Source organism: Erythrobacter sp. JB1-4 (assembly GCF_057365025.1).
On the sequence record NZ_CP200292.1, the window covers coordinates 1 to 227,321 of the forward strand.

At 56.8% G+C, this 227,321-nt stretch carries 227 protein-coding genes, 2 tRNA genes and 4 pseudogenes (1 of these 233 running past the window's edge); 99 read left to right on the top strand and 134 right to left on the bottom strand.

What is annotated here, in order from left to right; genetic code table 11:
* Positions 1-367 (top strand): annotated as a pseudogene (locus tag AC0V61_RS00005) (hydroxyacylglutathione hydrolase C-terminal domain-containing protein); the annotation flags it as partial.
* 6 nt (positions 368-373) lie between these two features.
* On the top strand, positions 374-1,348 hold the full coding sequence (locus AC0V61_RS00010; protein WP_486155198.1) for an NADPH:quinone oxidoreductase family protein: 975 nt from the start codon (positions 374-376) through the stop codon (positions 1,346-1,348).
* Positions 1,349-1,421: 73 nt separating this feature from the next.
* Here AC0V61_RS00010 and AC0V61_RS00015 read toward each other — a convergent pair whose 3' ends face one another.
* The 9 genes from AC0V61_RS00015 to AC0V61_RS00055 all read right to left on the bottom strand — a co-directional run bounded on the left by AC0V61_RS00015 (position 1,422) and on the right by AC0V61_RS00055 (position 8,177).
* Positions 1,422-1,937, bottom strand: coding sequence for a F0F1 ATP synthase subunit B family protein (locus tag AC0V61_RS00015; protein ID WP_486155199.1), 516 nt, complete (start codon positions 1,935-1,937; stop codon positions 1,422-1,424).
* Positions 1,930-2,424: a F0F1 ATP synthase subunit B family protein gene (locus AC0V61_RS00020; RefSeq protein WP_486155200.1), complete on the bottom strand. Its 495-nt coding sequence runs from the start codon at positions 2,422-2,424 to the stop codon at positions 1,930-1,932. The genes AC0V61_RS00015 and AC0V61_RS00020 overlap by 8 nt, the downstream gene beginning before the upstream one ends.
* Positions 2,425-2,507: 83 nt before the next feature.
* A complete protein-coding gene (locus AC0V61_RS00025; RefSeq protein WP_486155201.1) occupies positions 2,508-2,744 on the bottom strand; it encodes a F0F1 ATP synthase subunit C in 237 nt (78 codons plus the stop codon).
* 66 nt (positions 2,745-2,810) lie between these two features.
* Positions 2,811-3,599 (bottom strand): F0F1 ATP synthase subunit A, encoded by a 789-nt coding sequence (locus tag AC0V61_RS00030; protein WP_486155202.1) that lies wholly within the window; start codon positions 3,597-3,599, stop codon positions 2,811-2,813.
* Positions 3,600-3,641: 42 nt separating this feature from the next.
* The gene (locus AC0V61_RS00035; protein ID WP_486155203.1) at positions 3,642-3,980 is read right to left on the bottom strand and encodes an AtpZ/AtpI family protein; all 339 of its coding nucleotides are present in this window, start codon (positions 3,978-3,980) and stop codon (positions 3,642-3,644) included.
* A 246-nt stretch (positions 3,981-4,226) separates the two neighbouring features.
* Positions 4,227-4,619 carry a YdbL family probable chaperone protein gene (locus tag AC0V61_RS00040; RefSeq protein ID WP_486155204.1) on the bottom strand — a complete coding sequence of 131 codons (393 nt, stop codon included), beginning with the start codon at positions 4,617-4,619 and terminating at the stop codon, positions 4,227-4,229.
* A gap of 41 nt (positions 4,620-4,660) precedes the next feature.
* The gene (locus AC0V61_RS00045; RefSeq protein WP_486159405.1) at positions 4,661-4,840 is read right to left on the bottom strand and encodes a YnbE family lipoprotein; all 180 of its coding nucleotides are present in this window, start codon (positions 4,838-4,840) and stop codon (positions 4,661-4,663) included.
* A 77-nt stretch (positions 4,841-4,917) separates the two neighbouring features.
* Positions 4,918-6,495, bottom strand: a complete 1,578-nt coding sequence (locus tag AC0V61_RS00050) for an intermembrane phospholipid transport protein YdbH family protein (RefSeq protein WP_486155205.1) — start codon at positions 6,493-6,495, stop codon at positions 4,918-4,920.
* Positions 6,429-8,177 carry an intermembrane phospholipid transport protein YdbH family protein gene (locus AC0V61_RS00055; protein ID WP_486155206.1) on the bottom strand — a complete coding sequence of 583 codons (1,749 nt, stop codon included), beginning with the start codon at positions 8,175-8,177 and terminating at the stop codon, positions 6,429-6,431. The genes AC0V61_RS00050 and AC0V61_RS00055 overlap by 67 nt, the downstream gene beginning before the upstream one ends.
* A 63-nt stretch (positions 8,178-8,240) precedes the next feature.
* Between AC0V61_RS00055 and radC the strand changes: the two genes are divergently transcribed.
* A complete protein-coding gene (radC, locus tag AC0V61_RS00060; RefSeq protein WP_486155207.1) occupies positions 8,241-9,017 on the top strand; it encodes a RadC family protein in 777 nt (258 codons plus the stop codon).
* Positions 9,018-9,076: 59 nt separating this feature from the next.
* On the opposite strand, the gene AC0V61_RS00065 is transcribed toward radC, so the two are convergent.
* Together AC0V61_RS00065 and AC0V61_RS00070 are read right to left on the bottom strand one after the other, a co-directional pair.
* A complete protein-coding gene (locus AC0V61_RS00065) occupies positions 9,077-11,854 on the bottom strand; it encodes a DUF3857 domain-containing protein (RefSeq protein WP_486155208.1) in 2,778 nt (925 codons plus the stop codon).
* Positions 11,855-11,946: 92 nt separating this feature from the next.
* The gene (locus AC0V61_RS00070; RefSeq protein ID WP_486155209.1) at positions 11,947-14,136 is read right to left on the bottom strand and encodes an FAD-dependent oxidoreductase; all 2,190 of its coding nucleotides are present in this window, start codon (positions 14,134-14,136) and stop codon (positions 11,947-11,949) included.
* A gap of 143 nt (positions 14,137-14,279) precedes the next feature.
* On the opposite strand from AC0V61_RS00070, the gene purB reads away from it, so the two are divergent.
* The 10 genes from purB to AC0V61_RS00120 all read left to right on the top strand — a co-directional run bounded on the left by purB (position 14,280) and on the right by AC0V61_RS00120 (position 22,384).
* A complete protein-coding gene (gene purB / locus AC0V61_RS00075; protein WP_486155211.1) occupies positions 14,280-15,605 on the top strand; it encodes an adenylosuccinate lyase in 1,326 nt (441 codons plus the stop codon).
* Positions 15,606-15,695: 90 nt separating this feature from the next.
* On the top strand, positions 15,696-16,040 hold the full coding sequence (locus AC0V61_RS00080; RefSeq protein ID WP_486155212.1) for a hypothetical protein: 345 nt from the start codon (positions 15,696-15,698) through the stop codon (positions 16,038-16,040).
* Entirely contained in the window at positions 16,037-16,711 is a 675-nt protein-coding gene (pyrF, locus tag AC0V61_RS00085; protein WP_486155213.1) for an orotidine-5'-phosphate decarboxylase, read from the top strand. Before AC0V61_RS00080 ends, pyrF begins: the two co-directional genes overlap by 4 nt.
* Before the next feature lie 15 nt (positions 16,712-16,726).
* Entirely contained in the window at positions 16,727-17,086 is a 360-nt protein-coding gene (locus AC0V61_RS00090; RefSeq protein ID WP_486155214.1) for a bleomycin resistance protein, read from the top strand.
* Between the two features lie 3 nt (positions 17,087-17,089).
* Positions 17,090-17,731, top strand: coding sequence for a phosphoribosylanthranilate isomerase (locus AC0V61_RS00095; RefSeq protein WP_486155215.1), 642 nt, complete (start codon positions 17,090-17,092; stop codon positions 17,729-17,731).
* 106 nt (positions 17,732-17,837) lie between these two features.
* On the top strand, positions 17,838-19,073 hold the full coding sequence (gene trpB, locus AC0V61_RS00100) for a tryptophan synthase subunit beta (RefSeq protein WP_486155216.1): 1,236 nt from the start codon (positions 17,838-17,840) through the stop codon (positions 19,071-19,073).
* Complete coding sequence (locus tag AC0V61_RS00105; RefSeq protein WP_486155217.1) at positions 19,070-19,426, top strand: hypothetical protein; 357 nt, start codon at positions 19,070-19,072, stop codon at positions 19,424-19,426. Before trpB ends, AC0V61_RS00105 begins: the two co-directional genes overlap by 4 nt.
* Positions 19,423-20,199, top strand: coding sequence for a tryptophan synthase subunit alpha (gene trpA, locus AC0V61_RS00110; RefSeq protein ID WP_486155218.1), 777 nt, complete (start codon positions 19,423-19,425; stop codon positions 20,197-20,199). The genes AC0V61_RS00105 and trpA overlap by 4 nt, the downstream gene beginning before the upstream one ends.
* Before the next feature lie 11 nt (positions 20,200-20,210).
* Positions 20,211-21,065 carry an acetyl-CoA carboxylase, carboxyltransferase subunit beta gene (accD, locus tag AC0V61_RS00115; protein ID WP_486155220.1) on the top strand — a complete coding sequence of 285 codons (855 nt, stop codon included), beginning with the start codon at positions 20,211-20,213 and terminating at the stop codon, positions 21,063-21,065.
* A 5-nt stretch (positions 21,066-21,070) separates the two neighbouring features.
* Positions 21,071-22,384 carry a bifunctional folylpolyglutamate synthase/dihydrofolate synthase gene (locus tag AC0V61_RS00120; protein WP_486155221.1) on the top strand — a complete coding sequence of 438 codons (1,314 nt, stop codon included), beginning with the start codon at positions 21,071-21,073 and terminating at the stop codon, positions 22,382-22,384.
* An 89-nt stretch (positions 22,385-22,473) separates the two neighbouring features.
* Here AC0V61_RS00120 and AC0V61_RS00125 read toward each other — a convergent pair whose 3' ends face one another.
* Positions 22,474-23,763 carry an AmpG family muropeptide MFS transporter gene (locus tag AC0V61_RS00125; RefSeq protein WP_486155222.1) on the bottom strand — a complete coding sequence of 430 codons (1,290 nt, stop codon included), beginning with the start codon at positions 23,761-23,763 and terminating at the stop codon, positions 22,474-22,476.
* Between the two features lie 84 nt (positions 23,764-23,847).
* Complete coding sequence (locus AC0V61_RS00130) at positions 23,848-25,638, bottom strand: AmpG family muropeptide MFS transporter (RefSeq protein WP_486155223.1); 1,791 nt, start codon at positions 25,636-25,638, stop codon at positions 23,848-23,850.
* A gap of 73 nt (positions 25,639-25,711) precedes the next feature.
* On the opposite strand from AC0V61_RS00130, the gene AC0V61_RS00135 reads away from it, so the two are divergent.
* The 3 genes from AC0V61_RS00135 to rsmD are packed head-to-tail and all read left to right on the top strand — an operon-like array spanning position 25,712 to position 28,249.
* Positions 25,712-26,872, top strand: a complete 1,161-nt coding sequence (locus AC0V61_RS00135; protein WP_486155224.1) for an aromatic ring-hydroxylating oxygenase subunit alpha — start codon at positions 25,712-25,714, stop codon at positions 26,870-26,872.
* Between the two features lie 10 nt (positions 26,873-26,882).
* Complete coding sequence (locus tag AC0V61_RS00140) at positions 26,883-27,671, top strand: pseudouridine synthase (protein ID WP_486155225.1); 789 nt, start codon at positions 26,883-26,885, stop codon at positions 27,669-27,671.
* Positions 27,671-28,249, top strand: a complete 579-nt coding sequence (gene rsmD, locus AC0V61_RS00145) for a 16S rRNA (guanine(966)-N(2))-methyltransferase RsmD (protein WP_486155226.1) — start codon at positions 27,671-27,673, stop codon at positions 28,247-28,249. The genes AC0V61_RS00140 and rsmD overlap by 1 nt, the downstream gene beginning before the upstream one ends.
* 71 nt (positions 28,250-28,320) lie before the next feature.
* Here rsmD and AC0V61_RS00150 read toward each other — a convergent pair whose 3' ends face one another.
* Positions 28,321-28,674 (bottom strand): hypothetical protein, encoded by a 354-nt coding sequence (locus AC0V61_RS00150; protein WP_486155227.1) that lies wholly within the window; start codon positions 28,672-28,674, stop codon positions 28,321-28,323.
* A 245-nt stretch (positions 28,675-28,919) separates the two neighbouring features.
* Here AC0V61_RS00150 and AC0V61_RS00155 point away from each other — a divergent pair.
* Together AC0V61_RS00155 and AC0V61_RS00160 are read left to right on the top strand one after the other, a co-directional pair.
* A pseudogene (locus tag AC0V61_RS00155) lies at positions 28,920-31,234 on the top strand (ATP-dependent helicase).
* Positions 31,235-31,297: 63 nt separating this feature from the next.
* A complete protein-coding gene (locus AC0V61_RS00160) occupies positions 31,298-31,804 on the top strand; it encodes a DUF7282 domain-containing protein (RefSeq protein ID WP_486155228.1) in 507 nt (168 codons plus the stop codon).
* On the opposite strand, the gene trhA is transcribed toward AC0V61_RS00160, so the two are convergent.
* The 3 genes from trhA to AC0V61_RS00175 all read right to left on the bottom strand — a co-directional run bounded on the left by trhA (position 31,801) and on the right by AC0V61_RS00175 (position 34,757).
* On the bottom strand, positions 31,801-32,445 hold the full coding sequence (gene trhA / locus AC0V61_RS00165; RefSeq protein WP_486155229.1) for a PAQR family membrane homeostasis protein TrhA: 645 nt from the start codon (positions 32,443-32,445) through the stop codon (positions 31,801-31,803). The two genes, AC0V61_RS00160 and trhA, sit on opposite strands and share 4 nt — an antisense overlap.
* A gap of 71 nt (positions 32,446-32,516) precedes the next feature.
* Positions 32,517-33,914: a DEAD/DEAH box helicase gene (locus AC0V61_RS00170; protein WP_486155230.1), complete on the bottom strand. Its 1,398-nt coding sequence runs from the start codon at positions 33,912-33,914 to the stop codon at positions 32,517-32,519.
* A 192-nt stretch (positions 33,915-34,106) separates the two neighbouring features.
* Positions 34,107-34,757 (bottom strand): hypothetical protein, encoded by a 651-nt coding sequence (locus tag AC0V61_RS00175; RefSeq protein WP_486155231.1) that lies wholly within the window; start codon positions 34,755-34,757, stop codon positions 34,107-34,109.
* 164 nt (positions 34,758-34,921) lie between these two features.
* Between AC0V61_RS00175 and AC0V61_RS00180 the strand changes: the two genes are divergently transcribed.
* Both AC0V61_RS00180 and AC0V61_RS00185 read left to right on the top strand, forming a co-directional pair.
* Complete coding sequence (locus AC0V61_RS00180; protein ID WP_486155232.1) at positions 34,922-36,370, top strand: FAD-binding oxidoreductase; 1,449 nt, start codon at positions 34,922-34,924, stop codon at positions 36,368-36,370.
* A 125-nt stretch (positions 36,371-36,495) separates the two neighbouring features.
* On the top strand, positions 36,496-37,278 hold the full coding sequence (locus tag AC0V61_RS00185; protein ID WP_486155233.1) for a SapC family protein: 783 nt from the start codon (positions 36,496-36,498) through the stop codon (positions 37,276-37,278).
* Positions 37,279-37,613: 335 nt separating this feature from the next.
* On the opposite strand, the gene AC0V61_RS00190 is transcribed toward AC0V61_RS00185, so the two are convergent.
* Positions 37,614-38,495: an N-formylglutamate amidohydrolase gene (locus AC0V61_RS00190; protein ID WP_486155234.1), complete on the bottom strand. Its 882-nt coding sequence runs from the start codon at positions 38,493-38,495 to the stop codon at positions 37,614-37,616.
* Between the two features lie 421 nt (positions 38,496-38,916).
* Here AC0V61_RS00190 and cpdR point away from each other — a divergent pair, with 421 nt between their 5' ends.
* From cpdR to AC0V61_RS00215, 5 genes are all read left to right on the top strand, one after another.
* Positions 38,917-39,306, top strand: coding sequence for a cell cycle two-component system response regulator CpdR (cpdR, locus tag AC0V61_RS00195; protein ID WP_486155235.1), 390 nt, complete (start codon positions 38,917-38,919; stop codon positions 39,304-39,306).
* A gap of 102 nt (positions 39,307-39,408) precedes the next feature.
* A tRNA-Val gene (locus AC0V61_RS00200) sits at positions 39,409-39,483 on the top strand.
* A 101-nt stretch (positions 39,484-39,584) separates the two neighbouring features.
* Entirely contained in the window at positions 39,585-40,145 is a 561-nt protein-coding gene (locus AC0V61_RS00205; protein ID WP_486155236.1) for a DUF924 family protein, read from the top strand.
* A gap of 136 nt (positions 40,146-40,281) precedes the next feature.
* Positions 40,282-41,502 carry an NADP-dependent isocitrate dehydrogenase gene (locus AC0V61_RS00210; RefSeq protein WP_486155237.1) on the top strand — a complete coding sequence of 407 codons (1,221 nt, stop codon included), beginning with the start codon at positions 40,282-40,284 and terminating at the stop codon, positions 41,500-41,502.
* 165 nt (positions 41,503-41,667) lie between these two features.
* Positions 41,668-43,431 carry a cation:proton antiporter domain-containing protein gene (locus AC0V61_RS00215; protein WP_486155238.1) on the top strand — a complete coding sequence of 588 codons (1,764 nt, stop codon included), beginning with the start codon at positions 41,668-41,670 and terminating at the stop codon, positions 43,429-43,431.
* On the opposite strand, the gene alaS is transcribed toward AC0V61_RS00215, so the two are convergent.
* From alaS to dapA, 6 genes are all read right to left on the bottom strand, one after another.
* The gene (alaS, locus tag AC0V61_RS00220; protein ID WP_486155239.1) at positions 43,428-46,097 is read right to left on the bottom strand and encodes an alanine--tRNA ligase; all 2,670 of its coding nucleotides are present in this window, start codon (positions 46,095-46,097) and stop codon (positions 43,428-43,430) included. The genes AC0V61_RS00215 and alaS overlap by 4 nt on opposite strands.
* A gap of 303 nt (positions 46,098-46,400) precedes the next feature.
* Positions 46,401-47,456 carry a recombinase RecA gene (gene recA, locus AC0V61_RS00225; RefSeq protein ID WP_486155240.1) on the bottom strand — a complete coding sequence of 352 codons (1,056 nt, stop codon included), beginning with the start codon at positions 47,454-47,456 and terminating at the stop codon, positions 46,401-46,403.
* 158 nt (positions 47,457-47,614) lie between these two features.
* The gene (locus AC0V61_RS00230; protein WP_486159407.1) at positions 47,615-50,092 is read right to left on the bottom strand and encodes a response regulator; all 2,478 of its coding nucleotides are present in this window, start codon (positions 50,090-50,092) and stop codon (positions 47,615-47,617) included.
* A 151-nt stretch (positions 50,093-50,243) separates the two neighbouring features.
* The gene (locus AC0V61_RS00235) at positions 50,244-50,813 is read right to left on the bottom strand and encodes a DUF2062 domain-containing protein (protein WP_486155241.1); all 570 of its coding nucleotides are present in this window, start codon (positions 50,811-50,813) and stop codon (positions 50,244-50,246) included.
* A 236-nt stretch (positions 50,814-51,049) separates the two neighbouring features.
* Positions 51,050-51,532 carry an SsrA-binding protein SmpB gene (smpB, locus tag AC0V61_RS00240; RefSeq protein WP_486155242.1) on the bottom strand — a complete coding sequence of 161 codons (483 nt, stop codon included), beginning with the start codon at positions 51,530-51,532 and terminating at the stop codon, positions 51,050-51,052.
* 50 nt (positions 51,533-51,582) lie between these two features.
* Positions 51,583-52,464 (bottom strand): 4-hydroxy-tetrahydrodipicolinate synthase, encoded by an 882-nt coding sequence (gene dapA, locus AC0V61_RS00245; RefSeq protein ID WP_486155243.1) that lies wholly within the window; start codon positions 52,462-52,464, stop codon positions 51,583-51,585.
* A 96-nt stretch (positions 52,465-52,560) separates the two neighbouring features.
* Here dapA and AC0V61_RS00250 point away from each other — a divergent pair, with 96 nt between their 5' ends.
* From AC0V61_RS00250 to AC0V61_RS00270, 5 genes are all read left to right on the top strand, one after another.
* Complete coding sequence (locus tag AC0V61_RS00250; RefSeq protein ID WP_486155244.1) at positions 52,561-54,525, top strand: lytic transglycosylase domain-containing protein; 1,965 nt, start codon at positions 52,561-52,563, stop codon at positions 54,523-54,525.
* Positions 54,525-55,007, top strand: a complete 483-nt coding sequence (gene greB / locus AC0V61_RS00255) for a transcription elongation factor GreB (RefSeq protein ID WP_486155245.1) — start codon at positions 54,525-54,527, stop codon at positions 55,005-55,007. Before AC0V61_RS00250 ends, greB begins: the two co-directional genes overlap by 1 nt.
* Entirely contained in the window at positions 55,000-55,482 is a 483-nt protein-coding gene (locus AC0V61_RS00260) for an invasion associated locus B family protein (RefSeq protein WP_486155246.1), read from the top strand. Before greB ends, AC0V61_RS00260 begins: the two co-directional genes overlap by 8 nt.
* 43 nt (positions 55,483-55,525) lie before the next feature.
* Positions 55,526-56,779, top strand: coding sequence for a dual-specificity RNA methyltransferase RlmN (gene rlmN / locus AC0V61_RS00265; RefSeq protein WP_486155247.1), 1,254 nt, complete (start codon positions 55,526-55,528; stop codon positions 56,777-56,779).
* 61 nt (positions 56,780-56,840) lie between these two features.
* On the top strand, positions 56,841-57,809 hold the full coding sequence (locus AC0V61_RS00270) for an alpha/beta hydrolase family protein (RefSeq protein ID WP_486155248.1): 969 nt from the start codon (positions 56,841-56,843) through the stop codon (positions 57,807-57,809).
* A 23-nt stretch (positions 57,810-57,832) separates the two neighbouring features.
* Here the strand turns inward: AC0V61_RS00270 and AC0V61_RS00275 are convergent, their stop codons facing one another.
* The gene (locus AC0V61_RS00275; protein ID WP_486155249.1) at positions 57,833-58,312 is read right to left on the bottom strand and encodes a hypothetical protein; all 480 of its coding nucleotides are present in this window, start codon (positions 58,310-58,312) and stop codon (positions 57,833-57,835) included.
* 102 nt (positions 58,313-58,414) lie between these two features.
* Here AC0V61_RS00275 and AC0V61_RS00280 point away from each other — a divergent pair, with 102 nt between their 5' ends.
* A complete protein-coding gene (locus AC0V61_RS00280) occupies positions 58,415-59,026 on the top strand; it encodes a class I SAM-dependent methyltransferase (RefSeq protein WP_486155250.1) in 612 nt (203 codons plus the stop codon).
* 8 nt (positions 59,027-59,034) lie between these two features.
* A complete protein-coding gene (locus AC0V61_RS00285; RefSeq protein WP_486155251.1) occupies positions 59,035-59,685 on the top strand; it encodes an MOSC domain-containing protein in 651 nt (216 codons plus the stop codon).
* On the opposite strand, the gene AC0V61_RS00290 is transcribed toward AC0V61_RS00285, so the two are convergent.
* A complete protein-coding gene (locus AC0V61_RS00290) occupies positions 59,677-60,516 on the bottom strand; it encodes a PhzF family phenazine biosynthesis protein (protein ID WP_486155252.1) in 840 nt (279 codons plus the stop codon). The two genes, AC0V61_RS00285 and AC0V61_RS00290, sit on opposite strands and share 9 nt — an antisense overlap.
* A gap of 74 nt (positions 60,517-60,590) precedes the next feature.
* Here AC0V61_RS00290 and AC0V61_RS00295 point away from each other — a divergent pair, with 74 nt between their 5' ends.
* From AC0V61_RS00295 to AC0V61_RS00305, 3 genes are read left to right on the top strand one after another with little or no spacing between them, the layout of a single operon-like run.
* A complete protein-coding gene (locus tag AC0V61_RS00295) occupies positions 60,591-61,355 on the top strand; it encodes an SDR family oxidoreductase (protein WP_486155253.1) in 765 nt (254 codons plus the stop codon).
* Entirely contained in the window at positions 61,355-62,047 is a 693-nt protein-coding gene (locus AC0V61_RS00300; protein ID WP_486155254.1) for a cytochrome b/b6 domain-containing protein, read from the top strand. Before AC0V61_RS00295 ends, AC0V61_RS00300 begins: the two co-directional genes overlap by 1 nt.
* Positions 62,040-62,789: a molybdopterin-dependent oxidoreductase gene (locus AC0V61_RS00305; protein WP_486155255.1), complete on the top strand. Its 750-nt coding sequence runs from the start codon at positions 62,040-62,042 to the stop codon at positions 62,787-62,789. Before AC0V61_RS00300 ends, AC0V61_RS00305 begins: the two co-directional genes overlap by 8 nt.
* On the opposite strand, the gene AC0V61_RS00310 is transcribed toward AC0V61_RS00305, so the two are convergent.
* Positions 62,786-63,223, bottom strand: coding sequence for a DUF1801 domain-containing protein (locus AC0V61_RS00310; protein WP_486155256.1), 438 nt, complete (start codon positions 63,221-63,223; stop codon positions 62,786-62,788). The two genes, AC0V61_RS00305 and AC0V61_RS00310, sit on opposite strands and share 4 nt — an antisense overlap.
* Before the next feature lie 98 nt (positions 63,224-63,321).
* Here AC0V61_RS00310 and AC0V61_RS00315 point away from each other — a divergent pair, with 98 nt between their 5' ends.
* Positions 63,322-64,656, top strand: coding sequence for a class I SAM-dependent methyltransferase (locus AC0V61_RS00315; RefSeq protein ID WP_486155257.1), 1,335 nt, complete (start codon positions 63,322-63,324; stop codon positions 64,654-64,656).
* Positions 64,657-64,661: 5 nt separating this feature from the next.
* Here the strand turns inward: AC0V61_RS00315 and AC0V61_RS00320 are convergent, their stop codons facing one another.
* Positions 64,662-66,023, bottom strand: a complete 1,362-nt coding sequence (locus AC0V61_RS00320; protein ID WP_486159409.1) for an acyltransferase family protein — start codon at positions 66,021-66,023, stop codon at positions 64,662-64,664.
* Positions 66,024-66,174: 151 nt separating this feature from the next.
* Here AC0V61_RS00320 and AC0V61_RS00325 point away from each other — a divergent pair, with 151 nt between their 5' ends.
* On the top strand, positions 66,175-67,389 hold the full coding sequence (locus tag AC0V61_RS00325) for an argininosuccinate synthase (protein WP_486155258.1): 1,215 nt from the start codon (positions 66,175-66,177) through the stop codon (positions 67,387-67,389).
* A gap of 982 nt (positions 67,390-68,371) precedes the next feature.
* Positions 68,372-68,995, top strand: coding sequence for a septal ring lytic transglycosylase RlpA family protein (locus AC0V61_RS00330; protein WP_486155259.1), 624 nt, complete (start codon positions 68,372-68,374; stop codon positions 68,993-68,995).
* 58 nt (positions 68,996-69,053) lie between these two features.
* Here AC0V61_RS00330 and AC0V61_RS00335 read toward each other — a convergent pair whose 3' ends face one another.
* On the bottom strand, positions 69,054-69,440 hold the full coding sequence (locus AC0V61_RS00335) for a hypothetical protein (protein ID WP_486155260.1): 387 nt from the start codon (positions 69,438-69,440) through the stop codon (positions 69,054-69,056).
* Positions 69,441-69,556: 116 nt separating this feature from the next.
* On the opposite strand from AC0V61_RS00335, the gene AC0V61_RS00340 reads away from it, so the two are divergent.
* A complete protein-coding gene (locus AC0V61_RS00340) occupies positions 69,557-70,252 on the top strand; it encodes a hypothetical protein (RefSeq protein ID WP_486155261.1) in 696 nt (231 codons plus the stop codon).
* A 38-nt stretch (positions 70,253-70,290) separates the two neighbouring features.
* Here AC0V61_RS00340 and AC0V61_RS00345 read toward each other — a convergent pair whose 3' ends face one another.
* The 5 genes from AC0V61_RS00345 to AC0V61_RS00365 all read right to left on the bottom strand — a co-directional run bounded on the left by AC0V61_RS00345 (position 70,291) and on the right by AC0V61_RS00365 (position 74,721).
* A complete protein-coding gene (locus tag AC0V61_RS00345; RefSeq protein WP_486155262.1) occupies positions 70,291-70,869 on the bottom strand; it encodes a hypothetical protein in 579 nt (192 codons plus the stop codon).
* A 422-nt stretch (positions 70,870-71,291) separates the two neighbouring features.
* On the bottom strand, positions 71,292-71,984 hold the full coding sequence (locus tag AC0V61_RS00350; RefSeq protein ID WP_486155263.1) for a DarT1-associated NADAR antitoxin family protein: 693 nt from the start codon (positions 71,982-71,984) through the stop codon (positions 71,292-71,294).
* Positions 71,985-71,989: 5 nt separating this feature from the next.
* On the bottom strand, positions 71,990-72,622 hold the full coding sequence (locus AC0V61_RS00355; protein WP_486155264.1) for a DarT ssDNA thymidine ADP-ribosyltransferase family protein: 633 nt from the start codon (positions 72,620-72,622) through the stop codon (positions 71,990-71,992).
* A 120-nt stretch (positions 72,623-72,742) separates the two neighbouring features.
* The gene (locus tag AC0V61_RS00360) at positions 72,743-74,218 is read right to left on the bottom strand and encodes a carotenoid oxygenase family protein (protein ID WP_486155265.1); all 1,476 of its coding nucleotides are present in this window, start codon (positions 74,216-74,218) and stop codon (positions 72,743-72,745) included.
* Between the two features lie 29 nt (positions 74,219-74,247).
* Positions 74,248-74,721, bottom strand: a complete 474-nt coding sequence (locus AC0V61_RS00365) for a DUF2141 domain-containing protein (protein WP_486155266.1) — start codon at positions 74,719-74,721, stop codon at positions 74,248-74,250.
* A 1,227-nt stretch (positions 74,722-75,948) separates the two neighbouring features.
* On the opposite strand from AC0V61_RS00365, the gene AC0V61_RS00370 reads away from it, so the two are divergent.
* From AC0V61_RS00370 to AC0V61_RS00380, 3 genes are read left to right on the top strand one after another with little or no spacing between them, the layout of a single operon-like run.
* Positions 75,949-76,275: a hypothetical protein gene (locus AC0V61_RS00370; RefSeq protein ID WP_486155267.1), complete on the top strand. Its 327-nt coding sequence runs from the start codon at positions 75,949-75,951 to the stop codon at positions 76,273-76,275.
* Positions 76,275-76,715 carry a helix-turn-helix domain-containing protein gene (locus AC0V61_RS00375; RefSeq protein ID WP_486155268.1) on the top strand — a complete coding sequence of 147 codons (441 nt, stop codon included), beginning with the start codon at positions 76,275-76,277 and terminating at the stop codon, positions 76,713-76,715. Before AC0V61_RS00370 ends, AC0V61_RS00375 begins: the two co-directional genes overlap by 1 nt.
* 25 nt (positions 76,716-76,740) lie before the next feature.
* Positions 76,741-77,220 carry a hypothetical protein gene (locus AC0V61_RS00380; RefSeq protein ID WP_486155269.1) on the top strand — a complete coding sequence of 160 codons (480 nt, stop codon included), beginning with the start codon at positions 76,741-76,743 and terminating at the stop codon, positions 77,218-77,220.
* 3 nt (positions 77,221-77,223) lie between these two features.
* Here the strand turns inward: AC0V61_RS00380 and uvrA are convergent, their stop codons facing one another.
* Positions 77,224-80,163, bottom strand: coding sequence for an excinuclease ABC subunit UvrA (gene uvrA, locus AC0V61_RS00385; RefSeq protein WP_486155270.1), 2,940 nt, complete (start codon positions 80,161-80,163; stop codon positions 77,224-77,226).
* A 256-nt stretch (positions 80,164-80,419) separates the two neighbouring features.
* Between uvrA and AC0V61_RS00390 the strand changes: the two genes are divergently transcribed.
* A complete protein-coding gene (locus tag AC0V61_RS00390) occupies positions 80,420-81,646 on the top strand; it encodes a hypothetical protein (RefSeq protein ID WP_486155271.1) in 1,227 nt (408 codons plus the stop codon).
* Positions 81,647-82,042: 396 nt separating this feature from the next.
* On the opposite strand, the gene AC0V61_RS00395 is transcribed toward AC0V61_RS00390, so the two are convergent.
* Entirely contained in the window at positions 82,043-83,806 is a 1,764-nt protein-coding gene (locus AC0V61_RS00395; protein ID WP_486155272.1) for a TIR domain-containing protein, read from the bottom strand.
* A 923-nt stretch (positions 83,807-84,729) separates the two neighbouring features.
* On the opposite strand from AC0V61_RS00395, the gene AC0V61_RS00400 reads away from it, so the two are divergent.
* The 15 genes and pseudogenes from AC0V61_RS00400 (at position 84,730) to AC0V61_RS00470 (ending at position 102,527) form a co-directional block, all read left to right on the top strand.
* On the top strand, positions 84,730-86,502 hold the full coding sequence (locus AC0V61_RS00400; protein ID WP_486155273.1) for a cell wall hydrolase: 1,773 nt from the start codon (positions 84,730-84,732) through the stop codon (positions 86,500-86,502).
* Between the two features lie 193 nt (positions 86,503-86,695).
* Complete coding sequence (locus AC0V61_RS00405; protein WP_486155274.1) at positions 86,696-87,016, top strand: hypothetical protein; 321 nt, start codon at positions 86,696-86,698, stop codon at positions 87,014-87,016.
* Positions 87,017-87,143: 127 nt separating this feature from the next.
* Positions 87,144-88,067, top strand: a complete 924-nt coding sequence (locus AC0V61_RS00410) for a Coq4 family protein (RefSeq protein ID WP_486155275.1) — start codon at positions 87,144-87,146, stop codon at positions 88,065-88,067.
* Positions 88,068-88,249: 182 nt separating this feature from the next.
* Positions 88,250-90,172: a putative bifunctional diguanylate cyclase/phosphodiesterase gene (locus tag AC0V61_RS00415; RefSeq protein ID WP_486155276.1), complete on the top strand. Its 1,923-nt coding sequence runs from the start codon at positions 88,250-88,252 to the stop codon at positions 90,170-90,172.
* A 241-nt stretch (positions 90,173-90,413) separates the two neighbouring features.
* Positions 90,414-91,376 carry a malate dehydrogenase gene (gene mdh, locus AC0V61_RS00420; RefSeq protein ID WP_486155277.1) on the top strand — a complete coding sequence of 321 codons (963 nt, stop codon included), beginning with the start codon at positions 90,414-90,416 and terminating at the stop codon, positions 91,374-91,376.
* A gap of 100 nt (positions 91,377-91,476) precedes the next feature.
* Entirely contained in the window at positions 91,477-91,767 is a 291-nt protein-coding gene (locus tag AC0V61_RS00425) for a GIY-YIG nuclease family protein (RefSeq protein WP_486155278.1), read from the top strand.
* 114 nt (positions 91,768-91,881) lie between these two features.
* Positions 91,882-92,772 carry a succinate--CoA ligase subunit alpha gene (sucD, locus tag AC0V61_RS00430; RefSeq protein ID WP_486155280.1) on the top strand — a complete coding sequence of 297 codons (891 nt, stop codon included), beginning with the start codon at positions 91,882-91,884 and terminating at the stop codon, positions 92,770-92,772.
* Positions 92,773-92,842: 70 nt separating this feature from the next.
* Positions 92,843-95,659: a 2-oxoglutarate dehydrogenase E1 component gene (locus AC0V61_RS00435; protein ID WP_486155281.1), complete on the top strand. Its 2,817-nt coding sequence runs from the start codon at positions 92,843-92,845 to the stop codon at positions 95,657-95,659.
* A gap of 33 nt (positions 95,660-95,692) precedes the next feature.
* A complete protein-coding gene (odhB, locus tag AC0V61_RS00440) occupies positions 95,693-96,934 on the top strand; it encodes a 2-oxoglutarate dehydrogenase complex dihydrolipoyllysine-residue succinyltransferase (protein WP_486155282.1) in 1,242 nt (413 codons plus the stop codon).
* A 92-nt stretch (positions 96,935-97,026) separates the two neighbouring features.
* Positions 97,027-97,317 (top strand): GIY-YIG nuclease family protein, encoded by a 291-nt coding sequence (locus AC0V61_RS00445; RefSeq protein WP_486155283.1) that lies wholly within the window; start codon positions 97,027-97,029, stop codon positions 97,315-97,317.
* An 88-nt stretch (positions 97,318-97,405) separates the two neighbouring features.
* Entirely contained in the window at positions 97,406-98,158 is a 753-nt protein-coding gene (locus tag AC0V61_RS00450; protein ID WP_486159410.1) for a class I SAM-dependent methyltransferase, read from the top strand.
* Positions 98,159-98,257: 99 nt separating this feature from the next.
* Positions 98,258-99,675: pseudogene (lpdA, locus tag AC0V61_RS00455) on the top strand (dihydrolipoyl dehydrogenase).
* Between the two features lie 81 nt (positions 99,676-99,756).
* Positions 99,757-101,139 (top strand): amidase family protein, encoded by a 1,383-nt coding sequence (locus AC0V61_RS00460; protein WP_486155284.1) that lies wholly within the window; start codon positions 99,757-99,759, stop codon positions 101,137-101,139.
* Positions 101,140-101,163: 24 nt separating this feature from the next.
* The gene (locus tag AC0V61_RS00465; RefSeq protein ID WP_486155285.1) at positions 101,164-101,862 is read left to right on the top strand and encodes a PepSY domain-containing protein; all 699 of its coding nucleotides are present in this window, start codon (positions 101,164-101,166) and stop codon (positions 101,860-101,862) included.
* On the top strand, positions 101,859-102,527 hold the full coding sequence (locus tag AC0V61_RS00470) for a trimeric intracellular cation channel family protein (RefSeq protein ID WP_486155286.1): 669 nt from the start codon (positions 101,859-101,861) through the stop codon (positions 102,525-102,527). The genes AC0V61_RS00465 and AC0V61_RS00470 overlap by 4 nt, the downstream gene beginning before the upstream one ends.
* Positions 102,528-102,529: 2 nt before the next feature.
* On the opposite strand, the gene AC0V61_RS00475 is transcribed toward AC0V61_RS00470, so the two are convergent.
* The 11 genes from AC0V61_RS00475 to rplO form a co-directional block, all read right to left on the bottom strand.
* Entirely contained in the window at positions 102,530-103,414 is an 885-nt protein-coding gene (locus AC0V61_RS00475) for a hypothetical protein (RefSeq protein WP_486155287.1), read from the bottom strand.
* 139 nt (positions 103,415-103,553) lie between these two features.
* Entirely contained in the window at positions 103,554-104,090 is a 537-nt protein-coding gene (locus AC0V61_RS00480; protein ID WP_486155289.1) for a hypothetical protein, read from the bottom strand.
* 144 nt (positions 104,091-104,234) lie between these two features.
* Positions 104,235-105,599 (bottom strand): serine hydrolase domain-containing protein, encoded by a 1,365-nt coding sequence (locus tag AC0V61_RS00485; protein ID WP_486155290.1) that lies wholly within the window; start codon positions 105,597-105,599, stop codon positions 104,235-104,237.
* Positions 105,600-105,686: 87 nt separating this feature from the next.
* Positions 105,687-106,121 carry a 50S ribosomal protein L17 gene (gene rplQ, locus AC0V61_RS00490; protein ID WP_486155291.1) on the bottom strand — a complete coding sequence of 145 codons (435 nt, stop codon included), beginning with the start codon at positions 106,119-106,121 and terminating at the stop codon, positions 105,687-105,689.
* A 106-nt stretch (positions 106,122-106,227) separates the two neighbouring features.
* Entirely contained in the window at positions 106,228-107,283 is a 1,056-nt protein-coding gene (locus tag AC0V61_RS00495) for a DNA-directed RNA polymerase subunit alpha (RefSeq protein ID WP_486155293.1), read from the bottom strand.
* A 129-nt stretch (positions 107,284-107,412) separates the two neighbouring features.
* Positions 107,413-107,802: a 30S ribosomal protein S11 gene (rpsK, locus tag AC0V61_RS00500; RefSeq protein ID WP_348156238.1), complete on the bottom strand. Its 390-nt coding sequence runs from the start codon at positions 107,800-107,802 to the stop codon at positions 107,413-107,415.
* Positions 107,803-107,865: 63 nt separating this feature from the next.
* Positions 107,866-108,234, bottom strand: a complete 369-nt coding sequence (gene rpsM, locus AC0V61_RS00505) for a 30S ribosomal protein S13 (RefSeq protein ID WP_486155294.1) — start codon at positions 108,232-108,234, stop codon at positions 107,866-107,868.
* Between the two features lie 483 nt (positions 108,235-108,717).
* A complete protein-coding gene (locus AC0V61_RS00510; protein WP_486155295.1) occupies positions 108,718-109,545 on the bottom strand; it encodes an SRPBCC family protein in 828 nt (275 codons plus the stop codon).
* A 160-nt stretch (positions 109,546-109,705) separates the two neighbouring features.
* Entirely contained in the window at positions 109,706-110,353 is a 648-nt protein-coding gene (locus tag AC0V61_RS00515) for an adenylate kinase (protein WP_486155296.1), read from the bottom strand.
* Between the two features lie 90 nt (positions 110,354-110,443).
* On the bottom strand, positions 110,444-111,808 hold the full coding sequence (gene secY / locus AC0V61_RS00520; RefSeq protein ID WP_486155297.1) for a preprotein translocase subunit SecY: 1,365 nt from the start codon (positions 111,806-111,808) through the stop codon (positions 110,444-110,446).
* A gap of 160 nt (positions 111,809-111,968) precedes the next feature.
* The gene (rplO, locus tag AC0V61_RS00525; RefSeq protein ID WP_486155298.1) at positions 111,969-112,454 is read right to left on the bottom strand and encodes a 50S ribosomal protein L15; all 486 of its coding nucleotides are present in this window, start codon (positions 112,452-112,454) and stop codon (positions 111,969-111,971) included.
* A gap of 743 nt (positions 112,455-113,197) precedes the next feature.
* Here rplO and AC0V61_RS00530 point away from each other — a divergent pair.
* Positions 113,198-113,932 (top strand): hypothetical protein, encoded by a 735-nt coding sequence (locus tag AC0V61_RS00530; protein ID WP_486155299.1) that lies wholly within the window; start codon positions 113,198-113,200, stop codon positions 113,930-113,932.
* 30 nt (positions 113,933-113,962) lie between these two features.
* Here AC0V61_RS00530 and AC0V61_RS00535 read toward each other — a convergent pair whose 3' ends face one another.
* The 26 genes from AC0V61_RS00535 to AC0V61_RS00660 all read right to left on the bottom strand — a co-directional run bounded on the left by AC0V61_RS00535 (position 113,963) and on the right by AC0V61_RS00660 (position 130,845).
* Positions 113,963-114,331, bottom strand: coding sequence for a hypothetical protein (locus AC0V61_RS00535; protein WP_486155300.1), 369 nt, complete (start codon positions 114,329-114,331; stop codon positions 113,963-113,965).
* 363 nt (positions 114,332-114,694) lie between these two features.
* The gene (gene rpmD, locus AC0V61_RS00540; RefSeq protein ID WP_298304244.1) at positions 114,695-114,871 is read right to left on the bottom strand and encodes a 50S ribosomal protein L30; all 177 of its coding nucleotides are present in this window, start codon (positions 114,869-114,871) and stop codon (positions 114,695-114,697) included.
* Positions 114,872-114,877: 6 nt separating this feature from the next.
* Positions 114,878-115,687, bottom strand: coding sequence for a 30S ribosomal protein S5 (gene rpsE / locus AC0V61_RS00545; RefSeq protein ID WP_486155302.1), 810 nt, complete (start codon positions 115,685-115,687; stop codon positions 114,878-114,880).
* Entirely contained in the window at positions 115,687-116,031 is a 345-nt protein-coding gene (gene rplR, locus AC0V61_RS00550; RefSeq protein ID WP_486155303.1) for a 50S ribosomal protein L18, read from the bottom strand. Before rplR ends, rpsE begins: the two co-directional genes overlap by 1 nt.
* Before the next feature lies 1 nt (position 116,032).
* Positions 116,033-116,566, bottom strand: a complete 534-nt coding sequence (rplF, locus tag AC0V61_RS00555) for a 50S ribosomal protein L6 (RefSeq protein WP_486155304.1) — start codon at positions 116,564-116,566, stop codon at positions 116,033-116,035.
* Entirely contained in the window at positions 116,566-116,961 is a 396-nt protein-coding gene (gene rpsH, locus AC0V61_RS00560; protein ID WP_486155305.1) for a 30S ribosomal protein S8, read from the bottom strand. Before rpsH ends, rplF begins: the two co-directional genes overlap by 1 nt.
* Before the next feature lie 11 nt (positions 116,962-116,972).
* A complete protein-coding gene (rpsN, locus tag AC0V61_RS00565; protein ID WP_486155306.1) occupies positions 116,973-117,278 on the bottom strand; it encodes a 30S ribosomal protein S14 in 306 nt (101 codons plus the stop codon).
* A 47-nt stretch (positions 117,279-117,325) separates the two neighbouring features.
* Entirely contained in the window at positions 117,326-117,904 is a 579-nt protein-coding gene (rplE, locus tag AC0V61_RS00570) for a 50S ribosomal protein L5 (RefSeq protein ID WP_486155307.1), read from the bottom strand.
* On the bottom strand, positions 117,897-118,217 hold the full coding sequence (gene rplX / locus AC0V61_RS00575) for a 50S ribosomal protein L24 (protein ID WP_486155308.1): 321 nt from the start codon (positions 118,215-118,217) through the stop codon (positions 117,897-117,899). Before rplX ends, rplE begins: the two co-directional genes overlap by 8 nt.
* A gap of 1 nt (position 118,218) precedes the next feature.
* Entirely contained in the window at positions 118,219-118,587 is a 369-nt protein-coding gene (gene rplN, locus AC0V61_RS00580; protein WP_486155309.1) for a 50S ribosomal protein L14, read from the bottom strand.
* Between the two features lie 69 nt (positions 118,588-118,656).
* A complete protein-coding gene (gene rpsQ, locus AC0V61_RS00585) occupies positions 118,657-118,947 on the bottom strand; it encodes a 30S ribosomal protein S17 (protein ID WP_486155310.1) in 291 nt (96 codons plus the stop codon).
* Between the two features lie 9 nt (positions 118,948-118,956).
* The gene (gene rpmC / locus AC0V61_RS00590; RefSeq protein ID WP_486155311.1) at positions 118,957-119,163 is read right to left on the bottom strand and encodes a 50S ribosomal protein L29; all 207 of its coding nucleotides are present in this window, start codon (positions 119,161-119,163) and stop codon (positions 118,957-118,959) included.
* Positions 119,164-119,165: 2 nt separating this feature from the next.
* Positions 119,166-119,600, bottom strand: coding sequence for a 50S ribosomal protein L16 (gene rplP, locus AC0V61_RS00595; protein WP_486155312.1), 435 nt, complete (start codon positions 119,598-119,600; stop codon positions 119,166-119,168).
* 12 nt (positions 119,601-119,612) lie between these two features.
* Positions 119,613-120,308, bottom strand: a complete 696-nt coding sequence (rpsC, locus tag AC0V61_RS00600; RefSeq protein ID WP_486155313.1) for a 30S ribosomal protein S3 — start codon at positions 120,306-120,308, stop codon at positions 119,613-119,615.
* 3 nt (positions 120,309-120,311) lie between these two features.
* Positions 120,312-120,689, bottom strand: a complete 378-nt coding sequence (rplV, locus tag AC0V61_RS00605) for a 50S ribosomal protein L22 (protein ID WP_486155314.1) — start codon at positions 120,687-120,689, stop codon at positions 120,312-120,314.
* Entirely contained in the window at positions 120,689-120,964 is a 276-nt protein-coding gene (rpsS, locus tag AC0V61_RS00610; protein WP_486155315.1) for a 30S ribosomal protein S19, read from the bottom strand. The genes rplV and rpsS overlap by 1 nt, the downstream gene beginning before the upstream one ends.
* Before the next feature lie 6 nt (positions 120,965-120,970).
* Positions 120,971-121,807 carry a 50S ribosomal protein L2 gene (gene rplB / locus AC0V61_RS00615; protein WP_486155316.1) on the bottom strand — a complete coding sequence of 279 codons (837 nt, stop codon included), beginning with the start codon at positions 121,805-121,807 and terminating at the stop codon, positions 120,971-120,973.
* The gene (locus tag AC0V61_RS00620; protein ID WP_486155317.1) at positions 121,807-122,118 is read right to left on the bottom strand and encodes a 50S ribosomal protein L23; all 312 of its coding nucleotides are present in this window, start codon (positions 122,116-122,118) and stop codon (positions 121,807-121,809) included. Before AC0V61_RS00620 ends, rplB begins: the two co-directional genes overlap by 1 nt.
* A complete protein-coding gene (gene rplD, locus AC0V61_RS00625; protein WP_486155318.1) occupies positions 122,111-122,734 on the bottom strand; it encodes a 50S ribosomal protein L4 in 624 nt (207 codons plus the stop codon). The genes AC0V61_RS00620 and rplD overlap by 8 nt, the downstream gene beginning before the upstream one ends.
* 3 nt (positions 122,735-122,737) lie before the next feature.
* Positions 122,738-123,508, bottom strand: coding sequence for a 50S ribosomal protein L3 (gene rplC, locus AC0V61_RS00630; protein WP_486155319.1), 771 nt, complete (start codon positions 123,506-123,508; stop codon positions 122,738-122,740).
* 272 nt (positions 123,509-123,780) lie between these two features.
* Positions 123,781-124,092 carry a 30S ribosomal protein S10 gene (gene rpsJ / locus AC0V61_RS00635; RefSeq protein WP_006831877.1) on the bottom strand — a complete coding sequence of 104 codons (312 nt, stop codon included), beginning with the start codon at positions 124,090-124,092 and terminating at the stop codon, positions 123,781-123,783.
* A 342-nt stretch (positions 124,093-124,434) separates the two neighbouring features.
* A complete protein-coding gene (tuf, locus tag AC0V61_RS00640) occupies positions 124,435-125,610 on the bottom strand; it encodes an elongation factor Tu (protein ID WP_486155321.1) in 1,176 nt (391 codons plus the stop codon).
* A gap of 94 nt (positions 125,611-125,704) precedes the next feature.
* Positions 125,705-127,837 (bottom strand): elongation factor G, encoded by a 2,133-nt coding sequence (gene fusA, locus AC0V61_RS00645; RefSeq protein ID WP_486155322.1) that lies wholly within the window; start codon positions 127,835-127,837, stop codon positions 125,705-125,707.
* A 108-nt stretch (positions 127,838-127,945) separates the two neighbouring features.
* Complete coding sequence (gene rpsG, locus AC0V61_RS00650) at positions 127,946-128,416, bottom strand: 30S ribosomal protein S7 (protein WP_486155323.1); 471 nt, start codon at positions 128,414-128,416, stop codon at positions 127,946-127,948.
* Positions 128,417-128,538: 122 nt separating this feature from the next.
* A complete protein-coding gene (gene rpsL, locus AC0V61_RS00655; RefSeq protein ID WP_034954477.1) occupies positions 128,539-128,910 on the bottom strand; it encodes a 30S ribosomal protein S12 in 372 nt (123 codons plus the stop codon).
* 309 nt (positions 128,911-129,219) lie between these two features.
* Positions 129,220-130,845 (bottom strand): RNA-directed DNA polymerase, encoded by a 1,626-nt coding sequence (locus AC0V61_RS00660; RefSeq protein WP_486155324.1) that lies wholly within the window; start codon positions 130,843-130,845, stop codon positions 129,220-129,222.
* Positions 130,846-131,544: 699 nt separating this feature from the next.
* Between AC0V61_RS00660 and AC0V61_RS00665 the strand changes: the two genes are divergently transcribed.
* Entirely contained in the window at positions 131,545-132,198 is a 654-nt protein-coding gene (locus AC0V61_RS00665; protein WP_486155326.1) for a hypothetical protein, read from the top strand.
* Between the two features lie 21 nt (positions 132,199-132,219).
* On the opposite strand, the gene AC0V61_RS00670 is transcribed toward AC0V61_RS00665, so the two are convergent.
* The 13 genes from AC0V61_RS00670 to AC0V61_RS00730 all read right to left on the bottom strand — a co-directional run bounded on the left by AC0V61_RS00670 (position 132,220) and on the right by AC0V61_RS00730 (position 144,217).
* Positions 132,220-132,687 (bottom strand): acyltransferase, encoded by a 468-nt coding sequence (locus AC0V61_RS00670; protein ID WP_486155327.1) that lies wholly within the window; start codon positions 132,685-132,687, stop codon positions 132,220-132,222.
* A gap of 28 nt (positions 132,688-132,715) precedes the next feature.
* On the bottom strand, positions 132,716-133,243 hold the full coding sequence (locus AC0V61_RS00675; RefSeq protein WP_486155328.1) for a GNAT family N-acetyltransferase: 528 nt from the start codon (positions 133,241-133,243) through the stop codon (positions 132,716-132,718).
* Positions 133,236-134,027: a LysR family transcriptional regulator gene (locus AC0V61_RS00680; protein ID WP_486155329.1), complete on the bottom strand. Its 792-nt coding sequence runs from the start codon at positions 134,025-134,027 to the stop codon at positions 133,236-133,238. The genes AC0V61_RS00675 and AC0V61_RS00680 overlap by 8 nt, the downstream gene beginning before the upstream one ends.
* Positions 134,028-134,126: 99 nt before the next feature.
* A complete protein-coding gene (apaG, locus tag AC0V61_RS00685) occupies positions 134,127-134,528 on the bottom strand; it encodes a Co2+/Mg2+ efflux protein ApaG (RefSeq protein ID WP_486155330.1) in 402 nt (133 codons plus the stop codon).
* Between the two features lie 273 nt (positions 134,529-134,801).
* Positions 134,802-136,769: a hypothetical protein gene (locus tag AC0V61_RS00690; protein WP_486155331.1), complete on the bottom strand. Its 1,968-nt coding sequence runs from the start codon at positions 136,767-136,769 to the stop codon at positions 134,802-134,804.
* A gap of 167 nt (positions 136,770-136,936) precedes the next feature.
* Positions 136,937-138,034 carry an Rv3169 family protein gene (locus AC0V61_RS00695; RefSeq protein ID WP_486155332.1) on the bottom strand — a complete coding sequence of 366 codons (1,098 nt, stop codon included), beginning with the start codon at positions 138,032-138,034 and terminating at the stop codon, positions 136,937-136,939.
* Positions 138,031-139,110: a phosphotransferase family protein gene (locus AC0V61_RS00700; RefSeq protein ID WP_486155333.1), complete on the bottom strand. Its 1,080-nt coding sequence runs from the start codon at positions 139,108-139,110 to the stop codon at positions 138,031-138,033. Before AC0V61_RS00700 ends, AC0V61_RS00695 begins: the two co-directional genes overlap by 4 nt.
* 11 nt (positions 139,111-139,121) lie before the next feature.
* Positions 139,122-139,742 (bottom strand): DsbA family protein, encoded by a 621-nt coding sequence (locus tag AC0V61_RS00705; protein ID WP_486155334.1) that lies wholly within the window; start codon positions 139,740-139,742, stop codon positions 139,122-139,124.
* A gap of 319 nt (positions 139,743-140,061) precedes the next feature.
* The gene (locus tag AC0V61_RS00710) at positions 140,062-141,576 is read right to left on the bottom strand and encodes a SulP family inorganic anion transporter (RefSeq protein ID WP_486155336.1); all 1,515 of its coding nucleotides are present in this window, start codon (positions 141,574-141,576) and stop codon (positions 140,062-140,064) included.
* Between the two features lie 189 nt (positions 141,577-141,765).
* Positions 141,766-142,434: a TylF/MycF/NovP-related O-methyltransferase gene (locus tag AC0V61_RS00715; RefSeq protein ID WP_486155337.1), complete on the bottom strand. Its 669-nt coding sequence runs from the start codon at positions 142,432-142,434 to the stop codon at positions 141,766-141,768.
* 150 nt (positions 142,435-142,584) lie between these two features.
* Complete coding sequence (locus AC0V61_RS00720; protein WP_486155338.1) at positions 142,585-143,151, bottom strand: hypothetical protein; 567 nt, start codon at positions 143,149-143,151, stop codon at positions 142,585-142,587.
* The gene (locus AC0V61_RS00725; RefSeq protein WP_486155339.1) at positions 143,148-143,651 is read right to left on the bottom strand and encodes a hypothetical protein; all 504 of its coding nucleotides are present in this window, start codon (positions 143,649-143,651) and stop codon (positions 143,148-143,150) included. Before AC0V61_RS00725 ends, AC0V61_RS00720 begins: the two co-directional genes overlap by 4 nt.
* Before the next feature lie 38 nt (positions 143,652-143,689).
* Positions 143,690-144,217, bottom strand: coding sequence for a hypothetical protein (locus AC0V61_RS00730; RefSeq protein ID WP_486155340.1), 528 nt, complete (start codon positions 144,215-144,217; stop codon positions 143,690-143,692).
* A 64-nt stretch (positions 144,218-144,281) separates the two neighbouring features.
* Between AC0V61_RS00730 and AC0V61_RS00735 the strand changes: the two genes are divergently transcribed.
* On the top strand, positions 144,282-145,163 hold the full coding sequence (locus tag AC0V61_RS00735) for a LysR family transcriptional regulator (protein ID WP_486155341.1): 882 nt from the start codon (positions 144,282-144,284) through the stop codon (positions 145,161-145,163).
* A gap of 2 nt (positions 145,164-145,165) precedes the next feature.
* Here AC0V61_RS00735 and AC0V61_RS00740 read toward each other — a convergent pair whose 3' ends face one another.
* Positions 145,166-146,383 carry a trans-sulfuration enzyme family protein gene (locus tag AC0V61_RS00740; RefSeq protein WP_486155343.1) on the bottom strand — a complete coding sequence of 406 codons (1,218 nt, stop codon included), beginning with the start codon at positions 146,381-146,383 and terminating at the stop codon, positions 145,166-145,168.
* A 12-nt stretch (positions 146,384-146,395) separates the two neighbouring features.
* On the bottom strand, positions 146,396-146,956 hold the full coding sequence (locus AC0V61_RS00745; RefSeq protein WP_486155344.1) for a TetR/AcrR family transcriptional regulator: 561 nt from the start codon (positions 146,954-146,956) through the stop codon (positions 146,396-146,398).
* Positions 146,957-147,044: 88 nt separating this feature from the next.
* On the opposite strand from AC0V61_RS00745, the gene AC0V61_RS00750 reads away from it, so the two are divergent.
* Positions 147,045-147,476, top strand: a complete 432-nt coding sequence (locus tag AC0V61_RS00750) for a hypothetical protein (protein WP_486155345.1) — start codon at positions 147,045-147,047, stop codon at positions 147,474-147,476.
* 54 nt (positions 147,477-147,530) lie between these two features.
* Complete coding sequence (locus AC0V61_RS00755) at positions 147,531-148,907, top strand: glycosyltransferase family 39 protein (RefSeq protein ID WP_486155346.1); 1,377 nt, start codon at positions 147,531-147,533, stop codon at positions 148,905-148,907.
* 29 nt (positions 148,908-148,936) lie between these two features.
* On the opposite strand, the gene AC0V61_RS00760 is transcribed toward AC0V61_RS00755, so the two are convergent.
* The 6 genes from AC0V61_RS00760 to AC0V61_RS00785 form a co-directional block, all read right to left on the bottom strand.
* Positions 148,937-150,082 carry a glycosyltransferase family 2 protein gene (locus AC0V61_RS00760; RefSeq protein ID WP_486155347.1) on the bottom strand — a complete coding sequence of 382 codons (1,146 nt, stop codon included), beginning with the start codon at positions 150,080-150,082 and terminating at the stop codon, positions 148,937-148,939.
* A 15-nt stretch (positions 150,083-150,097) separates the two neighbouring features.
* On the bottom strand, positions 150,098-151,162 hold the full coding sequence (leuB, locus tag AC0V61_RS00765) for a 3-isopropylmalate dehydrogenase (protein ID WP_486155348.1): 1,065 nt from the start codon (positions 151,160-151,162) through the stop codon (positions 150,098-150,100).
* An 11-nt stretch (positions 151,163-151,173) separates the two neighbouring features.
* Complete coding sequence (recO, locus tag AC0V61_RS00770; protein ID WP_486155349.1) at positions 151,174-151,776, bottom strand: DNA repair protein RecO; 603 nt, start codon at positions 151,774-151,776, stop codon at positions 151,174-151,176.
* Positions 151,773-153,770 (bottom strand): alpha/beta fold hydrolase, encoded by a 1,998-nt coding sequence (locus tag AC0V61_RS00775; protein ID WP_486155350.1) that lies wholly within the window; start codon positions 153,768-153,770, stop codon positions 151,773-151,775. Before AC0V61_RS00775 ends, recO begins: the two co-directional genes overlap by 4 nt.
* Positions 153,771-153,876: 106 nt before the next feature.
* Positions 153,877-154,128: an accessory factor UbiK family protein gene (locus AC0V61_RS00780; RefSeq protein ID WP_486155351.1), complete on the bottom strand. Its 252-nt coding sequence runs from the start codon at positions 154,126-154,128 to the stop codon at positions 153,877-153,879.
* Between the two features lie 119 nt (positions 154,129-154,247).
* The gene (locus AC0V61_RS00785) at positions 154,248-154,799 is read right to left on the bottom strand and encodes a TspO/MBR family protein (RefSeq protein WP_486155352.1); all 552 of its coding nucleotides are present in this window, start codon (positions 154,797-154,799) and stop codon (positions 154,248-154,250) included.
* A 424-nt stretch (positions 154,800-155,223) separates the two neighbouring features.
* On the opposite strand from AC0V61_RS00785, the gene AC0V61_RS00790 reads away from it, so the two are divergent.
* Entirely contained in the window at positions 155,224-155,436 is a 213-nt protein-coding gene (locus AC0V61_RS00790; RefSeq protein ID WP_486155353.1) for a hypothetical protein, read from the top strand.
* 73 nt (positions 155,437-155,509) lie between these two features.
* Positions 155,510-156,196 carry a DUF6969 family protein gene (locus tag AC0V61_RS00795; RefSeq protein WP_486155354.1) on the top strand — a complete coding sequence of 229 codons (687 nt, stop codon included), beginning with the start codon at positions 155,510-155,512 and terminating at the stop codon, positions 156,194-156,196.
* Positions 156,197-156,199: 3 nt separating this feature from the next.
* Here AC0V61_RS00795 and AC0V61_RS00800 read toward each other — a convergent pair whose 3' ends face one another.
* A complete protein-coding gene (locus AC0V61_RS00800; RefSeq protein WP_486155355.1) occupies positions 156,200-156,952 on the bottom strand; it encodes a TlyA family RNA methyltransferase in 753 nt (250 codons plus the stop codon).
* Between the two features lie 34 nt (positions 156,953-156,986).
* On the opposite strand from AC0V61_RS00800, the gene AC0V61_RS00805 reads away from it, so the two are divergent.
* The 7 genes from AC0V61_RS00805 (at position 156,987) to AC0V61_RS00835 (ending at position 162,068) form a co-directional block, all read left to right on the top strand.
* Positions 156,987-157,565 (top strand): hypothetical protein, encoded by a 579-nt coding sequence (locus AC0V61_RS00805; RefSeq protein WP_486155356.1) that lies wholly within the window; start codon positions 156,987-156,989, stop codon positions 157,563-157,565.
* A 628-nt stretch (positions 157,566-158,193) separates the two neighbouring features.
* The gene (locus AC0V61_RS00810) at positions 158,194-159,273 is read left to right on the top strand and encodes a branched-chain amino acid aminotransferase (RefSeq protein WP_486155357.1); all 1,080 of its coding nucleotides are present in this window, start codon (positions 158,194-158,196) and stop codon (positions 159,271-159,273) included.
* A gap of 13 nt (positions 159,274-159,286) precedes the next feature.
* The gene (locus AC0V61_RS00815) at positions 159,287-159,517 is read left to right on the top strand and encodes a hypothetical protein (RefSeq protein WP_486155358.1); all 231 of its coding nucleotides are present in this window, start codon (positions 159,287-159,289) and stop codon (positions 159,515-159,517) included.
* 78 nt (positions 159,518-159,595) lie between these two features.
* Entirely contained in the window at positions 159,596-160,513 is a 918-nt protein-coding gene (gene trhO / locus AC0V61_RS00820) for an oxygen-dependent tRNA uridine(34) hydroxylase TrhO (RefSeq protein WP_486155359.1), read from the top strand.
* On the top strand, positions 160,510-161,151 hold the full coding sequence (locus AC0V61_RS00825; RefSeq protein ID WP_486159411.1) for a glutathione S-transferase: 642 nt from the start codon (positions 160,510-160,512) through the stop codon (positions 161,149-161,151). Before trhO ends, AC0V61_RS00825 begins: the two co-directional genes overlap by 4 nt.
* Before the next feature lie 54 nt (positions 161,152-161,205).
* Entirely contained in the window at positions 161,206-161,583 is a 378-nt protein-coding gene (locus AC0V61_RS00830) for an STAS/SEC14 domain-containing protein (protein WP_486155360.1), read from the top strand.
* Between the two features lie 89 nt (positions 161,584-161,672).
* Positions 161,673-162,068, top strand: coding sequence for a SpoIIAA family protein (locus AC0V61_RS00835; RefSeq protein WP_486155361.1), 396 nt, complete (start codon positions 161,673-161,675; stop codon positions 162,066-162,068).
* Here AC0V61_RS00835 and AC0V61_RS00840 read toward each other — a convergent pair.
* The gene (locus AC0V61_RS00840; RefSeq protein ID WP_486155362.1) at positions 162,050-162,958 is read right to left on the bottom strand and encodes a LysR family transcriptional regulator; all 909 of its coding nucleotides are present in this window, start codon (positions 162,956-162,958) and stop codon (positions 162,050-162,052) included. The two genes, AC0V61_RS00835 and AC0V61_RS00840, sit on opposite strands and share 19 nt — an antisense overlap.
* Before the next feature lie 164 nt (positions 162,959-163,122).
* Between AC0V61_RS00840 and AC0V61_RS00845 the strand changes: the two genes are divergently transcribed.
* From AC0V61_RS00845 to AC0V61_RS00855, 3 genes are all read left to right on the top strand, one after another.
* On the top strand, positions 163,123-163,842 hold the full coding sequence (locus AC0V61_RS00845) for a pirin family protein (protein ID WP_486159413.1): 720 nt from the start codon (positions 163,123-163,125) through the stop codon (positions 163,840-163,842).
* 102 nt (positions 163,843-163,944) lie between these two features.
* On the top strand, positions 163,945-164,538 hold the full coding sequence (locus AC0V61_RS00850) for an FMN-dependent NADH-azoreductase (RefSeq protein ID WP_486155363.1): 594 nt from the start codon (positions 163,945-163,947) through the stop codon (positions 164,536-164,538).
* Positions 164,539-164,565: 27 nt separating this feature from the next.
* The gene (locus AC0V61_RS00855) at positions 164,566-164,979 is read left to right on the top strand and encodes a DoxX family protein (RefSeq protein ID WP_486155364.1); all 414 of its coding nucleotides are present in this window, start codon (positions 164,566-164,568) and stop codon (positions 164,977-164,979) included.
* Positions 164,980-165,042: 63 nt separating this feature from the next.
* Here AC0V61_RS00855 and AC0V61_RS00860 read toward each other — a convergent pair whose 3' ends face one another.
* Positions 165,043-167,163, bottom strand: coding sequence for an NAD(+) synthase (locus AC0V61_RS00860; protein WP_486155365.1), 2,121 nt, complete (start codon positions 167,161-167,163; stop codon positions 165,043-165,045).
* A gap of 174 nt (positions 167,164-167,337) precedes the next feature.
* Here AC0V61_RS00860 and yghU point away from each other — a divergent pair, with 174 nt between their 5' ends.
* From yghU to AC0V61_RS00875, 3 genes are all read left to right on the top strand, one after another.
* Entirely contained in the window at positions 167,338-168,207 is an 870-nt protein-coding gene (yghU, locus tag AC0V61_RS00865; RefSeq protein WP_486155366.1) for a glutathione-dependent disulfide-bond oxidoreductase, read from the top strand.
* A 113-nt stretch (positions 168,208-168,320) separates the two neighbouring features.
* Positions 168,321-169,709 carry an MFS transporter gene (locus AC0V61_RS00870; protein WP_486155367.1) on the top strand — a complete coding sequence of 463 codons (1,389 nt, stop codon included), beginning with the start codon at positions 168,321-168,323 and terminating at the stop codon, positions 169,707-169,709.
* Between the two features lie 69 nt (positions 169,710-169,778).
* Positions 169,779-169,853 (top strand) — tRNA-Gln (locus tag AC0V61_RS00875).
* A gap of 7 nt (positions 169,854-169,860) precedes the next feature.
* On the opposite strand, the gene AC0V61_RS00880 is transcribed toward AC0V61_RS00875, so the two are convergent.
* The 6 genes from AC0V61_RS00880 to AC0V61_RS00905 all read right to left on the bottom strand — a co-directional run bounded on the left by AC0V61_RS00880 (position 169,861) and on the right by AC0V61_RS00905 (position 178,682).
* Positions 169,861-170,820 (bottom strand): NAD(P)/FAD-dependent oxidoreductase, encoded by a 960-nt coding sequence (locus AC0V61_RS00880; protein ID WP_486155368.1) that lies wholly within the window; start codon positions 170,818-170,820, stop codon positions 169,861-169,863.
* A gap of 53 nt (positions 170,821-170,873) precedes the next feature.
* A complete protein-coding gene (egtD, locus tag AC0V61_RS00885) occupies positions 170,874-171,860 on the bottom strand; it encodes an L-histidine N(alpha)-methyltransferase (protein WP_486155369.1) in 987 nt (328 codons plus the stop codon).
* A gap of 4 nt (positions 171,861-171,864) precedes the next feature.
* Positions 171,865-173,130, bottom strand: a complete 1,266-nt coding sequence (gene egtB, locus AC0V61_RS00890; protein ID WP_486155370.1) for an ergothioneine biosynthesis protein EgtB — start codon at positions 173,128-173,130, stop codon at positions 171,865-171,867.
* A gap of 332 nt (positions 173,131-173,462) precedes the next feature.
* Positions 173,463-174,068, bottom strand: a complete 606-nt coding sequence (locus AC0V61_RS00895; protein WP_486155371.1) for a hypothetical protein — start codon at positions 174,066-174,068, stop codon at positions 173,463-173,465.
* Positions 174,069-174,141: 73 nt separating this feature from the next.
* On the bottom strand, positions 174,142-175,518 hold the full coding sequence (locus AC0V61_RS00900) for a class II 3-deoxy-7-phosphoheptulonate synthase (RefSeq protein WP_486155372.1): 1,377 nt from the start codon (positions 175,516-175,518) through the stop codon (positions 174,142-174,144).
* 149 nt (positions 175,519-175,667) lie between these two features.
* Positions 175,668-178,682 carry a M16 family metallopeptidase gene (locus tag AC0V61_RS00905; RefSeq protein WP_486155373.1) on the bottom strand — a complete coding sequence of 1,005 codons (3,015 nt, stop codon included), beginning with the start codon at positions 178,680-178,682 and terminating at the stop codon, positions 175,668-175,670.
* Between the two features lie 98 nt (positions 178,683-178,780).
* On the opposite strand from AC0V61_RS00905, the gene AC0V61_RS00910 reads away from it, so the two are divergent.
* The 6 genes from AC0V61_RS00910 (at position 178,781) to AC0V61_RS00935 (ending at position 182,819) form a co-directional block, all read left to right on the top strand.
* On the top strand, positions 178,781-179,362 hold the full coding sequence (locus AC0V61_RS00910) for a NifU family protein (protein ID WP_486155374.1): 582 nt from the start codon (positions 178,781-178,783) through the stop codon (positions 179,360-179,362).
* Positions 179,363-179,430: 68 nt separating this feature from the next.
* Positions 179,431-180,081 (top strand): tRNA (adenosine(37)-N6)-threonylcarbamoyltransferase complex dimerization subunit type 1 TsaB, encoded by a 651-nt coding sequence (gene tsaB / locus AC0V61_RS00915; RefSeq protein ID WP_486155375.1) that lies wholly within the window; start codon positions 179,431-179,433, stop codon positions 180,079-180,081.
* The gene (locus tag AC0V61_RS00920) at positions 180,078-180,584 is read left to right on the top strand and encodes a GNAT family N-acetyltransferase (protein WP_486155376.1); all 507 of its coding nucleotides are present in this window, start codon (positions 180,078-180,080) and stop codon (positions 180,582-180,584) included. Before tsaB ends, AC0V61_RS00920 begins: the two co-directional genes overlap by 4 nt.
* 136 nt (positions 180,585-180,720) lie before the next feature.
* On the top strand, positions 180,721-181,158 hold the full coding sequence (locus AC0V61_RS00925; protein WP_486155377.1) for a Ros/MucR family transcriptional regulator: 438 nt from the start codon (positions 180,721-180,723) through the stop codon (positions 181,156-181,158).
* A 276-nt stretch (positions 181,159-181,434) separates the two neighbouring features.
* Positions 181,435-181,857, top strand: coding sequence for a Fur family transcriptional regulator (locus tag AC0V61_RS00930; protein ID WP_486155378.1), 423 nt, complete (start codon positions 181,435-181,437; stop codon positions 181,855-181,857).
* 38 nt (positions 181,858-181,895) lie between these two features.
* Positions 181,896-182,819 (top strand): lysophospholipid acyltransferase family protein, encoded by a 924-nt coding sequence (locus AC0V61_RS00935; RefSeq protein ID WP_486155379.1) that lies wholly within the window; start codon positions 181,896-181,898, stop codon positions 182,817-182,819.
* A 16-nt stretch (positions 182,820-182,835) separates the two neighbouring features.
* Here AC0V61_RS00935 and AC0V61_RS00940 read toward each other — a convergent pair whose 3' ends face one another.
* From AC0V61_RS00940 to AC0V61_RS00955, 4 genes are all read right to left on the bottom strand, one after another.
* The gene (locus AC0V61_RS00940; protein WP_486155380.1) at positions 182,836-183,720 is read right to left on the bottom strand and encodes a LysR family transcriptional regulator; all 885 of its coding nucleotides are present in this window, start codon (positions 183,718-183,720) and stop codon (positions 182,836-182,838) included.
* Positions 183,721-183,815: 95 nt separating this feature from the next.
* The gene (locus AC0V61_RS00945) at positions 183,816-184,769 is read right to left on the bottom strand and encodes a hemolysin family protein (protein ID WP_486155381.1); all 954 of its coding nucleotides are present in this window, start codon (positions 184,767-184,769) and stop codon (positions 183,816-183,818) included.
* A 17-nt stretch (positions 184,770-184,786) separates the two neighbouring features.
* Positions 184,787-185,320, bottom strand: coding sequence for an rRNA maturation RNase YbeY (ybeY, locus tag AC0V61_RS00950; protein ID WP_486155382.1), 534 nt, complete (start codon positions 185,318-185,320; stop codon positions 184,787-184,789).
* Between the two features lie 229 nt (positions 185,321-185,549).
* Positions 185,550-187,175 (bottom strand): tetratricopeptide repeat protein, encoded by a 1,626-nt coding sequence (locus AC0V61_RS00955; RefSeq protein ID WP_486155383.1) that lies wholly within the window; start codon positions 187,173-187,175, stop codon positions 185,550-185,552.
* Positions 187,176-187,405: 230 nt separating this feature from the next.
* Between AC0V61_RS00955 and AC0V61_RS00960 the strand changes: the two genes are divergently transcribed.
* Complete coding sequence (locus AC0V61_RS00960; protein WP_486155384.1) at positions 187,406-189,370, top strand: pilus assembly protein TadG-related protein; 1,965 nt, start codon at positions 187,406-187,408, stop codon at positions 189,368-189,370.
* 43 nt (positions 189,371-189,413) lie between these two features.
* Here the strand turns inward: AC0V61_RS00960 and AC0V61_RS00965 are convergent, their stop codons facing one another.
* A complete protein-coding gene (locus tag AC0V61_RS00965; RefSeq protein WP_486155385.1) occupies positions 189,414-190,460 on the bottom strand; it encodes a PhoH family protein in 1,047 nt (348 codons plus the stop codon).
* Between the two features lie 173 nt (positions 190,461-190,633).
* Between AC0V61_RS00965 and AC0V61_RS00970 the strand changes: the two genes are divergently transcribed.
* Both AC0V61_RS00970 and AC0V61_RS00975 read left to right on the top strand, forming a co-directional pair.
* Positions 190,634-191,608, top strand: coding sequence for a hypothetical protein (locus AC0V61_RS00970; protein ID WP_486155386.1), 975 nt, complete (start codon positions 190,634-190,636; stop codon positions 191,606-191,608).
* Positions 191,609-191,761: 153 nt separating this feature from the next.
* Positions 191,762-192,694, top strand: coding sequence for a hypothetical protein (locus AC0V61_RS00975; protein ID WP_486155388.1), 933 nt, complete (start codon positions 191,762-191,764; stop codon positions 192,692-192,694).
* On the opposite strand, the gene miaB is transcribed toward AC0V61_RS00975, so the two are convergent.
* The 3 genes from miaB to AC0V61_RS00990 all read right to left on the bottom strand — a co-directional run bounded on the left by miaB (position 192,691) and on the right by AC0V61_RS00990 (position 195,616).
* Complete coding sequence (gene miaB, locus AC0V61_RS00980) at positions 192,691-194,028, bottom strand: tRNA (N6-isopentenyl adenosine(37)-C2)-methylthiotransferase MiaB (protein WP_486155389.1); 1,338 nt, start codon at positions 194,026-194,028, stop codon at positions 192,691-192,693. The genes AC0V61_RS00975 and miaB overlap by 4 nt on opposite strands.
* 111 nt (positions 194,029-194,139) lie before the next feature.
* Positions 194,140-195,066: a hypothetical protein gene (locus AC0V61_RS00985; protein ID WP_486155390.1), complete on the bottom strand. Its 927-nt coding sequence runs from the start codon at positions 195,064-195,066 to the stop codon at positions 194,140-194,142.
* An 88-nt stretch (positions 195,067-195,154) separates the two neighbouring features.
* Complete coding sequence (locus AC0V61_RS00990) at positions 195,155-195,616, bottom strand: peptidylprolyl isomerase (RefSeq protein ID WP_486155391.1); 462 nt, start codon at positions 195,614-195,616, stop codon at positions 195,155-195,157.
* Positions 195,617-195,843: 227 nt separating this feature from the next.
* Between AC0V61_RS00990 and mgtE the strand changes: the two genes are divergently transcribed.
* Positions 195,844-197,289, top strand: a complete 1,446-nt coding sequence (mgtE, locus tag AC0V61_RS00995; protein ID WP_486155392.1) for a magnesium transporter — start codon at positions 195,844-195,846, stop codon at positions 197,287-197,289.
* Positions 197,290-197,364: 75 nt separating this feature from the next.
* On the top strand, positions 197,365-197,757 hold the full coding sequence (locus tag AC0V61_RS01000; protein ID WP_486155393.1) for a DUF1489 family protein: 393 nt from the start codon (positions 197,365-197,367) through the stop codon (positions 197,755-197,757).
* Positions 197,758-197,761: 4 nt separating this feature from the next.
* On the opposite strand, the gene AC0V61_RS01005 is transcribed toward AC0V61_RS01000, so the two are convergent.
* From AC0V61_RS01005 to AC0V61_RS01040, 8 genes are all read right to left on the bottom strand, one after another.
* Positions 197,762-198,280: a YdeI/OmpD-associated family protein gene (locus AC0V61_RS01005; protein WP_486155395.1), complete on the bottom strand. Its 519-nt coding sequence runs from the start codon at positions 198,278-198,280 to the stop codon at positions 197,762-197,764.
* Entirely contained in the window at positions 198,281-199,048 is a 768-nt protein-coding gene (locus AC0V61_RS01010) for a cytochrome b/b6 domain-containing protein (protein WP_486155396.1), read from the bottom strand.
* Positions 199,020-199,529 carry a c-type cytochrome gene (locus AC0V61_RS01015; protein WP_486155397.1) on the bottom strand — a complete coding sequence of 170 codons (510 nt, stop codon included), beginning with the start codon at positions 199,527-199,529 and terminating at the stop codon, positions 199,020-199,022. The genes AC0V61_RS01010 and AC0V61_RS01015 overlap by 29 nt, the downstream gene beginning before the upstream one ends.
* A gap of 74 nt (positions 199,530-199,603) precedes the next feature.
* Positions 199,604-200,503, bottom strand: coding sequence for a DUF1295 domain-containing protein (locus tag AC0V61_RS01020; protein WP_486155398.1), 900 nt, complete (start codon positions 200,501-200,503; stop codon positions 199,604-199,606).
* A 12-nt stretch (positions 200,504-200,515) separates the two neighbouring features.
* Positions 200,516-201,328 (bottom strand): SDR family NAD(P)-dependent oxidoreductase, encoded by an 813-nt coding sequence (locus AC0V61_RS01025; protein ID WP_486155399.1) that lies wholly within the window; start codon positions 201,326-201,328, stop codon positions 200,516-200,518.
* 31 nt (positions 201,329-201,359) lie between these two features.
* Entirely contained in the window at positions 201,360-202,061 is a 702-nt protein-coding gene (locus AC0V61_RS01030) for a DsbA family oxidoreductase (RefSeq protein WP_486155400.1), read from the bottom strand.
* Positions 202,058-202,978: an NAD(+) diphosphatase gene (gene nudC / locus AC0V61_RS01035; RefSeq protein ID WP_486155401.1), complete on the bottom strand. Its 921-nt coding sequence runs from the start codon at positions 202,976-202,978 to the stop codon at positions 202,058-202,060. Before nudC ends, AC0V61_RS01030 begins: the two co-directional genes overlap by 4 nt.
* The gene (locus AC0V61_RS01040; RefSeq protein WP_486155402.1) at positions 202,978-204,300 is read right to left on the bottom strand and encodes a serine hydrolase domain-containing protein; all 1,323 of its coding nucleotides are present in this window, start codon (positions 204,298-204,300) and stop codon (positions 202,978-202,980) included. Before AC0V61_RS01040 ends, nudC begins: the two co-directional genes overlap by 1 nt.
* Before the next feature lie 178 nt (positions 204,301-204,478).
* Between AC0V61_RS01040 and AC0V61_RS01045 the strand changes: the two genes are divergently transcribed.
* Entirely contained in the window at positions 204,479-204,700 is a 222-nt protein-coding gene (locus AC0V61_RS01045) for a hypothetical protein (protein ID WP_486155403.1), read from the top strand.
* 9 nt (positions 204,701-204,709) lie between these two features.
* Here AC0V61_RS01045 and AC0V61_RS01050 read toward each other — a convergent pair whose 3' ends face one another.
* Positions 204,710-205,747: an A/G-specific adenine glycosylase gene (locus AC0V61_RS01050; RefSeq protein WP_486155404.1), complete on the bottom strand. Its 1,038-nt coding sequence runs from the start codon at positions 205,745-205,747 to the stop codon at positions 204,710-204,712.
* 14 nt (positions 205,748-205,761) lie between these two features.
* Here AC0V61_RS01050 and AC0V61_RS01055 point away from each other — a divergent pair, with 14 nt between their 5' ends.
* The 4 genes and pseudogenes from AC0V61_RS01055 (at position 205,762) to AC0V61_RS01070 (ending at position 211,497) form a co-directional block, all read left to right on the top strand.
* Positions 205,762-206,340: a DUF721 domain-containing protein gene (locus tag AC0V61_RS01055; protein ID WP_486155405.1), complete on the top strand. Its 579-nt coding sequence runs from the start codon at positions 205,762-205,764 to the stop codon at positions 206,338-206,340.
* Positions 206,341-206,343: 3 nt separating this feature from the next.
* Entirely contained in the window at positions 206,344-207,114 is a 771-nt protein-coding gene (locus AC0V61_RS01060; protein WP_486155406.1) for a DsbA family protein, read from the top strand.
* Positions 207,115-207,284: 170 nt separating this feature from the next.
* The gene (locus tag AC0V61_RS01065) at positions 207,285-208,037 is read left to right on the top strand and encodes a thioredoxin domain-containing protein (protein WP_486155408.1); all 753 of its coding nucleotides are present in this window, start codon (positions 207,285-207,287) and stop codon (positions 208,035-208,037) included.
* A 35-nt stretch (positions 208,038-208,072) separates the two neighbouring features.
* Positions 208,073-211,497 (top strand): annotated as a pseudogene (locus tag AC0V61_RS01070) (AAA family ATPase).
* 26 nt (positions 211,498-211,523) lie between these two features.
* On the opposite strand, the gene AC0V61_RS01075 reads toward AC0V61_RS01070, so the two are convergent.
* The 6 genes from AC0V61_RS01075 to rpmF all read right to left on the bottom strand — a co-directional run bounded on the left by AC0V61_RS01075 (position 211,524) and on the right by rpmF (position 215,626).
* Complete coding sequence (locus tag AC0V61_RS01075; protein ID WP_486155409.1) at positions 211,524-212,381, bottom strand: hypothetical protein; 858 nt, start codon at positions 212,379-212,381, stop codon at positions 211,524-211,526.
* Positions 212,382-212,390: 9 nt separating this feature from the next.
* A complete protein-coding gene (locus AC0V61_RS01080; RefSeq protein ID WP_486155410.1) occupies positions 212,391-212,843 on the bottom strand; it encodes a MerR family transcriptional regulator in 453 nt (150 codons plus the stop codon).
* Between the two features lie 37 nt (positions 212,844-212,880).
* The gene (locus AC0V61_RS01085; protein WP_486155411.1) at positions 212,881-213,180 is read right to left on the bottom strand and encodes an integration host factor subunit alpha; all 300 of its coding nucleotides are present in this window, start codon (positions 213,178-213,180) and stop codon (positions 212,881-212,883) included.
* A 121-nt stretch (positions 213,181-213,301) separates the two neighbouring features.
* Positions 213,302-214,294, bottom strand: coding sequence for a beta-ketoacyl-ACP synthase III (locus AC0V61_RS01090; protein WP_486155413.1), 993 nt, complete (start codon positions 214,292-214,294; stop codon positions 213,302-213,304).
* A gap of 85 nt (positions 214,295-214,379) precedes the next feature.
* Entirely contained in the window at positions 214,380-215,417 is a 1,038-nt protein-coding gene (gene plsX / locus AC0V61_RS01095; RefSeq protein ID WP_486155414.1) for a phosphate acyltransferase PlsX, read from the bottom strand.
* A gap of 26 nt (positions 215,418-215,443) precedes the next feature.
* On the bottom strand, positions 215,444-215,626 hold the full coding sequence (rpmF, locus tag AC0V61_RS01100; RefSeq protein ID WP_486155415.1) for a 50S ribosomal protein L32: 183 nt from the start codon (positions 215,624-215,626) through the stop codon (positions 215,444-215,446).
* 255 nt (positions 215,627-215,881) lie between these two features.
* Between rpmF and AC0V61_RS01105 the strand changes: the two genes are divergently transcribed.
* Positions 215,882-216,280: an MAPEG family protein gene (locus AC0V61_RS01105; RefSeq protein ID WP_486155416.1), complete on the top strand. Its 399-nt coding sequence runs from the start codon at positions 215,882-215,884 to the stop codon at positions 216,278-216,280.
* Positions 216,281-216,313: 33 nt separating this feature from the next.
* Here the strand turns inward: AC0V61_RS01105 and AC0V61_RS01110 are convergent, their stop codons facing one another.
* Positions 216,314-216,955, bottom strand: coding sequence for an MBL fold metallo-hydrolase (locus AC0V61_RS01110; protein WP_486159415.1), 642 nt, complete (start codon positions 216,953-216,955; stop codon positions 216,314-216,316).
* Positions 216,956-217,102: 147 nt separating this feature from the next.
* On the opposite strand from AC0V61_RS01110, the gene AC0V61_RS01115 reads away from it, so the two are divergent.
* Positions 217,103-218,386 carry an NADH:flavin oxidoreductase/NADH oxidase family protein gene (locus AC0V61_RS01115; RefSeq protein ID WP_486155417.1) on the top strand — a complete coding sequence of 428 codons (1,284 nt, stop codon included), beginning with the start codon at positions 217,103-217,105 and terminating at the stop codon, positions 218,384-218,386.
* Positions 218,387-218,473: 87 nt separating this feature from the next.
* Here the strand turns inward: AC0V61_RS01115 and AC0V61_RS01120 are convergent, their stop codons facing one another.
* A complete protein-coding gene (locus AC0V61_RS01120) occupies positions 218,474-218,812 on the bottom strand; it encodes a hypothetical protein (RefSeq protein WP_486155418.1) in 339 nt (112 codons plus the stop codon).
* Positions 218,809-219,471 (bottom strand): LexA family transcriptional regulator, encoded by a 663-nt coding sequence (locus AC0V61_RS01125; RefSeq protein ID WP_486155419.1) that lies wholly within the window; start codon positions 219,469-219,471, stop codon positions 218,809-218,811. The genes AC0V61_RS01120 and AC0V61_RS01125 overlap by 4 nt, the downstream gene beginning before the upstream one ends.
* A gap of 187 nt (positions 219,472-219,658) precedes the next feature.
* Between AC0V61_RS01125 and AC0V61_RS01130 the strand changes: the two genes are divergently transcribed.
* Together AC0V61_RS01130 and AC0V61_RS01135 are read left to right on the top strand one after the other, a co-directional pair.
* The gene (locus AC0V61_RS01130; protein WP_486155420.1) at positions 219,659-219,922 is read left to right on the top strand and encodes a hypothetical protein; all 264 of its coding nucleotides are present in this window, start codon (positions 219,659-219,661) and stop codon (positions 219,920-219,922) included.
* Positions 219,912-220,358 carry a hypothetical protein gene (locus tag AC0V61_RS01135; RefSeq protein ID WP_486155421.1) on the top strand — a complete coding sequence of 149 codons (447 nt, stop codon included), beginning with the start codon at positions 219,912-219,914 and terminating at the stop codon, positions 220,356-220,358. Before AC0V61_RS01130 ends, AC0V61_RS01135 begins: the two co-directional genes overlap by 11 nt.
* A gap of 17 nt (positions 220,359-220,375) precedes the next feature.
* On the opposite strand, the gene AC0V61_RS01140 is transcribed toward AC0V61_RS01135, so the two are convergent.
* The 5 genes from AC0V61_RS01140 to AC0V61_RS01160 form a co-directional block, all read right to left on the bottom strand.
* Complete coding sequence (locus tag AC0V61_RS01140; protein ID WP_486155422.1) at positions 220,376-221,752, bottom strand: aldehyde dehydrogenase family protein; 1,377 nt, start codon at positions 221,750-221,752, stop codon at positions 220,376-220,378.
* Between the two features lie 30 nt (positions 221,753-221,782).
* Positions 221,783-223,441: an acetolactate synthase large subunit gene (locus tag AC0V61_RS01145; protein ID WP_486155423.1), complete on the bottom strand. Its 1,659-nt coding sequence runs from the start codon at positions 223,439-223,441 to the stop codon at positions 221,783-221,785.
* 228 nt (positions 223,442-223,669) lie between these two features.
* Positions 223,670-224,608 carry a D-2-hydroxyacid dehydrogenase gene (locus AC0V61_RS01150; RefSeq protein ID WP_486155424.1) on the bottom strand — a complete coding sequence of 313 codons (939 nt, stop codon included), beginning with the start codon at positions 224,606-224,608 and terminating at the stop codon, positions 223,670-223,672.
* Between the two features lie 105 nt (positions 224,609-224,713).
* Entirely contained in the window at positions 224,714-226,165 is a 1,452-nt protein-coding gene (gene cysS, locus AC0V61_RS01155) for a cysteine--tRNA ligase (RefSeq protein WP_486155425.1), read from the bottom strand.
* Between the two features lie 37 nt (positions 226,166-226,202).
* Positions 226,203-226,865 carry a nitroreductase gene (locus AC0V61_RS01160; RefSeq protein ID WP_486155426.1) on the bottom strand — a complete coding sequence of 221 codons (663 nt, stop codon included), beginning with the start codon at positions 226,863-226,865 and terminating at the stop codon, positions 226,203-226,205.
* Positions 226,866-226,966: 101 nt separating this feature from the next.
* Here AC0V61_RS01160 and AC0V61_RS01165 point away from each other — a divergent pair, with 101 nt between their 5' ends.
* Positions 226,967-227,321, top strand: the beginning of a protein-coding gene (locus AC0V61_RS01165; protein ID WP_486155427.1) for a toll/interleukin-1 receptor domain-containing protein. The gene runs 683 nt beyond the window's last position; the window shows 355 of its 1,038 coding nt (coding positions 1-355); its start codon is at positions 226,967-226,969; the stop codon falls past the right edge of the window.

Genomic DNA, 227,321 nt, shown 5'->3' on the forward strand with positions numbered 1-227,321 from the left:
GATAGCGTCTTCGCGCTTGGATGCGGGCGGATGTTTGAAGGTGAGCCTAAACAGTTCTGGGACAGCCTCTCTCGAGATCAAGGCGCTTCCTCCAGAAACCTTGCTGTATTGCGCGCATGAATACACGCAATCAAACGCCGAGTTCGCGGTGCACGCGGACCCAGACAATGAGCAACTCCGGGCCTATGCGTCATGGGTTGTGGATATGCGCAAACAAGGTGAACCGACAGTTCCCGCACAGCTCGAGCGCGAGCTTGCCACAAACCCGTTCCTTCGCGCCGATGACCCTGCTCTGCAAGCACGCTGGGGCGGTGACGCGCCGCATGAGACCTTCGCCGCGATCCGAGCGGGTAAGGACAACTTCTAAGCCATCATGCAGGCTCTACGCGTCGAGGAACTGACACCGGACCTTTCGGGCGTCCATCTGGTCGACATGCCAGAACCCACTCATGCGCCCGGCGAGGTGCTAGTACGAGTTCATGCAGCCTCGCTCAACTTCCCAGACCTCTTAATGACCAAGGGCGAGTATCAGTTCAAACCCGAGGTGCCCTTCACCAGCGGCCTTGAAATGGCGGGCGAAGTGATCGAGGCAGACCCGGACAGCGGCTTTGCTCCGGGTGACAAGGTCATCGGAGGCAAGAAAACCGATGCCTTTGCGCAGGTTGCCAGCGTGCCGGCGCGAGGCCTCTCTCCCCTGCCCTCGGGCTTGAGCTACGCGCAGGGCGCGGCAATGGGCGCGGCCTATCAGACCGCCTACACCGGGCTTGTCGAGCTGGGCGCTGTAAGAGCGGGACAATGGGTGCTCGTACACGGTGCGAGCGGGGGCGTTGGCCTTGCCGCGTGTGATCTTGCAAAGGCGATGGGGGCCCATGTGATCGCTGCGACCGGGGTCGAGGCCAAGCACGATGCCATCAACGCAGCAGTCGCGCCCGACGCGGTTATCACAGCTGAAGGCCGCTTTCGCGAACAGGTGAAAGACCTCACCGATGGCAGGCTTTGCGACATTGTATTCGACCCAGTAGGCGGCGATGTGTTCGACGAATCCACCCGCTGTGTGAGCTTTAACGGCAAACTTATGGTGGTGGGCTTCACCAGTGGGCGCATCGCTGAGATTGCGACCAATATTCCCCTCATCAAGGGGTTCAGCGTCATGGGCCTTCGCGCTGGCGAATACTCGCGGCGATTCCCTGAGCGGGGTAAGGCCATCACAGAAGCTATCGCCAAGCTAGCGGCGTCTGGGCAAATCACCCCCACAATCGATCGGACCCTTCCCCTATCCCGCTGGCGCGAGGGCTTTGACGCCATGGCGGCACGTGAATTGGTGGGCAAAGTGGTGTTTACGATGTGATTTCCTGCGAAAGCAGGGTCCATCTCCAGAGGCCGGTTGATGGGCTCCTGCCTTCGCAGGAGCGCACAGCAAATTAAAGCGAGCCGATGACCTCGTCCGCCAAGGCCTTGTCCGCCTCTGCGCTGTGCTTATCAGCAATCAACGCACGCGATGCGACAGCGGCTGCATCAACAGCAGCAGTGCGAACGCCGGCAACCGCGTCACGTTCAGCAGCGGCAATCTTGTCTTCCGCCATACGCTTACGGCGGGCAACCATTGCTTCACTGTCAGCTTCCGCCTTCGCGAGGATGGCGTCGGCTTCGCGCTGAGCGCCTTCCATCATGGCTTCGGCGTCTTTTTCAGCGCCAGCGATCTTGGCTGCATACTCATCGCGCAGCTTCTCAGCTTCTGCACGAAGGTCTTTCGCCTCGTCGAGCTGCTTCTTGATCTCTTCGATCTTGCCATCGAGACCGCCGGTGATGAGGCCGGGGACTTTCTTCCAGACAAAGACGCCGATCAGGATAAGCATCGCAAGCGACACCCACTGATATGAATCCACACCGAAAGCCGATGGGCCATCGCCCAAAAGGAGAAGAGGAAGATTAGCCATTGGCAAGAGCCTTCTTCACAGCCGAGCGCGCTGAACGCTTATCGACTTTGGTGCCTGCAAGACGCGAGACGATGTCTTGGGTCGCTTCAAGAGCAACGTCCTCAACCTCAGCCATGGCGCTCGTGCGCGCAGCTTCGATATCGGCTTCAGCCTTTTCAAGCTTGGTATCAAGACGCTTTTGCGCCGCCGCGAGCTTCTTCTCAGACGCCGCTGCCGCCTTTGCTTTCGCCTCAGCGATGAGCGACTGAGCCTGCGCACGGTTTGCGTTCTCACGCTCGCGCCATGCCTCTTCTTGTTCGTCAGCTGCATCACGTGCGCCTTGCGCCGCGGCAAGATCGTCTGCGATCTGCTTGTCACGCATTCCGACGGTTTCCATCACTTTGGGGACCATGCCCCGCCCGATCAGGAAGAATGTGATGCCGAAGAAAATCAGCGCCCAGAAAACTTGGCTGGACCAGATTTCGGCAAGTTGAGCAATTTGAGGCATAGGTGATGGCTCAGAGCGAAAAGAGAATTGGGACGTTTGAGCAGCCCCGCTGAGATATTCTCAGCAGGGCCGCGCAAACAGATTTAGGCAGCTGGGTTGGCGAAGATCAGGATCATCGCAACAACGAACGCCAGAAGGCCGAGAAGTTCAGCTGCGGCGAAGCCGATGAAGAGGCGGCCTTGCTGACCGTCTGCGGCACCTGGGTTACGAAGCGCGCTCTCAAGGAACGAGCCGAAGACGTTACCAACGCCAATCGCTGCCATGCCGGCACCGATAGCTGCGAGACCTGCACCGATAAGGGCTGCTGAAATAGGATCCATTGTGAAAACTCCTTGGAAGATCAAAAAAAGCGTAAAATCAATTCGATTGAAACGGTTGTAAAAACTTTAGTGGAGGTGCTCAGCGTCGTTGATGTAAAGCGACGTAAGCAGAGCAAAGACGTATGCTTGAATACCAGCGACGAGGATCTCAAGCGCGCTGATCGCGACCATGAGAACAAAGCTCGGCATAGCGACCATAAGGCCGGTGCCTACCCCGCCGTTCATCCCATCGATGACAAAGCTGGAGAGCACTTTCAAAAGGACGTGCCCCGCCATCATCGCCACAAACAAACGCAGCGCGAGGCTGAACGGGCGGATGAGGAATGAGAACAGCTCGATCACGAAGATCGCCGGGATCATCACCGCTGGCGTACCGTGCGGCACAAACAGCGTGAAGAACTTGATGCCGTGCTTCCAAAAACCGACGATCAGCACAATCGAGAAGCTGATCGCGGCGAGCACACCGGTGACGGTAAAGTGGCTGGTAAAGGTAAAGGCGTGGACGCCCGGAATAATGCCAACGGGGACGAGGCCCAAAAGGTTGGCGAAGAGGATGAACATGAACAGGCTAAAGACATAAGGCACATATTTGCGCCCCTCTTTGCCAATATTCGCCTCAAGCATATCGTCGATAAAGCCGGTGAAGGTTTCGACTGCCATCTGCCAGCGACCGGGCACAAGCTCACGCTTCATGCCGCCTGCGACAAACACCCAGATAAGGACGACAGTGATGGCCATCCACAATGCGGAGTTGGTGAACGCGATGTTGAAGCCAGAGATTTCCCAGCCAGAGCCGAAGAGAGGCTCAACCTGGAACTGCTTCATCGGATCGACTTTGCCAGTGTCGGCTGCCACGATCTCTTGTATCCCTAAAACTGTCAAAACGCTCAACGCGGGCTAGGTTTGGTCCTCGCCACCGTCATCGCTTTGCGTGTTTGCTGCGCGAATAATGTTCCTGAAGGCAACGCCAATCCCGAAGAACAGCCCAACCAACAGACCCCAAGGCAGCGTATCGAAGACCCAATCAAAGAGCCATCCCATGACACTGCCCCCAAAGACCCCGCCGAGCAGATCAGCCAGTACCCGGTTGCCGCTGCGATAGTTCGCATCGACCCCTTTGACCTTTGGCTGAGTGCGGTCCTCTTCGCGGCTCTTGGCGGCCTTAAGCCGCGCTTCGAGCGCATCAATTCGCGCATCTTCAACGATGGGTTCTCTTAGCGGTTTTTCGTCGCTCATGCTTGCGTCCTTTAAGGGATGCGAATGCGCGAGCTCAGAAAGGTGCCCGCCAAGGGCGTGTGCCCCCTAGAAGAGGGCGATTCTTGAGTCAATGGTAGTGTGATTGGTTTTCCGCGTACCCATCCCGGTACGCGTCCTCGCTTGACGTCCTCCCCCCGGATCAAGTCCGGGGTCCGGACCCGCTGCGGGCGGCCAGTCAGCCTTGCAACGCTAGGCGTTGTCCTAGCTCTTGAAGCTGCCGGTCACCTATTGCGGGCAAATCGGCAGGCGTTCGGGCGGCGCGGCGGTGCGGGTTTTCCACGATCCGTCGGGGGCCTGATACTTTTCGCCTGGCACAGTTCGAGCAATCGCCTGACACCCGGAAGTGGTCGCATACTGCTCAACCGTCGCGTTATTCTGCTGTGCCTTTTGGGTGTAGACCGCTCGGCGTTTGATATTGATATTGTTCACAAGGCTCTGAAGATCAGGCGTCGCTGCGCCCACTACGCCCAAATAGCCATCAATCTGCTCACCCACGCTGCCATTGGCGCGCGCGGCGGCATAGGCTGGGTCGCGCTGCGCTGCTGCTGGGCTGGCAAATCCGGTCAGGACGACAGCGCCTGCAACAGCGGCCAGCATTGTTTTGCGCATAATGGTCATTTCACTTCCTCCTATCTTCGGCAGCGGCTTAATCGCCAGCATCAGAAGATATCTGCATTCTCTTCAATCGTATTCTCGGCATCCTCTGCCAAGCGATACAAAACTTCGGCCTGGATATTGATGTTAAGCTCAATCACTATCGGCTCTTCAGGAGCCGCCACATTAATGCACCCGCAAAGCCCCAAAAGCGCGAGACTCAAAAGCCCAGCATTCAACATCATTCGATCCATTTTCGCTCCCCGACCGACTATGTGCTTGTGTGTGGCACCCCCGGTCAGAGAGGTCAATTTCACATGTGTCATAGCTCGTCATCGCTTTCTGCAGGTTGAACGACAGGTTCATTGCGGCGTTCAGCTTCGCCGGGATTGGGTACTGGAGATGGTGCTGGCGCCGGTCCGTTTAGGGGCTGGAACACCCCGATGCCCAGCTGTTGGCGCGCATCCTCGCGGTCAAAGATACTGGGATCGAAAAAGCCACGAACCACCTGTGTCAGCTGGTAGAAGTTTTCCGAGCGCACATTGATTTTGAACCGGATGGGCAGGTCAGCAAGCTGGCGGGTGATGAAATTCTGGCTCGTTCCCTCGCCTTGCCGCACGCCATCAATATTGAAATTGGTGACGATCTCACCCGCCAGATTGCCGTTCAGCTCAATGCTCATCTGATTGTAATCGAGCGAGCGAAGCGTCTGAAACGCATAATTGGCCATGGTGCCAAGGTCTTCGTAGCTGAGCTCTCCAACGTACGAAACATTGCCACCCGGTGGTCGCGAGATTAGCAAGCCGCCTTGGATCGTACCATTGCCTTGAGCGTCAAAGATGATCGGAATAGTCCCATCAAACTTGCCGCTCGCACCAAGATTGGTGAGCTCCATTTGCGTGACAAATGCCGCCGCATCGAGCCCGACGAGTTCAAAAATATAGCTTTGCCCCTGCCCGCCGCCGTAATCGAGCACCACAGGCCTAAGGATCAACTCCCCGCCCATAAAGGGCCAGCGCCCGTCCTCAAGCGTGATCAAAGTGCCGTCTTTTATCGAGTAGACAATCCTTCCGCCAAGCGCCTCAATCCCTGGATTGACCGAGGCGATGGTGGCGACTTGTGAGGGCGCGGTGGTCATGCCGAGGAGATCGGTGAACTCGATCTCTCCCTTGACCCCCTGCACAGGGCCAAAGGCGGCTGCGAAGTCAAACCGGTCGGTGGCGAATTTGCCCGAGCTTGTGAGCTGATCGCCGTCCCATTCGACGACGCCTTGTCCGGTGATGACGCCATCAGCAAAGGCGATGAGGCTCTGTGTAAGGGGTGTTAGCTCTTCAGGCTGAAACCCTGCGTCAAAGCCGAGGCCCGGTACTGTGATGTCCGCCCTTCCCTTGGCCGCGTTGAGATCGTGACGAATGGCAACTTCAGCAATCCCGCGCGAGGTTAGAGGGTGAAACAGGTCCGCGTTTGCCCTAATAACGCCGTCTTGGAGGATCAGCGACGCATCCTCAGCGCCAAGCGGTTCGATCCGTTTTTGTACGCCCGCTGCGACGCGTTCGGTGAGGATGAAGGCAGCCTGATCGACCAACAGCACACTGTCCGCAAAGCTCCATGTTCCGCTTATCTCCGAAAGATCAAGCGGGACGATGTCTAGAGCAGCACTCGCCCCCTCGAATGTTCCGCTAAGGCTATCCTCGAAGTTTGCATTGAGCGTTCCCGCAGTAAACCGCACGGCATTGTCATCTGCGCCAATCTGCGCGGACAGCGCCTCGAGGCTTGATGCGCCGGGATAGCGCAAAGTAGCGCTGCTCGCCGCCACTTGGACAGGGCTCTCTCCTAGGTTCCCGGCAAGCGCAACATCGCTGAGTCTGGCGGAAATTTGAAGCGTGTCGGTGTAGCGCACAATCGCTCCGCCTTCGGGGCATAGCGCGAAGGTTTGGGGCGCAAGACCGAGATTATATGCCTCGAGCCCTGCAATCTTGGCATCAAGACACTCAGTGCCCAGCGCCAGGCCAGTGCGAGGCGAATATCCCCCTCAATCGGCATCTCGAGGCCCCGCATATTCCCGCCGGGAATAGGACCTTGCGCGCGTGCAATGCCAGTAAAGCGCACCGCACCATCTCGACTTTGCCGCGCCTCAAGCCTGGGAATTGCAATCGCGCTCCCTCCATCGCGGTACTCAGCCATGGTCATCCGCGCAGAGATATCGCCATTCGAGGTCGGCTGAAGCCTTGCGTTGATCCGTGGCAGGTCTGCGCCGCCTGTCAGAATATTGGCGGTGAGCCGCTCAGGTGTGCCCTCGCTCACCGTGTTGTAACTCAACCTCGACAAAGCAATAAGTGTGTCGCCATCGGATCCGCGCAGCCTTGCTTCGGGAACAACAAAACGCACGCTATCCGCATCGGTGCGAAGGGAAACATCACCTGCAAACACGCTACCTTTTGAAGCACTTGCAAAACCTCGCTCCAATCTGCGCAAGAGATTGCCAACAAATGTGCCCGCGGCGGCTTGTCTTGCGCTAGCCAAGCCGCCTTCGCCCATCAACGCATCAACACCAATATCCTTGCCCGAAACCCTCGATGTCCATTCATTGCGGGCAAAGCTTGCGGTGCTGCGCAAAGTGCCCTCAGCGCCAAGGGTTCCAGCATTGCCATAAGGCGTGCGCAAGTTTTCCCCGGTAAGATCGTGGCGAAGGCTGAGTTCCCCATCAAAAGCCCAGGCAATATTCGCATTGCCGCCAAGCTTTGCGAGTTCTATCGCGCCCGATCCAAGCGAGGAAGAGGAGAGCGCCAAATCCCCCTCAACCGACCCAAAATCGCTGGCTAGTGTCAGGTTCGCCCCAATATCGGCGGCCTCCACCCGGCTGCCCTCGCACTCCACACCGCGAAGCCGCACAGGACCATCGAAACCAAGCTGGCCATCGACGCTCGTAAGATCGCCATAAAGCGTCGCCTCCTTCGCACCGCAGCCCTCCACGCCAATCCCCGGAGCGGTTGCAGCAAGCTTGCCCGCAAAGCCATCATCGAGCCTGCCAGCGCCATCGATCTTCGCACCGATGCGGCCATAATCGCTCTCGATAAGAGCGCGGCCATCCACGACCCTCACATCAAGCGCGGGTAGCCCCGCAGGCTCCTCACTTTCGGCAAAAAGCAGCGGGTCAAGACTGCCAAAACTAAGCTCGCCGTCTTTGAAGGTCCCGAAAAGCCTAGGTTTTTCCAAAGAGACCCGGCCGATCTCTGGCGGCCCATAGGTGTAGGCAATATCAAGTATCACCCGTTCGGCAGTAAAATCGGGTGCTTCCGGGTCACCTACCACCAGGTCGGTGATAATCTGCCGCTGCGTTCCGATATTTTCAATTTCATAGGAAGCCTCAAGACCATTCTTGTTGAGAGCATCGTTAATGAAATCGGCCGCAATTTGTTCGCGGTTGAACCATGCTGCTGCTGCCACAAGCGCAAATAGGACGGCAAGCACAAGGCTTACCCGCCAACGCCATCGCTCGGGCCACATTCGCCAAGCTCTGGTCTTCTCGGGACCCAAATCGGGTAAGTCTGTGTCGGGTTTGACCTCGGCCATCACACTCATAACTTGCGCGTCTGGCTCCTAAAGGCAATGATGCAAGGCGTTAAACCAGTGCGAGAAATAAGATTGCCCCAATCTGAAGACGCATTTGACTTTGGTGAAAACGGTGCAGGCAAGCCTGTACCTCCCGCCGATGCGCTTAAAAGCGACACATCGACAAGCGATTCTGGAAAACATGCTGGAGCCGGTCACAGGGAGCGTTTGAGAGAAAGGCTGCTCAAAGGCGGCGCAGAGGCGCTTGCTGACTATGAGGTGCTGGAGTACCTTCTTTTTGCAGCCATTAAACAAGGCGATACGAAGCCGATCGCCAAAGCGCTGCTTGCACAATTTGGCTCACTTGCGGGCGTTCTAAACGCTGATCCTTCAGCGCTTCAGCGGACAAAGGGCGTTGGAAAGACGAGCGCGGCTGCGCTCAAAAGCGTAGCGGTCGCAGCAAGACGAATGGCGAGAAGCGAGGTCAGCGAGAAACCCCTCCTCAGTTCTTGGCAAGCGCTTTTAGACTACCTTTCTATCGATATGGCCCATTTGACAGTCGAGCGAGTGCGCGTGCTCTATCTCGACACAAAAAACCGACTTATCGATGACCATCATGTTGGTGATGGTTCGATCGATGAAGCCTCCATTCACCCACGCGAGGTGATCCGACGGGCCATGGATGTGGGCGCCGCTGCTCTTATACTTGTCCACAACCACCCGTCAGGCAGCCCTGAGCCAAGCCGAGCCGATATACAAATCACTCATAAGATCGCAGAAGCGGGACGGCTGCTTGGCGTAACGCTTCATGATCATGTCATTATTGGGCGCGAAGGACATGTGAGTCTGCGCGCAAAAGGATTGATCTAAGGCTGCCTTGATCGTTTTTCCGACGCACCGATTACAAATCACCGCTTAGAAATCGCCGATCAAAGATCAAAACCCCATTTGCGGTATTGTGCAGCGACATCAGGCGAGCGAGCCAGCGCCTCAGAGATATCAGCTTGCCCCTCTTTATCGCCGAGCTCCAGCTTGATGAAACCGCGCAGCAAAAGGGAGGCAGACAACTCAGGCCTTAATTCGAGCGCGGCTTCGATGTCTTTAAGCGCTTCTTCAAACATACCGAGACGATAATAAGCCATCGCTCGGCTATCCATAGCATTGGCAGTGCCACCGACTTCGACCGCGCGAGTGCACACCTCGGCAGCGTTGCCAAGATCAACCTTCCAAACGCCCATGTACCAGCATTTGTTATTGAGAAGACCGGAGTCGTTAGGATCATCGGCCAAGAGTGAATTGTGCCTATCGAGACCCTCTTGGTCCCTCCCCTGCATGCCGTCAGCGTGCGCCATCCAATACGCAAGACTGCGACGCATCTCTTCATCGCCGTCTTCAAACTCAATCGCAGCGCGCGCGCCTTTTGCATCGCCCATGTCGAGCAAAATGGAAGCTAAATCTATTGCTCGGCCTGGGGTGGGGTCGAGAGCGTAAGCCTCTTCCAAGTCAGCTTTAGCAGAAGGATAATCGAGCAATTGCTTCTTCACAGTTGCTCTTTGTGAGTAATATTCTGCAGTGCCCTCTATCTCGATAACCTTGTCCATGTCGGCAAGAGAACCGGCAAAATCAAACGTGTCATAGCGGAAGGCTGCGCGCGTCAGATAGGGATTTGCTTTCTCCGGATCAAACTCGACCAATCTTGCATAAGCGGCATCAAGCGCTGCCAGCTCTGAGCGATCTTTGCTTTGCGCGAACCGCCACAAACGCGGTGTGTCTTTCGGCGCTACAAGTTTGAGTTCATTACGCGCAAAGCTCATGACCTTGCGGCGTTCGGCAAGCACTTGCGAAGGGGCGATTTCACCCCCTGTTGCCGAGAAAGTTTCGGAGTAGTTGAAGAAATCGCCGTCCAGGTCTGCTGTGCGTTCAACCCGGCGTCCAGCAGCCTGCGCTTCGATCTCTTTCTCACCGATCATCTCATAGCTTCTAGGATCATCGGGCAGGGTCAATTGAAGGGCGACTTGAGCTGCAAATGGCCCATCAACCATGACAGGTACGTCGCGCCAGTCGCGCCGAGAGCGATCAGGTGAAAACTGAAAGTCAGTTATCACACCTTCACCTCCGAATTCTCCGCGACCATTTTCAAAAACAAAAGAAGCAGGCACAATGCCTTCGAAAACCATGAAGGCTTCACTATTGGTTTTGCCCTTGATGAATTCGACATCAATCAAATCCATTTTCGAAGACCCATTACGGGCCATTCGGCGCTTCATATCGTCAGTAAGTTGATCAGCAGCCGCGTTGATTTGAGCAGCCGAGGCACCGAGCAACTTCATTTCAAAAGTTGCAAGGCCCGGCAAATCTGCACCAGCTGACGAATCGACCCGCATTACCATCGTCATTTCTGGCACACGAGGTAGCACTTGAACGATTGGCTCCAGCTCCGCGCCTGCAGCACGGATGGGCAGCGCGAATTGGAAACCCGGTACATTTCCAGCAAGAGCAACGCTTGCCCCCGCAGACGTCCCGTCGAGATAATATAGCTGGCCATCGATAGTTGCTCGTACGAGCACATGGTCAAAAGCCCCTGGAATAGGGAGCGAAACTTGAGCCGCGTCACCTGCATCAATGTCGACCAAAACCGGTTCAGCCTCAATCCCAAGGTGGTCAAGTAATGCCAGCAAGATCAGAGTCTTGGCCTTGCAATCGCCATACTTCTTATCCCAAGTGGTTGCGACGTCTTGGGGAATATAGTTTCCACCATCCAATCCGTTCAGCAGGTAGCGGACTTCGCTTTGAACAAGATCAAGGGCAGCAACGGCTTGCTCAAGCTGCGTGCTTTTTTCAGCGCGGATCGCGTCAGTTCGCGAAATCAGCTCATCTAAGCCTGAAAGGGCATCGTCTACATTGTAGTGAGGATGCATCGTGGCTGAGACCTCAGACCAATCAGCAAACGTGCCCACCTGAAGAAATGCAGGGCGCCGAAAGCGTGAGGGCGCATCGTATGGCATATCCTTCGCCTCTGGCAATGGAAGCGAAACATTGAGCCACTCATAATCTGATCGCGATTGTACAGGGCCCAATTCGGCCTGCGGCCAAGCTTTGTAGGTCACATCTAGAGCTTTGGGCCAAGACACAAGAACGCGCGCAAAATCGGCGCTTTTGTCGGGCTCCCGCCAAAGATAAGACTGACTTTGCACCTCATTCCCGAGCGCCTGATCAGAAAGAGTGGTCGAATAGCTAACGCGTAGCTCATCACCAATTTGCAGGCCGGGTACGAACAACGTTGCGGTCAAAGATCCGTCGATAACAGCCTGTTCTAGCCGGCGTTCACGACGAAGAACTTCAAATTTCTCTCCACCTTCAAGGACATCGATAAACTCTCCATCGCGCAAGACGGCAACATCATGAATAATCAGATCGCCTTTGTCCGGATACCAAACCGCTTGGACGGTACCCGCCTTGGTCAATTGCTGAGCACCTGCGATACGGATGACCTCATCGACATACTGCCAATGACGGCCTTCCTCGATCCGGATTTGGGTATCATCGACCACAACAGTCTTTGAAATATCCCGATCAAGCTGTGAGAGGTCGACCCGTTCCACCCATTCTGGCGCAGGCTGATAAAGAGGGGTATCTCCGGCAAGAACCGCAGAAGACCAGCCCAAAGCGAGAAGTGGCATTGAGCACAAAGCTGTAGAAAGTCGCATTAAGAATCCCTGTGTTGCGGCTATTTATAAATAAACCACCACCGAGTTCTAGACTTTTTCGACTTGGCTTTAAATCAACTCAAAGTCCCTCACTAAGACCCTGCCTTACCTGTTATCAGGCGGACCCCTGAATGCTTGGCAAAAAAGCTCCATGCCCAGTTGACCAAGACTGTCACCTGATTTCTTGCGCCGGTAAGGAAGCCAACGTGGACGACGCCCCATAGCCACCACGCGATCGCCCCAGACAGCTTAAAAGCTCCAAAATCGGCAACGGCGGATTTGCGGCCAATCGTGGCGAGGCTCCCCTGGTGTTTATAGACAAAGGGTCCGGGGCATTCCTTATCGAGCAATTCTGCCTCGATCACGCGGCTGACATAAGCGCCCGCTTGTTTGGCGGCAGGAGCCAAGCCGGGGACAGGTTTGCCATCCCACGCCGTGCTGCCAGCGGTGTCGCCAATGGCAAAGATGTTTGCGAACGGTTCGCCTTCGCTATCCAAAACGCGGCAAAGGTCATTGACTTCAGCGCGCCCGGCCCGGTCGGATTTGGCGCCAAGCCATGTGGCCGCAGGTGATGCCGCAACACCCGCTGCCCAAAGGACGGTTTCGGTGTCTAATCTGGTGTCATCGCCAATGCATACATGTGTCTCAGCAATCTCGGTCACGCGCCCGCCGGTGCGAATTTCCACGCCAAGGTCTTCCAGAGACTGCGCAGCTTTAGCCGATAGTTCTTCTGGAAACGCGGGAAGGATGCGGTCGCCTGATTGCACAAGGATCACGCGGGCCGAGGCCGGGTCGATTGTTCGAAATTCACGTTCAACGCTTACCTTGGCAAGCTCTGCGATTGCGCCTGCAAGCTCTACGCCTGTGGGGCCAGCGCCTACGATCACGAAAGTAAGGAGGCGCTTGATCCGCTCCTCATCGCCGGAGGCTTCTGCTTCTTCGAACGCGTTGAGGATAGAGGCACGCACGGCAACGCCGTCTTCGATAGTTTTGAGGCCCGGTGCAAACGCGCCCCATTCATCTTTGCCAAAGTAACTGTGCGTCGCCCCGGTCGCCAGAACCAGCCGGTCGTATTGAAGCTCGGCGCCATCCCCGTAGGTTAAGGTTCCGGCTTCCGCATCAATCCCGGTGACCTCACCCTTTAGCACCCGCACATTGCCGTCGCCTTTGAATAGGGATCGGATCGGGGCTGCAATATCAGCAGGGTTCAGCGTCGCTGTTGCGATCTGATAAAGCAGCGGTTGGAACAGATGGTAATTGCGCTTGTCGATCAAAGTGATGCGCACGGGCAAACGCTTGAGGCGCGCGACCGCAGCAAGCCCGCCAAAACCTGCCCCTACCACGACCACGTGAGGCCAGCGGTCCGGGATTTCAGAGTAATCGCGGTCAAACAGGATGTTCTTTTCCAGCCAGCTCAGGATTGCCCTGTCGATAGAGAAAAGCCCCGCACCTTTGGTTTCGTAAATCGCAAGAAAGAGAAGCGGGAACAGCGTCACATTGGGGTGCGCCCCTGCGATCATGAAAGCCGCAATGAGGAAGAACAGCCCGTAAGAGACGATCACCGCGCCAAAGCCTGTGAAGAAGAACCCAGCCACAACGATGGCTAGCCAGTCCGGAAAACCTGAAAATATCGTCACTGGAAGCCATGTCCTGACCGCGATAGAGGGCTCAATGACATCGGCATAGGCAAGGAGGCTCACGCCCATCCATATCCGCAAAGCCGCCATGACGATGGGTGCCAAGTGCTCACGCGACCATTCCCCTGCGATTATTGTAGGTCGTGCGAGCGGGAGTGCAGAAGACTTCAAACCCAAAGCCATAACCCGGTCCAATGAGAACGCACCGGGACCATGGAATATATACCAGATCAGCATCGCGCTGATCATCAGATTGGTTGTTGTAGGGGTATACACCGCCTGGGAGACAATCGTGAGCGCCGCCATGGCCAGCGCGGCTGGCCGGGTGAACAGGCCTGCCAACAGAAGAATGGGCCCAATAAGCTCAATGGCAAGGCCCGTCGCCGCCGCATTGGCAGGGCTCATCCAGCTGACGGGATATTCCTGAGTGGCGAGCAAGAGCGCGGTGTCATAGTCCGCCGCTTTCACAAGCCCGGAGCGCAGGAACCACATAGCGACAAAGAAGCGGATCGCGAGATCGCTGAACGGCCAAAAGGTTTCGGTGCCCTCCAAATACCACTTGGTCCACCGCCTGAATGTAACGCGCAAAAATGGGGGGTAACGCTCTTCTTGCAAGCGCTCGCCAGTCATTAAATCGCTGGTCATTGAAATGTCCTCCTGCCCTGCACTTTCGCGAAGGCTCCCTCTCCGGTTACAGGTGATACAGCAGCTTTGCCTCTTGCCAATAGGCGCAGGTCAGAATAGCCGCGCCTCAAACCAACTCATCCACATCAAAGGACGCCCACCCGATGGTCCCTCGTTACGCCCGCCCTGCCATGACCGCTCTGTGGGAGCCGGAAGCCAAGTTTCGCATCTGGTTCGAGATTGAAGCGCATGCGACGCAAAAGCTTGGCGAAATGGGCGTTGTACCGGAAAGTGCGGGCAAGGCGCTGTGGGATTGGTGGGCGACCAACCCCAAAATCGACGTTGAGGCCATCGATGCGATTGAAGCGGTGACCAAGCACGATGTGATCGCCTTCCTTACATGGGTTGCCGAGCAAGTAGACGAAGCAGGCTACACCGGCGAAGCGCGCTTTATGCACCAAGGTATGACGAGCTCGGACGTGCTCGACACGACGCTCGCGGTGCAATTGGCGCGCGCGACTGACTTGCTCCTTGAGGATATGGACGCGCTTCTCGCCGCAATCAAAACGCGCGCTGAGGAACACAAGTTCACTCCCACAATCGGCCGCAGCCACGGTATTCACGCAGAGCCAGTGACCTTTGGTCTCAAACTCGCGCAGGCCTATGCCGAGTTTGACCGGTGTAAGACCCGCCTAATCGCCGCGCGCGCCGAAATCGCGACTTGCGCAGTGTCGGGTGCGGTCGGAACATTTGCCAATATCGATCCAGAGGTTGAGGCCTATGTGGCGGAGCAACTCGGCCTTGAGATCGAGCCGATCAGCACGCAGGTTATCCCACGCGACCGTCATGCGGCATACTTCGCAACGCTGGCCGTGATCGCAGGCTCAATCGAGCGTCTCGCCGTCGAAGTGCGCCATTTGCAACGCACCGAAGTTTTGGAAGCGGAGGAATTCTTCTCCAAGGGCCAAAAGGGCTCGAGCGCTATGCCGCATAAGCGCAACCCGATCCTGACCGAAAACCTCACCGGCCAAGCGCGCATGATCCGCGCCTATGCCCTGCCTGCGCTCGAAAACGTCGCGCTGTGGCATGAGCGCGATATCTCGCACTCTTCGGTTGAGCGTTTCATCGGGCCTGATGCGACGATTACATTGGACTTTGCCCTCGCCCGCCTCACTGGCGTGGTTGAGAAGCTGCTGGTCTATCCAGAGCGGATGATGTCCAACATGGATAGCATGGGCGGCCTTGTGCATTCACAGCGTGTTCTTCTCGCCCTTACTCAAGCGGGTGTGAGCCGCGAAGACGCCTACCGTCTTGTTCAACGCAATGCGATGAAGGTTTGGGAATCGGGCGGCTCGCTGATGCTGCTTGACCTGCTCAAAGGCGATGAAGAGGTCACAGCGGCGCTCTCCCATGAGCAATTGGAAGAAAAGTTCGACCTCGAATACCACTTCAAACATGTCGAGACGATCTTCGAGCGAGTTTTCGGCTAAGCGCGTCTTACTGGACTTGAGCCCCAAAAGGCCTAGTTTGGACGCTCGGGACGATACGCCCCAAAACGATAAAGAGGGACCTTTTGCCCCATGCAGATAGTGCGCACCATTTTGTGGGTCATATTGGCCTGCGCCATCATGCTCTTTTCATTCCTCAACTGGACCCCGGTTGAGGTGACCTTATGGGACGGCTTGCTGGTCGAAACCAAAGTGCCAGCGCTTGTGATCCTCGCTTTCCTCTTGGGTCTTTTCCCGATGTGGCTGTACCACCGCAGCGTCAAATGGGGCCTTGATCGCCGCATCCGCAGCCTTGAAAACTCGATCAAATCCGCTGCCCTTGCACGCCAACGAGAGGAGCCTGTGGGTAAGCCTGTTGAAAAGCTTGAGGATAAGTCTGAGGACGCACTGAAACCGGTTGAGGGGTCCGCGTCGTGAGCAATCCGGTATTCCTCGCTCTCGACGTTCCGCAAATCGACCCTGCCAAAGCGCTGATTGAAAAGGTCAAAGCGCATATTGGCGGGGTAAAACTGGGCCTTGAATTCTTTTGCGCGCATGGCGGGCACGGCGTCCACGAAATCGCCCATATGGGCCTGCCGATCTTCCTTGATCTCAAGTTTCATGACATCCCCAACACCGTCGCATCCGCGATGATGGCGATACATGTCTACGAGCCCAAAATCGTCACCATCCACGCCAGCGGCGGGCGAGCGATGATGGAAGATGCCAAGGCGGCGGCGGCTGAAGGTTGCAAGGTTGTCGCGGTCACAACGCTGACCAGCATGGACGCCTCTGACCTTGCCGCAACCGGGGTTAGCGGAAGCGCCGAAGATCAGGTGATGCGTCTGGCCGAACTCGCCCATGCATCGGGCCTTGATGGCATCGTGTGTTCGGGACAGGAGGTGGGCAAAGTCCACAAGCAATGGAAAGACGGCTTTTTCGTTGTCCCCGGCCTTCGCCCCGCTGGCTCTGGGGCCGGCGACCAAAAACGTGTCGTCACCCCGCGAAAGGCCCGCGATGATGGCGCAAGCGTCCTCGTAATAGGCCGCCCGATCAGCCGCGCCGAAGACCCCATGGCCGCAGCGCGCGCGATTGAGGCAACGCTGTAAGAAAGCGGCTCTTTCATGGATATCGCCAGCCCCAACCTGCCGTCGCGCGACTTTGACGCATCCGAAGCTTTCTACACAAAGCTGGGCTTTGAGCGCACCTATCGTGACGCGGGCTGGATGATCCTTGAACGCGGATCGGTGCTTCTAGAATTCTTCCCCCACCCCGACCTTGACCCGCTCACCAGCTGGTTCAGCTGCTGCCTTCGCCTTGATGATCTGGGTGGTTTTGTCGAAGCGGTGAAGGCCGCCGGTGTGCCGGTTAAAAACAAAGGCTACCCAAGACTGCTTATGCCTCGGGTTGAGCCAAGCGGTATCACCGTGGGCTATCTCAACGAGATTGATAACAGCCTCATCCGGCTGATCCAGAACGATTGATCGATGAGCATCCAAATCAAGATTTGCGGCCTCACCACTCCTGCCAGCATCACCGCTGCGGCTGACGCTGGTGCGACGCATATCGGGCTCAACTTCTACCCGCCCTCCCCGCGCTATGCCGATGCGCACCTTGCTGCGAAATTGGCCGCCGAGGCTCCCAGCACAGTTCAAAACGTCGGCGTGTTCGTGAACCCGGATGACGAATTTCTTAAGGAGAGCATTGCCGCAGGAAAGCTCGATGCGATCCAATTGCATGGCAGCGAGGATGCGGCGCGCGTTACCGAGGTAAAGGCGCGCTTTGGCCTACCGGTTTGGAAAGTGCTCAGCATTGAAACCGCCCAAGACGTTGCGCGTGCGGACGATTTTTCTGATGCTGCCGATTTCCTCTTATTTGACGCCAAGACGCCAAAGGGTTCTGCGCTTCCTGGCGGCATGGGCCACGGCTTTGATTGGAGCCTTTTGAAGGCGTACAAAGGACCGCTCGAATGGGGGCTTGCAGGCGGCCTTAACTCGGACAACGTCGCAGAGGCGATCCGCGCCACCGGCACCGCTCTAGTGGACACCGCATCTGGCGTTGAAAGCGCACCGGGTATCAAGGACGTGGACAAGATTGCCGCGTTCTGTAAAGCGGCGTTAAACCCCTAACCACACCCGTTCGCCCTGAGCTTGTCGAAGGGCGCTCGCAGACCAATTGGCTGGGTCCGAGGCCGAGAGCAGGCTTCGACAAGCTCAGCCCGAACGGAACTTTGTTTTGAACGACCAACCCAACTCCTTCCGCAATGGGCCCGACGACCGAGGCCACTTCGGCGATTTTGGCGGACGCTATGTCGCTGAAACATTGATGCCGCTGATCCTTGATTTGGAGCGTGAATATCGCGCCGCTCAGCAAGACCCCGCGTTTCAGGCCGAGTTTGACGACCTGATGGAGCATTATGTCGGCCGTCCCTCGCCGCTCTATTATGCCGAACGCCTGACCGAGGAACTGCGCAAAGACGCTGGCGAAGGAATGGGCGCGCAAGTTTGGTTTAAGCGCGATGAGCTCAACCACACCGGCGCGCACAAGATCAACAATTGCATCGGTCAGATCCTGCTTGCGAAGCGCATGGGCAAGACCCGCATTATCGCGGAAACCGGCGCTGGCCAGCACGGGGTTGCCACCGCCACCGTATGCGCACGCTTTGGCCTGCCTTGCGTGATTTACATGGGCGCAGAGGACGTGGCGCGCCAATCGCCCAATGTCTTCCGAATGAAGCTCTTAGGAGCCGAGGTCGTCCCCGTCACCAGCGGCGGCGCGACGCTCAAAGACGCGATGAACGAAGGTCTGCGCGATTGGGTCGCCAATGTGCATGACACTTTCTACATCATCGGCACCGCCGCAGGGCCCCACCCCTACCCCGAACTGGTGCGCAATTTCCAAAGCGTCATCGGCACCGAAGCGCGCGCGCAATTGCTTAGCCGTACTGGTCGCCTTCCCGACCTCCTGATCGCGTGTATTGGCGGGGGCTCAAATGCGCTGGGCCTGTTCCACCCGTTTTTGGACGATGCAGACGTAAAGATGCTCGGCGTGGAAGCGGCAGGACACGGCCTTGATGGCGATGAACACGCAGCAAGCCTGCTTGGAGGCGCTCCCGGCGTGCTCCACGGCAATAAGACCTACCTTCTGCAAGATGCAGACGGCCAAATCACCGAAGGCCACTCGATCTCCGCAGGGCTAGACTACCCCGGCATCGGCCCCGAGCACGCCTGGCTCAAAGACACAGGCCGCGTCGAATACACCGCCGTCACCGATGATGAGGCTTTGGAAGGCTTCCAACTGCTCTGCCGCACCGAGGGGATTATCCCTGCGTTGGAGCCCAGCCACGCCCTCGCCGCTGTTGCCAAGCGCGCACCGCAGATGCACGAGGACGAGATCATCTGCATGAACCTGTGCGGGCGCGGCGATAAGGACATTTTCACGGTTGCTGAAAAGCTTGGGGTGGAGATGTGAAGCCACGCAAGATAGTTGGCGGTCTAGCCCTTGCTGCCTTGGCCATTTCGTCGTTTGTCATCGACCTAGAAGCAGAATCAGTCGGCGTGAGGCTAGCGTTCGGTTCGGCCATACTCGTTGCGATGTTTGCCGCTTTTTATGACCAAAAGAACTACGAGGGACTTGAGGTCGGCTTTAGTCCAAAGCGGGGTGCGATGTACTTCCTCCTAGGCTTTCTTGCCTTCCCTCTTTCACTCGGAGTGAAGGCTGCCTCCGGTGCAGACTTCACAATCGAATCTGCGATCATATTCACCGTACTTGCATCGGTTCTCATTGGTGCGATCGGCACATTCACGGACATTCCAGGTATATGACCCGCCTCCAAAACGCCTTTTCCAAACCCCATGCCGCTTTCGTCGCCTTCATCACCGCTGGCGATGGCGACACGGCTGCCAATCTTGATGCACTCGTCGAGGGCGGCGCTGATGTGATTGAGCTGGGGATGCCCTTCACCGATCCGATGGCCGATGGGCCTGCGATCCAAGCGGCAAACCTGCGCTCGCTTGGCAAAGGCACGACCACCGCCAATGTGCTGCAAATCGCCTATGAGTTCCGTGAGCGTCATCCAGACGTGCCGCTGGTCCTTATGGGCTATGCCAACCCGATGATCCGGCGCGGGCCTGAATGGTTTGCCAAGGCTGCCAAAGGTGCAGGCGTCGACGGCGTTATCTGCGTCGATATTCCGCCAGAAGAGGACGATGCACTGGGCCCGGCTTTGCGCGATGCGGGCATATCGCCCATTCGCCTCGCCACCCCGACCACCGATGCAAAGCGCCTGCCGCAAGTGCTCGAAGGGTCGAGCGGCTTTCTCTATTACGTTTCCGTCGCCGGGGTCACCGGGCTGCAACAGGCCGCGGCAGGCTCCATCGAAGAGGCTGTCGCAGCGCTCAAAGCGGCCACCGATATCCCCGTCGCCGTCGGCTTTGGCGTGCGCGAACCGGCACAAGCCGCAGCCATCGCTGCCCATGCAGACGGGGTTGTCGTAGGGTCAGCCTTTGTTGACTTGGTGGGCGAACATGGCGCAAAGGCTCCGGCAAAGCTAAAAGAGCTGACGGCAAGCATGGTTGAAGCCATCAAGTCGGCTTAAGGGATACAAATATGAGCTGGTTAAACCGCGTCCGCAATTCGCTGGGTTTTGGCGATGAGAAGACGAGCACTGAAAAAGACCTTTGGATCAAATGCTCCAATTGTCAGGAGATGCTGTTTGTCTCCGATTATGAGGAAAACCTCCATGTGTGTCCGAAGTGCGATCACCATGGGCGGATTAACGCGAACACGCGCCTGTCTTTGCTGCTGGATGATGGCTTCGAGGTTTTGCCCATCCCACAAGTCACCGAAGACCCGCTCAAATTCAAAGATTCCAAGAAATATATCGACCGCCTGAAAGCCGCGCGCGCAAAGAGCCCGCATGCCGATGCGTTTGTGACAGGCTCAGGCTCGATCAACGGTCAGGCAGCCGTTGTCGGCGTGCAGGATTTCTCGTTTATGGGCGGCTCGATGGGCATGGCCGTGGGCGAAGCGTTTTGTCAGGGCGCGCAAAAAGCGCTGGACCGCAAATGCGCTTACGTCGTGGTGACAGCGGCGGGCGGTGCGCGCATGCAAGAGGGCATTTTGTCCCTCATGCAGATGCCGCGCGCGACCGTGATGACCCGGCGTTTGAAGGCAGCGGGCCTTCCCTACGTTGTCGTCCTTACCGACCCCACCACGGGCGGCGTGACGGCGAGTTATGCGATGCTCGGCGACATCCATATTGCAGAGCCCGGCTGTTTGATCGGCTTTGCAGGCCAGCGGGTGATCCAAGACACCATTCGCGAGCAATTGCCCGAAGGTTTCCAGCGCGCGGAGTACCTGCACAAGCACGGCATGGTCGATATGGTTGTGCCGCGCAGCGAGCTGAAAGAGCGTTTGGCGACTGTCCTCGACTTCCTTCAGCCGGCAGATGAAGCCGCCTAGACCCCATGGATTTTGGCCGCTCGGATGACCCGCGCGTCCAGGCGCAATTGGACCGTCTAAGCGCGCTTAGCGTTCCGCAAGGCCGCTTGGGGCTTGAGACGATACGCGCTCTGATGGAGCGCCTCGGCAATCCGCATCGCAAACTGCCGCCAGTATTCCATGTCGCAGGCACCAATGGCAAAGGCTCGGTCTGCGCGTTTTTGCGAGCGATGCTTGAGGCCGATGGCAAGCGCGTCCACGTCACCACCTCGCCGCATCTGGTACGCTACAATGAGCGGATCAGGGTCGCGGGAAAGTTGATCGAAGATGGACCGCTGGCGGAATTGCTCGAAGAAGTGCTCGATGCAGGCGAGGATCTTGCGCCAAGCTTTTTCGAAGTTACCATCGCGAGCGCTTTCCTAGCCTTCAGCCGCACGCCAGCCGATGCCTGCGTCGTCGAAGTGGGCCTTGGCGGGCGCTTAGATGCGACCAATGTGCTGGAACCAGAGGCGCTTGCAGCTTGCGGGATTGCGGCGCTTGGGATTGATCACGAGCGGTTTTTGCTCGCACCAGAGGAAGGCGTGCCGGAAGAACCGATGGCGCGGATCGCGTTTGAGAAGGCAGGGATTGCGAAGAGGGGCGTGCCGTTGGTGACGTTGGGCGAGGACGACTACTCCAATGACGCGCTTCGAAGCATTGAACGCGTGGCGGAAGAAAGAGGGGCGATCCACTTCGAAAAGTCGCGGCAATGGGGCGCGACAATCGGCATCAGCCGGAGTGATGTCTATCGCGATGAGGTCGGGAACCGTTTAAGGCTTCCTCACCCGGCATTACGAGGTTCGCACCAAGGCGAAAATGCCGGATTGGCGATTGCTATGCTGCGTCACCAGGACAAAGTGACTGTTTCGGATGATACGATTGGGACTGGGCTTCGCTTCGTCACATGGCCTGCGCGAATGCAGCTTTTGTCCAATGGGCCGCTTATTGCTCTTACCTCTGATCGCAAAGTCTGGCTCGATGGTGGTCACAACTCGAGCGCTGGCGATGCAATTGCCCAATCCATTGATGACCCAATCCACCTCGTGATCGGAATGCTCGACAATAAGGACCCGCGGGCATTGCTCGATCGTTTGGGTGAGAAGATCCAAACTTTGCAAGTGGTTCCAGTGCCCGGTCACGACAGCCACCCTGTGAGCGCCTTTGGTGAAGATGCCGTGGCTCGGAAGGACCTAGAGGATGCCCTGCTCAACGTGGCTGATGACGACTATCCGGTCCTTATCGCGGGCTCGCTCTATCTCGCAGGTGAAGCACTGCGATTGAACGACGAAATCCCGGATTGACAAGATGTTCCGTTCGTCCTGAGCTTGTCGAAGGACGCTCGCAAGGGTGGCTGTGCTTCGACAAGCTCAGCACCAACGGTTGTGTTTAGTCAGGTTTCCCGACCAGCACTCCCCATCGCCTCATCGACAAGGCCTGTGCGCATCATCCACCAGAACAGCGCTATCCCCGGCAAGGCAAGCACAGTGGTCAGCAGGTAGAAGTTCACATAGCCAATCCCCTCTATCAGCCTGCCCGCGGTGGTGCCTGTGAGCAAGCGGCCCACCACGCTCGCGCCTGCGGAGATCAGCGCATATTGCGCGGCCGTGAAGCGCAAATCGCAAAGCGCTGAGAAATAGGCGACGACCACCACTCCGCCATATCCGCTGGCGAAGTTTTCAAACCCAATCGCGCCCGCCATCGCCCAGTTGGAGTGCCCGACCACAGCCAGTCCTGCAAAGCTCACATTGGACACCGCCATCAGGATCAACGCGATCATCACCGAGCGCTTGAGGCCCAATTTCGCGTACAATATCCCGCCGAGGAATATGCCCCCCATATAGGCCCAAAAGCCCAGCCCCACATCGTAAAGCGCGATCTCGTCATTGGTGAAACCAAGGTCATCGAACAGCAGGCGGAAGGTGAGATTGGCGAGCGTATCGCCGATCTTGTGAACGAGGATAAAGGCGAGCACCAACCACGCGCCGTGCCTTCCGAGGAACTCCCGAAAGGGCCCTGCGATGGATTGCCACACGTCGGAAACGCCCTTTTTCGCGATGTTGACGGTGCGCCTTGCGGGCTCTCCCATGATGAGAGCCGTTAGCATGGCGGGGAGCGCGAAGGCGGCGCAGGCGAGATAGCCCGCTGACCAACCGTAACGCGCCGCGACTACCAGTGCGAGCGCCCCTGCCCCGGCTGCTCCGATCCGCCAGCCATATTGGCTCATGCCAGAGCCTGTGCCAAGCTGATCGGGCCGCAAAGTCTCGATCCGGTAGGCGTCGATCACGATGTCGAAGGTAGCCCCTGCAACGCCTACGAGGACGGCGGCGATGATGGTTGCGGTAAGGCTGCTCTGAGGGTCGACCAGCGCCAAGTTTACGACGCTTGCGATCACCAAAACGCCGGAAAACAGCATCCACGAGACCCGCTGCCCCATGCGGCTTATGACCGGCAGGCGCACGCCGTCCACCACCCATGCCCAGAACACTTTCAAATTGTAGACGAGAAAGGCGAGCGTAAAGGCCGTCACCGTCGCCTTGTCGATCCCGTCTTGGGCAAGCCGCGTTGTCAGCGTTGCCCCGATCATTGCGTATGGGAAGCCGGAGGATACGCCTACAAAGAAGGCCGCGAGTGCCTCTTTCTCAAGGTAGGGTTTTATCGTGCCTAACACCTTACCACTCACCGTTCGTCCTGAGCCTGTCGAAGGATGAACCGCGTTAGCGAGCGTGCTTCGACAGGCTCAGCACGAACTGGTGTGGTTTAATGGCTAACTTGCAGGCTGCGCCTCAACATCGTCCGTACCCATCTTGGACTGGCGATACCATTCGGCAAGACACAGCAGTACGGCGAAAAGCCCAATAAAGGTCGTCAGCACAAACACGTCGAAATAGCCCTGGGTCTCTATCATCTCACCCAAGGCCCCGCGCCCCAGCGTGCCCACCAACAGCGTGAGCGAGGAGAGAAGCGCGTATTGAACCGCTGCATATTTCTTCGACACGATGGAGGATAGCCACGCGATATAGGCAGCCCCAGCAATGCCAATCGCCAAATTCTCAAACATGATTGTGAAGGTCAGGCGCGGCAAAGCATCAGAGCCGAAGGGCGCGAAAGTGCTGATAAGCCAAGTGAAACCCGTAAGATCACTTGCCCACTGCATATTCGCCCCGCCCACGGCCATATCGGCGTAGAGCAGATTGGTGAGCGCCGCCATGAGAGCGCCTAAGGTGAGCGTAAGCATCCGCCCCAAACCGGTAAGCATGTATCCCCCCAAGGCAAGCCCAGCGATAATCGCGCCAACACCAAAGAACTTGGAGGCAAAGGCGACCTCATCATTGGTGTAATTGAGCTCACCCAGATAAAACGGATAGGCAAACGTCCCCCAGATCGCATCGCAAATCCGGTAGGTCAGAACGAGCGCCAAGATGAGGATCAAAGGCCAGCCGATGCGGCCTACAAACTCCACCAATGGCGCAAGCAATGCCCGGTAGAGATGGTCGACGGCGCCAGAGGCTCTCACTGTTGCGTCGCCAGCGCCAATTACGTCGTGTGCATCGGCTTTGCGGCGGTGCAGGATGCCAGCAATTGCCGCAGGGACGATGATAGTCGCTGCGATAATGAACGGCCCCATCTTAGCGGTGAACTCGGTTGGATCAGGCCGCCCGCTTTCGTTGAGAGCGAACATGCCAAGCAGCCAGTTGGGATCGAGCGTGAGGAACCCCAAATCAACAACGCCCATCATCGGCACAAACCCGCCAAGCGCGCGGACCATGAAAATGCCAAGGATCGTTAGCGCCCAGACCCAAAGGCCCACAACCGCCCAAAGGAACTTGCGGCGCACTTGCGGGCGCACTTCGCCCACTTGGTAAAGCTCTTCGATCTCGTCATCGCTGGCGTTTGCGACCTTCCCGCGCTCGCTATCGGGCGCGAACAGCCCTGCAAAACCGATCAAAAGGACGCTTGCACCAAAGATCATATAGGTCTCAGGCCAGCCGATCCGCGCCGCGATGATAAGCCCCAATGCGCCGCCGAAAAGCGAGGCGAGGCGAAAGCCCATTTGGTAGATCGTCGAGAGCATATCGAGGGTTGCTTCCTCGTCTGCCACATCGATGCGCCAAGCGTTGATGGCAATGTCCTGCGTCGCGCTGGCAAGAGCGCCAATCCCTGCGAGGAGCGAGAACCAGCCGAGCTGCGTCTTGGGCTCCAGAAGGCTGAGCGTCACAAGGATGATCCCGAGGCTCAGCTGCATCGGCGCGATCCACTGCTTGCGTTTGCCCAGCTTGCGAAGTCCCGGCAAATCGACCTTGTCCACCAAGGGCGACCAGATAAATTGGAAGGCGTAGGCAAGACCGATCAGCGAGAAAACGCCCATCGTCTCCAAATCCACCTCAGCCTCTGACAGCCAAGCGTAAAGCGTCCCTAGGAACAGCGCGAAGGGCAGCCCGCTGGTGAAACCGAAGAGCGCCATATAGGCGGACTTCTTGTTCCGCAGCGCGCGCAGGACTTCGCGAATGCCGGGCTTCTTAGGCTTTTCAGGCTCTGCGGCTTCAGCTGTGGTCACGTCTTGCTTTATCCCTTTTGATTTCATCCCAAGTGTGGGGCATAACTCGCCCGAGGGAAATAGGGAGAGGGCGATGAACGCCGCAACAACGCAAGATTTGCCCAACTTAAGCCCAACCGCGGGCCAACTCGCGCTGGCTGAGAGCATTCGTGGAGGCGAAGCGCGCCGCCCGGTGGATACCATCGGCACAGTCCCGGCCAGCCGTTACACCTGCCCCGATCACTTTGCGCGCGAGAAAGCGGGGCTGTTTGATCAGCTCCCACAGGTGCTCGTCCCCTCAGCGCTGCTCCCCGAACCCGGCATGATGGTGCCGCACGATGACACGGGCCGCCCGCTTCTCATCACGCGCGACAATGACGGCAAGGCGCACGTCTTCCTCAATGTCTGCCAACACCGAGGCACGCGGCTGGTTGAAGGCAAAGACGTGGCTTGCGCCAAACGGATGGTGTGCCCCTATCACGCTTGGACATACAAACTGGACGGCAAGCTCCTCGCTCTGCCCCGCCCTGAAACCTTTCCCGGCCTCGATAAATCAGAGCACAGCCTTGTCGAGCTGCCCTCGCTGGAAACTGGCGGCCTCATTTGGTTTGCGCCAGTCGAAGGCGCCAATTTCACAGACGCTAAAGCGATCAGTGCCGATTTCGACGCTTTTGGAATGGCAAACTTGCACCTCTTCCGCCGCAAAACGCACCAGGTGAAGGGCAATTGGAAGCTCATCATGGATGCGTTTTTGGAGAGCTATCATGTGACGCGCCTCCATGCGAACACCATCGGCCCCTTCTTCAAAGACGGCATCACCAGCGGCGATATCGTCGGCCCGCATATGCGCTCTGCCGTGGGGCGTTTGGAAGAAATGGAGGACGTTGACCTCACCGATATGGCCGCCATGCGCCGGGTGATTACCTTTGCTTATCAACTGTTTCCCGCAACCGTCATCGTGCCCAGCCCCGATTACGTGAACATTATGGTCATCATGCCGAGCGCGCATAACCACACCGTGGTCGAGGACTTTATGCTCATCCCAGAAGAGCCGAAAACTGAGAAGGCTCTCAAGCATTGGGAGAAGAGCTGGAACCTGCTTGATGGCGGCGTTTTTGCATCCGAAGACTTCCGCGCAGCAGAGCTTGGCCAACAAGGTTTGGAAAGCGGCGCGATCAAAGAGCTCACCATGGGAACGCTGGAAAGCGGCATCGTGCGCTTTGATGCGATTGTGCAGGAGCACTTGAGCGCCTAAAGGGCGTCTCATGCCCACAAACCCCAAGAAATCCGAAGATCGCCCCGAGGGCGACCGCATCGCCAAATTGCTCGCCCGCGCAGGTGTGGCGAGCCGCCGCGAGATTGAGCGGATGATTGCCGACAAGCGCATCACGCTGAACGGGGATGTGGTGGAAACGCCTGCGACCTTCCTCACTTCGCTTAGGGGCGTGAGCGTCGATGGAAAGCCTGTGGGACCGCCCGAACCCTCTCAGCTTTTCGCCTTTAACAAGCCAACGGGCCTTATCACCGCAGAGCGCGATCCTGCGGGCCGCGCAACGATTTATTCCGCGCTCGTAAACGCCCTTCCCAAGGATACCGGGCGCGTCATGCCCATTGGGCGGCTCGATTTTAACACAGAGGGGCTTTTGCTGCTCACCAATGACGGCGGGCTCAAACGCATGATGGAGCTTCCCTCGTCAGGCATCCCGCGCACTTACCGCGCGCGTGCGTTCGGCGAAATTGCGCAGGAACAGCTGGAGGCGCTAAGTGAAGGCGTTGAGATTGAAGGCATGCGCTATGGCTCTATCGACGCGAACCTAGAGCGCGGTTCGGGGGGTAAGGGTCACAAGAACCACTGGATCGAGATGACCATCACCGAAGGCAAAAACCGCGAAGTTCGCCGTGTGCTCGAATATCTTGGCCTAGAGGTAAACCGTTTGATCCGAGTGGGTTATGGACCGTTTGCGCTGGGCGACCTTCCGCGCGGACAAGCGGTGCGCATCAAAAAGGGCGACCTTGATCGCTTTATCAGCACCCTCAAAGAGGGCAGAAGATAATGCGGATTATCGCAGGCGAGTGGCGCGGGCGCAAGCTTGTTGCGCCCAAGGGAGACGCCACAAGGCCCACCGCTGATCGCACGCGCGAGACGCTTTTCTCAATGCTCACCAGCAGGCTTGGAAGCTTTGAAGACTTGCGCGTCGCCGACCTTTTCGCAGGATCGGGAGCCCTCGGCCTCGAAGCGCTGTCACGCGGCGCTGCGCATTGCCTCTTCGTCGAACAGGACCGTGAGGCTTTGGACACAATCCGCGCCAATGTGACCACGCTCGACGCCCGCGCGCGCAGCACTATCGAAGCTGGCTCGGTCATGGGTCTTCGCCCCGCGCGCGAGCCTTACGATGTGCTGCTGCTCGATCCGCCTTATCGCACGGGCGCAGGTGAAGTTGCGCTAGACCGCCTTCAGCGGCTTGGCTGGATCAACGAAAGCACATGGATAGCGCTAGAAACAGCATTTGATGAGGAGCCCGAGATCAAAGGCCTTAAACTTGAGAAAAGCCGTAAGGTTGGCAAGGGCAGGCTCACACTGCTCACGCGTGAGCCCGCCCCTGCTCCCGACACAGGTGAGACGCCGGACTGAATAGGCGCCACTGCCTGCCAAAGGACCACTTTGGTGTGGGGGAGAGACTTTTCGAGCTATGACGACGCGAATTAAGACGAAGCGGGCGCGCGTGCCTCAATCTTGTTCCACGCCGCATCGCGCTCTGGCCCCGTCATCGCGGTGAGCGCAATCTTGTCCTGATCGGCCAGCTGCCAGAACAGCATCTGGCGTGGTTTGGGCAGCTCCCAATAATAGGCCTGCGTCTCACCAGGCCACAGCTCATATTGCGCCTGCTGCGTCGAGGGCCAGCTGTCGAACTCAGCCTGCTGCTCGGCCGACAGTTCAGGTGATGATGGCGCCGAGGATGATGGCGCATCCTGCGGCTTAGCGCTGATAGGAGCAGCGGCCACAAAGCCAAAAGTCGCAAGCGCGACGCCGAAGAGATAGAGATGTGAAATTCGCACGGGGGTTCTCCTTAAGTGAACATTCCCAAGCGATGACGAACGCCCTCTATCTCGCACCAGTTTGCCCCCTCGCATAGCCCCCCGCCCTGCCCAGATCGCGCGAGGCACACGCATCAGCGAGAGGTGTTTCCCAAACGGGCTGAGACGATTTATCGGGGACGGCGCATCACAGGTGCGTGCGCGCGGGCCCACAATATGCGAAGTTGCATTTCCAACATTTGTTCTATACTTGTTCTGCCGATATCATGAGTGCAAACCTTCCCCAATCTGCTCCCAATAGCGCGCCCGAAACTGGCGTGCCGCCCTATGCTGCGCGTTTGAACCCGCCGCAGCGTGAGGCTGTGCTGACAACGGAAGGGCCTGTGCTCATGCTGGCCGGCGCCGGAACGGGGAAGACGGCGGCGCTGACAGCGCGCATGGCGCATTTGGTGGCGACCAGGCGCGCGTGGCCAAGTCAGATCCTGTGCGTCACCTTCACTAATAAGGCTGCGCGCGAAATGCGTGAGCGAGTGGCGGGTCATTTGGGCGCTCCGGGAGAGGGATTGCCGTGGCTTGGAACCTTCCACTCGATTTGTGCAAAAATGCTCAGGCGGCACGCAGAACTGGTGGACCTGCAAAGCAATTACACTATCATCGACACCGACGATCAGCTGCGGCTCTTGAAGCAGCTTATCAACGATCATGAGCTTGATGAGAAACGCTGGCCTGCGCGGCAATTGGCTGGGTGCATCGACCGTTGGAAGAACCGGGGCTCAATCCTGATGATCTCGATCCGGTCGAAAACGAAGCCTACGCCAATGGCAAGGGCGCACAGATGTATAGGGCCTATCAGGAGCGGCTGAAGGCCCTCAACGCCTGCGACTTTGGCGATCTGATGCTGCATATGCTCAATATCTTTCGCAAGCACACCGATGTGCTCGCCGAGTATCAGAGCCGCTTCAAATACATCATGGTGGACGAATATCAGGACACCAATGCGGTGCAGTATCTCTGGCTGCGTCTGCTCGCCCAATCCCACAAGAACATCTGCGTGGTCGGCGATGATGACCAGTCGATCTATTCATGGCGCGGGGCAGAAGTTGCCAATATCCTGCGGTTTGAAAAGGATTTTCCCGGCACAGCTGTGGTCCGGCTGGAGCAGAATTACCGCTCCACCCCGCAGATTTTGGGTGCGGCCTCGGGCCTCATCCAAGCCAACTCAGAGCGCCATGACAAGACGCTTTGGACACAGGCCAATGGCGGCGACAAGGTCAAAATCATCGGCGTGTGGGATGGTCCCGAAGAAGCGCGGCGGGTCTCCGAAGAGATTGAGCGATTGGAACGCGAAGGCGCACCGCTTGACCAAGTCGCTATCCTTGTGCGCGCGCAATATCAAACCCGCGAATTTGAAGACCGCTTCATCCAAGTGGGGATCAACTACCGAATTATCAGCGGTTTTCGCTTTTACGAGCGCGCCGAAATCCGCGATGCCCTCGCTTACTTGAGGGTGATTGCACAGCCGCAAGATGACCTCGCGTTTGAACGGATATACAACCAACCCAAACGCGGGCTTGGCTCCAAAACGCTGGAGAAGATGCACATTCACGCGCGCCGGGTGAACTTGCCCTTGGCGGCGGCGTCTTTGCAATTGGCCGATAGCGACGAATTGCCGAAGCGCGCGGCAAACACCATTGGCGGATTGCTGCGGCAATTCTTGGCATGGCGTGAGGCGGCTGAGGTTATGTCTCCCGCTGATCTCCTGCGCCTTGTGCTGGATGAGAGCGGCTATAACGATATGCTCGCAAAGGACCGCTCGGCCGAAAGCGCAGGGCGCGCGGAAAACCTCTCTGAACTCGCGCGCGCGATGGAGGAGTACGAGAGCCTCGGCGACTTCTTGGAGCATGTCAGCCTTGTCATGGACAATGACCGCAGCGATGCGGAAGAAACCGTCACCATCATGACGATGCACGCGGCGAAGGGTCTGGAATATGACAACGTCTTTTGCGTCGGCTGGGAAGAGGGCGTCTTCCCCTCTCAGCGCAGCATAGACGAAGGGGGCCTCGCCAGCCTCGAAGAAGAACGCCGCCTCGCTTACGTTGCGATTACGCGGGCGAAGCGCAAATGCATCATCTTGCACGCCGCGAACCGCCGAATTTATGGGCAATGGACAAGCTCCATCCCATCTCGCTTTATCGAAGAGCTGCCGGAAGAATTCATCGACCAAGAGAGCACCATGACCGGCGGCGCATCTTTATGGCGCGCCAATTGGAGCGAGAACGAAGACCCCTTCGCCCATGTAGCTCAGCAAAACCCTTCGCGCGCACAGGCGCGAGGCCCAGGCTGGCAACGCGCGGTCTCGACAGGCTATGAAACGCAGCAAAAGCGCCTTGCCGAACCGGGACGCTCGGCTGCGAGTTTTGCCAGCCAGCCCCGCTCTGACATCGCAATAGGCGCTATGGTCGAACATGCGAAATTCGGCGTTGGATGCGTGATCGATCAGGAAGGCAATAAGCTCACCATCCAATTCGAGGATGCGGGCGAAAAGCGCGTGATCGACAGCTTTGTGACCCCGGTGACCTAAGCAAGCTCCCCTTCCCCATCTCGCAAACACCTGTAATATGCGGCGCTTGAGAGGGGAAAATTTATGCGCACGATACTCGGGATCACACTGGCTCTGGGGCTAGGCTCAGCAGCGCTCGCTCAAGACGCGCCTACGATGACGCTGGGCAATGGCGAGAAAAACTGGATCACGGTTGAAGGCCTCAGCCGTTCAGCCGACGCAACCTACACCGAGCAACGCATCACTTCCGGGAGCAGCGCAGTGCGGCGCGGCGATGGCGCAAAACTAACCTTCAAAGAGGTGCATATCGACGGGGATGGTTGGCTTGTTCTTCACCCCTTTATCGACGGCAAACCCAATGGTGACTGGGTCGCAGGCTATACCTTTGTCGAGAGCGGCACGAACAAAGACGTAAGCATCACGCTTAACCCTGCACCAGAACCCGGCACCATGTTCCTCGTCATGCTGCACTCGGACAGCAATAAGGATGGCGTGTTTGACTTTGTGTTCGTGGAAGACGGCATCAACGTCGAGGACCGCGCCGTGTTCGAGGGCAATCGCATGGTCGCCCACGTATTTGCGGCGCCTTAGGCTGCGCCCAAACTGCCCACAGCCAGCCAGATAGCGCCGAAGAACGAAAGCCCTCCCCCTGTCCCGATGGCATGCCAAAGGGGATAGCGGTAAGGCATTGTCTTACGACTATAAAACAACGTTCCAACGGTATAGAATGCACCGCCCGAGGCAATCAAAGCGAGGCTTATGCTGGGCAGTCCCACCCAGAAGTCAGGCAACGCGACAACCGCAAACCAGCCCATGCCAACGTACGAAATCAGCGACCATTTGGAGTCCGGGTTTGCCCCTCCCAGTTTAAAAACCACTCCGCCAATCGCAAATGCCCACAAAACGCCGAGGATCGCATAGCCGCTCCATGTGTCGCACACGACCAGCAGCGGCCCAAACACGCCCGCGATGACGACATAAATCGCCGCGTGATCCCATTTGCGAAGGCGGGCGCGTAGCTCGTGTCGTGGCAACAAATGGTACGCAAACGAAATGCTGATCGAAAATAGCCCCGCAAAAACGTAGACCACCACCCCAGCCAAAAGCAGAATGTTGCCGGTTTCAAATCCCGCTTTGATCAAGAAAACACTGGCCGGCGCGAGAAAGGCAAGGCCAAGCGCATGGACCCAAAAGTCGGCCTTGCGTTCAGGAGCGGTGGTGCTGGGAAACATCGCCTTTGCGCTTAGCGCGGTGCAAGGGCCTTAGGCTAGCGGTTTTGTCTAATCTGCCAGTTTGAACAGGGTTAGCTGCCAAATCCTTGGTCTAGGAAGCCAGGCTTTGGTCCGTTCCATTCTCCAGGAGCTGTGGGTTCATCATCCCTATCCTGCTTGCGGGCACGGGTTTTGCGCTCTGGCTTTTCAGCAGCGTCTTTCGAGCGTTCGCGGGTTGGATCCTTACGCGGGGCTTTCTTGGATGTGTCTTCCTCGACGTCGGACTTTGCGCGGCGAGCACGCTTTGGTTTTTCTTTTGCCGCTTTTCTTTCGCCGTCATCACCCTTGCCCGGATCCGCCAATTCGACCCGGACGTCCTCTTTGCCAAACACTTTTACCGGGTGGCCGGTTAGCTTTTCGACATTGGCAATCGCCTCTTCGTCTTCGCCCGATACGAGCGTAAACGCGCGTCCCTTTGCCCCGGCGCGGCCGGTGCGGCCGATACGGTGGACGTAGTCATCCGGGTGCCACGGGGTGTCGAAGTTGAAAACATGGCTGACACCTTTGATGTCGAGCCCGCGCGCCGCAACGTCGGAGGCGACGAGGATATTCACATCACCTGATTTGAACCGCTCAAGCTCCTTCAAACGTGAACTTTGGTCCATGTCGCCGTGTATCTCGCTCGACGCAAAGCCGTGGCCTTGAAGGCTCTTGTTAAGCTCACGCACGGTCGTCTTGCGGTTCGCAAAGATGATTGCGGTTTCAACGTGATCGTTTTGGAGGATCCAGCGCAGCGTTTCACGCTTTTTGCGCTTATCAACCGGGATCTTGAACGCGGTGATGTCCTTGTTCGTGGTCGCCGCGCGCGCCGTTTCAATCCTCTTGGGATTGTTGAGGAACTTCTTCGCCAGTTTCTCAATCGGGGGCGGCATTGTCGCTGAGAACAGCATTGTTTGACGCGTATCGGGCAGCTTGTCGCAAATGAACTCGATATCTGGGATAAAGCCCATATCGAGCATCCGGTCGGCTTCATCGATCACCAAAAGCTCACACCCATTGAGCATGATCTTGCCGCGCTCAAAAAGGTCCATCAAGCGGCCCGGCGTCGCAATCAGAACGTCAACGCCCTCGTTCAAAGCCTTGATCTGGTCGCCCATCTGCACGCCGCCAATAAGCAACGCCATTTTCAGGTCGTGGTTCTTGCCGTATTTCTCAAAGTTTTCGGCAACCTGTGCTGCCAATTCGCGGGTCGGCTCCAAAATCAGTGAGCGCGGCATCAAAGCGCGTCTGCGTCCTGCAGCCATCACATCGATCATCGGAAGCACAAAGCTAGCGGTCTTGCCCGTCCCTGTCTGCGCAATGCCGATGAGGTCTTTCATCATCAAGACGGCGGGAATCGCCTCTGCTTGAATAGCGGTAGGCTCTGTGTATCCAGCAGCATCCACTGCTTGGAGCAATTCATCAGAAAGGCCGAGATCGGCAAAAGTCATAGGGTCGCAAAGTTTCCGGATTAAGTGAGGCAAGCCTGCTTGTACGTTAGAGAGCTTTGCACGAAACTGCGTGCTTGCCCTCTATAACAGAGGGCCCGCTTGGCCAAAAAGGCTCTTAGAGTCAAGAAAAGGGGGTGATTGGCGAAGGCAACTGTCTAATCCGAAGACGGTCTGCAGCGCTCAACGAGGTATTTAGTCTTCGGCAAGAACCAAGCGCCGCATGCGCTCGACTTCGCACTTTGCACCGCTGCGCGACTGCAGCAAATCGCGTTTTACGCACAGCCTACCATCGTCATTGCGCTCAACATAAAAGCCTGAATAGAAGTCTCGAGCCTCACAGCCTCGGGCAAGGTTTACGCTGACGATGCGTTCATCGCGAAGAAACAAAAGCAGCCGATTGCCTGTCCCGGTCTGCACTCCGGCAATTCCAGAGACAGCCACACAGCTCGCCATCTCGCGTTCCTCATAGGCACGTGTGACACCGCGCCTTGGAAGCTGTGCGAACAAGCGGTTGCGATTGCTTTGGCGATAGGGCGTTATGCGCACAGTGACGCTGCGCTTGATGCGCACTTGGTTCACGGTCCGCGAGTTATACAATGCATCCAACGCATTCGTTCCGCTCAATTGCGAATTGGGAAGTTCAGACTGCCTTGGTGGTTTTTCGCTGTGGTTTACCGATTGGCCCACACTCGGATCGATTTCGGATGCGGACTGACAGATCGGTGCATGCGAAGAACCCAACGTGTCACTTTCGACCGCCGGAACATCGCTCGCAAAATTTCCCTGCCCCATGAGAGGCAAGATGAGCGTTAGAGACGCAGCAAATGTATAAAGGCTAGACATCGGCGCCCTTAAACCCTCCCAGCGGCATTCCCTTAAGGACGCACTGCGTCCGTCGGGTGGTGAGCGCTCTGGCTAGCATTAGTGATTGAACGCTGCCTTAACTGTTCTTCCATGGCCGCCTCAGCTCTAGTGCATTAACCCGCTTATGTGGCATAGGCGCAACAATGACGACACTCACTGACAGCACAACCGTTTTTTCTAAAGAAACTTCTCGCATTCTTGGCCCTAAGGGCTGGACACGTCTCGATGATGACCTTGAGCCATGGTTGACCGATTGGCGGGGACGCTATTCGGGAGCGGCGCTTGGACTTGCCTCACCGGCTTCAACTAATGAAGTTGCAGAAATCGTCAAACTTTGTGCGCAACACCGCGTCCCTATCGTGCCACAAGGGGGCAATAGCGGCATGGCAGGAGGAGCGACACCGGACAAAAGTGGCGCTGCCATCTTGCTTTCTTTGCGGCGCATGAACGCCATCCGCTCGCTTGATCCGGGCGCTGGCCAAGTGATTTGCGAGGGCGGTGTGATCCTGCAAAACCTGCATGAGGCCGCTGAAGAGACAGATATGCGTTTCCCGCTGACGTTGGGCGGTAAGGGATCTGCGACAATCGGAGGGCTTATCTCCACCAATGCTGGCGGCACGCAGGTGCTGCGTCATGGGACAATGCGCGCACAGGTCCTGGGACTGGAAGCTGTTCTTGCCGATGGAGGCATTTTTGATGCGCTCACTCCTTTGAAGAAAGACAATCGCGGTTTTGATCTCAAGCAGCTTCTGATCGGTTCTGAGGGGACGCTGGGAATTGTGACCGCTGCGACATTGCGCCTGCTCCCCGCTGCACGTGCACGGGCCACGGCTTGGGTCGGTTTAGGGTCGATCACCGATGCTCGCACACTTCTTCGACAGGTGGAGCGAGCACTTGGCGACACTCTTGAGGGATTTGAAGTGGTCCCCGATCACTGTTTGGACAGCGTCCTCGCACACTTTCCCGATGCACGCTCGCCTTTGAATGGACGACACGCTTGGAATGCCTTGATCGAATGCGTAGCGGCCGAAATCGATGACGCGGCCTTGCGCGAAAGGTTGGAGGGCGTGCTAGGCGATGCAGCTGCAACCGGCTTGCTGAGCGATGGCGTGATCGCCTCAAACGAGCGACAGGCAGAAGAATTCTGGACACTTCGCGATTCCATTTCTGCGGCTGAACGCGCACTTGGCCCGGCTATGCAGCATGACATTTCAGTCCCCGTCGACAAGATGCCCGAGTTCATACTCGCAGCTTCGCCCGCAATCGAAGATGAGTTTGCAGGCACGCGAGCGGTTGCTTTTGGCCATCTGGGCGACGGCAATGTGCATTTTCATGTGATAGCTCCGAAAGGAGCAGTTCCGGGCGAATGGGAAGAGAGACAAGGAAAACAGGTCAGCGCGCGCGTCTATGATATGGTCACCGCTTGGGGCGGATCAATTAGTGCAGAGCATGGGATAGGGCAGATGAAAGTGGAAGAACTCAACCGCCTTGGTGACCGGGTATCGTTGGACATAATGCACCGTGTAAAACGGGCGCTAGACCCACACGGCTTACTTAACCCCGGCAAGCTTCTCGTAAATGAGGGCGCGTAACCACCCTCGTGCTTGCACCCTAGCAATTGAACGCCTAAAGCGCCTGCCAACTATGGGTGGGACTGCGTGATTGTGTGCGTCGACTATCCGGGGATGACAACAGATTAGGTTTTAGGAGACTATCCATGGCGAGCGCGCCACAGCCACAACTTCCGCTTTTCTACAAAGACTTGCTTCCACTTAACAGCCGCGATCACGCGGACTGGAAAGTTGCAAGCTTTGACGATGCCTCTTTCATGGCCGACACTCATGCAATTCCACTTACAGTGGACGAGTTCGTTGATGCGCAACGCCACTATCCTATCGTCTTTACCGCGAATGACGCGCCTCTTCCAATTGCGCTGATGGGCCTCAATGAAGGCGTGAACACTTTCATCGAAGAGAACGGTAAACTCGAAGCCGGCGTATATGTCCCGGCATACATCCGTCGCTATCCTTTCATCCTCGCAAAGCTGAACCAGGGCAGCGAAGACATGTCGCTTTGCTTCGATCCAGAAGCGGGCGTTGTTGGCAAAGACAACAAAGAAGGCCAGGCACTTTTTGAAGCCGATGGTGATGGTCACAAGCCAACGAAGTACACCGACGACGTGCTGGAATTCTGCCGCCGTTTTGAGACGTCTGGTCAACGCACCAAGGCGTTCCTCGACCAACTTCAAGAGATGGACCTGCTCATGGATGGCGAAATTGCGATCACACGCAACGATATGCCTGAAAAGCCATTTGTCTATCGCGGTTTTCGTATGGTCAATGAGGAAAAGCTACGCGAACTTCCCACAAAGAAAGTGGAAGAGTTGAACAAAAGCGGCATGCTTATGTTGATCCATGCGCATCTCTTCTCAATGAACCTTATGCGGGTTGTCTTCGAGAAACAGAGTGCGCAAGGCAAAGTCCCTATGCCCGACGCTTAAGCGTCGACTAGAATAAATAGAAGTCGGTTAAAAGACTGTAAGATGAGAACTCAATTGTCTCTTTAACCCTCTGATTTAGGTAAATCGCGTCCATATGCGATGCAATTTGGGCGGCCTACATCTTGAATGTAGGCCGCCCAAATTCTATTTAGCGTGCGGGGGCGGTTACCCCCTCATGAGCCGCTCCGGAACGCGCATTCTCGCGCGATCCTCCCTGAACCTGGCCACCTCGTGCTTCCCCCCTTTCGCACGAGGTGGCTTCTTTTTGTCAGGGCGCGGCATAACTACGCCCAATTGAAACGGGCTGTGAAATCTCCGGATTATTTCAGGAAGCTCTATTCGGCCGCCTGTGCCACCTGGCCGCGTGAACCCAGTCCCGCCGTTTCAGCTCCCAATATGCGAACAAGGCTCGCCAGCATCTGCGCCAATACCTTCGCATTTGGCGTGGGCTTATCGAGTGCTGCATCCAGGTATGTACTGCGACAAACCTCGATCTGAATGCCATGGATGCCTTGCGGGGGACGAGCATGGCGATCCAGGACATATCCACCCGAATAGGGGCGGTTATGTGCGGTCACACAGCCTTGTTGTTCGAGGTGACGAAAAGCACTGCTCGAGAGTGCTTCATGGCAGGATACACCATAACGGTCACCAAGGACGATATGAGGAGCATGTCTTTCCCCTGCTCGGCGGCGCAAAGGAGGCATGGAATGAAGGTCAATCAAAAGCGCCGCCCCCCACGAATCGCGAATCCGAACGAGTTCCGCTTCCAGAAACTCGTGATAGGGTTGATGGATATGCTCAATCCGCCGCTTGACCTCTGCTGGGGCGATCTTTGAGCGCCAGATTTCTCCAAATCCGGGCAATCGGCGCGGAACCAGTCCAAGGCCACTGCGCGCCCTTGAGTTGCTTGAATTCTTAGCCCTGCAACGACGATCTATGGCTTCTATAAACACAGACTTGTCGAAGTCCTTTGGCTTTGCCATCATTCCCCAGTCAATGTCATCAGCCGCACGATTAAGGTCCAACATCGCCCGAGGAGCATGAGCGACCAGCAATCCTGTGCCCGTCGCTTTCGCGATGTCTACGCCAACGGTATCGATGCGCCTGTCCTCTAACCGCAATTGGCTGCGATCAGCGTCGCGCATCTGAGTGATCACTTCAGAAGGATAAGCGCGGCCAGCGTGAGGCACAGCGATCAAAACTGGCAATGGCATATGACGCGGGGCTACATGTACATATGCGGGCGCTGGCTGAACCTTTTTATCCCCTGCGCTCACATACCCCCTTTGGATGTGACGAGATCTCGGCGTTCAGAAGCCTCGACCGCAGTAGCAGAACTGCGCTCGAGAATTGAATGAGATTGGGGCGCTTTGCGTGGCGGGAAACTTGCGAACATTGCGCGTTAGTGCTGCCCGCAATGTTGCCACGAGTCAAAGGCAAAACTCTCTGTTCTGGAAGCAGCACCAATGATCTCAAGCTTCCTTGTGTTTGCGCGCGGGCCGCTCTGCAATCCGGCGGGCTTGAACGGGATAAGAGCATTTGCCGATAAAGATGATCTATTCTGGACGTTTCAAAAAAGGGCACCTCTATGCAAAGCAAAAGATTTCTTAAGCGATTGCTTGTATCAGCGATGCCATGAACACGACGTCATCCCCGCGAATCCTTCTTGCCGAAGATGAAGAGGCCATGCGTGCCTATCTCGAGCGCGCTCTCACCAAGGCTGGTTTTGAAGTAACCAGCGTTGACCGGGGGACAGAGGCCGTCCCGCTGCTTGAGCAAGAACAATTCGATCTGCTTTTGTCAGACATCGTCATGCCGGAAATGGATGGAATCGAGCTCGCACAACGTTGTGCAGAGGTGTCGCCTCGCACCAAAGTGATGTTCATCACAGGCTTCGCAGCGGTAAGCCTTCGTGCAAGCCGGGAACAACCGCATGCAAAGGTTCTTTCTAAACCGTTCCATCTGCGTGACCTTGTGCTCGAGGTTGAACGTACTTTTGAAGAACAACAAGAAGCACGCGTTTAAGCAAAACGAAGGCGCACGCCGCGAATCGCTTGCACTCGAGTGTGAGCTTCGCTAACGCGCCGCTTCCTCTATCGGAAATGATGGGGGTTTGGATGATGGTGCGGGCGTATAGCTCAGGGGTAGAGCACTATGTTGACATCGTAGGGGTCCCAAGTTCAAATCTTGGTACGCCCACCATCTCCTCAATGAAGCATCCTTCATGAAGGCGTCGCAATTGCGGCGCCTTTTGTTTATCCCTTGGTTTTTCGTACCATTAAAGAGGCGATGGAGCTTAACCTTTGACGCAGTCTTCAAAAGCTGACTGGTGCGATATCGTTTACGCATTTTGGTGTGCCGAGCTCGAGCCCAGAGACTGGTTTAGAAAAAGCGCCACGCTCGATAAACAGATCAAAGAGCGTTTTGGTGCGCTCCATGCTCAGCTCTGTGCCAAAACTTCGGCTGATTTTCTCACAACCCCCAAAGAAGCTTTTTGTGCGATCATCTTGTTTGACCAACTTTCTCGCAACCTGTTCAGGGGTGATGCTCGAAGCTTTGCTACTGATCAGCTGGCTCTGGAGATCGCATGCGAAATGGTGGAAAGACGGTGGGATCATGAGATTGACGTGGCTTTTCGCGTTTTTGTCTATTTGCCTTTTGAACATAGCGAGAAGCTTGCGGACCAAAACACTGCCGTTGATTTGATAGCTACAATCGGGGACGAACAGTTTACCCGCTATGCGCATGCCCACCGCGACGTGATTACCCGCTTCGGGAGGTTCCCCCATAGAAATCTCGTCTTAGGACGCACTTCAACACCGGAAGAACTGGCCTATTTGAGCGAGCCCGGAAGCGGTTTTTGACTACGGTCCGCGTAAGGTCAGCGGCCTGACTTGCGCAACGCCGCTCCTCTGCTAAAGCCCCTTGCGGGGATGGGATCAAACATCCGCACAATCAATTTAATGACTTTCCTCTGGACGGAAGGAACAGGCGTTCGCCATGCAAAAAATTCAGGTTAAGAACCCAGTCGTCGAACTCGACGGCGACGAGATGACAAAAATCATCTGGCAATGGATCCGTGAACGGCTGATCCTGCCTTACCTCGATGTGGATCTGAAATATTACGACCTCTCGATTGAAAAACGCGACGAGACAGATGACCAGATCACCGTAGACGCGGCCAATGCGATCAAAGAGCACGGCGTTGGCGTAAAATGTGCAACCATCACTCCTGATGAAGCGCGCGTTGAGGAATTTGACCTAAAGAAGATGTGGCGCTCGCCTAATGGCACGATCCGCAATATCCTTGGCGGAGTTGTCTTCCGCGAACCTATCGTAATCGACAATGTGCCGCGCCTTGTGCCCGGTTGGACGAACCCCATCGTTGTTGGCCGTCATGCATTTGGTGATCAATACCGTGCAACCGACACGCTTATCCCAGGCCCCGGCAAATTGCGTCTGGTGTACGAAGGCGATGATGGCACGAACCTTGACCTTGAGGTTTTCGAATTTGAATCGAGCGGCATTGCCATGGCGATGTACAACCTTGACGATTCCATTCGCGCTTTTGCGCGCGCCTCTATGAACTATGGACTTGACCGTAAGTGGCCGGTCTACCTCTCCACCAAAAACACGATCATGAAAGCCTATGATGGCCGCTTCAAAGACCTGTTCGAAGAGGTGTTTGAAAACGAATTCAAAGACAAGTTTGCCGAAGCTGGCATCACTTATGAGCACCGCCTGATCGATGACATGGTCGCCGCGGCGCTCAAATGGTCAGGCAAATTCGTTTGGGCTTGTAAGAACTATGACGGCGATGTTCAGTCTGACACCGTCGCACAAGGCTTCGGTTCGCTCGGCCTCATGACCTCGGTCTTGATGACACCTGATGGTAAGACCATCGAAGCAGAAGCTGCTCATGGTACGGTCACTCGCCACTATCGTCAGCACGAAGAAGGTAAAGCGACGTCGACCAATCCGATCGCGTCGATCTTTGCTTGGACGCGTGGGCTTATGTACCGCGGCAAATTCGATGAAACCCCTGACGTGGTCCGTTTTGCTGAGACACTTGAACGTGTGTGCATTGAGACGGTCGAAAAGGGACAGATGACCAAGGATTTGGCGCTGCTCATCGGTCCATCACAAAACTGGCTCACCACAGAGCAATTCTTTGAGGCGATCGTGCAAAACCTCGACGACGAAATGAAGAGCTGGGCCTAAGCAGTTTTTCGAAAACGAACTTTTAAGGGGCGGCTGTTGGAACGAACAGCCGCCCCTTCTGGTTCTGACTCTATAGTGCATTGCAAACCGCGGGTTTGACAGCGATGTGATCACACGCGGCACTGCAACCTCCACGCGGTCCCAAAGGAGCTACCAAAGGCATTTATGGCAGGCGAACTCACCCTTTCCCCGGTAATGCAAGACGCCTTGGTGATTTTGGGATCAGCAGGCATTGTCATCCCGGTATTTGCCCGTTTTCGGATCACTCCGATTATCGGGTTCATTCTGATTGGCGTTGCTGTGGGCCCTTTTGGCTTAGGTGCTTTGGTCGCTGAAGCCCCTTGGCTGCAGTACATAACCATTTCAGACCCTGAGCGATTAACGCCCTTTGCTGACTTTGGAATAATTCTGCTGCTCTTCGCCATAGGGTTAGAACTTTCCTTCAACCGACTGTGGCAACTCAGAAAATTGGTCTTTGGTCTTGGGAGCCTTGAGCTTCTCATCATTGGCAGTATTTCTGCTGCGTTCTTTGGTCAGTATTCAGGGATGGACACTACGGCTGCTTTGGCTTTGGGTTTTGCCCTCGCCTTCTCCTCTACTGCGATCGTGCTTCCAATTTCTGGCACTAAGAGCCCGGTGGGTCGGGCGGCTCTTTCCATGTTGTTGTTTGAAGACATCATGATCGTACCAATTATCTTCATCCTGGGTGCACTTGCCCCCAATACCGCGGGAGATGGCGTCGCGGGCCTCACGAGCACTCTCATCTATGGCGGCTTGGTGATTCTGGTTCTTTTGGTCGTTGGGCGTTTGGCTTTACCGCGACTATTCAGTCAGGCGGCGCGTACCAAAAGCCCCGAGCTATTCCTCGCTGCCACAATGCTAGTGGTCATCGGTGCAAGCCTTGCAACCTCCGCAACCGGCCTCTCGCCAATTGTCGGCGCGCTCATCGCAGGGCTACTGATCGCAGAGACAGAGTATCATGGCGAAGTCGAAACCATCATGGAGCCGTTTAAGGGCCTCGCGCTGGGCGTTTTTCTCATCACCATAGGCATGAGCGTCAACCTGTTGGAAATTTGGGCCAATATCGGAGAAATACTAGGCGCCTTGGTCGGACTGCTCGTTTTCAAAGCCATCATCACGGGAACTCTTCTCAAAATGATGGGAGCCCGCAGGAGCACGGCAGCAGAAACCGGCGTCCTGATGGCGAGCCCATCGGAAACCACTCTAATCGTGCTGGCAGCCGCCACGAGCGCGCTGGTTGTTGATAATGAGACGGCACAATTCTGGCAGATCGTGACCGCGCTTGGCCTGACCATAACGCCCGTCTTGGCTCGTTTGGGCCGCGTTATCGCTAGACGAATTGAGGCAACTCCCGAGCTTCCTGAAGAAGACATCGATGAAGCTCGCACGATTATCATTGGCGGAGGCCGGGTTGGACGCCTCATTGCCGAAATGCTGACAACCCACGATCAACCTTATGTCATACTCGATTCCAATCCCGATCTTATCATAGATGCCAAGCGCGCCGGTTACCGCGCGACCTTTGGTGATGCTGCACGCGGAGACGCGCTTAGCAGGCTTGGAGTTGAGACAGCACCTTCCGTGGTTCTTACCATGGATGAACCAATCCTGGCGCAGCGTCTGGTTTCAAAACTGCGCCGGGAATACCCCGACTTGTTGATTGTCTCGCGCGCAAGAGACACCGATCACGCCGCACAGCTCTACCGCGCGGGCGCTAGTCACGCCGTGCCAGAAACCCTTGAAAGCTCACTTCAACTCTCCGAAGCGGTTTTGGTTGATATTGGCGTTGCGATGGGACCGGTCATCGCATCAATCCACGAGAAACGCGACGAGTATCGTGAAAAGCTCGAGATCGATGGGGGACTAAAGGATCGCCCCAAGCTGCGCACATCAACAGCGGACGGTTAAGCGGTCACGCCCGCCAAAACCTGTTTGACCGCAGCGATAGCGTCCGCAGCCTTCGAGCCATCCGGGCCGCCGCCTTGCGCCATATCAGGCCGGCCACCGCCGCCCTTTCCGCCCAAGGCTTCAACACCTGCGCGTACCAAATCGACAGCGCTGAACTTATCGGTGAGATCGTCGGTGACCGCTGCTGCAATGCTGGCCTTGCCGTCATTAACCGCGACAATAGCCGCGACCCCGGTGCCAAGACGCTGCTTGGTTTCGTCGAGGAGCGGGCGCAGTTCCTTGGGGTTTAAGCCTTCCAGAACCTGGCCACTAAAGGATACTCCGCCAACGTCCTCGTCAGCTGCCGAGTTAGCGTCACCGCCCGAACCGCCTCCGCCAAGTGCAAGCGCTTTCTTGGCCTCTGCGAGCTCTTTCTCAAGCCGTTTGCGCTCTTCCATCAAGGCTGTGATACGGTTTGGAACCTCTTCAGGTGTCGCCTTAATCACGCTCGCAGCGGATTTGAGTGCCTCTTCGCGGGCCACCAGCCAATTGCGGGCAGCATCGCCCGTAAGCGCCTCAATCCGGCGGACACCCGATGAGACGGCGCTTTCAGAGATGATACGGAATAGACCGATATCCCCGGTGGCATTGACATGGGTTCCGCCGCAAAGCTCGACTGAGTAGTTACGCCCCTCGCCACCTTTACGGCCCATCGAAAGAACGCGCACTTCGTCGCCATACTTCTCGCCAAACAATGCCAATGCTCCTGCGTCAACGGCATCGTCCGGGCTCATGAGGCGGGTCGCCACTTCCTCATTGGCCAAGATTTCCGCATTCACCTCAGCCTCAATTGCAGAGATATCTTCGGCAGAAAGTGCCTTAGGATGAGAAAAATCAAAGCGCAGCCGGTCATCAGCTACAAGAGAACCTTTCTGTGTGACATGGTTCCCTAGCTGGTTGCGAAGCGCTGCGTGGACGAGGTGAGTGGCCGAGTGGTTTGCGCGAACACGATTGCGGCGCACAACGTCCACCTCGAGCTGTACATTGTCCCCTACTTTGACTTCGCCTGCGGAGATTTTTGTGTGATGCGCGTGAAGTCGGCCTAGAGGCTTGCTCGTGTCTGAAACTTCTGCAGCAAAACCCGCTGAGGTCGTGATCTTGCCAGTGTCGCCGGCCTGACCGCCGCTCTCGCCATAGAACGGTGTCTGGTTGGTAAGGATCACCACATCGTCGCCAGCAACAGCAGCTTCGACCTCGGATCCCTCTTTTATGATGGCAATAACCGTGCCCTCACCCGCTGTTGCGCTATAGCCCGTAAACTCGCTTGCGCCTGCGCGGTCAGCGATATCAAACCATATCTCATCTGAAGCCGCTTCACCCGACCCCTTCCACGCAGCACGCGCTGCTTCTTTTTGGCGAGACATTGCCGCGTCAAAGCCAGTTTTATCGACTGCTATCCCGCGTGCACGAAGGGCATCTTCGGTTAAATCGTAAGGGAAACCGTAGGTGTCATAGAGCTTAAACGCAGTCTCACCATCGAGCTCCCCGCCCTCGCCCATATCACCGGTTGCCTCGTCCAAGAGTTTGAGACCCTTGTCGAGCGTCTTGCGGAACTGTGTTTCTTCGCGAAGCAGCACTTCTTCAATCAGCGCTTGCCCACGCCCAAGTTCCGGGTACGCCTGCCCCATTTCGGTCACAAGCGAAGGCACAAGCCGGTGCATCAAAGGTTCGCTTGCGCCAAGAATATGCGCATGGCGCATGGCGCGGCGCATGATGCGGCGCAGCACATAGCCGCGTCCCTCGTTTGAAGGGAGCACACCGTCAGCCATGAGGAATGAAGTCGAGCGCAAGTGGTCTGCAATCACTCTGTGTGAGGCTTGGCTGTCTCCTGTGGCAGCGACACCTGTTAACCCTTCCGATGCCGCAATCAGCGCTTTAAATGTGTCGGTATCGTAATTGTCGTGCTCGCCTTGCATTACCGCAGCAATCCGCTCGAGACCCATGCCAGTATCGATAGAAGGCCTTGGCAGGTCCTTGCGCGTACCGTCTGCCGCCTGATCAAACTGCATGAACACAAGGTTCCAGATCTCGATGAAGCGGTCCCCATCTTCATCCGGGCTTCCAGGAGGCCCTCCGGGAATGTGATCACCATGATCATAGAATATTTCAGAACATGGACCACATGGCCCAGTCTCGCCCATTGACCAGAAGTTGTCATTGGTAGCGATGCGAACAATACGTTCTTCAGGCAACCCGGCAATCTTGCGCCAGAGATCAAACGCCTCGTCATCGGTGTGATAAACGGTCACCAGCAGTTTATCTGCAGGAAGACCCCATTCACGCGTCAAAAGTGTCCAGGCATTCGTGATGGCCTGCTCTTTAAAATAGTCGCCAAACGAGAAGTTGCCGAGCATCTCAAAAAAGGTGTGGTGCCGCGCGGTGTATCCTACATTGTCGAGATCATTGTGTTTGCCCCCGGCCCTTACGCATTTTTGCGATGAGGTTGCGCATGGTCCAGGAGCCGCCTCAAGCCCGGTGAAGACGTTTTTGAAGGGAACCATACCCGCATTCACAAACATCAAGGTCGGATCATTATAAGGAACAAGCGGGGCGCTAGGCACAGTCACGTGGCCTTGCTTTCCAAAGAAATCGAGAAATGAACGTCGGATATCGTTGGTAGAGGTCATGTGAATTTTCGTGCTTCTTATAAGGCCTTCAAAGGTGTTGCGAGGCAGGTAAGCTAAGCGCGAGGCAGCGACAAGCGAAAGCTAACGGCAAATCTTCGATCAGACTGAACATGTGGCGCTTGCACACAGCTTACCCCATCCAAGAAATCCAATGAAAAACCGGCGCAAAGCGTGCCTTCGCTCAAGAGCGAAAGCGCTTTTGCGCCGGTATTCCATGTCTCCGGAGGCGGAAGCAATCTCCCGCGCTTTGTGCCCAAGCTCAACTTTAGAGCATCATGAGCGCCCGCTTGAGGAGCTAACGCCTCAGTCCGCGTCCGGACCGGTCATCATTTCCTCGGCGACCTCATCGGTTTTACCGCGAATGGCGGCTTCCAATTTGTCGCAAACTTCAGGGTTCTCTTTGAGATACAGCTTCGAGTTTTCACGCCCCTGCCCAATCCGTACGCTGTCGTAAGAATACCAGCTTCCCGATTTCTCAACGATGCCGGCCTTCACGCCAAGATCAAGAATCTCACCAATTTTGGAGATGCCTTCCCCATACATGATGTCGAACTCAACCTGCTTAAACGGCGGCGCCACCTTATTCTTGACCACTTTCACACGGGTCGAGTTGCCGATCACTTCATCGCGGTCCTTGATCTGACCGGTACGACGAATATCGAGGCGAACCGAGGCGTAAAACTTAAGCGCATTACCACCAGTCGTTGTCTCAGGGTTACCATACATCACACCGATTTTCATGCGCAGCTGGTTGATGAAGATCACCATGCACTTTGAACGGTTGATGGAGCCGGTCAGCTTGCGCAGCGACTGTGACATGAGGCGCGCTTGAAGGCCGACGTGGCTGTCGCCCATTTCGCCTTCGATCTCTGCGCGGGGCACAAGCGCCGCAACCGAATCGACCACAAGAATATCAATCGCGTTTGAGCGTACCAGAGTATCGGTGATCTCAAGCGCTTGCTCACCAGTATCAGGCTGTGAAACGATAAGCTCGTCAATATCAACGCCCAGCGCCTTTGCATACACAGGGTCCAGCGCGTGCTCTGCGTCAACAAAGGCCGCTGTCCCACCTGCTTTTTGCGCCTCAGCAATAGCATGCAACGCAAGCGTCGTTTTGCCAGAACTTTCCGGCCCATAGACCTCGATCACGCGCCCTTTCGGAAGACCACCAATCCCAAGCGCAATATCAAGCCCAAGGGAACCGGTTGAAATCGATTCGACCTGCATCGCCTCTTTCGAGCCGAGCTTCATCGCCGAACCCTTACCAAAGGCACGGTCAATCTGTTGGAGTGCCGCGTCCAGCGCTTTTTGACGGTCCACGTCTTTATCCTTGTCTACCAGCTTAAGTTGCGTAGCCATCGCATGCACTCCTTCGCTTGCATAGGCCGGATTAATGACTTTTAACCGACCATTGTGGGAAGACACCTTTGCCGCCCCCTGTAGGAGTTCATGTATCCCATTTGTTCTCATAGAACAAGGGGGGAACAAATATTTTTTTCTAAGCGAACATTATAGGTCTATTCAGATTGCGAACCGGCGCGTGTTTCTCGCATGATCGTTGCTACCTTTTCGGTGATAGCGGAGACACTGAAAGGTTTAGGCAAGAAGTGCATATTGGGGACATCAATATCTTTGCGAAGAGCCTCTTCTGCATATCCGGACATGAAGAGAACTGGGATGTCAGGGTGGTCCTTGCGGATTGCACGCACCATCGCGGGGCCGTCCATCCCGGGCATCACGACATCGCTAACAACTATGTCAAAATCGCTATCCTTTTGCATCGCCTCGAGCCCGTCTTCGCCATCGCTGCACGCTGTGATCTGATAGCCCGCGCGCGACAAAGCGCGTTCTGCTACCGCCCGCACCATATCCTCATCTTCTACCAAGAGCACCCTGCCCCCAGCCGACCAATTGGAAGACGGCTCTGCCGAAGCGGGCTTGCGTCGCTGTGGGGCTTCTCCTGCGTGAACCGGGAAATATATCGTGAAGCGTGCGCCCATAGGACGGCCAGAGGCATTCATCACATTATCGGCAAACACAAAGCCGCCTGACTGTTTGACAATGCCGTAGACCGTCGAGAGGCCAAGACCCGTTCCTTTGCCCAATTCTTTCGTAGTAAAGAATGGCTCGAAGAGCTTGGGCAGGACGTCTGCTGGAATGCCGCCTCCATTGTCCTGAACGATCAGAAGGGTGTAATCATCGGAGGGCAAGACCTCGGCGCCAATCTTGATTGCCTCGGTCGATTTGACACTCCTGGTGAGAAGCGAAATCCGGCCCTGCCCTGCCTCTTTGCGGGTGCGTCCGTGGGCGCCGTTCATGTTGATCGCATCCCGCGCATTCACCGCAAGGTTCATAATCACCTGCTCTAATTGCTGCGGGTCAGCACGCACCGGGCCAAGGTTGCGATCATGTTGTACGTAGTAGTCGATCTTCTCACCCAGAAGACGTTTGATAAGCGGTCCCACTTCACTAACCACATCAGGCAGTTGCAATATCTCAGGGCGAAGAGTCTGCTGCCGCGAGAAGGCGAGCAATTGGCGGGTAAGAGACGCGGCACGGTTGGAGTTTGCTCGGATCTGCTGAATGTCGTCATAGTCGCTGTCGCCTGGCGTGTGGCGCAGCAACATAAGATCGCATGTTCCAATTATAGCGGTCAGCACATTGTTAAAGTCGTGCGCGACCCCGCCCGCAAGTTGGCCGACCGCCTGCATCTTCGTTGCCTGCGCAACCTGCCTTTTAAGCTCAGTTTCTTCAGTGCTGTCAGCAATACTGAGCAAAACCGCTGCCTCTCCCAACCCGCGCACACCTGCAAGGCCCATGGAAACAGGCTCATCACGCCGCGAACTGAGGCGCACCGCCATATCGCCGCGGCTAGCAGGCCCCCTACCATAACGGCGCACTGCATCGGAAAGGGGCGCCTTATCTTCGCGTACAACGAGATCTGTAGGGAACGCTGGCAACTCACCTTCGGGCTTTCCAACGGAGCGCAAAAAGGCCTCATTACCGAAAAGGAACCGCCCATCACGGTCTGTCATTGCAAGGCCCAAAGGTAACTGAGCCAAGAGCCCTTCAAGCTGAGCGACACCGGCCTGAGCGGAGCCGTCCCAACCACTTCCAACACCAACCCCGCTATCGACAAGCAGCATTAAGGTGGTGCCGTCTTCAGGAGCTGGAGGTGCGCCCGCAAGGCCCGGCTCACTAAGAGGCACATCAATAAGCGTTTGCGGCGTACCATTGCGGCCCTCGCGCGCAAAGTAAATGCGCTCACGCTCGTCCGCCCGCAAATAGGAAACGAGGGACTGACCTACCAAGGTTGCTTCGCGATCACCAACTGCACGTTCTGCAAAACCAGAGCCAACACTTCGGATTGTGCCGTCAGCACTGGTTATGGCGGCTTCGATCCCCGCTCTGCTTAATAGAGCGCCAAAGGTCCCAGTGAGATCCATCTGCAGGGTTTCATCAGCTGTCGGGATAATTAGGCGTTCAAACCGCCAAATGAGGTGATCTTCCCCTCGCCCGGCACGTGCGGCATTCACAGCCCACTGACGTAATTTGCTATCATCGAACGCCTCGATCAAAGCATCACCATCGCGCCATGCCGTGCGTGCTGCGCGGTTCAGCGCCTCCAAAGCTGGGCGTTCTGCATCTAGCATAGGTGGTGCGTTGTCGGCACCAAAAGCATGGACATAGGCCTTGTTCGCGCAAACCAGGCGATTGGCGCGGTCGGTTATGGCGATCGCCTCGCCAAAATTCGCATCCTTGCTTTCTATAGCGGCCACAGTGACCGACCAATCAGGCGCGGCAACCTCTGCGTTGATCGGTTGTCTATTGATGCGCTCGGCAGCAACAACACCCAACAACAGAACAATCAGCCCACCGATGTAGGCCCCCGTCATAACGACACTTGAGGTTGCAGCGAACAATAGCCCAGCGCTAACAACAAGCGCCGCGCCCAAGCCAATCAAGAGCATCTGACTTGGCTTTCCAGAAGGCATTGCGGTGTATGCACCAGCTGCTTGGTTCAGCTTCGCGCTACTGTCTGAAGAATTGCCGATGATGCTTTTGTCGGCCAAAGTCCCACTCGCCTAGATTACCGCACGCAAGAGACCCACGCGGGCACTCTTTCGATTGCTTGGGCTTGCAGTCCTACTTCGCGCCGTCCACGTGGTCGAGGGGCTGAGCCAATTGTGCACTGTATTTTGCCCGTTTGCGTGCGACTTTACGAGCGACAATCACGCGCCAGACGGCGCCAGCTGCAAGGTAACCGATGGCAGACGTGACAACGGCCAGCACAAAGAACCCCACAACAGTCACGCCCGCAACTTGGAACGCATCGACGATGTAGACCCACAAGGTACTATCAGCCTGCGTCATGACCATCTCTGTTGCTGTTGCATCAATCCGGAGGATGAAATTGCCAACCCGGTTTGCGACAACGGCCCAAAAAGCAATGGTGAAAGGGTTCGTCACAAACGTCACAGCGGCCGCAAGCGGGACGTTTGCACGCGCTGGCAAAGCCATGAATGCTGCGAGAAAGATCTGACCCACGGGTATGATGAACGCCGCAAAAAGCCCGAGGGCCACTCCGCGAGGAACAGAGCGCCTTGTGAAACGCCAGAGTTCTGGATTGAGAAAACGGTGGGCGATAGGCGCAAGATATTTGTTCTTCGCCATTGCCTCGCGGCTTGGCATTGTGCGGCTAAGGCGGTCTGTCATCCAAGCCCAGGGGTTTGGAAAAAAGCCAGGCGCGGATTGGGGCTTGGCTCCCATCAGGCACACAGCCCTTCTGACGCGCCGCAAACCACGTCAAAAACCGCCTGTGAAAGATCCATTGCCACCTTCATGATCGTTATATGGGTAGCACCCCTTGTCTGACCAATGGGTGAATTACAAATTGCATAAAATTACGTCGCCAAAACGGTGCGGTTCATCAGATTTCGCAGAGCGCGTGCTCAAGACCGCTCGCGCATTAGCCGCGCTTTGTCCCGTTTCCAATCACGCTCTTTGACGCTAGCGCGCTTGTCGTGGGCTTGTTTACCCTTAGCCAGAGCCAGCTCGACCTTCGCGCGGCCCGTGCGGTTGAAGTAGATCGACAATGGCACCAATGTCATGCCCTTACGCTCAACCGCGCCGAACACCTTGTTGATCTCACGCGCGTTAAGCAGCAGTTTGCGCGGGCGTTTGGGTTCGTGGTTTTGGCGGTTGCCGTGGCTGTATTCAGGCAGGTTCGCATTGACGAGCCAAACCTCTCCATCGCGCACCTCGGCATAGCTTTCCGCAATGGTCGCCTGCCCTGCCCGCAGCGCTTTGACCTCGGTCCCTTGCAGCGCAAGCCCTGCCTCAAACTTATCCTCAATATGATAATCAAACCGAGCGCGCCGGTTCTCGGCGACGGTTTTGAGCTTATCAAAGGTTTCGGGTTTCGGGCGTGCCATGATGAGGGGCAGATAGGCCTATCTGCCAATTTATTAAAGCCCCCTCGGGCTTAGACCAATCCAGCATGCTCCAAAGCCGCATCCACCGCTTTGCGCGAGGCCTGTGACGCCTCGACAATAGGCAGACGCACGCTGGGTGAAAACCATTCTTGCACCCGGCTAAGAGCATATTTCACCGGCGCTGGCGAGGCATCAGAGAACATCGCATAATGCAGCGGGAAGAGACGGTCGTTGAGCTCGCGCGCGCGCTTCAGTTCGTTGTTGTTAATCGCCTCTTGGAATTCTGCACAAAGGGCTGGTGCAACATTGGCGGTGACCGAAATCGCTCCCCTGCCCCCTGCTGCATTGTGTGGAAGCCAGAGCTCGTCATTGCCAGAAAGCTGACAAAAATCGCGGCCAATGCCCATGCGGTGATCGGCAACGCGGCTCAGATCACCGCTTGCATCTTTGATCGCGACAATTTGCTCGGGGTATTTGTTGACTAGAGCCACCACGGTCTCGTCCTCAAGGTCCGTTACCGTGCGGCTTGGCACGTTGTAGAGAACTATCGGCAAATCGCAGGTTTCCGCGAGAAATCCGAAGTGCGCCATAAGCCCCGCTTGGCTCGGCCGGTTGTAATAAGGCGCGACACACAGCCCCGCTGCTGCGCCTGCCTTCTTCGCAAAGTTCATATGCAAAGCGGCATTGCGCGTATCGTTCGACCCGCACCCAGCAATCACCGGCACTCGGCCTGCCGCTTGCTCAATGCACACTTCGATGACGCGGTGATGCTCGGCATTGGAGAGAGTTGAGGCCTCGCCGGTTGTCCCGCATGGTACAAGCGCCGATGAACCATTTTCGATTTGCCAATCAACGAGTTTGCGAAAAGCGCTCTCGTCAAACGATCCGTCGCGAAAAGGAGTCGCTAGAGCGGGAATGGAGCCGCTGAACATTGTAAAATTCCAGTATTGATCAATAGACGTTTATTCGGTTGAAGGGGCGTCAACCAGCCCTCTCGTTCAGCGCCTACTAAGGAGCCCATCGGCACTATGTCCAGCATGGTCAGAAATTTGCTTACTTCACCTTTCGTCATAGCAGCCCTTGCGGCAAGCACAGCAGGGGCTTTGGCGACACCTGCCTGCGCGCAGATGGGCGCTTCTGACAGAGGCGGCAATATGGTCGCCTCGCAGCCGCAATTTGCGGGCGCTGCGATCCAGCGGTGGGAGCAATTGCAGGGACAGGGCACTTACACTTTTGCGACTTACGCAGGCTTCGCGCTCAAATATCCAGATTTCCCGCGGATGGAGATTATCCGCCGCAAGGCAGAGGCGCGGCTCGATGAAGAAGCGCCTTCTCAAGGCGAAATTCTCGCATTCTTTGATACGCACGCTCCCCTCTCAAATCCGGCGCGGGCACGCTACGCTTTGGCGCTTGCGGGCGCTCAGCGTGCAGATGCCTTTGACGCGGCCCGCGAGGCATGGCGCGGCGGCGAGATGTCTGGTCCAGCAGAAGCGTATCTGACGGGTCTTTACGGCTCGCGCTTTACGCCAGACGATCACGCGGCACGTGTGGATGCACTCTTGTGGCAAAGCGAGGCAGCGGCGGTAGAGCGTAATCTCATCAATCTTGACCCGTCAAAGCGCGATTTGGCGCTGGCGCGGCTTGCGCTGGTTCGAGGCTCGACACCCTCGGCAGCAGGTCTAAGCGTGCCCAATGGCGCGATGAATGATGCAGGGTACGTCTATAACCTTGCAAGCTTTTACATGAAGCGCGGCGACCGAACGAGCGCTATCAACCTTCTGAAAAACCGCCCCGTTTTTGCCTCCCCTGCATTCAACGCAGAGGAACTTGTGGGCGTAATGCTGTCGGCTGCGAAGGCGGCCAATATCTCTGACACAGTGCGTCTTTCCAGCAAGATCGACGATCTGTTTGCGCCGGGGACCGACATTTCCAAAGGCTCCTTTCGCTTGCGCGATCGCTACACCGACCTGATGTGGAAAGGCGGCACCAACGCGCTTTGGCGTCAAGGCGATGGAGGGGCCGCTGCGCCTTTCTTCTATCGCTACGGCGATGCTGCGCGCACGCCTTTGACTAAGTCGAAAGGGTATTTCTGGGCAGGCCGCGCGGCGCGCGCAGCTGGGCTGACTGCCGATGCGAACCGTTATTTTGAAAAAGCGGCAGAATATCCGCATTACTATTACGGTCAGCTTGCCCTTGGGGCCCTTGGCCGTCCGATGCCGACTTTTGCTGAGCTCCCGCAGGTCCAAATGGACGCTGGCGCACGCGCTGAATTCGAGGCCCGACCTCTGGTGAAAGCAATCCGTTCAATCGCCAGCAACCGCCAGAAATGGCAGACCGAACGCCGGTTCTTCCAAGCCATCGGTGCAAGCGCAAAGACACCTGAAGATGTCGCTGCCTATGCAGAGCTTGCAGCGCAAACGAGCCTTCCGGAAATGGCCGTGGTTCTGGGCATGGAAGCGGGCGCTTCGGGTATTAAAGGGGTCGAGCGCGCTGGCTTCCCCATCGTGCCAACACCGCGCGTCAACGATTGGACCATGGTTCACGCCATTGCGCGCCAAGAAAGCGAATTTGACCGCACCAGGAAAAGCCACGCCAACGCCATCGGCATGATGCAGCTTTTGCGCAGCACTGCGCGCGAGGAAGCAGGCATTCTGGGCATTCAATATATGAGCGCAAGCCTCACCGAAGACCCGCTCTACAACATCACTTTGGGTGATGCGCATTATGCCCGACGGATGAGCCTGTATGGCGGTGCCTATCCGCTCGCCATTGCAAGCTATAACGCTGGGCCCGGACGCGTGCGCCAATGGGTGCGTTTGAATGGTGATCCGCGTAATGGCAGCATCGATTGGGTCGAGTGGATCGAGAAGATCCCCGCCAATTTTGAGACCCGCTATTACGTCATGCGCGTGATCGGCAATGCGGTGACATATTCGCATATGTACCCGCAACAGGCCGGATTGCCTCGCACGGTCGACCGCTTCCTCCCCTGATGAGCAAGCCTTTAGGTCCGCCCATAACGCCGCAGGGAATGGCGGCGCTAAAGACGCGTTATGACCATTTGCTGGGCAAAGAGCGCCCGGAGATTGTCGAGATCGTCTCTTGGGCGGCGGGCAATGGCGACCGCTCGGAGAACGGCGACTATCTTTATGGCCGCAAGCGCATGCGCGAAATTGACCGCGAGCTTGCCTATCTCTCGCGGCGGATGAAGGCGTGCCGTGTGGTGAACCCATCCGAGCAACCCGACAAGGCCCGCGTGTTCTTTGGCGCGAGGGTCGAGCTTGCCGATGAAGATGATGAGCGGATGCATATCCAGATCGTTGGCGATGATGAACAAGACGCTGGCGAAGGCCGCATCGGGTGGTCCTCGCCAATCGCAAGGGCGCTCAAAGGCGCATCTGTCGGGGATTGCCGGACGGTGAAGCTTCCCGGCGGGCTCAAAGAATGGGAAGTGATGACGGTTCACTATGATTAGAGCCTCCCTGCCCTTGCTTGCCCTTTTGGCCCTGGAACCGCCCGCTTCGGCGCGCGATAGCCTTGGCGTATACTCCAATTGGGCAGCTTTCCGCGATGACAGCCCCGCGCGCTGCTATGCCATTGCAAAACCACGCGGGAACAACTCAGCTGGCCCTTATGTCACCGTCGCCACATGGCCGGACAAAGGCCTTCGCGGACAGGTGCATATCCGCCTCTCGCGCGAGGTCGGGGAAGAGGCTGAGGCCAAGCTCACCATTGGCGAGGCTGAGTTTGAACTCGTCGCCAAGGGCCCAAACGCCTGGGCTAAGGACAATACGATGGACGCCGCCATCATCGCCGCCATGCGGTCAGCCCCGCGCATGACTGTCGCGGCGCGGGGCAGCAATGGCGCACGTTTCTCTGACCGCTATTCCCTCGCAGGCGTGGCCACAGCAATGGATGCAAGCGTCGTTGGATGTGCTCAACGCGGCTAAGGGCTGACAAACCGCTCGCGCCGCCTTATATGCGGCCCCAATCATGGCAGATACGAACCTAATGACGATCCCCGGGCAAGTGGACCCGGTACCTGTTGCGCGCGATATTACGCCGCGCGAGGACGGACGTATTGACCTTATGGGTGTTGCGCGCCCGCGTATTCGTCAGATTTTCGAAGAGGCAGGGCTGGACGCGCGCCAAGCCAAATTGCGCTCGAAACAGGTATACCACTGGCTCTATCACCGCGGCGTCACCGATTTTGACGCGATGACCGATATTTCCAAGACCATGCGCCCATGGCTCGCCGAACGGTTCGTGATCGGACGCCCGAATGTGGTCGAGGCTCAGCATTCATCGGACGGAACGCGCAAATGGCTGCTCCAGACCGACGATGGCCATGATTTTGAAATGGTGTTTATTCCCGATGCAGACCGGGGCACGCTTTGTGTGTCCTCTCAGGTCGGCTGCACGCTCAACTGCACCTTCTGCCATACAGGCACCATGCGCCTTGTTCGCAACCTGACGCCGGGCGAGATTGTCGGCCAAGTCATGCTCGCGCGCGATGCCTTGGGTGAGTGGCCTAAGGGGGTGATGGACGGTCTTGAGACGGACGAGGACGCAGGCCACTACACATCTGACGGCCGCCTGCTCACCAATATCGTTATGATGGGCATGGGCGAGCCCTTGTACAATTTCGACTTCGTGCGCGATGCCTTGAAGCTGGTGATGGACGGCGACGGCCTTGCCCTATCCAAGCGCCGCATCACGCTTTCCACCAGCGGCGTAATCCCCGCCATGGAACGGTGCGGCGAGGAAATCGGCGTGAACCTCGCGGTGTCCTTGCACGCGGTTACCAAGGAAGTGCGCGATGAGATCGTGCCGCTCAACAAGAAATACGGCCTCGAAGACCTGCTTCAAGCCTGCGCCGACTATCCCGGAGCCTCCAACGCAAGGCGGATCACATTTGAATATGTGATGCTCAAGGACAAGAACGATTCGGATGAGGACGCGCATGAATTGGTGCGCCTTCTCAAGAAGTTCGACCTGCCTGCTAAAGTGAATTTGATCCCCTTCAACCCATGGCCGGGTGCGGAATATGAGTGCTCCACGCCAGAGCGTATCAAGTCCTTTAGCGATATCGTCTTTGAAGGCGGCATCAGCGCGCCTGTGCGTACCCCGCGCGGCCGCGATATTGATGCAGCGTGCGGCCAGCTAAAAACGGCGGCAGAAAAGAAAAGCCGAGCGCAAAGAGACCGTGAGGCAGCAGCAGCCTCGCAAGAGGCGAACCAAAGCTAACGCGTCTTCGAGAAGGTTTGCTGCGTATCTGACTGGGTGGGATCAGGATGGAGCGAATATTATGCGTGCCAAAGATCTGTTTTCACCCCTTGCCTTAGCAGTCGGCCTGTTGCTGGCCTCCCCCTTATCAGCGCAAGGCAAAGCCCCTTCTCCTGAAGATGTCATCATGGTTGGTGAAAAACTGCCCGGTGCTTTCTTTGTGAAGCCTGAAGGCGACGGCCCCTTCCCCGTGATCATCTATCTGGGAGGAAGCGAAGGAGGGGACACAAGCGCGCGGCGATCAGCACCCTTGTTTCTCGAGCAAGGATACGCAGTCCTTGGACTTCCTTACTATTCTCCTGCTTGGGGTGACCAACCACAGCAATTTCCGGACCTCCCCCGAGCCTTTGCAGAAATCCCGGTGGACAGCGCCGAAACGGCCAAGGCTTGGCTCGCAGGACGCGATGACGTTCGCGCCGACGATATCGGTATCTACGGCGTCTCTAAGGGTGCAGAATTCGCACTTCTCGCAGGCTCTAAGATCGAGGGCTTCGCTGCAATTGCCGCTATCGTCCCTACCGACGTGGTTTGGGAAGGATGGGGCACAATGGATGGCTCGCGGCCAAGCTCGTTTAGCTGGCGCGGCAAAGCGCTCCCGTTTGTACCCTATGAGGGGATGAATGAGGAATTTGCCAATCCGACAGGTGCAAATGGTCGCCCACGCATTCGTCTTCCTCACGATAAGGGCCGCAATGCCAACCCGATGCGCGCAGTGAAAGCTCGCATCGACATCGCCGCAATTGATGAGCCGGTCTTAGTTGCCGGCGGGGATCAGGACATGACCTGGAACTCGGGCGAAATGGCTCAGACTATTGCAGAGCTGCGCGCCGAGAAGGGATTGCCTACCGTTAGCCTAGTCTTCACCGACGCGGGCCACGCGCTCTCGGGAACCGGCAAACCAAACGACCGGCGAGCGACAGCAGATACAGAGGCTCAAAAGGTAATCTGGCCTGCAACCCTCGCGTTCTTCAAAGAACATTTACAGGACTGAAGGGGTGCGGGCCCTAGCTCGCGCTATTCATCAACACCAAATGCATCTTCGAGATCGTCTTTGATTGCGTCTGTAAGGAGCACACCCGCCCCGACAGCGGCCCCAAGTCCAAGAAGAATAGCACCGCCAGTGCCGATCCCGCCGCCGTCTTTTTCCTCGTCTTCGTCGACCGTCAAACGCGGTCCAAAGGTTGCGATCCGCTGATCATTGAGAAGCAACCGTGGATTTTGCTCAAGCGTGAAAGACAGCTTGGAAGCATTAACGGTTAATCTTTCAAAGTTGAGGTCCGTTCGCTTAGGCAAAACGCCTTGGGAGGGGCCCCATCGCTGCGAAGACAAAGTGAAATCGACGCGCGGTTTAGATTGTCTGCTGCCGGCATGCGCTCCGAGAGGAATAACGACAGACGCTGTTGCGCGATGATCGCTTTGCCCGGTCATTTGAAGGTCATGCAAATTCTGCGCGCTTACACCTTGCGCAGCAAGGCCCGCGACTGCCACACTCATGCACAGTCTTAGTAAGAGAGTCATTTCCGTATTCCCCTAAGGTGTTGTGTTGCAGTAGCATTAACCTGCTGATTACGGCTAAAAAACGGCGAGAGGATCACTTTGACCAGCAACATCGATCCAGCAACCTACGAATTTTATCAAAGCCAAGCCCCGCACTTTTCGTTGAGCGCTGGGATCAGTTACTCACGGCATTTGGACAAATTTTTCGACCGCGTTGCCGCCGCAAGCCCAGTGCTTGAGCTTGGCTGCGGCGCGGGCCGCGATGCTGTTCGTATTAGAGAACTTGGTTTTCAACTCGATGCAACAGACGGCGTCCCTGCGATGGTCGCAAAGGCGAATGAACGCCACGATCTCAATGCGCGGGTCATGCGATTTGATGAGCTTGTGGCGGAGGACAAATATGACGCGGTTTGGGCGCATGCCTGCCTATTGCATGTCCCACGCGCACAGCTTCCGGGAATTTTGGAGCGCATCCACCGCTCCTTAATGCACCGCGGGCTTCATTATGCGAGTTACAAGCTTGGCGATGGCGAGGCCAAAGAAGATGGCCGCGACCTGCTTGGCCGCTTGCACAATTTCCCATCGGCTGAATGGCTCGTCGAGACGTATCAAAATGCCGGATTCAAGATACTTGAGAAAGAGATGTATGCTGGCAAAGGTTCAGATGGCACGCAACGCGATTGGCTTGCCCTTACGGTCAGAAAGGCTTGAATTTTCGGATGAAGCATATTGTCGAAGCAATTTGCACTGGCACCGCCCGCCCCTTCAACGGTGCCGAACTCAGCGCCTTTGTAAAGCGACCTCGCGATGGCCTTGTACAAATTCTTGAGGAAGGCCTTGCACCCGATGAGCAAGCCGACCGAAAGAACCATGGCGGCCCTGATATGGCAGTGCATCTGTATCCGTTGGCGCATAACGACTTCTGGCGCCAAAAGCTGGGCGATCTCGACCTGTTGAACGAACCGGGTGCATTCGGATCGAACCTTGCTGTGGCTGACCTAACTGAGAGCCAAGTGCACATTGGCGACAAATTCCGGCTTGGCACGTCGCTTTTAGAGATCAGCCAACCGCGCAAGCCTTGTTGGAAAATAGAGCACCGCTTCGGCTCGCAATGCAATTCCAAAGGCATGGTGGCCGCGATAGTGAAATCGGCTCGGTGTGGCTGGTATTTCCGAGTTCTAGAAATCGGTGAAACTAAGGCTGGCGACACACTGGAACGGGTCGAAATGGGTGACGAGCGTTGGGATATAGCGCGTGCATCTTTCGCGCTACACGCAGGTAAAGGATCACCTGAGGACTATGCAGAGCTTGCGGCAATGGACGCTCTGTCCGCCAAAGAACGCGCTCGCGCGAAAGCGAAGTTAGGGTAACTCCCCGCCGCCGCTGACTATCTGGCACCGCCCACCGATCCAGACACCTCCGGTTTCGTCTTGTTCGCAGTGTACAAGGCCATTTGCGCCGATCTTGCGCCCTTGTCCCGTGCGGTATGAACCCTTGACCAAACCTTCACCGAACAGGTGAATCGCAACACCTGCGTTAAAGCTGCCGGTGACGGGGTCTTCGGTCAAGTTCTCGAAGGTGTCTGCAAAGAATGCCCGCAGTTCCCAATCTCTTTCGAAGCCTGCTGGATGTGGTCCGGCAAGCCCTATGTCGGTTCCCAAAGGTCCTTTGGAGGCGGGCTGCGCGGCGAGCACGTCTTTGGCACTTTTCAAACGCAAGAGTTGCCATTTCGGCCCGTTTACGACGTGTATTGCCTCAACCAAGGCTGCTTCATCAATCCCCGTTATTGCGATGGCAAAAGCGCACTCTTCGTCGCTAAGAGGTTCATATTTCAGCAATTCTGGTGCTTTGAAAGCTAGGTTTTCGCCTTTCCTACGAATTTCGACAAGGCCAATGCCGCATTCCTGGATGATTGCACCCTCGCGTGCTGGCTTACCGCCAGCTTTCATCCACGAATGACACGATCCCAATGTCGGGTGGCCTGCAAAAGGCAACTCGCCGCCGGGATAGAAAATGCGCAACCGGTAATCGGCACCACCTTGCGTTGGTGGCAGCAAGAATGTGGTCTCCGAAAAGCCCAGCCAATTGGTAAAGGCCTGCATTTGCTCTGTCGTAAGGTCATCACCGCCGTGCACCACGCCTAGCGGGTTGCCCGAAAGCGGCTCATCGCAAAAGACATCGACCAGATCACACGTTGGCAACTTTCTCTCCTTCTCAGCGTATTGCCACATGTCGCTGTTTACAGGCGGCATGCAAGATGGAAAGACCTTGAAGTATGAGCGACCCGCAAATACCAGCCGTCCTGATCACTGGAAGTGCAACGCGCATTGGCGCTGAGATCGCGAAAGGCTTTGGCGAGGCGGGTTGGCATGTGGTGATCCACCATTTGACTTCGCATGAGGAGGCCGATGCTTTGGCCGCAACGCTTCCCTCTGCTGAAACGGTGTCATGCGACCTCAGCGACGATGAAGCGGCCACTGCGATGATTGCGCAATTGTGCGGGCGGCTCTCCGGATTTCGGTGCCTGGTGAACTCCGCTTCGATTTTTCACTATGACAGTGCAACCAAAATGGACGCCGATACGAACCGGCAAGCGATGCAAGTGAACGCGCTAACCCCCGCTGTTATGACACAGAACTTCCTCGAACATGCTAATGGGGATACGCCGCTGTGCGCAATACAAGTAACCGATATGAAGCTTGCCAACCCAAACCCGGACTTTTTCAGCTACACCATGTCCAAACACGCTCTCGCCTCGACGATTGAGATGTTTGCGATGGAAGCAGGTAGCAAGGCGCGCATTTACGGGATTGCCCCCGGTGCCATTTTGGCAAGCCATGATCAGACCGAAGATGAGACTGAAACCTCGCACCGCCTAAACCTGCTCGACCGCAAAACGGGAGCGGATGAGATTGTCGAGGCGGCGCTGTTCCTCAGCACTGGCGCGCTTAAGAGCGGCTCCACCTTGTTTATAGACAGCGGCCAGCACCTGCTCAATCAGCCGCGCGATGTGATTTATCTCGCTCGGGAAGAGGCCTGATGAGCGGCAAACCCGTCAAGCGCCACGCTTTGTCCACGCGTGTTTGGCACTGGGTGAATGCGGGGGCTTTTATCGTGCTGTTTATGTCGGGCCTTGGCATCTCAAACGCGCACCGTTTCCTCTATTGGGGCGATTACGGCTTTGACCCCGCCGATGCATGGCTGGTGGTGCAGCGGTTTCCTGCATGGATAACAATACCTCAGCGCTATGACCTTGCTGAAAGCCGCGATTGGCACAATTTAAGCGCTTGGGTGTTCGCGATTGGCCTACTCGTTATGTGGGTGATGAGCCTGATCAATCGCCATTTTGTCCGCGATCTGGCAAGCTCTCTTGGTGATTGGAACCCGCGCGCTTGGCTAGCAGCGATCAAGGAACACGCGAGGCCCGGCACCCATGGCGACCGCGACTATAACGCGCCGCAAAGAATCCTTTACGGCCTCGTCTTGGGCGTTGGGCTCCCCATGATGATTGCAACCGGGCTTGCCATTAGTCCGGGCTTTGAAGCCATCGCCCCTTGGCTTGTTGATGTGCTTGGCGGTCGTCAGAGTGCACGTTCTTTGCACTTCCTTTTTGCATGGAGCCTTGCAGGGTTTATCCTCATCCACCTCATCATGGTTTTGTGGTCCGGCCCGCTCACGCAGATAGGCCGAATGATCACTGGCGGTAAAAGGGAGGATAGCCCCAATGCCTGATATCAAACGTCGCTCCCTGCTTGCCGGGTTAGCCGCACTGCCAGCCGCCGAATGCACGCAGCTTGCCGATACTGAAGCGGTGGGCGACCTGTTCGATGCCGCCGAAGATTGGCACCGAAAGGCGCACCGCACCCTCGCCTCGCGCCAGGCTTTAGCGCCCGAATTTGCACCAGACGAACGCTCTGCGGACATAAGAGGCAATGGCACAGTTCGCATCGATAACGCAGCCTACCGCGAGCAAATGGCCAAGGGTTTTGCCGATTGGAAACTAGAGGTGCGCGGGCTTGTCACAAACCCGCTAAGCCTCTCAATGGCCGACCTCAAAGCCCTGCCCCAGCGCACGCAGATCACCCGCCACGACTGTGTGGAAGGGTGGAGCGCGATTGCGCAGTGGTCTGGCCCGCAATTGTCCGACCTGCTCGACCAAGCAAGGGTAAGTGACAAAGCCAACTTTATCGTCTTTCGCTGCGCCGATGTGCTGTATGGCCGCCATTATTACGAGAGCGTCGATATGGTCGATGCCTATCACCCCCAGACGATCATCGCGCATGAGCTGAACGGTGAGCCCCTGCCAGAGAAAAACGGCGCGCCCTTGCGGGTCCGTATTGAGCGCCAGCTAGGCTACAAACACGCCAAATACCTCACCGCCATCGAGGCAGTGGAGAGCTTTGATGACCTATACGGTGGCAAAGGGGGTTTCTGGGAAGATATCGGCGATTATCAGTGGTATGCAGGGATTTAATCTGGATAAATACGGTTCATTGTCGCCCAATCGGTCGCGATCATCTCTTCCAAAACCTCTAAATCAATATCGGCAAGCTTGTTCACGTAGAGGCACGATGCCCCCGTCTTATGTTTGCCCAACCGCGTTAACGCCTCTTCGCGGTGTTTGGCGGTAATGTCGTCGCAATATCCCCCCATCAGATAGAGGGAATGCTTGGCTTTGCGCGGGCTGAAACCGGCACGGCACATGTCACCCTCGCGCCCGCTTTCATACTTGTAGTGATAGCTGCCATAGCCAATGATCGAGGGGCCCCACATCTTGGGCTCTTCCCCGGTCACTTTGCGAAACAGGGTGTCCAAAACCTTGGCATCCTCGCGCTTCGAGGCAGGTTCAACAGCCTCGATAAAGGCCTCAACCGACACCTGTGTAGGCTTCGTCTTATTCTCAGCCATAGTGATCCCTCCCCATCCAAGTGAATTCACATTATTGACACAATAGCACAATTCCCGGCACACCCTTCAAAAATCAGCAGAAGGGGACTGCGAAGACTATGTGGTTGCTAGACAAATTCTTGAAGCAAGCGATTAAGCTTGGCCAACTGATCGTCACTGATCATGAGGGCAATGAACACACCTATGGGCCCGGCGGCGAATATGATCCGCTGGTTGGAGGACGGCCGGGACCGATCCGGATCAAGCTTACCAACAAGAAGGCGGCCAATCACATCGTGCGCTATCCGCAGATGGGTGCAGGCGAGGCGTTTATGTGGGGCTGGCTCGTTGTCGAAGAGCCGCATGACATCCGCGATATGATCCTGATGGTCACAATGAATGCCAAGCGTTTGGGCGACAATTCGCTCAAAGCCAAAGGTCCTCTTCGCAAAGCCGTCCAGAAGGTGAAAGCCACCGTTGATGGCATCAATTTGCGCAGCTCCGCGCGCTCCAATGCTGAGCACACCTATAACCTCACGCGCGAGCTGTATGAGCGCTTCCTTGATGAAGACCGCCAGTACACCATGGCGTATTACCGCGAGGATGATCCGACTCAAACGAGCCTCGAACAGGCGCAGATGGACAAGAAGGCTCACCTTGCCGCCAAAATGCTTTTGAAGCGGCCCGAGGACAATGGCGGCAAGCCTATGCGGGTGCTCGACATTGGCTGTGGCTGGGGCGGTTTCGCGCTGTATCTCAACAAGATGTACGATTGCGAAGTGCTTGGTGTCGCACTGGCACCAGACCAAGTTGCCTTCTCCAATGAACGCGCCAAAGAGCTTGGCGTTGATGACAAGGTCAAGTTTGAGCTGTGCGATTATCGCGACGTTCAAGGACAATTTGACCGTATCTCCAGCGTCGGTTTGCTGGAGCACGTGGGCACGATCCACTATCCGCAATTCTTTGAACACACCAACCGGCTACTCAAAAGCGATGGCGTGATGATCTCGCACTGTTGCGGACGCAGCGGCGCGCCGGGCTATACCGATGCCTGGACCCGCAAATACATCTTCCCCGGCGGTTATATCCCTGCCCTTTCTGAACTTGTCACCGAGAGCGAGAAAAACGGCTGGCAGGTGATGGATGTGGAAGCCATGCGCTATCATTACTGTCACACGCTGGAGGAATGGTACAATCGCACCGTCATACACCAGAGTGAGATCACCGAGATGTATGATGAGGTGTTTTACCGCATGTGGCTGTTCTATCTTGCGGGAGCTGAGCAATCGTTCCGCAACGGCACTATGGTCAATTGGCAGCTGCAATATGTGAAAGACCGCAGCGCCATTCCGATGACGCGTGAGTACATGGAAGAAGAGAGCGCGAAGCTGCGCGCCCGCGGCGATATTCCGGGCTGGCGCTTTGATCCGGGGCTGAAGGAAGCGGCTGAGTAGGCCGCTCAAGCCGCCTTCCCGCCCGATTTCTCCCGGCGCCGTGACATTAGTTCATAGACCGGCCCAAACCCTAAAAGCGCAGCGCCTACAAAGGGCGCTGCCACCACCCATATGCGTAGCCCTGTGATACCTTGAGGGCTTGCGATGGTGATGCCTGCTGTGCAGCCTAGGCCAACGCAGATCAGCAGCACGCCAGCCACCACCCTCGCCTTCGGGACAGTTCGCCCCCCTCTAATCGGGGTGAAGGTGCGCTCGTGTCGCACGAACAAGCCGATCAATGGCAAGGTCGCTAAGATATAGATCGCCAGCCACAAGGGCCGTGACACCCACCATTCGCTGGTCCCCGGCACGCTATCAAGGCCCAGACCGCCAAGCGCAATCCACACGAAGGTCATGACCAGTACAAACGCGGTCAGATGCCAGAGGAATACTGTCATGATCATGCCATTCATCAAGACGGTCGCTGTCCAAATCCGGACGTTGTCCAGCATTCGCCTGCCCAGCGGCTCTAGCCCCAGCACAAGCCCAACCTGCACGACGCCCAGAGCAAGGAGCGCAAAGGTCGGCGGGAGCGAGTTTGAGAAGCCATCGGGCGCTGAAACCATAGAGACCGGGTAGAAGCCGTAGACTGTAACTGACACCAAAACGGCAAGCCCAATCGCAAACCAAAGCCCGGTAAAGACAGGCGACTTAAACTTGGCATCTCTCCAGGCAAATCCCAATTGATGGATCGCAAGGAAGACCCAGAGGAAGTTGGTGAAGCTGATATACGGCACATTGTGTTCAAATCTCAGCCAATCGACCAGCAACACAAGCGGGACGAAAACCGCAAAGCTCGCCCATCCAAACCGCTTCCAAACTTTCATCGCCAGCGGTGTGCAAGCCGTGACCAGCAGATAGACCGCCAAGAACCACACCGGGATCAAGGCGGCTTCGGTTGCCATACGGATTTGGTCACGTGGGAAGCCCACTTGTGTGAGAACAACGGCTATCACCGCCCAGACTAAGAGCACGGGGAACGTAGGCGCAATCAACCGCTGCACGCGGGCAGCCAGCCAATCGCGGTATACACCCACTTGGCCGGGTTTAGCCTTCTTCAAGGTCCCTTCCCAGCTCACCGAATTGGAATAGCCTCCAACAAGGAAGAACACGGGCATCACTTGGAAGGCCCATGTGAGCCAATGCGTCCACTGTGCGGTCTCTATCAGGTCGCCGCGTTGCAATGCGCCTGCATCGTCCACATAAAGGCCAGCCATCAACCAATGGCCAAAGACCACCGCCATGATGGACACAGCGCGCAGGAAATCGACCCATCGATTGCGCTCTGGCGGCGTCATCTCGGCCATCTCGCGCGCTTTGTTCCACATGGCTGGCACTAGGGTCTCTCCTATCCCTCTTTGCAGAAAATATTGGTGGTCATATGCCCCTTGGCAAGTTTAAGGCGCTTCTCGACTACAGACCGGACGGTCACTTGCACTAGAACCGGCCTCTTGAAATACCATGAATAAGGGCTCCCAAATGTCTGACATCAAGCGTGTTGTTCTTGCCTATTCGGGCGGTCTCGACACTTCTGTTATCGCAAAGTGGCTGAGCGTTGAGCGCGGGCTTGAGGTTGTGACCTTCACCGCGGATCTTGGCCAAGGCGAAGAGATTGAGCCCGCACGCGACAAGGCGCGGGCCATGGGCATTCCTGACGAGCACATCTTCATCGAAGACCTTCGCGAAGAGTTCGTGCGCGATTTCGTCTTCCCCAAGATGCGCGCCAATGCGCGGTATGAAGGTGACTATCTGCTTGGCACCTCGATCGCCCGCCCGCTTATTTCGAAGCGCTTGGTGGAGATCGCCCATGAAACGGGCGCTGATGCCATCGCCCATGGGGCAACGGGCAAGGGCAATGACCAAGTGCGCTTTGAACTCTCCGCCTATGCGCTTGACCCGTCGATCCAAGTGATCGCCCCTTGGCGCGAGTGGGACCTGACCAGCCGCACCGCGCTGATCGCATGGGCCGAGAAGCACCAGATCAAGGTTCCAACCGACAAGCGCGGCGAAAGCCCGTTTTCGACCGATGCCAATCTGCTCCATACATCCTCCGAAGGCAAAGTGCTCGAAGACCCGTGGGAAGAGACCCCCGATTACGTCTATTCGCGCACCGACCACCCCGAAGATGCACCCAACCAACCAGAATACATCGAGATCGGCTTTGAACGCGGCGATGGCGTGTCGCTCAATGGCGAGGCCATGTCGCCTGCCACTTTGCTCACAGCCCTTAATGACCTTGGCCGCACCCACGGTATTGGCCGCTTGGACCTCGTCGAGAACCGCTTTGTCGGCATGAAGTCGCGCGGCATGTATGAGACACCCGGCGGCGAAATCTACGCGGTCGCTCACCGGGGCATTGAACAGATCACCCTTGACCGGGGCGCGGCCCACCTCAAAGACGAGCTGATGCCGAAATACGCCGAGCTCATCTACAACGGCTTCTGGTTCGCCCCCGAACGCGAGATGTTGCAGGCTGCCATCGACCTCTCCCAAGAGAAGGTCACCGGAACCGTGCGCCTCAAACTCTATAAGGGCCTTGCCAGCGTTGTGGGTCGCAAGTCGCCCCACTCGCTCTATTCCGAGGCGCATGTGACCTTTGAAGACGACGCAGGTGCATATGACCAACACGATGCGGAAGGCTTCATCAAGCTGAACGCGCTGCGCCTCAAGCTGCTTGCCCAGCGGGACCGTTAAGGGCCGTCGCGACTCGATATGACCGAGTCGGGTGAGCTCCACAGGGTCACTTCGCAAGATCACGAAAGCAACACTTTGCGAAAAGAACCAAACCTGACTCCCAATCGGGTCAGTTGTTCCCTCGCAAACCAAGTAAATGCGACGAATTGTTGAGTTGTCCACCGCTCTCCACAAGTCATCTTGGGAAAAGTGGATAAGTCGCTCTTGCACACCTTGCGAAAACGCGTGTCAGGGCGCAGTTTCAAATTGTCTTCGGGACAAACAAAGCTTCGAAAGAAGGACCGCAAGGAACTGATTTCAAAGGGTTTTGATTGAAACAAAGACACGGTTGCTGCTGTCCACGCAGCTCTTGAGAGAAGGCATGCATAAGGTTTCGACTAAGTGCAAGTTTGATCGTTTGAGAGAGAAGCGAAGCAATGCAACCGTTGAAGGCCGTAATACTGGCTGGTGATAGCTGTAGGAAAGAGCTTTCGAGCGACAACTGATCAGCGTTTGACTTACCAACCGATAGTATAACGGTCTCGGCTATGCTGAGCGGCAGGCTGGAACAAAGGGGAAGCCTCGACTGAAAAGGAGGGGCAGAACCAGAGGGAAAGCAGGCAATAACGCCAAGCAAAGCCGGATGCCGGCGCGAGCACCGGTGGAAAGCACGCGAAGCAAGGCGGCGATGGACATGGGAAACCCGCAAGGGCAAGAACATGAAAAACGCAGCTGGACGCGAGCAGAACACCGGTTGCCAAGTGTGCAGGCGGGACATGCGAGAGGTAAGGCTTGCCGAACCAAACGCAAGAAACGTGAGCGCCCACGCGCAGGTGAGAGTGGGGTCGGCAGCAATGCCGGCCCCATTTGCTTTTGGGCCTGTCGAACCGAGCGGAGAGAGTGCGTTTCTGACAACTCGGTCTTTTTGCGCGACCACCCGAAATTTCTCAAATTGGCATTCGTCACGCTCCTCGTGTACACCGGTTTCCGGATGGGAGAGAGGTTGAGCATAAGGCCTGCGGCTGCCCGCAAGGGACGCAGCACCATAGCGGGTGGACCCACGCTCCGCCTGTTCCTCTTTTGCGCTTGCATTTTCGGCCTTTCACCGGTTGCATCCTCAGCCCAGACCAACGAACTCGCCGTGCGCTATGATGAGGCCGGTTCTTCTTCATCAACGGCCCGCAAGAACGATTTCAACGCCGAGTTTGCCGATATTCTGGCTCCTTCTGAAAGCAACATCGCCGACATTGATCTGGCTCTTCCCAGCACCGCAGTGGACCTTGGCACATTCGAACCACCCAAAGAGGTCGTTCCCAAAACCAATGTCCTGCGCACGCTTGGAACCGGTGTCGCCTCTTATTACGGACGCCGCTTCCACGGGCGCCTCACCGCCAATGGAGAGCGCTTTAATATGAACGCCATGACAGCGGCTCACAAAACGCTTCCCTTTGGCACCCGTGTGCGCGTCACAAATCCGCGCAATGGCCGCTCAGTCATCGTTCGCATCAATGACCGCGGGCCCTTCATCAGAGGTCGCACCATCGATCTCTCACGCGGCGCCGCTCAAAAGATCGGCATGATTTCAACCGGACACGCACGGGTGAAGCTCGACATAGTCTCGCGTTAGCCAGTAGGAAAGCGGCTGGCCACTGTGGGGCCAGTGTGATGGGCCCAATGTGATTGGGTCAGTTCCCCCAGTCGGAGCTGCCACCGCTTTCGCTACCCCATCCGCCATCGTCATATGATGAACTGTAACTGCCTTGCGCATTCCAGGCAGCGTCTGCCTCAAATTGCGCAACGACTGGCGCCATGCACTGGTCATAAAACGCCTCAGCCTCGCTTTCGCTCAGTTCGAACTCGCCGCGACCTTCCAAAGCCCCGCGTCCTTGTCGGTACATGCATTTGCATCCTGACCGGCTCTTGTGAGCTGGCAAACCGGCCTTCGCCAACTCATTGGTGCAAAAGCTGACATATTCGCTCTCGCTTTTGAAACGGTAGTCGCTACCCCCTGACGCCATCACTCCGACAACGCCCATAACAACCACCCCAATCGCGCCCCAATATCCGTTCATATCGCATGCCCCTTCCGAATGCTCCAACAAACGCTATGAGTACCCCATTGAATTTGCGTTAACTCTCAGCGGGCGCATACCGCGCCGCTAATGAGACGCGACAAGGGGTTGGGCACTTGCAAGGCTTCTATTTTCTCACCGAGGCATTCATCCTCCTTATGGGCCTTGCCATGGCAGAGGTCTTGGGAGGGTTCGCCCGCGTCCTCAAGCTGCGCGCCCGCAAGCGTGCCGGGATCGTACAGGCCGACGCCGTTCGCATCGGCACCCTCACCCCGCTGCTCGGCCTGTTTGTCATCGTCGACCAATCCACCTTCTTCATGCACATGTTCTCCATGCGCGAGACCATGCCGTTTAACGCTGCCACCATCCTTGGCATCCTCGTCACCATCGGCTGGTACTACCTTATCGCTGCCATGACCTTCCCCGATGAGCCCGCCTCCTGGCCCGACTTTGACGAGTGGTTCTGGCAGCAGAAGCGCTTCGTTGTCGGAGGCGTCATCGGGGTCAACCTGCTCAGCCTCATCTCGCAGATCGCCTTTGCAGACCAGGCAGAGGCGGGACGCTCCATGGCCTGCATCGATCCGTTCTGGGGCCTCATCGCCGCCTTCATCGGTTTCAGCGCCTACCCCATGATGATCTGGCTCTTCTTCAGCCGCAATGCGCGCGTGTGCCAGTTCCTCATCCTCGCCAATGTCGTGGTCCTCGTGGTGTTCGCGGCCATCACCTTCACCACGCAGGAGGGCGTCCCCGCCGCTGATGGCGAAGGGTGGGAGTGCACTGTAGCGCAAGATCCGGGCGAAGCGCCCCGCTAAGGCGGCCTCAAAGCGGGCCAAACACCCGCCCCACCACCCTATCCAGCCCCCACATGGCCATTGGCGTTTGGCACACTTGGCACACTGTCCAGAGGGGGAAATTGCGTGTCCTGCGGCCTATCGTGATAAGGCGCATCAAGCGATTGAGAAACCTCATCTATTTCAGGCGCGCCCTCCCATTCCGGAGCCTGCGCCAGCGCTGCCACCTGATGATCAAAGCCCGCCATCGCATCAAGGACATGGCGGTTTTGCTCCAACCGATCGAGCCGCCCCAAATGCGCCAGCAGCAAGCGGCTATCATAGCGCGTGCGCGTCGCGACTTCCTCCCCGTGGTAATAGACGCTCTCCTGCGTCCCATTAAGCGCGCGGTCGGCCAGCACCTCTTCGACTAAGGGGCGCGCATGAAGCAGCGCTGCATCCCAAAGCTCTTGAAACACAAGGCACTCGCGCCGCATCCGATAAGCGGTCGTGCGCGCCACCCCCACAGCATTGCAAGCGCTGCGCACATTGCCCCAAGTGGCAAGGGTTTTGAGAAACTTGGCCTGGAGCGAGCGCGGGAATGCGCGGGTGTCCGTGATGAGGCGGTCAGTTTGCGGGAGGGTGCTGGTGTTGGGCATCGGCTGAAGCTCCGTTGGGGATTGGGAGCCGGAGAGTGTAGGTAATTGTGGGGGAGTAGGAAAATCCGGACGGTCGAGGGGCCACACGACAAACCCCCTCCCGCCTGCGGGAGGGGAGCGAGACTTGGCAGCTTGCTGCCTAGTCGCAGCGGGGTGGGCCAACGCCAACCTAAGCCGCACCCATTGTCCCGAACAGCCGCCCCGTCATCCCGAACTCGTTTCGGGATAACCCTCTCAGTGGGGCACCAAGAGGCAAGGGTTATCCTGAAACAAGTTCAGGATGACGAACCGACACAACACCCGTTCGTCCTGAGCCTGTCGAAGGACGCGCGCCGACCCGAAAGCCAGCCACCAAGCCAAGCCCACCCCCAACCCCTCCCGCAAGCGGGAGGGGAGCGAGTATCAAGAATTTCCAAGCAGGCTTAAATTAGAGATCTCTCTTGTGGCGGATGGTGGGGATCGGAGACCGCACCAGCATACAACGAAACGAAGACCTCACGGGAACTGAGTGCGTGCTCAAGGCGGTCCGTGTGATACAATGCACAATAAAGAGCTGCCGCACGTGCTTGGCAGTTGATGGATTTTTCGGGGTTGAATTCGATGTCGGTAAAGCAGTCAACCTGCCGCACCCTCTCCGAAATCTCAGTGTTCTTGACCAAAGCGTTGATATATATCCAGTCGTAGAACGCGGTTTTTGGCTCTAAACCCCAATCCTCGCCAAAAAAACTGAAGCCCACCAAATCCCCACTCGTCTTGAGGCGATTGTCTCGTTTTGCATCGATTGGCGTCTTGTCAAAGATATCTCTAAACGGCCCTCCAGACTCAAAAACCTTGCTGCCTTGGAATGCATTCTCAACTCGAAGCTCTCTGCCCTTGTGGGTAACAAAGGACAGGTTGAACGACGACAGAGCTACGCCAAGCTCATTCTCCGACTTCGACGAAACTTCGAGAGGATTGCTCAATCCGAGCTCACGTTCGGCCATCCGATGAAGATCGCGGATGCTCTTTTGTTTCTGGGATTTAGCAAAGCCGGGGAACCATTGGAATTCAACATAGCGTTCAAGGACGAGGCGCTTCCCATCAAGCATCGGAATAAAAATTGGTCTCTTGGCCATAACGATCACCGAGAACTGAGATAATACTCTCTAGCGCCATAAATGCCGCGTTTTGTACCAACCTTACTTGGCACGCGCCCGAGCATAGCATGATACGCGTCTTGCGTTGCTTTGTCCGGAAAAAAGACTCCTTGCACGTACCCTTGATGAATTTTGCCCTGAACAAGAACCTCGGCTTGCACGTTTGTGGGGTCACATTTGCGCAGATTCTGTGCGGTTCTAGTCTCGATGCCATCTTGTTCGGCAAACAATTTCTTGAATGCGCCAACTCCTGACAAGCTAGCATCGCTTGCACCGGCAATTTCTGAAGATGCAGCATTCTTTGAACAGAAAAGAGTAGGCGCGAGCGACATTACTTTTGGATCCACAGCAAGAACAATCCACTTCACGCTGGGATCCTTACGTTGAAACTTGTAGAACATTTTTGAATTTGGAAAAGAGATGCTCAAGCATGAATAACCTCTACGACGATCAAACCTATGCTCGTCGTTTGTCAATCCTGTCGCTAACCCAACATCGATCCAAGCTCGCGGCACAAGTCCATTTGTAAAGATGCTAGGCAGGTTCTGTGCTTGGGTGAAATGCCATAAGGATTTTATTTCTCTTTCAAATCTATACTTCTCTATTTTTTCCTGCATTTACCCGCCAATATTATTTGATGCACTATAATTCGCTACTTTGAATTCTACTTGCAAATCAACTATTGGCGCCATTAATTCGATAATTTGGCACAGGAAATATCCATCTACCATCCCCCCTCAAACAAACACCCCATGAAACCCAAGCGGCAGGGCCACCCTACTGCGCCAGCTCGCCGCCGGTCCTGCTTCCACCGCGCCAACGCTCAGCACATGCAGCTCGGTCGCTCGCGCCCCCAGGTTTAGCGTTGTGCCGATAAGCCACCCGTCGCCCTCCGCGCCGCTCGCGCCGGGGACATAGCGGAACTCCTCGACCAATTGGTGCTCGCCGAAATTGTAAGCGCGGCTCACGCCCCGCTCCCAATCATACACCCCTACCCCGTGCGGAAACGGCGTTGCTCCATATCCAGTCACATGCGCGCTGAAACGGCGCTTTGCGGTGACGAGGCGCGGGTCGGATGTGGGAAACTCGGCCTCAATCCCGGTGCCCTCCACACGCCCGCGCCCATCGGCATAAAGCGTGATCTGCGACAACTCAGCTTGAGCCACGTGGAGGTGCTCGCCTTTAAGAAGCGCCTTGGCGGACGATTGACCAAAGCTTGGGTCTTGGCTCAGGCATCCGTCAAAGCGGATCGTGCCGCCCCCTGCGCCATCATCTTCCTCCCAAGCATCGCCATAGTGAAAGGCCGAAAACGCGGGCAGCTCGTAGCGGCGCACTTTGGTGAGATCATCCTTGTCGATCACCAGCACGAGCGTGCCCTGATCCGGCTCCCACTGAAGGCTATCGACAATGGGCATGGTGAACCCGCGCTGGTTCCACGGTTGGAGCACGAGCACCAGATGCCGCTTCGTCATGGTGAAGTCGTGGGTGTAGCTTGCGCGCGGCAACTCAAATGCCTGAGCGGTGCGAAGCGCGCCATCGGGGCCGATATGCCAGATCACCATAGTGCGCCCGGCCCACCCGATGTTCCAAACGCTGCCATCGGCCTCATGGCGCGGTTGCGCGGAAAAGGGGAGGTGTTTTAGAGCGTCGCCCCAATCCTTAAACCCCAGCGTTGCGAGCGTGTCCGCGTCCATGCGTGTCGCCGATCCCCCTTCCCACAGCGCGAGGAGCTCGTCTCCCAACATCATGACGGAGGTGTTGGCGGCGTTGGCATCGTCGGGGTTCTCGAGAATCGCGCCCTCACCTGTGGCGGTGCCAAAGCCGGGGACCATCATGCGGCCCGCGTGGGTTTCTTGGCGGCGCTTGGGCGTATCGGCGAATTTGGCGGAGAGCTGAGCACCGCCCTCCCCGATGTGGAACCTTCGGATCAGGCCATCGCCGTCGAACCAATGCGAGGCGCTCTTACCCCCGCGCCGGAATTTTGCCGGACCATTGCGGTAGAGCGTGCCGGAGAGGCCACTCGGCGCCCGTCCGTGGATCAGCTCCAGAGCATGGGGCGCAACATCGCGCTCCACATCCGCCACGCCCAGCGTCCAGTCCGCAGGGGCAGCCCCCGCCAGCGCCATATCAGGCGTGATCACAGCGGCGGCGGAGAGGCTGGCGAACACCGATTTGAGCGCAGCGCGGCGGTTGAGGTCTAGGGTAGCGGACATGGGGTAGGCTCCTATGCGGGGTGAGGCGATTAACGGAAGGCGATGGTCTGCGTGGTCGGACCTTCCACCGCAAAAGCGACCTTGTCCCACTTCGCTGGCCCCATGCTGGCACGCGCATTGTTGGAGAAGGCAAAGGGCTCGGTCGGCATTCCGAGGAAATTGGTGTCCATTGTCCCGTCGCCATCGACATCGTGGAACATGCGAAAGCCGTATGTGCCTGTCGCGGGCAGCTCGACGAGGAGCGTCTCGGTGTCGGCATCCACAGCCACGATATGGCCTGAGACCGGCTTGCCTGACCCGTTGTAGGCGTTTTCCGAGTTGTAGATCGAGATCATCACCTGGCCTTGGGTTTTCTTAAAGCCGGTGAGTTCAATGGTGAGCAGGATGGTTTGGACGGTGTCTGGCGTGGTGGGCGAAGGCGCCTCAGCGAGGACAGGCGCCGGTGTCATCAGCGCTGCGGCAAGGACTGAGCTAGCGACGAAGAGTGGACCAAAGTTTTGCATATGTGCCTCCAAGAGTTTGTGTGGGCTGACCTGAGGTTTGGATCAGGTTTCCCGCTGGTTGATGACCCTTTTGTGAGGCGGTTCGGGCTGTGCCGCGAGCGGCTTTGCGGCAACGGGCGCGTTTCAGCGTGAACTGGCGTTTTGTGCGGGGTTTGAGGGAGCGTGTACCGTTGGCGATGCGTGAGTTGGCAGGCGCTGCGGATGCCTTCCCCCTTTCAAGGGGGAGATTGAGAGGGGGTGATTGGCGACCCCCTGCCTCCCAATCCGTCATCCTGAACTCGTTTCAGAATACTCCTCTAAGCCATGCACCAAGTGGCAAGGGTTATCCCGGATCAAGTCCGGGATGACGAATACACAGAACCCACGCCCCAAACCGTCATCCCAGCGGAGTCGAAGACGGCCGTAGGCCTACGCTGGGATCTAGGGCCACAAGCGCAGTTCCCAGCCGCCCTAGACCCCAGCCTACGCTGGGGTGACGAGTTTGTGTTTTGTGAAGGCCAAACCATTACCCCCCCGTTCGTCCTGAGCCTGTCGAAGGACGCGCGCGAGCCCGAAGGACGCGCGCGAGCCCGAAGGACAGCCACCAAGCCAAGCCCACCCCCGACCCAGATACCCTCCTATGCAAAAGCAGTAGTCAAGCGGAGGGGGAGAGAGACTTGTTGAGTCGGCGAAAAAGTAGATTGAGTTGAGGTCAGCCCGACGCACTCGGAACACGTTGTCAGATACATCTGACATACTGCAATTTATCTTTAGGCGGACTTCAAAGGCCAAGAGATCGTTACGATGACCGATTTGAGAGTAACCACATCATTATCCAAATTACCCTTCCGATCATCTTAGAATTACCGCTATTGATGAGAGAACGGGATTTCTAAAGTTTATTCTAATAGCGCCTTCATGACGGCACCCCGCATCCAACCTTATCTAAGCGTTCATAAATCTATTTTCCTACGCGACACTAGTTATCTACGCTTTTAACATGTTGCACGAATCGAATTTTCGCTACGCAGACCTTGGGCAAAAATCGCGCACATTCTGGTACGTGTATAATTCAGTGTACACTTTCGTAACTTTACTTCTATATAAAGTTCGAATCATAAGTGAGTATAGGAACACGTGCTTCCAGACGGCTTCACAATCCAGTTTGAAGGCAGGGAGCGCGCGGTCGCGTTTGATGACTCACTGTGGGAGATAATGGGCGAAATCTTGCCCCAGATAAGAGCAAGAATGGAAGCACTGATGCTTGCATACTGTGAACACGGTCCGCAGCATATTCCTCCGTCGGGATTTAAGTTCGAGATACATTATGAAGAAGCGGGTAAGAAAACACGGGTTGAAGCTTTCAAGAGCCGCCATGTTCGATTCTACGGCACCTGTGGCCACCTCGGCGGTCGGCCTGTTTTCCTTGTCACTGGATGCGATACATCAAAGAAATCAAACGCGGCGGATCGAAAGAAGCTAATTGCCGCGGGAAAACGCGGCCATCAGTTAGTTCACGGACAGACAGCCGCCAACAAGTCAAAGACTCAGTCTAAAAGAAAGAGAAGGCGTTAATGGCGAAAACCCATACCGCAGAGAATGCTCAAATTGATGAGACTGCTTATGAAGTGCTCCTAGCGCAAGAGGCACTCGTGCTTGACGCACAAATGGCAATCCAAAGAGTCCTCAACGAAAAGAAAATCAGCCAACGTCAATTGGCGGGGCTTTTGGGCGTTGGAGAATCTTATGTCAGTCAAATGATGGGCGATACAGCCCGGAATCTGACGCTTAAGACCATTGCTAAGGTAATGCACGCCTTGGGTGAAACTGCTTTAGTCACCACTCAGACCTTCGCCAAAGGTTTCATAGAACCTCTGCGGCCATATGATTGTGACGCAGAGTTTGGGCCGTGGGGGAGATTATCTCACTCAGCCCAGGCACAAATTCACGATCGGTTGATTGGTCTTCTGGTGATTGGGCAGCAAACGAAAATCCAGCGTCGGAAACTGCTTTGATCGAAGCTGCATAACGGATCTCGATATGACCGAAAAATCTTCGGACAAACAGAAAGTGAACCCGAGCGACTACAATCGCCTCGTGGCTCATGCAAAGTTGAACACGATCAGACTCATCTCATCAAAGTATGACATGAAACCCTCGGCACTATCTGACGATCGGGAAAACTGGAAGTATCGTGTCAGCCACAAACTCCTAGATTGGAAATGCAGCAATGAGGATAGCATGCTTAGCGGGACTTGGCAGTACACCGCTTCGTGCACCAATGGTCGTAAGCAAATGCTGAAAGTTGTTGCGAACTTTCTAGTGACTTATCGACTCAGCGACGAGTGCGATGAGGTTGCCGGACAAGAGTTTTTTGAACGAGTCGGTAAGTTTGCTGCTTACCCATATTTCCGCTCAACATTTGCGATTCTAACTCAGCAGAGCGGCATCTCTCTGCACCCGTTGCCAATTATTTCTGATGGACCTAGGTGGGTCACTCCACCAGCAGCTAAGAACTGAGCCCTACTCCGCCACCTCCCGCGCCCTCTCCAACATCGGCCGCAAGTACTGCCCTGTAAACGAGCGCTCGACCTCCGCCACCTCCTCAGGCGTCCCACTCGCCACAAGCTCACCGCCACGCACACCGCCATCGGGCCCCAAGTCCAGAATATGATCCGCGGTCTTGATGACGTCCAGATTGTGCTCGATCACCACCACCGAATTGCCTTGCTCGACCAGCCGGTGGAGGACTTCTAGGAGCTTGCGCACATCTTCAAAGTGCAGGCCCGTGGTGGGCTCGTCTAGGATATAGAGCGTCTGGCCCGTTGAACGCTTGGCGAGTTCCTTGGCGAGTTTTACCCGCTGCGCCTCTCCGCCGGACAGCGTGGTCGCTTGTTGGCCTACTTTCACATAGCCCAGCCCCACTTCGCACAGCATCGCCATTTTGTCGCGGATGGGGGGGACGGCTTTGAAAAATTCGGCGGCATCCTCAATCGTCATGTCGAGCACGTCGGCGATGGAGTGGCCCTTGAACTTTACCTCCAAAGTCTCTCGATTGTAGCGCGCGCCGCCGCATTCCTCGCAGGTGACGTAAACGTCGGGGAGGAAGTGCATCTCGATCTTGCGCACGCCGTCGCCTTGGCATGCCTCGCACCGCCCGCCTTTGACGTTGAAGGAGAAGCGCCCCGGTTTGTACCCGCGCGCTTTGGATTCGGGCAGGCCGGCGAACCAGTCGCGGATCTGGGTGAAGGCGCCGGTGTAGGTCGCGGGGTTGGAGCGCGGGGTGCGGCCGATGGGCGATTGGTCGATCTCGATCACCTTGTCGCAGTGTTCGAGGCCGGTGACCTTGTCGTGCTTGCCAGCGATTATGCGCGCGCCGTTGAGCGTGCGCGCGGCGGCGGCATAAAGCGTGTCGATGGTGAAAGACGATTTGCCCGAGCCGGAGACCCCGGTGATGCAGGTGAAGGTGCCAAGCGGGATGGAGCCGGTCACGTTTTGCAGATTGTTCGCCTGCGCCCCGTGGACGGTGAGCTTGTGTCCATTGCCCTTGCGCCGGGTGGTCGGGACCGCAATTTCGCGCCGCCCGGTCAGATAGTCTGCGGTGAGCGACTTCTTGGACTTCATGATCTGTTTAAGCGTGCCTTGTGCAACGATCTCGCCCCCGCGCACCCCTGCGCCCGGGCCAATGTCGACGATATGGTCTGCGGTGCGGATGGCATCTTCGTCATGCTCGACCACGATCACCGTATTGCCAAGATCGCGCAGGCGTTTGAGGGTTTCCAGCAGCCTGTCATTGTCGCGCTGGTGGAGGCCGATGGAGGGCTCGTCCAGCACGTAAAGCACGCCGCTAAGCCCGCTGCCGATTTGCGACGCGAGGCGAATGCGCTGGCTCTCGCCCCCTGAAAGCGTGCCGCTGGTGCGGTCGAGGTTGAGGTAGTCGAGGCCGACATTGTCGAGGAAGCCGAGGCGCTCGTTGATCTCTTTAAGGATTGGCTTTGCGATTTGGCTCTGCTGATCGGACAGGTGATTGTCGAGGTCGAGGAACCACGCCTTGGCATCCGAGACGCTCATCTTCACCGGCTCTGCGATATCGGTGGGGCCGTTGGCGCTTGGGATCTTCACGGCGAGCGATTTTTCGTTGAGGCGTTTGCCCCCGCATGCTTCGCACGGTTGGGACGTTTGGAACTTGGAGAGCTCCTCCTGCATCCACGCACTTTCGGTCTGCGCCAGCCGCCGGTTGAGATTGCCGACAACGCCTTCAAACGCCTTGTTGACGGTGTATTCCTTGCGCCCATCCTTGAAGGTCAGCGGCACCGGCATCCCGCCCGTGCCGTGCAGAATAATGAGCTGCTGATCGGGCTCCAAATCCTTCCACTTGGTGGTGATGGTGAAGTCATACGCCTTAGCCAGCGAGGTCAGCACCTGCATATAATAAGGCGACGGCGGGTTGGATTTCGCCCACGGAGCGACCGCGCCTTGTTTCAGCGTCAGCTCCTCATTTGGGATGACAAGCTGCGGGTCGAATAGCTGTTTTTCGCCAATGCCGTCGCAGGTCGGACACGCGCCTTGGGGGGAGTTAAAGGAGAACAGGCGCGGCTCGATCTCTTCGATGGTAAAGCCGCTCACCGGACAAGCGAATTTCTCGGAGAAGACGATGCGGTTGGCAGGTATCCCCGCCCCCTTCATCGCTCCGCCTGAGTTATCCTCATCCTCGCGCCCCGGCACAACGCCATCAGCAAGATCGAAATAGGCAAGGCCTTCTGCGAGCTTAAGCGCGGTTTCAAACGAGTCCGCCAGTCGCGTTTGCAAACTGCCGTCGCTCGTATGCTTCACCGCGATCCGGTCGACCACGACTTCGATGTCATGCTTGAACTTCTTGTCGAGCGCGGGCGCTTCCTCAATCGGGTAAAGCTCCCCGTCGATGCGCACACGGGTAAAGCCCGCCTTCTGCCACTCGGCGAGCTCCTTGCGATATTCGCCCTTGCGGCCCCGAACCACCGGCGCGAGCAGATATGCGCGGGTTCCCTCTGGCAGCTCCATCACCCGGTCGACCATTTGTGAAACCGACTGCGCGCTGATCGGCTTTCCTGTAGTTGGCGAGTAAGGCACACCCACCCTCGCCCACAACAGCCGCATATAGTCGTAAATCTCAGTCACCGTCGCCACGGTCGAGCGCGGGTTGCGCGACGTGGTCTTCTGCTCAATCGAGATCGCAGGAGAAAGCCCGTCGATATGCTCAACATCGGGCTTTTGCATCATCTCCAAGAACTGGCGCGCATAGGCGCTCAGCGACTCAACATAGCGCCGCTGCCCCTCGGCATAGATGGTGTCGAAGGCGAGCGAAGACTTGCCCGATCCCGACAGCCCCGTGACCACGATCAACGCGTCGCGTGGAAGGTCAATATCGACCCCTTTAAGATTGTGCTCGCGCGCACCACGGACAGAGATTTTTGTAAGAGACATAAGGGCATTTGTTCCGGAAATGTTCGCGCTGGTCAAGGGCAACTGGGTGAGTGCTCCACCACCCACTTATTGCCAACTTCAAGGTCGTCGCGAAATGGCGATGTTTGTTCGCAATTTCAACGGGCGACGCGCGGCGAAGTTCCGGCTTGGACTGCGCTATTCGAGAGAATTTTGCATCGCGTGACGGGGGTCACGCGTGCAAACATAAGCGTGGCCCTAGTTGGAAAGAGCGACTTCAACAGGGGACTTGAACGATATGAAACGCACAATCAAAACGCTCGCCACCGCACTGACCGCACTCGCACTTACTATGCCCGCCCTCGCCCAGGACGATGCGTCGGCCGATGCTGATGACGGTGGGACAAGCACCGAGACAAAAAGCTTGCTCACCTATTTGGGCCTAACTGCCGCAGGCGGAAAGACCACCGTCGCAGACGGAGCAGGTGCAAGTGAAGCCTTTCTCTTGACCACTCTCTTGATGAAAGAACCGGTTGGCCTCATTCTTGATGCCCTTGCCAAAGGTGATGGAGACACCGCAAACGCAAGCAAGACAACGCCGGAGGGCCCGTTTCGCTATTTGATTGTCACCGACAAGGATAAGGTGGACTTGGCGGTACATGGCCGCGTTAAACGAGCGATCGATGCTTTAGCAGACGAGGTTGCAGACTTAGATAAAATCCCAGAAATAGCCAAATGCCGGGCCGACCACTCAATCGATAAATCGAACAAATCAAATGGTATCGAGATCTCGTCAACTGACCCAAAGGTAAAGCCGGGTTTTGCCGATTTCTTCGGAGCCTTGCTAACCGACACAGAAATCAAAGCAGCTTCGGTAAATCTTGAAACGGATCTGCTGGTTACCGCCATGCTTGCCGCCAACGCCAATAATCGCGGGAACAAAGACAAGACGCACCATGACCTGCGGGTCTGGTCTGAGGTAACGAAGCCAGACGAGGCCACACAATTCACTACAAAGCTGATTGAAAGCGAGAGAGCTATAACCCTTTTAGAGACGCTTTGCGTAAAAGGGGACAGCGCAAGTGCGAAAGCCATCACAGCTAAGCTCACGCCTCTGAAAAGTGCCATTACCCTCCTGCGCAATCCGGGAAAAGAAGGCGCGCCCAGTCTGCTCGATCAAGCAGAGCGGATTGACAGCGTCTATCGCGTTGCACCCGATGAAGAGAACAAAGAACTGCGCATCCTGCGGATTTCGAAACACCACTCTGGTGGAACGGTCGTCAACAACAATTCTATCTGGACTTCTATCGGTGTGCCCGGAGTGACGGTGCGCTCCGCTTTGGTGGTCTCTTACCGGGTGATAAAACCTGCCGGAGGCAACGTTGAGAAATTCGGGATTTGGTCCTGCGCCTTTCCCAAGAAAAACCTCGCCACTGTGGCCGCACTCGACAAGACCAAACTCGAAAATGAAGCAACCTGTATCGACCCGCTAACGCTTCAAAAACCGATTATGCCATCTGGTTGAGCGCAGCGCACCTTATGCCGCGTGCTGGTTTGAGTTCCCATTAGCAGCGGCACAAGGCGGCGCGCGTTTGGAGGGGGCGAGACGGGTGCTCGCTCCCTCAATTTGTGGTGCTAAGGGCATCGGAAGACAGAGCCGTATCCTCATGGACAAGATCAAACGGCTTTGTGTGCACAGCAACACCCTTCCCCTCACTTGCACAGTTCCTCTCGGTCCTCTTGCAGATTGAGCGTGCGCGCATTGCACTCAATAAACTCAACCATTCCGAGCGTGTGTGTGATAAAGAATGTCAAACAGGTGTCCGAAGCATTTAAGGACGCGCCTGCATGCGTCATCGTGGAACAATTCGGACTTACGTTGAACCACGGCCGTTACGCCAGCGGCTGGACTACAGCCCTGCTAGGGAAGGCGCAGCCAGACGAAGAACTGATCAATATAACCCTGTAACTGTGCCATGATCCCTATGCCAACATCGTTGCCAGCGATTGAAGCGATGGAACCGGCCGCGGTTAAAAGGCCCATCGCAAATGAGCCAAGCGCCAGCGCTAGCCGTTTGGCAGTGAATTGGCCGTTGCCGGTGTAATTGGGATGCGCCATGCGCGCAGTTAAGTCTTTGATCGAGGTCGAAAGCGTCGCCAAATGCGCGTTCAATTCCTCGCTTGTCTTGGCCTTGGCCTTTACCTCCTGGTAAATGTCCTCAAGATCGCCCGCCAGCATATCGCTCGCCTCTTGGTCGAGTTCGGGTACCGGGATCGATTGGAGGTCGCGCATGCGCTCATCGGCATTCTTGAGCGAGGTGATACAGGCATTGTGCGCACCGATCAGACGTTGGAGTGCATCCATCTGCCCTGCATGAAATTCGCGCGCGTCCATCTCGCCAACGCCGTTGCTAAAGACCTGCATCAACACATCAAGCCCGTTCCAGCTTGCATTGAGGCCCTTCTCCTCAATCTCTGCGCTATACCGGGTGAGTGATGCTTGCATGGTCTGCGAAAGGTTGCCCGTGGTCAGCGACACAACATCAAGCAGCATGACAAGCCGGCTAAAGGCTTCGGCAAGATCGGCTGGGACTTGCGGACTATCAAATTCGGCATTGGCCTCCAGCACAAGTTCATTGTCATTGGCCGGGTCGTTGGAGGGGACGATGTTGGGGCTGATCGTGTCTTTAAGGACGCCCTCGGCCCAGGACTTTGTGGGTGTGGGCGGCGACCAATCGATCCAATCGCGAATGGCCTTTTGGCGGGCCGCTGATTTCAGTCCGATGAGGCTTTTATAGACCACCTGTTTCATCAGCGGCTTTAGGTCGCATGGCTCGAGGAGAAATGGGACAATGCGCCGCTCGGCCGAAGAGGGGTCGAGGTTATAGAAATAGTTCCACTCCGCATTGCAGTGGTCGGACGCCATGTAGGCGTCAGAATACAGCGGAATGATGCGCTTGGCGTTCTTCATCGCCGCGTTCATGGCATTGACGAAGTTTTCCCCCGGGCCAAAGTCGCGGTATTGGACAAGGTGGGATTTGCCCAGCTCATCAAGAATAGATGCAACCTCGCGCGCCTGAGCCTCGTTCGCATTGGCATAGCTGATGAAATAATCGACTTTGGGGTCAGTGGTTGGGGGTTTTTTGCGTTTACGTAAAGAGTCGACGAATTCGGTGATCTCGGCGTTGACCTCGGCGGGTTCGCGGGACCACCAGTCATCGTCTTGCTCAACTATCCAGCGGTAGAATTGTTTGTCTGCTTGAGTATCGAAGTCTGCGAATGCATGGCGCATACCCTCAATGCGACCGTAGTACCATTCGCGCCAGATTTCGAAGCCAGACTTTGAGACAGATAGCCATCGCCGTGCGAGGTCCCAAGAATGGCTCCACCAGTCCGGTTCCTTGGTCCATAACGGGGTATTCAGAAGGTCAGAGGCATCTTCGAGCTGCTCGAGCTTATGGCAATCCTCGGCTAGCCGCTCCCAAGGCAAAAAGCCGGCAGTGACCTCCAGTATTGACTCTTTTGCAGCGTCTGCCGCTTCCCCTACTTTATCAATAACCTCTAGTGGATCTTCCGGGCCGAAGAGGTGGTCATCAACCGCCCAAGCAACTGCCCAAGAAGGATTGCTGTCAGCGATGTCTGTCGCTGCAACATCAGCGTCTTTGATGGCCTGCTCATTACGCAAACTTGGATACAAGGTACTCGCTGCCGAAATCACCAGCGCTCGCAAAACTGGAGAAAGACCTACGTCGTCAGCGACAGTATCCTCGACGGCTGGATGGAATTCTAATGGAAAAACCCTCAGCGCACAGCGGAGTGCCACCAATTGAGACCACTGTTGCGGCTTGTCCTTAAGCCACTTCTCCAGCTCCTCCCGCGATGTTATCTTTACCGCCATTGCGCACCTATCCCCACACCGCTGCGCAATGGCAAGCCCCAAGCGCTGATCCTTAGCAGCGCTTATCCCGACTCACCCCCGTGCTCACCCAATTACAGCCTGTTAACTGGCTCTTTGCGGGCAAGTGTCATATTCAGCTGACACACCTTGCGGAAAAGAACTTTACGGTTAACTCTCTGTAAAACCACAACTTAACCCTCGAAACAGGGGGGCTACAGAAAATATGAAGTGCCGCTCTTTTACAAAGTAAGCCATACATCGAGGCCTCTTTAGCACTCTCTGGCTGAGCGTCCTTCGGGTCGCAAATTTGAAGGCGCCTTGTGAGAAAAAGTTTTAGAGATGCGGCGCTCCTAACCCGCCGCTCCGGGCTGGTGTGTCATCGCTCGCAAGAAGGTTCGTCGCTGCACCCGGCGCCCCATTCTTGCCCTTAAAGCACGATGCATCAGCCCGGAAACCTTCCCCCCAAATGCCCCCATGCAAACACCGGTGCATGAAAACGATGCTCCCTTTTGATCGCCTGTGTTGCTCGCCCCCAATGCTGCTTCCCGATGCTACCCCCAACGCTGGCATCGGCGTATTGCTAACGCGGCGTTCACCATCTTTGCGCCGCGCGCCATTAAGGTCCTCCTGGTAGATGTGCGTAATCGGGACAGCCCCCTTAACGTCCCTCGCAACACACCCTTTTGACCGGTACGCGCACCAAGCGCGCTATGAAAAACGAACGCTTCACCTTTGGCCATAAGCCGATTTTCAAATCACCCCCCGAGGTGATCGAAGGCGCTTGCGCCAACGGCACAGCAGGTCTGAAAGAGCGCTTTAAAGAGCACAGCAGCCTTCGCGATAGGATACAAACGACACAAATCACTGAGCGTGTTAGCACTGCGGTCAATGTGGGCGCTTGTACGAACACCATCGCGGCGCCAACAGCAGCGCCCCCCAAGACCCCGGCTCCAAGCGGCGAGTTACCGTGGCTCGATGATGAACCGGATCTTCCCGCACAGCGCAATGAGAGCTTGGTCGGAAAACTCGCCGCTTTCCTGCGTAAGCCAAGTTCAAAATCGCCGTCTCGGGTGATTGCCCCTGCCCCGCCAGAGGTGAGCAATTGTGCGCCGAGCGACCCTGCGCCAAGCGAAAAGGCGCAAACATCAGGTAAGGATGGCCCAGCCACTGGCTCGATTTTTGGCCCGGTTGTTGGCCCAGCTATTGAACCGCCGTCCAGCGAGGCGCAACCAAGCCATCGCGCCGCCGTCAAACCCGCTCGCCCGCCACGCGACTGGTCGCTGACCAAACGTGTGGCAGCTTTGCTGGGTGTTGTGGCGGTGATTGGCGTGCCTGCTATGGCGGCTCCGCATAATTTTGGTCAGCTGCCCGGCGATGCGCCCACCGAAGCGGAAATGGTGGGCCTTGCCCTGCAAGAGCAATTGAAGCGCAATCCGGCCATGCCGTTTGAAAAACCGGGGCAGAGCTTTCCGGGGTCTGCGTTCTTTTTCCTGGCAGAGCCCCCTCAAGATGCGCTGATCGCTTTGCCTGACCTTGATGCTTTGGCACGCGGTATTGGCGAGTCAGGGCGCGAAGTTGGCGAGATTATCGACGCAGGCGACAGCGCCAACCCTTTCTTTGGCGCAGGCGGCACCGCGCAAACGCGCGCACAAAGCTGCCTTGCGCAAGCCATCTGGTATGAGGCGGCAAGCGAGAGCGAAGCAGGCCAGCGCGCCGTTGCGCAAGTCGTTCTCAACCGTGTGAAGCACCCCAGTTGGCCAAGCAGCGTTTGCGGTGTTGTTTATCAAGGCTCCAATCGCAGCACTGGTTGCCAGTTCACCTTCACCTGTGATGGAAGCCTCAATCGCAAAGCAGGCGGGCGCAGCTGGGCACGCGCTCAGGATATCGCAAGCGAAGCGCTTACCGGCAGCGTTTATCAGCCCATCGGCCTTGCAACACACTATCACACGCTTTGGGTGAACCCATATTGGGCCTCAAGCCTTGATCATGTGGGCACGATTGGCGCGCACCGTTTCTATCGCAATCGCGGGAGCGGCGGTCTTAAAGACGCCTTTACGCAAAGCTATGCCGGGGCAGAGCCGGGCGTGAGTGATCGGATCACCGCTTCGCCAAGCTTTGAAGCGCAAGGTTTGCCGGGCAATGCGGGTCTGGGCGCTGGCGCTGAAGGAGTGTCAGGTGCAGGTTACCTTCCAAGCTTGCCAAACGCATCGTCGGTGCAATCAGGTGGCCTGCCCGTTTCTGGGACGGGCGCTGGAACGGGAACTGGTGTTGCAGCTGGCGCTCCGCCTGCTGCGGCAGTTTCGGGCCCCGGCTCTGTGCGCGCGGGCCAAAACACGGTGGGTGCCGGTCAGGTTCGCGAAGATTACGCGCAGGCCGGACAATGGAAAAGCGATGCAGCACGCTCGGCCTTAGCCGAAGAGCAAAGACGAAGCGCACAAGAGGCCGCAGATGCGGGCGGACAGCTTCCACCACTACCGCGCTGAAACCATTGGGGTTTCGCAAGGGCACCCCTAATCAAGGTTAACGCGCTCTCAACCCTAGCTCCACACAAAGCCTTAGGCGGCCACGGTTAAACACCTAGTCACATTAGCCCCTAGCCCCTTTGGTCCCTCGCAAAAGTGCGTAACAGCGCACTGCTTGCAGACGGGCCCCCTTAAGATTGGACTTAGACACAACATGTCGATCCATTTTGCCGCAGCAAAAACTTCAAACGCCGTCCATGCCTGCTCGCCCAATGCGCGGATGTTGACTGTGCGTGCGCAGGCCAAAGTTGCCAATGACAACACCGATTTCGTCGGAAAGTCGGCCCAAAATGAGCTCGTCTTGCGCGCCGCCTTGAAACACTTTGCCACCCATGGGCTGGGCGCTGCAAAGGTTGCGCGGGCGCAAGCGGAAAAAGCCTTCTTCCAAGGCGACCGCGAGACCTATGATTGGTGGGTGGGCATCACCCGCACTCTCGACAGGCGGATGGCAGCAAGTGTTTCGGGTCAGAAATAGTCGAAAAGAACGCTCTCAAGGTCTTCTAAACGCTCGTATTTCTTAGGTATTTGGGACGCGGAAAAGAGGCTTTACAAAGGGTTAACGCCTGTTGACAATCTTGTAACCTTGGGCCAGCAGTGGACCCATGGCGACAAAGGCACATCAGGATCAATTTGCCGACACTCATCCGAAGGGTTCTGCGGCCACCCCATTCCTTCTGCGCGATACAGGCGCTGAGGAGGGAGGTACCCTTGCCTCCAATACGATTTCTCGTGTGACGAGCAACGGGGTTGAGACGTTACCGATCTGGCATCCTGATAGAGCGAGGCCAAAGCTCGATTTTCCGAAGGCTTTGAGACACTTCAGCGTCATCGTGAAAGACAAAGAGCGCACCGACGAAATCTTCGGCTACTTTGATGCCCTGCCCTGGCGCAGTGTGGGGGAAACGGCGACAGCTTTCCTGAACAGCGAAGAAGGCAAACGGATTTACCAGACCGAGCCGTTTATTCCCGATATTCTGGACGATCATGAAACCTTGAGGAAGATGCCGAAGGGCAGCTTTGCGCAGACGTATTGCGATTTTATGGTTGCAGAAAATCTCACCGCTTATGGCATCGTTGAGGAATCCGAGGTTACCCGAAAGGGGCAGGTGAGGATTGATGATGGTATCGAGTGGTACAATGATCGTCTGCGCGACGTGCACGATATCATTCATGTCCTGACCGGATACGGGCGCGACACTTTGGGTGAACAATGCCTCTTCGTTTGGCAGTCACACCAACGCCCCTGCCCCGGCCGCCTTTCGATTTCTTGGATCGCAATGCTACTTATGAAAGCGAAATTGCGGACCAAAGCCCCGATGTTTGGGGCCTATTTTCAAGCGCGGCGCAATGGGCAGATCACAAAGCGTCTTGCAGAGCAGTCCATTCGCGACTTGCTACCCCTTCCCTTGGAAGAAGCCCGCCGCAGGCTCAATATCCCTGAGCCTACCATCTACCTTGAAGCCATGGACATTTTGCGCCGTGAAGGCGTCGATCCTCATGCCCTTCTGGGTGCGGACGACACGTAAGGCAGGCCGGCACAGCCAGCCAACAAGCCCCACAGGTTAGATGTTTGAGCCGCGATCGAGCGGTTTTCAAAAGCACCTGTGTATGCCCCGTATAGGCGGTGTTAACCACTTTGTGAGCTTTTCCTCCTAGACCGATCCTCGGTAACAGCAGGATAGGGCACATTACAAAGGCAATAAATCACTTGCCAGGTCGCGATGAGGAAGAAGCGATTGATCAGATGGTTCGTAGGACCCTGGTCAACGCTTTGTATTCAAGCCCCGCGAGCCTAGTCAACGGCGCGGTCGCTACCGTCGGCGCTGCTTGTGCTGCCGCGTGGGTTTCGGGAACCCCAGAGCTTTGGTTTGCCGCTATTGCCCTTGCGGTCATTGCATGCGTTAGAATTCTTGCCTCGCTCGGGCTTTCACCCGAGGGCGAAGACAACTCAACCACTGTCCTTGAAGTCACCTACGAAATCGGCGCCTTCAGCTTTGCCTTGGCGCTGGGCCTTACCGCTGCTTACACAATTTTCGTCGATGCGCCCGCTCAGACACAAGTGTTGATGGTCGCAAATGCGCTTGGGTTCGGGATCGGTGTGTCCGCTCGCAATGCTGGACGTCCGATTATCGCGATTGGCCAACTTACGTTCTCGTGCCTGCCGATTGCCGTTTCATCGTTCGTCACAATGAAGCTCGGCTATGTGGCGCTTGGCGTGACCATCCTCCTGCTTATTCCTGCACAATCCGTCATAACCCGCCGCATCTTTAGCGAAATCCGCGACTCCATCTCCTCTGCAAATGCCAATGCGAGGCTCGCTGACAAGATGCAAAGGCTTGCACGCACGGATGTCGTAACAGGCCTTGCCAACCGCGCAGGCCTCAACCACGCCGTGGGGCAGGTCATGGATGACACAACGGCCGATCTTACGCTGGCCCTGATATGGGTTGACCTTGATCGCTTTAAGGAAGTGAATGACCTTCTTGGGCATCCGGTTGGCGATAAAGTTCTCAAAGGCGTTGCCCAAAGGCTGGTGGAAGTATCACCCCAAGGCAGCACCGTTGCCCGGTTTGGCGGCGATGAATTCATCGTCTTTTGTCCGGTCGACAATGTGAAACACGCAGAGCTTATCGCCAGCGAGATTCACTGTGAGATCATGTGCCCCATGCGCATCGAGGGTGAGCTTCTCGAAATCCGCGCATCGCTTGGTGTGGCGCTTTTGCCTGATAATGCTGAAGATGCTGACCAGTTGATGCAGCGTGCGGATTTGGCGCTCTACCACGCGAAAGTTGGGGGACGCGGTCAAACCTGTTTCTACGATCCGTCGATGAGCCGTGATCTTGTGCGCCGCCGCGAGATTGAGGCAGAGCTTCGCACCGCTATTCAACGCGACGAGCTTTCCATTTTCTTCCAGCCGATTGTTGATCTTGAGACGAGCCGGATCAAAAGCTTTGAGGCACTGGTGCGCTGGTTCCACCCGGAGAAGGGTGAGCTTAGACCGGACGAATTTATTCCCGTAGCCGAAGAGACCGGGGTTATCGTAACGCTTGGCAATTGGATCACGGTGCAGGCGGCAAAGATCGCGGCCAGTTGGCCCGATGATGTGACCGTCGCTGTAAACCTATCCCCGCTACAAATCCGCGCCCCTGGTGCGGCTTTGGGTATTAAGAATGCCCTTCGCGAAGCCGGGCTCGCGCCAGAGCGGCTTGAGCTTGAGGTGACAGAGAGCCTCTTTATCGAAGACAACCACTCGACCAGCGCCTTTATCGAAGAGCTGTCGGAGATGGGCGTGCGCTTTGCGCTGGATGACTTTGGCACAGGCTATTCGTCCTTGAGCTACATCAACACCTTCCCCTTCTCCAAGATTAAGGTTGATCGCAGCTTTGTCTCTGGCGCGCAGGCCGGACAAAAGAGCGAGGCGATCATTCAGGCGGTGGCCAAGATGGGCAATACGCTTGGCATGGATATCGTGGCAGAAGGCCTTGAGACCGCCGAGCAAGTGAGCGCTGTTCGCAAGGCGGGCTGTACCTTGGGGCAAGGCTATCACTTTAGCCGCGCTGTTCCGGATTATCTCGCCGCTATGTTGCTTGCACAAGAGCGCGACAACGACGATCTGCGCGCAACAGCGTAGTTTCCCCCTCGAAATGCTCCCAGACTATCGATAGCTACGTGCCTGCGCGTAACCTTATTGCAATTGCGAACTATTTGCGTAAATAACCGTCGTATAAGACCTTTTGCCTGTTGCAATCACCAATTCACAGGCTTAACCCGGCATAAGGACGGGAGCTTGGCGGGTTGGGACGGTCGCCTTTATTGCTTCCCTTGACAAAACATCCGTCTCCGAAAAGTTTTGGGAAGGATCACCCCCTTATATGGCCCGCAAGAAAATCGCGCTTATCGGCTCTGGTATGATCGGCGGCACGCTCGCCCACTTGGCTGCTAAAAAAGAGCTTGGCGATATCGTCCTGTTCGACATCGCTGAGGGCATGCCTCAGGGTAAAGCATTGGATTTGTCGCAATGCGGCCCGGTTGAGGGTTTTGACGCGAAGATCACTGGCTCCAACGACTATGCCGATATCGCAGGCGCAGATGTGGTGATTGTTACCGCTGGTGTTCCGCGCAAACCTGGCATGAGCCGCGATGACCTTTTGGGCATCAATCTGTCCGTCATGAAGTCCGTTGGCGAAGGCATTAAAAACAACTGCCCTGACGCATTCGTTATCTGCATCACCAACCCGCTGGACGCGATGGTTTGGGCTCTGCGCGAATTCTCCGGTCTCCCCCACAACAAAGTCGTCGGCATGGCTGGCGTTCTCGACAGCGCGCGCTTTGCGACCTTCCTTGCTTGGGAGTTTGGTTGCTCGGTCAAAGACGTCAACGCCTTCGTGCTTGGCGGCCACGGCGACACCATGGTTCCAGTGAAAAGCTACACCACTATCAACGGCATTCCGGTAGACGACTACGCGAAGATCAAAGGCGTTTCTGCCGACCGCATCGACGAAATCGTAGACCGCACCCGCAAAGGCGGCGGCGAGATCGTTGGCCTTCTCGGCAATGGTTCAGCTTACTACGCCCCGGCCACCAGCGCGATTGCGATGGCCGAAGCTTATATCGGCGACCAAAAACGCATCCTGCCATGCGCAAGCTTTGTGACAGGCAAATACGGCCTCGACGGGCTTTACGTTGGCGTGCCCACAGTGATCGGCGCAGGCGGCACCGAGGAAGTGGTCGAGATCGAGCTTAGCGACGAAGAGAAAGCCAACCTCAAGGTCTCAACCGACGCAGTCGAAGAGCTGCTTGAGGCGTGCAAGGGTTTGGATAGCTCGCTTGCCTAACCCCAGCCACTATCGTCACCCCGGCGCAGGCCGGGGTCCAGTTGCGAGCGTTGGACTGGATTCCGGCCTTCGCCGGAACGACGCTTGAGGACGGTAAGAAATGGAAAAGGGCGGCCTTGTCTACATCATGGCAAGCCGCAAAAACGGGACGATTTACATTGGTGTGACCTCAGATTTGCCCAAGCGGGCATGGGAACACCGGGAGGCAAGGATTGAAGGCTTCACGAAGAAATATGGCTGCAAGATGCTGGTCTGGTTTGAGCCACATGCCACTATCGAAGCGGCCATCACTCGCGAGAGGCAAATGAAGGAATGGAAGCGTAGCTGGAAGTTGCGCGTGATCGAAGAGAAGAACCCCAATTGGGACGATTTGTTCGAGAGTTTGTTTTGAGTTTCCCGTCACCCCGGCGCCCAGAGATTTTGGGACCGGGGTCCAGTTTGGCTCGGACGGCACTTTGTTTCACTGGATACCGGCCTTCGCCGGTATGACGGATGAGGTTTGATTATGAGTATTCTGATTAATAAAGACACGCGTGTAATCACCCAAGGGATGACCGGCAACACCGGCACCTTCCACACCCAGCAGGCGCTTGATTACGGCACCCAAATGGTGGCTGGCGTTACGCCGGGTAAAGGCGGGACCGAACATATCGGCGTGCCGCAATTCAACACCGTGCGCGAAGCCAAGGCGGCGACGGGTGCGACCGCGAGCTGCATCTACGTCCCCCCACCCTTCGCAGCAGACGCGATTTGCGAGGCGATTGAGGCGGAAGTTGAGCTAATCATCTGCATCACCGAAGGCATTCCTGTGCTCGACATGGTGCGCGCGAAAGCTGCACTCAACGGCTCCAAATCGCGCCTTATCGGCCCGAACTGCCCCGGCGTTCTCACCCCTGATGAGTGCAAAATCGGCATTATGCCGGGCTCCATCTTTAAAAAGGGCAGCGTCGGCGTCGTCTCGCGCTCAGGCACGCTCACTTATGAAGCCGTGCACCAAACGACCGCTGTTGGCCTTGGCCAGACCACGGCTGTTGGCATTGGCGGTGACCCTGTGAACGGCACCAACTTTATCGACGTGCTCGACCTTTATCTCGACGATCCAGAGACCAAGTCGATGATCATGATCGGCGAAATCGGCGGGTCTGCTGAAGAAGAAGCGGCGGAATTCTTGAAGCAAGAAGCTGCCAAGGGCCGCTCCAAGCCTACCGTTGGCTTTATCGCAGGCCGCACGGCGCCTCCGGGTCGCCGTATGGGTCACGCAGGCGCGATTGTGTCGGGCGGTAAAGGCGGCGCAGACGACAAGATTGCCGCGATGGAAGATGCCGGCATCCGCGTATCGCCATCACCATCAGAGCTCGGCACCACGCTCGACGCGATGCTGAAAGAAATGGCCTGATACTTCGGGCGCTTCGGCACACGGCCGGGGCGCCCACTCAACTGTTCAACTCCTCCCCAGGACCACTCCCATGAACAAAGAGACCGCAAACTTCATCCCTGACATGACCGACCAAGAAGGCCCGCAGCCGGGACCATCTTGGGGAAACGCCAAATGGATGGCTGAGGTCGCCGATGCAGGCGCTGATCTCAATGCCGCGATGGACCCCACGCAAATGCGCATGGAGGTCGAAAAGGCGGTGAAGTCTGCGTCGAAAGCGGCTGGCAAGCCCACCGATGAAGAGGCGCTGCGCTACGCATCGGACCTTTCAAACAAGGCGATGACCCTTGTGCGGCTTTACCGTGTGCGTGGTCACTTGGCGGCGGACCTTGACCCGCTGGGCCTGTCGAACAAACAGGGCGATCCCGCTGACCTCACCCTCGCCTTTCACGGGCTTGACGGGAAAGAGAACGAAGAGGTCTATGTCGGCGATGTTCTGGGCATGGAGTGGACCACAATCGGCGCGCTCTACAAGCGTCTGCGCGAGGTGTACTGCGGCAATGTCGGCCTCGAATATATGCACATCGCCGACACTGAAGAGCGGCGCTTCCTGCAAGACAAGTTCGAGAGCCCCGGCGATACCATCCAGTTTACGCCCGAGGGTAAGAAAGCGATCCTGGCCTCCGTCCTTCGCGGTGAGGGGTATGAGGAATTCCTCGGCAAGAAATATGTCGGGACCAAACGCTTTGGCCTCGATGGCGGCGAATCCATGATCCCGGCGCTTGAGGCGGTGATCAAACACGGCGGTTCGGCAGGCGTGCGCGAGATCGTTTACGGCATGGCCCACCGCGGACGTTTGAACGTGCTCGCCAATGTGATGAGCAAGCCGTACAAAGTGATCTTCCACGAATTCTCTGGCGGCACCGCCAACCCAGAGGACGTGGGCGGTTCGGGCGATGTAAAATATCACCTCGGCACAAGCACCGACCGCGAGTTTGACGGGATCAGCGTCCACATGTCGCTCACCCCCAACCCCTCTCACCTTGAGACGGTGAACCCGGTGGTTCTGGGCAAAGTGCGCTCTCAACAGGCGATCCGCGATGATCTGGAGAAGAAGGATCAGGTTCTTCCTGTCCTGATCCACGGCGATGCCGCGTTTGCTGGTCAAGGCGTTGTGTGGGAAAGCCTGAGCCTTTCAGGCGTCAACGGCTATGACACAGGCGGCTGCATCCACTTCATCATTAACAACCAAATCGGCTTTACCACTTCGCCCAAGTTTGCGCGCAACTCGCCTTACCCATCGGATGTGGCGAAAGGCGTGATGGCGCCGATCCTGCACGTGAATGGCGATGACCCCGAAGCGGTGACCTTCGCATGTAAGCTTGCGATTGAATACCGCCAGAAGTTCCACCGCGATGTGGTGATCGATATGTGGTGCTACCGCCGCTTTGGTCACAACGAAGGCGACGAGCCTAAGTTCACGCAGCCGCTCATGTATGACGTGATCAAAAATCACCCCAAGGTGAGCCGCGTTTACGAAGAGCGCCTGATCGCTGAAGGCGTGATTGAACCCGGCCACCGCGAGGCGGTTGCACAGGAATTTGTCGATCTTCTCGAAGAGGAATTTGAGGCCGCCAAAAGCTATTCCGCCAATGAAGCGGACTGGTTTGGCGGGCGCTGGGCAGGCCTCAACAAGCCTGCTGATGATGAGACCGCGCGCCGCAATATCGAAACCGCGATTGAGCCAAAGACCTTCGATGCGCTTGGCCGCACATTGACGCAGGTTCCCGAGGATGTGACTATTCACAAGACCTTGGGCCGCGTGCTTAAAGCCAAATCTCAAATGTTTGAGACAGGCGAAGGCTTCGATTGGGCAACGGCTGAAGCGCTCGCTTTCGGCAGCCTTGTGATGGAAGGTTACGGCGTTCGCTTGTCTGGCCAAGACTCGGGCCGCGGCACTTTCTCACAGCGTCACGCCGTGTGGGTCGACCAGAAAACCGAAGACAAATATATCCCCCTCACCACCCTGCCCCACGGCAAGTTTGAGGTCTATGACAGCACGCTTTCCGAATACGGCGTGCTCGGGTTCGAATACGGCTTTGCGATGGCAGACCCCAAATCGCTCGTGCTTTGGGAAGCGCAATTTGGCGATTTTGCCAACGGCGCTCAGATCATGATCGACCAATATATCGCCAGCGGTGAGGCCAAATGGCTGCGCGCCAATGGTCTGGTGATGCTGCTCCCCCACGGCTTTGAAGGTCAAGGCCCAGAGCACTCCTCGGCACGCCTCGAACGCTTCCTGCAATTGTGTGCGTCGGACAACATTCAGGTGTGCAATATCACGACGCCTGCAAACTACTTCCACGTGCTGCGCCGTCAAATGCTGCGATCTTTCCGCAAGCCGCTCGTCATTATGACGCCAAAGTCGCTTCTGCGTCACCCCATGGCGAAAAGCCCGCGCGAAGAATTCCAAGGCGATTGGCAGTTCAAGCGGATCAAATCCGACACCACCGAAATTGCCGATGAGAAGATCAAGCGGGTTGTCCTGTGTTCGGGCAAGGTAGCCTATGACCTCATCGAAAAGCGCGATGCAGAAGGCATTGATGACATTTCGATTATCCGCATCGAACAGCTCTACCCCTTCCCAGGTGATCCTTTGGGACTGCGCTTTAGCCGCATGAAAAACCTGAAAGAGGTCATCTGGTGTCAGGAAGAGCCTAAGAACAACGGCGCATGGTTCTTCGTCGAAAGCCGCATTGAAAAATCGCTCGAACTGGGCGGCCACTTTGGCATGCGGCCTTTCTATGTCGGGCGCGATGCCTCGGCCTCGCCTGCAACGGGTCTTGCCAAACGTCACGCAGAACAACAAGCGCGGCTTGTCGCCGAAGCGCTTGGTCTTGCTGAATAATTTTACGCCAATTCAAATTTAGGATTTTAAGAAATGGCTACAGAAATCACAGTCCCGGTATTGGGTGAATCGGTCACAGAAGGCTCCATCGGGGAATGGCTCAAACAGCCCGGCGACGCGGTTGCCGTCGATGAACCGATTTGTTCGCTTGAGACCGATAAGGTTGCAGTGGACGTGCCCTCACCCGTCGCTGGCGTGCTGAGCGAGCACCGCGCAGCCGAAGGCGACACCGTCGAGGTGGGCGCTGTCCTTGCGGTGATCGAAGAAGGCGCAACAGGCGCTGCGACGAAGGGCGAAGAGCCAGCGCGCGAGGCACAGGCCCGCGAGGAAATGGAAGAGGCGCCCAAGAGCGCTTCGACCGCGTCGCAAACGCTTTCCCCCGCTGTCCGCCGCGCGGTTCTCGAACACGGCGTTGATCCGTCCACGATCAAAGGCACCGGCAAAGATGGGCGTTTGACCAAGGAAGATGTGATTGCTGCGGCAAAGGCGAAGAGCGATCCGGCTCCGGCTGCTGACACTTCTTCCAAGGCAGTGACGGATGTCGGCAATCCGGGCGACGGTAAAGCCACGGGCGAACGGCGCGAAGAGCGCGTCAAAATGACCCGTATGCGTCAGACCATCGCCAAGCGTCTTAAAGGCGCTCAGGAAGAGGCAGCGCTGCTCACCACATTCAACGATGTGGACATGAGCGCGGTCATCGAAGCGCGTACCAAGTACAAGGACATGTTCGCAAAGAAGCACGATATCCGCCTCGGGTTCATGGGCTTTTTCGCAAAAGCGGCCTGTCTTGCATTGAAAGACGTGCCGAGCGTCAACGCCTATATCGAGGGCGATGAAATCGTTTATCACGACTATGTCGATATCTCGGTCGCGGTGTCTGCGCCCAATGGTCTTGTGGTCCCCGTGATCCGCGATTGTCAGGACAAGGGCTTTGCCCGCATTGAGAAAGACATCGCCGACTTCGGCAAGCGCGCGAAAGACGGCACGCTCACCATGGCGGATATGACCGGCGGGACATTCACCATCTCCAACGGCGGTGTGTTCGGGTCGCTGATGTCGACCCCGATCATCAACCCGCCGCAATCGGCCGTGCTCGGTCTTCACCGCATTGAGGATCGCCCGGTTGCTGTGAATGGCGAAGTTGTGATCCGTCCGATGATGTACATCGCGCTGTCCTATGATCACCGCCTGATCGATGGACGCGAAGCAGTGACCGCGCTTAAGATCATTAAAGAAGCGATCGAAGATCCGACACGGATGCTGATTGATCTGTGATGGCTGTGTGCTCCTGCGAAAGCAGGAGTCTATTTCCTACGGTCCGTGATGAATTCCTGCTTTCGCAGGAAAGCACCTAAGCTGGATATGGTATGAAGGAAGGCTGGCTGTATCTGCTTTGCAACAGGCGCAATGGTACGCTCTACCTAGGCGTCACCAGCGACTTGCGCCAAAGGATCTGGCAACATCGCGAAGGCGTGGTTGAGGGTTTCACAAAGGAACACGGTTGCAAGCGTCTCGTTTGGTTTGAACACTACCCCAACCTCCACGATGCCCGTGCAAGAGAAGCTCAGATGAAAAAGTGGAAGCGTGAGTGGAAGGTCGAATTGATCGAAAAGGATAATCCCGACTGGCGCGACCTATGGTTCGAGATCAACAAGTGACCAATTTCACCCTTATGATCTCCTGCGAAAGCAGGAGTCCAGCTTCTACCGCTGGAGATAGGCTCCTGCGTTCGCAGGAGATCACACCCTGACTGCGGAAACCACCTTCGACGAGCGCCGCTATAATCACTCCGTCACTCAAACCCTGCCCCAATTTTGGGCGCGGTTTGGTGGGGTGCCGGATGTAGCGGGGAAACATGTCCTAGACTTTGGCTGCGCGCGTGGGGGCATGGTTCACACCGTGCTTGAGGCCGGAGCCAAGAGCGCGTGCGGCATCGATATCAATCCGGACTATATCGCCTTTGCAAACGCCAAACACGCAGCGGAATGGGGTGATCGCGCAAAGTTCATCTGCGGCGATATCCGGGAAGAGGCGCTAGAACCTGCCGACATCATCACGTCGTGCAATGTCCTCGAGCACGTGATGGCTCTGGCGGAAACCCTCACCGCGCTGGTCCAGTGCGCCAAGCCCGGCGGTGAGCTCTTCATCGGGTTCTCGCCCCTGTGGCACTCGCCCTATGGTCACCACCGATTGATGGATTCAAAGCTCCCCTGGGCACATTTACCGCGCGGCAATCGCGCTTTTCTCGATCGTCTCGTCGATGACAAAGGCCAATCGCCAGAGAGCATTCAAGAGCTTGGTTTTAACGGAGCGACCCCTGCCGACTTTCGCGCAGCGCTCAAGGGCCTGCCAGTGGAGATCATCTCCGCACGGCGCAATGTAGCAACCTCGCCGCTCAAACAGGCCGCGATGAAGGCGATGCTTATCCCTTCCATCATCGCGCCCCTCGAAAAATATGTGACAATCGGAATTTATTGGCATCTGAGGCGCACAAAATGACAAGTCCTGCGCCAAAAGTAGCAATAGCGCTTTCACCCCGAAGCTCCTAAATAGGACCCGGATCAAAATTCACGCCATCACAACGGGATCATAGGAACCATGGCTGACACTCAATACGACTACGATTGCCTTGTTATCGGCGCAGGCCCAGGCGGCTATGTTGCGGCCATTCGCGCGGCGCAATTGGGCCTCAAGACGGCCTGTGTTGAAAGCCGCGAGACGCTTGGCGGCACCTGCCTCAATGTGGGCTGTATCCCGTCAAAAGCGCTGCTCCACGCCTCTGAATTGTTTGACGAGGCGCAAAACGGCCACTTCGCGACATGGGGCATTGAAGCCAAGGCGACCTTCGACCTGTCAAAGATGATGGGCGAGAAGACCAAGGCTGTCGGCGAGCTCACCGGCGGCATCGAATTCCTGTTCAAGAAGAACAAGGTGACGTGGCTCAAGGGTCTTGGCTCTTTCGAAGACGCTCACACGGTCAAAGTAGGGGACGAAACCGTCACCGCCAAAGACATTGTGATCGCAACGGGCTCCAGCGTCACCCCCTCCCCGGTGTCGAAGTCGACAACGCGGGCGGGCGCATCGTTGATAGCACCGGCGCGCTTGAGCTTTCCGAAGTGCCAGAGCATCTTGTCGTGATCGGCGGCGGCGTGATCGGCCTCGAGCTTGGCAGCGTATGGCGCCGTTTGGGCGCGAAAGTCACTGTGGTGGAGTTCCTGCCGCAAATCCTGCCCGGCATGGACGAGGAAGTGCGCAAGGAAGCGAACAAGATCTTCAAGAAGCAAGGCATTGAATGGATGCTTGGCCACAAGGTCACAGGCGCCGAGGTTAAGGGCAAAGGCGTCAATCTCACCATCGAGAAATCGGATGGCGGAGAGAGCCAAACGCTAGAGGCAAGCCACGTGCTGGTCTCCATCGGCCGCCGCCCCAATACCGATGGCCTGGCGCTTGAAAAAGCGGGCCTTGAAACAAACAATCGCGGCCAGATCGAAATCGACCACGACTTCCGCACCGCAACCTCAAACATCTGGGCAATTGGCGATGTGGTCCCCGGCCCGATGCTCGCTCACAAAGCTGAAGACGAAGGCGTTGCGGTGGCTGAAAACATCGCTGGCGAAACCGGCATTGTGAACCACGATGTGATCCCCAACGTCGTCTATACAACTCCCGAAATCGCTGGCGTTGGCCTTACGCAAGAGCAAGCCATCGAGAAAGCAGGCGGCGACAAGAAGGCCGTCAAAGTCGGCAAATTCCCGATGATGGCGAACTCACGCGGCAAGGCAAACCGCGACACCGACGGCTTTGTGAAAGTCATTGCGGACGCTGAAACCGACCGCGTTCTGGGCGTGTGGATGATCAACAGCCTCGCAGGCACCATGATCGCACAGGCAGCGCAGGCCATGGAGTTCGGCGCAACGTCCGAAGACATCGCCTACACCTGCCACGCGCACCCCACGCATGCCGAGGCCTTCAAAGAGGCCGCGATGGCGGTTCAGGGTAAGCCCATTCATATGTGATGGCCGCGCCCTTCAAACGGGGTGGCATACTCTTCCTCAATCACCTACCCCGGTGGGTGAGAGAGGGAGACGACACCATACATGGCCTATCCAAAACTGACCGATAAGCCGGGCGCTTTAGAAACCGCGGCGGATATTCGTGCTGGCAAATTGTCTGTTGCCGAAGCAGTGGACGCTGCGATTACGCGCATTGAGCATTTGGATGCCGAGATTGACGCGCTGGCTGTGCCGGATTTTGAGCGCGCCGCCGACGCCGCAAAAGCGATGGATCAAGCGGGCCCGCCCAAAGACCAAGGCCGCGACCAGCCGCTTTTCGGTGTGCCGATGACGGTCAAGGAAAGCTTCAATGTCGCCGGCCTTCAAAGCTGTTGGGGGCATGAGAGCCTCACCGATTACGTTCCCACGACCGACAGCGAGCTGGTCCGCCGTATGAAAGCGGCGGGCGCGGTGATTGTCGGCAAGACCAATGTGCCCGTCGATCTCTCCGATTGGCAGAGCTTTAACCCGGTCTATGGCCGCACCAACAACCCGCACAATACAGGCCGCTCTCCGGGTGGTTCGTCTGGCGGTAGCGCGGCGGCGGTTGCCTCTGGCATGGTGCCTTGTGAGTTCGGGACTGACATTGGCGGATCGGTCCGCGTGCCCGCTCACTTCTGCGGGGTTTGGGCGCATAAGCCCACTTGGGGCCTTGTCTCCAAACTCGGCCATGTTCACCCGCAAATGGCGTCGCGCGAAGGCTTTATTGCGGCGCATGATGGAGCGCTGTCGGTCGCAGGGCCGTTTGCGAGGAGTGCACAAGATTTGGCCGTGATGATGCAAATTGCTGCGACTTACGCAATGCCGCGAAGGCCCAAGCCGCTTAAAGACTGCCGCATTCTTGCCGTGACCGAATATCCGGGCTCTCCTGTGGATGCCTCTGTTGCGGGGCCCACTGAGGCGGCGATTGAGGCGTTGATCAAATCCGGGGTTAATGTTGACCGCGCGTCTGGTGTTTCTGGCGAGCTCCTCCCCGATCTTGCCAAGCAGCAGGATGACTACATGCTCATGCTCAATATCGCGATGGCCAGAGGCGCTCCATCTGCGGGCGGCGCGCGGGCCAATGCGACCGATTGGTTCGACCTGCTCGATGCGCAAGGCGCCAATCAAGCGCAATGGGCAGCGCTGTTCGAGACCTATGACTTCGTGCTCGCGCCCCCAGCCCCGGTGCTGGCGATCCCCCACAGCGACAAACGCGCCTTTGACGAACCCATGGTGATCAACGGCGAGGAAGCGCCCGGTCCATCGGGACTTGCATGGGCGGGAATTGCGACATTCCCGTGTTTGCCGGCAACCGTGCTGCCCATCGGCTCTGGCACCTATGAAGGCGCTGAATTGCCATGTGGAATGCAAGTTATAGGACCCCTCATGAGCGACCTTGATTGCATTCACGCCGCCCAAGAGATCGGGATTATCTTGCACGGGTAACAAAGCTCAGCCATGGGCGCGGCTATGGCAAACCCCTCTCCTTTGAAAACTCTCGCCCGCTGGCACGTCTGGCTTGGTTGGCTTGTTGGCGTGCCAATCGTCATGTGGCTCGCAAGCGGGCTCTTCATGGCGATCAAGCCCATCGAAGAGGTGCGCGGTGAGCATTTGCGCATCGCGGCACAGGACGCGCCACTGGTCATCGAAGGCAGCGACTTTGCGCAGGCCGATGCTCGTCTCAAAGACATGCGGCTTGTCATGCAGGAGGGCCGCGCGGTTGCACTGCTCACGACTTTGGACGGCGTCACCACAAGGGTCGATTATGCGAGCGGCGAGACAATCGCGCCCGTGACCGCTCAAAAGGCACGCGCAATCGTGGCAAACCGCATTGTGGGAGGCGATAGGGTCACCTCCGTGCGATCGTACGAAGCCGACGAGGTTCCCTTCGATTTCCGCCGCCCGCGCCCCGTTTGGCAAGTCACTTTGGAAGACGCAACCCACGTCTATGTCGGGCGCGACACTGGCGAAATTGAAGCGGTGCGCACGCAATGGTGGCGCTGGTTTGATTTTATGTGGGGTCTGCACATTATGGATATCTCGGAGCGCGAGGCGACCAGCCACCCGATCCTGATCCTGTTCGCAGCACTCTCGCTGACGGGCGCAGTTCTAGGCTGCATCCTGATGTTCCGCCGCCGCAAAGCTCGGCCCGTGACCGCAAGGCGATGAACGAGGCCATCCTCACCCCAATCCTCGATTGGTTGGACATCGCAGGGATTGCGGTGTTTGCGCTTTCAGGGGCACTCGTTGCCGCGCGCGAGCGGCAGACTTTTGTCACGATGGGATTTTTCGCGCTTGTCACAGGGGTTGGCGGAGGAACGGTGCGCGACCTTTTGATTGATGCGCCGGTATTCTGGATGCAGGACCCATGGGTTGCCGCCGTTTGCCTAGGCATCGCGCTGATTGTCTGGTTCACACCTGTCAGGTGGTGGGATGGCCAATTGCTCGACTATGCCGATGCGCTCGGCCTTGCTGCATACGCTGTGCTCGGAAGTGCAAAGGCGCTTGCCTACGGAATCCCACCATTGCCAGCAGCTCTTATGGGCGTGATCACAGGATGTGTTGGCGGGGTTATCCGGGACGTGGTCGCAGGCCGCCCCTCGATCATCGTCCGGCCAGAACTCTATGTGACCGCAGCCGCTTTGAGCGCAGCAATCACCGTTATCGCGATGCAGTTTTCTGGCGCGGTGGCGATCAACAATTGGGCAATCTGGATTGCCGCTTTTGTCGCAGGGTTCGTACTGCGAGCAGGGGCCATCCGCTTTGAATGGGGCCTGCCAAACTATGGGAGAGGACAAGAGCCCTCCCCCAAAGCATCAGACGATCCCGATTGATATCACTCGGGAAATTCTTCACCCGGAAGCGGGCCACCGGGATAAGCGGGCTGGCGCGCATCATTGGGATCAATCGCCAGATCAGGGCGCGTTGTACCGCCCACATCTGAGCGTGCCCGAGCATAGCGGTCATCTGACAATTGCCCTTCGGCACGCTCGTCATTGAGGGCAAAAGTCTGGTTGTCACCGCGCGACGACACTGCGCGCCCGCGCCCGTAATCGATACCGGAAATCTGACCCGAATTGTCGATCTGACACGAGAAGCCTGAGCCATCGAACAGCGAGCCGGTCACGATCCAGCCTGAGCCGACACGGCTTGCGCCATCAACACTATCAACGCGGATGTCTTGCTCTATTTGATTAAGGCACATGGAAACCGCGTTATCGATGCCAGAGCCGCTATTGGTTGAACGGGTGGTGTTGCGCCGGTTTACGTCGCGTGTTTCAGGACGATAGCGATAGTCACGCTCGCGCTCTCTCTCGACCACCACCACATCGCGATCACGACGGCGGTTGTTGCTGGCAGCGCTGGCGATTGCGGCAATGCCGCCCAGGATCACTGCGCCTGCAAGAATGTCACCGCCGCGAATGCCTCGGCGATAGCCGCGCCACCCTCTGCGACCGCGCCATCCACGGCGCCAGCGGCGGTATTCCTGAACGCTGTGCGTCCCGGTCGCTGCAAGGGGGCCCTGAAAACCTGTGATTGAAGCGGCCATGGTGTTGGGCGACTGTGTTTGCGCGATAAAGCCGGTTGCGTATCCGGCCGTGCCAATGGGTGCCATTCCGGCAGCTTGGGGACTGGCAGCTTGGGCCTGCGCTGGGGTGAATGCGAGTGAGGTGGCGGCTATCAAGCCAGCGACACCTGCGATCCGTGATTGGTGAGCCATATGCTCCCTCCTGTTTGGTATCAGTTACAAGAAAGCGCCCACCAAACGCCCCGTATGATGAATATAGCTAGGCGGCCCAGGCTTACGCAAGCCTGAACCGCCCATGGTGGAGAACTCTAGGAGTTGTTTAGTGCGTGCTTCAAAGGCCGCGAATGCCTCTGAAGTCGATCTGTGGACGGCCACGCCCTTCGACAAAGCAGGTGAACCGGCCGCGATCATAGCCTTGGTTACCATAACCATAGCCTCCGCCGCGCAAACCTTGGACTTCCATCCGGCCCTTGACGCGCCAGCCATATCGGGTGCGGTCAACATCGCGGATCTGGGTCACATCGGCAAAGCGGTAGCCTCCAAAGCGGCGCGCCTGGCGCTCGGCAACCCGGATACAGCGCTCAATCGCTCGCTCGCCGCCGCCGCGGTTGTAGGCGTTGCCATTGTTATAGTGGCGATTGTTGTAATTGCGGTTGTTATAATGCCGATCGCGCTTGCCATCGAAAGCCCCTGCAAGGGCAGCGATGCCACCGATAATCACTGCGCCTGCGATCACGTCGCCTGCATCAATCTTGTCGCGGTGATGGCGATCATTTGCCGCAGCTGGGGTTGCAGACGCCAGGGCCATCGCGCCAGCCGCGACAGTCCCGAGCGTGGCCTTAGTGAGTGTCTTTGTAAGATCAGTCATGTCGGTTCATCCTCGGGTTTTCAGTGGATAGGACCATTCCCGTTCACTGTGAGACCCTTTTAGATGAACAAACCTGAGATGATTCTGAGCAAGGCTTGCAGGTGGTGTTCAGGTAAGGGGCGCTTTATATGAACGCACCCGAACTCACTCCTCCAACGCCGCCAGCACGTCGCGGGTGAATGCAGCGATGTCGAAGCGCTTGCCAGCAGGGTCCTCCCCGCGCCGTACGATCACGACATCGCGCGAGGGCACGACTACGATATATTGCCCCCTGTTGCCCGCCGCGAGGATTGTATCGGCAGGAATGCCCTCTTCCTTATTGAGAAGCCACCACCCAGCACCATAACCCCAACTGCGACCCTCAGGTTGAGGACCGCTAGGCGCAGACACATATTCGAGCCAATTTTCAGGCAGCAATCTGATCCCATCAGGGGTCACCCCATCGTTGAGATAAAGCTGCCCCAAGTCCGCCAGATCAGGGGCGGTGGCCCAAACTTGGCTTGAGAGGATGTAATCCCCGGACCAATCTGTCTCCGCCACCGTGTGCTCCATTCCAGCGGCGGTAAAAAAATCGGCAGGCTCGAAGAACTTGTCGGTGTCTGTAATCGCCTTCACCGCCATCAGCGTGTCATTGTTGGCGTAGCGGTATTTGCTGCCCGGCTTGTAGATCAGTGGCCAGCCGGTGGCGGTCTCCTCAACCGTCGAGCCGCCTGCATAAAGCGGATCGGTGCGATTGCCCGGGGTGTCCGAGTAACGACCCGATGCCATGCGTAAGAGATGATCGATTGTGATAAAGGTCCGCGCGTCATTGCGCCATTCTTTGCGCACGAGGGGCTCGTTCACATCGACTTGACCTTGGTGAACCGCAGCGCCGATGAGCGTCGCTGCAATACTCTTGGCAACCGACCAAGTGCGTTGTGGGGTGAAGTGGCCGAAGCCTTCGGTATAGTGTTCAGCTGAAAGCGCGCCCGACCGAACGATGACAGCCGTTGTTCGCGCTCCCTGCCCGTAGTCCCCGTTAAATGCAGCCCCAAATTGCGGCTCAAGCCGGTCGGCAAACGCACCCTTGCCCCTTCCGGTCTCCAGCTCCGTCAGCTGCGAGGGTGTGTAGCCCCAAAAGTATGGCATCATTGGCTCCATGCCAATCGGCGCCAAACGACATCCGCCGATCCGCGTGGCCGTTGCAAAACGTGCGGGCATATCGTCGGTCCAATCCACCTCAACCCGCGCGACGTTTCCCTCATCTTCCCGCACGATCCGGTAATCGAGATCGCGCACAATCCCATCGATTGCGCTGTAAACCCCGGTGAGCTCCCACTCATGCACGCTTTCGGGCGTGCGCGCGGCGCCATTGCGTTCTGCATTGGCAATCGCGCCGCACATAAACAGCGCCTTATAGCCCGCAGCCATCGCGAGGTTGTAACGCTCCTCGAGGCGTTCTTGAGCGGATTGCGCAGATAAGGGGGTCCCGAGGATGAGCGCTGTGGCAGCGAGGATGAGTTTGTTCATACCCGCGCACAGTAACCCTGCGGCCCCAAAAGAAAAGGGCCCGCAGATTGCTCCGCAGGCCCCTTTTTGTCTTAAAGCTCGCAGCGCTTAAGCAGCGGCTTCTGCTTCCGAGTACTCGTCAACTTGGCTCATGTCTGGGCCTGAATCCAAACCACGAGCGTCTTCGTCGCGGTCAACAAGCTCAATGACAGCCATCTCAGCGGCATCCGATGCACGAGGGCCAGCTTTAATCACGCGGGTGTAGCCACCATCGCGGTCTTTGTAACGCTCAGCCAGAACGTCGAAGAGCTTCTTGAGCTGTGTTTCGTCCTGAAGCTTGCTCATCGCAAGACGACGGTTTGAAAGGCCGCCATGCTTTGCAAGCGTGATCAGCTTCTCGATGTAAGGACGAAGTTCTTTCGCCTTGGCGCGCGTTGTCAGGATCTGCTCATGCTTGATGAGGTTTGCCGACATATTGCGGAAGAGAGCCTTACGGTGGCCCGATTTGCGCGAAAGCTTACGCTGTGAAATTCCGTGACGCATTATTCAATTCCTTGTTCGTAAAGGGCCCGTATCAGGTAGCCCGGTACTGGCGGCGCTTCCCAATCTCTTGGAGGCGCGCCGCCGGAACCCAGTTTAGCCAAAAGGCTTAGCCGAGAAGCTCTTGTTCGAGCTTCTTAGCCATTTCTTCGATGTTCTCAGGCGGCCACCCGGGGATGTCCATTCCGAGGCGCAGACCCATAGATGACAGCACTTCTTTGATCTCGTTCAAAGATTTGCGGCCAAAGTTTGGCGTGCGCAGCATCTCGGCTTCGGTCTTTTGAACCAGATCGCCGATATAGATGATGTTGTCGTTCTTGAGGCAGTTTGCCGAACGAACGGACAGTTCCAGCTCGTCGACCTTCTTGAGAAGGTAACGGTTCAGCTGGTTGGCATCGTCCTCTTGCGGGGTCGCTGCCTGACCGATCATTTGCGACTGTGGCTGCGGAATGCCGTCTTCGAAGTGTACGAAGAGCGTCAACTGATCCTGAAGAATGCGTGCAGCATAAGCCACCGCGTCTTCAGGAGTAACCGTGCCATCGGTCTCAATTGTGAGGCTGAGCTTATCGTAGTCAAGCTCTTGACCAACACGTGCGTTCTCAACCTTGTAGCTCACCTGACGGACAGGCGAATAGAGCGAGTCGACTGGGATAAGGCCAATCGGCGCGTCTGCTGGACGGTTCTGTACCGCAGGCGCGTAGCCTTTACCCACATCAGCGGTCAGCTCCATATTGAGCGTCGCGCCTTCGTCGAGGTGACACAGGACAAGGTCCTTGTTCATCACTTCGATGTCGCCGGTCACAGCAATATCGCCAGCTTTCACAGTCGCAGGCCCCGTTACAGAAAGCTGAAGACGCTTTGGTCCCTCGCCTTCCATTTTGAGCGCGATTTGTTTTACGTTGAGGACCATATCAGTGATATCCTCACGCACGCCTGCAAGGGATGAGAATTCGTGCAGCACGTTCTCAATCTTGATCGAAGTGATTGCCGCGCCCTGAAGCGACGACAAAAGCACACGGCGCAGCGCGTTGCCCAAAGTCAGACCAAAGCCGCGTTCCAGCGGTTCGGCGACGAAAGTGGTCTTGCGCTGTTTGTCGCCACCTTCTTTGATTTCGAGAGCGTTGGGTTTCTTCAGTTCCTGCCAGTTCTTCATATTGACGGACATGGATTTCCCCTAATTCGCTTACGTTAGCGGGTTCGATTTTTAAAATTCGGGTCCAGAGCGCTCGTCAGCAACTAAGAACCCGTTGAAGGGGCGGTCGCGCACCCCTCAATCGGATTGAGCGTCTCTGGGTTAGACCCGGCGACGCTTAGAAGGACGCACACCATTGTGCGGGATTGGCGTCACATCGCGGATAGAGGTGATGTTGAAACCCACAGCTGCAAGACCGCGAAGCGCGCTCTCACGGCCTGAACCTGGGCCCTTAACTTCCACTTCCAGCGTACGTACGCCGTGCTCAGCGGCTTTTTTGCCTGCATCGTCCGCTGCAACCTGTGCTGCATACGGTGTCGATTTACGGCTGCCTTTAAAGCCCATCATACCAGCAGAGGACCAGCTGATCGCATTGCCCTGTGCATCGGTGATGGTGATCATCGTGTTGTTGAAGCTCGCATTGATGTGAGCAACACCGCTACTGATGTTCTTTCTGTCGCGCTTCCTGACTTTTCCGGGTTCGCGTGCCATGATTTTGTATTCCTTTAACTCGTCAGAAGATGCTTTTCAGACGCTAAGCGCGTCGCAAAAGACTTACTTCTTCTTGCCTGCAATCGGCTTGGCCTTACCCTTACGGGTGCGGGCATTGGTGTGAGTGCGCTGTCCGCGAACGGGAAGGCCATTACGGTGACGAAGGCCACGGTAAGAGCGCAGATCCATCAAACGTTTGATGTTCATCGCGGTATCACGGCGAAGGTCGCCTTCCACCTGATGATCAGCATCAATCGTCTCACGAATGCGAAGAACTTCCTCATCGGTAAGATCTTGCACGCGCGCGGTGTGCGGAATGCCAAGCTTGTCAGCGATTTGGACAGCCGTTGTGCGGCCAATCCCGTGAATATATGTCAGCGCGATGATTACACGCTTATTTGTGGGGATATTTACCCCGGCAATACGAGCCACTTAATTCTCCATGCTCCACAAAGGTTTGGGTGAATGGTCACCGACCTTCATCTCGACGCTAAAAACACATCGACAAATCCGCATCCTGCTTCAAACGGCAAAAGCCCGGATGGAGCGCCACATGAAACGGGCTCCTGACCGGACTGGATTCGACTCTGTCGAGTGAGAGGCGCGGATAGGGCGAGATCGCCTGTCGCGTCAACAGGCAAAGCCTCTCAGATAAGCTGTTAGTAAAACGGCCGAAAAAACGAAAACCTAATTCATGGCATCGAAAGTCGATCTCACCCGGCAAGCACGCGATGAGCGCAAAGTTAAGGAACCGACAAACAAAGCCAATGTCTGTGTCTAATTATTTGGCCCCGCTAAAACCCATTTCAAGGTTTTAGCGCGTGATTTCAGAAAGGTTCTTCTGTCTGCATCAAATAGCCGATATGTGATGAGCCACTGCAATCCGATTTTGACTGGTAGGCCCCATTTGGCCCGCTATCTTGTTCCCTCATCTTCAACGTCACCGCCGCTAAGGTCCTCAAAAGCCTCCTCAACGCTCGGCGCTGTTGCTGGCGCCTGCCCCTCAAGCTCAGTGGCCTCATCACCATCGTCAGTGGCGGCAGGCAATTGGCTTGCCAGTGCATCAAGCTCTATCGCAATGGCTTCGGCAGAACCATCAGGGGCATCAGGAGCACCATCAGAGGGCTCCTGCGGGACGTCATCAGCAAGCGTGTCTTCCTGTGCCTCGTCTGACGCCTCCTCTTGCGGCTGTGCACCCTCACCTGTTTCCACCTCGGAACCGGGCAGCTCAACAGGCCCAAGCAATTGCGCAAGCCGGGTCAACTGAATGGTCATCACCCCATCGACCGCGTTAGAGATCACCGGCACCGGGTAACGCATTTTGCCACCGACATTGTATTCCCACACTATCCGTGTGCGAGCCGCCCCATCTTCGCCCGCTTCCGCCTCGCTGATAGCAATCGTGAGAATGCCGGTGACCGGTTCGCTTTGCAAAGGCCCCAATGCGCCCGACATGCGCAAGGCAACCTCAGGATAGGCCTGGATCACCCGCATATGCTCAACGCTTCCTTCGAGCGTAAAGCCGCCATCAGCCTTTTCTGTCTCCGGAATAGTCTCGCAAAAACAGCCTCCCGCCTGAGGGGTAAGCTTGAGATTGGCGCTATTGGCCGACCATGTGTGGCTCTTATCCCACCAGCGCGCCGGGCTTATCAGCGCAAGCCAAGTGGCTTTAGCATCCGCCTCAACAACCGCCTCAGCACGGGTAATGAAATGATCGTCATGCGCCTCGACGACTTTGGCCAAGACTGGCGACGCGCACGCCGCAAATGCTGCGCCGGAAAGGGCCACTAAAGTTTGGTTGAAACGGTGCAATGCAATTTTCCTCCCACGCAGCCCGATATAGACCCACGGTTAGGAGATCAGATGCAAACTGAAAAGCCGCTTGAGGGCTGAACCTTACGATTTACCCCGCAAGGATAGCGTCAATATCGCCAGCAACCGCGTTGATGTCCGCCATGCCGTCGACCCGCTTGACGATACCGCGCGCTTCATAACCCGGCAAAATCGGTGCGGTCTTTTCGGCGTATTCCTTGTTACGCGTGCGCACCGTTTCTTCATTGTCGTCGGGCCGGCGCTTAAACTCGGTCGAACCGCAAGTGTCGCAAACGCCCTCTTTCGAAGGTTGATTGGCGGTATCGTGATAAAGCGTGCCACAATTGGCGCAGGAATACCGGCCCGTGATCCGCTCAACCAAAGCGTCAATGTCAACGCCAAGTTCGATCACATAATCAAGCTTACGCCCATGCTTTTCGAGAAGGCCATCAAGCTGTTCGCCTTGCGCCGCGGTGCGCGGATAGCCATCAAAGATCGCACCTTGATCAGCAGGCATTGCAGCCAAGTTTTCATCGATCAGGTTCGAGACGATTGCATCGGAAACGAGCTCGCCCCGGTCCATCACAGCCTTCGCTTCAAGACCAACAGGGGTCTGCGCTTTGACCGCTGCACGCAGCATATCGCCGGTCGACAATTGCTTCATGCCATGGCGTTCAACAAGCCCAGCACTTTGCGTACCCTTACCAGCCCCTGGAGGACCAAGAAGAATGATGTTCACTGATCAAACGCCCCTTTTAATCTGCGCCTCTCTCATGGGGGCACTCCCCCAACAACGCAGAAGTCTCAATGTTCGTTCCGCACAGATGCCTTAACGCATCCGGCCTTTCAACTTAGCCTTTTTGATTAAGTCGCCATATTGGTGCGCAAGCAGGTGCGATTGCACTTGGCTGATCGTATCGACGGTGACGTTCACCACAATCAGCAGGCTTGTTCCGCCAAGGAAGAGCGGAATACCAGTTTGCGCGATCATATACTCTGGAACAACGCAGACAAAGGTGAGGTAGGCCGCGCCCACAACGGTGATGCGGGTCAGCACATATTCAAGATATTCCGCCGTGCGCTTGCCCGGACGAATGCCCGGGATAAAGCCGCCGTTTTTCTTCAAGTTCTCCGCATGCTCCTCAGGGTCGAAGACAACCGCGGTGTAGAAGAAGCAGAAGAAGATGATGCCAGCTGCATACAGCAGCATATAAATCGGCTGACCGTGCTGGAGATATTGGAGCGTCGATTGCAAGACGCTGCCGGTCGTGGTCGAGGTGTCAAGCGATTGGCCTGCAAATGAGCTGATCGTGAGCGGCAAAAGCAAAAGCGAACTTGCAAAGATCGGCGGGATCACACCAGCGGTGTTGATCTTCATCGGGAAGTGCGAGCGGTCTGCTTGCATCATCCCGCGCTGTGTGGCGCGCTTTGGATATTGGATGAGAAGGCGCCGCTGAGCGCGTTCCACCCAAGAGATCAGAAGGATGAGGCCAATCACCATCACGATAAAGGCAATGATAATTCCAGCAGGGATCGATCCGGTGCGCCCGCCCTCGAACATGTTCATCGCGAACACGGGGAACTGCGCGACGATACCCGCCATAATGATAAGGCTCACCCCGTTACCAATCCCGCGCGAGGTGATTTGTTCACCCAGCCACAAAAGGAACATGGTGCCACCAACAAGGCTGATCACCGCGCCAATGCGGAACATGTAGCCCGGCTCAACCACAGCGGCAATGCCCTGCTGGCCAGCATAGCTTTCAAGACCGGTTGCAAGGAAATACCCTTGAATGGCGCACAGGAACACTGTGCCGTAACGCGTGTACTGGTTCAGCTTCTGACGCCCCGTTGCGCCCTCTTTCTTAAGAGCAGCAAGCGTCGGGTGAAGCGCGGAGGCCATCTGCACCACAATCGAGGCTGTAATATACGGCATCACACCCAGAGCGATCAGGCTCATATTCGCCAAGGCGCCGCCTGTGAACATGTTGAACATGTCAAGGATCGTCCCCTGGTTCTGCTGAGCCAGCTGGTCCAGCGCCAGCGGGTTAACCCCGGGCAGTGGCACAAAGCTCAAGAAACGGAACACGATCAGCGCACCAATGGTGAACCAGATGCGTTGGCGCAATTCGGTCGCCTGAGCAAAGTTGCCCAGGTTCATATTGCTGGCGATATTATCGGCGCGTGAAGCCATGTTTCAGATACGATCCTATGGGTGCCTTTGGGCAAACGCCCAAGGAGAAGCCAAACTGTGAGGGCCTAGATAGGAACCACTGGGCGACTTGTCGAACCCTGCGGCGCACTTTTCATCATCCCGAAGCGCTCTAGAGAGCCTTCGGGACGATAAAAGAGGCTTATTCAGCGTCCGCTGCAGCTTTCGCAGGAGCGGTCACTTCGACGCTGCCGCCGGCTTTCTCAACCGCAGCAATCGCGCCTTTAGTAGCGCCAGTGACGACGAACTTGGCTTTGGCTTTGATTTCGCCCTTGCCCAGAAGACGCACACCGTCTTTGCCACCGCGGGCTAGACCAGTCTCACGAAGAACTTCTTCGGTGATGTCTTTTTTGGCGTCGATTTTCTTTGCATCGATCCATTTTTGAACCATGCCGATGTTCACTTCCGCGTGGTCTTTGCCAAACGGGTTGTTGAACCCGCGCTTTGGCAGACGCATGTGAAGCGGCATCTGACCACCGGCAAAGCCTTTGATGGCTACACCAGAACGGGATTTTTGACCCTTTTGACCGCGAGCCGCAGTTTTGCCTTTGCCAGAACCGATACCACGGCCCACACGCATACGACCCTTGCGGGCACCATCATTGTCACGGATGTCGTTGAGTTTCATCGTTGCACTCGCTTTCGCTTTCAGAACGGCCCCACCATGGGGCAACGCGCTATTTTTCAAGGCGCAGCCGTTAGCGGGAAGTGCGCGGGGGCGCAAGGGGAAATGGGAAAGCTGAAACCTAACAAATCTTCGCTGCCCCACTGCTGACGGGCCCCGAATACACGCTACTGTCGCAAGAAAGTAAAATCTGTCTGGGTTTGGGAGCTTTCAGCAGAGCGTTCTTGCGCTGCTTCAGCCACAGCGAGACCCCCTGCCTCGCGCTGCGCTGCTTTCTCGCGCTCAAACTTGGCCCGGTCCTGTGCCGACTTGCGTCATCGTTCGGCCAACTGCCGCCAGGTTCTCTCAGCCCGAAGGTTGCCGCAAGGCAGCATGCCCTGCGGTCGTCGCGTCAAATCGTGAAATGAAAGGAAGTCGTCGTCAGGTTTACGCCGGGGCCAACAAAGGCAAGCGGCGGTCGTTTAAAAATCGAAGTCGGTCGCAAACCTCGACGTCAGCTCTCGCGCCAAAGCAGCATTCACGCAAATCACCGAATTCTAAATTGAGTTGGATGATTATTGTGTCCGTTTTCGCCCTCAAAAGATCGCACCTTGCGACTGGGCATCTTGGCAGGTTCCGCCATTAGCGCCCACCGCGCATACGTGCGATGAAAAGAGTGAGTGCGCGGTATAGGCTGAACTCCATTGCCCTGGAGAACTGTATTGCCTATGCAATACAGTAATACATCTCAACGAGGGCGGGAATCTATGAAAAAGATGCTATTGTTAACCTTTCTGGCCCTGGCAGTCCTAGGCTCTGCGCTCGCCTCGTGCGCCTATTTTACCGATAGAGGACGATTAACCACCGAGCCACAGTTTGCAGACCTCGCCGTTCAGTATGCTGATGGCATGCTGCGCTCCCCTGCCCATCCGCAGGCCAATTTTCGTGTGAGTTCAGACTATGACTATCTAGGCGGCCAAAAATTCACTTTGTATGGGGCAGCCGATGTCGAACAGCACTTCTTTGTGAAAACCTCGGGCGATGGCATGATTGAGAACGCTCTACTCTTTCAATTTGAAAGCGTTAGAGAAGGCGTGGATTGGCAATATGACTATTCGGACTCTGAACTGCGCTCCACCATCGGCGGGCTCGACTTTTTTACGGACATGGCCCCGCATTCTCTTCACCTTGTTTTTCCGGGTGGCCGGCCAGGTAGCGATTTCTACCTTGAGCAGAATTTCCTGCGATCAAAGGGCTATCGCTACCCAAAGAATTATGTCTGGGCGCGGCTGGTACATTTGCCAACGCAAGATAAGCGTCACGAACTTCTGGTCGTCTTCACTGAAAACCTGAAGCCCAAGGGATTGACCCGCGCTGACTTGGAGCAGTCAGGTGACCACGCTGACAAATGGCCGTCAATTGCGAGAAAGCATCTCGAAAAGCTTGAGAGCGTTTTGAGCATACGGGCACAAGAAGCAGACAGCGCTTCAGATGCGCGATGAGCATCTGAAGCGCTAACACAGCGATCTTCCCTACTCCCGAAAAACCCCAATCGCATACTGACACGGCTCCCTGTCGCAGCGGATCATCTTCACACGGATGATTGTTGTCACTTCCTCGTCTGGGTTGAGCTCGACGATCGGGATTGCATCTTCAGCTGTGTCGCTGGCAATTTCCGTCCCGTCCACTTTATAAACGCCGATATCAATATCAGTGCATTGGGTATCACAAAGCGCGACCACCAGCTGCCTTCGGCCCGGCCCTAGCAGATAAGTAAACCCGGTTGATTTCCCGCTATCAAGTACTCCGCCAGTCGTGGCACGCGTAGTACGAAACCCGCGTCCTTTGGCGATATTGGTGACTTCACTCAGAAGTGCATCAAAATCCCCTTGAGGCCGCATTGGCTCCCGGCACCCCGTAGCAGGGCAAAGAATTGCTGGCTCATTTTCAATCTGAGAAGCGCAGCCCGATAGGCTGATCCCCATTGCCACAAAGGCAACCGCCCCCAACGTCCCAGAATGCTTCAAATTTTCAGTCCCGTACCGTTTGAACGGCAAGACAGGAGCGTAGCACTCTCCCTTCTCAAGAGCCACCCTAGTGATCTCTTGCGAAAGCAGGAGTCCAACTTCAGCCTTCGATGATAGGCTCCTGCTTTCGCAGGAGCGCACAAGGGTTTGCCAGAGAACCACCCCCCAAACGCAAGCGGGCCCGCCATGCGGCAATCGCATGACGGGCCCGTCTTGAATGTCGCTATCGACTAAAACTTAGTCAACAACAGTCACCAGATGCGGGATCTTGGCGATCGCGCCGCGCACTTCAGGGGTGTCCTGACGTGTCACGACTTTGTGCATCTTGTTGAGGCCAAGACCGATAAGGATCTTACGCTGGCTCTCTGGACGACGGATCGGCGAACCGATCTGTTTGATTTTAATGGTAGCCATGATGAATTACTCCACTACTGCCGCAGCGTCGACCGCCGCTTCAGCTTCGCTGGCACCGCCGCGACCCAAAAGATCGGCAACTTTCTTGCCGCGACGCTGAGCCACTGACTTGGGTGAAGTCTGGTCGCTAAGCGCGTCGAAGGTTGCGCGGATCATGTTGTATGGGTTCGACGTACCAACCGACTTGGTCACAACGTCAGCAACGCCAAGGCTCTCAAACACAGCACGCATCGGACCACCGGCGATGATGCCAGTCCCCGGAGGCGCTGTGCGAACGGTGACCTTGCCCGCACCAAAACGGCCATTGCCGTCATGGTGCAGCGTGCGGCCTTCTTTCAAAGGAACGCGGATCATCTTCTTGCGAGCAGCGGCAGTTGCCTTAGTGATCGCCTCAGGAACCTCACGCGCTTTACCGTGACCAAAGCCGACACGGCCCTGACCATCGCCAACCACTACGAGAGCTGCAAAGCCGAAGCGCTTACCACCCTTAACCGTTTTGGAGACACGGTTGATGTGGACGAGCTTCTCGATGATGCCGTCATCTTCCTCTTCGCGCTTGCCACGACGATTGTCACGGCCACCACGACCACGGCCACCGCCACGGTTGTCATTACCGCCGCGACCACGGCCACCGCGTCCGCGCTGTTGCTCTTCAGCAGGCGCTTGCGTTTTGGGCTCTTCGGTTGGTTGAGCAGAAGGCTCTTGCGCTGCCGACTGATCTTCAGCCGCCTGCGAAGGCGTTTCAGCTACAGCTGGCGTTTCGGTTGCAGCGGTTTCGGTCGCTGCCTCTTCTGGTTTCTTGTCGTCAGCCATCATTAGAACTCCAGCCCGCCTTCACGAGCGGCATCGGCCAGCGCTTTCACGCGGCCATGAAACAGGAACCCGCCGCGATCGAACACGACAGTGGTCACGCCAGCCTTTTTGGCAGCCGCTGCGATGTCTTTACCCACTTGGGTAGCGGCATCGACATTGGCGCCTGAAGCCTTCGCACCAAGGGTCGAGGCGCTTGCCACGGTTTTGCCCGCGGCATCGTCGATGACCTGTGCGTAGATGTGGCGACCTGTGCGGTGCACCGAAAGGCGTGGCTTGCCACCTGAGCGAGCCCGCAAAGCGGTCCGCACACGGCGACGGCGACGTTCAAAGAGAGATAGTTTTGCCATCTTACTTCTTCTTCCCTTCCTTGCGGAAGATATACTCGCCGCGATACTTAATACCCTTGCCCTTGTAAGGCTCAGGCTTGCGCCACTTGCGGATTTCAGCAGCAAACTGGCCAACGGCCTGTTTGTCGGTGCCGGAAACCTCAACAGTGGTCTGATCGGGCGTTTTCACTTCGAGACCTTCTGGAACAACCAGATCGACGTCGTGGCTAAAGCCAAGCTCAAGCTTCAAGGTTTTCCCTTGCGCCTTTGCACGGTAACCAACACCGGAGATCTCCAAAGTCTTGGAGAAACCATCAGTCACGCCTTCAACCAGGTTAGAGACCAGCGTGCGCTGCATGCCCCAGAAGGAACGCGCTTGCTTGCTGTCATTAGCCGGTGTCACAGCGATTTCGCCGTCTGCGATCTTATATGTGATCAGGTCAGACAAGCCCATCGAAAGAGTGCCCTTAGGCCCCTTCACGCTAAGCGTGCCTTCCTTGATCTCTGCCGTCACACCCGCAGGGATGCTGACCGCTTTTTTACCAATGCGGCTCATCAGAAGACCTCCGCAAGAACTTCGCCGCCGACCTTGTTTTCGCGTGCTTCAGCATCCGAGAGGACACCGCGCGGGGTCGAGACGATGGTGATACCAAGGCCGTTGCGCACAGTCGGAAGTTCCTGAGAACCCGAATAGACGCGGCGGCCCGGCTTTGAAACGCGAGCGACGTGCTTAATCGCTGGCTCGCCTTCGAAATACTTCAGCTCAATGCGAAGCTGTGGGTGCTTACCCGAAGCATCGTCGGAATAGCCACGGATGTAGCCTTCGCGCTGAAGCACTTCGAGAACGTTTGCACGCAGCTTTGACGCTGGGCTTAGGACGCTGTCCATTTTCGCCCGTTGGCCGTTGCGGATGCGGGTGAGCATATCACCCAGTGGATCGGTCATAGCCATCTGTTAGCTCCTCACCAGCTCGACTTGGTAAGACCAGGGATCATGCCCCGGTTGCCGAGGTTACGAAGCTCGATACGGTTGATGCCGAACTTACGGTAATAGCCGCGTGGGCGGCCGGTGGTGGCGCAGCGATTGCGCACGCGGGTCGGATTCCCGTTGCGGGGAATCTCAGCCATTTTGAGGCGGGCCATCAGGCGCTCACCTTCATCAAGGCTTTCATCGTCCGCGATAGCTTTCAGCTTCGCGTACTTCGCTGCGTACTTCTCAACGAGTTTCTTACGTTTCTCGTTCTTATTGATCGAACTCAGTTTCGCCATTGGACTTAAGCTCTCTTCCTATTGAATTGCTGACATGAAGGAACGGCTTAAGCCGCCTCCTTCGCTTCGCCTGCCTCACCCTGGAAGGGGAAGCCGAACAAACGCAAAAGCTCACGAGCTTCTTCGTCGGTCTTGGCGGTGGTGGTTACGATAATGTCCATACCCCGGACCTTGTCGATCTTGTCGTAGGAGATCTCTGGGAAGATGATCTGCTCTTTGATGCCCATGGCATAGTTGCCACGGCCGTCAAACGACTTGGGGTTGAGGCCACGAAAATCTCGAATACGAGGCATCGCGATTGTGACGAGACGGTCGAGAAATTCGTACATGCGCGCACGGCGAAGGTTCACCTTACAACCAATGGGCATGCCATCGCGCAGCTTAAACTGAGCGATTGATTTCTTAGCCTTAGTGATAACCGGCTTTTGACCAGCAATCAGCGCCATTTCTTCAGCAGCAACCTGGATCTTTTTCTTATCCTGGCTTGCCTCGCCTACACCCATGTTGAGGGTGATCTTCTCAATCTGAGGGACTTGGAGACGGTTGGTATAACCAAACTTCTCAGTCATCGCCTTGACGATCTCGTCCTCATATTTAGACTTAAGACGCGGAGTATACTCAGCCATCGATGACCTCCCCACTCTTTACAGCCACACGAACCTTCTTGCCGTCTTTTTCTTCAAAACGAACGCGGGTTGGTGAGCCATCTTTAGGATCAGCCACAGCAACCTTTGAGATGTCCATCGCAGCGGGGAAACGCTCGATACCACCTTGCGGGTTGGTTTGGCTTGGTTTGCGGTGACGGGTCGCAACGTTCACGCCTTCAACGATGACTTTGCCATCTTTCGGCATGACTTGCTGGACAGTGCCCTTGCGGCCCTTGTCCTTGCCCGACAATACGACGACTTCGTCGCCCTTTTTGATCTTTGCAGCACCCATCTTAGAGCACCTCCGGAGCAAGCGAGATGATTTTCATGAAGCCTGCACCGCGAAGTTCACGAACGACTGGGCCAAAGATACGTGTACCGATGGGTTCGTTCGACTTGTTCACCAGGACAGCTGAATTGCTGTCGAAGCGAATGACGCTGCCGTCTTTACGACGAACGTCCTTCTTGGTGCGCACGATGACGGCGCGGTGTACGTCGCCTTTTTTCACCTTGGTGCGCGGCTGGGCCTCTTTAACCGAGACCACGATCACGTCGCCAACGGAGGCAAACCGGCGCTTAGACCCGCCCAGTACTTTAATGCACTGGACGCGCTTTGCGCCGCTATTATCCGCGACGTCGAGATTGGATTGCATCTGGATCATGGATCCGTTTCCTTCTCTTGGCTTGCTGGGACACCCGACTGTGACCGGGGCTCAGCAGTTCCTCGTCAATTAGTTACCAGCTGCCTCGACATCGAGATCAGCTTCAACCGCTTGAACTCCACCAGCCACAACACGGTCCTTTACGACCCATGTTTTGGTTTTGGAGATCGGCTTGGTTTCTTCAATACGAACGATGTCACCAACAGTGAATTCGTTGGTTTCGTCATGCGCGTGATACTTCTTCGAGCGGCGGATGATCTTCCCGTACAACGGGTGCTTCACCTTACGCTCGACCAGAACGGTCACGGTTTTGTCGGTTTTGTCAGAGCTGACAGTACCGGTAAGAATACGCTTTGGCATCGTCTACTCCTATGCTTTCGCAGCAGCTGCAGCACGCTCATTTTGGAGCGTTTTGATCTGAGCGATCGTGCGGCGCACTTCTTTGATGCGTGACGGCTTCTCAAGCTGGTTCGTGGCAGCTTGGAAACGCAGGTTATACTGCTCGCGCTTAAGCTCGGTCAGGTCAGCAGAAAGCTGATCGTCGGTTTTAGCGCGCAGATCTTCAGTGGAAGCCATGGTCATTCACCTCCCAAGTGCGAGGTGTCGCCAAAACGGGCAACGACCTTGGTTTTGATCGGCAGCTTCATTGCGGCACGCTCAAACGCGAGCGCCGCAACGGGGCCTGGTACGCCATCAAGTTCAAACATGATGCGTCCTGGCTTCACGCGGGCAGCCCAGTATTCAACCGAGCCTTTCCCCTTACCCTGACGAACTTCGGCAGGCTTCTTAGAAACCGGCACATCAGGAAATACGCGGATCCACAGACGACCTTGACGTTTCATCGCACGAGTGATCGCACGGCGAGCCGCCTCGATCTGACGAGCAGTGATACGCTCAGGCTCAAGCGCTTTGAGACCATAAGAGCCAAAGTTCAGCGTAGTGCCGCCCTTTGCATCGCCCTTGATCTTGCCCTTGAAGGCCTTGCGATATTTAGTTTTCTTTGGTTGCAGCATTTTTCAATTACCTCAACGAGCAGGACGCACGCCGGAAGTCTGAGCTTCCATCATGAGACGATCCTGCGCGGTTGGATCGTGAGCGAGGATCTCGCCTTTGAAGATCCAAACCTTGATACCGATGATGCCGTAGGCGGTAAGAGCCTCGGTTTCAGCGTAATCAATGTTTGCACGCAGAGTGTGGAGCGGCACGCGGCCTTCGCGGTACCATTCAACGCGGGCGATTTCAGCACCACCCAGACGGCCACCACATACGATCTTGATGCCTTCAGCACCCAGACGAAGAGCCGACTGAACAGCGCGTTTCATCGCACGGCGGAAAGCCACACGGCGAATAAGCTGATCAGCGATACCTTGAGCGACGAGCTTAGCGTCGATTTCCGGCTTGCGGATCTCAACAATGTTCAGCTTCACTTCGCTGCCGGTCATAGAAGAAAGCTTGGCGCGCAGCTTTTCGATGTCTGCGCCTTTCTTACCGATGATCACACCAGGACGAGCCGCGTAGATCGAAACCCGGCAAAGCTTTGCTGGACGCTCAATCACAACCTTCGAGATCGCTGCCTGTGGCAGGTTCTTGAAGATGTACTTACGGATCGTGATGTCTTCTTTCAGGAGCCCCGCATAGTCACGCCCTTCAGCGTACCAGCGGCTATCCCAAGTGCGGTTGATCTGAAGACGCAGACCAATTGGATTACTCTTCTGACCCATGGTTTATGCCTCTTCTGCTTCACGAACAACGATGCGCAGCTTGCTGAATGGCTTCAGGATGCGCGTCGATTTACCACGACCGCGCGTATGGAAACGCTTCATCGTAATCGACTTGCCAACCGATGCCTCAGCAACGACGAGCGCGTCGACGTCGAGATCGTGGTTGTTTTCCGCATTGGCAATCGCTGATGCGAGAACCTTGCTGGCGTCGCGCGCCATTGCTTTGCGAGAAAACGCGAGGATGTTGAGAGCCTCTTCAGCTTTCTTACCGCGGATGAGCTCGGCAACGAGGTTGAGCTTTTGCGCAGACCCGCGAATTTGCGTGCCTACTGCGAGCGCTTCGTTGTCAGCAACGCGGCGGGGAGACTTTGCCTTACCCATTATCGCTTGCCCTTCTTGTCAGCCGCGTGACCGGGGAAGCTGCGCGTGGGCGCAAATTCACCAAGCTTGTGACCAACCATTTCTTCCGAAACAGCCACAGGGATAAACTTGTGACCGTTATAGACGTTGAATGTGAGCCCAACGAACTGCGGGAGAATTGTCGAACGACGCGACCAAGTTTTGATCGGCTTCGAGTTTCCAGCGTCCTGTGCCTCTTCTGCTTTCTTAAGCAGGCTGAGCTCGACAAACGGACCTTTCCAGACGGAACGTGCCATCGTGTCTTACCTCTTCTTCTTCGCGTGACGCGAACGGATAATCATCTTGTCCGTCTGCTTGTTCTTACGAGTGCGAGCACCCTTGGTCGGCTTGCCCCATGGTGTCACTGGGTGACGACCACCGGAGGTCCGGCCTTCACCACCACCGTGGGGGTGATCAACCGGGTTCTTCGCAACACCGCGTGTCAGTGGCCGGCGGCCCTTCCAACGGGTGCGGCCCGCTTTACCAAAGTTCTGGTTCTGGTTGTCAGGGTTAGAAACCGCGCCAACCGTGCCCATGCAATCGCTGCGAAGGTAACGCTGCTCACCTGAGTTCAGGCGAACGATTACCATGCCGCGGTCACGGCCAACAATCTGGACATAAGCGCCAGCAGAGCGAGCAATTTGACCGCCCTTCATTGGCTTCATTTCCACATTGTGACAGATCGTGCCCACTGGCATCTGACCCAGAAGCATGGCGTTACCAGGCTTCGTGTCGACCTTTTCACCGGCAATCACGCTATCGCCAACGGCGAGGCGTTGTGGTGCAATGATGTAGGCAAGCTCGCCGTCTTCATACTTCAAAAGCGCGATGAAAGCGGTACGGTTAGGATCGTACTCAATCCGCTCAACCGTTGCAGCCATATCCCACTTGCGACGTTTGAAGTCGATGATGCGATACTTTTGCTTGTGACCACCAGCGATACCGCGCGAGGTCACATGGCCTTTGTTGTTACGGCCACCGGTCTTGCGCTTACCTTCTGAGAGCGACTTGACCGGACCACCTTTGTGGAGACCAGTTTTGTCGACCAGAATAAGGCCGCGGCGTGCCGGGCTTGTCGGGTTGTAATTCTTAAGTGCCATTAGCCGACCTGCTCAGTGATATCGATCATTTCGCCTTCGGCGAGACGCACCACTGCTTTCTTGAAATCGGAACGCTTGTAGGGCTTGCCCCGCCAGCGCTTGGTTTTGCCTTTAATAAGGATGGTGTTCACCGAGACGACTTTCGTCGAATAGATGGCTTCCACCGCTTCCTTGATCTGCGGCTTGGTCGCGTCGTTTGCCACTTTGAACACCACGGCGTTAGCCTCAGAAGCCATAGTAGACTTCTCAGTGATGTGAGGGGCAACGATCACGTCATAGTGCCGCGCGTCGATCGCATCTTTTTTAGCCATTGAAGCGCGCCTCCAGCTTAGCGACCGCATCCTTGGTAAGGACGAGCGTGTCGTGGTTGAGAATGTCGTAGACGTTCGCACCAGCAGCCGGCATCACATTGATACCGATGAGGTTGTTTGCAGCGCGGGCAAAACCAGCGTCCACAGCTTCACCGTCGATCACAAGGACTTTGCCAGCAAAGCCGTGCTTGTCGAGGTGACCTTTAAGAGCCTGTGTCTTGGCATCTTTAAGAGCGAGGCTGTCAACAACAACCAGACCGTCTTTCGCTTTGGTCGAAAGAGCCATCTTCAAGCCGAGCGCACGAACTTTCTTGTTCAGCGACTGGTTAAAGTCACGCTTGCGCGCTCCGTGGGCCTTACCACCACCGATAAAGATCGGAGCTTTGCGGTCACCGTGACGGGCGGTACCACCACCCTTTTGGTTGCCGAACTTCTTGCCCGTGCGAGCAACGTCAGAACGCTCACGCGTTGGACGTGCGGTGCCGCGGCGATTTTCAAGCTGCCATGTGACAACACGGTGCAGGATGTCAGCGCGTGGCTCAACACCGAAAACGGCATCGTTGAGCTCAATATCGCCGGACGCCTTGCCGTCGAGTTTTTGGACCTTCACCTTCATGGTTTAGCCCTCCTTATTTTCGTCAGCTGCAGGAGCGTCAGCGGCAGGCGCTTCAGCTTCTGGAGCAGGTGCGGCTTCTTCAACGACTGGAGCAGCAGCTTCGACGACAGCACCCGGGAACGGGAGATCGTCAGAATGCTTAAGCTTCACGGCGTCGCGAACGAGGAGCCAGCCATTCTTCGAACCAGGGACAGAGCCCTTGATGAAGAGAAGACCGCGATCAGCGTCCGTGCGAACCACTTCGAGGTTCTGCTGCGTGCGCTGACGGTCACCCATGTGACCAGCCATCTTCTTGCCTTTAAAGACGCGACCCGGATCCTGACGGTTACCCGTCGAACCGTGTGAACGGTGAGAGATCGAAACACCGTGGGTTGCACGAAGACCGCCGAAACCCCAGCGCTTCATAGCCCCAGCAAAACCCTTACCTTGGGTATGCCCGGTGATGTCGACTTTTTGGCCATCCACAAAGTGCTCTGCGCTGATGAGAGCGCCGACAGGTACGAGACCGTCTTCGCCTTCCACGCGGAACTCAGCCATGCGGGCTTTGAGACCAACGCCGGCTTTCGCGAAATGCTCGCGCTGCGGCTTGTTTACGTTCTTTTGTTTTGCTTCGCCTGCACCAAGCTGAACAGCGAAGTAGCCGTCCGTATCTTGTGTGCGGTGGGAAACGACCTGGCAGTCTTCCAGCGAAAGAACAGTCACGGGCACGTGCTGTCCATCCTCCTGGAAGAGGCGGGTCATCCCAACCTTTTTCGCGATCACGCCAGTGCGCATCGTCGTGTACTCCTTACAGAGGCACCCTTGAGACCATCCCAAAGGTGCGTGCCAACCCAAATTTTTTACCTGAGCCCCGTCTGGGCTGATGCTCTCCAGGTCAAATGACCTTTTGAGCGAGACGGAGGACTCAGCCCGGAATTTCCGGCGGTATCCAATTGTCCGAGAGCCTAGCTCTCTAACTCGTCATCCCGGCGAAGGCCGGGATCCAGAACCCAAAGTGGGACGATGCCACTCTGGACCCCGGCCTTCGCCGGGGTGACGCTCACGTGTTAAGCGAGCTTAATCTCAACGTTCACGCCAGCAGCAAGATCGAGCTTCATAAGCGCGTCGACCGTCTGGGCGTTTGGCTGCACAATGTCCAGCAAACGTTTGTATGTGCGAACTTCGAACTGCTCACGCGACTTTTTGTCGATGTGCGGACCGCGGTTCACAGTGAATTTTTCAATGCGCGTTGGCATGGGAATGGGGCCACGAATAAGAGCACCCGTACGACGAGCTGTATCTGCGATTTCGCCAGTTGCCTGATCGAGAACGCGGTGGTCGAACGCCTTAAGGCGAATACGGATATTCTGTGCTTCCATTACCTACTACCAATGCGAAAGAGCCAAGGAACGTGTCTCGGGGGAAACCCGCTCCCAAAAATAAAAAGACCGCCCTTATCCGGATTGTCCGGCCAGGGGTGGTCCCATGAAATTCGTTACATCAGCAACGGAATCGCTGACGAGTTGGCGCGCGTATATCGGGGACGTTGGATTCTGGCAACCCCAAAAGACCGCCAAAGCATATCTGTCACAAAACACGCATCAACTGGGCCACACCAACGGCATTCGCTGATGGAATGGTCCTTACATAATAAGAGGCCCGGCGCACTTTCGTGAGCCGGGCCTCATTATCTCGTAATCGTTCCGAGGAACGAAGCCGAATTAGGCGGTGATTTTCGCCACAACGCCTGAACCAACGGTACGGCCGCCTTCACGGATAGCGAAGCGCAGACCTTCGTCCATAGCGATCGGTGCGATCAGCTTGACGTTGATGGTCACGTTGTCGCCAGGCATAACCATTTCCGTGCCCTCTGGGAGGATCACTTCACCGGTTACGTCAGTCGTACGGAAGTAGAACTGCGGACGGTAGTTTGCGAAGAATGGCGTGTGACGGCCACCCTCGTCCTTTGAAAGAACGTAAACTTCTGCCGAGAATTCTGTGTGCGGGCTAACCGAACCAGGCTTACAAAGAACCTGACCACGCTCAATTTCGTCACGTGCAACGCCGCGAACCAGAGCACCGATGTTATCGCCAGCTTCACCGCTGTCGAGAAGCTTACGGAACATTTCAACGCCGGTAACGGTCGTTTTCGCAGTGTCTTTGATACCAACGATTTCAACTTCGTCGCCAACGTTCACAACGCCGGTCTCAACGCGGCCGGTCACAACCGTACCACGACCAGAGATCGAGAACACGTCCTCGATTGGCATGAGGAAGTCTTTGTCGACCGGACGGTCAGGCTGCGGAATGTAGGTGTCTACAGCTTCCATCAGTTCCTTGATCGAGTTTTCGCCGATTTCAGGATCACGACCTTCAAGAGCAGCCAAAGCTGAACCCTTAACGATTGGAATCTCGTCGCCGTCAAAGCCGTACTCGCTCAGCAGTTCGCGAACTTCGAGTTCAACCAGCTCGAGGATTTCTTCGTCGTCAACCTGGTCAACTTTGTTCATGTAAACAACGAGCTGTGGAACGCCAACCTGACGCGCAAGCAGGATGTGCTCACGAGTTTGTGGCATAGGACCGTCAGCTGCGTTCACAACGAGGATCGCGCCGTCCATTTGCGCTGCACCAGTGATCATGTTTTTCACATAGTCAGCGTGGCCTGGGCAATCGACGTGTGCGTAGTGACGTGCGTCAGTTTCATACTCAACGTGCGCCGTTGAGATGGTGATGCCGCGCTCACGCTCTTCTGGAGCTTTATCGATGTTACCGAAGTCAACAGCAGAACCCTGAACCTTGGTGATTGCCGCGGTCAGAGTGGTTTTGCCGTGGTCAACGTGACCGATGGTGCCGACGTTTACGTGCGGCTTATTACGCTCAAACTTTTCCTTCGCCATTTCTCTAAAAACCTTCTTGTCTAAATTTCATTGTTAGCGGGGAGAAAACGGCGCCCGCATCAACGTGGCGCCGCCCATAGATTGTGTTGCTCGCTTAAGCAAGCTTCTCCTTGACCTCTTGCGCCACAGCTTGTGGCACTTCTTCGTAGTGGCTGAACTGCATGGTGTATTGCGCGCGCCCTTGGGTGAAGGAACGCAGCTCGTTCACGTAGCCGAACATGTTTGCCAGCGGCACGAATGCTTCGACAGCTTGTGCGTTACCGCGGCTGTCTGTGCCTTGGATTTGACCACGACGAGAGTTCATATCGCCGATCACATCGCCGAGGTAGTCCTCAGGAGTGACAACTTCAACCTTCATCACTGGCTCAAGCAGCTTGATGCCGCCACGTTCTGCAGCTTCGCGCATTGCGCCTTTACCGCAGATTTCGAACGCCACGGTGGACGAGTCGACATCGTGATACGCGCCGTCAAATACGTGGATCGTGAAGTCGATGATCGGGAAGCCGATGAGATAGCCGCTGTCGGCTTGCTCACGGATACCTTTTTCAAGCGACGGGATGTATTCCTTCGGAATGTTACCGCCTTTGATGGAGTCTTCGAACACGATGCCCTGACCACGCTCACCAGGGATGAACTTGGCTTTAGCACGCGCGAACTGACCGGTACCACCAGATTGCTTCTTGTGGGTGTAGTCGACTTCGATCTCACGGCCGAGCGATTCACGGTAAGCCACCTGCGGCGCACCAACGTTCGCTTCCACCTTGAACTCGCGCTTCATACGATCAACGAGAATGTCGAGGTGAAGCTCGCCCATGCCCTTGATGATCGTCTGACCGCTTTCGTGGTCGGTGGTGACGCGGAAGCTGGGGTCTTCAGCCGCAAGGCGGTTGAGGGCAACACCCATCTTCTCTTGGTCAGCCTTGGTCTTAGGCTCAACGGAAAGCTCGATCACGGGATCGGGGAATTCCATACGCTCAAGAATGATCGGCTTGGATGCATCACAAAGCGTATCACCAGTGGTGGTTTCTTTGAGACCTGCAATCGCCACGATATCGCCAGCAAACGCCTCATCAATGTCCTCACGGTCATTGGAGTGCATAAGCAGCATGCGGCCGATTTTCTCTTTCTTGGCCTTCACCGAGTTCAGAACCGAACCCTTGGTGAGGTGCCCGGAATAGATGCGCGTGAAGGTGAGCGAGCCCACGAATGGGTCGTTCATGATCTTAAAAGCAAGTGCGGAGAACGGTTCGTCATCTGATGATGGACGTGTCTCTTCTTCGTCACTATCAGGCAGAACACCTTTAATGGCATCCACGTCGAGAGGCGAAGGCATGTAATCGATGACAGCGTCGAGCAGAGGCTGAACGCCTTTGTTCTTAAACGCCGAACCACACAGAACAGGCACAAACGCTTGCTCAAGCGTACCCTTACGGATGAGCGCTTTGAGTTCCTGCGCAGATGGCTCATTGCCTTCGAGATACGCTTCCATCGCGTCATCGTCTTGCTCAACAGCAAGCTCGATCAGCTTCTCACGATACTCAGCCGCTTCGTCAGCCATATCGTCAGGGATCGGGCCAAACTCATACGAAGCACCCAAGTCTTCGTTGGTCCAAGTGATCGCGCGGTTGTTGACAAGGTCAACCAGACCAATGAGCGAGCTCTCAATGCCGATCGGGAGATACAGCACAGCAGGCGTCGCACCCAGACGATCGATGATCGACTGAACGCAATATTTGAAGTCAGCGCCGGTGCGGTCCAATTTATTGATGAAGCACATCCGAGGCACGGAGTACTTGTCCGCTTGGCGCCAAACTGTTTCGGATTGTGGTTCAACACCAGCAACACCGTCAAAGCAGGCTACCGCGCCGTCGAGCACGCGAAGGCTCCGCTCAACTTCAATGGTGAAGTCAACGTGGCCCGGAGTGTCGATGATGTTGATGCGGTGCTTTGGCGTGTTTGCGCGCAGTTCAGCTGGATCACCCATCACGTCCATCGTGGGATCTTCAGGGTTCCAGAAACAGGTCGTTGCAGCAGACGTGATCGTAATCCCGCGCTCCTGCTCTTGTTCCATCCAGTCCATCGTCGCGCCGCCATCGTGGACTTCGCCGATTTTGTAGGACTTACCAGTGTAGTACAAAATACGCTCGGTAGTCGTAGTCTTACCAGCATCAATGTGCGCCATGATGCCGATATTGCGATAGCGCTCCAGCGGATATTCGCGGGCCATGTGCAATTCCTTAAAAAACGAGGGGGCCGCCGGATAAGCGGTCAGCGCCCCATATAGTTACGAATGTGACAACCCCAAGACGTTCGCCTCGCGGTTTCCACAATCACCTTACCAACGGTAGTGCGAGAAGGCGCGGTTAGCATCCGCCATGCGGTGCGTATCTTCACGCTTCTTCACAGCGTTCCCGCGGTTGTTGGCTGCATCCATCAGCTCACCCGACAAACGAGCGCTCATGGTGGTCTCTGGACGCGAACGCGCCGCACCGATCAGCCAGCGAATAGCCAGCGCCTGAGCCCGCTCATCGCGAACCTCAACCGGCACCTGATATGTAGCACCACCAACACGGCGTGAGCGAACCTCAACCTGCGGCTTTACGTTGTTCAAAGCGTCATGGAACAGCTGCACAGGATCCGCTTTGGCTTTCGCCTCAACCGCATCAAGGGCTGTGTACACGATACCTTCTGCAACGGCTTTCTTACCGTCGAGCATAAGGTTGTTCATGAACTTTGAGAGAACCTGATCACCAAACTTGGGATCGGGAAGGATAACCCGCTTTTCGGGCCTACGACGACGTGACATACATTTAAACTCCTTCGGAGTGCGGCACCGGCCCTCTCCACCCTAATCCGTTTCCGCCCTTCCACCCGGAATTTTACCGTGGTGATGGAAGGGCGCGGGAGAGGCCCGCCGCCGCGTCAAACTTATTTCGGGCGTTTCGCGCCGTACTTCGAGCGGGATTGCTTGCGGTCCTTGACCCCTTGCGTATCGAGCACGCCGCGAAGGACGTGGTAGCGAACGCCGGGAAGGTCGCGCACACGGCCACCGCGGATAAGCACAACGGAGTGCTCTTGCAGGTTGTGACCTTCGCCCGGAATATAAGAGATGACCTCACGGCTGTTGGTGAGGCGAACCTTGGCCACTTTACGCAAAGCGGAGTTCGGTTTCTTCGGGGTCGTCGTATAGACGCGTGTGCAAACGCCGCGCTTTTGCGGGTTCTGCTCCATAGCAGGGACCTTAGACTTGGCCTTCTGCGGAGTGCGGCCCTTGCGGACCAGCTGGTTGATAGTTGGCATAAGTTACTCTTCACCTGTTTGGCGTTCAAAGGCACCGGAGATGAAGAGAAGCAGTATCGTGCGAAAACCGTTCGTCCTGGGCTTGTCGAAGGATGAACCCTTCAGCCAAGGACCGGCTTGCACGAGCCTGAAACGCTCCACCCAGCACAGTCAAAGCACCGGATTACTTTGCCGACCCATTTACCATGGAGATGAATGGAGCCGCCAATGTTCAGCTCAATTGTGAGTTAGGGGAGCGCCAAAGCGAGCCCTGCCCTCAGATGGGAGGGCGCTTAGGGGGTTTCTTTGGTGGGGTCAAGGGTTGAGAACTCACTCGTAATTTTCGGGCGGGATGCCCGGGTCGTACGATCCCATCAAATCTTCGAGGGTCATGATACCGGTTCGCGGTCTAAAGTCGCTATTCTTGAGCTGCCAACCGTCAAACGCTGACACTTTAAAGAACTTCGGATCTGTTCGGTAAAACTCGACATCGCTGTTTGAAAGCTCTTGGTAGAGCCCACCAGGGTCACGGGAAGTGCCAATCTTCTGGAAGGCGGAGTCGCTGTCCCACCCCTTTCGTTCAACCTCATAGATTGGGAGCCACGCAGCGGTTGCCAAAGGTAAACGCCGATAGCGTCTACGCATCGACTGAATCTCGAGAGAGAATAGGCCTTTGCTTCGTCCATGCATAAGCATGAGATCGACTAGCTCATTGGAGATCACGTAGGCAGCCGAGCAGACCTGTTTCCCAACCTTTACGTTCAGGAAAATCGCTGCGTAGAGAAACCACAACAAACTACCCACGTCATTACGACGAGCTGTCGTCTTAATGCCCCAAGATAGTATCCGTCTCACATCAGAGCTTACCGGCTTACGGCGCCAGATACCCAAGAGAAGTGGAAACACCCAACGCGCTTGATGCGGCGCAGCCAACAAGAGCCTCTGCAGATACTCGCGAACAAGGTCTTGTTCAGCATTCTTTGCCAGCGCTTTAGCGAAGCGTTTGAGAGCATAGCCTAAGACGTTGGCGTCGCTTCGCGCGCTGACTTGTTTATAGAGTATCTCGAAGAAATGCTCGACGAAGGATTTGCCGCGTTGATTTCTGACTATGTCGAAGTCCCTTTGGAAATACGCGGGCGCAAACTCCAATCCCTCGCTAATCTGGGTTTTAAAATCATTCAATTGTAGCTCGTAACGCGTAAGAACCCGAACGAAACGGGATTGAGCCTCCTCAGCCTCACCGAGATCCATGACTCCAAACTGATAGTCGTCGATGTTGTGAAAAATCTGATTGGAAGACAGGCCTGAGCTGGCTGAACATAGTTCTGCATCGAGGCGTGAAAGGATTAACTCGGAGATTATGCGTGATGTGTCTGGTCCAATAGGCAAACCGATCGTTTGACGTTGATTGCAATTACGAGCGAACCTATCGAGATGCGCGCTCCAGTGATTGCCAAGCGTGTTATTGCTAAACCGTCGCTTTGCCTCTTTCTTGCCGAGAACCGCCCAAGGAATTGCGTGTGTGTATATCGAACCGTAGAATCGATTGATATCGAGGGAGAGAATAACGGGATAGGCGCTTGCCAAGTGACGTTGCGCGGTGCGTTTTGAGCTTAGACTTACAGCCTCAATTGCCCGCCCATCTGCCGACCGCTTCGGAAACTTTGGACGCGCACCAGACGAAGAACTAAGCCGATTGGTCGCGACGATGTCTGACCAGTTCTGCGCAATATGCCTACTCAATAAGAAGTAATTTACGGGGTTAATGACCCCAAACTTCCTAAGTGTCCCACGAAATGTGGCACCGTCGAAAAATATAGTTTCTCCTGCATAACCATTTCCTGGGCTAAACGTAGTTCGGACCTTAGAAAAATTCGACGTTTGAAAAGGAGGTGGAAGCTCCGTCGCGTAAAAGCCCCTGTCCAACAAACGAATAAGACGACTTGTTTCGGTCATTGTTACCCCTTCAGACCAAACTGATAGACAAGTCTGCGAATAGTTAAAGTCAACACCGCATTTTCCTACACGCAAATAATCTGCAATCTCCCCCGGTCCTTAGTTTGTTTTCGCCCTCAAGCGCCGGGCGCGACGCATCCGCGTCGCTTGGCTACGGCCTAACGTCCGGCGTGCGGTCGCGCTTGCGGTCGGCTCGCAAGGTCACGAAACAGCCCACCCCCAGCCCCTCCCGCACGCGGGAGGGGAGCCATGTTGCGCCCTTCTTCACCCCTCCCGCCTGCGGGAGGGGCAGTGGGACTTGGGAGCTTGCTCCCTAGCCGCAGCGGGGTGGGCCTTCTCACGGTCGATGTAGGGTTTGCCGCGCCTGCAGCGTCTGTCTCGCCCACCGCTAACCGCTGGCCCCACGAGCCTTCTACGACTCCCCGCAAGCGGGAGGGGGATGCTTCAGCGCGCGCCGCCCCTCCCCTAGCCCCTCCCCTAAAGAGGAGGGGCACTTCTTGGCGCTGGTTCAGCGCGGAGCGCCGCAAGGGCGACCGCCCGCAGCAGGGCGGAAGCAAATGCGCAGGCCGTCTAGCGAGGGAGTCGAAGACGGGCGAAGCCCACCCTCGCCCGGATGGGCGAGCATAAAACAAACACTCCCTCCTCCTCCACACAAACAATTTTCCTACACGCCGAGATTGTGTTCAATACCCTCGCGCTATGCCCCGCCCCGAAGACCCATTTGACGAGCCCTTTGACCCCGCAGACCTGCCAGAGCCCTTTGCCGACTACCTAGAAGAACAGCGCGAACGCGATGACCACTCATATGGCCCTTCACACGGCCCATCTCCAGGCGACCCCACCATCTGCACAAGGGCAACAGAGCGCCAAGCGACCTCGGCAGTTGCGCATATCGGCTTGCCGCCGGACCCTGACGATCCGCTGCTTCAGTTTGAGCCCTATCGCCACAAACGCCCGCGCGCGAACTCGATCACTCCGGATTTGCAGCGCGCCTTTGTCGCGCATCTCGCGGCAACAGGCCTCGTGACCTCCGCAGCGCTCGCCATCGGAAAGTCGATGGAGGCGCTGTATAAGCTGCGCAAAATGCCGGGGGCGCAAGGGTTTGCCGAGGCCTGGGATGAGGCGGCGCGGTGGGGTATCTTGCGGTTGGAGGATTGCGCGATTGAACGCGCAATGGCGCAAGGGCTTTACAACACGCGCGCCAATTCGATGCTGGCATTCGTGCTCAGCCATCGCCGCGCCGAATGGGTCGATGTAAGCGACCTTGACGCGGGGCATCCCGTCTATGAAGCTATTCGGCGTGAGGTTTTGGAAGAGTTGGGGCGAGAGCCTGATCCGGCCTCAGGGGATTAAGGCGCGGGATTGCAGCGCGCTTCAGCTTTCCGCATCACCCTCAAAAACCGCCAGTTCATGCGGCTGGAGGTTCCCCATAATGCCGTATCGCGCGGTCTTGATATCGCTTTTGAGGATCTTGCCCGGATTGCCTGCAACAACGCTGCGCGCGGGCACGTCTGCCGTAACCACAGTTCCCGCCGCGATAACGCAATGGTCTCCGATGGTTACTCCGGGCAGGATGATCGCGCCCGCTCCAAGGAAGCAGTTGGAGCCGATGTAGGTGCTGACATGCTCGCGCTTGACGAAATCGTGGGTGAAGATGTGCACACCGGGCGTCACGATGGTGTAGTCGCCGATGTGAACGCCCTTGGGGTGGGTGTAGTCGAGGTTGGCCTTGCGCGAGATGCGCACGCCCTCGCCGATGGTCATGCCCCAGATGCGGCGCAGGTAAGCGCGGGTGATCCCTTGGCGGGCGACGTAAAGCTGGGTGCGGATTTTCGCGAGCATTCTTGTGTGATGACCCCTAAAGCGCGCCCTATTCGCCGCGCAGCTTGCCGTACCAATAGACGTCGCACATGCCAATGTGTGTTGCGTCATGCTCGCGGAAATGCGCCTCGCGGGTAAAGCCAAGGCTTTCGAGAAGGCGCACCGAGGGAGTGTTGCGGGTGTCGACTTCGGCGGTGAGCTTGCGAGCGCCCTCAGACCAAAGCTGAGCGATCAGCGCTTGCGCGCACTCGCCCGCAATCCCCTGCCCTTGCGCGTGCATTGCGACGATATAGCCGATCTCGAACACCGGCCCCTTGCCGTCATTCGTACCGTGACCGGGTACTGCGACAAAGCGGCCAACCACTTCACCATCAGCATCCTCAGCGATCCAAGTGCGGCCATTCCAATCAGGGTCCGCGAACCAGCCCCACAGCTCCTCTTCGCTCTCAAACTTTGGCCGGGTCAGGTACAGAGCCTGCTCTTCATCCGCCATTGTCGGGAACATCGCCGCCTCATCCCCGCGCTTCAATGAGCGCATGGTAAAGCGGTTGGTCTTTAGCGTTGGGACTTCAACCATCGGTCAGGAACTTAACCAGCGCCTTCACCTTTTTGGAGCGCCACTGCGGCACCGGCGCAACCAGCCAATAGGCGCGCTTGCTCTCCACCGGCTCATCCAGCTTTTCCAGCCGGCCATCGGCCAAGGCGCGCTCAACCAATGCGAGCGGCAACACCGTGCGGCCCATGCCGGCCAGCGCCGAACTCATCGCCTGGCCAGCACTGCTGGTCTTCACACAAGCGCTGATTTCCGGGTCGAGCCCAGCCTCAGGCCAATCAATCCATGCATCACGTGCACCGGGAGCTGCCACGCTCACCTGTAAAGCAGGAGCCAATTGCACGCCCTGAAGCTCCCCCGGCCCCGCAATAAAGCGGATCGCCAAATCCAAATTCGCCTCGGTAAAATCGGACGCCTCATCAGGTGCAAGGATGTATTGCACTCCCGGCGTTGACGCCTGAAACGGAGCAATCCGAGGCGCCAACCACGAGGCATAAAATTCGCGCGGGGCAGCAATGGTGTAGCGGTCACTCGACTGCCCCATTTGCATCGCCGACACGCTCTCTTCAAATCGCAAGAACCCCTCACGCAAGGGATCAAGTCCAGCTTCACCCTCAGGTGTCAGCTCTAAGCCTTTGGACGTGCGCCGGAACAGCACAACGCCAAGGTGATCTTCAAGGGCGCGGATCTGCTGACCCACGGCGGCAGGGGTCACGGCAAGTTCGTCAGCGGCCCGCGTAAAGGACAAGTGCCGAGCCGCCGCATCGTATACGCGCAGGGCGTTCAAAGGAAGATGAGTGCGTTTCACAAGACGCGGCTTAAGCCGCCATTGCATCTACTGCAAGATGACTGAACGAAACGCCTTGTTTGGTTTGCCTAGGAAAAGCTTTTCAACGCCCGTCCGCGCTCAGCGTTCTGCGGTTTCTGGCGCAGCGAGTGGAAAGAACGGGATGCGCACTTCCATCGAGGTGCCATCCGCCTTTGAGAAAGTATAAAATCCTTCCATCGACCCATGTGTCGTCGTGAGCGGGCAGCCGGAGACGTAATCATGGGTTTGGCCCGGCGAAAGCAGTGGTTGTTCACCCACAACGCCTTCACCATCGACGTGGTTTACCATGCCGCGCGCATCAGTGATTCGCCAATGCCGGGTCAAAAGCTTCACTTCCTCGTGAGAGCCGTTCTCGATGCGAATATGATAGACCCAGAACCACTTACCCGCCTCCGGATGTGATTGCTCCGGCAGAAAATTGACCGCGACGCGCACGGTAATACCATCAGTGGTGGCTGCGTGTTGGAAGAGTTCTTTCATATCGATTCTCAAGCTAACGTGCGCTTGTCTGCCTCACAAGAGTATCAATGCAGAAAATCCCCTTAGTATCCCATGAATGAGGAAATAGCTGTTGCTGGAAACGGAACGGCTGCAGGATTGGCGGTGTTACTGAGAAAGGAGGAGGCCGGTATGGGCACACATCGAAGCGCCCCGCCACGTTGGCTGGACATCTCGTATAATTCGATCCCCGAAAGCGGACTTTCGGATGGCGGCCCCGAAGACGGCATTGAGCCGCCGCATTCTTTCCCGAGCTTACGTAAGCCTCTTGCTCTTGGGTCTACGGCGCATTGCTAAGCGCTCAATCCGCTGTGAACGAACGGTCTCGGCTAACTTGGCGTGTACCTCCGACAGCTCATCCGAAAGCGCTCCGACCTTCCTGTCAATCAATTCGTTGATCGCAGCTTTTTCTGCCCTTCGCTCCTTAATGATGGTCTTAGCGCGCGCCAGCGGGTCAGAAAGTTCCTTAAGCACAATCCTTTCATCGCGATTGACCAGGCTACCGTCATGACGCGGCGTGACTAGGAGCCATCCGACAACTTCATTGGCATCATCATTGGCTTTCAGCGGCATGCGGAACAAGAAGATCGGATCATTTTTTGCGATAGAGAATCCCTTGGGACCGCTCGTAGGTTCCCAGTTTTCAGCCCAGTCAGCCACTGCCTGCGCATCCACTTCGTGCGTTTTCAGGACCGTGCGCCCATCGCTGTCAAGGATGGCCGCACCCTTGGCATAGACTGCCGGAACAATGCGCTTCAATGCTGCGTCAAGCAGATCATCAAGAGTGGCCGTGTGGCGCATATCGCGCATCGTCTCGGGCAAATCGTCGCGCAGGCTCACCAGCTTCTTCTGAAAGCGCCTGTCCGACCAACGCACCAGCGCGGCGTGCATCGGCCCTAGGCATACAGCGGCGAGCGCCGCCGCGATTCCATAGGAGATAGCCCCCAGATCGTCCCCCAGATATGCGCGCCCTGCAAAGTTGATCGCGCGTTCAACAATGAAAAAGCCGATGCCGAGAAACACAGTGGTCAGCACATAGGTCGTCGTCCGGCCCATCACGACATCAGCGTCGTAAAGGCGATAGCGCAGCAGCGCGATCAATATGCCAATCGGCATGGCAAGCGGCGCACCATTCCCAAGAACCTGGCGCAATATGTAGAGAATGCCGCTGACCCAATTGAGCTGCGCGCCGGGAAATGCGCTGTCCATGAAATAGCCGAGCTGTCGCACAAGTACGGAGAGGATGATCCCGAAGGCCATGACCGAGAAGCCCAGAAACACCCATCGGAATTGCTGACGCGATGCGGGATCCTGCTCACGCCGGTATTTGAGCCCGATCTCGACTGCCACCATCAACAAGATCATCGGAACGGGAAGCGTCAGCCAGCCCGGCCAGTTCATAAGCTGTGCGATCCCACCCAGGGTCGCAGAGAAGACTATGAGTGCCGCAATCACCAGCGATGCAGGGCCGCGGGTTCGCCCGTTCGGAAAAATAAGTAAGCCTAGCAAGACCAAGATCAGCGGCAGCGAATCCCGCAAGACGGCAACAAAAGCCGGCAGATAATCGCGCAAGAAAGCTTCGAACGGAAATAGGGCCATAAACAGGAAGCCTGCGGCCAGAAACTGCGGCACGACCTCCTGTCGTCGGCGGAACATCAGGATCGCCACCACCATGAAGGCTATCTGGGCCAGAAAGTTGAGCGTGATGTTCAACCGGTAGTAGTTGGGTAGGGTGAATATGCCGCCCAGCGTCGTGACACCGTTGGCTTGCGAGCGGGTCAGGGTCGCCGACTGGCTGACACCGTCGGCGCCCTCGAAATCCAAAGTGGCCGTCCCGCCTTCCTCGGTGCGGTCGAATGCCTCCATCATCTCGGCATAGGAAAGGCCGGAAAGCTCCGTGCCATTGATCGCGGTGATGATGTCGTCCTGCTCGATCCCCTGCGCGACAGCCTCATCGGTGCCGACCTGAAAGACGGAAAGTCCATCGCCCGTATCGGACAGGTTTGCGCCAATGCCCGCTTCGACCAGATTGACCCGGTCGACGTCGGCATAGCGGCTCGTTTCGTAATAGATGGCGAGCGGGTAAAGGACGGCGGCCAGCGCGATCCAGATGATCGTGTAGGCCTTCAGCCACTGGCCCTTTAGCGGCTTCAATTGAATACCACGCTTTTCGTCTCGCGGCTTTTGCGGTGCGCCACTGTGCTGGCTTGATTGAGACGTCAATTCGCAGTTCCCCCTAAAGCCGCCAACTTATGTTTAACTGTAAACACCCAAAGAGCAAATGAGCGGCTTGCCAGGTCGTAATGTCTATGTGCGCCCTCACTTCCAAAGCAGAATGCCCGCTATTGACGCACAATCCGCAAACCCGACTTTAGAGCTGCTGGCGGCGTTCAAATCCCCTCAAGTCCAAGAGGTGCGAAAGGTCCAAGGATAAGCTGCTCGAACACGCCCACGCCCCTAGCGTTGCCGCCCGCATCCTCGACGCGGCAGATCAGTTGCACATGGCGATTGTCGAACCCAGCAGGATCGATGGCGGCAAGGTCGTATTCCTCGCGCTCAACTTTGAGCGGACCGTGGTGGATGCCGTGGCCCCACACAGGGTGGGTGTAGCCAAGGCCCTTCATCTGAAAGCGCTCAATGGGCACGAGGGTCAGCTCTTGCGGTGCGCCCTTTGAGCTTTTGAGGAGCGGACTAATCGCGGAGAGCACCCCGCCTGCTGGCCAGCGGCTGCCCGCCTGAGCTTGGCTGGAGAGGGTTGCGGAGCCTTCGATAATGCCGCCGGCGTTGGCTCCATCGGGCGCGAAGGCGGCGCGGGTGTTCCAGGCATTGCCATGGGCGTCTGCGTTGATGTGGAAGAAGAGCGAGCCGTAGTCGAGATTGATCGGCGTCCACTGCCAGAAGAATTGTAGCGCTTCGTGCCCCGGATTGGGCTGTGGATCGCGCGCGCCTACGGGCCGGATGCCCCAGCTGCGGTCGCGTGTGCCCATGGTTCCTTTGGCCATCTCTTCGCGCGCGCCATCCAAGCTGATCCAGCCAGTGAAGTGGCCGTTCTGCGTCATCCGCGTGTAGTCCATAAAAGCGCGCGGGCCGATGCGATGGACGAAACGCGGCTCTTCGATGGGGAAGCTGCGCCCGGTGAACTCAAACTCGCCTGCAATGCCGTCGGTTTCCTCGATGGTCACATGAAGGCGTTGAAGCGGTTCGATAACCTCAATGCTGATTGGCCCCACACGCATCGCCATACGCTCCATCCCAAGCTCGCATGAAGCGTGGAGGCAATATTGCTGGCCATCGCGGATAAAGCTGAAATGCGCGTCGGCCACATCGAGATGCGGATAGACACCGAAAGCGAGCGCAAAAAAGCCGCTGCCATCGGGCGCATAGCCGTTGAAGAAATAGCGGTCGTAGAAATTGCGATCCGTGCCCGCAAAGGCGATCGGGTCGGGGGTTTGGTGGATGGGATATTCATCCCCGAATGAAAGGGTCATTGTCTGCTCGCCTCTTCCAGCGCTTCGAGAGAACCATGTTCCAGCGCGAGCGCGCAGGCCCCGCGCACCATGGATAGGAAATTGGCATCGCCGCGGCTTGTGCGCTCAACAAAGGCAGCGCTGAATACGCCGGTGGCAAGGCCGGTCAACGCGCCGATCCGATAGTCTTGCCAGATATCCTCGCGGGTGAGGGCAACCCCGCGTGCCGCCATTTGCGATAGGTAAAGCTCAAGAAGCTCATCTTCATGCGCGCGCCGCAATGTGTCGCCAATCCCCGTACCCATAAAATAGCCGATGTCGGACATAGCCTTGCCGCTGGTGACGGTTTGCCAATCGAGGATAGCAATAGGCTCGGCCCCGCCCTTCACATCAAACAGCATATTGTCGAGGCGAAAGTCGCCATGGACGAGACATTGCGGGGTTCTGAAATGCGCTCTCAGGGCATCGTAATAGGGGGCAAACCGGGCGCAAAGGTCGAGATATTCGGGCTCAAGAACCCCGCTGTATCGCTCAGCGAATGTCGTTTGCGCCTGAAGGTACATGCCAGCGATCTGATTTGTGATTGCATCGGGCAAATGCAGCCAATTCTTGCCCGTCAAATCCGCGCGGCCCCAGCTTGGCGCGTGGATGGCGGCGGCCTGTTTTATACCTTCACGCGCATCGGAAACATCGCAGCCTGCAATCTGATTGCCGCCGCGCGCTGGGCCTAAATCTTCGAACAGGAGGATGAATTCACTGCCATCGTCGGAAACTTCGCTGGCATAGGTCCGGGGCAGTCTTGCGCTCAAATGCGGCGCGATCTCGCCATAAAAACGCACCTCTTTTTCATAGAGCCGCATCATTGTCGCAGTGCCGCGGCTGGTCTGATCCTCGGCGGCGAATTTGGCCGCAAGGGTGGAGGTTTCCCCGCTGTCATGGGTAAGCGTAAAGCGCACGCTGTCGCCCACTTGGCCTGTGCCGATGGGCTCCCATGAAACGGCGGTAACAGCGCCTTGTTCAAGCGCGTCTGACCCTTCCAGCAGGTCGTTTAGCCAATCAGGGGTGACCTGATCAGGGTGCGTTGGAAATCCTCTCATGGAAAGGGAGGCTAACCCTTCGCGAGCTCTTCTTCAATCTGGCCAAGGCGTTCTTTGCCAAAGAACATTTCGGTATCGCCGCCTTTTGGCCCCACATACATTGTCGGAATACCAAAAGCGCCGCGCTCAACCGCGTCAGAAGTGTTGGCGACAAGACCGTCTTTCACCTCTTGGCTTTGGCTGCGTTCAAACAGGTCTTTTGCATCAAATCCAGCCGCCTGAACCGCTGTGCCAATCGCTGTAGGATCGGTGATATCAACACCCTCTTCCCAGATAGCGGGGAGCATCCCTTCGACAAATTGCACCCCGCGCCCGTCTTGATCGGCTGCATAAAGCATGCGCTGCAAGGTGATGGAATTAAATGGGAATTGGGGGTGAAGCTTATACTTGGTGAGATTGTGCTTAGCGATAAAGCGCTGCATCTCGAGCACGTCGTACTCAACCTTGCCCTTCACATCCTTGTTGCGGATCATCGGCGGGGCATTGCCGGTCAGCTTGTGCATCCCGCCAAGGAACACCGGCGTCACATCAAGCTCCGCTTCAGTGCGCGCGACCACATCACGAAGCGCACCCCAGATCAGATAGGCATTGGGGCTCACAAAATCGAAAATCAGCTCAACGCGGTTTGCCATGGGTTTCCTCTCAAATATCGTCTGTCATCAGGGCTTGCAGACATCGCATCGCTTTTCAAGTCTGATTTACAGACGAATGCGCGCAATCAAGTCCGGCCTCGCGAATGCAGTTAAATCTGCGTTAAGGCCATTCCCTGCGAATTCCTTAGTACGATACTGCAATAGCGAAACCGTACCGCCAGAAGGGGGTACCGGCTAACCGCCTAGAATAGTCGTTCCGACCGCTCTTATGTCCTGTCTTTAAGAGTGGGTGTGCTTAGGAGCCGGGGTGCTGCGCAACGCGCGAGCGCTCCGGCTCTTTGCTTAAGCCTTGCTTGGATCAATGGGGCGCGAGGCCCAGTTCAAGACCCGTGCGATCCTCAAGGGCGAATTTATCGAACAAATCAGCGCTCGCCGCGTTAAGCCCCACAACCCGCGTGTGCCGACCATTGCGGCGCATACGTTCGACTACTTTTTCCAACGCACCGATGGCTGAGATATCCCAGAAGTGCGCTTTGGAGACGTCGATCACCACATGGTGCGCTGCGTCTTCATATTGGCTTTCGGGGCCAAGCAGGCTTTCAAATTTCTCAACGCTGGCAAAGAAAATCTCCCCCGTGACGGCATATACCGCGCTGTTGGGGCGGCGGACACGGTCGACGGTGAAGAGCCCTTTGACCTTATTCGCAAAGAAGATGCCCGAAAGCAGCACACCGATCAGCACACCCATCGCAAGGTCATGCGTCCAAACCACAACGGCAACCGTTGCAACCATGACAATAGAACTGCTTGGCGGGTGGCGGCGAAGGTTGGGGATGGAATTCCAACTGAACGTCCCAATGCTCACCATGATCATGACGGCAACGAGTGCTGGCATTGGCACTTGCCCGACATAGGGCCCAAGAACAGTCAGCAAGAACAAGAGAAACGCACCAGCGGTAAAGGTCGACAAGCGCCCTCGCCCGCCAGAGGCCACGTTGATCACCGATTGCCCGATCATCGCACAGCCGCCCATGCCGCCAAAGAACGCTGCAACGATATTGGCGACACCTTGGCCTGCCCCTTCGCGTTGTTTGTTGCTGTCGGTGTGGGTCATATCGTCGACGATTTGGGCTGTGAGGAAACTCTCAAGCAGGCCTACCGCCGCCATGGTCGCTGAGTAAGGCGCAATGATCCGCAACGTCTCCCATGTCAGCGGCACATCGGGGATTGCGAAGACAGGCAGGCCGCTTGGAAGTTCGCCCTCGCCCGCGACATTGTTGACCGGGAGGCCCCAATACACCGTCGCTGCCGTCAACAAAACAATCGCGACAAGCGGGCTTGGCACAACCTTTGTGAGACGCGGAAAGCCATAAATGATCGCAAGGCCTGCCAAAACCATCGCCCAGGTCCACGGGCCAACGCCTTCATTGCCTGGGATAAGCTGCGGGAGCTGCGCCATGAAAATCAGGATCGCGAGCGCATTGACGAAGCCTGTGATCACACTTCGGCTCACAAATTGCATCAGCAAATTCAGCCGCAAGAGCGCGGCGATGCCTTGAAACACGCCCATCAAAATGGTTGCGGCAAACAGGTATTCGACCCCGTAATCACGCACCAAGGGGATAACCACAACGGCGACCGCCGCCGTGGCCGCTGAGATCATACCGGGACGCCCGCCGGTAAAGGCAATGACCATCGCAATCGCAACGCTGGCATAAAGGCCAACGCTGGGATCAACGCCTGCGATAAGAGCAAAGCCAATCGCCTCCGGGATCAGCGCAAGCGCGACGACGATCCCTGCAAGAATATCGGCGCGGGGCTGTGCCAGCCAATCACGGCGCACGGTTTCCCCAAAGGAGAGGGCTTGGGTCATAAGATGAGTTGTTTCCAATTGATCCCGAGCGACACAACGCCAAGACACGGCCACGCTGCGGGAGAGTTGCGGCTCCTTTAGAGCAATTGTTAGTAAGGACAACCGTGGGAATGGAATTGTGTTCCGCCGATCCCCGGCCCATATGCCATCGCCAGATACTGGGTAAGCTGGTCGGCAACAGGTTCGCCCTTACGGCACCTCAATGAAGGTGGGAACGGCGTAAAAGGGCAGCTTTTGCAGCTTGGCGCCAAGCGCCTTTGCGATGGTGTCTGCCGCGCGCGTTGCCCCTTCGACCGCGCCATAGTCGTCAAAGACCACCAATCCACCGCGAACCATATTTGGCATCAATTGCTGAAGTGCAAAGTCGGTGGGTTCAAGCACATCCATATCGAGGTGCAAGAGCGCTATGCGTGTCTCTGGTCTTTTCTCCATATACACAGGCAAGGTCTCAAATATGTCGCCCTCGATCAGCTCGATATTGCCATAACCCTTCGCTTTTAAGGCCTTTTCGAGGCCCTGCCGGCCAATCCCCGGGCCGCCTGCCCCTTCGAAATCATCGATAAACGCCTTATCACTCGCCCCGTCCACACCGCTTCGCGGAAAATTGCCAAACGCATCAAAACCAATGATTGATCGGCTTGTTTGAGTTTCAAGAAGGCTGCGAAAACAGGCAAATCGCATCAGCGAGGCACCCTTATAGACGCCCGCCTCCACCACGGCTCCGGGTAAGCCAATGATCTTTCGATAAAGCTCATAATGCGCCAACAGCTTGGCCATGCGCGCAGGATCACTGCGCAGATAAAAGGTGTTTTCAACCTCATAGATATCCGATGTCGTATCGATCTGATAACGTCTCATGCCACATGTCGCCCGCTGAATTTTCAGCGTTCACCATAGGCCTTGGCCGCAAAACGTCACTTAAGGGAGATCACTAGAAGGCGAGAGACCGCGTTGCGGCGGGAGGCCGTGTGGAGGAGCCCAGCCCTTGCAAAACCTTGGACGAGCGCATCAACGATCTTGATTGTCCTGTGCCATCCCAAGGATATCGCGCGCACTTTGCTGGGCTGCCTCTTCATCCGGTTCATCCGGAACCTCACACGCTTGCCCTGCCAAATACCCTTTTAGGAAACTGCGCCTTGCAACCCCTGCATAGATCGCAGCTTCCCACCGCTTCTTCTCTGCGCGGGCGCCAGAAATCCGGCGTACAATACCGCGAAAAGGGATCATTCCGCCCAGCACATCGCCACCAACGTTAAGCCCGCGATTGATCAGGCCTTTGCGCTCAGCGGGTTCATTCGCGTCCGGGCCAAGCACGCTATCAAGCCGAGCGATTTCATTTCGCACTGCCTCGCAACCCTCGACCTCGGTGAGGTTATAGGGTTCTTGTTGAGCCAGCGTCAGGATAAGCGGAATATCCTTTGTGCGAAGGTTCAGATCGCTAAGCGGCTGGGTCACAGCATCGACCGCATCCTCCCCGATGCTGTCCCGCTTTGCGCCGCTTTGCGCATGCGCGGTGGTGGCCGCGACCAAGGACACTGCCGCCCCGATCGCGATTAGTCCGATGTGTCGCCTCATGCCGCTTGCTCCTTCCTGTCAACCTGTGCCGCTTCAGCCTGCATCAATCGCAATTCGCGCTTCAATTCAGCCTTATCGATAAGCCTTGCAAGGCCGCTATTGATGAGACCTGCAAGGGCAATCGCGCCGTGTACGATCAATGGGATCATCGCGCCTTGCTGAAGAAGGTTTGCCGCAAGACCGGTCAGTCCGACCAGCATCAGAAACTCCGCTGAAAAGATCGTCAGCACCCGAATTCTGAAAAGACCGCCGATAAAGAGGAGGCCGCCAAAGATTGCCCACTGCATGGCGACAATTTGAGCTGCGACACCGCTTTCAAACCCGGTCATCGGCCACACAAGAAGAGGCGCAAAGAGCTGGGTGAAACCAAGTCCTGCAACAAACATCGCAGTGACCGCTGCAATATGATCAACCGCGCCGCCTTGCTTTGCGGGCCTTTGCGCAACCGAGTTCATCTGCGGTTTCATCTGCGGTTTCATGGTGCTGGTTTCCAACGTCATCTCTTCACTCCTCTCTTCCCTTAAAGCTGCCTGCGCAATCAAAGACGCGCTTGGCGCTCGCTTGCACGCTGCGCTTCGGCTTTAAGAGCACGGCCCTCTTCGATTTTGGCCTCTGCCTGATCGACCGCGCCTTGTGCACTGCTCTGGCGACGCTGGGCCTTCACAAGGTCACGTTCGCCCTTTTCGCTGCGCTTTGAGAACTTTTCCCAATCTGATGCGTGCTCTTGGGCCTGTTTTACCCATTCACCGGCATCTTCAACATCGCCAGCAAATGGACGCGCGGTCAGGTTTTCAAACGCCTCTTGTGCATTTTCAGCACGGCTAAGCGAAGTGTCGCGCAGGTCCTGTGCATTCACGACAGCAGCGCTGTATTTCACAAGGTCGCGCTGTGCTTTTTGCAGGTCGCTTAGGCCTTCGGCCTCAAGGCGATTGCCACGGTCCCAATTCTGCTGGAACTCACCCGATACAATGATGTCAGCAGAAGCTTGGCTGTCTTGAGCAACAGCGACCTGAGGCGCTGCGAGCGAGGCAAGAGCAAGTCCGGTTGCGATTACAAAAGTCTTCATTGGGTATCTCCTTCAATCTGTTGAGAAGGCGAATAGAGCCGATTTAATATTTTGAGAAACGCGATTGTCTGAATTTTCATTTCGGGTTATCGAAATTGAAATGGATATTGCGACATTTCAAACCTTCCTCGCAGCGGCTGCCACAGGAAGCTTTTCCGGTGCGGCGCAACGGGTGAATGCGAGCCCCTCGAGCGTGACGGAACGGATCAAACAGCTCGAATATCGGCTTGGCACAAAGCTCTTCATTCGAGACAAGCGAGGCTGTCAGCTCACCCCTGCAGGCGAAAAATTCATGGGCCCAGCACGTCAAGCGGTGCGCGCATGGGAGGTTGCTCGCCATGAGGTTTCCCTGCCTGACCGATTTGAGCGTTCGCTGTCATTTGGGGGCCAGTATTTCTTGTGGGACCGCCTGCTTTTAGGGTGGCTCGATGACGTGCGCGAGGCGGTGCCGGACTTGGCGTTGCGGGTAACAGCGGGTGCGTGGGCCAGGCTCAACCGCGATTTGGCTGAGGGCGTTTTGGACATGATCGTGGTGCATGACCCGGTGTTTCGCCGCGATATTGGCGCTGAGCGTTTGTTTGAAGACAGGCTGATCCTCGTCACCGCTGGCGCCCCCGACAGGTGGAAAACCGATTTTGTCCGCGTGGATTGGGGCCGTTCGCTTGGCCTTGAGATTGCATCACGCCTTGGTATCAAGCCCGAAACCGGCCTTGTCCTCGACCTTGGTCAACGCTCGGCCAGATGGCTCATCGCCAATGGTAAAGCGGGTTATATGCCGGAGTATTTGGTCGCGCCGCTGCTGCAAAGCGGAGAGCTGTCAGCGATTGAGAACGCCCTCAGCTTTGAATTTCCCGCCTATGTGTGCTGGCGCGAAGATATGGATGCCGAGCTGGCGCAAGAGGTGGTCGAAAGCCTTCGCGAAAGCGCCCCTGATGCCGCTGTGTGAGGTTAAATTCCGGCAGCTTGAAGCGCCTGATCCATATCCTCGATGAGGTCGGCAATATCCTCAAGGCCCACATTGATCCGCAACAGTCCTTCGGTCACGCCCATCTCGGCGCGGGCCTCGTTGCCCATATTGGCGTGCGTGGTGCTGGCCGGGTGGCACATAAGGCTGCGTGCATCGCCGATGTTGTTGGAGATATCGATCAGCTCCATTGCATCGAGGATCTGAAACGCGCGCTCGCGGGTTTGAACGTCGAACGCAAAGATAGGCCCAGTTGCATCCATCTGTGTCATCGCAAGGTTGTGGCGCGGATGGCTCTTTAGCCCCGGATGCTGCATCACTCCGCCAGCTTTCACCACGCGCGGCTCAAGAAACTCACCGAGCGCCACAGCATTGCGGCTCTGCTGATGGGCGCGCAAGGAGAGCGTCTCTAACCCCTTGTGCACCACCCATGCATTGAATGGGGAGATGTTGGGTCCGGTGTTGCGCTGAAACGGGAGGAGTGTTTCATTGACCCATTCCTCGCTCCCGCACACCGCACCTGCAAGCACGCGGCCTTGCCCATCCATCAGCTTGGTCGCTGAATAAGCCACGACATCTGCGCCAAATTCCATCGGGCGTTGCAACACGGGCGAGGCAAAAGCGTTGTCAACGACGGTGGTAATCCCATGCGCGCGGGCAAGATCGCACACGTGCTGAAGATCAACGATATCCAGAGTGGGATTGGCAGGGGTCTCGAAGAAGAAGACCTTAGTGTTAGGCCGGATCGCCGCTTCCCATTGCGCATTGTCCGCGCTGTCGATGACGCTGGTTTCCACCCCGAAACGCGGGAGCAAATGATCGACAAGCCAGCGGCATGACCCAAAGGCTGCGCGCGCGGCAACCACATGATCGCCTGCCGACACCTGGCACAATAAAGCCGCCGTCATCGCTGCCATCCCGCTTGCCTGAGCGCGGCAGGCTTCAGCCCCTTCCATCAAGGCGATACGTTCTTCGAGCATCGCCACGGTCGGGTTTTGGAGGCGCGAATAGGTCATGCCTTGCGCTTCGCCTGCAAAGCGGTCCGCAACCGTCTGCGCATCCTCATAGGTGTAGCCGGAGGTGAGGAACAGCGCCTCGCTGGTCTCTCCATGCTCTGAGCGCCAAGTGCCGCCGCGCACTGCTTGGGTTTGCGGGCGCCATTTGCGCGTTGCGGCGCGGTCCATTCCGGTTGTCTTTTTCATATCCCGTGCCGCTTAGTCGCCTGCCAAATTGCTGGCAAGAAGTCCTTCGCGGGCCGTGCGCGCATGGCCGATTGTGCTGAGCATTTGTGCACCCTCTACAAGTGTCAGAAGATAGCGCGCGCCGCCTTTGGGATCTGGATCACCTTCGGGCATTTGCTGTTCAAGCCAGTCAAGCAGGCGGCTCATAATGCGCTTTGCCGCCTCTTTGTGACTTTCGCTCCCGCGCGAGGCGCCTGCGACGATTTCCCACCACAGGCTCATAAAGGGGTGCATCGTCGGTTCGCGCATGGTCGCAAGAATGCGGGCGATGACGTCTTGGCGGGTCGCTGCGGGTTCATCCCCCATGGACGCATCGAGCGCGGCCGAATACGTGTCGGCAATATACTCAAGCACATCTGCAATCAGCTCATCCTTATTGCCAAAATGATAGATGAGCATTCGGTCGCTCGTGCCCGCAGCTTTGGCGAGCGGTCGAAGACTGGCCGCGCTTAGCCCTTCGCTGAGCACATGGGCTGCAAGCTTTGGCAGCAAGGTCTCTTTGGACATTTGTGATTTGGATGGGCTCTTTTTCATGTTCACAATCGAAGGGTCTTGTAGCGGGCGCTACATTGCGCTATCTCAGCATGCGTAGCAAGTGCTACATAAATCTGGAGATTCGGTTATGGACTATCTGCACATCCTCTTTTTCCTCCTCGTGGGTGCAGCCCTCATCGCCGTGGGATACATCATCGTGGCAAAGCCAACCCATGGCAGCCCCCTTGCTGCAGCCATCCTCGCAGGCCTGTTCGCTGGCTACACCGCAGTGCAGATTGGCGAGGAAGGCATCATGATGTTTTTCACCAACCACGCCTCAAACCTCACCGGCATTCAGGTCTGGTGGGATATCATCATGGTTGTGGTGATCGCGCTTTTCTTCATCATCCCGCGCGCAAGGGCGCAGAATATGAACATCGTGCCTTGGACGCTGTTTGTCTGCTCCACGGCAAGCATCGGTCTTCTTGCGATGTGCGCAAGGTTGTTTTGGCTCGAAAATCAAAGCGAGGTTGCAGCCCAGACCAAGACGCCCGTTCCTGCAGAACCATCTGCGGTGTAAACCACTAATCCCCCTTGCCCTTTTCGTGCCGGTTCCCCTAAGCGTCGGCCCGCAATGGCTGAGGCAGATTCTTCCCAAATCGAGGCGAGTGACGAGCAAGCCGCACTACCCGGCCCGCTCCCCGATCCTCCCTCTGGTCCGCCATTTCATCCGGCGGACCCATGGCGGTGGTGTATTGCGATTACAGCCGCCTTTGCAGCGCTCGCCTCAATCCGCCTAACCATCCCTGCTGCGCCTTTCTTTGATGAGGTGCATTATTTGCCAATTGCGCGCGACCTGCTTGAGGTGTGGGGCGGCGGCGAGGCCCCGTATAACAACCGCGAACACCCGCTTCTTGGCAAGACCTTGATTGCGCTTGGCATGAGCGTGTTTGGTGACAATGCTCTTGGGTGGAGGATTATGCCGCTGCTTGCCGGTATCCTTACCATTTGGGCCTCTACGCGCGCCATGTGGCATGCGAGTGGTCAGCGCACCGCGACCATCTATTTTGGTGTTCTTTTGGTGACCGGGTTTCACCTATTTATTCACGCCCGTATCGCGATGCTCGATATCTTTATGGCAAGCGCGCTTAGCGTTGCGGCATGGCATTTTGCAGCGGCCATCCGAAAACCTGAACAAGGGCGCTGGCGGCTTGCTTTGACCGGGATCGCCATTGGCTGCGCGCTGGGTTCAAAATGGAACGCGGTCCCCCTTGCCATGACCTTTGGCATCACGTTTTTTATTGCCCGCGCCTTTGCCGGGCGCCGACGCCTCCTGTTTAGCCGCAGAGGCGCCCCCATCCCCGGTATCACTCTGGCAGAAGCATTCGTGTGGCTGGGTGTCTTACCCCTCATCGTTTACGCAGCGACTTTTGCGCCCGGCTATTGGTTGGGAGAGGAATTGCGGCCCTCACCGCTTGTACAAAACGGTCTGATTGGCCTGCATAAAGAGATACTCGACCTGCAAACACAGGTTTTGGCACCCCACAATTATCAAAGCACTTGGGAACAATGGGTGCTCAATTCACGGGCGATTTGGTACTTTTATGAGGAAATCGACGGTGCAATGCATGGCATCGTTTTGATTGGAAATCCCGCGACGATGATCTTGGGATTGCCGGCCCTTGTATGGTGCCTTGCCGCTGGCATTCACCGAATGGATTGGGCAAGAATTGCGGTGGTTGTGGGCTATTGCGTGACCCTTGGCCTTTGGGTGATTGCGCCAAAATCGGTGCAGTTTTACTACCATTATATCGTCCCAAGCATGTTTATGCTGGGGGCGTTGGCTTTGTCTTTGGACGACTTAAAGGATGCTGGCTGGCCCAAATTGAGTTACAGCCTCGTTGCGCTTAGCGCTGCGATGTTCGCGATGTTTTTCCCCATCATAAGCGCCGCGCCGCTCGCCGGGCCTGACACATGGACCGATTGGATGTGGATGGAAGGCTGGCGGTAGTGAGAACCGTCCCCAGACGCGGACGGTGTTCAGAACCGCCCCCACACAAAGCGGCTCGACAAGGCATAATTCCACACTGATCCGACAAGGATACCGGCAAGCGCTGCCAAAACCCAGAAAAGGCCCTGTCCCTGCAGCAGGGTCGCCACCGCGATGTTGGCAAGCCCTCCGATTGAACAGGTGAGGATAAATCCGACCCAACCGCGCAGGAACGCGCCCCAAGATTTGAGACGTCTATCCCGATAGGTCAGCCAATTGTTCAGCCAGAAATTGAAGCTCATCGCGGTGAGAACGGCAATGCCTTGGGACAGTGCAAAGCCCTCTCCCACCACGAACATAACAAGCGCGAGAACCGCCATGTGGACCACCACACCAAGCGCACCGACCGTGCCGAACAGAGCAAAACGGGTGGGTATCACCTGGCCTAGGGTCTTGTCGTAAAGCCCTGCCAAAAAGTCGAACAAAATAGCCCTATCCAACTTGCTTTCCCCTTCTCGGCGCGCCGCGAATTTAAGCGGAAATTCCTTGACGCGGGCCGGGCCATCGCTTGCTGCCAGCAGGTCTAACAAGATTTTGAAACCAATCCCTGAAAGCCGGGGCGCAAGTCCGCGCGCCGTCTCAGATGAGAGCATGAAATACCCGCTCATCGGATCGCTTAGCGTCACACCCGTGATCCAGCGCGCCGCCTTATTGGCCATGCCGGACAAACGCTCGCGCTCGGGCTGGTTCCAGTCCGCGGTACTTGCGCCTTCGATAAAGCGGCTGGCAACGCACACTTGCGCCTCACCTGCTTTGAGAGCTTCCAGCATGGGCGCAAGGAGCGCTGGATCATGCTGGTGATCGGCATCCATGACCGCCACAAATGGCGCAGCGGTTGCACAAAACCCTTCGATCGCGGCGCTTGCAAGGCCCCGCCTGCCAATGCGTTGGATCACCCGGATGCGCGGGTCCTTGAGGGCCAATGCGCGTCCCTCGTCCGCTGTGCCATCGGCGCTGTCATCATCAACGATGAGGACTTCCCAGCCGCTCCCGCCCCCGCCTCCGCCGTCGCGGTCGCGGTCTCGGTCGCGGTCGCCGTAACCGTCACCAAGCGCGCTCTCAATCCGCTCAATCAAAGGGCCAAGATTGCCGCTTTCATTAAGCGTTGGCAAAATGATCGCTAGCTCAAGCGCCACGGGCGATATCCCTTGTTAGAGCCGCTCAAGCACCGCTTGGCCGATAGCCTGCGTCCCGTGCGTTCCGCCAAGGTCACCGCCATGGACGCCATCGCAGAGCGCAGCGGCAACCGCTGCCTCGATCCGGTCCGCCTCCGCTTCAAGACCAAAGGAATGGCGCAGCATCATCGCGGCCGAAAGGATCATCGCCATCGGGTTCGCCAAGCCCTGCCCTGCAATGTCAGGCGCACTGCCGTGGATGGGTTCGTAAAGGCCAAACAGGCCGTATTCCGTCTCTCGCTCACCTAAGGATGCGCTTGCCAAGAGCCCAATCGACCCCACCGCCGCGCTTGCCAGATCAGAGAGGATATCGCCGAACAGATTGCCGGTCAGGATCACGCCAAATTTGCCCGGATTGCTGACGATCTGCATCGCTGCATTGTCGACATACATATGGGTGAGATCGATATCAGGGTGCGGGTCTGCCGCCGCAATGACGGCATCGCGCCAAACCTGGCTGGTCTCCAGAACATTGGCCTTGTCCACGCTGCACACGCGGTATTTATCGCCGCGGCTGCGTGATGTGCGAAAGGCAACCTGAGCAATCTTTGCTACCTCTTTTTCGGAATAGGACATCATGTCCCACCCCTCACGCGAACCGTCCTTGCCAACGCGCGTGCCCTTCTCTCCAAAGTACACATCACCATTGAGTTCACGCACGAACATCATATCGATGTCGCGCGCTTTTTCAGGGCTAAGCGGGGAGAGATGTTCAAGGCCGGGAAAGACTTTGGCAGGGCGCAAATTGGCAAACAGGCCCAGCTCTTTGCGAAGACCAAGGATCGCTTGTTCAGGGCGCAGATGCCGATCAAGCCCATCGCAATCAGGATCACCCACAGCGCCAAACAGGACCGCATCACACTCGCGCGCCATGGTAAGCGTTTCAGGCGGCAGCGGATGGCCGTGGCGCTTGTAAGCTGCGCCGCCAACGTCGCCGTCAAACAGGATAAGGCCGGGAAGCTCCAACGCCTCGAGGACCTTCACAGCCTCGGCGATCACCTCTGGGCCAATCCCATCACCGGGCAGAATTGCAATTTTCATGGGCGCAAACCTTATTCCATCATGCGTTTAAGCCGCTCTCCCAAGGCGGTTCGGGCGGCCATAACATCGCGAGCGCTCCCTGCAAGAAGGTAGTCACGAATGGGGCGGTGAAGCTGGCGAAAGCTCTCGAATTGTTCACAGAAATCGGCCTGAAGGTCAGGTTTTGCCCCGCCATATCCCAATTCGCGCAACAACATTGCCTCATAGGCGACCATCACCGCAAGCCAGCCGCGCGCACTGGGCGCTGCGCAAATTGCATCGAGCAATGCATCAAGACCGGAGTACAATGAGGGGTATGGGTTACGCTCTGCCAGAGTGCTGGCCGTCAACGCGCAGGCCCATTGAATAGCAGCAGCAGGCAGCGGCTCTGTCATCCAAGGGGCGCGGCTTTTGGAAAGCTCGATTTTGGCAAAAGGAAGCTGCGTGTCCGATTTGCTCCGCATCTCCACTTCGACCGCATTGCCCGGGATCATAACGGGCCCCATACGCTTGCCCCGACCGCCCGGCACATAACCTGCGACAAGCCCGTGCTCCTTTGTCAAAACACGGGCAATGCTCGCATTTTCACCATGCGGCCGGCTGGCGATTAGGATTGCAGGGGCAGATAGGTTCATTCAGGCTCTGAAAGCCCCAGCTTCTCTTCCAGAAACTCAGCCTGAACGCGGTAATAGAACAGCTGGTTGGAAAGCTTGCGCCAGCCGTGCCCTTCATCGGGGATCCGCACAAACGGCGCCTCAACCCCGTTCGCGCGCAAGGTTTTGACCATCACCTCGGTCTCATAAATGTCGATGCGCGGGTCTTTGACGCCGTGCGAGTAAAGCACCGGCACGGTGATCTGATCGGCTTTGCGGATAGGCGAATTGTTGAGGTAGAACGCTCGCCAGCGCTCCTCAGTGATATCGCCATATTCGATCCGGTCGGCGGCCTTCAATGCAGGGGAAGCAATCTCAAGCGCGGTGATCCAATCGGCCACACCAAAAAGCGATACCCCTGCGACAAATTCACCCGGATATTCGGCCAACACCGCGTTGACCATGTAGCCGCCGTAAGAGCCGCCCATGACAGCTGCGCGGGTTCCATCGATCAAGCCATCGGTTGCAAGAGCCTGTTTGAGGTCCACCAGGTCGCGCACGGAATCCAAACGGTTTTCGCGATCATCCAGCGTTGAATACGTCCGTCCAAGCCCGGTGCTACCCCGCACATTGGGTTCAAACACCGCAACCCCGCGCGCCGCGTGATATTGCGCGACGGCATCAAAATTTGCCTGCGATTGAGACGAAGGGCCGCCGTGAACCGAAAACACAACAGGCGGCGCATTGTCGGCCTTTTGTGCGCCCTCTGGCAGATAAAGGAGACCCTGCAATTCCACCCCGTCTTGCGCTGTGTAACGCACGACCTGAGGACGGATCAGGCGGCCGGCATCGAGCCCTGCGAAATTAGCTGCAAAAATCTTTTCGCCCGTACCAGCGATCGGGTCGACCATCCAAAGTTCGCCCGGCGTTTGCCACCCATTAATGCGCACCAAGAGTTTGGGATCAACTTTGCCCTCACAATCAAGCGAGTAATTTCCTTCCGGCAAGTCGGGCACGATCCGGTCCTTGCCATTGCGGCCATTGCGAATGCGCAAGGTATCAAAGCCGTCGCGGTTCTCTGTATAGATGACGAGCTCGCTTTGGCCCTCCCCGCACACTTCAAGGTTCTCGATATCTGCATCGGGGCTTGCGACTATGTTCATCCTGTCATTGGCGATGGAATATGTTGTCAAAGCGCCAAATTCTCGGCCCGCGTTGCTGGAAAAGCCGAAACTCAAGGAATCATCGCGCCACTCAAAACCGCCAAGCGTGTGGCTCGCTCTGTCCTCGGCTGCGGGTTTGGAAATCTCTGTCATCTCGCGGGTTGCAAGATCGAGGAGATAAAGATTGTCCCCATCCTCGCCCACTGTTTCGGTCACAATCGCATATTTGCCGTCAGGCGAGATCGAGCGTGCAGCAAGGCCGAGCTCGGATTGGATGATCATCTGTGACGCACCATCCGGCGTGCCGCGATAGATATCGAACACCCCGCCCCCTCGCGCGGTAGAGGCGTAGATAAAGCTGCCATCAGCGGCAAAACCGCCAAAAATGCGAAAGTCGCCGCGTTTGGCGGGAAGGATCTCGGTCTCTGTCTTGCCGTCTGCTGAGAGTAGGAAATAGCCGGGCTGTTCATTGCCATCGCGGTCTGCGGAATAGAACAGGTTCTTTCCATCTGGCGTCCACACAGGGAAGCGCACCCCTGTTTGAAACGTCATTTGCCGAGGCACGCCGCCGGTTGCTGGCATGACCCACAATTCTGGCTGGCCGGTCACATCCCAGGAAAAGGCAATGGTCTTACCATCAGGGGATAAGTTCGCCGCACCAGGGCCGTTTGCCAGCAGATATCGCGCAATATCCGCCGGATACTCGCCAGCGCGCCCCAAGGTCACGTCAGCCCCATCAGGCTCCATCGCCTCTATCGAGAGATCAGCGCCCTTGGCACCGCCAAAGGTTTCCTGCGCCTGTAAGGGAGCGGTATACAAAGGAGCGCAAACCGCAAACGCTGCGAGACTGCCAAGCAATAGGGGACGGGTCATATTTGGGCTTTCGATGTCGTGTGTGTGACCACAGACTAATCGAACAGCTTGCCCGCGCAATGCTCTAAATTGTGGGGCCCTAAATCATGGGCCTTATTGATATGCCTTATTTCTCTGCGAGCTTCGCTTCGAGTTCGGCAACTTTGGCTTCAAGAGCGTCAGCCTGTTCGCGCGCTTTTTGCGCCATCGCTTTGACGGTGTCGAATTCTTCGCGGCTGACAAAGTCCATGCCGCCCAAACGCTCACGCATACGCTCACGCGCAGTTTCACGCGCCTCGCGAGACATGCCCGCAACCGTGCCAGCAGCACCGTTGGCGATTTTCACAAGGTCGGCGATCAATGGGTTTTGGCTTTGCATGAGCCGCTATTTGGAGATGAGAGGCGCAAAGAGCAAGAGTTTTGGGGCATTAGTTTTGGCTGACGCGCGGGAGTCTCGGCTCACGCGCGGGAGTTTTGGCTGACGCACGGGCGTTTTGACTAAAACTCGACCCGCTCCACCGCGCCCGCCTCACCAGCACTCGCGCCGCCATCAGGGTTTTGGGCGATGAACTGCCAGTTGAGCACGCTCGCAAAGACAACCCAGGCAAGATACGGCACAAGGATCAAAGCTGCGATCCGGCGGACCCTGAAAAACAGAACCATCACAACAAGCAAGGTCAGCGTCGTGTAAATCAGCACGCCCAGCCCGGCCTGCATATTCTGCATACCAAAAAAGGCATAGGTCCACGCAAGGTTGCCGATAAAGTGAAAAGCAAAGGCAACAATCGCAAGCCCCCGACCATGCGCGCCCCAAGCGCTTGCAACAAGTGCCACGGAAAAACCGATCACCACATAAAGGATCGTCCAAACAATCCCGAAGGCGGCAGGGGGCGGGAAGATCGATGGTTTGGTCAGGCCCTGAAACCAAAGGGTATCAGGACTGCCCAATTGCCCGCCCAAAAAACCAAGCAGAACAATCAGAGGAACCATGAAAAGCGACCATCGCAAGAAACTTGCCCGCAATTGCGCTTTGGATGCCAGAAAGTTCATTGTGGTTCCTCAAAAGACCCATCGCCACGCCGATCTCGCCGACGCGTTTTGGTCGCCTGATGCGATACACGAGCAGCTTTTTCGTGCAAATCGCCCAGTGACATGCAGCGCGCACCTTGCGGCATTTTCAACAAAGCCAAATAAGCATATTCGCGCTTTCGCCACATTGTGTTAGCCTTGCCACATTCTTGCCGTGATTCGGAGCGCCGCGGTAAGGCATTATCCTCGCGCTCCAGATTCCAACTGGGATGAAACGCTCTTTCGAGCTTTTGCCCCATTTGAGGGGAACATTTGATGAAAAAGACCAACTTTGCCTCGCTGCTCGCTGTTTCTGGCGGTCTCGCACTCGCAACTGCTGCTTGTTCAGCTCCTGCTGAAGAAGCTGACACAACAGCTGACGAGACTTCAGTAGAAGAAACAGCATGTGCTGGCGCTGAGTGTGGTGCTGCATGTGAAGGCGCTGAGTGCGGTGCTGCATGTGAAGGCGCTGAGTGCGGTGCTGCATGTGAAGGCGCTGAGTGCGGTGCTGCATGTGAAGGTGCTGAGTGCGGCGCTGCATAAGCTAACGCATTCACGCTTAACGCGTATCAAGACGGCCGGTGGCAACATGTGTTGCTGCCGGCCGTTTTGTATCTGAGGAATGAAAAATGCGCGCGCTGCAATAGCAATTCTCACTGTAACTTTAATGCAAGACCGCTAGAACCCTTTGCATGACCACTGCGACGACGACCAAAGAGATGATGAGCCCTGTTCAAGCTGCCCATGTAGTGATTGAGACGATCACTCAAATGGCACAGGAGCAAAAGCCGCTGATGCTGCGAGTGGTGCCAGAGGACGGGGCAACCTATTGGACGCATTATCCCAAGAACGATGCGCGGGACAAATTTTGCAAAGCGCGTTGGTATTATCATGTGCATGCGCCGGGAAAACGTGATCAGGGCGAGCATGGGCATTTTCACCTGTTCCTCCACCGTACCCAATTGCCCGAAGGTTTAGAGCCCAAGGTTTGGCCTCCTAAGGGCGAGGATGCAAAGGCACACGTCACCCATCTGATCGCTCTTTCCATCGACACCAATGGCATTCCGCGCAGCTGGTTTACGGTGAACCACTTTGTGACCAATGAATTCCTCTATCCCGCCGATGTTATGATTGAGCATCTGCCCGATTTCGATGTCGATCACACCAAGGAAGACGACCTCGTCAATCGCTTTGTCACCGCTATGGTCGCGCTATACCGCGAGGAAATCGCCGTGCTGCTACGCGAACGCGATATGCGTCAGGCTGAGCTGGTCGCTGAACTGGGCGATGATGCTTACACTAAGAAGAGCGGCGTTGAGGTTTTGAGCCAAATCCCGATTGATCTGGACAGCAAGCTGGGCTCGCTTGATCTGGGTTAGGCGTTAGGCTCGCAACGCTGAAACCAAGAACTCAACATTGCCTTGAGGTCCGGTAATCGGGCTTTGCACAATACCTTCAATATGCCACCCAATCCCCTCTAACCAATCGCGAACTTCGCCGCAGACACGCTCATGCAGTGCCGCGTCGCGCACCACTCCGCCTTTGCCGACCTCGTGCTTTTCGACCTCAAACTGAGGTTTGATCAGAGCCACCAAGCGGCATTCCTTTGCTGCCAACTGAAGCGGCACTTCGAGCACTTTGGCAAGCCCGATAAAGCTCGCATCGCACACCACCAGATTGCATTCTTGCGTGATATGCTCGCGGGTCAAAATCCGCGCGCTCGTTTGTTCGAGCACAGTGACACGCTCGTCTTGCCGCAGCTTCCAAGCGAGCTGATTGGTGCCCGAATCCACTGCAAAAACGTGCGCCGCCCCGCCCTGCAACATGACGTCAGTAAATCCACCGGTGGAACTGCCGATATCCATCGCAACCGCGCCGCTCACATCAATGCCGAAGTGCTCGATGGCGTGGGCAAGCTTTATCCCTCCCCGGCTGACCCAAGGGTGGTCGCGCCCGCGCACCTCTAACGGCGCATCGGCGGCGATCTGTTGCCCTGGCTTTGCGACTTTGCTCTCGCCTGCAAACACCACGCCTGCCATCACCAGCGCCTGAGCCCGCGTGCGGCTTTCTACAAGGCCGCGTTCGACAAGCAAGTGGTCGACCCGGCTTTTGGGTGATTTTGTGGCTTTAGTCATAGACGTTTGTGCCGTTAGCGCGCATTTAGGCGGCATGAAAGCGACTTACTTTTTTGCAGCGGGCGCACTTGCGCTGACTTTTGGAATTGCAGCCTGTGTGGCAGGCCCTGATTTGCCTCCACCAGTGATTGCGCCGTCTCCAACAGTGACTGCCGCGCCTGCTCCTGCGCCCGCGCCAACTCCGGTGACCCCGCCGCCTGTTCAAGAGCCGCGGTATGACAACTATTTGGATGCGCCGCAGACGCCGGGCACTTGGGGCTATGCCGATGATCCCGGAGAGACGTTTGCTTATTATGGCGAGGGCGAGAATTTTCGATTTCTAATCCGGTGTGACAAACAGACCCGCAAGCTTGGTATCGCACGCCGCCTTGAAAACGGCAGCCCGAGCGAGCGGGCCATCGACATATCGACTGAGACCACACGCCGAACCGAAACCCTGACACCGGTCGCAGAAACGCTATTTATCGCGGCAGTAGAGCTTGACCCGCGCGATCCGATTTTTGACGCCATGGCGATCACAAAAGGGCGCATTGCCATCGCGGTTGAGGGCGAGCGCACGCTTTACCTGCCTGCGTGGGTGGAAATCAGCCGGGTGATCGAAGACTGCCGCTGAGCCCGGCTCCACCCGATTCTATACATTAATATCCACAGGCTTATGCACGCTGTGTCCACATGGCGTGACCCCCAAGTCTCTGAATCAAAAAGCGCCCTTGGAAAATCCTCGGACGCTCATCACTCGCCGTGTGTGGCAAGGGCGATGAGTATGACGTGGGAAAAGATTATTTCAAGTCTTGCGATGCGCTCGCCAGTGATTCACAAAGATGCTTGAGGCCAGCGGCACACGCGGCTCTCGGCTCCCCCGGTGAACGGCTGGAGTCTTGGCTTAATAGCGCGAAAGGAGGTGATCCGATGTCTCATGGTTCAGTTAAGGGGTCGGCAAGTTTCCGCACGGAGCATACTGGGTAATTTTATTGCCTCGTAAGGCTACGTGAGCGGCGCTTACCGCCGCTGACCATGAAAGGGCCAATCCGACCCACGCGTATCTGGCGTGCGAGGATTGGCCCTTTTCATTTGGAGTTTTTGTTTCATGCACCCGCATCCGCGGGCGCGTCCTCGCTAGACGGGCAGGCAAGCTGCCCCCGCTGCGGGCGGGCGGTCGCCCTTGCGGCCCTCTGGACCGTAGTGGTTCCCTTTGCCAATATCCTTGCCCTTGAGCGCGCTCACTATTATCGGCGTGTCCCATGCAATTCACTTCCATTCCCCACCCTTCCCCCACCCCCGATGCAGAGCGCACGGCGCGCATCGCTGATCCCGGTTTTGGCAAGGTCCACACCGATCACATGGTGGTGATCGATTATGACGCAGAAAAAGGCGGCTGGTATCAGGCGAGCATTGGCCCGCGCGGACCCATCGCGCTCGATCCGGCGGCATCGGTCCTGCACTATGCGCAAGAGATTTTCGAAGGGATGAAAGCCTTCACCCACGAAGATGGCGGACTCGCCATGTTCCGGCCAGAGGCAAATGCGCAGCGGTTCAACGACAGCGCGCGCCGTATGGCGATGCCCGAAATCCCCGAGGAGCTGTTCCTTGAGGCGGTCAAACTGCTGGTCAAAAAGGACGCCGACTGGATGCCGCAGGTTGAGGGCGGATCGCTCTATATCCGGCCCTTCATGTTCGCCTCCGAAGCCTTCCTCGGCGTGCGCCCCGCGACGCAGTACAAGTTTGTTGTGATCCTCGTCTCGAGCGGCAACTATTTCAAAGGCGGCGTGAACCCGGTCAAAATCTGGGTGAGCCAAGACTATGTCCGGGCTGCTCCTGGCGGCACTGGCGCGGCGAAAACCGGCGGCAATTATGCAGCCTCACTCGTCCCGCAAGCCGAAGCGATTGAGCAAAACTGCGACCAAGTCGTCTTCCTTGATGCGGTTGAGAAAAAATGGGTCGAGGAGCTTGGCGGCATGAACCTGTTCTTCATCCGCCGCGATGGCTCAGTCATCACCCCGCCGCTCACCGGCACAATCCTCCCCGGCATCACCCGCGACAGCCTCATCGCGATGCTGCGCGAAGAGGGCCTTGAGGTGCGCGAAGAGCCCTATTCGATCCAGCAATGGCGCGAGGAAGCGGAAAGCGGCGAGCTCTTGGAAACGCTGGCATGCGGGACCGCCGCAATTGTGACCCCCGTTGGCACCGTCGCCTCACACGAAGGCGAGTTCACCATCGGCACAGGCGGCATCGGCCAAATGGCGCAGAAAATGCGCGAGAAGCTGATCGGCGTGCAGGTTGGGCGTGTTGCGGACCAACACGGCTGGGTGACGCGGGTTTGAACAGGCGGGCGTAGTGGAAAACGAAAATCAGGGGCGTTCAGCAATAAAGGCAGCTTGGCTCCGTTGGCTTGCAATGTATATCCCACTCATGATTGCATTCGGTGTCGCGATTATCTGGTTGGATTTTGCGATAGTCATCGCGTTACTTCTCGTTCTTTTGATAGCGACCCTTCTTTATCAACGCTTCGTCAACAAGCGTTCGTGGCGCTCAATCCTCTGGGGAGTGCATGATACAACCGAATAACTGGTTGAACTCCTAACTCAGACAAATCCCGCCAACCCGCTTGTCGAGCCGCCGTCATCCAAGCTAAACGCCCGTTCTATGTCCGCAGACCAAAACACCTTCCAAGTCGCAGCCCTCTACTGCTTCACGCCGTTTGAAGACCCGGCGGCGATCCGCGAGCCGCTGCTGGCGATCTGCGAAGAGGCAGGGACCAAGGGCACGCTTCTTCTCGCCATTGAGGGCATCAACGGCACCATCGCAGGGACCGACAATGCGATTGGCGCGGTGGTCGATCATATCCGCTCGCTCCCCGGTTGCGCTGGGCTCGACGTCAAATACTCCACTGCATCCGAAGCGCCCTTTGCCCGCATGAAGGTCCGCCTCAAACGCGAGATCGTCACCATGGGTGAACCCGGCGTTGACCCTCGGATGAGCGTTGGCCGCTATGTCGCGCCGGAGGATTGGAACGCACTTATCTCCGACCCCGACACCATCGTGATTGACACGCGCAACGACTATGAAGTCGCCGTGGGCACGTTTGAGGGCGCGGTGGACCCGGAGACCACTTCATTCCGCGAATTTCCCAAGTGGTTCCGCGACAATCGCGAAGAATTGCTCGAAGGCAAGAAGAAGGTCGCGATGTTCTGCACCGGCGGTATTCGCTGCGAGAAATCGACCAGTTTCCTGCGCGGTGAAGGGGTCGAGGATGTCTACCACCTCAAGGGCGGCATTCTGAAATATCTCGAAACTGTGCCGGAAGAGGAAAGCAAGTGGCACGGCGACTGCTTCGTCTTTGATGAGCGGGTGACGGTCAAACACGGGCTTGAAGAAGGCGACTATCACCTGTGCCGTGCCTGCCGTCGTCCCATCACCGACGAAGACATGGAGCACGATCACTACGCCGAGGGCATTTCGTGCCCTTATTGCTATGACGAAAAGAGCGAAACACAGCGCGCACGCTATGCGATGCGCCAACGCCAGCGCGACCTTGCTAAAGAACGCGGAGAGACGCCCTGAGCCAAGCTCCCATCCTCTACTCCTTTCGCCGCTGCCCCTATGCGATGCGCGGGCGGATGGCGCTTTGGATTGCAGGGGTTACGGTTGAATTGCGTGAGGTCAAACTCGCCAACAAGCCGCCTGAACTCATCGAAGCTTCCCCCAAGGCCACCGTCCCCGTGCTGGTGCTCGATAACGGCGACGTTATTGACGAAAGCATTGCGGTCGCGCGCTGGGCGCTCTCCCAAAACGACCCCGAGGACTGGCTTTCGGGCGATGATGCGCAGCTGATCGCGCAGGCCGATGGCCCCTTCAAACACCACCTCGACCGGTACAAATACCCCAATCGCTATGAGCACGAGGCGGGCCACGGCGAGGTCGACCACCAGGCCGAAGGGCTCAAAATCTTGCATGAATGGGACGCGCGTCTCGCCAAACACGGCCAGATGGCGGGCGCCAGCCGCACCCTTGCCGACATCGCGCTCTTCCCCTTCATCCGCCAGTTTGCCAACCACAATCGCGTATGGTTCGATGCTCAGGCCCTCCCCCATCTGCATCCCTGGCTCGAGGAGCATTTGGCCTCTGATTTGTTCGCCAGTATCATGCCCAAATTCACGCCTTGGAAGAATGGCGACCCACCAATAGCTTTCGGGCAATAATTGCAGAGTTTGCGGTTATCGGCACGTTAACCTTGCGGGTATAGCTTCGGCCCCATGCAAGATTTGTCCCCCTCTTTTACGGTTTCGCGCGACGACCGCGCTCGCGAAATTCATTGGGCGGCCAAAGGCTTGTGGGAAGAAAGCAATGTGGTTGCGCTCTTTCAAAAATTGCTCGAGGTCTCAAAACCTTTTCGCGATGATCGGCAAGGGTTTCGGGTGATGGGTGATCTTCGCGAATTCCCCACACAAAAAGCCAATATCGCAGAGCGTATCCGCACCTCGCAAGAAACCTCAGCGCAGCTTGGCGTCGACCGGATGGCGATTGTCTACACCTCGACTTTGCAAAAGCAGCAATTTCGCAGGGTAAGCAGCGCCCTTGATTGCCAATTTTTCACCGATCGCGCCGAAGCGCTCGCCTGGTTACGCAGCTAGGGTTACGCAGCTAGGGTTACGCTTCCACGGGGCTACCCCCTAGTGGCCAATCGCCCATCCTTAACAATCTCGCGATTATGGCATCATGCATGCAATCGCTCGCGCCAAAACACATGATTTCATCGAACACAGCCCGGGCCGAGGTGACCTTCACTATCACCGGCTTTTATGATTATGACGCGATTCAACAGCTGCATGATGAGCTCGACAAACACGCGTTTCCGCTGTTCAAGGCGGGCAAGAAAATCCACGTCCTTGGCGATATGGATGGGTTCGTCACCCAATCGCGTGAAACGGGAAATGCCATCGCAAACCATCTTGCGCGCTCTCAGGACTTCAACCTGTCGCGCATTGCGATCTTCAACGCATCAACGCTCGTCCAACTGCAATACAAGCGGATCAGCACCGGTATCGAGGTGGAGTTTTTCGAAACGCGCACCGATGCAATCCGCTGGCTTCGCAGGCCTTATGCCAACGCGGCCTGACCACCCAAAGCATCCATAAACGCATCAATCAACCAACTGGTCGCAGGGCCCAGCAAGGTGTCCCGGCGCCAAAGCGCATAAAGCGTGTATTGAGCGCCCGGTTTTTCCGGCAAGTCCAATTCGACAAGGCGCGCTTGCGCCAAATCATCGGCCACCATATCGCGCGGCATGTTGCCCCAACCCAGCCCCTCTTTCAAAAGCGAATGCTTGGCCGACAAATCCCCCAACCGCCACGTCAGCGGGCTCAGCACCGAAAATTCACGGCCCTGCGTGCGGGTTGAGCGATCCGACAACACCAATTGCAAGTGTTTGCGGCTTTCTCCAGCTGCGATATTGCTGGCCGTTAAAGGATGGCTTGGGGAGGCCACCGGGATAAGCTCAACCTGTCCGATTGCCTGGCGTTCCAATTGCAGGTCATCGCTGACTATCGGGCCGCCAATCGCCAGCTGTGCGCCCTCTTCGATCAGGCACTGTGCCACCGCGCCCAGCCCCTCTACCCTGAGATTAAGCGCTACGGTGGGATACCGCTCACGAAAGGCGGCAAGCACATGCGCGGTAACTTCGCCCGGCATCATGACGTCGATAACAAGCGCCAGATCGCTCTCAAGTCCGGCATGAAGCGAGCCGGCCTTCGCAAGCAGGCTGTCCACCCCATCTGCCACATGGCGCGCTTCGGCGAGCAGGCCTGCCCCTGCCTTGGTCAGTACCGGCTTTCGCGACCCTTCCCGCTCAAACAGCGTCACGGCCAGCTGCGCTTCCAACTGTGCAATGCCATAGCTGATCGCGGAAACAGCGCGGTTCATCCGCCGCGCTGCGCCGCCAAAGCTGCCTTCCTCCACTACGGTCAGAAAAATCCGCAAATGATCGAGACTGGGATCGCCGAGCTTCATACGATGAATGTTCAGATATTTCGAACATTTTAGCAAGTTTTATCGCAGTTACTTGACCGACAATCGGCGGCTATCTCCTTTTTCAACGAAGCAAACAACGCCCCAATCCAGGGGGTGTGAGCATAGACAGGAGTAGCACCGTGACCGATCAAACAACCGGCCCCATCATTGAATTGCGCCCTTTTGAAAGCCTTGGCGGTGCAAACCACGGCTGGCTTGATGCGCGCCATCATTTTTCATTTGCAGGTTATCACGATCCTGCCCGTGTGAACTGGGGTTCGCTCCGGGTTTGGAATGACGACACCATCGCCCCTGGCACCGGCTTTCCCACTCACCCCCACTCCGACATGGAAATCATCACCTATGTTCGCAAAGGCGCGATCACGCACCGCGATAACCAAGGCAACGAGGGCCGCACCGAGGCTGGCGATGTACAAGTGATGAGCGCTGGCAACGGAATTCAGCATTCGGAATACAACCGCGAGGACGAGGACACACAGATTTTCCAGATCTGGATCGTCCCAGACGAGCGTGGCGGAACGCCTCACTGGGGCGCTCGTGAGTTCCCTAAAGGCGAGCGTGCCGGGGCCTTTGTGACCCTCGCAAGCGGTTCTGCCAATGACAATGAGGCCCTGCCTATCCGCAGCAATGCAAAGGTTTTGGGCGCCACGATCAAGGCCGGTGACAGCGTGACCTATGACGTGGCCGACGCCTCGCGGCACCTTTATCTCGTGCCTGCCCAAGGCAAGGTGCGCATTGAGACTGTCGAGGGCGTGGAGGGCGCACAAGCCGGGGCCCGCGACGGCGTTGCAATCACGGGCACCGACACTGTGACGCTCACCGCGCTTGAAGACAGCGAAGTCGTTCTCGTCGACGCTGCCTGAGCCATCCCCAACCCATCCCCAACCCATCCCCCCCGGGGCCGGTTACTTCCCCTCTCCTCAACCGGCCCCAACCCTTCTTCCAATCATTCAGGAGCTTTTCTTATGCCTCACATCCTCCACATCACCTCCAGCATTCGCGGCGATGAAAGCGTTTCCAACCAGCTTGGCAATGCGCTCGTCGAGGGTTTGGCCGCCAAATCAGGCGCGAACATTACGAAACGTGACCTTGCCGCAAATGACATTCCCTTTGTGGATGCCGACCGCTTTGCCGCCAATCTCGCGCCCGCTGGTGAGCGCACCGCTGAGCAGGCCGAACTTGCTGCGATTGCCGATACTCTGATCGCCGAATTGCAGGCCGCAGACACCATCGTCATCAGCTCACCGATTTACAATTTTGGCGTCCCCGCGGTCGTCAAAGCATGGGCCGATCTGGTTGCGCGCGCCGGCACCACCTTCCAGTACACACCAGATGGCCCCAAAGGCATGCTCGAAGGAAAGAAGGCCTACATCACCATCGCCTCGGGTGGGACGCCTGTGGGTTCAGACATCGACTTTATGAGCAGCTGGCTGACATTTTTCCTCGGCTTTCTTGGCATCACGCAGGTCGAAGTTGTTGCAGCAGACGGTATCATGGGCGGTGATGGCCCAGCCAAGCTCGACGCTGCTCATGCCAAAATTGCGCGGCTCGCTGCATAAACTATCACGTTTTTGAGGAGATTATCGATGACCACACCTGCGCACACTCACGCCGCTACCTCCACTTCGCAGGACGCTCTTGCGCTCGTTGGGCGGCTATTGCTCGCTGCTCTATTTGTCCTTGCCGGGATCAATAAGATTACAGGTATGGAGGGGACTGTCGGCTACATCAGCTCAGCCGGATTGCCATTGCCAAAAGCTGTCTATTTCGGAACGGTCGCATTGGAAATTGGCGGCGGTCTTCTGCTCGCAGCCGGTTTCAAAACCCGATATGTCGCTCTTGCATTGGGCGTTTTCACGGTCTTGGCCGCCGTCATCTTTCACAGTGATTTCTCTCAGCAAATTGAGATGACGATGTTCCTCAAAAACCTCGCGATTGCAGGCGGAATGTTCGCTGTCGCCGCCTTTGGCGCGGGACGTTATTCACTGGACCGCAGCTGACCCGCAATCAACTCGCCCTAGAATACGTGAGACACCGGGCGGCCAGGCGCTTCCCGGTGTCTTCTATTTGGGAAGAGCGCCCTCGGAAAAAGCGCCCTCTGGGAGCGCGGCGCGAACCTCGGCAAGCCACACGTCGGCCACCGCATCGCTGGGCGCGCGCCAGTCTCCGCGTGGGCTCAGAGCACCTGCTGATGAAACCTTGGGCCCATTGGGCATGGCGCTGCGTTTGAATTGCGAGAAGCCGAAGAAGCGTTTGAGGAATGTCTCAAGCCATTTGGCAATCTCACCAAGGTCATATTCGCTCTTGCGGTGCTCTGGGAAACCAGCGGGCCATGCGCCCGCCGAAGCATCACGCCATGCGTGCCATGCGAGGAAAGCGATTTTGCCGGGACGCTGACCAAAGCGGACGGTGTGGTGCAGGAAAAAGTCGTGCAGCTCATAGGGGCCAACGGTTGCCTCGGTGTCCTGGATCGCGCCGTCCTCGCCCGGTGGAATAAGCTCTGGTGAGATCACCGTGTCGTAAACGCTCATCAGGATATCAGCGCAGGCATCATCGAATTGCCGAGTTTCAGCGGTCCATCGGATCAGGAACCGGATGAGCGTCTTTGGCACGCCGGAATTGACGCCGTAATGGCTCATATGATCGCCAACACCGTATGTGCACCAGCCGAGCGCAAGTTCGCTAAGGTCGCCTGTGCCCACCACAAAGCCCGAATGTTGCCCGGCAAGACGGAACAGATAGTCTGTGCGCAGCCCCGCCTGCACGTTCTCAAAGGTCACATCATATTGCGGCTCACCGCTCGCAAAGGGGTGCCCCATATCTTCGAGCATTTTGGTAGCCGCTGGCTTGATATCAATTTCCTCGGCGGTGACGCCAAAGACTTCCATCAGTTTCCAAGCGTTGGACTTGGTGCCATCGGACGTGCCGAAACCGGGCATGGTGTACCCACGAATGGTGGTGCGTGGCAGGCCCAGCCGGTCACACGCCTTGCTCGCCACGATCAAAGCATGGGTGCTGTCCAACCCGCCTGAAATGCCGATGACCAGGCTTTTCGCATGGCTCGCCTCAATCCGGCGCATCAGAGCATCGACTTGGATATTGAAAGCCTCAAAGCAATCATCATCCAGCGTCTTGGGATCGTTGGGCACGAAGGGGAAACGGCGCGAAGGGCGCAGAAGGCCGATGTCTTTGTATGTGCGCTCTTCCTCGTCCTGCCAGTCGGGGTCCACGCCTTTGTGGTCAAAATCAACGAGGCGGATGGTATCCTCCGGGCGTCCTTCTGCCTCAGCGGCATCGCCAAAGGTCTGATTGCGCATGCGTTCAGACGTGATGCGATCAAGGTCTATATCGACCACGCACAGCTCAGGCTCGCGTTCGAACCGCGTGCTTTCAGCCAGCAATTCGCCCAGTTCATAGACAACGCCCTGCCCATCCCAAGCAAGATCGGTGGTGCTCTCGCCATATCCGCTGGCGGAATAGACATAGGCGCAGATCGACCGCGCACTCATAGAGCGGCAGTGCAAATGGCGATCATCCGCGCGCCCAATGGTGATGGGGGAGGCAGACAGATTGCAAAGCACATTTGCGCCAGCGAGCGCTAACCGTGTGCCGGGCGGATTGGGCGCCCAAAAGTCTTCGCAAATCTCCACGCCAAAGGTGAAGCCGGGAATATTGCGAGCGGAGAAAAGGAGGTCGGTGCCAAACTCAAACTCATCCTGGCCCAAGGTAATCCAAGCGTTTTCAATCCCGCGCCCATGCGCAAAATGCCGCTTTTCATAAAATTCACGGTAATTGGGAAGATAGCTTTTTGGCACAATGCCCTGCACCTGCCCGCCCGCAATCACGACAGCGCAATTGTAGAGCCTGCCATTGCGCCGCAAAGGTGCCCCGATGACGAGCACCGGGATGAGGTCTTTGGTCGCCTCTGCGATGTCGAAAACTGCATTTTCCACTGCGACCAACACGGCATGCTGAAGCAGCAAGTCATCGATAGCGTAGGACGATACGCACAGCTCTGGGTACACGACCAGATCGACGTGCTGGTCATGCGCTTTTCGCGCCTCGGCCAAAATGCCCTTAACATTGTACGCCACATCCGCGGTTCGCAAAGCGGGCGTTGCGGTGGCGACGCGCACAAAGCCGTGTTCGTGCATATCGTAAAAGGGATGCGTGTTTTCAGCCATATGCGCCTCCTAGCGGCTAAGCGTTAAAGCTCCAAGAGTTACACTAGATTGCCTTTCACCCCTGACAGCGAAACATTGTTCTCGTCCGCTTGCATCAAGCGCGTGAAAGCGCCACCTTTCGTGACAACAGTGAGGCGAGGAATGGCTCCTAGCCTTAAAGCAAAAGGACACAAGATGGCCGACCCAACCTACACACCGCCCGCCGTTTGGAGCGCAGACACCGAAAGCGGTGGCCGCTTTGCCAGCATCAACCGCCCGACTGCCGGCGCGCGCGAAGAAAAAGCATTGCCGCGTGGGCAAAATCCGTTTCAGCTTTACTCGCTTGCAACACCCAATGGTGTGAAGGTCACGATCATGCTCGAGGAGCTGATTGAAAAGGGTCACGCAGGCGCAGAATATGACGCCTACACCATCAACATTGGCGAAGGCGCGCAGTTCACAAGCGGCTTTGTCGATGTGAACCCCAACTCGAAGATCCCTGCGATAGTCGATGCGAGCGGCGATAAAGACGTGCGCGTTTTTGAAAGCGGCGCGATCCTTGTGCACTTGGCTGAAAAGTTCGGCGAATTCCTCCCCACCGAACCGGCGGCGCGCGCTGAAACGCTGTCTTGGCTGTTCTGGCAAGTGGCATCCGGCCCTTTCATCGGCGGCGGTTTTGGCCATTTTTACGCCTATGCACCGGAAAAATATGAGTACCCGATCAACCGCTATGCAATGGAAACCAAGCGGATTTTCGACGTCGCAAACCAGCAGCTGGCCAAAACGCAATATTTGGCAGGCGATGAGTATACGATTGCCGATATGGCAAACTTCCCATGGCTTGCACCGTTCTTTGCAGGCACGATCTATAACGAGGCCAAGACCTTCCTTTCAATCGAGGAAGACTACCCGAACGTTGGCCGCTGGGCGCGCGAGATTGCCAAGCGTCCCGGCGTTCAGCGCGGTCGCCTCGTGAACAAGGTCTGGGGCGATGAAGACCAGCAAGTGCCTGAGCGTCACTCTGCAGCAGACTTCGAAGGCAAGAACCTCGATTTCACGTTCTAGGCGCAGTTGGCTAATCGGCACTCGCTGACCAACACACTTTTTGATCAGACGAATGGGCTGGAAGTTTTATCGCTTCCGGCCCATTACTGTTTGAAACATAAGGGACTGAGGATTTGGCCCAAGAAGCAGAGCAAGACGAACGCATCGGTTTGGGCGAGAAGCTGGGCTATGGCGTTGGAGACTTAGCCTCGGGCTTGATGCTAAATTTCTTCGGCTTTTATCTCCTTTATTTCTTCGTCGACCTTGGAGGTCTCGCACCTGCTGCGATTGGCCTCATGTTCCTTGTCACAAAGCTGATCGACGCCTTTACCGACCCGATGATGGGCATGGTCGCCGACCGCACACGCACGCGTTGGGGGCGGTATCGACCATACATATTGTTCGGGTCAGTGCCCTTGGGGCTGAGCATGGTCCTCATCTTCAGCGTGCCCGGGGATATGGGCGAGACAGCGCTGCTCATCTGGGTCTACGCAACATACTCCTTGTGCATGCTCGCCTTTACTGTGGTGAACGTGCCTTATGGAGGGCTCTTGGGCGTGATCTCGCCATCGTCAGAACAACGCAACCGCGTCACCGCTTTCCGCATGTTCTTCTCAGCCAGCGGCGGTATCTTGGTGGGCGCGCTTGGTACGACGCTCGTGCGCGAGCTTGGCGGCGGGGATGAGCGGCTTGGCCTGCTCCTCACCATTTCGTGTATCGCAGCGGTCTCGGTCGCGTGCCTTCTCACCACATTTGCAACCACCAAAGAACGCATTCCGCCCGCCCCGCAAAACGGATCGGTTGCAGGCGACTTGGGCGTGCTTTTGCGCACAGGTCCGTGGATCGTGGTGGTGATCGCCGCCATCCTCGGCGTCACGTCCATCGCTGCGCGTGCGGCGACCGCGCCGTTCTTTTTCAAATATGTCGCAGGCGATGACGGGAGCCCGGTGTTCCTCTTCTTCGACCGCCCTGCCCTGTTCCTGACCGCCTTGGCATTGGGTCAGGTGTCGGGCGTTATCATTGGCAATTTTTTGATGCGTTGGGTCGAGAAATCGCACCTGCTTATCGCCGCAGGCTTTTCGATGGCGGCCTTTATCATGGTGTTTTACGCGCTGCCGCTTGATGCCATTTGGCCTCAAACCACGATGCAACTGGCAATCGGTATCGGGTTTGGCCTTTTGATGGTCCTCTCCTATTCAATGTTCACGGATATTGCCGAATTCATCGATTGGAAGACCAAGCGGCAGATGACCGCTTTGGTTATTGCCGCCTCGGTTTTCGGTGTGAAAGCCGGGATCGGCGTTGGATCATTTATTCCCGGCGTCACCCTTGAGTGGACAGGCTTCACCGCTGAGGGACAAATGAGCGAATCGGCGTTGATGGGCATACAAATTGCATTTGCATTCATCCCGGCAGGAATTCTTATCCCAGCAGCAGGAGCGCTCTTCTTTTACGGCATAAATCGCCGTGTCATAGCCGAAGCGGAAGGCGAACTTTCGCAGCGGCGCGAGGCCCTCTTATGATGTCTGTCACAAATTTAGCAAAATCGCCTCTTCACATCCGCGAAAGACCCGCTATATCGCGCTCTCTGCTGGGGCGTCGCCAAGTGGTAAGGCACCGCTTTTTGGTAGCGGCATTCGCAGGTTCGATCCCTGCCGCCCCAGCCATCTTTCCTTATTTCACCGCTTCCAAGACCGCCGCTGCAAGGGCGCGGCCCGATAGGAATGCGCCTTCCACGCGCGGCGAATGAAGATAATCGCCTGCGAGCCCCAGGTTCAATGTCGCATCAAACCGCGCTGCATCGCCTTTGACAGGGGCAGGCATGGCATAAAGCCAGCGGTGAGCAACCAAGTGGATCGGCTTGATCGCAGGCCCGCCTGTTTGAGCAAAGAAATCCGCAAGCAAAACGGATGCCGCCTCTTCCTTTGGCAGATCGATGATCTCGTGACTTCGCGCAGGGCTTGCATGAAGCACCCAGCATTCATCGCCTGCCCTTTCAGGCTTTGCAGAATTGCGCGCGGCCCAGGAAATCGCCGCCTCCGGGTCACGCAGGCTGTCCGCCGTAACGCCCAAGGGTTCAGCAAAGGCCGCCATCACCGCCCAGCACGGCTCTGAGCGAACAGACGCTGGGATTGCGGCTAAGCCGGGCGCAACGTCGGCAAGAAGCTCAGCTGCCTGTTCTGCTGGCACCGTGATCAGCACCGTGCCTGCGCGAAAGCTCTCCTCGCCTGCATCGATGTGCCATTCATCGCCGTCGCGTTTGAGGGTGAGCGCGCGGGCGCTCCAACGCACGTCAAGCTCCCGCGCCATCGCCTTGATCGGGCCGTTCATGCCCGGCGTTCCCACCCAAGCCTCGTTCCCCGCTGCCGGCCATTGAGCAACCGCGCCTTTGGCCTCCCACGCCTTTACAACGTCTTGGAAAGCGGCGTCGCGTGCGGTGAAATATTGCGCGCCGTGGTCAAATGAAACCGTTTGCCCCTCAATCTCAGCGCGCCTTGCAGCCATCCGGCCACCGGGCCCGCGCCCTTTGTCGAGCACGCGCACATCGCGCCCCTCGCTGGAAAGAATCGTTGCACAAGTCAGCCCCGCCATACCGGCGCCGATGATAAGAATGTCGGTGTAAGGTTTGTCCATGCAGGGCAAACGCCCCGACCCGCTTTGGTTTCCCGGCCTCGGCAGTCTTATTCCTAAGGCGCGCTGCGATTGGGCCGCGCTTCGGCAAGGATCATTGAAAACCGCTCTTTATCATCAAGCCAGCGCGCCTGTGGTTCCCACCCGCCTGCAAGCAGCATCATGCCAGAGGTCCGGCGGTTGAACTTGTGGCTGTTTTCGGTGTGGATGGTTTCACCCTTGCGCATGGCAAACCGGGTTCCAGCCACGGTGAAAGCGGTGTCGCCCTTTGCAACCAAATGCATCTCAACGCGGGCATATTCATCATTCCAGCGCGCTTCATGAGTGAGCAGAGCCAGATCAATATCGCCTTGAAGCTCGCGATTGATGCGCCTGACCAGATTATAGTTGAACTGCGCCGTCACGCCAGCCGCGTCATCATACGCCGCTTCGAGCACATCGACATCTTTGATAAGGTCCATACCAATCAGAAGCTTAGAGCCAACACCTAAAGTCTCACGCATATTGCGCAGCAGATCGACCGCGGTTCGTGGGACCATGTTGCCGATCGTTGAGCCGGGAAAAAACCCAAGTTTAGGCACGTCCGCGATGGCAGTGGGCAGCTTCACTTGCCGCATAAAGTCCGCCTCAACCGGATAGATGGGCACTTGCGGAAATTTGGCGGCAAGCTCTTTTGCCGATGCCCGCAAAAAATCGCCCGCAATATCAAGCGGCACATAGGCGGCCGGGTCTATCGCTGAAAGGAGAAGCGGCGTTTTCACAGATGAGCCAGAGCCAAACTCCACCACCGCGCAGCCCGGTGCAATCATATCGGCAAAGCTTGCCGCTTGATGCGTGAGGATCTGCGTCTCGGCCCGCGTGGGATAATATTCGGGAACCTGCGTGATATCCTCAAACAATTGCGAACCGGCATCATCATAAAGCCAGCGCGCCGCAATGGCCTTTTGCTCTTGGCTCAGCCCGGCGAGCACACTTTCGCGAAACGCGGTGTCCACTCCGCTTTCGTCAAGATCGACGAGTTGGAGGCCTTCATGGGTGCTCATAAATCTAAAGGTCCTTTGCCAGCCTAAGGCCGGTGAATTGCCAGCGTTGGTGGGGGTAAAAGAAATTGCGGTAAGAGGCGCGCGAATGGCCCCGCACCGTGGCGCAGCTTGCGCCTTTGAGGACGAATTGCCCGCTCATAAATTTGCCGTTGTATTCACCCACCGCGCCTTTGGCGGGCGCAAAGCGCGGGTATGGCAAATAGGCAGAGCGTGTGAATTGCCAACAATCGCCAAACAAATCCTGGCCGCCCGATGGTAATGACGGCGCTTGCCCATCCAGCTGATTGCCAGAGGCAGGACTATGCGCTTGAGGGGTCCCTTCCCCCTCTTGACCGCGAGCAATCGCCTCCCACTCAAATTCGGTCGGAAGCCGCGCACCGGCCCATGTCGCAAAGGCATCGGCCTCGTAATAGGAGATATGCGCAGCGGGCGCATTGGCATCTCTTGGCTGCCATCCGGCATGGGTAAAGTGCTCTTCATCGCGCCAGTAAAGCGGCGAGCCAATCGCGTTTTCGCGCACCCAGGCAAGGCCATCAGAGAGCCAAAGCGAGGGTGTCTTATAGCCGCCGTCAGCGATAAATTCGTCCCATTCGCCATTGGTGACCAACCTATCGCCAAGCGCAAAGGGTTCCAGCAAGACGCGGTGGCGCGGGCCTTCATTGTCAAAGGCGAAACCCTCCTCGTCATGACCTACAAGCGCAATGCCGCCGGGATGCTGATGCCAATCCATCGGCTCAGTCGCAGCAGTGTCCATCGGCTGTTGCGCAAACATCGCTGGGCCAAGAGGGTTTTGAAAAAGCGCATGCTTTATGTCCGTCAGCAGCAATTCGATGTGTTGCTGTTCATGCGCAATGCCAAGGGCAATAAGATCGGCAAGCGACGGGTCATCGAGCAATGGCTCCATCGCCGCGGCAACGCATGCGCGCCAATCAAGCACTTCCTCTAAGGTTGGCCGAGACAACATGCCGCGCGAAAACCGAGAAATCCGGGCCCCTTTTGCCTCATAGTATGAGTTGAAAAGGAACGGCCAATCCTCATTGTACAAGGCGTAATCGCTTGCGTGTTCGCGAAGCAGGAAGGTTTCCCAAAACCAATTGGTATGCGCCAGGTGCCATTTGGCGGGGCTTGCATCCTCCATCGATTGAATGGTCGCATCGGCGTCTGACAGAGGCTCCACCAGGCTTCCCATCAGCGCGCGCGTTTGTGCAAACTGGTCTGCCAGTGATTGATCGGTAATGACAATGTGCGCGCGGGGCGCGGGGGTAGACACTATATGTCCCCTCAACGTGAGGTGTGCGTTATCGCTTGGCGTAGATATCCGGCTCTGTGGCTGAAAATCAAGGCATAGTCGCAATACCAATACACACCGCTGTGTCGCAGTTTGATGACACAGGTGTGGGCGGAGCGCAGCGCAGAAAGTGTTTTCCTACATCAGGCATGCGCGTCATGATGGCTGCGGCTCTTTCACAATCAAATCCGGCGGCGAATTGCGCTTACAAAGTGTCACTTTCTCAGCAACAGCAAAGCATTGATAAAGCTTGGCTTGTTGGGAATTTATGTTGGAATAAGGTGACACATGTGTCACCTTGCATTTTTCGCAACTTATGAGGTTGGCGTCGTTTCGCTGGTTTCCCAAAGCACGGCGACCAATCGCTGAACCTCTCCATCGCCCCCTCGCATATTGCAGGCTTTAAGCACCATCGAACGCGGTGTGTGATCGGACCTTTGAAGCGTGAATTGCACCTCATATGGCTCTGTCCGATCAAACTGATCACGAGCAATCGAGACCAGATCGACCCCGGCTTGTTTGAGCCGCTGTGTGATCTCGCTTTGCGACAACGCTTGATCATCCGATATGGCTTGTTCGCCCGCACCTCCAAGCATGCGTGAAAAGCCATCTGAAAATCGCTGCGATCCGGTGGTGAAATCATAATGCCACACGCCGCGCTGTGCTGGATTGTGGTCAGCCCTTAGCATTTCAAGGAATGCGTGCACCGCGTCAGATTGGGCCCGCAATTCGCGCGAACGCTTACCCGCTTTGCGCCGACGCGCTGAAACCCGGCCCACCGTCACCAAGGCAATCATCGCCATGGCAAGACACCCCCAAAGAAGCGCGTCATTGGTGAGAAACGTGCTCAGCATCTCTCCCCCGGTCGGGGCAGGCGTGTTGTCTGGTGGCAAAGGGCTGGGCGTTGCAAGGGCGGACATGGCCCGCGCAAGATAGGCGCAAAGCGCGCGCTATCCCAGCACGCTCACCTCCATTACGGCGATTACTTTGGCTTTACGCTGCGTCGGCTGCGCGCTGATCGTTGACTTCGGTGTTCAGCATTTCAGCCAATGCGAACGCCAATTCAAGCGATTGCTCTGCGTTGAGGCGCGGGTCACAATGGGTGTGATATCGATCGCCCAGACGCTCATCGGTGATGGCAACAGCGCCGCCAACGCATTCGGTCACGTCCTGACCTGTCATCTCAATATGGATGCCGCCTGGATGCGTGCCTTCGGCGCGGTGGACGTCAAAGAAGCCCTTCACCTCGGTGAGGATACGGTCAAACGGACGGGTCTTATAGCCGCTCTCCGCCTTGATGACATTGCCGTGCATTGGGTCGCATGACCATACCACTGGATGCCCCTCTTCTTTAACCGCGCGCACCAGTTTCGGAAGGCCATCGAGCACCTTGTCATGGCCATAACGCGAAATGAGAGTGATCCGCCCTGCTTCGCGTGATGGGTTCAGCTCATCAAGCAATCGAAGCAGCGCATCAGGCTCAAGGCTGGGCCCGCACTTCATACCGAGCGGGTTTTCAATTCCCCGCGCAAACTCAATATGCGCGCTGCCGGGGAAGCGAGTTCGGTCGCCGATCCACAGCATATGCGCAGAGGTTGCATACCAATCACCGGTCAGCGAATCCTGCCGGGTCATGGCCTGCTCATAAGGAAGCAAAAGCCCCTCATGGCTGGTGTAAAAATCAGTGCCCTGCAATTGCGGAACTGTGTTGGGATCAACCCCGCACGCTTCCATAAAGTCGAGCGCCTCGCCAATACGATCAGCGGTCTCGGCGAATTTCTCGGTCCACGGCGTGCGGCCCATAAAATCGAGCGTCCACTGGTGCACTTGGCGAAGGTTGGCATAACCGCCACCTGCAAATGCACGCAGCAGGTTCAACGTTGAGGCCGCTTGCGAATAAGCGCGAACCATACGGCCCGGATCATTGCGGCGCTGATCGGCGTCGAAGTCGATACCGTTGATGTTATCGCCAAGATAGCTTGGCAGCGTTACATCACCTTGGGTTTCAGTGGGCGAAGAACGCGGCTTTGCAAACTGCCCTGCCATCCGGCCCACTTTGATGACCGGACGCTTTGACCCGAAAGTCATCACGACCGCCATCTGCAAGAGCACGCGGAACGTGTCGCGGATGTTGTTGGGGTGGAACTCCTTAAAGCTCTCCGCACAGTCACCGCCCTGAAGAAGGAACGCGCTGCCATCGGCAACCTTTGCAAGGTCTGCTTTCAATGCGCGCGCCTCGCCTGCAAAGACGAGCGGCGGATAGGCACCCAAAGTGGACTCAGCATCTGCCAATTCTTGGGCATCCTCGTAATGAGGCAAATGCCGCGCTTCGAAGTCTTTCCAGCTATCAGGTTGCCAATTGTGGGCCACGGTTCAACTCGTTTCTTTTGAGACTATTTACAGTGTATTCAATGCAGTGCGGGCGCGCGCCTAAGCGCATGGCGCATATATGTAAAGCCATTGGCACGCGCGCGACACCTTTATTTCAAGGACTGTCTTATCGACGCACTCGATTGTGTTTAGCGAGCCGCTGCCCCGGCAGGGGCCACCACAACAGGAGCATCCACACGAAGACCTTGCGTCTCAGTCACTTCCGCCAATTCCTGACCTTCCGGAATGACCGCCAGCTTAAGCGGATTTGGCCCATTGAAATAGCGCTGAGCCAGGAGTTGCATAATCTCTGGGGTTGTTTGCGAATAATCGATCAGCATCGAGCGCAACAGCTCAATTCGCGCCGGATCGCTGCTCGCGCCTTCAAGATTGTAGAGCCAGAACTGATTGCCGGTGGAGGCACGGCGCACCTGCTGGCCCAACGGCTCAGTCGCGCGGCTGATATCGTCAAGGCTTGGCGGAGTTGCGGCAAGCTCGCGTGCGATACGTTCTGCTTCTGAGAAGAAGACGGGCACAAATTCAGGCTTCAGCTGAGCAAGCGCAACGATTTTGCCACCGCCATTGATTTCATCAGGCCAATCGGAAAAAGCCTGGGGCGCGTAGCTTGCACCTGCCTCTTCGCGCAGAGCATCAAGCAGGCGGTTGCTGAAGATTTTGACCAGAATGGCGAGCTGGCGCGATTCGCGAACGCCTGCCTGCCCCGCGCCTGTTGGCCATGCAACAACGGCCGCTGCCTGATCAGGGTCACCGCGGTGCGTTAAGACTTTGGCCTTCGGTGTTGGCGGTGGGAAACGCGGCACACGCGCGGCAACATCTGCTGGAATGGGCCTGCGCTCGGGCAAGGCACCAAAGGTGAGGCGCAACTTTTCAACGATTTCGGCTTGATCAAATTCACCAAACACGAGCACTTCAACAGGGCCCTGCGCAAGAAGCGGCTCCCACACCCGGCGGAATTCTTCAGGCGTCGCATTCTCAAGCATTTCGGGCGTCGGCGTGCCGAAACGTGCATCATTGTTGCTAAGGACATATTCCAGATCACGCGCCAACACCGCATCGGGGCTGGTGGAATAGGAATTGTATCCAAGTTGCGCCAGACGCTTTACCCGCTCGACGGGCAGCGGGTCCCAACGCGGCATGCCCAGCTTTGCCGCAAACAAATACAGCTGATCAGCAACATCATCTGAGCGCGATTGCGCTGTGAAAGTGAAGACCGCGTCGTCGATACCAAAATCAAGACCCAGTTTGCGTCCTGTGGCAAGTCGCTCCAATTCATCAAGCCCAAGCTCGCCAATCCCAGACCGCATCAGTGCAGCCGTTCCAAGCGTTGCATAAAGCGCGTTGTTTTCATCAAAGGCGCGCCTTCCAGACCCAAAACGCACACGCACAGTCACCCTGCCCGGCTCCGCGTCATTGGCCCAAAGAATTGCTTTCACACCGTTCGCAAACTCAACCTTTTGTACCTCGAGGATGCCCAGAGGCCCCTGAGAGGTGATTGTGCCGGGCTCGCCAACCGGGGGCAGTTCGTCAAAAGAGATATCAGCAGCCGCAAAGCGCGCCGTTTCATCGGAAATGGCCTCGCTCGACAATGCAAGATTTAACGCAGCCTTATCCGCCTCCCCGATTGACGGTGTCACATACAAAGATCGCACCACACTTCCCTGAAAAAGAGCCTTGGTGCGAGCGTGCACTTCCTGCGGGGTCATGCGAGGCCGAGCGCTGCGGAACACGTCGAGGAAGACCTGCGGGCTAGCAACAGTTTCGCGAATATCGACTGCGCCGATAAGGCTGTCTGTGAGGCTGCGCCCTGACTGCACGCGCTCCTGCTCAAGAAAGTTGATATAGCCTACCTCAAGCTCAGAAGCTTCGCGGTCGATCTCTTCTTGTGAAGGGGGCTTCGCGATTGCATCGGCGATGATCCCGCGCACTTCCGCCAAAGCCGACTGCCAATCATCAGAGATGGGCGAGACCGCGACGCTTGTTAAATGCGCCGAACGCGCCACGGGGGATTTTCCAACGCCGCCAGTTACGAAAGAGCCACCGCTGCGCGCTCGCTTTTCGATACGCCGGTTAATGATCATCAATGCAAGGTCGTCTATGATCTTGCCTTCATTGTAGACAATGGTGTCCTTCACTTGCCTCCAGGGGCGGGCGATTACAAACGTCAATCGCCGGGAAAGGTCAGGTTCAACAACCACAGCCATCTCACCAAGCGGTGCGTCAATGCCGGGCATCAGCCCCGCCCCTTCGGGCGCGACGGGGTCGCCAAAATCCGGAGCGGTCCCGGCCTCACCGGTGCCCTCCCATTCGCCGAACCACTTTTCAACAAGGCCGGCAAGAACCTGCGGGTCAGCATCGCCTGCCACGGCAATCACGGTCTTTTCGGGGCGATACCAGCGATCATAGAAGGCTTGCAGTTTTGCACCGCTCGCCGCCTGTAGAGTTTCCTCGGTCCCGATTGGGTCACGGTCGACCAGGCGTTGGCCTGCAAAATAAATGCTGCGCGAGAGCTTGCTTACCCGTTCTGCTGCGCCGCCACGCTCGCGTTTTTCTGCAAGCACAATCGGAATCTCGGCGGCCACATTCTCATCGGTTAAGACCGGCCCCTTGATCATGCCTGACAGGAGCTTGAAACTCTCATCCAGTTTCTGTGGGCTTATGTCTGGAATATCAAGCTTATAGGCTGTGTGGGTAAAGCTCGTCTCCGCGTTTGTGTCCGCGCCAAAGGTCGCCCCTAAACGCTGCCAAGCGGCAATCGCTTCGGCTTGCCCCAAATGCGTGCTTTCGCGGAACAACATATGCTCCAGAAGGTGAGCATAGCCTCGCTCTTCATCGGTCTCATGCAAAGAGCCTGCGTCAATCCGCACTCTAATCGAAATCTGATTAGGCGGCACACCATTGCGGCGCACAGCATAGCGCAGTCCGTTGTCCATCTTACCAAAAAGCCACTTGCGATCGACGGGCACGTTACTGCCCTCATAAATCCAAGGCGTCTCATCCTCGCTTTGCACAGCGGTCGGCTCGGGCACGTTATAGACAGGCTCAGAAAGCGGCATGGCCAGCACTTCTTGAGCGGTCGCTGGTTGCACAGCGAAGAGTGCGGCGGCGAATGTGAGAGCAGCGCTTACGCGGATTGGGAATTTCATGCGGCGTATATAGAGGTGCAAGGCATGAAGGACCAGTGAATGGTTGGTGCGAATTGGCACGCTTGCCGCAGGGCCTTATCGCTCCTATTTACTGTTGCATGTTTATTGAGACAGAAACCACACCCAACCCCTCCAGCTTAAAATTTCTGCCGGGCCGCACGGTTATGCCGTCGGGCACGCGCGAATTTGCATCGCCCGAGGCGGCCGAAGCAAGTCCGCTTGCAGAGGCAATTTTCAACACAGGTGAGGTGGTCAATGTCTTTTATGGCTGGGATTTTGTCACGGTCACGGCCGCGCCAGGTTCTGACTGGAGCGCGCTGAAACCAGAAGTTGTCACGATACTTCTCGACCATTTCGTATCCGAAGCCCCGCTGTTTGTCGGCGGCAGTGCGGATGGCATTTCGGTTCCGGGCGAAGAGCTTGGCTTGATGGTGGAAGATCGCGAGGAAGATGCAGAAGTCATCGCATCGATCCACGAACTGCTAGAAACGCGTGTTCGCCCTGCGGTTGCGAGCGATGGCGGTGATATCGCGTATCGCGGTTTTTCGGAAGGCGTAGTCTATCTCACCTTGCAAGGCGCATGTGCAGGTTGCCCATCAAGCACTATGACTTTGAAGCAGGGCATCGAAAGCCTGCTCAAGCATTATGTGCCAGAAGTCAGCGAAGTGCGCGCCGCCTAAATTAAGGGTCACGCTGCACGAAGGCATGTTGACTTGCGAATGCGCCCGACCTGAGGCAGTGCGCTTTCATGGATGACGCCGGGCGCACTCTTGTCATTGAAACCGCTAGTGAAGCGTGTTCTGTGGCCCTGTTTGAGGGCACACAGATCATTGCGCATGATCACCAGACGCTGGGCCGTGGTCATGCTGAGCGATTGATACCGATGATCGAGGCGCTTCCTGATAAGGGGCAGTCCGAAACTATCCTGACATCGCTTGGTCCGGGGAGCTTTACAGGGGTGCGCATTGGGATTGCAGCCGCCCGGGCATTGGGCGTTGCCTGGGGCGCGAAAGTTCTTGGTTACCCGACGCTCTCACTCATCGCTGCAATCGCTCGCCGCGAAACGGGCCAAGCTCAACCTGTGACCGTTTGTGTGAATGGCGGCCATGGTGAATGGTTTGTGCAGGATTTTACCGCTGATGGGATCCCCTCAAGTGACGCGGCATCTTTGACACCTGAGAAAGCTGCCGCAAGGGACAACGCCAAATGCATCGCCGGAAACCGGGCACAAGACCTTGCTTCATTGATCTTGGACAGTTCGCACACAGCCATTAACCTGCTTCCCAACGCGTCGATGGCGAAATCCCTGCCCACCCCATGTTTCACCCCAAACCTCGCCCCCATTTATGGCCGGCCGCCAGACGCTAAGCCACAATCGTTGCAAGGGCATTCAACGTGAGCACCCGCCCAAACATCTATTCAGCCCCCCATCCAAGTAATGTGGCCCGGATTATGAAGGTGATGGATGAGGCCTTCGACCCTGTTTTTGGCGAGGCATGGAACACACGCCAGATCACTGACGCGCTCGCCATGCCAAGCACACGCAGTTTGGTGATCGATGGAGCCGGGCAATTGATACCGTGCGAATCGCCCGTCGAAGGAATAGAATCAGCCGCTGGATTTGTACTCACACGCCAAGCTGCAGACGAAGAAGAACTGCTTTTAATCGCAGTATCGCCCGAATTTCGACGCAAAGGACTTGGCGAAAGTCTCATCCACAGACTTTTTGAAGACGCCAAACAGCGCGGCACCAACCGTATTTTCCTCGAAATGCGGCGAGGCAATCCGGCGATCCATCTCTATGAGAAAGTTGGATTTAAGCCCATTGGCCAGCGCTTGGATTACTATCGCCTCGCAGACGGCAAGCGTGTCGATGCGATTACTTTTGGCTGCTTGGTCTAGTCAATAATTGTATCCAATTATTGGACACAAAGCCTCGTTTTTGGCACTGTACGCGCGCGCATACTTGCGAACAGTCAGTTTGTAATCCATGCGCTCAAAAATCGGAAAAATCCGAACATATAATAACGAGGAACTCATGCAAAACTTAGAGATAGAGATGAAAGAGACGTTGATAACGCTTACCAGCGATATCGTCGCAGCCCATCTCAGCAATAACAGCGTAGAAGTCGACGCTGTGCCTGGGCTGATTACAAACGTTTATGGTGCACTTTCAGGGTTAGGTGAAGAGCCGGAGGCTGTTGAAGAGCGTCCGGATCCTGCAGTTTCCATTCGTGCATCGGTTAAACCAGATTACATTGTGTGTCTGGAAGACGGCAAAAAACTGAAGATGCTGAAGCGCTATTTGCGCACAAATTACAACATGACACCCGAAGAATATCGTCAACGTTGGAACCTTCCATCAGATTATCCGATGGTGGCTCCAAACTATGCCGAGAAACGCCGGGATCTGGCTAAGAAAATTGGTCTTGGCCGCAAGCCAGGTGCAGCAAGAGGCCGTCGCCGCGCTGCTTGATTACAATTGAATTGGCAGTCGCTGGACTGCTTTGGGTCGCTCCAACGGGCACTGCTAGGCACTTGCGAGTGTAAGCGGTGCCCTTTTTTCATGTGGCTGCGCGATTGTTGGCCGGGGGATCGATGGCTGGGTGATCTTTGGCCAAGCAATTGTCGAATACTACAATCGATTTTCTTCAACAGCTGCGAAACTTGAGCATTTCTGCAAGCGCTAGTAAGGGGAAGAACGATCCCAAGCCGGAGCGATCCGGCACCCCGCTACAAAGGATGGTATGGCGTGAGCCAGAAGATTGACCTTGAGCAATTGTGCGCAGAAAAAGGCCTGCGTATCACGGAGCAACGCCGCGTCATCGCGCGGGTATTGTCGGAAAGCGAAGACCACCCCGACGTCGAACTGCTCCACGAACGCGCTTCGGCAATTGATGACAAAATCTCGATTGCGACCGTTTACCGCACCGTACGGCTTTTTGAAGAAGCGGGCATTCTTGACCGCCACGACTTTGGTGATGGCCGCTCTCGTTATGAGCCCGTTCCCGAAGCGCACCACGATCACTTGATCGACGTGGAGACGGGCAAGGTGGTCGAATTTGTCGATCCGGAAATTGAGGCGCTTCAAAAGCAGATCGCCGAAAAGCTTGGTTATCGTCTCGTCGATCACAGGATGGAACTGTACGGCGTGCGCCTTTCGCGCGACGATTAAGAGACTTGCGGCATAAGTCGCACTTAAGGGATACAAAGATGACCACACCCGCGCGACAAACAGACACATCGATGGGCGGGGATGACCAGGCATGGGGTTTGCGTATTGCCGCTGCCCGCGGTGAGGACACTCCGATTTCCCTGCGCGGTTGGCTACGCATTACCGTGAGAGCGCTTTGCCTGGCAGCTCTTATCTTTGTGATGGTGCCTCTGCATTATATATACCGCATCTTCGCTTACGGCTCGCCCTTCCCCATGTGGTTTCTGCGTTTTGCAGCTCGCATTTCAGGCGCAAGGGTCAAGGTTCATGGAACCCACCTCAAGCGCGATGTCTTCTACGTGGCGAACCACGTGTCGTGGTTAGACATTTTGAGTTTGGCAGGCGCGTGCGGAACGGCCTTTGTTGCTAAGGCTGAGCTTGAACAAGCGCCTATCGTGGGCTGGCTTGCTAAGATCAATCGCACCGTGTTTGTGAAGCGCGAGGCTCGGATGAGTGTCGCCAATCAGATCAACGCCCTGAAGGAGGCGCTCGCCGACAATTGGTCAGTGACTGTGTTTCCCGAGGGGACTACGACTGATGGCCAATCGCTTCTACCCTTCAAAACGAGCATGCTTTCGGTGCTTGAGCCTCCCCCTCCTGGCGTAATGGTGCAACCCGTGCTCATCGATTACGGCCCGGTTGCTGAGTGGATCGGTTGGATCGGCGAGGAAGGCGGGCTCAATAATGCAAAGCGTGTCCTTTCACGTAAGGGCACTTTTCCGCTGCATATCCACTTCCTCGAGCCATTTAGCCCGGCCGAATACGTTGGCCGCAAAGCCATCGGAATTGAGGCGCGCCGCCGAATTGAAGAGGCGCTGTGCGATGCGCTGGGAAAGCCTTTGCGTGATTTTGCACATGATGTGCCGCCCATTCGCTACGAGGCGGATGATGTGGCGAAACAGCACGCTATCACCAAGATTTAAACCGGTTCACCCCGGTCTAGAGACCAGCGCGCACCAACCAATCGTGAAACAGCCGAACAGGGCGCGTCTCAAGCGCAGTAGGCTTGCAAACAAACCAGTAACTATAGGGGCTATGGACATCAGGGCCCGGCAGATTGGTGAGGCGGTTGTCAGCTGCACGGCGCAGGTGATCATCATGCATGATCGCAATACCCAACCCTTGCGCCGCTGCTTCAAGCATCAAAGCACCTGAATCATAGTGATCAATTGCCGCCGGCTCGAAGTCGTCGAGATTATTCGCCTTCTTCCATGCAACAAAGCTTTCGGGCAGTTCATTGTGAATAAGGAACGTCTGCTTATCGAGCACTTCGCGATTGAGATCATCGCCGATCGCACCAGCCGCCGCGCGTGAACAGATCGCATGGACCAGATTGTGATCAAGACGCACCGCATGCAGCCCGCTGGCCGGACCACGCGACAAGATGATCGCGGCATCCAACGTGTCACCAACCCGGTCCTCCAAGTGAGGCGCTGTATCAATATCAATGTGGAGCAGCGGGTGGCGTTTGCGCAGCTCACCCAATCTTGGAAACAGGCGCTGGCTCCCAAACATGGGAAGGACACCAAGCCGGAGGCGAAGCAGTGCGATATTGTCCGATTGACTTTCAACCGCCCTTGCCAGCGCTTCCATATGCGGGTTCACAGCCTCATAGAACGCTTGGCCCTCGTCGGTCAGTTGCATCGACTGACGGGCGCGGGTGAACAGCTTCTTTCCCACAAACTCTTCAAGATTGGTGATGCGACGAGAAAGCGCAGAGGGGCTCAGACCAATCTCCTCAGCGGCCGCACGCGCAGATCCTAACCGGACGGTGCGCATGAACGCTTCGAGCGCTCGCAAAGGGGGAAGACGACGTGACACCATTGAATTTCAGCTCCTTTGATAGGAGCTACGCAAACCTGCAAGAAGTGGATGCAAAAAAGCGAAGGGAACTGTAAAAAACGGCCCAGAGGATGATATTATTGCAAGCCACTCTCATTAGGAGTGTCGGCTGGCGCATGCAGCCTTAGGCGCTTCACATGCGTTTCATCGCCCGCGGTTACTTCAATGCGCCACCCGCTTGGATGTTCCAACATGCTGCCTACCGTTGGCACCGCTTCTGCAAGAACAAAAGCCAGCCCGCCCAATGTATCCACCGCTTCTTCCACCTCGGCAAGGCGCGCATCAACCGCCTCAGCCACATCCTCAAGCTCTGCGCGCGCGTCGCAATCCCACATGCCATCGCCAATCGGCACTATCAGTTCCTCTGGCGTCTCATCATGCTCATCTTCGATTTCACCAACGATCTCTTCGACAAGGTCTTCAATCGTGATGAGCCCATCGGTGCCTGAAAACTCGTCCAGCACCACGGCCAAATGCACCCGGCGCGCCCGCATATCAGCCAGCACATCGAGAGCCCCGCGCGTTTGCGGCACATAAAGTGGTTGGCGCATCAGCACCGTCCAATCGCGTGGCGGCGCTTTGCCATTGGCAAGGTATGCGAACACATCTTTGACGTGGATCATGCCGATCACATCATCGAGCGTATGGCGATAGACAGGCATGCGCGAGTGTCCATGCTCTGCAAACTGCGCGACCAGATCATCCCAGCTTAGCGATGCATCCACCGCGATGATCTCTCCGCGAGGCACGGCGACGTCATCGGCATCATGTTCTGAGAAGTGCAGGAGGTTGCGCAGCATCTGGCGCTCGACCGGTGAAAGATCACCATTGTCGCCGCCTTGCCCATCATCGTTTTCAGCATCGTGGCCGTTCTCGCCCTCGTGCTCATCGATTTTCTCTTCGATTGCCTTGCGCAATGACCGGTCCGCCTCATCGGCACCGACCATCTTTTTAAGAGCGGACCCCAAATTGGCGATGAGCCCGCTGCTACTCTCCGCGTCTCCTGCGGTTGGACTGCTACTATCGGGCATTTCTATTCCGAGGGCCCTCATGAGGTTGTATCTGTGTCATCACTGTCACTTGCGTTGTCTGTGTCACCATATGGGTCTGCAATTCCCAGTTTGGCAAGGGCCGTTATCTCCAAAAGCTCCATAGCCTGCGCTTCTTCGTCGCAATTGACGTGGTCATGCCCTGCCAGATGGAGGAGCCCATGGATGATGAGGTGGCTTGCATGATGGCCCAGCGGAACGGCCTTTTCGCTCGCTTCACGCGCGCAGGTTTCATATGCGAGCGCAACATCCCCCAATAGCACAGGGGGCATTTCAAGGTGGCCGTCCGCGTTAAGGTCTAACAGCTCATCGCGGGTGAGCATCGGAAAGCTCAGCACATTGGTGGGTTTATCCCGGTCTCTCCATTCGCGATTGAGAGCATGCACTTCGGCATCGGACGTAAACACAAGGCTCACCAACAAACGCGCGTTAGCAAGCTCTGGCACTACCTCACAGATCGCCTCAGAAGCGCGCTGTGCAAGCTCTTCCCAATCGCCTTCGGGCCAGTCTTCGATGTCAATCTCAAGCTGCATCGTAACCGGAGCCTTTCCAGTGACTTAGGGATAGTTTGGCACACTTGGCACACTGTTCAGGGGCAGAAAAGCAATCGGGACCAATTGGGCGAGCCTTTGCGGGCAGGGAATCGAGGGGTGAAAGGCGGCACATGATGGTGGGATAACGGTTTTTGGGACGGGTAGGAAAGGCTGTGTTGGAGTTCGCTAGGGGATAGCGCCGGAAGGCCGTAGCGGTGCCGACCCGACGCTAGTTTTGCTTGCGGGTTTCGAGGTATTCCTCGAGCTTGCGAAGCTCAACTTCGGCGACAGGGGCGATCTCTTTAAAGATAGATCGAGCCTCATCGAGATAATCAGTCGCCTGCGCCGTATTGTCGAGTGCATCTGCAGTCTGACCCTGAACCAAGGCCAGCGTTGCGGCCCGGCGCGGCAGCCAACTTTCGACTTTCGCTAAGTCAGGCAGTGCGGACAGAATTTTTGAAGCCTCCTCGCCTTCTCCGGTCAAAGCCGCAATACGCGCTCCAATCACCCGAATTGAAACTGCTTGTGACTCATCGGGCGAAAATCTTTCCGAGCACTCTTCCAAAAGCGTCCCGAACGCCTCCCGAGCCTCGGCATATCGGTCCTGCAAAATATAGCATCTAGCAAGATCAAGACGGATATTGCTCCAACTCAACCAATCAACACGTGCAATCTCTTGATCGCTCGCGACAGCTTCGAGCAGCAAATCTTCGGCCTCTTGGAACTCACCCAACTCGATCAATATGTACGCCAGGAGCCGCCTACTTATGTAAGGAATGAGCCGGTCTCCTCCCAATAGCTCATCGTACAACGATACCGCTTTTCTCGCTATGGGTAATGCTGCCTCACTCTTCCCTTGCTCAACCAATGCAAACGCCAGCTGATGTGCGACCAAAGCGTAATCGGCTTCCTGCGTTTTATCATTCGTCTCGAAAAACGTCATTGCGTCTTTGTAAGCTTCTTCTCCCCCTTGCCAGTTATGAAGCATCAGTTCTGCATAACCAATGGACGCTAATGCGAACTCTCTTGCGGCGTTGTCATCCTGATAAAGTTCAGCCATTTCCTTCGAAAGCTCAACGACTTTGGGCCAGTCCTCATCAGAATACCGCGCCTTGCCAATAGCGATCTTGAACTGCTCAACGGACCACTTGTCTCGCTGTTCATCCTTGTTTTCGGCAGCAGCAATCACAAGTGTGCGCTTCTCTGCTTCGGTCGCCTTTTTATCTTCCGCCCCGCGGCTTGCATCCACCGTCTGGTTGTTCACAAACTCAAGAGCGTCTCTGATCGCGCACAGCGCCTCATCTGCCTCAACGCCCTGGGCCTGCATTTGGCCGTGCAGGTTCTCGATATCATTTGCTCGGCGGTTCGCTTTGGCGAGGCTTCGTTTGCTTTCTTCCGATGAAACACGCGCGGCTCTGGTGAGACCATCAAGCTCTCCCCTTGTTTTCTCAACAAGCGCTTCAAACTCGGTTTTGCTTTTCTCTACCGCCTGCTTGGCCTCCTTGACTGCTTCTTTGCGAGCCTCCTCAATCGCTTCGCTTTTGGTTCGAAAAGCGATGAGGATTACGACAAACGTCAGTAAGGCAGCAAAGGCTGCAAGGATCAGTTCGAGCCGCGCAAAAGCTGCGACATTAAGCTCTTTCTTTGCTTCAAGGATGGCGTTGCGGCGCTCGAGTTCGGCGATCTTTTTTTGGCTCTGACTGTCCAGTGTGGTGCCGTCACCCGATGCGCCTTCTCCCTCCCCCGCCGAAGCGGTCGCCGGGGTGCCGGATGCAGCTGGCTCATCGCCCGGGCTGGCGGCAACGGGTGCTACACTTATCGCACCAAGCGCCAAAGCTATTGCAAACCGTCTCATGTATCCCCCCACCAAAGCCCTCAATAAAGGCGCGGTGTTGAACCTATGCCTAGGTGTAAAAACAGTCAAATAGAGCCCTAATACTTAGCGTTAATTTTGCGGTGAGACTCTATCAGGGGCCTTACCCAAGGTGTGTTTCAGCCCGGTACTACCGGCCCTGTGTAACACCCGATGCACTCTCGCATCGCAGTCCATCGACGGATCGCGGTGCCTCATTGGTAGTGCATTTTATGGATACGACACACAGCTCAACCTGCTCATTCTTGCGCAATCTTGCCCGAGATACTGGCGCGAACACACTCGCTATTGCGGCGGCTGCCTTGGTGCCGATTTTGGCGATGGTCGGCGGGGGTGTGGATGCAAGCCGGTATTATATGACGCAAACCCGCCTTCAACAGGCGTGTGACGCAGGCGCGCTTGCCGCGCGTCAGGCGATGCTCACTGAAACGCTCACCACCGAGGCACGAGAGAGAGGTGAGGCATTTTTCGACCAGAATTACCCCGAGGGCATTTTCGGGACGCAGGACATGACCCGAACCTACTCCGCGACCAATGGCGAGGTGCTTGGCTCTGCCAATGGAACGCTTCCGGCAACGATCATGGGGGTTTTTGGCTTTCAGGATTACAGCCTTTCAGTGACGTGCAAGGCGGATATCAATATCTCAAACACGGATATTATGTTCGTGATCGACACGACGGGCTCAATGGCGTGGACCCCTCAGGGGCGCAGTTGCGGGTTTTCCAATGGCTTTTGGAACGAGTGTTCGGGTTCGCGGATCCAGGGCGTTCGCGATGCAACCTTGGCCTTTTATGACACGGTCGAGGAATCGACCTCCCCGCGCGCGCAGGTGCGGTATGGCGTGGTGCCCTACTCCTCCAGTGTGAATGTCGGGGCCGCGGTTTTGGACGAAAACCCTAATTGGATGGCGCGCAACCACACCTACAACTCGCGCGAGGGGGAAATCACTTTTGGGGAGTGGGAACCCACCAACACCGATTATGAGCGAACTGGCGATGGCAGGAATTGGGTGTTCCAAAACCGCCAAAACTACAACACAACTCAGCCCACGTTTGATGATTGTGTCGATTATTACAACAGCTTGCAATCAACAGATAACTTCAATTCGAGCGATCAAGCAGGATGGACGCAGGTCTCTGCAACAAACTCCAACCCACGGACCGTGACATACACCGGCGTTGCCAACTACACCGGCTTTTATGGCGGCGGCGGTCAGTACACAAACAGGTCCGGCCAATGCGACTTCGACATTCTCGAATATACCTATGATGCAGACGCGACCATCACGGTCACCGAAGAACGCGACGAGAGCTTCGAGTGGGTGTATCGCCCCGTCTCCTACAGTTTGTCGCCTTTGTATGACGATAACCAGATGGACGCGCCAACAGGATGGAACAACGCGGCCGAAACGGTGACATGGGATGGCTGTATCGAAGAGGCGAGCACGGTTGCAAACTCGGTCTTTGACCCTGTACCGGCGGGGGCCTTTGACCTCGACATCAACCTTCGTCCGAGCAATGATGATCAGCGCTGGAAGCCGGCATTGCGCGACCTCACATGGATGCGTGTCAGCAATCCGAACCAATGGTGGACTTACACACGCGACGATGTGCGGATCGATGATCAGGATGTTGAGCTAGAAAACTCGCTCTACTTTTGCCCTCGCCCAGCACAGCGTCTTGATGAACTCTCTCGGTTTGAGCTTGAAACCTATGTCGGCGATCTGCGCCCGGACGGTGCGACCTATCACGATATCGGAATGGTCTGGGGAGCACGCTTTATTGCGCCCGATGGCATTTTCTCTGACGATAATGCGGCAGCGCCCAACGGGGACGACATCTCTCGCCACATCGTGTTCCTAACAGATGGAGAGCTTGCTCCTAACGACCGGGTCTACACCCCTTATGGCACGCATTGGTGGGACCGGCGCATTCACGATGGGACGGACAATAACCAAGTCCGCGCCAATCACGCTGCTCGCTTCCAAGCGGCATGCAGAGCCGCGCGAAATGAAAACGTCTCCGTTTGGGTGGTCGCCTTTGGAACGACCCTCACGCAAAACCTCATAGACTGCGCGACATCGGGCCGGGCGTACTCCGCGCAAGACACGCAAGCGCTAGAGGATGCATTCCGCGAGATTGCACAAAAGATCGCTCAGCTTAGATTGACGCAGTAACCTCAAGGCGCAGGTGAGCTTGTCTCACCCACGCCACATGACCTCACCCCTCATAGGCCTCTACGATGCGCCCAACGATGGGATGTCGAACAACGTCGGCAGCGGTAAAGCGGATGGTGCCAAAGCCATCGACACCCTCAAGCTTGTCCACCGCGTCAGCAAGCCCGCTCATACGGTCACCGCCGGGGATATCGACCTGGCGCGGGTCACCGCACACCACCATCCGGCTGTTCTGGCCAAACCGGGTGAGGAACATCTTCATCTGCTCGCGCGTGGTGTTTTGTGCCTCATCAAGGATCACAAACGCATCAGACAGCGTGCGCCCGCGCATAAAAGCGATCGGTGCAATCTCAATCTCGCCAGAGGCAATGCGCCGCTCCACCTGTTCGGGCGGCATACAGTCATTCAACGCATCATAGAGCGGGCGTAGATACGGATCGACTTTGTCTTTCATATCGCCGGGCAGAAAGCCGAGCTTTTCCCCCGCCTCCACCGCCGGACGCGACAGGATCAAGCGCTGGACGCTTCCGCTGATCAACTGGCTGACGGCCTGTGCCACGGCGATATACGTCTTACCTGTCCCTGCGGGCCCAAGCGCAAAGATTATGTCGTCACGGGCAAGCGAGCGCATATAGCTAATCTGCGTGGCAGAGCGCGGCACAATGGTTTTGCGCCGTGTGCGGATCATGATGGGCGGTTCTTTGTTATCGCCGCTTATGATGCCTTCCAAAGTCGGCTCGTTTGACATGGCGATGAGCGATTCAATAGCGCCTGCATCCAAGTCCTGTCCCTGCGCTAAGCGATCATACATGGTCATCAAAGTTTCGCGGGCGCGCGCCACATTATCCTTGGTTCCCTCGATCACAACCTTATCACCGCGCGCGTGGATGTAGACGCCAAGACGGTTCTCCACCTGCACCAGATTGGCATCAAACTGCCCAAACAAAGTGCCCAGGAGCGATTGGTTTTCAAAGGAAAGTTCAGCCTTTGCTCCGCCACCAGAGGGTGATGGCTCGTTGGAGTTTATGGCTGCGGGAACGACCGTCGGGTCAATCGATCCAGGCGTCTGCTTACTTGGTCTGCGTCCCATAGGGTCCTTCGCAGTTGGACCCCGCAAAGCAGCGCGGCCTTCATGAGTCGCAAAGGTAACCCCAAGCGTCGTCTTGGCAAGTTACAACACCCCAATGGCCGGTGGAAAGTCATCTATAGTTCATAAATCGAAGTATAGCTTTTGTAACGGAGGTGCCAGCAGGAGAGATGACGATGGCTTCAATTTCCCTTATTTTGGCGACGGCAACTGCCACAATCTCTTTCCAAGCCGGCCAAGCTCCTGCGCCCGAAGAGGTGCAAGCACCCACGGTGCAAGGCACGCAAGAAACCGCGGTGTCCCAAACACAATCCCCGCCTCAAACCACCGATGACGACACCATCATTGTTGAAGCGCCGCTAACCGAACGCGAGCGCCGCAGTGAGCTTCGCCATATGGCGCAGGACATTTTAGAAAAGCCCCGCTTCACACAGGCCGTTGGCACATATTCTGAACCGATGTGCCCAAGGGTCTTTGGCCTTCCAGAAGAGGCCGCCAAGGTGATTGAGAAGCGCATGCGCGAAAACGCAGTCGCTTTTGGTCTTAATCACGAGAACTTTCCCGAGGGGTGCAAACACAATACCTCTGTTATCTTTGTGCCCACGGACCAAGGCGAGGCAAGCACGTGGCTCAACTATGATTCTGATGCGCTGGATCACTTACTAAGCTTTGAGCGCATGCGCGTGCTTACGGAAGAAGGCCCAGTGCGCGCTTGGCGATATCGCAAGAAAAGGGCCATCGGCCCGGTCAATGTGCCAACCTCAAACGGGATTGGAAACGATCGCCTCGCCTTTTCAAGGGCCACCCAAAAGGACTTTTACGCAACACGTCTGCAACGTGCGCCCAACCCTCTTGGTGGAGCAGCGGTTTTGATCGAATTGGAAGCAGCAGACGGTAAAACGCTAACCCAGCTGGCCGACTATGCAAGCATGCGCACGTTTGGAAACAGCAAAGGCATATCTCCCGACGCGGTGCCAGCGGCCCCGACAATTCTGACCCTGTTTCAGGAAGGCGATGAGGCTCCCGAGGAGCTGACCTCTTTCGACAAATCGCTTCTCACAATGCTTTACGAAACCCCATCACGCGCAAGTCGGACACGCTTTTATGGTAACATTGCAAGCCGCGCTGTTCGGCTTGAAGAGGAAGAGTAAGCCCTGAGCGCGAGGGCAATACGATAGGCCCCCGCAATTTCCCCTAATCGGCCATCTGTCTACCTACAATTGCCGTTGATCGAAGATTGGGAGCAATTTCGGCTCTCTTTCGTTTGATAGGCCAACCCCGCAATTAACAAGGTGATCATTCCTGTGCGTCGACTTCTTTTAGCCTCAAGCGCCGCGCTTTTGAGCGCTGTAAGCCTGCCACTCTATGCGCAGGACACCTCGTCCACCGATATAGCAGCCACTCAGTCTGATCAGACTGACCCCTCCATCATCGTTAAGGGTGACCTTGAGAACGACGAAAGAGTGAGCGAACAGGTGCGACGCGTTGGCCGCGCGATTACTCGGCCACAGCGTTCCGGCAAGCCCGCTGCAAGGCTTGTTGCACCCTTGTGTGTCATGGTCTCAGGCATGCCAGATGATTTCGCCGCGGTCGTTAAAGAGCGGATCGAAGACAATGCCCGGCAGTTGCGAGGCATGAAGATCAATGAAAAGGCAGATTGCGACCCCAACGCATTTCTGGGCTTCCTTAACAATGTGACCGATGCTGTGAAGCAGCTTGAGGATGATGAGCCATGGCTCTTTGAAGGGCTAAAAAGCTTTGACATCGAACGCATTTATGCAGGCTCTTCGGCGGTGCGCTCTTGGCATCGGTTCGACCGCCGCAATATCGATGGCTCGGCTCTTCCTGGTGAGCGACAAGTCGGAAGAGGCGCTGGCCAGTTTGTCAACCAGACCGAAGTGGCAACCCGGCTTAACAAAGATCGGATCAACATTGTGGGCGCCGTGGTTCTGGTCGAGACAGGCGCGCTGAAAGAAAAGACTCTTCGTCAGATCGCCGATTATGCGACCATTCGTTTGCTCGCCTCGGTTAGCGATGATGTGAAGAACGAGCCGGGCACGCCTCAAACCATCCTCACCCTCTTCAACGAGGAATTCGCCCCTGCATCTATAACAGATTTCGACGTGGCGTATCTCGAGTCGCTTTATGAGCTGCCCGCAAACACACGCGATGGTACGGTTATCGCAGCGGCTGTGAAGCGGTTTAACGACCGCCAGAACGCGGCGCCGGGCGGCTAAATCAGCTCACCTCTGATTGAATTGGGGCCCGCCTCGACAAGCTTGACCTTGATAAGGTCACCGATCTCAGCAGTGCGCCCCTCTTCTTCGGCAAACCACACACTGGTGAGCCAAGGCGACTTACCGAGCCATTGCCCGGGAAGCTTGCCTTTGCGCTCAACCAGAATGTCGCAGGTTTTGCCCTCTAGCGCGTCATTAAAGGCGCGCTGATCACGGTTGAGGCGCGCTTGGAGACGCTGCAGGCGGTCGTCCATAACGTCCTTGGCGATTTGATTGTCCAAGGTGGCAGCAGGCGTGCCGGGGCGCGGTGAGTATTTGAAGCTGAACGCTTGGGAATAACGCACCTCGTCAATGACGCTGAGGGTGTCCTGAAATTCCTCTTCGGTCTCACCAGGGAAGCCCACGATAAAATCACCCGAAAGCGCAATATCAGGCCGCGCCTCGCGGAAACGTTCGAGGAGCTTCAAATAACTTTCGGCTGTGTGCGCACGGTTCATGGCTTTGAGCACCCGGTCATTGCCCGACTGCACCGGCAAATGGAGATAAGGCATCAGCTTATCGACCTCGCCGTGGGCTGCTACAAGATCGTCTTCCATGTCGTTGGGGTGGCTTGTGGTATAGCGGATACGCTCCAACCCATCGAGCTTTGCGATAGCGCGGATGAGCCCTGCAAGCCCAACATCCCTACCCACTTCATCTTCGCCCGCCCAAGCATTGACGTTCTGTCCCAGCAACGTGATTTCACGCGCGCCTGCTTCGATCAGTTTGCAAGCCTCGCCGATTAAATCACTGAAAGGCCGCGAAATTTCCGCGCCGCGTGTGTATGGCACCACGCAATAGGTGCAGAATTTGTCGCAACCCTCTTGGACCGTCAGAAACGCCGTTGGAGAGCGCCGCTTGCGTGCTGGCAAAGCGCCAAACTTGGCAATCGCGGGCATATCGGTGTCGGTCGCCCGTCCGCCTTCGACGGCTTTATCGAGCATATCGGGCAAACGGTGATAGGCCTGCGGACCCACCACCATGGAGACCGCCGGCGCGCGCGCCATGATCTCTTCGCCCTCAGCCTGAGCGACGCATCCCGCCACCGCAATCATCGGCGCTTTCTTTTGCGTCTTGCCTTTGGTCAGCCGCCCAATATCGGAATAAATCTTCTCCGCCGCCTTCTCGCGAATATGGCATGTGTTGAGCACGACCAAGTCCGCATCCTCGCCCTCAGGCGCCGCCGACAGACCTTTTTCGTCGAGAAGCTCGCCCATACGCTCGCCATCATAGACGTTCATCTGACAGCCGAAGGACTTGACCCTGTAGGTCTTAGGGGGATTTTGCGGTTTCATGATGCGGAGCGCTTTAGCGATCTGGCGCAATAATGCCAAGCTGTGTGATCTCCTGCGAAAGCAGGAGCCCATCATCAAAGGCCGGAGATGGATTCCAGCTTTCGCAGGAAATCACTTCGGCTCATCCTTCTCGGGCCGCGATTGGTGAACGCATGGAACGCTCTCACGGTAGCCCACGCCGGGATGCCCTTCAGTATCGCGCCTGCATTCCACCATGGGCCGCTCAATCCCTTGCGCCTCAGCGAAATCGAACGCGTCCTTATCCGAGTACGCCGCGATCCACGTCAGGCAATCGGCAAGCAGGCGAATGCTGTGTTTGGTGATGCTATTGCGCCCTGGCCTGCAATTGATGGTGTAAACCTCGGCAGCGGGCGCAGACTTAAACTTGGCAAAGCGCCGCAGCAGCTCTCCGCGCTCGTTAAAGACGGTGCGCTGCACATCGTTCGACATGGCATCACCCCCGTAAAAAGGCGAGGTGTTGAACATAAAGGCGCGCACTTCTGGGTTGGCAACAGAGACTTCGGTCGCCAGCGCCCCGCCCAGCGAATGGCCCGTCACCACCCAAGGCACGCTATCGTCGAACCGCGCAGCTTCTGCCGCAAAGGCATCAACCGCGAGTTCAATCTGATCATTGCGCAAGGAGCCGTAGAAGATATCGGAAAACCCGTCGAAATCCGTACCTCTGAAGGCAAGGATGCGGGCGATGGGCTGGCGGTTCTCATCATCCGAAGTTCCGGGCGCAAACTGATTGAACAGCTCATAGCCAAAGCCCTTATCCGCCGCCTCCTCATCAATCGGAAGCGCTTCTATCGGCTCCAGCATCGCAGGCGGCGCGGTGTAGAGGTCGCTATCCCCCACATATGCTTGCAGCGAGGCGATGGCGTAAGGATAGGCATCCACTGCCCCCTCTCGCACAAAAGAGCACCACCCACCCGGCTCCATCCGGCAGGGCGAGCGCGATTGGGAGATATCGGGGAATGTGGTGCAGGCGGAGAGGGTGAGCAAAAGCATCACTAGGATAGATCGAGAGATAACCATCAATTCTCGCGCACGCCCATACCAAAACCGCTCACCCTGAAAATTATCAGAGCAAGCGGTTTTTGAAATTTTCCTGATGAATGTGGGTTTAAGCCACAGTCGCCTTCACAATCTTGCCCGGTGCCGCAGGTGGCTCACCCTTTGGCAGCGCGTGGACGTGTTCCATGCCGCTCTCAACATTGCCCCAGACAGTGTATTGGCCATCGAGGAAGCCAGCGTCGTCGATGCAGATGAAGAATTGTGAGTTCGCGCTGTCGGGGTTTTGCGCGCGGGCCATAGAGCAAGTGCCTTCGACGTGCGGGGCCGCGTTGAACTCAGCCTTGAGGTCAGGCTTTTCTGAGCCGCCCATGCCGGTGCCGGTTGGGTCGCCGCCTTGCGCCATAAAGCCGTCGATCACGCGGTGGAACACTACGCCATCGTAGAAGCCTTCGCTTGCAAGCTCAGTGATGCGCTCAACGTGACCCGGAGCCAAGTCTGGGCGCAGTTTGATGACAACGTCCTTTGGTGAGCCATCGCCGGTATCGAGCGTGAAAGTGAGTGTGTCGGCCATTCTTAATCTCCAAAAATACTACCACCGTTCGCCCTGAGCTTGTCGAAGGGTGATTTGCGGCGGGGTTCGTACTTCGACAGGCTCAGCACGAACGCAATAAACGAAATTCTTGGTAGGCTCTTTAGCAGGTGATGCGCCCCTGTCACCCTTCAGCTGTCACCCATCAGCTGTCACCTATCTGCTGTCACCCGGTTGCTTTTCAGCTTGGCACAACTAAACCCGCCCCCATGGTCGATCCCACAAACCTCGATGATGTGCGCCTTGCCACGGATGTGGAGGAAATGGTGCGCCCCGATGACCGGATCGATGATGAGCGTCACGATGAGGAAAACCGGCTTAAACGCTCCTACGTAAGTTCCGTGCGCGATGCCCTGGATGAAGGCGACACGGGCGCGGTTTATGAGCTGGTGGAACCGCTCCACCCTGCCGACATTGCCGACCTTATCGAGCTAACCGAGGAAGAGGACCGCTCCGACCTCGCCACCGCGATCACTGACCTTATGACGCCTGAAGTCGTCGCAGAGCTCAACGATCACGTGCGCGAATTGATGATGGAGGACCTCGCCCCAGAGGACGTTGCCACCATCACTGAGCAGATGGAGACCGATGACGCGGTCCAATTGCTCGAAGACCTCGACGAGGACGACCAAAAAGCGATCATCGCCGAGTTGGAGCCTGAGACACAGGCCGCGGTCACAAGCGCGCTTTCCTATCCAGAGGAGACCGCAGGACGCTTGATGAACCGCCACTTTATGGCGGTGCCAGAGCATCTGACGGTCGGCGATCTTATCGATTACCTTCGCAAAGAGGGCGATTTGGAGCATGATTTCTGGGAAGTCTTCGTGGTCGATGCCTCGCATCATCCTGTGGGCACTTGCGCGCTCAATTGGATTTTGACGACGCCGCGCTCGATCAAACTCACCGATCTGATGAAGCGCGACCAGACCCTGATCCCGGTAACCACCGATCAGGAAGAAGTCGCGCTTATGTTCCAGAAATATGCGCTGATCTCGGCAGCTGTCGTTGATGAAAGCGGGCGGCTCGTGGGCCAGATGACCGTCGATGACGTCGTGCACATCATCTCTGAAGAGGCGGGCGAGGACGCACTGTTGCTCTCGGGTGCAGGCGACGGCGACATTAACGAGCCGATCCGCGAAGCCTATTCCAGCCGCGTGCGCTGGCTTGTGGCGAACCTTGGAACGGCAGTGATAGCGTCTGCTATCATCGCCTTCTTTGGCGCTGCGATTGAGCAATTGGTGGCGCTCGCGGTGCTCATGCCGATTGTGGCGAGCATTGGCGGCAATGCAGGCACACAGACGATGGCCGTGGCCGTTCGCGCGATTGCAACCAATCAGCTGACGCGCGCCAACACCTGGCGTATCGTCTGGCGCGAATTGCGCGTGGCATTGCTCAACGGCGCGACCGTCGCGGTCCTTATCGGCATTGCTGCGGGGCTTCTATTCGGGCCATCCATGGGCGTTGTTATTGCGGTAGCCATGGTGATCAATATAGCCATTTCAGGCCTTGCAGGGGTGTTGGTCCCCGTCGCGTTTGAGCGCATGGGTCAGGACCCCGCTGTGGCTTCCAGCGTATTTGTCACCATGATCACCGACAGCATGGGTTTCTTCGCCTTTTTGGGGCTAGCAGTGGCAGCGGGTCTCGCGCCGCTATAAATCGGGACGCGCGGATGTGGGGATTGCTCATGGCGAGCACTGGAAACTATTGCCGCAATCTCTAGTTTACTTTTCATGCCCCTTCACCTCACGAAAATCGCTTATGGTGCACAAAGCTATGCTGAGCTTGAAAGCTGGTATCGCGGAAACACGCGCGCGCCCTATCTCACCACCAAATATCGCCCCACCAAATGGGAGCAGTGCATTGGTGGCTCACTCTATTGGATCCACCAACACTCCATCGTGGCGCGCTCGGAGATCATAGGGTTTTCGCAAACTGACAGCGGGCGCTGGCTCATTGAGATGAAACCAGAACTCGTCCGGGTTGAGCCCCGCCCGAAGCGCGCGCACCAGGGCTGGCGCTATCTCAAAGGCGAACCGCCACGTGATCTTGGCGCTGATGAGGATATCGGCGATGCTCTGCCCGGTAAGCTTGCCGCAAAGCTTGAGCGGTTGGGTCTGGTCTGAGCCTTTACGGCCTTGCGCCCTTGCGCCAAGCGCGAAGATCAGCGCCGAAGTGCATCAAAGCTTCAAGTGCTTCAGCAACCCGCTTTGACCGCGTCTTATCCGTTTTCGCAGATACTACATGCTGGGCTAACATGCGCTTTTTGCCCGGCGTAAGGCGCTCCCAAGCCTCAAGCGCTGCCTCATCTGCATTTAGCGCCACGTCCAATGCATCGGGCACGTCAACGTGGGACTGGTCTGCGATCTTGAACCGCATCTCCACCATATCGCCTAGCCCCACATCGGCCTGTTTGAGAACATTTGGCGCCACGATCACGTAGGATCGCCCATCCCCGGTTGGCATAAAGGCATTTGCGATGGGGATATCGGCAATCTCCCCTTCCACGCGAAGGCGCGGAAACTCATCGAAGGGCAGCTGCGCTTTCAATTCCTGCGGAAGCATGAGAACATTGTACCAAATGACGCGCGACTTGCCGACGCCAAACCGCTCAATCGGTGCCTCAAAGGTGTAGGCATAGATCGACATTTATGTCAGCGGCGGCGCGCCAGAATAAATCCAGAATGCGATCCCAGCAGACACGGCAAGCGCTCCCAGCGCCCTGCCCCATCTGGCGTCTGAATTGTCCTCAACACCCAGCGCTTTGTCGCCCTTGCCGCCGACCATGGGGCCAATGAGGTTTTGCGCTTGGAATGCGCCGTAAAGGCCAACAGCGGTGATGTGCAGGCCAATCATGCCGAAGACGACGTAGTAAAACCACTCGTGCGTATCGGTGAGGAAGTCGGCTGTGCTCACTCCAACCAGCGGGTTCAAAGGCCCAGTCGCGCCGTCAAACGGGTCGCCTGCGAAGAGCCCCATGGTGACCTGTGCGAGGGCGAACCCTAGAAGCGCCAATACGGCAAGCGCGCCCAGAGGCGTGTGGCCTTTGTGTTCTTTGTGCGGAAATTCCCCGCGAAGGTATCCCAAGACCGCGCTCGGCCCTTTCACAAAGCTCGTAAAGCGCGCCGTGTCGGTGCCGATCACGCCCCAAATGAGGCGAAAGATGATCAGCGCCAACAACACATGCCCCAGCCGCATATGCCAACCCCATTGCGAGTTATCGGCAGTGATATACATCGCGGGCAAAAGGAGAGCGAATGACCAGTGCGTCAAACGCACCGGCCAATCCCAAATCTTTACCTCGTGAGTCCTTGGAGCAGGTGGAGCCTCGCTCGGCGTCTCCTCAAAAGGCTCCTCAATTGAACTGGGCTCCCCCTGCTCGGTCGCATCAATCATCATCAACGCGGTATTTGTCATGGCATGCCTTACAGGCGTTGAGGCCAAGGTTGCCCACCTGCCCTTGCACAGCCTCTGCATCGCCGGTTTCAGCAGCGGCCATCATATCTGCGCTTGCGGCTACGGCTTGCTCGATTGTTTTAGCATAGCCTTCGGGGTCTTCCCAAATGGAGGCAAGAGCTTCGGTGTCATAGCCTGCTTCCATGCTTGTGCCCTCAGGGAACAGATCGGGCAGACGCTGAAGACGCTCGTTGATATCCGCTGCTGCCGGAGTGATGACGGCAAAATCAGGCGCATCGGTTTCAAGCTGTTCGCGGATCGCTTTGAAGCTGTCACCGATGGCTTTGAAGTTTTCCTGGCGCTGCTCAATTTCAGCAGGCGCATCGCCAGCGGGCGCAGCAGCTCCCTCTTCGCCAGTATCGGTCGCCTCTCCGCCACAAGCGGCAAGCAAGGCAAAAGCAGACAGAGCGGCGAAAACAGGAACGGGGGATTTGCGGGCCATAAGGCTCTCCTTAATCAATGACGATCCCCGGATGAGGGGTCTAACGTAGTCTTGCGATTGCGCAAAGTGTGTTTTCAATTGGAGGGCGGCTTTGGGAAAAGCGCAGGCGTGTTTTCACGATATTCCTGATAGTCTGGATCATCGCCCCAGCGTTCCTTCGCCTGTGCATCTTGCAGATTGATCCCGCTGATCCGAGTGAGAAGAACATAGACGAAAATGGGCGAAATGACCACCAACCACGATAGGCCGGAGAGCACTGGGATAGCGATCACGAGAATGCCGAACCACAAGGTGATTTCGCCGAAATAATTGGGGTGGCGACACCAACGCCAAAGGCCCACATTGATAAATTTTCCCTTGTTTGCAGGGTCATTTTTGAAGCTGGATTTCTGCGCATCGGCAACGCTTTCGAAGATAAAGCCAAGCAGCCATATCGCTGTACCTACAAAGAAAAACACGCCAATGGGGACACGCGTCTGAGATGTTATGATGGCAACCGCTGCAGAGGCCGTTAGGATCACCCAAAGCCCTTGTAGCGTCCACGCGACGAGGAAGCGCGCGGGGTTCACGCGGATTTTCTCAAACCGGCTGTCCGCACCGCCCGCTGCATGAATGCGTTTGTATAGGAACGTGCCAAGGCGAATGCACCAGATGGCGACCATTCCAGCCACGACCATGCTGCGAGTGTCGAGGTCACCGTGGTGCCCAATCGCCGCGTACACCGCAAAAGCTGTCACAGTGAGGTACGTGATAGCGCCAATTGTGTCATAGAACTTGTCGCTTTGCGCGGCGGCAGAGGGCACGAATGCCACCCAATTGATCACTAGCGCGAGCCAACCTGCCAGATACATTGAGGGATAGCCTGCAAATTCGACGCTGCCGCTTCCCGCGAACCCAGAAAATGCGACGGCGATGACGGTCACCACCGCCACCACGATTAAGCTCTTGGCCGAGGCCCCCTTTTTCTCGCTCATCAACTACCCCTGTTATTTTCTCTTTTCTTGTGCGGCTTTTGTAGCCCGTTCAAACATCAATCGGACGTCGTATTTCTCATCATCTTCGATCGACGTCGCATAAGTTTCATAACTAGCGCTCAACTCGTCCATCCGTTCCGCGATGCGCACCTGATTGTATCCATGGCTGACCACAAAACGGCGGCGTGCAAGGATTTGAGGCAGGATGATGTCGATGTAATCTTCAACCGGGAGGGCTTGGCGCATGGCTTTCTCCGGACCAATGCCAGTGAAGACCCAGCCCGGAATGATTGTGCCAAGGTGCACATGGGCGGGCAGATCCTCGCGCATGCTTTCCGTGATACCGAGCACCGCGTGCTTCGCACCAATATAAGCCGCTGTTTGAGGGAAGGCGGGAAACAGGCTGTTCTCGCTCCCTGTGTTGTACATTGCGCAGTCAGTACCTTGCTCAATCAAACGAGGCGCAAAAGCACGGCAGCAATTCCACACACCCCAGAAATTGATATCGAAATGCGCCCGCGCCGCGTCAGGATCGACTTCCCAAAGCTTGCCATGAGGGCCGCCAACGCCTGCGTTGTTGAAGATCAGTTCGACCCTGTCTGTCGCTCCAAACGCAACTTCGGCAAGCGCCTCGACTTGGGCGAGATCGGACACATCACATGGGTAGGTGTCGAACCCTTCCCCCTTCAACGCATCAAGCTTTTCGCTTGGCAGATCAGCAATGAGCACGCCCATCCCGCGGTCCGCCAAACCTCTTGCCAGCCCAAGGCCGATGCCGCTTGCCCCGCCTGTTATGACAGCTGATTGTGGTTGAAATTCGCTCATGTGCCCCTCTCCCCTTGGGCAGCTTAGCCTCTTAGTTTGCCGCCCCGCTCTGAGCCCGCATCTTTTCGACCACTCGCCTCAACACATTCACATAAGTTTCAGGGCTTTGCGCCCCTGGAACTAGGAATTTTTGGTCGATGATCATCGCAGGAACGCCCGAGATATTGCGGTCCCATGCCGATTGCTCTTCAGCCGCCACACGCGCCTCAAGCGTTTCGTCATCAATCGCGGCTTTGGCAGCCTCGCGGTGAAGACCAACGCCAGCGGCTATATCGAGCAACACCTCGCGATCAGAAAGGTCTTGGCGCTCGTTAAAATGCGCTTTGAAGAAGGCGAGCTTAAGCTGTGTTTGCACCTCAGGCCCCATCGTATCCAGCGCCAGCGCCAAAAGCTTATGACAATCGCGCGTGTTCCACATCATCGGTGTGGGTGCGGGGTCCTCATCGCCTTCATAACTCAGCGAAACGCCCGCTTGCTCTGCGATTGCCTTCATCTGCCCTCGCACTTTCGCGCCTTCTTCGGCAGAGCGACCATATTTGCGCTGGAGGTGCGCCTCTTGCTCTTCGCCAGATTTCGACATGTCGGGATTGAGCTCAAACGGACGCCACCGGATTTCCGCCTCAATCTCGCCTTCAAGTTCGCCAAGCGCCTTTTGCAATTGGCCATATCCAATCGCGCACCATGGGCACATCACGTCGGAGAAGATATCGATAGTGAGTTTTTCAGCGGTCATGCGTCTTTCTCCAGCCACCATTGCATCAAATTATGCGCAATCGCATGGGGCGGCGGCGCGTGAAAAGGCCCCTCGCCTTTCAATGAACTCGCCACATCCTCGCGGGCAAACCATTTGACCTCTGCCATTTCGGTCTCATCAATGGTGAGCGCGTCGTCGTCGGCATAGGAATGGCAAGCAATCATAAGCTGGCTCGGAAAAGGCCAAGGCTGGCTTGCCACATACTCGACATCGCGCACACGCACGCCTGCCTCTTCGAAGACCTCGCGGGCGACCGCCTCTTCGATAGTTTCGCCCGGTTCAACAAAGCCTGCGAGTGCGGAGAACCGCCCCTCAGGCCAGTTCTTACCGCGCCCCAGCATGAGTTTACCTTCATACTCGGCGAGCATAATCGTAACTGGATCAGTGCGCGGAAAATGCTGAGCGCCACAGCCTCCTTGGTCTTCTGGCAAGCAATTGCGCTGCCAACCACCCTTGGCGATCTTTGTAGCTGCGCCGCATTGGGCGCAGTGACGGTGGCGCGCGTGCCAATCGATGAGGCTCCGTGCTCCGCCATAAAGCGCAAGATCGCCCGGATGCAGGTTCGCCATAAGCGCCCACAAACGCGGGTTTGCCATGCGCGGGGCGGCATCGCCCTTGGCTGGAACGGCTGCAAAGCACGCCTTCTCGCCGCCTTCGCTCCGATCAAGACCGAGGAACACCAGCTCCGCATCCTCTGGCGCGTCGGCTAGCGTGCCCCATGCAAGACGGCCCGCATCATCAAGCAGCGGCATAAGTTGATCGAGCAGAAGGAACTTCGCCTTCCAATTCATCAACCCGCCCAAAGCGTCCTTGTCAGCGCGAATATTGTCCGCCCGGTCAAGCGGCGAACCGGCAAAAGACACCTGCCCTTTGAAGCGCCCCATTTCTTTACCCATTAAGCGGCTTTCTTGGCGCGCATAGCTGCAGTGTCAGCCTCAAGCGCTGCAAGATACTCGTCGCGGATCGGGTAGGCTTCGGTGGGCATATACTGCGTAAAGAGGCACGCGCGAAGGCCAAGCTTGAAGTCTACAGCCGCAAGCGTACCTGCCGCTCCGCCCCAACCAAATGTGCCATTGACGCTGCGCCCGCCAGCACCGTGACCTTGGCCTTCCATCCATGTGCCAGCAAGGTCGGTCCCTTCGGGGAAAAGGTTAGAGACGCCTTTGCGCACTGCGGCCTCGCTCATCACCCGTTTGTCACCAAGTTTGCCGTAGCCCAGCAGCATGCGCAGGAAGCGGTCATAGTCTTTGGGTGACGAAACCAATCCAGCACCGCCGGTTGGGAATGGCCCTTTCTCCAGGTAAATTGAACTAGCCCCCGGATCGATCGGGAAGGCGTTTCCGTTCAAAATGCCGTAATTGTCGGTGAGGCGCGCTGCATTTTCAGGCGATACAAAGAACGCAGTGCTATCCATTCCGCAAGGATCAAAAATCCGCTCTTTCAGGAATGCGTCAAACGCTTGCCCGCTAGCCACCTCGATGACACGTCCAAGCAGATCAAGGCTCATCGAGTAACTGAATTTGGTGCCCGGTTGAAGGACAAGCGGGAATTTGGCGAGGCCATCGGCAAATGCCTCCAAACTGCTAACAGCATCACCGCGGAAAAGGCCGGGGATCGGAAGCTTCGTCACGCGGCCCGCAACCAGCCCTGCGTTGTTATACGCCTCAACAATCGGACCCTTTTGAATGATGCCATAGCCAATACCTGCCGTATGCGTCAGCAAATGCCGCACGGTGATGGGGGTCTTGGCAGGCTCCAGATTGTCTTCAGTGATGGCACCATCATAGTCAACTTGGACCATCATGTCTTTATAGGCAGGCAGGTACTCATAGATCGGCTGATCAAGACCAAGCTTACCTTCGTCGATCAAGATCATCGCCGCCATGCCGGTGACCGGCTTGGTCATTGAATAGATGCGATAGAGCGTGTTTTCATCGACCTCCACATCAGAGTTCAGAGCCAGAGTGCCTCCGCCCACGTGGTGTGCATGATCTTGCTGCCCCCAGCCAAATGTGAGGTACATCTGTGCAACTTTGCGCTCATCGATGTATTTCTTTGCCAGCGCTGCGACATTGGGCCAGCTGTTTTCAACATTGTGCGCAAGCAATTGGCTGCCCAGCGGTAACGAGGCGAACGATGCACCAAGCGCGGCATATGCGCTCCCCCGAAAAAGCGAGCGGCGCGAAAGGATGGGGTCTGCGAAATTGCGGTAAGCCAAGAATATCTCTCCGAAGGGCGCAAGGAACCCCTGCGCTGTTGGCTATCTTTTGGGGGAGCGCAGCTGAACCGTCAATTACGTTGTCGTAAGAGACTTGGGTCAAAAGAGACTTGGGCGAAAGGAGACTTGGACCAAAAAAAGGCTTGAAGTGCTTTAGTGTGATACCTATGTAACACACATGGGTAACATACTTGCATACATTTTCGGCCTCATCAGCCTCGTGATCGTCATCCCTTCGGTCATCCCGTTCTTGGGATGGGGCAATTGGCTGGCTATGCCGCTGATTGTGATTGGGATCATCTTTGGCGCGCTGTCATCGAGTGACGGGGGCCGCAATTTCTGTTTGGTCGTATTCCTGATCGCGGCCGTTCGCTTGGCCTTGGGCGGCGGATTTTTCTAAGACCTAGGCCTAAACTTGCGCTCGCGCTAACCTTGCGGCTTTTGCGAAGAGAGTTGGAAGACCGGCTTCTTCGATTGTGTCGATAGGCCACCATTCGCCCTCACCCTGAGGCATTTCGGTCCCGCTGATCGCAACCACTTCAAGCGTCAAATGCGCGTGAGTAAAGGTGTGCCGTACAGCGCCTAGGCTTTTGGCCTCTGCACCCAGCGGTGCATTGCCGTTTCCATCTTTCCTCGCACTCCAGCCATCATCGGGAAGGCTGCGCATCCCGCCCAGCATTCCTGTTCCGGGGCGTTTAATGAGCCAGACCCTACCATCTCGCTCAATCCAAAAAGCCCGGCCACACCGCTCAGGCTTTGCCTTTTTCGGCGGTTTCACCGGAAGGCGCTCGGGCTCGCCTGCTTTGCGTCCTTCGCACATCGCAGACACCGGACACAGCAAGCAGCGCGGCGCTTTGTTGGTGCAAACTTGCGAGCCCAGATCCATCATGCTTTGCGCAAAATCGCCCGCACGCAAGTCGGGAGTGATTGTGTCAGCTTTCTCGCGGATTGCCTTGCGCGAGCCCGGAAGTGGCTCTTCAATGTTGAACAGGCGCGAGACCACCCGCTCCACATTTGCATCGACCACCACGGCCCGTTTGCCAAAGGCGATGCTGGCAATCGCAGCTGCTGTGTAAGCGCCCAATCCCGGCAGTTTAAGCAGCTCCGCCTCTGTTTCGGGAAAGCCGCCAAGCTTCGCCACTTCCCGCGCGCATTTCACCAGATTGCGCGCACGGCTGTAATATCCAAGGCCCGCCCAAGCTGCCATGACGTCTTCATCGCTTGCTTTGGCCAAATCGAAGACGGCGGGCCATATTCCGATGAACTTTGCAAAGTATGGCTTCACCGCTGCAACCGTTGTTTGCTGCAACATGACTTCAGACAACCACACCCTGTACGGATAGGCTTGGTCGCTTGGCCGGGCCTCTCCTGGCGGGATACGCCAAGGAAGAACCCGCGCATGGGCATCATACCAGTCCAAAAGCGTGGATGAGATGGTAGCGGTCACCGCGCGCCTATGGCATGAGCGTTGGCGAGATGGGAAGTGACACCGACAAGAAGCCCCCAAGAAAGGGCAATGCTGGAAAGGGACGCCCAAAGAAAGCGGGGCAGCGATACACGCGCCCGCGCGGACTGGGCGCAAAAGCCATCGGCGACCTTATGCCCGATGTGGGCCGAACCGCGTTCCGGCGCTTTGGCTTTGTGCAAAGTTCAGTAGTCACTCGCTGGCCCGAAATTGTGGGTCCCACTCACGCGCTGATCTGCGCACCAGAGGCGATCCGTTTCCCTCCCGGTGAAAAATCGGAAGGTATCTTGCAACTTGTGGTAAAGCCCGCACACGCGCCGCTGATCCAACAGGTGCTGCCTGAAATCATCGAGCGGGTGAACCGCTTCTTTGGCTACAAGGCCGTGGCGCGCGCTAAAATCCGGCAAGGCGAGGTTAAGCCGCCATCGGGCAGTGACCGCCCGAAACCGCCGCCATCGCTTAAACCCATTCCGATGGAATTGGGCGATAGCCTGCGCGATATTGGGGACCCAGAGCTTCGCACCGTGCTTGAATCGCTGGCGCGCAGCCTGGGTGAAGAAGAGAAAGACGACTAGGATATGATCAGTCTTAAGCGGGCCGCTTTATTGGCAGCGAGCGCTATGGGTTTGACATTGGCGGGCAGTGCTCTTGCACAAGACTCCTCAAGCCAGGAAAACCAACTCAAGGACCCGCCATCGGCTTTCATGGCCGACAGGCGCAAGGCCTCTTGGCACGCAGAGGTTCAAAAGACCGAGCGCGGCTATATGATCGGCAACCCGAATGCTGAGGCCTCGTTAATCGAGTGGATCAGTTACACCTGCGGCCATTGTGCGACTTTTGCGCGTGAAGGCGAAGGCGCGATGGATTTGGCCTTGCTTGCGCCGGGCCATATGAATGTTGAGGTTCGCCCAGTCATCCGCAATTCGATCGACCTCGTCGTCTCAATGCTCGTCCAATGCGGGGCTGAAGATGACTTCAAAAACCGCCACCGCATGTATCTGATGCAGCAGGCCAAATGGATGGAGAAGCTGCAAAATGCCCCGCAAAGCCAGCTCGCCGCTTGGTCAAGGGGCGACAAAGCCACTCGCATCAGCGTCGCTTCAGCGCTTGATCTTGACGATATGCTCGCCAATCGCGGCGTATCGCGCATGGAAATCACAAGCTGCCTAAGTGATGATGCAGTAGCGCAAAAACTCGTCCAAAACGGCGCTGCGGATAAGGAAGAATTCGCTGTTCCCGGCACGCCCAGCTTCGCGCTTGATGGTGAACTTCTCAATCAGGTTCATTCATGGGGCGCGCTTTATCCGGTGATCGCTGAGCGCTTCAGACCTGACAACTCCTCTCAATAGGAGCGATTTTTTCGCGTCTTCTCAATTAAATCCGGGTGGATTTTCACGTAGTTTCACTTATCCATCCGTGTAATGCACCGTTTTTGCACAGGCCGCCGCTTTGGCACCCTTCCCGACCACGGGACCATACGTATAGTCTTTTTGCTTAGATCAGAGGATTCTTAACAACCATGACCGCGTTTCGCAGCTCTATAAAATTGGCCATCGCCGCCCCTCTTGCACTTGCTCTTGCCGCCTGCGGCTCAGATGCTTCCGATGGCGACCTTGAAGGCGACGTCATTGCATCGATCGATGCGCCTGAAGGAACGCAGTGGCTCGACACTGTGACAGTGAGCGAAGATGGCCAAGGCTTCATAGTCGGCAATCCGGATGCTCCACTAAAGCTCACCGAATACGCGTCCCACACCTGTTCCGCCTGCGCTTTCTTTGCGCAGAATGGCAAGGAGCCGCTTAAGGAATACGTCAAAACGGGTGTGGTCAGCTTTGAGCAGCGCGAGGTGTTTTTGAACCCTTATGATGCTGTCATCGCAACGATGGTTCAATGCGGTGCGCCCTCGCAAGTGCAAGCTTTGTCGGACGAGTTCTGGCAAAACTTCGACAGCGCAATGAACACGCTGCAAGCCAACCCAGCCGGCGTTCAGGCGGCAGGACAACTTCCTGCAGAACAAAGGTTTATCGCTTTGGCGCAGGCGACCGGACTTATCGACTTTTTCGCAGCTCGCGGCATTTCCGCTGATCAGGCGCGCACATGTCTGGCAGATGTTGAGAAAATCCAAGCAATGGACGAGCTTGTGAAAGCGCGCGCTGCTGAAGTGCCCGTTACCGGCACCCCTACCTTTGTGCTCAACGGTCGCAAGTTGGACGCTCTGCAATGGGACGATGTTGAAGCAGCACTCCAACGCGCCGGTGCACGAGAAGAATAACTCCAAAGAGCAAGAGGAACACTCAAGCAGCGCTTATGCAGATCAGTCGGCTTAAAGTTTCAGGCTTCAAAAGCTTTGTCGAGCCGGCTGAACTGCGCATTGAACCGGGCCTCACAGGGGTCGTGGGTCCCAATGGTTGTGGCAAGTCCAATGTCTTGGAAGCGATCCGCTGGGTCATGGGGGAAACCTCGGCGAAGTCCATGCGCTCAGGGGGCATGGAAGATGTGATCTTCGCAGGCACGGATGCGCGCCCGGCACGCGCCTTTGCCGAAGTGGTTTTGCACGCCACCGATGATCAGGGTGAAGAGCTGGTCGTGACCCGCCGAATTGAGCGCGGTGCTGGCTCTGCCTACCGCGTCAATGGCCGCGATGTGCGCGCCAAAGACGTGGCACTGACATTTGCAGATGCCGCGACAGGCGCGCACTCGCCTGCTTTGGTTAGCCAGGGTAAGATCGCTCAGGTGATTGCTGCCAAACCTGCCGAACGACGCATGATGCTGGAGGAGGCGGCCGGGATTGCGGGCCTTCATGTCCGGCGTAAGGATGCAGAGAGCAAGCTGCGCTCAACGGAAAAGAATTTGGAGCGGCTCGAGGACCTGATGGCGGGTCTTGATGCGCAAATGGCAACCTTGCGACGTCAGGCAAAACAGGCTGAACGCTACACCAAACTGACCGAGCAAATTCAGCACGCCGAAGCGCGGGTGGTGTTCGCCCGTTGGCGCGATGCAGCCTACGCCGCCAAAGAAGCACGCGCCGCGGCCCAAGGGGCAGAAGACCGTGTAACGCTGGCACAGGCCACCGCAGCAGAAGCACAAAAGCAGCAGGCACAAGCGGCAACCACATTGGCAGCGGCGCGAGAAGAGCTCGCAGATCGGCGCGATGATGCAAGCGCGCATGGCCACCGCATGGCGGCCTTGTCAGAGAAACTGGAAGCAGCAGAGCAACGCCTCAAAGATCTTAACCGCCAACGCAATCGCCTTGAGGAAGACCGCAAGGACGCCGACCGTCTGACAAAGGATGCAGCTGAGGCTCTCACCCGCCTTGAACGCGAGGTTGAAACATCGCGAGCGGCGGTCGAAAAGGCCGATGGCGAGCGCCCTGCCCTTGCCAATCGCAGCGAGGACGCCGAACGCGCCAGCCGAACGGCGGAATTGGCATTGGCCAAAGCGACAGCGGACCACGCAGGCGTCGAGGCGGAATGGCGCGTTGCGCAAGCCGCGATCAGCCAAGCGCAAGCTCGCCTCGAAAGAGTGGAGCGCGAAGGTGAGCGGATCGCCGCCATGCGTTCAAACCTCGAAAATGGCGAGGATATCGAAGCGGCTGTAGATGATGCTAAGCAAGCGGCCGAGGATGCAGCAAAGGACGTCGCCCGTCTGCGCACCCGGCTTGAAGAAGAGCGGCAGCGCAAAGGCGAACTGCAGACGGCGCGCGATGATACGGCGACTGCACTGGCGAGTGCTAAAGCAGAATTGGCAGGGGTCGAGCGCGAATACACCGCTTTGGTGCGCGACCGCGACGCGCGGGCGAAACGTGAAAAGGGCCGCCAGGGCCTCCCTGCAGCGCTTGATAAAGTCCAGATTGCAAAAGGTTATGAACGTGCAATTGCAGCTGTGCTGGGCCGGGATGCGAAGTCACCTTTAGGGTTGCCGCCGGACAATCCAGATGGCCGTTTTTGGACTGGCGGCGCGGATGGGCCTTCGCCGGTTGCCGACAATCTGCTCGATCATATCACCGAATGCCCGGAGGAATTGCGCGCGCGTTTGTCGCTGGTCCATGTTGCCGAGCGCGACGATGATCGCCCGCTTGGCCCAGGCGAATGGCTCGTCACCAAAGCGGGGCATCTTCGCCGCTGGGACGGATTTGTTGCTCGCGGCGAAGGCTCAGCAGAAGCGGCGCGGCTGGAGGCGGCCAACCGGTTGACCGAGCTCGAAACCAAGCTGCCGCCTTTGCGTGAGGCTTTAGACAAAGCGACCACTGCAGAGACTTCGGCGCGCGAGGAGCTGTCCGCTTTGCAGGCCGGGCTCATTGCTCAGGAACGCGAACTGGCGAGGGTAATAGACGCCGAGCGCGGCGCATTGCGCGCCCTTGATCAAGCTGAAGCTGCGCGCGAACGCAATGCTGCAAGGCTTGAAGAATTGGCCGCGTCCAGCGCCGACCTTGAAGAACAGCTGACCTCAGCCAAAAGCGAAGTCACCGCCGCGCAAGAGGCCCGCTCAGCCCTCCCCTCGCCCGACACAGGCCGCGCCGCGTTGGAGGCAGCGCGGGCCAAGCATGAAGCGGCCAAATCGGGCGTGCAGGCCGCGATGGCTGAACTCGCAGCGCACGATCAAGGACTTGCAGTCGCCCGTGAAAGACTGGCGGCACAGCAGGCGGACAAGAACAACTGGGAGGCCCGCTCTGGTGAGGCGACCAAGCGCGTGGCCGATGCCAATTACCGCCTCGAAGAAATAGAAGAAGAGCGAAATGTCGTCGCGGCAAAACCGGCCTCGCTCATGCAGGAAATCGAGCAAGGCGACATTATTGCTAAGCGACTATCAGAGGAATTGACCAAAGCGCAGGCCGAAATGGACCGCTGCCAAGGCGCTATTGCCGAAGTAGAGCGACAGCTTGCGACCGCGCAAGAGGCGCTGGCGGTCGCGCGCGAAGGCCGTGCAACTCTGGCGGCGCGGGCCGAAAACGAGGAGGCGCGTCAGGCAGAAATGGCGCGTATCTCCGGCGAGAAGTTCCAATGCCCGCCCCCTTGCTCGCAGAGCGTTTTGAGTTTGACGAGGAAAGCGTCGAACCTGCGTCCACCGAAAGCGCAGAAATGGAGCGTCTCACCGCCAGCCGTGAACGCATCGGTCCTGTGAACCTCGTTGCTGCTGAAGAATTGGCGCGGATTGAAGAAGAAGCGGGCGCCAGCGCGTCCGAACAGGCAGAACTGACTGAGGCGGTCGGCCGCCTTCGCGCCTCAATCGGCAACCTCAACCGCGAAGGTCGTGAGCGTTTGCGCGCAGCCTTTGAGGAAGTGGATGGGCATTTCAGAGTGCTGTTCACTAGGCTTTTCCAAGGCGGTAAGGCGCATTTGGCCCTGGTTGATAGTGACGATCCGCTTGAAGCAGGCCTTGAGATTTACGCGCAGCCTCCGGGCAAGAAATTACAAAGCCTCTCGCTTCTTTCAGGCGGCGAACAGGCATTGACGGCGACTGCTTTAATCTTTGGCCTGTTTCTTACCAACCCAGCCCCAATCTGCGTCCTCGATGAGGTCGATGCGCCGCTGGATGATGCCAATGTTGAGCGGTTTTGCGACTTGCTGGAATCCATGGTTGAGACCACCAAAACCCGCTATCTCATCGTCACTCACAATGCCGTCACCATGAGCCGGATGCACCGTCTGTTCGGCGTCACTATGGCGGAAAAAGGTGTCTCGCGGCTTGTGAGCGTGGACCTTGGCGAAGCGGAATTGATGGCGGCAGAGTAAATCCTCCCGGCCCAAAAGTCAGCGCCTCAGCTTTCGGAATAACGCAGGAGCATCCACTTTTTGCCGTGCAATGCGTCGGTAAGGCGGTCGTGCGCATCGCTGGGCGCGCCGTCATAGAGCTTCGCGATATCCAAAGCCAAGGCGCGGGCCTGATAGCGCTCCAGAGGCGCGTCGCTAAGAAAACCGAGATTGCTTGCGCCCACTCCAAACAGTCTCACCGCGTGATTCTCTTCAAAATGCTTCGCTACCGCAAAGGACTGCATCGGCGTCCAATCGCCCATAAAATATCCATTAGGAAGCGCTGCCAGGGCATCCGAAGCTCGGCTCACCGGTACGAACTGAAAGTGAAATTCGCGCACCAAATCGGGGCCTAGCGCCGTGTCAGGATCATTGATCAACGCATCGGGAAACACCGGGCTTTCCGGATCCCCACCCTTCCAATTCAGCACGCCGCACGCATCATCGAACAAAGTGTCTGCACAAAGCGTGTGAAGGTTGTTGAGCCGAATGGGCAATTCCGCTTCAGTGGTCAGATATCCAAGGTGCTCCCCATCCTCGAAGCATTCAGCAGGCAGGCCGGAGAGGTCGTGTCCGTCTGTATTATCGAGCCGATGCGTCGAGGTTGCATGGAAAGAGGTATAGATCGCCTGTGCCGGGTTATCGAGCGTGACGAGTATGCGCTTGTCGGGATGCTCCATCTGCAGGCGTGTGTAGGTCTCGCACAGCACCTCGAAGCTGCCCAGATTTTCGCCCATCACCCCGTTGCAAATGAGATCGTGAAAGCGCTTTTTGCCCGCCTGCTCAAACGGCGTAATCCGCGTGGGTACTGGCTCAAATGGGGGCTTTTTTGCAGGTTTGCGCTTACCAAAACCAAACAGGGCCATGCGCGGGCGTTATGCCTCAATCGCGCGGGCCAGCCGAGCGCGGATTTGCTTTAGCTTTGCAATGCTTTCGGCAAGATCAGGACCATTAGCAGGCTCAGTCGGCGGGCTTGATTCAGCCTTAGGCTTGGCCGGTGTGGGCACATAATCCTCACCATCACGTCGGTCGAATTCGCGGCGTTCAGCTTTGCGACGTTCAGCACCCGAGACACCGCTTGCGCGCAGAACCGCTTCTGCACCTTTGAGCGTATAGCCCTCTTGGTTTACAAGCTGATCAATCGCCTCAACCATTTCAATGTCCGTTGGACGGTAAAGCCGCCGTCCGCCACTGCGTTTCATGGGTTTAAGCAGCGAAAACTGCTGTTCCCAGTACCGCAGGACGTGCGGCTTTATATTCAGCGCCTCGCTGACTTCGCCAATCGTACGAAAGGCGCTCTTCGCTTTTCCATCTGCGAAATCAACCATGGGAAACGCCCGCTATCCTGCCCAAATCAACTGCGCATTACGCGCCAGCGATTTTCTCTTTTAGAAGCTGGCTGGCGCGGAAAGTCAGGACGCGGCGCGGGGTGATGGGCACCTCAACACCGGTTTTAGGGTTCCGGCCAATCCGCTCATTCTTATCGCGAAGAACGAAGCTGCCAAAGCCCGAAATTTTGACGTTCTCGCCTTTCTCAAGCGCATCGGACATCTTGTCCAATATCGCCTCAACCAGATCGAGCGATTCCGCACGGCTAAAGCCCATTTTGCGATTGATAGTCTCGGCCAAATCGGCCCGGGTAAGTGTGCCAACTGAACGCATCATATGCATGTCTCCAAAAACCGGCGCGACCCTATTAAATGCTGACAGCTTAAGGCTTTTCTTAGCATCGCGCAAACTTATGTGTCGCTATCACGCAATCTTGGCGCGTCTATACAAATGTGCGTCACATTCGGATGAGACTGGCACCCCACGTAAATCCGCCACCCATCGCCTCCATCAACACAAGATCGCCGGGCTTGATCCTGCCGTCTTTGCACGCAGTATCAAAGGCGAGCGGGACAGAGGCAGCGGAGGTATTGGCGTGCCTATCCACGGTCATCACAACGCGTTCTGGTGCTATTTTGAGCTTTCGCGCGGTCGCATCAAGAATGCGCTTATTGGCCTGATGCGGGACGATCCAATCGATTTGCTCGGCAGAAATGTCAGCCTCGTCAATGACTTCCTTGAGCACATTCGAAAGGTTGACAACCGCGTGCTTGAACACCTCTGGCCCGCGCATGCGCAAGTGGCCAACTGTTTGCGTGGTCGATGGCCCGCCGTCGACATAAAGCAAATCATGCTGGGCACCGTTAGCGTGCAGGCGGCTTGCGATGATACCAGCCCCGGTTTTTTGCGCCGAACCGGATGCATCTTGCGATTCCAGTACGATAGCGCCCGCTCCATCACCAAAAAGAACGCAAGTTGAGCGGTCTTCCCAATCAAGGATCCGGCTGAATGTCTCCGCGCCAATGACAAGCGCTCGCTTCGCCATGCCGGTTTTGAGCAACGCGTCTGCCGTTGTGAGCGCGTATAAAAACCCCGAACACACTGCCGCCACGTCAAAGGCAATACCGCCGTTACACCCAAGGGCATCCTGAACTTTGGTGGCGGTCGCGGGGAAGGTGTTATCAGGCGTCGCGGTGGCTAGCACGATCAAGTCGATATCGGCAGCGGTTAGCCCCGCGTTGTCAAGAGCTGCCCTTGCCGCTTTCGTCGCAAGGCTCGAAGTCGTCTCCCCATCGCCTGCGATATGGCGTTGACGAATGCCTGTACGCTCAACGATCCAGTCATCCGATGTATCGACCATTGTTGCCATTTCGGCATTGGTAATGATGCGGCTTGGCAGGGCTGAACCTGATCCTAATATCCGCGAGCCGAGCGTTTTTGATCCTGGCACGTCTGATCTTGGCACATCTGATCGTGGCAAGGGGATACTCCGCTGGCTTTCCGTAACGTTAGGTTGAGGCCGCTTTCGGCGTCTTTCACTTACGTTTCAAGGCCTCTTCACCCAATTCGCCCAAATCATCCGCAATCCGGTCGATCAAACGGTTTTCTAACAGGCGCGCTGCAACAGTAACGGCTTGCGCGACACCTTTGGCGGTGGCGCTGCCGTGGGATTTCACCACAACACCGTTGAGCCCCAAGAAAACAGCGCCGTTGTGGTTGTTGGGATCGAGGTGATGGCGCAGCAATTCGGTCGCTGGCTTAGACACCAGAAAACCGATTTTAGAGCGTAGCGAGCTGGTAAAGGCCTGTTTCAACAGATCGGTCACGAACCGCGCAGAACCCTCAATCGCTTTAAGGGCAATATTGCCAGAGAAACCGTCGGTCACAACCACATGGGTTTCTCCGCGGTTGATTTTATCACTCTCGACAAAACCATCGAAGTTCATCGCAAGGCCCGTCGCATCGGTCAGCAAAGCGGCAGCATCACGAAGGCTTTCTGTGCCTTTGATATCTTCTGTACCAATATTGAGGAGGCGCACGGTCGGGCTTTCGAACCCGTTTACAATTCGCGAATACGCCGCGCCCATAACGGCAAACTGTACAAGATTGCGCGCATCGGCTTCGGTATTCGCGCCAAGGTCAAGCATCACGACATCATGCGGCTCTAGCGTTGGCATAAGCGCCGCCAGAGCAGGGCGATCAATTCCAGGGAGCGTTCGCAGAGCAATCTTGCTCATCGCCATCAAAGCGCCAGTGTTACCAGCACTTACCGCAGCACCAGCCGCGCCCTCTTTCACCGCGTTGACAGCAAGGCCCATACTGGTCGTTTTGGCACGGCGAATGGCTCTAGACGGCAGTTCGTCGCCGCTGATCACGTCATCGCAGTGGAGAATTTCCGATGCGCCAGCCATCCCCGGGTGGCTTTCAAGAGCACGCTCAATGCGCGTCTGATCACCCACGAGAAGAAATTGGAAACTGTCGTGGTCGCGGCGAGCAAGCGCTGCGCCCTCGACCATGGTGCGCACACCTTCATCGCCGCCCATCGCGTCAATAGCGATACGCGGGAGGGTCATGCGCAAATTCCTTTATTAGTGACGGCTCAAATGCCCTTGGGGGCAAGCACCAGACGGCCGTTGTAATAGCCGCAGTGGTGGCACATCGTGTGTGGACGATGCAATTCGCCGCAATTGGTGCATTCAGTGAAAGCTTCAACTTTCAGCGAATCGTGTGCGCGCCGGTTACCACGGCGATGCGGGGAAACTTTTCTCTTAGGGACAGCCATGGCTCAGCCATTTCCTCAAATAAAATCGTTGTCAAAACGCCGTATTTCAGCGCTTTTCAAAGTGTGTCGGTGACGCCCTTAGGCCAAGGCCGCCATGCGCACAAGGTCAATAACCCTCCTACGCCGCGTCCAAGCCTCAATTGGCAGGAAGCCGCGCGCTATACCGAAAATTTCAAAGCTTGCAAGCGTTGCGAAGCGGAGTAGGAGCGGCTAAGATCAGTTGCAGAATAAAACGTAAGAGGGGATCGTATTGGTATGACTGTTTTGCTTCCTGTCACATTGTCATCCGCAGCAGCGGCTGGAATATTGGGTGTTTGGCTGATGCTGCGCATTGGTCGGGTGCGTTTGAAAGAGAAGATCAGCATTGGTGATGGCGGCAATAACCTACTGACCCGGCGCATGCGGGCTCAGGCCAACTTCGTCGAAAATGCGCCATTTGTGCTGGCCCTCATCGCTGCGATTGAGCTGTCTGGCCGGGGCGATCCATGGCTCGCATGGGTTGCGGCAATTTTCTTTCTTGGCCGTATTTCGCACGCCATCGGCATGGATAGCGGTGATGGCCCGCCGACACGCTCAATCGGGATCGCAACCACGATGCTAACCCTGCTGGGGCTGGCAATTGTGGCGGCTCTCATTGCAGCCGGGGTGATGTAGAAAGTGCTCGGGGCGTTCGCTCGAGCGCCCCGTTCAACTCAACACATAATCACTTACAAACGCATTGGTTTTACGCTCTTGGCCAAATGTGCTGGTGGGGCCGTGGCCGGGGATGAAGGTGATGTCTTCACCCAATGGCCAAAGGCGCTTTGTAATCGAATCGATTAGGTCCTGATGATTGCCGCGCGGGAAATCGGTGCGTCCGATGGAGCCTTGAAAGAGCACATCGCCAACGATTGCAAACTTGCTGGGCCCGTGGACGAAGACCACATGGCCAGGCGTGTGGCCGGGGCAATGGATCACATCGAGGGTGAGCTCCCCCACCGTCACCGTATCGCCCTGCTCTAACCAGCGGTCAGGAGTAAAGCTCTTCGCTTCCATCCCATAACGCGCGCCGTCACTGTCGAGTTGTTCGATCCAGAACAGGTCGTCTTTGTGCGGGCCCTCGATGGGAACACCCATTTCCTCCGCCAACATCCCCGCTTGCCCGCAATGGTCGAGATGGCCGTGGGTGATGAGGATTTTTTCAAGGGTCACGCCCGCCTTGGCGATACCATCTTTGAGCTTGTGCAGGTCCCCGCCCGGATCGGTGAGCGCCGCCTTCATCGTCTTGGTGCACCAAATCAGCGAGCAATTCTGCTGCAACGGCGTTACCGGAAGGATGGCGGCCTTCATTGGAGGCATCTTTTGCGTGTCGGTCATGTCATTTGGAATGGCGTGCACGAGGCACAATTGCAAGCGCCCACCAGCCGCGCTTCTAAAAGTAGGTTTCATTCGAAGACCCATTCGCTATGACTAGGCGAAACAGAGAGAAGCAAAACAATGACACTCGCGAGAAAGCTCACACTACCCTGCGGCGCGGTGCTGCCCAATCGGCTTTCTAAAGCAGCGATGACCGAGGGGCTTGCCGATCCGCAAGGCCTCCCCACCCGCGAACTCACCCGGCTCTATAAGATTTGGGCAGAGGGCGGCGCGGGGATGCTTCTTTCGGGCAATATCCAAATCGGCGCCGACCACCTTGAGCGCCCCGGCAATGTCATCATCGACCGCGAACTTTCCGAAGACGAACGCGCGAAGTTTCGCGAGTGGACAGCAGCAGGGACCTCGGGCGGCAACCACTTCTGGGCACAGATCAGCCATGCGGGACGCCAGTGCTTCAAGATCGTCAACCCGCGTCCAAAAGCTCCTTCTGCCGTCAAGGTCGGCATCCCCGGGGGACAGTTTGGTGAACCGGTCGCGCTGGAGGACCACGAAATTGAGGCGATCATCGCCAGTTTCGTTCGCGCGGTTCGCACCTGCAAAGAGGTCGGCTTCACCGGCGTTCAAATCCACGGCGCGCACGGCTATCTCATCTCGCAATTCCTTAGCCCGCGCACCAACATCCGCACCGATGAATGGGGCGGGAGCCTAGAGAACCGCGCACGGCTTCTCACCGAGGTAATCCGCCAATCACGCGAGGCTGTGGGGCCGGACTTCCCCATCACCGTCAAACTCAACAGTGCCGACTTCCAAAAAGGCGGTTTTGCGTTTGAGGACAGCGTGCAAGTCGTCGCGTGGCTTGAGGAACTAGGCGTAGACCTCATCGAAGTCTCAGGCGGTACGTATGAGCAACCCAAACTTCTCGGCATTGAGGGAATGGAGCCAGCCGAAAACCCCGATGTAAAGGCCTCCACCGCGGCGCGCGAGGCGTACTTCGTGGACTTCGCCAAAGCCATGAAAGAGGCGTGCAAAGTGCCGCTGATGGTCACCGGCGGCTTCCGCAGCAAAGCGTCGATGGAACAGGCCTTGGAAAGCGGCGCTGCGGATTTGATCGGCTTAGGGAGGCCCTTGTGCGCAGACCCGGATGGGCCAAAGCGCTTGCTCGAAGGCGAGGCAGCCTTGCACCGCTATGAAGACGAACTCTCGCTCTTCCCCGCCCCCTTACGGTTCCTGACCGGCATCAAGGCCCTGCGCGCAGCAGCAAGCTTTGCAGTGCAATTCTGGTTCTATGGCCAGATCTATGCGCTCGGGCGCACGGGCAAGGCGGATAAGAACCTCTCCGTCTTCGCCGCATGGCGTCAAACCGAGGCGACACATAAGGATTGGCTGAAGCGGCGGCGGGGTTAGTTTTTACCTCCCTCGTCCGTTCGTGCTGAGCCGGTGGCGCTGCGCCACCGGCTCAGCACGAACGGACGTGAAGATGGCATCTCCTAATTAGCCCCAAAACTGGATCGCACCCGCAACCATAATGACTGCACCTGCCATGAGCCGCGCAAGCATTGTGCGGGCAGAACGGCTAAGCACCATGATTGCCACGGCCAACCCTGAAAGCAAAACCACCGCTAGGCCACTCATTAAGTAAGCCTCTTTGCTCGCATACCGCCAATTGCCCGCAACAGGTCCTTGCGCGCCCCAAGGGTAACAATCGGGGCCTGCGCCAGTGGAACCGCAAGCTTGAGCTCCTAGAGCAGAAGGTAAATCAACAAGAATGATGACGGAGATGAGGCTGAAGAATGCGATGGCCACCCAAAGCACTGCGTCGAAGAACCTCATATCCGTCCGCCTTTCCAAACCACGCGCCCAATCACTTCCATCTCATCCGCCGCCACATCTACCGGCGGATACGCTAAATTCTGGCTAAGAAGCGAAAAGCGCCCTGCCCCTGCTTGCGCCACACGCTTCACCATAAGCGTATCGCCAAGGCGCACCACATGCACCCCGTCACGAAAAGGCCTTGGCGCGGTGTCGATCAGGATTTCATCACCATTGTTAAGCAGCGGCTCCATCGAGTCGCCCTCGACCGTGATCGCGGAGAGCTTTGCGCCTTCCAGCCCCTGTTCCGCCATCCACTGGCGCGAGAAGCGGAAGGCGTCGAACATTGCCTCACTTCCCGGAATAGCACCCGGCCCTGCTGATGCCCCGATATTAAGCCTCGGGACGTCGATCCAGTCGGTACCTTGCGTTGCGCGAACCGTAGTATAGGATTTTTCCTTTGCTCCCGACTCAGGCGCACCCAGCTCCGATTCATCCACACCAAAGAACTCTGCAAGCGTCCTGCGATCCCCCTCTTCGAGCTTTCTCGGGCTGCCTTTCTTAATGAATTGCTGAAGGTAAGAGGCGTTTCTTCCGAGCAATTCTGACAGGCTTGCAAGGCTTGCCCCGCGTTCTTTTGACAATTGTGCCAAGCGGTTACGCGCATCTGACTGGCTCATATTCAAACCCCTTTCGGTGAGAATGTAGGAATCATCCTTACCAAATCCTTCCTACATCAAAGATTTTTCCTAGACAAGTAGGAATTGGAGTGGAACATTATAGGAACAACGAGCGATCTCGCGGTGCAGGCCTTGAGCTCGGTGAAATGGATGAAACTCACCGGACGGACCTACAAAGGGGATCAAAATGTTGATTCGAAAAGTTGAAAGCTTCCTGCAAACCCACAAAATGGCCGCGACCAAGTTTGGCCGCCTTGCCGCGCACGATCCGCGCTTTGTGCTTGATCTTCGCATGGGCCGGATACCGCGCCCGCAAACCGAAGCGCGCACGCTCAAATGGATGCAAGAATACAGCGCCGGGCACTGCTTTGAAGCGCGCCCGCATTCTTTCCGCGTGGCCGCCAATGGCATGCCCGCAATCGAAGTGAAGGGATTTCGTTATGCTGCTTGATCCGCAAACCATCGCTGGTGCGCCTTTTGGCAACGCACTGGGCACGCTGTTGGGCGGCCCTCCGCTGGAAACCAAATCTGCTCAACCCAAAGCCAAAAACGGCCCTCACCCCATGCGTGGGCGCCGGACCACGGCGGATCGTTTGCGTGCGGCGCTTCTTGAGCTTGCTGGAGGCGTGGGCACCTGCGTTGGCCACGAAGAAAAGGCGTGGAGTTCAATCACCTTTGCCGGAACGCGCCACGAGATCACTTTGCGTTTTGAAGGCGCAGAGGCGGTGGCGCAGGGCGAAGAGCTGATGGAAATCCTGCCTGAGCATGAGTTCGCTATCCCCGGCCAATTGGTCGCCGATGCGAGCATCCGCGAGGTCGATCACCGCTTCGGCATGCACGAACGGCTGACGATTACTGCGGTGTTGTTACTGCTGGAGGAGAGCTGAGGCTCTCCCCCAAAACATCACCCGTTAATTACGATCATCTTTTCAATCGTCATTTCGTGCATCGTGTAAGGAATGCCTCCGGTGCCGTGGCCTGATGTTTTCAGCCCGGCAAACGGCATCCAGTCCACGCGGAACGCAGAGTGGTCGTTCACCATCACGGCCGAGGCGTTGATGTTGCGATAGGTGTGCATTGCGCCCTTGAGATCGTTGGTGAACACCGCCGCCTGGAAGGACACGTCAAGGCTGTTGGCTTGCGCAATTGCATCATCCACGTCATCATAGGTGTAGATGCAGACCACGGGTCCAAACACTTCCTTGGTCGAGACCTTCGCGTCTTTGGGCGGGTTCAAAAGCACGGTGGGCGCATAGGTCGTGTCGGAGAGCTTTTCGCCCCCGCACAGGACCTGCGCCCCACCGTCGCGCGCTTCCTCGACCCATTCGGCCACGCGGTCGGTCTCGGCAGGCCGGATTAGCGGCCCGCATTCGGTATCCTCGGCGGTTGCATTGCCGACTTTCAATTCCTTGGCCTTTTCCGCCATGCGCGAAGAGAGTTCATCGACGATGGAAGAGTGCGCGAAGATACGTTGAACCGAAACGCACACCTGGCCTGAGTGGTAGAACCCGCCCTTCATCAGGGCAGGCACCGCTGCATCAAGGTCCGCTGTCGCATCGACGATCACTGGGGCAACCCCGCCATGCTCCAAGGCACACCGGGTGCCGGGTGAGAGCTTGGATCGAAGACCCCAGCCAACGCCTGCCGAGCCGATGAAGGTGAAGAAGGCGACGCGCGGATCGGTCACCATCTTCTCAGACGCCTCACGCGAAGGCGCAACCGCTTTAGCCCACTCCTTGGGAAGACCCGCCTCGTGCAGGATGTCGATGAATTCAAAACACGACAGCGGCGTATCGCTAGCAGGCTTGACGATCACGGGGCACCCGGTCGCCACGGCTGGCGCAACCTGATGTACGATGAGGTTGAGCGGGTGGTTGAAGGCCGAAACCGCCACCACCGGCCCGATTGGCTCACGCGTGGTCCAAGCAAACCGCCCATCGCCCGAAGCGCTCAGCCCCATGGGGATTTCCGTACCCCGCACATTGCCAAGGTCCTCGATGCAAAGCTCAACGCCCTTGATCGCCCGGTCCGCCTCAACGCGAGCATCGATCAAAGGCTTGCCGCCTTCATTGGCGATCTGAAACGCCAGATGGTCGCGCCGATCCTTCATGATCTCCACAACCTTCTCGAGGATGCTCGCGCGCTCATGCGTTTTCATCCAAGTCGAGCGGTCCTCGGAAAGCTCATGCGCACGAGCCAGAAAGGCGTCGATTTCGTCCCACTCGGCCTCAGGCACCTGCCCGATTTCGGAAAGGTCGAAAGGGTTGACCACAGTCTTCATCGTCATCTCCTGATGAGAGCGTGTGCGAGCTTAGAGCTCGGCGCTCAGTTTCTTGATGTCGTGGTTCAAGATTTGGTCGTTTTCCGAATAATCAACCGGGCAATCAATAAGATGCACGCCCGGCGTATCGCGGCAGTGTGCCAACACTTGGGTTAGGTGCTCAGAGCTCTCCACCCGGTGACCATGACCGCCGTAGCTTTCCACATATTTGACGAAATCTGGATTGTTGTACGTAAGGCCAAAGTCCTCAAAGCCCATATTCGCCTGCTTCCAGCGGATCATGCCGTAAGCGCTGTCGTTGAGGATCAGCACGGTGATGTTGAGACCGAGACGAACCGCGGTTTCAAGCTCTTGGCTGTTCATCATAAAGCCGCCGTCGCCGCACACTGCCATCACATGGCGATCAGGATAAAGCATGGCGCTCATCATCGCAGACGGCAGGCCGGCACCCATGGTCGCAAGCGCATTGTCGAGCAGAACCGTGTTGGGCAGATAGGCGGTGTACCCACGCGCAAACCAGATCTTGTAAACGCCGTTGTCGAGGCAAATGATGCCATCGTGCGGCACACAATCGCGCACTTGTTTTACAAGGTGCGGCGGGAAGATCGGGAAACGCGTATCGTTTTCGAGCGGCTCTGTGTGAGCAACTTCTGCAGCGCGGTAGCTCAGCATTTGGTCGAAATTCCAGCTGCGGTTTGGCGAGATGTCTTCTTTCATCTGCCAGATTGCATTGCCGATATCGCCGATGACTTCGATCTGCGGGAAGTACACGGGGTCAACTTCTGCCGTCTTGGTCGAGACGTGGATCACGGTGACGCCGTTGTCGTGCATGAAAAACGGCGGCTTTTCGATGACGTCGTGGCCAACATTGATGATGCAGTCTGCCGCTTCCACCGCGCGGTGAACGAAGTCGCCTGCCGAAAGCGCGGCACAGCCTAGGAATTTGGGATGGCGTTCGTCAATCACACCCTTGCCCATTTGCGTGGTTAGGAAGGGGATGCCCGTTTTCTCAACCAATTGCTCAAGCATGCGGCCAGCTGTCTTGCGGTTGGCGCCAGCGCCGATGACCATAATCGGGTTCTTCGCCTTCTCGATCGCCTCGACCGCCGCTCGAACCGCTTTCGCTTCAGCCGATGGGCGGCGCGCAACGCTTTTGGGAAGCGGGTGCCAGTCAGTCGTGGGCTCTTCTGCGATATCTTCGGGCAGCTCGATCAAAGTCGCGCCGGGCTTTTCCTCTTCGGCGAGGCGATAGGCTTCACGCACGCGGCTGGGGATATTGTCTCCGGCTGCAATCTGAATTGAATATTTGGTGACAGGTTCCATCAGGGAAACAATATCGACGATCTGGAAGCGGCCCTGCTTCGACTTTTTGATCGGCTTTTGGCCGGTGATCATCAGAACCGGCATCCCGCCAAGCTGAGCGTAGGCAGCAGAGGTCACAAAGTTCGTTGCACCCGGCCCAAGCGTTGCAACGCAAACGCCGGTTTTGCCGGTGTGACGGCCATAAGTCGCCGCCATAAAACCAGCGCCTTGTTCGTGGCGCGTCAGGATCAACTTGATCTTATCCGAGCGGCCCAGCGAATCGAGAAAATCGAGGTTCTCTTCGCCCGGCACACCAAAGATGTACTCACAGCCTTCTGCTTCCAGACATTCGATGAAAACGTCGGACGCTTTTTTGGTATCGGTCATATTCGCAAATTCCCCCCGTTGGGCGAGTGAAACACACGGTTACACGCCCGCAAAAATCATGCGTTCTAAGGAAGGGCGGTATTCTGCCGAGCGCAGACCTAACCAGAATGAACCATGCCCCCCACAGTTCGCGCTTCGCAGCTCTCATGAACCACTTGCGAGACCCTGTATTGCAGGAATCCGCCAGAATCCAAGTGCACAATGCACATTTTGCAATTGGGAGAGGGGCTAATAGCCCAATTTAGGGTCGAAAATCGGGGCGACAGGCTCACCGCGAAGGTACTTTTGCAGGTTCTCAAGGAACCGCTCAGCGCTGCGGATAAACATCATGTTCTGAGCGCGGCCAGAGAGATGCATTGAGATATGCGCGTTGTCGAGGGTCCAGAGTTCGTGGTCCTCAGGCAGCGGCTCGGGGGTGGCCACGTCAAGAAACGCGCCTTCGATTGAGCGGCTCTTAAGCGCTTCGATCAAGGCCGGCTGGTCGACCACTTCGCCGCGGGCAATGTTCACCAGCACGCACTCGCGTTTCATCGCAGAAAGTTCATCCGCGCCGATCATGTTCGCGGTCTCAGGCGTTGAGGGAACGGCCAAGATGACCCAGTCAAACTCGCCCAATTTGCCGCGCCACTCATCTGGGGTGAGTACGCCGTCCCCGCCAGAACGGCGCACGACGGTGACTTCCACATCAAAGGCTTCAAGACGCGGTTTGATGAGTTTGCCAATCGCTCCGTAGCCAAGAAGCAGTGCCTTTGAGCCTGCGAGTTCGCGCTTGCCGGGACTATCGAACAACCATTCGCGCCGTTCAGCTGCGCGCATGACTTCGCGGTAGCCTTTGGCGATATTGAGCATACCCATGATGGTGTATTCGGCGATGGTGATCGCGTTGATACCAACGCCGTTGGTGACCGTAATCCCGCGATCAATCAGCACATCCATCGGCAGGAAATCGAGCCCGGCGTAGATGGAATTGAGCCATTTGAGATCGGTGGCTGCGTGGAGCGCTGCGGCCATCGCAGGCTTCTCGTTCATATCGAACCAGCCGATTTCCGCGCCCTTGACCGCTTCGAGGGCTTCCTCGTGGGTCATAAACCAACTGACTTCGAGGTCTTTGGGAAGCTGGGGTTCGAGGAGGGGGCGGATGAGGCCAGATGCAGCGAGTTTGGTCATTGAAATCTCTCTTATCGTCATGCCGGACTTGATCCGGCATCCAGCTTCTTGGGTTCGGGTTAGTAGTAAGCTGGACCCCGGATCAAGTCCGGGGTGACGTATAATTTAGATGTCCAACTTCCAATCCCAGCCGAGCGGATCGCCGTCCATAACGTCCACGCCTTTGACAGCAAGTTCATCGCGGATCGCGTCAGAGGCGGCAAAGTCCTTCTCGGCGCGCGCAGCTTTGCGGCGGACAAGCGCGTCTTCAATCTCATCCTCGCTGATTTCGGCGGAGACAGGGCGGATGCGCAGTTCTTCACGGGTAAGTTCAAACAGCTGCAGGCCAAGAACCGCATCCATATGCTCGACCACAGCCCGCTTAATCTCAGGCGCGACCTTCTTTACCGCTAAGGCGTCTTCCAAAGCGGTTAGCGCGACCGGTGTGCCCAAATCGTCTGAGATTGCGTCGTCAAACTTGGCAAGGGACGCTGCAAATTTCTGATGCTCCGCCACCGGCTGGCTTGCCGCATCTTTCAAACGCTCCGCCGCCATCACCATGCGTTTCAAACGAGTAAGCGCCGCCTCGAGCCCTTCCCATGAGAACTCCAACTCAGAGCGGTAATGCGCCTGCAAGCACATCAAGCGATAGCTTAGCGGATGAAAGCCTTTGTCGACGAGCAATTGCAGCCGCAGAAACTCGCCAGACGACTTCGACATTTTGCCAGACCGCTCGACAAGGAAATTGTTGTGCATCCAAATGTTGGCGCCCGAATTGCGCGCTTCGTTAAGCCCTTCACCCCCGCAGCATGAGAACGCTTGGTTTTGCGCGATTTCATTGGGGTGGTGGATTTCGCGGTGGTCAATCCCGCCGGTGTGAATGTCGAAGGGGAAGCCAAGCAGCTTCTCGCCCATGACCGAGCATTCAAGGTGCCAGCCGGGCGCGCCTTTGCCCCATGGGCTATCCCACTCCATTTGGCGCGTTTCGCCCGCCGGGGTTTTGCGCCAAATCGCAAAGTCGCCCGCATTGCGTTTGCCTTCAAGCTTCTCAATCCGGCCCTCACCTTCTTCGGTGACGGCACGTGCAAGCTTGCCGTAATCCGCGACGGTCGAGATATCGAAATAGAGACCGCTTTCGAGCTCATAGCAGTGCTTGTCCGCCATGCTTTTGCCCCAAGCGATCATTTCTTCAACATATTCGGTGGCGCGCGGGTGCTGCTTTTGTTGGACGTTCAGGCGCGCCAGATCGGCTTCAAAATCGGCTTGATAAAAGGCGGCGATATCCCAGGCGCTCTTGCCTTGGGTGGCAGCCATTTTCTCCATCTTGTCCTCGCCCTCATCCGCATCAGAGGTAAGGTGTCCGACGTCAGTGATGTTGATCACATGGGTGAGTTTGAGCCCCTTATACTGAAGCGTGCGGCCAAGCGTATCGGCGAACACATAGGCGCGCATATTGCCGATGTGCTGATAGTTGTAGACCGTTGGCCCGCACGAATAGACGCGCGCCTCGCCTTCGTGAACGGGGACAAAGGCTTGAGTTTCGCGGGTCAGCGAGTTGAAGAGTTTAAGCTCAGACATGGTTGGGCGCTTTTATGCGAGCGCGCCGCATGGTCAACTATTCAAAGCCGTGAAAGCTGACATGTTCGTCCAATGGCACCCGCTCACGCTCAAAATTGTTGAGCGGTGCGTCGGGATCGCGGTAGCCAATCGCCATGCCGCAAAAGAGCATGTAGCGCTCGTGATCGAGGCCAAGGTGATCGCGGATCGTGTTCGCGTACATCGCCATCGCCTCTTGATAGCAGCTGTCGAGGCCCTCTTCGCGAAGAAGCAGCGCCACCGTTTGCAGCCACATGCCGGTGTCCGACCATTGCGGCTCTTTCATAAAACGCGGGAAGTATGTGAACATGACCACTGGCGCGTCAAAACTGGTGGTGTTGCGAGCCATGGCTTTCATGCGTGCTTCGGTGTCGTCGCGCGCAATCCCCATCGCGCCAAACATCCCAGCGCCCACCGCGTGAAGGCGCGACTTATAGGCGTCTTCTTGTTCTGGAGCCGTCCAGTCATATTCCGGCTTTTGCGGGCCGTTTTCAATGATCTTGGCCTGGAGCGCTTTAAGCGACTCCCCGGTGACAACAGCGGCTTCCCAAGGCTGAAAATTACAGCCTGAAGCGGCCCAACGCGCGGTGTCGAGCACACGCCGGATGGTTTCAAGCTCGACTTTTTGGTCGGTGAACATGCGCACAGAGCGACGGCTGGTTACAGCTTCGGTTACATTCATGAGCGCAGTGCTAATGCTCCGCGGCTTTAAGAGCAAGCCGCTTGCATCAACCACACCCTACCGCTTATTGTGATGCCCGCAACGCATTGCCGGGGGGATCAGTGCCTGACGTTTTCATTTCCTATTCGCGCCATGACAAAGAAGCGGTCGCACGCCTCGCGCAAAAGGTCGAGGCGGCGGGATACGACGTTTGGTGGGACGCAGAACTGCCGCCACACAAAAGCTATGGCGATGTGATCACAGAGAAGATCGGCTCGGCAAAAGCGGCAATTGTTGTGTGGTCTGAAACGGCATCGGCAAGCGAATGGGTGCGCGCCGAAGCAGACGTTGCCCGCAATCAGAAGAAGCTTATTCAAACAGCGCTCGGCGACATAATCCCGCCTTTGCCGTTTAACCAGATCCAGTTCGCAGACATTGGCGATTGGCAGGGCGAAGACGACCACACCGGCTGGCGCA

Bases quoted from the DNA above. Each gene is read 5' to 3' on its own strand.
- AC0V61_RS00010 (WP_486155198.1), top strand. From the start codon at position 374: ATGCAGGCTCTACGCGTCGAGGAACTGACACCGGACCTTTCGGGCGTC.
- AC0V61_RS00015 (WP_486155199.1), bottom strand. From the start codon at position 1,937: ATGGCTAATCTTCCTCTTCTCCTTTTGGGCGATGGCCCATCGGCTTTC.
- AC0V61_RS00020 (WP_486155200.1), bottom strand. From the start codon at position 2,424: ATGCCTCAAATTGCTCAACTTGCCGAAATCTGGTCCAGCCAAGTTTTC.
- AC0V61_RS00025 (WP_486155201.1), bottom strand. From the start codon at position 2,744: ATGGATCCTATTTCAGCAGCCCTTATCGGTGCAGGTCTCGCAGCTATC.
- AC0V61_RS00035 (WP_486155203.1), bottom strand. From the start codon at position 3,980: ATGAGCGACGAAAAACCGCTAAGAGAACCCATCGTTGAAGATGCGCGA.
- AC0V61_RS00040 (WP_486155204.1), bottom strand. From the start codon at position 4,619: ATGACCATTATGCGCAAAACAATGCTGGCCGCTGTTGCAGGCGCTGTC.
- AC0V61_RS00045 (WP_486159405.1), bottom strand. From the start codon at position 4,840: ATGATGTTGAATGCTGGGCTTTTGAGTCTCGCGCTTTTGGGGCTTTGC.
- AC0V61_RS00055 (WP_486155206.1), bottom strand. From the start codon at position 8,177: ATGAGTGTGATGGCCGAGGTCAAACCCGACACAGACTTACCCGATTTG.
- AC0V61_RS00065 (WP_486155208.1), bottom strand. From the start codon at position 11,854: ATGCGACTTTCTACAGCTTTGTGCTCAATGCCACTTCTCGCTTTGGGC.
- AC0V61_RS00070 (WP_486155209.1), bottom strand. From the start codon at position 14,136: ATGACCAGCGATTTAATGACTGGCGAGCGCTTGCAAGAAGAGCGTTAC.
- purB (WP_486155211.1), top strand. From the start codon at position 14,280: ATGGTCCCTCGTTACGCCCGCCCTGCCATGACCGCTCTGTGGGAGCCG.
- AC0V61_RS00080 (WP_486155212.1), top strand. From the start codon at position 15,696: ATGCAGATAGTGCGCACCATTTTGTGGGTCATATTGGCCTGCGCCATC.
- AC0V61_RS00090 (WP_486155214.1), top strand. From the start codon at position 16,727: ATGGATATCGCCAGCCCCAACCTGCCGTCGCGCGACTTTGACGCATCC.
- AC0V61_RS00095 (WP_486155215.1), top strand. From the start codon at position 17,090: ATGAGCATCCAAATCAAGATTTGCGGCCTCACCACTCCTGCCAGCATC.
- trpA (WP_486155218.1), top strand. From the start codon at position 19,423: ATGACCCGCCTCCAAAACGCCTTTTCCAAACCCCATGCCGCTTTCGTC.
- accD (WP_486155220.1), top strand. From the start codon at position 20,211: ATGAGCTGGTTAAACCGCGTCCGCAATTCGCTGGGTTTTGGCGATGAG.
- AC0V61_RS00120 (WP_486155221.1), top strand. From the start codon at position 21,071: ATGGATTTTGGCCGCTCGGATGACCCGCGCGTCCAGGCGCAATTGGAC.
- AC0V61_RS00135 (WP_486155224.1), top strand. From the start codon at position 25,712: ATGAACGCCGCAACAACGCAAGATTTGCCCAACTTAAGCCCAACCGCG.
- AC0V61_RS00140 (WP_486155225.1), top strand. From the start codon at position 26,883: ATGCCCACAAACCCCAAGAAATCCGAAGATCGCCCCGAGGGCGACCGC.
- rsmD (WP_486155226.1), top strand. From the start codon at position 27,671: ATGCGGATTATCGCAGGCGAGTGGCGCGGGCGCAAGCTTGTTGCGCCC.
- AC0V61_RS00160 (WP_486155228.1), top strand. From the start codon at position 31,298: ATGCGCACGATACTCGGGATCACACTGGCTCTGGGGCTAGGCTCAGCA.
- trhA (WP_486155229.1), bottom strand. From the start codon at position 32,445: ATGTTTCCCAGCACCACCGCTCCTGAACGCAAGGCCGACTTTTGGGTC.
- AC0V61_RS00170 (WP_486155230.1), bottom strand. From the start codon at position 33,914: ATGACTTTTGCCGATCTCGGCCTTTCTGATGAATTGCTCCAAGCAGTG.
- AC0V61_RS00175 (WP_486155231.1), bottom strand. From the start codon at position 34,757: ATGTCTAGCCTTTATACATTTGCTGCGTCTCTAACGCTCATCTTGCCT.
- AC0V61_RS00180 (WP_486155232.1), top strand. From the start codon at position 34,922: ATGACGACACTCACTGACAGCACAACCGTTTTTTCTAAAGAAACTTCT.
- AC0V61_RS00185 (WP_486155233.1), top strand. From the start codon at position 36,496: ATGGCGAGCGCGCCACAGCCACAACTTCCGCTTTTCTACAAAGACTTG.
- AC0V61_RS00190 (WP_486155234.1), bottom strand. From the start codon at position 38,495: ATGCCATTGCCAGTTTTGATCGCTGTGCCTCACGCTGGCCGCGCTTAT.
- cpdR (WP_486155235.1), top strand. From the start codon at position 38,917: ATGAACACGACGTCATCCCCGCGAATCCTTCTTGCCGAAGATGAAGAG.
- AC0V61_RS00210 (WP_486155237.1), top strand. From the start codon at position 40,282: ATGCAAAAAATTCAGGTTAAGAACCCAGTCGTCGAACTCGACGGCGAC.
- AC0V61_RS00215 (WP_486155238.1), top strand. From the start codon at position 41,668: ATGGCAGGCGAACTCACCCTTTCCCCGGTAATGCAAGACGCCTTGGTG.
- alaS (WP_486155239.1), bottom strand. From the start codon at position 46,097: ATGACCTCTACCAACGATATCCGACGTTCATTTCTCGATTTCTTTGGA.
- recA (WP_486155240.1), bottom strand. From the start codon at position 47,456: ATGGCTACGCAACTTAAGCTGGTAGACAAGGATAAAGACGTGGACCGT.
- AC0V61_RS00230 (WP_486159407.1), bottom strand. From the start codon at position 50,092: ATGCCTTCTGGAAAGCCAAGTCAGATGCTCTTGATTGGCTTGGGCGCG.
- AC0V61_RS00235 (WP_486155241.1), bottom strand. From the start codon at position 50,813: ATGACAGACCGCCTTAGCCGCACAATGCCAAGCCGCGAGGCAATGGCG.
- smpB (WP_486155242.1), bottom strand. From the start codon at position 51,532: ATGGCACGCCCGAAACCCGAAACCTTTGATAAGCTCAAAACCGTCGCC.
- dapA (WP_486155243.1), bottom strand. From the start codon at position 52,464: ATGTTCAGCGGCTCCATTCCCGCTCTAGCGACTCCTTTTCGCGACGGA.
- AC0V61_RS00250 (WP_486155244.1), top strand. From the start codon at position 52,561: ATGTCCAGCATGGTCAGAAATTTGCTTACTTCACCTTTCGTCATAGCA.
- greB (WP_486155245.1), top strand. From the start codon at position 54,525: ATGAGCAAGCCTTTAGGTCCGCCCATAACGCCGCAGGGAATGGCGGCG.
- AC0V61_RS00260 (WP_486155246.1), top strand. From the start codon at position 55,000: ATGATTAGAGCCTCCCTGCCCTTGCTTGCCCTTTTGGCCCTGGAACCG.
- rlmN (WP_486155247.1), top strand. From the start codon at position 55,526: ATGGCAGATACGAACCTAATGACGATCCCCGGGCAAGTGGACCCGGTA.
- AC0V61_RS00270 (WP_486155248.1), top strand. From the start codon at position 56,841: ATGCGTGCCAAAGATCTGTTTTCACCCCTTGCCTTAGCAGTCGGCCTG.
- AC0V61_RS00275 (WP_486155249.1), bottom strand. From the start codon at position 58,312: ATGAGTGTGGCAGTCGCGGGCCTTGCTGCGCAAGGTGTAAGCGCGCAG.
- AC0V61_RS00285 (WP_486155251.1), top strand. From the start codon at position 59,035: ATGAAGCATATTGTCGAAGCAATTTGCACTGGCACCGCCCGCCCCTTC.
- AC0V61_RS00295 (WP_486155253.1), top strand. From the start codon at position 60,591: ATGAGCGACCCGCAAATACCAGCCGTCCTGATCACTGGAAGTGCAACG.
- AC0V61_RS00300 (WP_486155254.1), top strand. From the start codon at position 61,355: ATGAGCGGCAAACCCGTCAAGCGCCACGCTTTGTCCACGCGTGTTTGG.
- AC0V61_RS00305 (WP_486155255.1), top strand. From the start codon at position 62,040: ATGCCTGATATCAAACGTCGCTCCCTGCTTGCCGGGTTAGCCGCACTG.
- AC0V61_RS00310 (WP_486155256.1), bottom strand. From the start codon at position 63,223: ATGGCTGAGAATAAGACGAAGCCTACACAGGTGTCGGTTGAGGCCTTT.
- AC0V61_RS00315 (WP_486155257.1), top strand. From the start codon at position 63,322: ATGTGGTTGCTAGACAAATTCTTGAAGCAAGCGATTAAGCTTGGCCAA.
- AC0V61_RS00320 (WP_486159409.1), bottom strand. From the start codon at position 66,023: ATGTGGAACAAAGCGCGCGAGATGGCCGAGATGACGCCGCCAGAGCGC.
- AC0V61_RS00325 (WP_486155258.1), top strand. From the start codon at position 66,175: ATGTCTGACATCAAGCGTGTTGTTCTTGCCTATTCGGGCGGTCTCGAC.
- AC0V61_RS00335 (WP_486155260.1), bottom strand. From the start codon at position 69,440: ATGAACGGATATTGGGGCGCGATTGGGGTGGTTGTTATGGGCGTTGTC.
- AC0V61_RS00345 (WP_486155262.1), bottom strand. From the start codon at position 70,869: ATGCCCAACACCAGCACCCTCCCGCAAACTGACCGCCTCATCACGGAC.
- AC0V61_RS00350 (WP_486155263.1), bottom strand. From the start codon at position 71,984: ATGGCCAAGAGACCAATTTTTATTCCGATGCTTGATGGGAAGCGCCTC.
- AC0V61_RS00355 (WP_486155264.1), bottom strand. From the start codon at position 72,622: ATGCAGGAAAAAATAGAGAAGTATAGATTTGAAAGAGAAATAAAATCC.
- AC0V61_RS00360 (WP_486155265.1), bottom strand. From the start codon at position 74,218: ATGTCCGCTACCCTAGACCTCAACCGCCGCGCTGCGCTCAAATCGGTG.
- AC0V61_RS00365 (WP_486155266.1), bottom strand. From the start codon at position 74,721: ATGCAAAACTTTGGTCCACTCTTCGTCGCTAGCTCAGTCCTTGCCGCA.
- AC0V61_RS00370 (WP_486155267.1), top strand. From the start codon at position 75,949: ATGGAAGCACTGATGCTTGCATACTGTGAACACGGTCCGCAGCATATT.
- AC0V61_RS00375 (WP_486155268.1), top strand. From the start codon at position 76,275: ATGGCGAAAACCCATACCGCAGAGAATGCTCAAATTGATGAGACTGCT.
- AC0V61_RS00380 (WP_486155269.1), top strand. From the start codon at position 76,741: ATGACCGAAAAATCTTCGGACAAACAGAAAGTGAACCCGAGCGACTAC.
- uvrA (WP_486155270.1), bottom strand. From the start codon at position 80,163: ATGTCTCTTACAAAAATCTCTGTCCGTGGTGCGCGCGAGCACAATCTT.
- AC0V61_RS00390 (WP_486155271.1), top strand. From the start codon at position 80,420: ATGAAACGCACAATCAAAACGCTCGCCACCGCACTGACCGCACTCGCA.
- AC0V61_RS00400 (WP_486155273.1), top strand. From the start codon at position 84,730: ATGAAAAACGAACGCTTCACCTTTGGCCATAAGCCGATTTTCAAATCA.
- AC0V61_RS00405 (WP_486155274.1), top strand. From the start codon at position 86,696: ATGTCGATCCATTTTGCCGCAGCAAAAACTTCAAACGCCGTCCATGCC.
- AC0V61_RS00410 (WP_486155275.1), top strand. From the start codon at position 87,144: ATGGCGACAAAGGCACATCAGGATCAATTTGCCGACACTCATCCGAAG.
- mdh (WP_486155277.1), top strand. From the start codon at position 90,414: ATGGCCCGCAAGAAAATCGCGCTTATCGGCTCTGGTATGATCGGCGGC.
- AC0V61_RS00425 (WP_486155278.1), top strand. From the start codon at position 91,477: ATGGAAAAGGGCGGCCTTGTCTACATCATGGCAAGCCGCAAAAACGGG.
- sucD (WP_486155280.1), top strand. From the start codon at position 91,882: ATGAGTATTCTGATTAATAAAGACACGCGTGTAATCACCCAAGGGATG.
- AC0V61_RS00435 (WP_486155281.1), top strand. From the start codon at position 92,843: ATGAACAAAGAGACCGCAAACTTCATCCCTGACATGACCGACCAAGAA.
- odhB (WP_486155282.1), top strand. From the start codon at position 95,693: ATGGCTACAGAAATCACAGTCCCGGTATTGGGTGAATCGGTCACAGAA.
- AC0V61_RS00445 (WP_486155283.1), top strand. From the start codon at position 97,027: ATGAAGGAAGGCTGGCTGTATCTGCTTTGCAACAGGCGCAATGGTACG.
- AC0V61_RS00460 (WP_486155284.1), top strand. From the start codon at position 99,757: ATGGCCTATCCAAAACTGACCGATAAGCCGGGCGCTTTAGAAACCGCG.
- AC0V61_RS00465 (WP_486155285.1), top strand. From the start codon at position 101,164: ATGGCAAACCCCTCTCCTTTGAAAACTCTCGCCCGCTGGCACGTCTGG.
- AC0V61_RS00470 (WP_486155286.1), top strand. From the start codon at position 101,859: ATGAACGAGGCCATCCTCACCCCAATCCTCGATTGGTTGGACATCGCA.
- AC0V61_RS00475 (WP_486155287.1), bottom strand. From the start codon at position 103,414: ATGGCTCACCAATCACGGATCGCAGGTGTCGCTGGCTTGATAGCCGCC.
- AC0V61_RS00480 (WP_486155289.1), bottom strand. From the start codon at position 104,090: ATGACTGATCTTACAAAGACACTCACTAAGGCCACGCTCGGGACTGTC.
- AC0V61_RS00485 (WP_486155290.1), bottom strand. From the start codon at position 105,599: ATGAACAAACTCATCCTCGCTGCCACAGCGCTCATCCTCGGGACCCCC.
- rplQ (WP_486155291.1), bottom strand. From the start codon at position 106,121: ATGCGTCACGGAATTTCACAGCGTAAGCTTTCGCGCAAATCGGGCCAC.
- AC0V61_RS00495 (WP_486155293.1), bottom strand. From the start codon at position 107,283: ATGTCCGTCAATATGAAGAACTGGCAGGAACTGAAGAAACCCAACGCT.
- rpsK (WP_348156238.1), bottom strand. From the start codon at position 107,802: ATGGCACGCGAACCCGGAAAAGTCAGGAAGCGCGACAGAAAGAACATC.
- secY (WP_486155297.1), bottom strand. From the start codon at position 111,808: ATGGCTTCACGCGCCGATAATATCGCCAGCAATATGAACCTGGGCAAC.
- rplO (WP_486155298.1), bottom strand. From the start codon at position 112,454: ATGAAACTCAACGACATCCGTGACAATGATGGTGCCCGCAAGGGTCGT.
- AC0V61_RS00530 (WP_486155299.1), top strand. From the start codon at position 113,198: ATGAAAAAGATGCTATTGTTAACCTTTCTGGCCCTGGCAGTCCTAGGC.
- AC0V61_RS00535 (WP_486155300.1), bottom strand. From the start codon at position 114,331: ATGCGGCCTCAAGGGGATTTTGATGCACTTCTGAGTGAAGTCACCAAT.
- rpmD (WP_298304244.1), bottom strand. From the start codon at position 114,871: ATGGCTACCATTAAAATCAAACAGATCGGTTCGCCGATCCGTCGTCCA.
- rpsE (WP_486155302.1), bottom strand. From the start codon at position 115,687: ATGATGGCTGACGACAAGAAACCAGAAGAGGCAGCGACCGAAACCGCT.
- rplR (WP_486155303.1), bottom strand. From the start codon at position 116,031: ATGGCAAAACTATCTCTCTTTGAACGTCGCCGTCGCCGTGTGCGGACC.
- rplF (WP_486155304.1), bottom strand. From the start codon at position 116,566: ATGAGCCGCATTGGTAAAAAAGCGGTCAGCATCCCTGCGGGTGTGACG.
- rpsH (WP_486155305.1), bottom strand. From the start codon at position 116,961: ATGGCTATGACCGATCCACTGGGTGATATGCTCACCCGCATCCGCAAC.
- rpsN (WP_486155306.1), bottom strand. From the start codon at position 117,278: ATGGCGAAACTGAGTTCGATCAATAAGAACGAGAAACGTAAGAAACTC.
- rplE (WP_486155307.1), bottom strand. From the start codon at position 117,904: ATGGCTGAGTATACTCCGCGTCTTAAGTCTAAATATGAGGACGAGATC.
- rplX (WP_486155308.1), bottom strand. From the start codon at position 118,217: ATGGGTGCTGCAAAGATCAAAAAGGGCGACGAAGTCGTCGTATTGTCG.
- rplN (WP_486155309.1), bottom strand. From the start codon at position 118,587: ATGATCCAGATGCAATCCAATCTCGACGTCGCGGATAATAGCGGCGCA.
- rpsQ (WP_486155310.1), bottom strand. From the start codon at position 118,947: ATGCCAAAGCGTATTCTTACCGGTACTGTCAGCTCTGACAAAACCGAC.
- rpmC (WP_486155311.1), bottom strand. From the start codon at position 119,163: ATGGCTTCCACTGAAGATCTGCGCGCTAAAACCGACGATCAGCTTTCT.
- rplP (WP_486155312.1), bottom strand. From the start codon at position 119,600: ATGCTGCAACCAAAGAAAACTAAATATCGCAAGGCCTTCAAGGGCAAG.
- rpsC (WP_486155313.1), bottom strand. From the start codon at position 120,308: ATGGGTCAGAAGAGTAATCCAATTGGTCTGCGTCTTCAGATCAACCGC.
- rplV (WP_486155314.1), bottom strand. From the start codon at position 120,689: ATGGGTAAGGCAAAGTCTCCCCGCCGCGTTGCTGACAACGAAGCGCTC.
- rpsS (WP_486155315.1), bottom strand. From the start codon at position 120,964: ATGGCACGTTCCGTCTGGAAAGGTCCGTTTGTCGAGCTCAGCCTGCTT.
- rplB (WP_486155316.1), bottom strand. From the start codon at position 121,807: ATGGCACTTAAGAATTACAACCCGACAAGCCCGGCACGCCGCGGCCTT.
- AC0V61_RS00620 (WP_486155317.1), bottom strand. From the start codon at position 122,118: ATGGCTAAAAAAGATGCGATCGACGCGCGGCACTATGACGTGATCGTT.
- rplD (WP_486155318.1), bottom strand. From the start codon at position 122,734: ATGAAGGTGAAGGTCCAAAAACTCGACGGCAAGGCGTCCGGCGATATT.
- rplC (WP_486155319.1), bottom strand. From the start codon at position 123,508: ATGCGCACTGGCGTGATCGCGAAAAAGGTTGGGATGACCCGCCTCTTC.
- rpsJ (WP_006831877.1), bottom strand. From the start codon at position 124,092: ATGGAAGCACAGAATATCCGTATTCGCCTTAAGGCGTTCGACCACCGC.
- tuf (WP_486155321.1), bottom strand. From the start codon at position 125,610: ATGGCGAAGGAAAAGTTTGAGCGTAATAAGCCGCACGTAAACGTCGGC.
- fusA (WP_486155322.1), bottom strand. From the start codon at position 127,837: ATGGCCCGCGAATATCCGCTGGAGCGCTATCGCAATATCGGCATCATG.
- rpsG (WP_486155323.1), bottom strand. From the start codon at position 128,416: ATGTCACGTCGTCGTAGGCCCGAAAAGCGGGTTATCCTTCCCGATCCC.
- rpsL (WP_034954477.1), bottom strand. From the start codon at position 128,910: ATGCCAACTATCAACCAGCTGGTCCGCAAGGGCCGCACTCCGCAGAAG.
- AC0V61_RS00660 (WP_486155324.1), bottom strand. From the start codon at position 130,845: ATGACCGAAACAAGTCGTCTTATTCGTTTGTTGGACAGGGGCTTTTAC.
- AC0V61_RS00665 (WP_486155326.1), top strand. From the start codon at position 131,545: ATGCCCCGCCCCGAAGACCCATTTGACGAGCCCTTTGACCCCGCAGAC.
- AC0V61_RS00670 (WP_486155327.1), bottom strand. From the start codon at position 132,687: ATGCTCGCGAAAATCCGCACCCAGCTTTACGTCGCCCGCCAAGGGATC.
- AC0V61_RS00675 (WP_486155328.1), bottom strand. From the start codon at position 133,243: ATGGTTGAAGTCCCAACGCTAAAGACCAACCGCTTTACCATGCGCTCA.
- apaG (WP_486155330.1), bottom strand. From the start codon at position 134,528: ATGAAAGAACTCTTCCAACACGCAGCCACCACTGATGGTATTACCGTG.
- AC0V61_RS00695 (WP_486155332.1), bottom strand. From the start codon at position 138,034: ATGACCCTTTCATTCGGGGATGAATATCCCATCCACCAAACCCCCGAC.
- AC0V61_RS00700 (WP_486155333.1), bottom strand. From the start codon at position 139,110: ATGAGAGGATTTCCAACGCACCCTGATCAGGTCACCCCTGATTGGCTA.
- AC0V61_RS00705 (WP_486155334.1), bottom strand. From the start codon at position 139,742: ATGGCAAACCGCGTTGAGCTGATTTTCGATTTTGTGAGCCCCAATGCC.
- AC0V61_RS00710 (WP_486155336.1), bottom strand. From the start codon at position 141,576: ATGACCCAAGCCCTCTCCTTTGGGGAAACCGTGCGCCGTGATTGGCTG.
- AC0V61_RS00715 (WP_486155337.1), bottom strand. From the start codon at position 142,434: ATGAGACGTTATCAGATCGATACGACATCGGATATCTATGAGGTTGAA.
- AC0V61_RS00720 (WP_486155338.1), bottom strand. From the start codon at position 143,151: ATGAGGCGACACATCGGACTAATCGCGATCGGGGCGGCAGTGTCCTTG.
- AC0V61_RS00725 (WP_486155339.1), bottom strand. From the start codon at position 143,651: ATGACGTTGGAAACCAGCACCATGAAACCGCAGATGAAACCGCAGATG.
- AC0V61_RS00730 (WP_486155340.1), bottom strand. From the start codon at position 144,217: ATGAAGACTTTTGTAATCGCAACCGGACTTGCTCTTGCCTCGCTCGCA.
- AC0V61_RS00740 (WP_486155343.1), bottom strand. From the start codon at position 146,383: ATGAAAAAGACAACCGGAATGGACCGCGCCGCAACGCGCAAATGGCGC.
- AC0V61_RS00745 (WP_486155344.1), bottom strand. From the start codon at position 146,956: ATGAAAAAGAGCCCATCCAAATCACAAATGTCCAAAGAGACCTTGCTG.
- AC0V61_RS00750 (WP_486155345.1), top strand. From the start codon at position 147,045: ATGGACTATCTGCACATCCTCTTTTTCCTCCTCGTGGGTGCAGCCCTC.
- AC0V61_RS00755 (WP_486155346.1), top strand. From the start codon at position 147,531: ATGGCTGAGGCAGATTCTTCCCAAATCGAGGCGAGTGACGAGCAAGCC.
- leuB (WP_486155348.1), bottom strand. From the start codon at position 151,162: ATGAAAATTGCAATTCTGCCCGGTGATGGGATTGGCCCAGAGGTGATC.
- recO (WP_486155349.1), bottom strand. From the start codon at position 151,776: ATGAACCTATCTGCCCCTGCAATCCTAATCGCCAGCCGGCCGCATGGT.
- AC0V61_RS00775 (WP_486155350.1), bottom strand. From the start codon at position 153,770: ATGACCCGTCCCCTATTGCTTGGCAGTCTCGCAGCGTTTGCGGTTTGC.
- AC0V61_RS00780 (WP_486155351.1), bottom strand. From the start codon at position 154,128: ATGCAAAGCCAAAACCCATTGATCGCCGACCTTGTGAAAATCGCCAAC.
- AC0V61_RS00785 (WP_486155352.1), bottom strand. From the start codon at position 154,799: ATGAACTTTCTGGCATCCAAAGCGCAATTGCGGGCAAGTTTCTTGCGA.
- AC0V61_RS00795 (WP_486155354.1), top strand. From the start codon at position 155,510: ATGACCACTGCGACGACGACCAAAGAGATGATGAGCCCTGTTCAAGCT.
- AC0V61_RS00800 (WP_486155355.1), bottom strand. From the start codon at position 156,952: ATGACTAAAGCCACAAAATCACCCAAAAGCCGGGTCGACCACTTGCTT.
- AC0V61_RS00805 (WP_486155356.1), top strand. From the start codon at position 156,987: ATGAAAGCGACTTACTTTTTTGCAGCGGGCGCACTTGCGCTGACTTTT.
- AC0V61_RS00810 (WP_486155357.1), top strand. From the start codon at position 158,194: ATGCAATTCACTTCCATTCCCCACCCTTCCCCCACCCCCGATGCAGAG.
- trhO (WP_486155359.1), top strand. From the start codon at position 159,596: ATGTCCGCAGACCAAAACACCTTCCAAGTCGCAGCCCTCTACTGCTTC.
- AC0V61_RS00830 (WP_486155360.1), top strand. From the start codon at position 161,206: ATGCAAGATTTGTCCCCCTCTTTTACGGTTTCGCGCGACGACCGCGCT.
- AC0V61_RS00835 (WP_486155361.1), top strand. From the start codon at position 161,673: ATGCAATCGCTCGCGCCAAAACACATGATTTCATCGAACACAGCCCGG.
- AC0V61_RS00840 (WP_486155362.1), bottom strand. From the start codon at position 162,958: ATGAAGCTCGGCGATCCCAGTCTCGATCATTTGCGGATTTTTCTGACC.
- AC0V61_RS00850 (WP_486155363.1), top strand. From the start codon at position 163,945: ATGCCTCACATCCTCCACATCACCTCCAGCATTCGCGGCGATGAAAGC.
- AC0V61_RS00855 (WP_486155364.1), top strand. From the start codon at position 164,566: ATGACCACACCTGCGCACACTCACGCCGCTACCTCCACTTCGCAGGAC.
- AC0V61_RS00860 (WP_486155365.1), bottom strand. From the start codon at position 167,163: ATGGCTGAAAACACGCATCCCTTTTACGATATGCACGAACACGGCTTT.
- yghU (WP_486155366.1), top strand. From the start codon at position 167,338: ATGGCCGACCCAACCTACACACCGCCCGCCGTTTGGAGCGCAGACACC.
- AC0V61_RS00880 (WP_486155368.1), bottom strand. From the start codon at position 170,820: ATGGACAAACCTTACACCGACATTCTTATCATCGGCGCCGGTATGGCG.
- egtD (WP_486155369.1), bottom strand. From the start codon at position 171,860: ATGAGCACCCATGAAGGCCTCCAACTCGTCGATCTTGACGAAAGCGGA.
- AC0V61_RS00895 (WP_486155371.1), bottom strand. From the start codon at position 174,068: ATGTCCGCCCTTGCAACGCCCAGCCCTTTGCCACCAGACAACACGCCT.
- AC0V61_RS00905 (WP_486155373.1), bottom strand. From the start codon at position 178,682: ATGAAATTCCCAATCCGCGTAAGCGCTGCTCTCACATTCGCCGCCGCA.
- AC0V61_RS00910 (WP_486155374.1), top strand. From the start codon at position 178,781: ATGTTTATTGAGACAGAAACCACACCCAACCCCTCCAGCTTAAAATTT.
- tsaB (WP_486155375.1), top strand. From the start codon at position 179,431: ATGGATGACGCCGGGCGCACTCTTGTCATTGAAACCGCTAGTGAAGCG.
- AC0V61_RS00925 (WP_486155377.1), top strand. From the start codon at position 180,721: ATGCAAAACTTAGAGATAGAGATGAAAGAGACGTTGATAACGCTTACC.
- AC0V61_RS00935 (WP_486155379.1), top strand. From the start codon at position 181,896: ATGACCACACCCGCGCGACAAACAGACACATCGATGGGCGGGGATGAC.
- AC0V61_RS00940 (WP_486155380.1), bottom strand. From the start codon at position 183,720: ATGGTGTCACGTCGTCTTCCCCCTTTGCGAGCGCTCGAAGCGTTCATG.
- AC0V61_RS00945 (WP_486155381.1), bottom strand. From the start codon at position 184,769: ATGCCCGATAGTAGCAGTCCAACCGCAGGAGACGCGGAGAGTAGCAGC.
- ybeY (WP_486155382.1), bottom strand. From the start codon at position 185,320: ATGCAGCTTGAGATTGACATCGAAGACTGGCCCGAAGGCGATTGGGAA.
- AC0V61_RS00955 (WP_486155383.1), bottom strand. From the start codon at position 187,175: ATGAGACGGTTTGCAATAGCTTTGGCGCTTGGTGCGATAAGTGTAGCA.
- AC0V61_RS00960 (WP_486155384.1), top strand. From the start codon at position 187,406: ATGGATACGACACACAGCTCAACCTGCTCATTCTTGCGCAATCTTGCC.
- AC0V61_RS00965 (WP_486155385.1), bottom strand. From the start codon at position 190,460: ATGGGACGCAGACCAAGTAAGCAGACGCCTGGATCGATTGACCCGACG.
- AC0V61_RS00970 (WP_486155386.1), top strand. From the start codon at position 190,634: ATGGCTTCAATTTCCCTTATTTTGGCGACGGCAACTGCCACAATCTCT.
- miaB (WP_486155389.1), bottom strand. From the start codon at position 194,028: ATGAAACCGCAAAATCCCCCTAAGACCTACAGGGTCAAGTCCTTCGGC.
- AC0V61_RS00985 (WP_486155390.1), bottom strand. From the start codon at position 195,066: ATGGTTATCTCTCGATCTATCCTAGTGATGCTTTTGCTCACCCTCTCC.
- AC0V61_RS00990 (WP_486155391.1), bottom strand. From the start codon at position 195,616: ATGGCCGACACACTCACTTTCACGCTCGATACCGGCGATGGCTCACCA.
- mgtE (WP_486155392.1), top strand. From the start codon at position 195,844: ATGGTCGATCCCACAAACCTCGATGATGTGCGCCTTGCCACGGATGTG.
- AC0V61_RS01000 (WP_486155393.1), top strand. From the start codon at position 197,365: ATGCCCCTTCACCTCACGAAAATCGCTTATGGTGCACAAAGCTATGCT.
- AC0V61_RS01005 (WP_486155395.1), bottom strand. From the start codon at position 198,280: ATGTCGATCTATGCCTACACCTTTGAGGCACCGATTGAGCGGTTTGGC.
- AC0V61_RS01010 (WP_486155396.1), bottom strand. From the start codon at position 199,048: ATGACAAATACCGCGTTGATGATGATTGATGCGACCGAGCAGGGGGAG.
- AC0V61_RS01015 (WP_486155397.1), bottom strand. From the start codon at position 199,529: ATGGCCCGCAAATCCCCCGTTCCTGTTTTCGCCGCTCTGTCTGCTTTT.
- AC0V61_RS01020 (WP_486155398.1), bottom strand. From the start codon at position 200,503: ATGAGCGAGAAAAAGGGGGCCTCGGCCAAGAGCTTAATCGTGGTGGCG.
- AC0V61_RS01025 (WP_486155399.1), bottom strand. From the start codon at position 201,328: ATGAGCGAATTTCAACCACAATCAGCTGTCATAACAGGCGGGGCAAGC.
- AC0V61_RS01030 (WP_486155400.1), bottom strand. From the start codon at position 202,061: ATGACCGCTGAAAAACTCACTATCGATATCTTCTCCGACGTGATGTGC.
- nudC (WP_486155401.1), bottom strand. From the start codon at position 202,978: ATGGGTAAAGAAATGGGGCGCTTCAAAGGGCAGGTGTCTTTTGCCGGT.
- AC0V61_RS01045 (WP_486155403.1), top strand. From the start codon at position 204,479: ATGGGTAACATACTTGCATACATTTTCGGCCTCATCAGCCTCGTGATC.
- AC0V61_RS01055 (WP_486155405.1), top strand. From the start codon at position 205,762: ATGAGCGTTGGCGAGATGGGAAGTGACACCGACAAGAAGCCCCCAAGA.
- AC0V61_RS01060 (WP_486155406.1), top strand. From the start codon at position 206,344: ATGATCAGTCTTAAGCGGGCCGCTTTATTGGCAGCGAGCGCTATGGGT.
- AC0V61_RS01065 (WP_486155408.1), top strand. From the start codon at position 207,285: ATGACCGCGTTTCGCAGCTCTATAAAATTGGCCATCGCCGCCCCTCTT.
- AC0V61_RS01075 (WP_486155409.1), bottom strand. From the start codon at position 212,381: ATGGCCCTGTTTGGTTTTGGTAAGCGCAAACCTGCAAAAAAGCCCCCA.
- AC0V61_RS01080 (WP_486155410.1), bottom strand. From the start codon at position 212,843: ATGGTTGATTTCGCAGATGGAAAAGCGAAGAGCGCCTTTCGTACGATT.
- AC0V61_RS01085 (WP_486155411.1), bottom strand. From the start codon at position 213,180: ATGATGCGTTCAGTTGGCACACTTACCCGGGCCGATTTGGCCGAGACT.
- plsX (WP_486155414.1), bottom strand. From the start codon at position 215,417: ATGACCCTCCCGCGTATCGCTATTGACGCGATGGGCGGCGATGAAGGT.
- rpmF (WP_486155415.1), bottom strand. From the start codon at position 215,626: ATGGCTGTCCCTAAGAGAAAAGTTTCCCCGCATCGCCGTGGTAACCGG.
- AC0V61_RS01105 (WP_486155416.1), top strand. From the start codon at position 215,882: ATGACTGTTTTGCTTCCTGTCACATTGTCATCCGCAGCAGCGGCTGGA.
- AC0V61_RS01110 (WP_486159415.1), bottom strand. From the start codon at position 216,955: ATGAAGGCCGCCATCCTTCCGGTAACGCCGTTGCAGCAGAATTGCTCG.
- AC0V61_RS01115 (WP_486155417.1), top strand. From the start codon at position 217,103: ATGACACTCGCGAGAAAGCTCACACTACCCTGCGGCGCGGTGCTGCCC.
- AC0V61_RS01120 (WP_486155418.1), bottom strand. From the start codon at position 218,812: ATGAGGTTCTTCGACGCAGTGCTTTGGGTGGCCATCGCATTCTTCAGC.
- AC0V61_RS01125 (WP_486155419.1), bottom strand. From the start codon at position 219,471: ATGAGCCAGTCAGATGCGCGTAACCGCTTGGCACAATTGTCAAAAGAA.
- AC0V61_RS01130 (WP_486155420.1), top strand. From the start codon at position 219,659: ATGTTGATTCGAAAAGTTGAAAGCTTCCTGCAAACCCACAAAATGGCC.
- AC0V61_RS01135 (WP_486155421.1), top strand. From the start codon at position 219,912: ATGCTGCTTGATCCGCAAACCATCGCTGGTGCGCCTTTTGGCAACGCA.
- AC0V61_RS01140 (WP_486155422.1), bottom strand. From the start codon at position 221,752: ATGAAGACTGTGGTCAACCCTTTCGACCTTTCCGAAATCGGGCAGGTG.
- AC0V61_RS01145 (WP_486155423.1), bottom strand. From the start codon at position 223,441: ATGACCGATACCAAAAAAGCGTCCGACGTTTTCATCGAATGTCTGGAA.
- AC0V61_RS01150 (WP_486155424.1), bottom strand. From the start codon at position 224,608: ATGACCAAACTCGCTGCATCTGGCCTCATCCGCCCCCTCCTCGAACCC.
- cysS (WP_486155425.1), bottom strand. From the start codon at position 226,165: ATGTCTGAGCTTAAACTCTTCAACTCGCTGACCCGCGAAACTCAAGCC.
- AC0V61_RS01160 (WP_486155426.1), bottom strand. From the start codon at position 226,865: ATGAATGTAACCGAAGCTGTAACCAGCCGTCGCTCTGTGCGCATGTTC.